Source organism: Paracoccus sediminis, from assembly GCF_900188295.1.
Taxonomy (GTDB): domain Bacteria; phylum Pseudomonadota; class Alphaproteobacteria; order Rhodobacterales; family Rhodobacteraceae; genus Paracoccus; species Paracoccus sediminis.
The window spans coordinates 1-229324 of the sequence record NZ_FZNM01000002.1 but is presented as its reverse complement, the minus strand read 5'-3'; the positions used below and the strand labels follow the sequence as shown (position 1 = coordinate 229324).

General features: G+C 67.0%; 205 protein-coding genes, 1 pseudogene and 1 riboswitch (1 of these 207 cut by a window edge). Of the genes and pseudogenes, 87 read left to right on the top strand and 119 right to left on the bottom strand.

Annotation, left to right across the window (positions count from 1 at the left end; all coding sequences use genetic code 11):
• Together CHB77_RS04115 and CHB77_RS04110 are read left to right on the top strand one after the other, a co-directional pair.
• On the top strand, positions 1–106 hold the 3' portion of the coding sequence (locus tag CHB77_RS04115; protein ID WP_089386911.1) for a Rieske (2Fe-2S) protein. Its footprint begins 251 nt before the window's first position; 106 of the gene's 357 nt are visible here — the last part of the coding sequence; its start codon lies off the left edge, out of view; it ends in the stop codon at positions 104–106.
• Positions 107–187: 81 nt separating this feature from the next.
• Positions 188–1102 carry a winged helix-turn-helix domain-containing protein gene (locus CHB77_RS04110; protein ID WP_089386910.1) on the top strand — a complete coding sequence of 305 codons (915 nt, stop codon included), beginning with the start codon at positions 188–190 and terminating at the stop codon, positions 1100–1102.
• A gap of 141 nt (positions 1103–1243) precedes the next feature.
• Here the strand turns inward: CHB77_RS04110 and CHB77_RS04105 are convergent, their stop codons facing one another.
• The 3 genes from CHB77_RS04105 to CHB77_RS04095 form a co-directional block, all read right to left on the bottom strand.
• Positions 1244–2926 (bottom strand): ABC transporter permease, encoded by a 1683-nt coding sequence (locus CHB77_RS04105; protein ID WP_089386909.1) that lies wholly within the window; start codon positions 2924–2926, stop codon positions 1244–1246.
• Positions 2927–2970: 44 nt separating this feature from the next.
• Entirely contained in the window at positions 2971–3996 is a 1026-nt protein-coding gene (locus CHB77_RS04100; protein WP_089386908.1) for a Fe(3+) ABC transporter substrate-binding protein, read from the bottom strand.
• Between the two features lie 78 nt (positions 3997–4074).
• On the bottom strand, positions 4075–5166 hold the full coding sequence (locus CHB77_RS04095) for an ABC transporter ATP-binding protein (RefSeq protein WP_089386907.1): 1092 nt from the start codon (positions 5164–5166) through the stop codon (positions 4075–4077).
• Positions 5167–5386: 220 nt separating this feature from the next.
• On the opposite strand from CHB77_RS04095, the gene CHB77_RS04090 reads away from it, so the two are divergent.
• Complete coding sequence (locus CHB77_RS04090) at positions 5387–6313, top strand: hypothetical protein (protein WP_089386906.1); 927 nt, start codon at positions 5387–5389, stop codon at positions 6311–6313.
• Between the two features lie 26 nt (positions 6314–6339).
• Positions 6340–7395, top strand: a complete 1056-nt coding sequence (locus tag CHB77_RS04085; RefSeq protein WP_089386905.1) for a TAXI family TRAP transporter solute-binding subunit — start codon at positions 6340–6342, stop codon at positions 7393–7395.
• On the opposite strand, the gene CHB77_RS04080 is transcribed toward CHB77_RS04085, so the two are convergent.
• On the bottom strand, positions 7396–9162 hold the full coding sequence (locus CHB77_RS04080; protein WP_089386904.1) for an AAA family ATPase: 1767 nt from the start codon (positions 9160–9162) through the stop codon (positions 7396–7398).
• Positions 9163–9736: 574 nt separating this feature from the next.
• Entirely contained in the window at positions 9737–10456 is a 720-nt protein-coding gene (locus tag CHB77_RS04075; protein ID WP_089386903.1) for an arylesterase, read from the bottom strand.
• On the opposite strand from CHB77_RS04075, the gene CHB77_RS04070 reads away from it, so the two are divergent.
• Together CHB77_RS04070 and CHB77_RS04065 are read left to right on the top strand one after the other, a co-directional pair.
• A complete protein-coding gene (locus CHB77_RS04070; RefSeq protein WP_089386902.1) occupies positions 10455–11153 on the top strand; it encodes an ABC transporter ATP-binding protein in 699 nt (232 codons plus the stop codon). The two genes, CHB77_RS04075 and CHB77_RS04070, sit on opposite strands and share 2 nt — an antisense overlap.
• Positions 11150–13675: an ABC transporter permease gene (locus CHB77_RS04065; RefSeq protein ID WP_089386901.1), complete on the top strand. Its 2526-nt coding sequence runs from the start codon at positions 11150–11152 to the stop codon at positions 13673–13675. Before CHB77_RS04070 ends, CHB77_RS04065 begins: the two co-directional genes overlap by 4 nt.
• Before the next feature lie 89 nt (positions 13676–13764).
• On the opposite strand, the gene lhpI is transcribed toward CHB77_RS04065, so the two are convergent.
• From lhpI to CHB77_RS04005, 12 genes are all read right to left on the bottom strand, one after another.
• Positions 13765–15489 (bottom strand): cis-3-hydroxy-L-proline dehydratase, encoded by a 1725-nt coding sequence (gene lhpI, locus CHB77_RS04060; protein WP_089387156.1) that lies wholly within the window; start codon positions 15487–15489, stop codon positions 13765–13767.
• 29 nt (positions 15490–15518) lie between these two features.
• Positions 15519–16559: a proline racemase family protein gene (locus CHB77_RS04055; RefSeq protein WP_089386900.1), complete on the bottom strand. Its 1041-nt coding sequence runs from the start codon at positions 16557–16559 to the stop codon at positions 15519–15521.
• A 67-nt stretch (positions 16560–16626) separates the two neighbouring features.
• Complete coding sequence (locus tag CHB77_RS04050) at positions 16627–17634, bottom strand: Ldh family oxidoreductase (protein ID WP_089386899.1); 1008 nt, start codon at positions 17632–17634, stop codon at positions 16627–16629.
• Positions 17635–17690: 56 nt separating this feature from the next.
• Positions 17691–18677, bottom strand: coding sequence for a TRAP transporter substrate-binding protein (locus CHB77_RS04045; protein ID WP_089386898.1), 987 nt, complete (start codon positions 18675–18677; stop codon positions 17691–17693).
• 25 nt (positions 18678–18702) lie between these two features.
• On the bottom strand, positions 18703–19971 hold the full coding sequence (locus CHB77_RS04040; RefSeq protein WP_089386897.1) for a TRAP transporter large permease: 1269 nt from the start codon (positions 19969–19971) through the stop codon (positions 18703–18705).
• Positions 19971–20540, bottom strand: a complete 570-nt coding sequence (locus CHB77_RS04035) for a TRAP transporter small permease (protein ID WP_242626520.1) — start codon at positions 20538–20540, stop codon at positions 19971–19973. The genes CHB77_RS04040 and CHB77_RS04035 overlap by 1 nt, the downstream gene beginning before the upstream one ends.
• Before the next feature lie 78 nt (positions 20541–20618).
• Entirely contained in the window at positions 20619–21623 is a 1005-nt protein-coding gene (locus tag CHB77_RS04030; protein ID WP_089386896.1) for a 4-hydroxyproline epimerase, read from the bottom strand.
• Positions 21620–22855: an NAD(P)/FAD-dependent oxidoreductase gene (locus tag CHB77_RS04025; protein ID WP_089386895.1), complete on the bottom strand. Its 1236-nt coding sequence runs from the start codon at positions 22853–22855 to the stop codon at positions 21620–21622. The genes CHB77_RS04030 and CHB77_RS04025 overlap by 4 nt, the downstream gene beginning before the upstream one ends.
• Before the next feature lies 1 nt (position 22856).
• Positions 22857–23579, bottom strand: a complete 723-nt coding sequence (locus CHB77_RS04020) for an amino acid ABC transporter ATP-binding protein (protein ID WP_089386894.1) — start codon at positions 23577–23579, stop codon at positions 22857–22859.
• On the bottom strand, positions 23572–24225 hold the full coding sequence (locus CHB77_RS04015; RefSeq protein WP_089386893.1) for an amino acid ABC transporter permease: 654 nt from the start codon (positions 24223–24225) through the stop codon (positions 23572–23574). The genes CHB77_RS04020 and CHB77_RS04015 overlap by 8 nt, the downstream gene beginning before the upstream one ends.
• 12 nt (positions 24226–24237) lie before the next feature.
• Complete coding sequence (locus tag CHB77_RS04010) at positions 24238–24903, bottom strand: amino acid ABC transporter permease (protein ID WP_089386892.1); 666 nt, start codon at positions 24901–24903, stop codon at positions 24238–24240.
• 61 nt (positions 24904–24964) lie between these two features.
• Positions 24965–25774 carry an ABC transporter substrate-binding protein gene (locus CHB77_RS04005; RefSeq protein WP_089386891.1) on the bottom strand — a complete coding sequence of 270 codons (810 nt, stop codon included), beginning with the start codon at positions 25772–25774 and terminating at the stop codon, positions 24965–24967.
• Between the two features lie 257 nt (positions 25775–26031).
• Here CHB77_RS04005 and CHB77_RS04000 point away from each other — a divergent pair, with 257 nt between their 5' ends.
• A complete protein-coding gene (locus CHB77_RS04000) occupies positions 26032–27063 on the top strand; it encodes an Ldh family oxidoreductase (RefSeq protein ID WP_089386890.1) in 1032 nt (343 codons plus the stop codon).
• A 47-nt stretch (positions 27064–27110) separates the two neighbouring features.
• Here CHB77_RS04000 and CHB77_RS03995 read toward each other — a convergent pair whose 3' ends face one another.
• The 3 genes from CHB77_RS03995 to tpa form a co-directional block, all read right to left on the bottom strand.
• A complete protein-coding gene (locus CHB77_RS03995) occupies positions 27111–28073 on the bottom strand; it encodes a dihydrodipicolinate synthase family protein (protein ID WP_089386889.1) in 963 nt (320 codons plus the stop codon).
• A 103-nt stretch (positions 28074–28176) separates the two neighbouring features.
• Entirely contained in the window at positions 28177–28875 is a 699-nt protein-coding gene (locus CHB77_RS03990) for a GntR family transcriptional regulator (RefSeq protein WP_089387154.1), read from the bottom strand.
• A 504-nt stretch (positions 28876–29379) separates the two neighbouring features.
• Positions 29380–30759, bottom strand: coding sequence for a hypotaurine--pyruvate aminotransferase Tpa (gene tpa / locus CHB77_RS03985; protein ID WP_089386888.1), 1380 nt, complete (start codon positions 30757–30759; stop codon positions 29380–29382).
• Between the two features lie 158 nt (positions 30760–30917).
• On the opposite strand from tpa, the gene CHB77_RS03980 reads away from it, so the two are divergent.
• The 5 genes from CHB77_RS03980 (at position 30918) to CHB77_RS03960 (ending at position 35919) form a co-directional block, all read left to right on the top strand.
• The gene (locus CHB77_RS03980; RefSeq protein ID WP_089386887.1) at positions 30918–31124 is read left to right on the top strand and encodes a hypothetical protein; all 207 of its coding nucleotides are present in this window, start codon (positions 30918–30920) and stop codon (positions 31122–31124) included.
• A 125-nt stretch (positions 31125–31249) separates the two neighbouring features.
• Positions 31250–32176, top strand: coding sequence for a phosphatase PAP2 family protein (locus tag CHB77_RS03975; RefSeq protein WP_165456193.1), 927 nt, complete (start codon positions 31250–31252; stop codon positions 32174–32176).
• A 76-nt stretch (positions 32177–32252) separates the two neighbouring features.
• Complete coding sequence (locus CHB77_RS03970) at positions 32253–32777, top strand: 2Fe-2S iron-sulfur cluster-binding protein (protein ID WP_089386885.1); 525 nt, start codon at positions 32253–32255, stop codon at positions 32775–32777.
• On the top strand, positions 32774–33742 hold the full coding sequence (locus CHB77_RS03965; RefSeq protein ID WP_089386884.1) for an FAD binding domain-containing protein: 969 nt from the start codon (positions 32774–32776) through the stop codon (positions 33740–33742). Before CHB77_RS03970 ends, CHB77_RS03965 begins: the two co-directional genes overlap by 4 nt.
• Positions 33739–35919: a xanthine dehydrogenase family protein molybdopterin-binding subunit gene (locus CHB77_RS03960; protein ID WP_089386883.1), complete on the top strand. Its 2181-nt coding sequence runs from the start codon at positions 33739–33741 to the stop codon at positions 35917–35919. Before CHB77_RS03965 ends, CHB77_RS03960 begins: the two co-directional genes overlap by 4 nt.
• A gap of 79 nt (positions 35920–35998) precedes the next feature.
• Here CHB77_RS03960 and CHB77_RS03955 read toward each other — a convergent pair whose 3' ends face one another.
• From CHB77_RS03955 to CHB77_RS03925, 7 genes are all read right to left on the bottom strand, one after another.
• On the bottom strand, positions 35999–36898 hold the full coding sequence (locus CHB77_RS03955) for a ParB/RepB/Spo0J family partition protein (protein ID WP_089386882.1): 900 nt from the start codon (positions 36896–36898) through the stop codon (positions 35999–36001).
• On the bottom strand, positions 36898–37683 hold the full coding sequence (locus tag CHB77_RS03950) for a ParA family protein (protein ID WP_089386881.1): 786 nt from the start codon (positions 37681–37683) through the stop codon (positions 36898–36900). Before CHB77_RS03950 ends, CHB77_RS03955 begins: the two co-directional genes overlap by 1 nt.
• Entirely contained in the window at positions 37670–38266 is a 597-nt protein-coding gene (gene rsmG, locus CHB77_RS03945; protein WP_089386880.1) for a 16S rRNA (guanine(527)-N(7))-methyltransferase RsmG, read from the bottom strand. Before rsmG ends, CHB77_RS03950 begins: the two co-directional genes overlap by 14 nt.
• Positions 38263–40131 carry a tRNA uridine-5-carboxymethylaminomethyl(34) synthesis enzyme MnmG gene (gene mnmG, locus CHB77_RS03940; protein ID WP_089386879.1) on the bottom strand — a complete coding sequence of 623 codons (1869 nt, stop codon included), beginning with the start codon at positions 40129–40131 and terminating at the stop codon, positions 38263–38265. Before mnmG ends, rsmG begins: the two co-directional genes overlap by 4 nt.
• Positions 40132–41397 (bottom strand): tRNA uridine-5-carboxymethylaminomethyl(34) synthesis GTPase MnmE, encoded by a 1266-nt coding sequence (gene mnmE / locus CHB77_RS03935; protein WP_089386878.1) that lies wholly within the window; start codon positions 41395–41397, stop codon positions 40132–40134.
• Positions 41398–41407: 10 nt separating this feature from the next.
• Positions 41408–42679 (bottom strand): transcription termination factor Rho, encoded by a 1272-nt coding sequence (gene rho, locus CHB77_RS03930; RefSeq protein ID WP_089386877.1) that lies wholly within the window; start codon positions 42677–42679, stop codon positions 41408–41410.
• Positions 42680–42799: 120 nt separating this feature from the next.
• The gene (locus CHB77_RS03925; protein WP_089386876.1) at positions 42800–43243 is read right to left on the bottom strand and encodes a CopD family protein; all 444 of its coding nucleotides are present in this window, start codon (positions 43241–43243) and stop codon (positions 42800–42802) included.
• Positions 43244–43689: 446 nt separating this feature from the next.
• Here CHB77_RS03925 and CHB77_RS03920 point away from each other — a divergent pair, with 446 nt between their 5' ends.
• Genes CHB77_RS03920 through CHB77_RS03905 form a run of 4 tightly spaced genes read left to right on the top strand, consistent with a single transcriptional unit; the run spans position 43690 to position 46768 of the window.
• Complete coding sequence (locus tag CHB77_RS03920) at positions 43690–44541, top strand: shikimate dehydrogenase (RefSeq protein ID WP_089386875.1); 852 nt, start codon at positions 43690–43692, stop codon at positions 44539–44541.
• Positions 44538–45125 carry a dephospho-CoA kinase gene (coaE, locus tag CHB77_RS03915; protein WP_089386874.1) on the top strand — a complete coding sequence of 196 codons (588 nt, stop codon included), beginning with the start codon at positions 44538–44540 and terminating at the stop codon, positions 45123–45125. Before CHB77_RS03920 ends, coaE begins: the two co-directional genes overlap by 4 nt.
• The gene (gene dnaQ / locus CHB77_RS03910) at positions 45118–45819 is read left to right on the top strand and encodes a DNA polymerase III subunit epsilon (protein WP_089387153.1); all 702 of its coding nucleotides are present in this window, start codon (positions 45118–45120) and stop codon (positions 45817–45819) included. Before coaE ends, dnaQ begins: the two co-directional genes overlap by 8 nt.
• A gap of 58 nt (positions 45820–45877) precedes the next feature.
• A complete protein-coding gene (locus CHB77_RS03905) occupies positions 45878–46768 on the top strand; it encodes a YihY/virulence factor BrkB family protein (RefSeq protein WP_242626519.1) in 891 nt (296 codons plus the stop codon).
• A gap of 33 nt (positions 46769–46801) precedes the next feature.
• On the opposite strand, the gene CHB77_RS03900 is transcribed toward CHB77_RS03905, so the two are convergent.
• Complete coding sequence (locus CHB77_RS03900; RefSeq protein ID WP_176430302.1) at positions 46802–47608, bottom strand: response regulator; 807 nt, start codon at positions 47606–47608, stop codon at positions 46802–46804.
• Between the two features lie 97 nt (positions 47609–47705).
• On the opposite strand from CHB77_RS03900, the gene CHB77_RS18865 reads away from it, so the two are divergent.
• From CHB77_RS18865 to CHB77_RS03865, 7 genes are read left to right on the top strand one after another with little or no spacing between them, the layout of a single operon-like run.
• Positions 47706–47852: a NepR family anti-sigma factor gene (locus CHB77_RS18865; protein WP_089386872.1), complete on the top strand. Its 147-nt coding sequence runs from the start codon at positions 47706–47708 to the stop codon at positions 47850–47852.
• Positions 47853–47894: 42 nt separating this feature from the next.
• Positions 47895–48461 (top strand): RNA polymerase sigma factor, encoded by a 567-nt coding sequence (locus tag CHB77_RS03890; protein ID WP_089386871.1) that lies wholly within the window; start codon positions 47895–47897, stop codon positions 48459–48461.
• 9 nt (positions 48462–48470) lie between these two features.
• The gene (locus CHB77_RS03885) at positions 48471–50258 is read left to right on the top strand and encodes a sensor histidine kinase (protein WP_089386870.1); all 1788 of its coding nucleotides are present in this window, start codon (positions 48471–48473) and stop codon (positions 50256–50258) included.
• A gap of 7 nt (positions 50259–50265) precedes the next feature.
• Positions 50266–50988, top strand: coding sequence for a paraquat-inducible protein A (locus CHB77_RS03880; protein ID WP_242626518.1), 723 nt, complete (start codon positions 50266–50268; stop codon positions 50986–50988).
• The gene (locus tag CHB77_RS03875; RefSeq protein WP_089386869.1) at positions 50985–51662 is read left to right on the top strand and encodes a paraquat-inducible protein A; all 678 of its coding nucleotides are present in this window, start codon (positions 50985–50987) and stop codon (positions 51660–51662) included. The genes CHB77_RS03880 and CHB77_RS03875 overlap by 4 nt, the downstream gene beginning before the upstream one ends.
• A gap of 43 nt (positions 51663–51705) precedes the next feature.
• Positions 51706–53709, top strand: a complete 2004-nt coding sequence (locus CHB77_RS03870; RefSeq protein WP_242626517.1) for a PqiB family protein — start codon at positions 51706–51708, stop codon at positions 53707–53709.
• Positions 53710–53713: 4 nt separating this feature from the next.
• Positions 53714–54349 (top strand): PqiC family protein, encoded by a 636-nt coding sequence (locus tag CHB77_RS03865; protein ID WP_089386867.1) that lies wholly within the window; start codon positions 53714–53716, stop codon positions 54347–54349.
• A gap of 68 nt (positions 54350–54417) precedes the next feature.
• Here CHB77_RS03865 and CHB77_RS03860 read toward each other — a convergent pair whose 3' ends face one another.
• The 3 genes from CHB77_RS03860 to CHB77_RS03850 all read right to left on the bottom strand — a co-directional run bounded on the left by CHB77_RS03860 (position 54418) and on the right by CHB77_RS03850 (position 58057).
• Positions 54418–54885, bottom strand: a complete 468-nt coding sequence (locus tag CHB77_RS03860) for a hypothetical protein (protein WP_089386866.1) — start codon at positions 54883–54885, stop codon at positions 54418–54420.
• A gap of 149 nt (positions 54886–55034) precedes the next feature.
• Positions 55035–57032 (bottom strand): S8/S53 family peptidase, encoded by a 1998-nt coding sequence (locus CHB77_RS03855; protein WP_131023311.1) that lies wholly within the window; start codon positions 57030–57032, stop codon positions 55035–55037.
• A complete protein-coding gene (locus CHB77_RS03850; RefSeq protein WP_165456192.1) occupies positions 57029–58057 on the bottom strand; it encodes a phosphatase PAP2 family protein in 1029 nt (342 codons plus the stop codon). Before CHB77_RS03850 ends, CHB77_RS03855 begins: the two co-directional genes overlap by 4 nt.
• A gap of 190 nt (positions 58058–58247) precedes the next feature.
• Between CHB77_RS03850 and CHB77_RS03845 the strand changes: the two genes are divergently transcribed.
• Positions 58248–59789, top strand: coding sequence for a tetratricopeptide repeat protein (locus CHB77_RS03845; protein WP_089386863.1), 1542 nt, complete (start codon positions 58248–58250; stop codon positions 59787–59789).
• Here the strand turns inward: CHB77_RS03845 and CHB77_RS03840 are convergent.
• The 4 genes from CHB77_RS03840 to CHB77_RS17990 form a co-directional block, all read right to left on the bottom strand.
• Positions 59786–60856, bottom strand: a complete 1071-nt coding sequence (locus CHB77_RS03840; RefSeq protein ID WP_131023310.1) for an endonuclease/exonuclease/phosphatase family protein — start codon at positions 60854–60856, stop codon at positions 59786–59788. The genes CHB77_RS03845 and CHB77_RS03840 overlap by 4 nt on opposite strands.
• 63 nt (positions 60857–60919) lie before the next feature.
• Positions 60920–61699 (bottom strand): 3'(2'),5'-bisphosphate nucleotidase CysQ, encoded by a 780-nt coding sequence (locus tag CHB77_RS03835; RefSeq protein ID WP_089386861.1) that lies wholly within the window; start codon positions 61697–61699, stop codon positions 60920–60922.
• The gene (locus tag CHB77_RS03830; RefSeq protein WP_089386860.1) at positions 61686–63035 is read right to left on the bottom strand and encodes a TldD/PmbA family protein; all 1350 of its coding nucleotides are present in this window, start codon (positions 63033–63035) and stop codon (positions 61686–61688) included. Before CHB77_RS03830 ends, CHB77_RS03835 begins: the two co-directional genes overlap by 14 nt.
• A gap of 68 nt (positions 63036–63103) precedes the next feature.
• Entirely contained in the window at positions 63104–64729 is a 1626-nt protein-coding gene (locus tag CHB77_RS17990) for a DUF2125 domain-containing protein (RefSeq protein WP_165456191.1), read from the bottom strand.
• Between the two features lie 120 nt (positions 64730–64849).
• Between CHB77_RS17990 and CHB77_RS18590 the strand changes: the two are divergent.
• The 4 genes and pseudogenes from CHB77_RS18590 to CHB77_RS03810 form a co-directional block, all read left to right on the top strand.
• Positions 64850–64954, top strand: a pseudogene (locus CHB77_RS18590) (enoyl-CoA hydratase/isomerase family protein); the annotation flags it as partial.
• A 223-nt stretch (positions 64955–65177) separates the two neighbouring features.
• Positions 65178–65942: an amino acid ABC transporter substrate-binding protein gene (locus tag CHB77_RS03820; protein WP_089387150.1), complete on the top strand. Its 765-nt coding sequence runs from the start codon at positions 65178–65180 to the stop codon at positions 65940–65942.
• Complete coding sequence (locus CHB77_RS03815) at positions 65939–66613, top strand: amino acid ABC transporter permease (protein ID WP_089386858.1); 675 nt, start codon at positions 65939–65941, stop codon at positions 66611–66613. The genes CHB77_RS03820 and CHB77_RS03815 overlap by 4 nt, the downstream gene beginning before the upstream one ends.
• The gene (locus tag CHB77_RS03810) at positions 66610–67350 is read left to right on the top strand and encodes an amino acid ABC transporter ATP-binding protein (protein WP_089386857.1); all 741 of its coding nucleotides are present in this window, start codon (positions 66610–66612) and stop codon (positions 67348–67350) included. Before CHB77_RS03815 ends, CHB77_RS03810 begins: the two co-directional genes overlap by 4 nt.
• On the opposite strand, the gene CHB77_RS18265 is transcribed toward CHB77_RS03810, so the two are convergent.
• Positions 67347–67778, bottom strand: a complete 432-nt coding sequence (locus tag CHB77_RS18265) for a hypothetical protein (protein ID WP_089386856.1) — start codon at positions 67776–67778, stop codon at positions 67347–67349. The genes CHB77_RS03810 and CHB77_RS18265 overlap by 4 nt on opposite strands.
• A gap of 129 nt (positions 67779–67907) precedes the next feature.
• On the opposite strand from CHB77_RS18265, the gene CHB77_RS03800 reads away from it, so the two are divergent.
• The 4 genes from CHB77_RS03800 (at position 67908) to CHB77_RS03785 (ending at position 76747) form a co-directional block, all read left to right on the top strand.
• Positions 67908–68858 carry a glucokinase gene (locus tag CHB77_RS03800; protein WP_242626516.1) on the top strand — a complete coding sequence of 317 codons (951 nt, stop codon included), beginning with the start codon at positions 67908–67910 and terminating at the stop codon, positions 68856–68858.
• 116 nt (positions 68859–68974) lie between these two features.
• Positions 68975–70828: an autotransporter assembly complex protein TamA gene (locus CHB77_RS03795; protein WP_089386854.1), complete on the top strand. Its 1854-nt coding sequence runs from the start codon at positions 68975–68977 to the stop codon at positions 70826–70828.
• Complete coding sequence (locus CHB77_RS03790) at positions 70828–75324, top strand: translocation/assembly module TamB domain-containing protein (protein WP_089386853.1); 4497 nt, start codon at positions 70828–70830, stop codon at positions 75322–75324. The genes CHB77_RS03795 and CHB77_RS03790 overlap by 1 nt, the downstream gene beginning before the upstream one ends.
• Positions 75325–75487: 163 nt before the next feature.
• A complete protein-coding gene (locus tag CHB77_RS03785) occupies positions 75488–76747 on the top strand; it encodes a CAP domain-containing protein (protein WP_165456190.1) in 1260 nt (419 codons plus the stop codon).
• 481 nt (positions 76748–77228) lie between these two features.
• Here the strand turns inward: CHB77_RS03785 and cysN are convergent, their stop codons facing one another.
• The 3 genes from cysN to CHB77_RS03770 all read right to left on the bottom strand — a co-directional run bounded on the left by cysN (position 77229) and on the right by CHB77_RS03770 (position 81447).
• Complete coding sequence (cysN, locus tag CHB77_RS03780; protein ID WP_089386851.1) at positions 77229–79145, bottom strand: sulfate adenylyltransferase subunit CysN; 1917 nt, start codon at positions 79143–79145, stop codon at positions 77229–77231.
• On the bottom strand, positions 79145–80080 hold the full coding sequence (cysD, locus tag CHB77_RS03775; protein ID WP_425320181.1) for a sulfate adenylyltransferase subunit CysD: 936 nt from the start codon (positions 80078–80080) through the stop codon (positions 79145–79147). The genes cysN and cysD overlap by 1 nt, the downstream gene beginning before the upstream one ends.
• A gap of 131 nt (positions 80081–80211) precedes the next feature.
• A complete protein-coding gene (locus tag CHB77_RS03770; protein WP_089386850.1) occupies positions 80212–81447 on the bottom strand; it encodes an Hsp70 family protein in 1236 nt (411 codons plus the stop codon).
• A 159-nt stretch (positions 81448–81606) separates the two neighbouring features.
• Between CHB77_RS03770 and CHB77_RS03765 the strand changes: the two genes are divergently transcribed.
• Both CHB77_RS03765 and nhaA read left to right on the top strand, forming a co-directional pair.
• Positions 81607–82761, top strand: coding sequence for an AI-2E family transporter (locus CHB77_RS03765; RefSeq protein WP_089386849.1), 1155 nt, complete (start codon positions 81607–81609; stop codon positions 82759–82761).
• A 93-nt stretch (positions 82762–82854) separates the two neighbouring features.
• The gene (gene nhaA, locus CHB77_RS03760; protein ID WP_089386848.1) at positions 82855–84042 is read left to right on the top strand and encodes a Na+/H+ antiporter NhaA; all 1188 of its coding nucleotides are present in this window, start codon (positions 82855–82857) and stop codon (positions 84040–84042) included.
• Positions 84043–84066: 24 nt separating this feature from the next.
• On the opposite strand, the gene CHB77_RS03755 is transcribed toward nhaA, so the two are convergent.
• Positions 84067–85842, bottom strand: coding sequence for an SLC13 family permease (locus CHB77_RS03755; RefSeq protein ID WP_089386847.1), 1776 nt, complete (start codon positions 85840–85842; stop codon positions 84067–84069).
• Between the two features lie 263 nt (positions 85843–86105).
• Here CHB77_RS03755 and katG point away from each other — a divergent pair, with 263 nt between their 5' ends.
• Positions 86106–88343, top strand: a complete 2238-nt coding sequence (katG, locus tag CHB77_RS03750) for a catalase/peroxidase HPI (RefSeq protein WP_089386846.1) — start codon at positions 86106–86108, stop codon at positions 88341–88343.
• A gap of 43 nt (positions 88344–88386) precedes the next feature.
• On the opposite strand, the gene CHB77_RS18465 is transcribed toward katG, so the two are convergent.
• The 4 genes from CHB77_RS18465 to CHB77_RS03735 are packed head-to-tail and all read right to left on the bottom strand — an operon-like array spanning position 88387 to position 92214.
• Positions 88387–89184: an ABC transporter ATP-binding protein gene (locus CHB77_RS18465; RefSeq protein WP_089386845.1), complete on the bottom strand. Its 798-nt coding sequence runs from the start codon at positions 89182–89184 to the stop codon at positions 88387–88389.
• Positions 89181–90206, bottom strand: a complete 1026-nt coding sequence (locus tag CHB77_RS18460; RefSeq protein WP_131023304.1) for a FecCD family ABC transporter permease — start codon at positions 90204–90206, stop codon at positions 89181–89183. The genes CHB77_RS18465 and CHB77_RS18460 overlap by 4 nt, the downstream gene beginning before the upstream one ends.
• Entirely contained in the window at positions 90203–91234 is a 1032-nt protein-coding gene (locus CHB77_RS17960) for a FecCD family ABC transporter permease (RefSeq protein WP_131023303.1), read from the bottom strand. Before CHB77_RS17960 ends, CHB77_RS18460 begins: the two co-directional genes overlap by 4 nt.
• Positions 91231–92214 carry an iron-siderophore ABC transporter substrate-binding protein gene (locus tag CHB77_RS03735; RefSeq protein WP_089386844.1) on the bottom strand — a complete coding sequence of 328 codons (984 nt, stop codon included), beginning with the start codon at positions 92212–92214 and terminating at the stop codon, positions 91231–91233. Before CHB77_RS03735 ends, CHB77_RS17960 begins: the two co-directional genes overlap by 4 nt.
• A gap of 272 nt (positions 92215–92486) precedes the next feature.
• On the opposite strand from CHB77_RS03735, the gene CHB77_RS18455 reads away from it, so the two are divergent.
• The 3 genes from CHB77_RS18455 (at position 92487) to CHB77_RS03725 (ending at position 95677) form a co-directional block, all read left to right on the top strand.
• Positions 92487–92744, top strand: a complete 258-nt coding sequence (locus tag CHB77_RS18455; protein WP_207303012.1) for a hypothetical protein — start codon at positions 92487–92489, stop codon at positions 92742–92744.
• The gene (locus CHB77_RS03730) at positions 92644–94575 is read left to right on the top strand and encodes a TonB-dependent siderophore receptor (RefSeq protein WP_207303011.1); all 1932 of its coding nucleotides are present in this window, start codon (positions 92644–92646) and stop codon (positions 94573–94575) included. The genes CHB77_RS18455 and CHB77_RS03730 overlap by 101 nt, the downstream gene beginning before the upstream one ends.
• Before the next feature lie 130 nt (positions 94576–94705).
• Entirely contained in the window at positions 94706–95677 is a 972-nt protein-coding gene (locus tag CHB77_RS03725) for a siderophore-interacting protein (RefSeq protein WP_089386843.1), read from the top strand.
• Here CHB77_RS03725 and CHB77_RS03720 read toward each other — a convergent pair.
• The 8 genes from CHB77_RS03720 to CHB77_RS03685 all read right to left on the bottom strand — a co-directional run bounded on the left by CHB77_RS03720 (position 95674) and on the right by CHB77_RS03685 (position 107116).
• Positions 95674–97374 (bottom strand): ABC transporter ATP-binding protein, encoded by a 1701-nt coding sequence (locus tag CHB77_RS03720; RefSeq protein ID WP_089386842.1) that lies wholly within the window; start codon positions 97372–97374, stop codon positions 95674–95676. The two genes, CHB77_RS03725 and CHB77_RS03720, sit on opposite strands and share 4 nt — an antisense overlap.
• 13 nt (positions 97375–97387) lie before the next feature.
• Positions 97388–98158, bottom strand: coding sequence for an ATP-binding cassette domain-containing protein (locus tag CHB77_RS03715; protein WP_089386841.1), 771 nt, complete (start codon positions 98156–98158; stop codon positions 97388–97390).
• The gene (gene fhuB / locus CHB77_RS03710) at positions 98155–100119 is read right to left on the bottom strand and encodes a Fe(3+)-hydroxamate ABC transporter permease FhuB (protein WP_089386840.1); all 1965 of its coding nucleotides are present in this window, start codon (positions 100117–100119) and stop codon (positions 98155–98157) included. The genes CHB77_RS03715 and fhuB overlap by 4 nt, the downstream gene beginning before the upstream one ends.
• Positions 100116–101048: an iron-siderophore ABC transporter substrate-binding protein gene (locus tag CHB77_RS03705; RefSeq protein ID WP_089387147.1), complete on the bottom strand. Its 933-nt coding sequence runs from the start codon at positions 101046–101048 to the stop codon at positions 100116–100118. Before CHB77_RS03705 ends, fhuB begins: the two co-directional genes overlap by 4 nt.
• Positions 101045–103138 (bottom strand): TonB-dependent siderophore receptor, encoded by a 2094-nt coding sequence (locus CHB77_RS03700; RefSeq protein ID WP_089386839.1) that lies wholly within the window; start codon positions 103136–103138, stop codon positions 101045–101047. The genes CHB77_RS03705 and CHB77_RS03700 overlap by 4 nt, the downstream gene beginning before the upstream one ends.
• A gap of 117 nt (positions 103139–103255) precedes the next feature.
• Positions 103256–104551 (bottom strand): glycolate oxidase subunit GlcF, encoded by a 1296-nt coding sequence (glcF, locus tag CHB77_RS03695; protein ID WP_089386838.1) that lies wholly within the window; start codon positions 104549–104551, stop codon positions 103256–103258.
• Between the two features lies 1 nt (position 104552).
• Positions 104553–105644 carry an FAD-binding protein gene (locus CHB77_RS03690; protein WP_423212872.1) on the bottom strand — a complete coding sequence of 364 codons (1092 nt, stop codon included), beginning with the start codon at positions 105642–105644 and terminating at the stop codon, positions 104553–104555.
• A 14-nt stretch (positions 105645–105658) separates the two neighbouring features.
• A complete protein-coding gene (locus CHB77_RS03685; RefSeq protein ID WP_207303014.1) occupies positions 105659–107116 on the bottom strand; it encodes an FAD-linked oxidase C-terminal domain-containing protein in 1458 nt (485 codons plus the stop codon).
• Between the two features lie 102 nt (positions 107117–107218).
• Here CHB77_RS03685 and CHB77_RS03680 point away from each other — a divergent pair, with 102 nt between their 5' ends.
• The 3 genes from CHB77_RS03680 to CHB77_RS03670 all read left to right on the top strand — a co-directional run bounded on the left by CHB77_RS03680 (position 107219) and on the right by CHB77_RS03670 (position 110198).
• Positions 107219–107995 (top strand): FCD domain-containing protein, encoded by a 777-nt coding sequence (locus CHB77_RS03680; RefSeq protein ID WP_089386835.1) that lies wholly within the window; start codon positions 107219–107221, stop codon positions 107993–107995.
• Complete coding sequence (locus CHB77_RS03675) at positions 107992–109254, top strand: glycerate kinase type-2 family protein (protein WP_423212870.1); 1263 nt, start codon at positions 107992–107994, stop codon at positions 109252–109254. Before CHB77_RS03680 ends, CHB77_RS03675 begins: the two co-directional genes overlap by 4 nt.
• Positions 109255–109523: 269 nt before the next feature.
• Entirely contained in the window at positions 109524–110198 is a 675-nt protein-coding gene (locus CHB77_RS03670; RefSeq protein ID WP_089386833.1) for a Crp/Fnr family transcriptional regulator, read from the top strand.
• Between the two features lies 1 nt (position 110199).
• On the opposite strand, the gene CHB77_RS03665 is transcribed toward CHB77_RS03670, so the two are convergent.
• Genes CHB77_RS03665 through CHB77_RS03635 form a run of 7 tightly spaced genes read right to left on the bottom strand, consistent with a single transcriptional unit; the run spans position 110200 to position 118117 of the window.
• Complete coding sequence (locus CHB77_RS03665; RefSeq protein ID WP_089386832.1) at positions 110200–111369, bottom strand: phenylacetate--CoA ligase family protein; 1170 nt, start codon at positions 111367–111369, stop codon at positions 110200–110202.
• A gap of 9 nt (positions 111370–111378) precedes the next feature.
• A complete protein-coding gene (locus CHB77_RS03660) occupies positions 111379–112167 on the bottom strand; it encodes an ABC transporter ATP-binding protein (RefSeq protein WP_089386831.1) in 789 nt (262 codons plus the stop codon).
• A 3-nt stretch (positions 112168–112170) separates the two neighbouring features.
• Positions 112171–113400: an ABC transporter substrate-binding protein gene (locus CHB77_RS03655; protein ID WP_089386830.1), complete on the bottom strand. Its 1230-nt coding sequence runs from the start codon at positions 113398–113400 to the stop codon at positions 112171–112173.
• A 40-nt stretch (positions 113401–113440) separates the two neighbouring features.
• Positions 113441–114514: a branched-chain amino acid ABC transporter permease gene (locus tag CHB77_RS03650; protein WP_089386829.1), complete on the bottom strand. Its 1074-nt coding sequence runs from the start codon at positions 114512–114514 to the stop codon at positions 113441–113443.
• 3 nt (positions 114515–114517) lie between these two features.
• Positions 114518–115396, bottom strand: a complete 879-nt coding sequence (locus CHB77_RS03645) for a branched-chain amino acid ABC transporter permease (RefSeq protein WP_089386828.1) — start codon at positions 115394–115396, stop codon at positions 114518–114520.
• Positions 115396–117345: an AMP-dependent synthetase/ligase gene (locus CHB77_RS03640; RefSeq protein ID WP_089386827.1), complete on the bottom strand. Its 1950-nt coding sequence runs from the start codon at positions 117343–117345 to the stop codon at positions 115396–115398. The genes CHB77_RS03645 and CHB77_RS03640 overlap by 1 nt, the downstream gene beginning before the upstream one ends.
• Positions 117335–118117, bottom strand: a complete 783-nt coding sequence (locus tag CHB77_RS03635; RefSeq protein ID WP_089386826.1) for an ABC transporter ATP-binding protein — start codon at positions 118115–118117, stop codon at positions 117335–117337. Before CHB77_RS03635 ends, CHB77_RS03640 begins: the two co-directional genes overlap by 11 nt.
• 156 nt (positions 118118–118273) lie before the next feature.
• On the opposite strand from CHB77_RS03635, the gene CHB77_RS03630 reads away from it, so the two are divergent.
• Positions 118274–119170, top strand: coding sequence for a LysR family transcriptional regulator (locus CHB77_RS03630; RefSeq protein WP_089386825.1), 897 nt, complete (start codon positions 118274–118276; stop codon positions 119168–119170).
• On the opposite strand, the gene CHB77_RS03625 is transcribed toward CHB77_RS03630, so the two are convergent.
• From CHB77_RS03625 to CHB77_RS03570, 12 genes are all read right to left on the bottom strand, one after another.
• A complete protein-coding gene (locus CHB77_RS03625) occupies positions 119167–119949 on the bottom strand; it encodes an SDR family NAD(P)-dependent oxidoreductase (protein WP_089386824.1) in 783 nt (260 codons plus the stop codon). The genes CHB77_RS03630 and CHB77_RS03625 overlap by 4 nt on opposite strands.
• The gene (locus CHB77_RS03620; RefSeq protein ID WP_242626515.1) at positions 119946–120782 is read right to left on the bottom strand and encodes a PCC domain-containing protein; all 837 of its coding nucleotides are present in this window, start codon (positions 120780–120782) and stop codon (positions 119946–119948) included. The genes CHB77_RS03625 and CHB77_RS03620 overlap by 4 nt, the downstream gene beginning before the upstream one ends.
• Complete coding sequence (locus CHB77_RS03615; RefSeq protein ID WP_089386823.1) at positions 120779–122356, bottom strand: acyl-CoA synthetase; 1578 nt, start codon at positions 122354–122356, stop codon at positions 120779–120781. The genes CHB77_RS03620 and CHB77_RS03615 overlap by 4 nt, the downstream gene beginning before the upstream one ends.
• On the bottom strand, positions 122353–123522 hold the full coding sequence (locus CHB77_RS03610; RefSeq protein ID WP_089386822.1) for an acetyl-CoA acetyltransferase: 1170 nt from the start codon (positions 123520–123522) through the stop codon (positions 122353–122355). The genes CHB77_RS03615 and CHB77_RS03610 overlap by 4 nt, the downstream gene beginning before the upstream one ends.
• A complete protein-coding gene (locus CHB77_RS03605; RefSeq protein ID WP_089386821.1) occupies positions 123519–124307 on the bottom strand; it encodes an IclR family transcriptional regulator in 789 nt (262 codons plus the stop codon). Before CHB77_RS03605 ends, CHB77_RS03610 begins: the two co-directional genes overlap by 4 nt.
• Entirely contained in the window at positions 124307–125323 is a 1017-nt protein-coding gene (locus CHB77_RS03600; RefSeq protein ID WP_089386820.1) for a TRAP transporter substrate-binding protein, read from the bottom strand. Before CHB77_RS03600 ends, CHB77_RS03605 begins: the two co-directional genes overlap by 1 nt.
• Positions 125324–125357: 34 nt before the next feature.
• Positions 125358–127235, bottom strand: a complete 1878-nt coding sequence (locus CHB77_RS03595; RefSeq protein ID WP_089386819.1) for a TRAP transporter large permease — start codon at positions 127233–127235, stop codon at positions 125358–125360.
• Between the two features lie 236 nt (positions 127236–127471).
• Positions 127472–129250 carry an acetyl/propionyl/methylcrotonyl-CoA carboxylase subunit alpha gene (locus CHB77_RS03590; protein ID WP_217896904.1) on the bottom strand — a complete coding sequence of 593 codons (1779 nt, stop codon included), beginning with the start codon at positions 129248–129250 and terminating at the stop codon, positions 127472–127474.
• Entirely contained in the window at positions 129247–130788 is a 1542-nt protein-coding gene (locus CHB77_RS03585) for a 5-oxoprolinase subunit B/C family protein (RefSeq protein ID WP_089386818.1), read from the bottom strand. Before CHB77_RS03585 ends, CHB77_RS03590 begins: the two co-directional genes overlap by 4 nt.
• Positions 130788–131558, bottom strand: a complete 771-nt coding sequence (locus CHB77_RS03580; RefSeq protein ID WP_089386817.1) for a LamB/YcsF family protein — start codon at positions 131556–131558, stop codon at positions 130788–130790. The genes CHB77_RS03585 and CHB77_RS03580 overlap by 1 nt, the downstream gene beginning before the upstream one ends.
• Before the next feature lie 151 nt (positions 131559–131709).
• Positions 131710–133290, bottom strand: coding sequence for a PAS-domain containing protein (locus CHB77_RS03575; RefSeq protein WP_089386816.1), 1581 nt, complete (start codon positions 133288–133290; stop codon positions 131710–131712).
• Positions 133291–133353: 63 nt separating this feature from the next.
• Positions 133354–134685, bottom strand: a complete 1332-nt coding sequence (locus tag CHB77_RS03570; RefSeq protein ID WP_089387144.1) for an ActS/PrrB/RegB family redox-sensitive histidine kinase — start codon at positions 134683–134685, stop codon at positions 133354–133356.
• A gap of 88 nt (positions 134686–134773) precedes the next feature.
• Here CHB77_RS03570 and CHB77_RS03565 point away from each other — a divergent pair, with 88 nt between their 5' ends.
• From CHB77_RS03565 to CHB77_RS03555, 3 genes are all read left to right on the top strand, one after another.
• Complete coding sequence (locus tag CHB77_RS03565; RefSeq protein ID WP_089386815.1) at positions 134774–135403, top strand: SCO family protein; 630 nt, start codon at positions 134774–134776, stop codon at positions 135401–135403.
• 68 nt (positions 135404–135471) lie between these two features.
• Positions 135472–136032, top strand: a complete 561-nt coding sequence (locus CHB77_RS03560; RefSeq protein WP_089386814.1) for an ActR/PrrA/RegA family redox response regulator transcription factor — start codon at positions 135472–135474, stop codon at positions 136030–136032.
• Between the two features lie 75 nt (positions 136033–136107).
• Positions 136108–136419: an H-NS histone family protein gene (locus CHB77_RS03555; RefSeq protein ID WP_089386813.1), complete on the top strand. Its 312-nt coding sequence runs from the start codon at positions 136108–136110 to the stop codon at positions 136417–136419.
• A gap of 40 nt (positions 136420–136459) precedes the next feature.
• Here CHB77_RS03555 and CHB77_RS03550 read toward each other — a convergent pair whose 3' ends face one another.
• The 3 genes from CHB77_RS03550 to CHB77_RS03540 are packed head-to-tail and all read right to left on the bottom strand — an operon-like array spanning position 136460 to position 138193.
• Entirely contained in the window at positions 136460–137068 is a 609-nt protein-coding gene (locus CHB77_RS03550; protein WP_089386812.1) for an HD domain-containing protein, read from the bottom strand.
• A gap of 6 nt (positions 137069–137074) precedes the next feature.
• Positions 137075–137587, bottom strand: coding sequence for a protein-export chaperone SecB (gene secB / locus CHB77_RS03545; protein ID WP_089386811.1), 513 nt, complete (start codon positions 137585–137587; stop codon positions 137075–137077).
• Between the two features lie 57 nt (positions 137588–137644).
• Positions 137645–138193, bottom strand: coding sequence for an FxsA family protein (locus tag CHB77_RS03540; protein ID WP_089386810.1), 549 nt, complete (start codon positions 138191–138193; stop codon positions 137645–137647).
• A gap of 104 nt (positions 138194–138297) precedes the next feature.
• Here CHB77_RS03540 and CHB77_RS03535 point away from each other — a divergent pair, with 104 nt between their 5' ends.
• Both CHB77_RS03535 and CHB77_RS03530 read left to right on the top strand, forming a co-directional pair.
• The gene (locus tag CHB77_RS03535) at positions 138298–138954 is read left to right on the top strand and encodes a Tim44/TimA family putative adaptor protein (protein ID WP_089386809.1); all 657 of its coding nucleotides are present in this window, start codon (positions 138298–138300) and stop codon (positions 138952–138954) included.
• Entirely contained in the window at positions 138954–139556 is a 603-nt protein-coding gene (locus tag CHB77_RS03530) for a Smr/MutS family protein (RefSeq protein ID WP_089386808.1), read from the top strand. The genes CHB77_RS03535 and CHB77_RS03530 overlap by 1 nt, the downstream gene beginning before the upstream one ends.
• Before the next feature lie 10 nt (positions 139557–139566).
• Here the strand turns inward: CHB77_RS03530 and CHB77_RS03525 are convergent, their stop codons facing one another.
• From CHB77_RS03525 to tsaE, 8 genes are all read right to left on the bottom strand, one after another.
• Positions 139567–139749 carry a PLD nuclease N-terminal domain-containing protein gene (locus CHB77_RS03525; RefSeq protein WP_089386807.1) on the bottom strand — a complete coding sequence of 61 codons (183 nt, stop codon included), beginning with the start codon at positions 139747–139749 and terminating at the stop codon, positions 139567–139569.
• A gap of 54 nt (positions 139750–139803) precedes the next feature.
• On the bottom strand, positions 139804–141111 hold the full coding sequence (hslU, locus tag CHB77_RS03520) for an ATP-dependent protease ATPase subunit HslU (RefSeq protein WP_089386806.1): 1308 nt from the start codon (positions 141109–141111) through the stop codon (positions 139804–139806).
• 90 nt (positions 141112–141201) lie between these two features.
• Positions 141202–141759, bottom strand: a complete 558-nt coding sequence (gene hslV, locus CHB77_RS03515) for an ATP-dependent protease subunit HslV (protein WP_089386805.1) — start codon at positions 141757–141759, stop codon at positions 141202–141204.
• 78 nt (positions 141760–141837) lie between these two features.
• Complete coding sequence (gene trxA, locus CHB77_RS03510; protein WP_089386804.1) at positions 141838–142158, bottom strand: thioredoxin; 321 nt, start codon at positions 142156–142158, stop codon at positions 141838–141840.
• A 64-nt stretch (positions 142159–142222) separates the two neighbouring features.
• Positions 142223–145621, bottom strand: coding sequence for a double-strand break repair helicase AddA (addA, locus tag CHB77_RS03505; RefSeq protein ID WP_089386803.1), 3399 nt, complete (start codon positions 145619–145621; stop codon positions 142223–142225).
• Positions 145611–148562: a double-strand break repair protein AddB gene (addB, locus tag CHB77_RS03500; protein WP_089386802.1), complete on the bottom strand. Its 2952-nt coding sequence runs from the start codon at positions 148560–148562 to the stop codon at positions 145611–145613. Before addB ends, addA begins: the two co-directional genes overlap by 11 nt.
• The gene (locus CHB77_RS03495; protein ID WP_242626514.1) at positions 148555–149223 is read right to left on the bottom strand and encodes a nucleotidyltransferase family protein; all 669 of its coding nucleotides are present in this window, start codon (positions 149221–149223) and stop codon (positions 148555–148557) included. The genes addB and CHB77_RS03495 overlap by 8 nt, the downstream gene beginning before the upstream one ends.
• Entirely contained in the window at positions 149211–150593 is a 1383-nt protein-coding gene (gene tsaE, locus CHB77_RS03490) for a tRNA (adenosine(37)-N6)-threonylcarbamoyltransferase complex ATPase subunit type 1 TsaE (RefSeq protein ID WP_089386801.1), read from the bottom strand. The genes CHB77_RS03495 and tsaE overlap by 13 nt, the downstream gene beginning before the upstream one ends.
• 102 nt (positions 150594–150695) lie before the next feature.
• Here tsaE and CHB77_RS03485 point away from each other — a divergent pair, with 102 nt between their 5' ends.
• A complete protein-coding gene (locus CHB77_RS03485) occupies positions 150696–151298 on the top strand; it encodes a COG3650 family protein (protein WP_089386800.1) in 603 nt (200 codons plus the stop codon).
• Between the two features lie 44 nt (positions 151299–151342).
• On the opposite strand, the gene dapB is transcribed toward CHB77_RS03485, so the two are convergent.
• Positions 151343–152179, bottom strand: coding sequence for a 4-hydroxy-tetrahydrodipicolinate reductase (dapB, locus tag CHB77_RS03480; protein WP_089386799.1), 837 nt, complete (start codon positions 152177–152179; stop codon positions 151343–151345).
• A 73-nt stretch (positions 152180–152252) separates the two neighbouring features.
• Here dapB and rbfA point away from each other — a divergent pair, with 73 nt between their 5' ends.
• From rbfA to truB, 3 genes are read left to right on the top strand one after another with little or no spacing between them, the layout of a single operon-like run.
• Positions 152253–152672, top strand: a complete 420-nt coding sequence (gene rbfA, locus CHB77_RS03475; RefSeq protein ID WP_089386798.1) for a 30S ribosome-binding factor RbfA — start codon at positions 152253–152255, stop codon at positions 152670–152672.
• Entirely contained in the window at positions 152662–153417 is a 756-nt protein-coding gene (locus CHB77_RS03470) for a phosphodiester glycosidase family protein (protein ID WP_089386797.1), read from the top strand. Before rbfA ends, CHB77_RS03470 begins: the two co-directional genes overlap by 11 nt.
• A gap of 55 nt (positions 153418–153472) precedes the next feature.
• Positions 153473–154375 (top strand): tRNA pseudouridine(55) synthase TruB, encoded by a 903-nt coding sequence (truB, locus tag CHB77_RS03465; protein WP_089386796.1) that lies wholly within the window; start codon positions 153473–153475, stop codon positions 154373–154375.
• On the opposite strand, the gene thiQ is transcribed toward truB, so the two are convergent.
• From thiQ to CHB77_RS03450, 3 genes are read right to left on the bottom strand one after another with little or no spacing between them, the layout of a single operon-like run.
• Positions 154363–155055, bottom strand: a complete 693-nt coding sequence (thiQ, locus tag CHB77_RS03460) for a thiamine ABC transporter ATP-binding protein (RefSeq protein ID WP_089387142.1) — start codon at positions 155053–155055, stop codon at positions 154363–154365. The two genes, truB and thiQ, sit on opposite strands and share 13 nt — an antisense overlap.
• On the bottom strand, positions 155048–156595 hold the full coding sequence (locus tag CHB77_RS03455; RefSeq protein ID WP_089386795.1) for a thiamine/thiamine pyrophosphate ABC transporter permease ThiP: 1548 nt from the start codon (positions 156593–156595) through the stop codon (positions 155048–155050). The genes thiQ and CHB77_RS03455 overlap by 8 nt, the downstream gene beginning before the upstream one ends.
• Entirely contained in the window at positions 156571–157551 is a 981-nt protein-coding gene (locus CHB77_RS03450) for a thiamine ABC transporter substrate-binding protein (protein WP_089386794.1), read from the bottom strand. Before CHB77_RS03450 ends, CHB77_RS03455 begins: the two co-directional genes overlap by 25 nt.
• A 31-nt stretch (positions 157552–157582) precedes the next feature.
• A riboswitch (TPP riboswitch) is annotated at positions 157583–157679 on the bottom strand.
• Between the two features lie 47 nt (positions 157680–157726).
• On the opposite strand from CHB77_RS03450, the gene mutS reads away from it, so the two are divergent.
• The 8 genes from mutS to phoB all read left to right on the top strand — a co-directional run bounded on the left by mutS (position 157727) and on the right by phoB (position 167649).
• On the top strand, positions 157727–160372 hold the full coding sequence (gene mutS, locus CHB77_RS03445) for a DNA mismatch repair protein MutS (protein WP_089386793.1): 2646 nt from the start codon (positions 157727–157729) through the stop codon (positions 160370–160372).
• The gene (gene aroC, locus CHB77_RS03440) at positions 160369–161469 is read left to right on the top strand and encodes a chorismate synthase (protein ID WP_089386792.1); all 1101 of its coding nucleotides are present in this window, start codon (positions 160369–160371) and stop codon (positions 161467–161469) included. Before mutS ends, aroC begins: the two co-directional genes overlap by 4 nt.
• Positions 161470–161608: 139 nt before the next feature.
• On the top strand, positions 161609–162658 hold the full coding sequence (locus tag CHB77_RS03435) for a substrate-binding domain-containing protein (RefSeq protein ID WP_089386791.1): 1050 nt from the start codon (positions 161609–161611) through the stop codon (positions 162656–162658).
• A 57-nt stretch (positions 162659–162715) separates the two neighbouring features.
• Positions 162716–164092: a phosphate ABC transporter permease subunit PstC gene (gene pstC, locus CHB77_RS03430; protein WP_089386790.1), complete on the top strand. Its 1377-nt coding sequence runs from the start codon at positions 162716–162718 to the stop codon at positions 164090–164092.
• 13 nt (positions 164093–164105) lie between these two features.
• On the top strand, positions 164106–165395 hold the full coding sequence (pstA, locus tag CHB77_RS03425) for a phosphate ABC transporter permease PstA (RefSeq protein ID WP_089386789.1): 1290 nt from the start codon (positions 164106–164108) through the stop codon (positions 165393–165395).
• A 20-nt stretch (positions 165396–165415) separates the two neighbouring features.
• A complete protein-coding gene (gene pstB, locus CHB77_RS03420; RefSeq protein ID WP_089386788.1) occupies positions 165416–166213 on the top strand; it encodes a phosphate ABC transporter ATP-binding protein PstB in 798 nt (265 codons plus the stop codon).
• 22 nt (positions 166214–166235) lie between these two features.
• Positions 166236–166955, top strand: coding sequence for a phosphate signaling complex protein PhoU (phoU, locus tag CHB77_RS03415; RefSeq protein WP_089386787.1), 720 nt, complete (start codon positions 166236–166238; stop codon positions 166953–166955).
• Between the two features lie 4 nt (positions 166956–166959).
• A complete protein-coding gene (gene phoB / locus CHB77_RS03410) occupies positions 166960–167649 on the top strand; it encodes a phosphate regulon transcriptional regulator PhoB (RefSeq protein WP_089387141.1) in 690 nt (229 codons plus the stop codon).
• A gap of 6 nt (positions 167650–167655) precedes the next feature.
• Here phoB and CHB77_RS03405 read toward each other — a convergent pair whose 3' ends face one another.
• The 8 genes from CHB77_RS03405 to CHB77_RS03370 form a co-directional block, all read right to left on the bottom strand.
• A complete protein-coding gene (locus CHB77_RS03405; protein WP_089386786.1) occupies positions 167656–168531 on the bottom strand; it encodes a ribokinase in 876 nt (291 codons plus the stop codon).
• 114 nt (positions 168532–168645) lie between these two features.
• On the bottom strand, positions 168646–169992 hold the full coding sequence (locus CHB77_RS18820; RefSeq protein WP_089386785.1) for a cytochrome c1: 1347 nt from the start codon (positions 169990–169992) through the stop codon (positions 168646–168648).
• Positions 169993–170005: 13 nt separating this feature from the next.
• Entirely contained in the window at positions 170006–171328 is a 1323-nt protein-coding gene (petB, locus tag CHB77_RS03395; protein WP_089386784.1) for a cytochrome b, read from the bottom strand.
• Positions 171329–171340: 12 nt separating this feature from the next.
• The gene (petA, locus tag CHB77_RS03390) at positions 171341–171901 is read right to left on the bottom strand and encodes a ubiquinol-cytochrome c reductase iron-sulfur subunit (RefSeq protein ID WP_089386783.1); all 561 of its coding nucleotides are present in this window, start codon (positions 171899–171901) and stop codon (positions 171341–171343) included.
• A 261-nt stretch (positions 171902–172162) separates the two neighbouring features.
• Positions 172163–172930, bottom strand: coding sequence for a RadC family protein (gene radC / locus CHB77_RS03385; RefSeq protein WP_089386782.1), 768 nt, complete (start codon positions 172928–172930; stop codon positions 172163–172165).
• 46 nt (positions 172931–172976) lie between these two features.
• A complete protein-coding gene (gene dnaJ, locus CHB77_RS03380; RefSeq protein WP_089386781.1) occupies positions 172977–174137 on the bottom strand; it encodes a molecular chaperone DnaJ in 1161 nt (386 codons plus the stop codon).
• 78 nt (positions 174138–174215) lie between these two features.
• Positions 174216–176138, bottom strand: a complete 1923-nt coding sequence (dnaK, locus tag CHB77_RS03375) for a molecular chaperone DnaK (protein WP_089386780.1) — start codon at positions 176136–176138, stop codon at positions 174216–174218.
• A gap of 166 nt (positions 176139–176304) precedes the next feature.
• On the bottom strand, positions 176305–177126 hold the full coding sequence (locus tag CHB77_RS03370; RefSeq protein ID WP_089386779.1) for an ABC transporter permease: 822 nt from the start codon (positions 177124–177126) through the stop codon (positions 176305–176307).
• Positions 177127–177255: 129 nt separating this feature from the next.
• Between CHB77_RS03370 and cysQ the strand changes: the two genes are divergently transcribed.
• From cysQ to CHB77_RS03330, 8 genes are all read left to right on the top strand, one after another.
• Entirely contained in the window at positions 177256–178053 is a 798-nt protein-coding gene (gene cysQ, locus CHB77_RS03365; RefSeq protein ID WP_165456188.1) for a 3'(2'),5'-bisphosphate nucleotidase CysQ, read from the top strand.
• Between the two features lies 1 nt (position 178054).
• Entirely contained in the window at positions 178055–178855 is an 801-nt protein-coding gene (locus CHB77_RS03360) for a 3-deoxy-manno-octulosonate cytidylyltransferase (RefSeq protein WP_089387139.1), read from the top strand.
• A 192-nt stretch (positions 178856–179047) separates the two neighbouring features.
• Positions 179048–179944, top strand: a complete 897-nt coding sequence (locus tag CHB77_RS03355; RefSeq protein ID WP_089386778.1) for a UTP--glucose-1-phosphate uridylyltransferase — start codon at positions 179048–179050, stop codon at positions 179942–179944.
• A gap of 4 nt (positions 179945–179948) precedes the next feature.
• The gene (galE, locus tag CHB77_RS03350) at positions 179949–180935 is read left to right on the top strand and encodes a UDP-glucose 4-epimerase GalE (RefSeq protein WP_089386777.1); all 987 of its coding nucleotides are present in this window, start codon (positions 179949–179951) and stop codon (positions 180933–180935) included.
• A complete protein-coding gene (locus CHB77_RS03345) occupies positions 180899–181981 on the top strand; it encodes a glycosyltransferase family 2 protein (protein WP_341273548.1) in 1083 nt (360 codons plus the stop codon). Before galE ends, CHB77_RS03345 begins: the two co-directional genes overlap by 37 nt.
• Positions 181982–182072: 91 nt before the next feature.
• The gene (locus CHB77_RS03340) at positions 182073–183101 is read left to right on the top strand and encodes a glycosyltransferase family 2 protein (RefSeq protein ID WP_089386775.1); all 1029 of its coding nucleotides are present in this window, start codon (positions 182073–182075) and stop codon (positions 183099–183101) included.
• Positions 183098–184786: a DUF5927 domain-containing protein gene (locus CHB77_RS03335; RefSeq protein ID WP_089386774.1), complete on the top strand. Its 1689-nt coding sequence runs from the start codon at positions 183098–183100 to the stop codon at positions 184784–184786. The genes CHB77_RS03340 and CHB77_RS03335 overlap by 4 nt, the downstream gene beginning before the upstream one ends.
• Positions 184783–186180: a hypothetical protein gene (locus CHB77_RS03330; RefSeq protein WP_089386773.1), complete on the top strand. Its 1398-nt coding sequence runs from the start codon at positions 184783–184785 to the stop codon at positions 186178–186180. Before CHB77_RS03335 ends, CHB77_RS03330 begins: the two co-directional genes overlap by 4 nt.
• On the opposite strand, the gene CHB77_RS03325 is transcribed toward CHB77_RS03330, so the two are convergent.
• On the bottom strand, positions 186177–187565 hold the full coding sequence (locus CHB77_RS03325; protein WP_089386772.1) for a phosphohexomutase domain-containing protein: 1389 nt from the start codon (positions 187563–187565) through the stop codon (positions 186177–186179). The genes CHB77_RS03330 and CHB77_RS03325 overlap by 4 nt on opposite strands.
• Before the next feature lie 140 nt (positions 187566–187705).
• On the opposite strand from CHB77_RS03325, the gene CHB77_RS03320 reads away from it, so the two are divergent.
• The 6 genes from CHB77_RS03320 (at position 187706) to CHB77_RS03295 (ending at position 191948) form a co-directional block, all read left to right on the top strand.
• Positions 187706–188107: a ketosteroid isomerase-related protein gene (locus tag CHB77_RS03320; RefSeq protein WP_089386771.1), complete on the top strand. Its 402-nt coding sequence runs from the start codon at positions 187706–187708 to the stop codon at positions 188105–188107.
• Positions 188104–188688 (top strand): GNAT family N-acetyltransferase, encoded by a 585-nt coding sequence (locus CHB77_RS03315; RefSeq protein ID WP_089386770.1) that lies wholly within the window; start codon positions 188104–188106, stop codon positions 188686–188688. Before CHB77_RS03320 ends, CHB77_RS03315 begins: the two co-directional genes overlap by 4 nt.
• Positions 188685–189542, top strand: coding sequence for a carbon-nitrogen hydrolase family protein (locus tag CHB77_RS03310; RefSeq protein WP_089386769.1), 858 nt, complete (start codon positions 188685–188687; stop codon positions 189540–189542). Before CHB77_RS03315 ends, CHB77_RS03310 begins: the two co-directional genes overlap by 4 nt.
• An 88-nt stretch (positions 189543–189630) precedes the next feature.
• The gene (gene arfB, locus CHB77_RS03305; protein ID WP_089386768.1) at positions 189631–190053 is read left to right on the top strand and encodes an alternative ribosome rescue aminoacyl-tRNA hydrolase ArfB; all 423 of its coding nucleotides are present in this window, start codon (positions 189631–189633) and stop codon (positions 190051–190053) included.
• Entirely contained in the window at positions 190050–190502 is a 453-nt protein-coding gene (locus CHB77_RS03300) for an NUDIX hydrolase (protein ID WP_242626513.1), read from the top strand. The genes arfB and CHB77_RS03300 overlap by 4 nt, the downstream gene beginning before the upstream one ends.
• A 9-nt stretch (positions 190503–190511) precedes the next feature.
• On the top strand, positions 190512–191948 hold the full coding sequence (locus CHB77_RS03295; protein ID WP_089386767.1) for an inorganic phosphate transporter: 1437 nt from the start codon (positions 190512–190514) through the stop codon (positions 191946–191948).
• A 6-nt stretch (positions 191949–191954) separates the two neighbouring features.
• On the opposite strand, the gene pncB is transcribed toward CHB77_RS03295, so the two are convergent.
• Both pncB and pncA read right to left on the bottom strand, forming a co-directional pair.
• Positions 191955–193247, bottom strand: a complete 1293-nt coding sequence (pncB, locus tag CHB77_RS03290) for a nicotinate phosphoribosyltransferase (protein WP_089386766.1) — start codon at positions 193245–193247, stop codon at positions 191955–191957.
• 4 nt (positions 193248–193251) lie between these two features.
• The gene (gene pncA, locus CHB77_RS03285) at positions 193252–193848 is read right to left on the bottom strand and encodes a bifunctional nicotinamidase/pyrazinamidase (RefSeq protein ID WP_089386765.1); all 597 of its coding nucleotides are present in this window, start codon (positions 193846–193848) and stop codon (positions 193252–193254) included.
• A gap of 115 nt (positions 193849–193963) precedes the next feature.
• On the opposite strand from pncA, the gene trhO reads away from it, so the two are divergent.
• Positions 193964–194866 (top strand): oxygen-dependent tRNA uridine(34) hydroxylase TrhO, encoded by a 903-nt coding sequence (gene trhO / locus CHB77_RS03280; protein WP_089386764.1) that lies wholly within the window; start codon positions 193964–193966, stop codon positions 194864–194866.
• A gap of 6 nt (positions 194867–194872) precedes the next feature.
• Here trhO and CHB77_RS03275 read toward each other — a convergent pair whose 3' ends face one another.
• The 5 genes from CHB77_RS03275 to CHB77_RS03255 form a co-directional block, all read right to left on the bottom strand.
• On the bottom strand, positions 194873–197152 hold the full coding sequence (locus CHB77_RS03275; RefSeq protein ID WP_089386763.1) for an NADP-dependent malic enzyme: 2280 nt from the start codon (positions 197150–197152) through the stop codon (positions 194873–194875).
• Between the two features lie 104 nt (positions 197153–197256).
• Positions 197257–197982, bottom strand: coding sequence for a proteasome-type protease (locus tag CHB77_RS03270; protein WP_089386762.1), 726 nt, complete (start codon positions 197980–197982; stop codon positions 197257–197259).
• A 134-nt stretch (positions 197983–198116) separates the two neighbouring features.
• Positions 198117–198959 carry a transglutaminase family protein gene (locus CHB77_RS03265; RefSeq protein WP_089386761.1) on the bottom strand — a complete coding sequence of 281 codons (843 nt, stop codon included), beginning with the start codon at positions 198957–198959 and terminating at the stop codon, positions 198117–198119.
• Positions 198959–199915, bottom strand: coding sequence for an alpha-E domain-containing protein (locus CHB77_RS03260; RefSeq protein ID WP_089386760.1), 957 nt, complete (start codon positions 199913–199915; stop codon positions 198959–198961). The genes CHB77_RS03265 and CHB77_RS03260 overlap by 1 nt, the downstream gene beginning before the upstream one ends.
• A gap of 12 nt (positions 199916–199927) precedes the next feature.
• Positions 199928–201337, bottom strand: coding sequence for a circularly permuted type 2 ATP-grasp protein (locus tag CHB77_RS03255; protein ID WP_089386759.1), 1410 nt, complete (start codon positions 201335–201337; stop codon positions 199928–199930).
• Positions 201338–201622: 285 nt separating this feature from the next.
• Here CHB77_RS03255 and CHB77_RS03250 point away from each other — a divergent pair, with 285 nt between their 5' ends.
• Together CHB77_RS03250 and CHB77_RS03245 are read left to right on the top strand one after the other, a co-directional pair.
• On the top strand, positions 201623–201949 hold the full coding sequence (locus tag CHB77_RS03250) for an STAS domain-containing protein (protein WP_089387137.1): 327 nt from the start codon (positions 201623–201625) through the stop codon (positions 201947–201949).
• Positions 201950–201953: 4 nt separating this feature from the next.
• Entirely contained in the window at positions 201954–202448 is a 495-nt protein-coding gene (locus tag CHB77_RS03245) for an ATP-binding protein (protein WP_089386758.1), read from the top strand.
• A 4-nt stretch (positions 202449–202452) separates the two neighbouring features.
• On the opposite strand, the gene hspQ is transcribed toward CHB77_RS03245, so the two are convergent.
• From hspQ to CHB77_RS03210, 7 genes are all read right to left on the bottom strand, one after another.
• On the bottom strand, positions 202453–202785 hold the full coding sequence (gene hspQ, locus CHB77_RS03240) for a heat shock protein HspQ (RefSeq protein WP_089386757.1): 333 nt from the start codon (positions 202783–202785) through the stop codon (positions 202453–202455).
• A 133-nt stretch (positions 202786–202918) separates the two neighbouring features.
• The gene (locus CHB77_RS03235; RefSeq protein WP_089386756.1) at positions 202919–203380 is read right to left on the bottom strand and encodes a CreA family protein; all 462 of its coding nucleotides are present in this window, start codon (positions 203378–203380) and stop codon (positions 202919–202921) included.
• A complete protein-coding gene (locus CHB77_RS03230) occupies positions 203371–204108 on the bottom strand; it encodes a metallophosphoesterase (protein ID WP_089386755.1) in 738 nt (245 codons plus the stop codon). The genes CHB77_RS03235 and CHB77_RS03230 overlap by 10 nt, the downstream gene beginning before the upstream one ends.
• A gap of 57 nt (positions 204109–204165) precedes the next feature.
• Positions 204166–205755 carry a phosphoglycerate dehydrogenase gene (gene serA, locus CHB77_RS03225; protein WP_165456187.1) on the bottom strand — a complete coding sequence of 530 codons (1590 nt, stop codon included), beginning with the start codon at positions 205753–205755 and terminating at the stop codon, positions 204166–204168.
• Between the two features lie 101 nt (positions 205756–205856).
• Entirely contained in the window at positions 205857–207005 is a 1149-nt protein-coding gene (locus tag CHB77_RS03220) for a phosphoserine transaminase (RefSeq protein WP_089386753.1), read from the bottom strand.
• An 87-nt stretch (positions 207006–207092) separates the two neighbouring features.
• A complete protein-coding gene (locus CHB77_RS03215) occupies positions 207093–207746 on the bottom strand; it encodes a YggS family pyridoxal phosphate-dependent enzyme (protein ID WP_089386752.1) in 654 nt (217 codons plus the stop codon).
• Between the two features lie 71 nt (positions 207747–207817).
• Positions 207818–208852, bottom strand: coding sequence for a porin (locus CHB77_RS03210; protein WP_165456186.1), 1035 nt, complete (start codon positions 208850–208852; stop codon positions 207818–207820).
• Positions 208853–209109: 257 nt separating this feature from the next.
• Here CHB77_RS03210 and CHB77_RS03205 point away from each other — a divergent pair, with 257 nt between their 5' ends.
• The 6 genes from CHB77_RS03205 (at position 209110) to CHB77_RS03180 (ending at position 215201) form a co-directional block, all read left to right on the top strand.
• The gene (locus CHB77_RS03205) at positions 209110–209580 is read left to right on the top strand and encodes a DUF3576 domain-containing protein (RefSeq protein WP_089387136.1); all 471 of its coding nucleotides are present in this window, start codon (positions 209110–209112) and stop codon (positions 209578–209580) included.
• A 75-nt stretch (positions 209581–209655) separates the two neighbouring features.
• Complete coding sequence (gene leuS / locus CHB77_RS03200) at positions 209656–212193, top strand: leucine--tRNA ligase (protein ID WP_089386750.1); 2538 nt, start codon at positions 209656–209658, stop codon at positions 212191–212193.
• Positions 212180–212662: an LPS assembly lipoprotein LptE gene (gene lptE, locus CHB77_RS03195; RefSeq protein ID WP_089386749.1), complete on the top strand. Its 483-nt coding sequence runs from the start codon at positions 212180–212182 to the stop codon at positions 212660–212662. Before leuS ends, lptE begins: the two co-directional genes overlap by 14 nt.
• On the top strand, positions 212659–213684 hold the full coding sequence (holA, locus tag CHB77_RS03190; RefSeq protein ID WP_089386748.1) for a DNA polymerase III subunit delta: 1026 nt from the start codon (positions 212659–212661) through the stop codon (positions 213682–213684). The genes lptE and holA overlap by 4 nt, the downstream gene beginning before the upstream one ends.
• Before the next feature lie 8 nt (positions 213685–213692).
• Entirely contained in the window at positions 213693–214886 is a 1194-nt protein-coding gene (locus CHB77_RS03185; RefSeq protein WP_089387135.1) for a BaiN/RdsA family NAD(P)/FAD-dependent oxidoreductase, read from the top strand.
• A gap of 96 nt (positions 214887–214982) precedes the next feature.
• Positions 214983–215201, top strand: a complete 219-nt coding sequence (locus CHB77_RS03180) for a hypothetical protein (RefSeq protein ID WP_089386747.1) — start codon at positions 214983–214985, stop codon at positions 215199–215201.
• 6 nt (positions 215202–215207) lie between these two features.
• Here the strand turns inward: CHB77_RS03180 and CHB77_RS03175 are convergent, their stop codons facing one another.
• From CHB77_RS03175 to CHB77_RS03160, 4 genes are all read right to left on the bottom strand, one after another.
• Entirely contained in the window at positions 215208–215624 is a 417-nt protein-coding gene (locus tag CHB77_RS03175; protein WP_089386746.1) for a PaaI family thioesterase, read from the bottom strand.
• Between the two features lie 69 nt (positions 215625–215693).
• Positions 215694–216275 carry a transglycosylase SLT domain-containing protein gene (locus CHB77_RS03170; RefSeq protein ID WP_089386745.1) on the bottom strand — a complete coding sequence of 194 codons (582 nt, stop codon included), beginning with the start codon at positions 216273–216275 and terminating at the stop codon, positions 215694–215696.
• Positions 216276–216345: 70 nt separating this feature from the next.
• Positions 216346–217821 (bottom strand): glycerol kinase GlpK, encoded by a 1476-nt coding sequence (gene glpK, locus CHB77_RS03165; protein ID WP_089386744.1) that lies wholly within the window; start codon positions 217819–217821, stop codon positions 216346–216348.
• A complete protein-coding gene (locus CHB77_RS03160) occupies positions 217818–218183 on the bottom strand; it encodes a winged helix-turn-helix domain-containing protein (RefSeq protein WP_089386743.1) in 366 nt (121 codons plus the stop codon). The genes glpK and CHB77_RS03160 overlap by 4 nt, the downstream gene beginning before the upstream one ends.
• A 131-nt stretch (positions 218184–218314) precedes the next feature.
• On the opposite strand from CHB77_RS03160, the gene CHB77_RS03155 reads away from it, so the two are divergent.
• The gene (locus CHB77_RS03155; RefSeq protein ID WP_089386742.1) at positions 218315–219496 is read left to right on the top strand and encodes an acetyl-CoA C-acyltransferase family protein; all 1182 of its coding nucleotides are present in this window, start codon (positions 218315–218317) and stop codon (positions 219494–219496) included.
• 3 nt (positions 219497–219499) lie between these two features.
• Here CHB77_RS03155 and CHB77_RS03150 read toward each other — a convergent pair whose 3' ends face one another.
• The 6 genes from CHB77_RS03150 to CHB77_RS03125 all read right to left on the bottom strand — a co-directional run bounded on the left by CHB77_RS03150 (position 219500) and on the right by CHB77_RS03125 (position 225101).
• Positions 219500–220399 carry a DMT family transporter gene (locus CHB77_RS03150; protein WP_207303010.1) on the bottom strand — a complete coding sequence of 300 codons (900 nt, stop codon included), beginning with the start codon at positions 220397–220399 and terminating at the stop codon, positions 219500–219502.
• Between the two features lie 308 nt (positions 220400–220707).
• Complete coding sequence (locus CHB77_RS03145; protein ID WP_089386741.1) at positions 220708–221310, bottom strand: queuosine precursor transporter; 603 nt, start codon at positions 221308–221310, stop codon at positions 220708–220710.
• An 89-nt stretch (positions 221311–221399) separates the two neighbouring features.
• A complete protein-coding gene (locus CHB77_RS03140) occupies positions 221400–222293 on the bottom strand; it encodes an esterase-like activity of phytase family protein (protein ID WP_089386740.1) in 894 nt (297 codons plus the stop codon).
• Positions 222266–223129, bottom strand: coding sequence for a penicillin-insensitive murein endopeptidase (gene mepA, locus CHB77_RS03135; protein WP_089386739.1), 864 nt, complete (start codon positions 223127–223129; stop codon positions 222266–222268). The genes CHB77_RS03140 and mepA overlap by 28 nt, the downstream gene beginning before the upstream one ends.
• On the bottom strand, positions 223126–224496 hold the full coding sequence (locus tag CHB77_RS03130; RefSeq protein ID WP_089386738.1) for an MFS transporter: 1371 nt from the start codon (positions 224494–224496) through the stop codon (positions 223126–223128). The genes mepA and CHB77_RS03130 overlap by 4 nt, the downstream gene beginning before the upstream one ends.
• A 44-nt stretch (positions 224497–224540) precedes the next feature.
• Positions 224541–225101, bottom strand: coding sequence for an acyl-CoA thioesterase (locus tag CHB77_RS03125; RefSeq protein WP_089386737.1), 561 nt, complete (start codon positions 225099–225101; stop codon positions 224541–224543).
• A gap of 131 nt (positions 225102–225232) precedes the next feature.
• Between CHB77_RS03125 and CHB77_RS03120 the strand changes: the two genes are divergently transcribed.
• From CHB77_RS03120 to CHB77_RS03105, 4 genes are all read left to right on the top strand, one after another.
• Positions 225233–225526 (top strand): YggT family protein, encoded by a 294-nt coding sequence (locus CHB77_RS03120; protein ID WP_089386736.1) that lies wholly within the window; start codon positions 225233–225235, stop codon positions 225524–225526.
• A complete protein-coding gene (gene recQ, locus CHB77_RS03115; protein ID WP_089386735.1) occupies positions 225526–227556 on the top strand; it encodes a DNA helicase RecQ in 2031 nt (676 codons plus the stop codon). The genes CHB77_RS03120 and recQ overlap by 1 nt, the downstream gene beginning before the upstream one ends.
• Positions 227557–227643: 87 nt before the next feature.
• Positions 227644–228540, top strand: coding sequence for a protein-methionine-sulfoxide reductase catalytic subunit MsrP (gene msrP / locus CHB77_RS03110; RefSeq protein ID WP_089386734.1), 897 nt, complete (start codon positions 227644–227646; stop codon positions 228538–228540).
• Entirely contained in the window at positions 228540–229163 is a 624-nt protein-coding gene (locus tag CHB77_RS03105; protein ID WP_089386733.1) for a protein-methionine-sulfoxide reductase heme-binding subunit MsrQ, read from the top strand. The genes msrP and CHB77_RS03105 overlap by 1 nt, the downstream gene beginning before the upstream one ends.
• Positions 229164–229324: the final 161 nt, after the last annotated feature.

Sequence of the window (229324 nt, the reverse complement as noted above, 5' to 3'; positions counted from 1 at the left end):
CCGTTTCGACGTTTCCACGGGCAAGGCCATCGACGGCGCCGAATGCGGGCTGGATGCGGTTCCGGTCGCGATCCGGGACGGCATGGTCGTCATCGACCGAATCTGACAGAACCTGGCCGCCGCGCGCCGCAGATCCCGTTGAAACGATCCGTCGCGCCTGACCGGACCCGAACATCGTCCCGTGCCGATGCGATTCTATCCGATGTGGCGGTTGAAATTCCGCCGCGACGAGACGCGGCTCCGGCGCCGCTGGCCCGCTTGGCGCGGCGAGGGCTGGAACCGGGACATCGACACCGTGCTGCAACGGATCGCCGATCACGGCCCCGCAAGCATATCAGAGGTGGGCCAAGGCGAAGTTCGCGGCCGTGGCGGGTGGTGGGACTGGCATCCCTCGAAGACGGCCCTGGAATTCCTGTGGCGGTCCGGGCGGCTGGCGATCAGCCATCGCACAGGCTTCCGCAAGGTCTATGACCTGTCCGAACGGGTGATTCCGGCCGAATACCGCTCGGTCGCGCTGGATCCGGCCCAGGTCATCGACTGGGCGATGTCGGCGGCGCTTGACCGGCTAGGCTTTGCCACGGGCGGCGAACTGGCGGCCTTCTTCGACATCGCCACCCGCGACGAGGCGCGGCACTGGTGCACGGGCGCGCTGTCCACCGGCCGCATCGTCGAGGTCGAGGTCGAAATGGCCGACGGATCGCGGCGGCGCAGCCTTTCGACGCCGGCGACGTTGGACCGCCTGCCCGCGCTGCCCCGGCCATCGCCGCGTGTGCGGCTGCTGTCGCCCTTCGATCCCGCCTTGCGCGACCGGGCGCGGGCAGAGCGCCTGTTCGGCTTTCGCTATCGAATCGAGATTTTCGTGCCCGCAGCCCGGCGGCGCTACGGTTATTACGTGTTCCCGGTGCTGCAGGGGGACCGGCTGATCGGACGGCTGGATGCGAAACGCGACGCAGGCATCCTGTCGGTGCGCGCCTTCTGGCCCGAACCGGGGCTGCGGATGGGCCAGGTCCGGCAGGCGGCCCTGATGGCCGAATTGCAGCGCATCCTGCCCTTGGCCAAGGTTTCCGACATCCGCTTCGCGCCGGACTGGCTGCGCGCCTGACCGCACACCGGCATGGGCCGCGCCGAAAACGCGCCATGCCCGGCCTTCTTCTTCATGAAAATATCCTCGGGGGTCCGGGGGCAGACGGCCCCCGGCCTTGGGGCCGCCCCGAACCCGTCCCCGTATCGTGGGGCGGGCGCCCTAATCCCGCCCTTGTCGATGGCCCACCCGCGCCAGCAGGATCACCGGCAGGATCCCCACCAGGACGATGGCCCAGGCGGCGATGGCGCCCTCCTCATAGGTCCCGCGCGAGGCCTCGCCATACAGGTGCGTGGCCAGGGTTTCAAAATTCAGCGGACGCAGCAGCAGGGTGGCGGACAACTCCTTCATGCAATCCACGAAGACCAGCAGCCCGGCCGCCGCCAGCGCGGGTTTCGACAAGGGCAGGTGGACATGGCGCAACATGCCCGTCACCCCCTGCCCCAGCGTCCGCGCCGACTGGTCATAGCTGCGCGGGATGCGCGTCAGCCCGGCCTCGACCGAGCCGATGGAAATGGCCAGGAACCGCGCCAGATAGGCATAGCCCAGGGCCGCGCCCGATCCGATCAGCACAAGGCCGGTCCCGGCGCCGAACCAGGCCTGGACGGTGCGGTCGATCCACTGATCCAGGCCAGCCGCCACGATCAGGATGCCCAGCGCCAGGATCGTGCCCGGCATCGCATAGCCGACCGACGCGGTGCGGTGCACGATCTGCATCCCCCGTCCCGGCACCACGCGCGCGGCATAGGCGACCGCCAGCCCGCAGACCAGCACCAGGGCCGTGGCCGCCGCCGACAGCAGGAACGTGTTGCCCGCCTCGACCAGCAGGCGGTCGGACAGGCCCGCGAACCGGAACCGCTGCCATGCCTCGACCGCAAGATACAGGGCAGGCAGCAGAAAGCCGAATACCACGGGCAGAAGGCCCAGGACAAAGGCCGCGATCCCCGCCCGCCCCCGCAGCGGCTGGCGCGCGAGGCTGCGGGCCCGCTGCACCCCCACCGAGTAACGCTGCCGCCGCCGTGCCCAGCGTTCCAGCGAGATCAGCGCCACCACCACCAGCAGCATCGCCAGCGCGATCTGCGCCGCGCCGGGCAGATCGGACCGCGTGACCCAGGTGGTATAGACCGAAATCGTCAGCGACCGGACGCCCAGGAATTCCGACGCGCCGATGTCGTTCAGCGTTTCCATCAGCGCCAGGCTGACGCCCACCGCGATGGCCGGACGCGCCAGCGGCAGCGCCACCCGCCAGAAGATCCGGCCCCGGCTGGTGCCCAGGGTGCGCGCCGCCTCGACCAGGTTGGCGGCCTGGGTCATGAACATCGCCCGCGTGGGCAGATAGACATAGGGAAACAGCACCAGGCTCAGCAGCCCGACAGCCCCGGCCATGGACCGGATGTCGGGCAGGCGGAAATCGCGCGGGCTGTCATAGCCCAGGATGGCGCGGACCAGCGACTGGAACGGTCCCAGCGGATGCAACAGGTCCAGATAGGCGTAGGCCACGATATAGGTCGGAACAGCCAAGGGCAGCAGCAGCGCCCATTCCAGCATCCGCCGACCCGGAAAATCATAGGCCGTCACCAGCCAGGCCATCGCCGTGCCGAGGGCGGCCGTCAGCACCCCCACCCCGGCCATCAGGATCGCCGTCTGTCCCAGGGCATGGGGCAGGACGTTGCGGACAAGATGCGTCCACAGCCCGTCCGATCCCTGCGCCGCCTGCCAGCCAAGCGCCAGCACGGGCAGCAGGACAAGGCCCGCGATCAGCAGGCTTGCAAGAACCCACCCCCGTGCGCCAAGGCGAAAGGAGCGGGCGGGCCTGGGGGCGGTGTCGGTCGCGAGATCCGTCATGCAAAGGATCCGGGCGCGCGGCAGACGCGGCCCGGACCGGGCCTTCAGTTGTCGAAGCCGACGCGGTCCACCAGCGCGCTGGCCTCGGCGCGGTTTTCCACGATTTCGGTCAACGGGATCGAGTCGGTCTGCAAGTCGCCGAAGGACGCGACGATGGGGTCGAGCGCCGCGCCGGGCTTGACGGGGTATTCGTAATTCGCCTCGCCATAGATCTTTTGCGCCTCGTCGGACACCAGGAATTCCAGCAGCTGCACGGCCTCGTCGCGATTGGGGGCGTTCTTGGCCACGGCAGCGCCGCTGATGTTCACATGGGTTCCGCCGTTTTCGAAGGTGGGCAGGATCACCTTGATCCCGTCGCCCCAGGCGCGCTGTTCGTCGCCGCCCGTGCCCGACCGCATCAGCCCCACGTAATAGCTGTTGGCAATCGCGATGTCGCAGATGCCGCCCAGAATGTCCTTGGCCCCGTCGCGGTCGCCGCCGCCCGCCTGGCGGGCCAGGTTGGCCTTCAGCCCGGTCAGCCATTCCTCGGTCGCCGCGGCGTCGTAATGGGCCATAAAGGCCGAAAACAGCGCGGTGTTATAGGGATGCTGGCCCGACCGGATGCAGATCCGGCCCTTCCATTCGGGATCGGCCAGTTCCTCATAGGTGATGCTGTCAAGATCAAGATCCTTGGCCGCATAGATCACGCGGGCGCGCATCGACAGCCCGAACCATTGATTGTTCGGATCGCGCAGGTTTTCGGGAATGGCATCGGTCAACACCGGGGATTCGACCGGCTGAGTCAGCCCCTTGTCCACCAGATCGGCCAGATTGCCCGCATCCACCGCCATCAGCAGATCCGCGGGCGAGCTTTCGCCTTCGGACGCCACGCGTTCCGCCAGACCGTCTTTGAGAAACACCGTGTTGACCGTGATCCCGGTCGATTCCGTAAAGGCTTGCAACAGAGGCTCGATCAGGCCCGGCTCGCGCGAGGTGTAGAGGTTCAGTTCCTGAGCAAGCCCGGCCCCGGCCCCGCAGGACAAGGCGGCGCCGGCCAGAACGGCGCGCAGGAAGATCGGTTTGGTGTTCATGGTCTGAAAGCCTCCTCGAGGTTGGTTTTCAGCGGTCATACAGATACTGGAACGCTTAGTCTACAATTTCTCTCAAGTTTATTCCGGGCCGGGCAGGATGGTGTCGATCCGCCGGTTGTCGTCGGCAAAGACATGGATCTGCGCGCCGTTCAGTTGCAGGCTGACCTTTTCGCCGATGGACATGGGAATGCGGACATGGGAATGCATCCGCAGCGTTTCCGCCAGCGGATGGACCAGAATGTCGATCTGTTCGCTTTCCCCCATGAAGGTCTTGGCGACCACGCGGGCGGAAATGCCGTGCCCGTCCGGCCCGATCGACAGGGCCTGCGGGCGGATGCAGGCCAGGGCAAGCGCGCCGTCGGGCAGGTCCAGGGCGGCGGGAAAGGTGCCGATGGGGGTTTCGATCCGGCCCTGCGACCAGATGCCGGTCAGGCGGTTGCACGGTCCCATGAATTCGGCGGCATAAGGCGATGCGGGCCGGTCATAGATCTCGAACGGGGTGCCCGCCTGCTCGATCCGTCCCGCGCGCATCAGCACGACCAGATCGCCCACGGCCAGCGCCTCTTGCGGGTCGTGGGTGACGATGATGGCGCTGGTGCCGATCTTGCGCAGGATCGCCAGGGTTTCGCGCCGCACCCGTTCGCGCAGGCCCTGATCCAGGTTGGAAAACGGCTCGTCCATCAGCAGGACCGCGGGCTGCGGCGCAAGCGCGCGGGCCAGGGCCACCCGCTGCTGTTCGCCCCCCGACAGCGAATGGGGATAGCGGCCGGTCAGATGGCCCAGGCCGATCCGGTCCACCACCTCGGCCAGGCGGCGCCCCTGATCGGGCCGGGACAGGTGGCGCAGGCCGAAGGCCAGGTTTTCCGCGACGCTGAGATGCGGGAACAGCGCATAGTCCTGGAACATGAATCCGATGCGGCGCTGTTCGGGTTCGACGAAATGGCCGGGGCCGACGATGGGGGCGCCGTTCATCAGGATGGTGCCGTTGTCGGGGCGGTCCACCCCCGACACGATCCGCAGCAGCGTCGATTTACCGCAGCCCGATTCCCCCAGCAGGCAGGTGATCCGCCCCGGCGGAATCGTCAGGGAAATGTCCGACAGCACCTCGCGGCCGCCAAAGCGGCGCGACACGCCGCGCAGTTCCAGGGACGATGCCGGGGCGGTGGGCATGGCATGACCTTTCTGCGGACACCAACACGGGGGACCGGCTGGCGGGCCGATCCGGTCGATCGTTCCTAGCGGGTAAGGCCCGGCCTCTCCACCCCCCAAGCGCGGCGGCCGGGGAACAAGAACGTCATGACGACGGACGGCCGGCTGGCTTGGGACGCACAAGACGATTGACAAAAGGCCTGCGTGGCACATCATCCTCTTGTGAAAAAGGGTTTGTCCTGTGCGCCTTGGGGTTCTTGTCGCTGCATCGGCTCTGGTCTGGCTGTCGTGGGATCCGGTCCGCGCCCAGGCGCCCGACGCGGAACCGTCCGCCCAGGCCCATGCCCTGCGCCAGGTGATCGCGATGATGGAGGCCGAGGCCGCCGAACTGAAACCACGGCTGGAAACGGCGCGGGGCCAGCTTGCCGACCTGACCCGCCAGATCGACGAGGTGACGGCACGGCTGGAAACCGGGCGCGCGGATCTGATCCGCCTGCAAACGGATCAGGACCGGATCAAGGCGGCGATCGCCGAACGCCGGGCGGAACGGGATCGCCAGACGACCGCCATTCAGGCTGCACAAGCCGAACTGTCGGATCTGACCGACCAGATCGACGACGCCCGCGCCCAGGCCGAGGCCGGGCAAGCCGCGTTCCAGACGGCGCAGGCGGACCTGACGGGATTGACCGACCGGATCGGGTCCGCGCGCGCCGAACTGGCCGACCTGACCGCCCGGCAAGAGGCCGCGCAGGCGTCGCTGGCCCGATCGCAGGATCTGGCCGCCCAGATCGCCGATCAGGAACGCCGCGTGGGCGAACTGACCGAAAGCGTCCGGCAACTGACCGCCGAACTGACCGTCCTGACACGCGTGCGCGATGCCGCCCTGTCCGGGCCGGAACCCGAGGCCCAGGCGGAATCCGAACCGGGCGCAGCCATCGCCGCTGCAACGGCCGCGCCCGATCCCCGGCCGCCGGGGCCACGTCGCGATCCGGCCCTGGTCGATGCCGCCCTGGCCCAGGCCCCCGCCCTGCCCGCGGCCGCCCAGCGCGCCCGGCTGCGGGATCTGCTGATCGGCGGGCATTGCGCCACCGACGCCCTGCGGCAGGTCCAGGATCCGATCAACCGCCAGACGCTGCTGGTTCTTGTGGGGCGGCTGGGGGGATGCTGACATTCCGTACGGGAAAGGACAGGACGATGCGGCTTTCCAAACCTTTGCTGCACTTGGCCGTGGCGGTCTGGATGATCGTCGCCGGACAGGCCGGGCCGGTGGGCGCGCAGGATGCCCGGCTCAGCATCATGACCGGCGCGCCGACCGGCACCTATATCCAGATCGGCCGCGACCTGGGCAATCTGATGCAGACCTGCGGGCAGACGCTGGATGTCGTGGAATCGGCAGGCTCGCTGGAAAACTTTCTGGCCGTGCGGCAGCGTCCGAACACGCAGTTCGGGATCGTCCAGAACGACGTGCTGGAATACATGCAGACCTTCGCGGGCGACGATCCGGCCATCGCGCGCGCCATCGCCGGGGTGCGCATCGCCTTTCCCTTGTACGAGGAAGAAGTGCACATCCTGGCCCGCCGCGACATCGCGGATCTGGCCGGGCTTGCGGGCAAGCGCGTGGCCATCGGTGTGGAAAACAGCGGCACCTTTCTGACCGCATCGCTGATCCTGTCGCTGACCGGGATCGAGCCTGCGGAAAAGCGGCTGGTCGCCCCCGCCGACGCCCTGCCGCAACTGAAGGCCGGACAGATCGACGCGTTCTTCTATGTCGCGGGCGCCCCGGCCTCGCTTTATGCCGAAGGCGATATTGACGGCGAACGGTTCCATCTGCTGCCCATCCAGGACGCCACCTTGCAGGCGGTCTATGCCCCGTCCACGCTGGCGGCGGGAACCTATGGCTTTCAGCCCGACCCGGTGCCGCTGGTCACGGTCAAGGCGGTGCTGATGACCTATGAATACGATCCGTCCCGCAACCCGTATCACCGGGCCAGTTGCCAGGGGGTGTCGGATCTGTCGTCGCTGATCCTGACGCGGATCGACACGCTGCGGGCCGAGGGTCATGCGAAATGGCAGTCGGTCGATCTGACCGACATCCCGCCGGGGTGGGAGGTCGGGGCCTGCGTCAATCGTGGCATCGACCCCGGCTATGTCGCCAATTGCACGGCCCCGCCCCAGCCCCAGGCCGTTCCCGCCGACAGCGAAGCGAACGCCGCGTATCGCCGCAACATCTGCGCCGTCATCGGCTGCTAATCAGCGCGCGGCCGGAACGGGGCGCGACCATGGCGATGCCGGTCCCGCCGATCCGTCCCGGCGCAGCGGCACAACCCGCCACCGCGCGACCGGATGGGGAATCAGCGCGCCGGACAATGCGGTTTCAAAGCTGCGCATCGATCCCCGACCGCCCGCCGGGACGTATTCGACCCGAAACCGCGGGGCATCCCCCTGCCAGTGCAGTTCGGTCTGTCCCGCCTTGAACAGCACCTGCCGGACAGGGATCGGAGAGGCGGGCGGTTCAGACCCCTTTGCCGGTTCGTCGGCCCGCAGATCGGCCAGCCGGGCCGCGGCGCCGCGAAGATCGGGCGCCTGTTCATACCAGCCCTTTGCGCGATCCAGATCGACCCCGACCCCGACCCCGGTTTCGTAAAGCTGGCCCAGGTAATAGGCGGCCCGGTCGTTGCCCCACAGCGCCGCACGGGCATAAAGCCGCGCCGCCCGTGCGGGATCCGCCCCGCCTATGGCCAAACCGTCGCTGAGCAGGCGGTCGGGATCGGGCGCATCCTCGACCCTGGCGCGGCCGGGCATGAGGGGAACGGACGCGATGCGGCCGGATGCGGATCCTTGGCCCGCGACACCCTGCATCGCGGTCGCCAGAACCGGGGCAAGGGGCAAAAGGCTGGCGGTCGCGACCGCATCGGCCGACCCGCGATTTCCGGGAATGGGAAACAGGATCAGCAGCCCTGCCGCCGCCGCCGCAAGACCGGCCTTCCAGGGCGTTCCAGGCATGGCATGGGCCGGACCGCGCCGGCCGGGATCCTGCGGCATCACTGCCACGGGATCAGAAAGCGGCTTGACGCGCCCGACCGGTTCGACCGGTGGATCCTGGACCGCAGGCGGGTTTTCCGGCCGCAAGGGCGCCGCGACGGCTTCCGCCCCGGCGGGCTTCGCCACCGGCCGGGCGGAACCGGGAACCACCAGATGCGCAAGACCCCCGTCCTCGGCCAAGGTGGCCAGGCAGGACCGCACGAAATCCGCGTCCATGGCGGTCTGGCCGGTCATCGCCGCCTGGAACAGGCAGCGTTGGACCAGCGTGTCGATCACCCTGGGCACCCCGCCCGACAGGGCATGAAGCCGGCGCGCCCCGCTCTCGTCGAACACCTGGACCCCGGCATGGCACGAACATCCCGACACGCGAAAGCGATGGGCGATATAGGCCGCCGTTTCCGCTTCGTCGAAGGCCACAAGCCTGAACCGTCCGCCGATCCGCGACCGCAGACCATCGTGGACCGCCAGCCGTCTTTGCAGATCCCCGCCATCCATCAGCAGAACGGTCAGAGGACGGTTTTCCCCATCCGCCGCGCCGGTCAGCAGGGCCAGATAATCCAGCCCGTCATCCGACAGGGCCTGCGCCTCGTCCACGATCAGCAAGGCCTGTCCGCCCGCATCCCGCAAGGCGCGCCGGACCGTTTCCGCGCCCTGTTCGGCATCGCCGAAGGCCCGGTCGGGGGCCAGCCCGAACGCCTTGGGCACCTGATGCGGCAGATCGACCAGTTGCGCCCGGATGTGGCCGATCAGGGCCACGCGGCGATGGGCGCCGCAGCGGTCGGCAATCTGCCGGGCCAGCGTGGTCTTGCCGACCCCCGGATCGCCGGACAGGATCAGAACCGGCCGCGATCCGCCCGCCATGGACGACTGGACCGCATCGATCAGCTGGCGGTGGGGTTCGGGCAGAAACCATTGGCCTGCGCGCGGCACCGATCGAAAGCTGGGGCAAAAGGATGAAAAAGGAGACCGATCCATGATCCTATCCGCCAAACCGGGGGACTGGGAAACAACCGCAACGGGACGGGGAAACCTTAAGCCCGTTCGTTAACCATGTCCACCTTGGTTTGTTCCGCAGCCATGCCTTGCCCGCATCGCTTGCACGGATGCCATCGGGGGCGCAGGCGGGGCGGAGGCAAGGATCGTCGTGCAGACCGTCGTGCGCCCGGTGAGACCGCAAGGCTCGGGCCGGGGGGCATTCCTGGTTTGATGCGACGCCGTCGCCAGCGATGTGACCGCGCCAGGGCGCCTGAAGCCACGCCGCCGCCGCGGGGGGCGGGACGCGCCGGTGGAACGGCCCTCGGCCACGCATATCTTAATCGTGGTCGGGGCGGGCAATGCCCTGTCGATGACCACCGCCATTCCGGAACGGGCTTGGGGCGCGCGTGACGGCAGGGGGCTTCAGGCTGAACGAAACCGTCCTGACCTCGGGGCCGCAAGGCGCCGGGATCGGCCCGGACGGGCTGTCGGGCGGCGCCGATCCCCGGCAAGAGGGGATCGCCCTGGGCGGCGGGGGTGCGGCGCGGCAGGCGCCCGACCGGTTTGGCGGGCGTCAGTCCGCAGCCGCGGCCACGCCGTCCAGCCAGCCGTCCACGGCCGGTCCCATCGCCGCGACGATGGCGGTGACCCCGGCGGCGCTTGGATGCAGGCCGTCGTCCTGCATCAGATCGGCAAGGCCCTTTCCTGCCGCCTGTCGTTGCGTGATGGGGGCCAGCAGGTCGGGATACAGCGCCGCGCCATGGGTTTTGGCCAGGTCGGGATACATGGCCTGGAAGTCCTGCTGGAATTCGGGACCGAAGTTGCCGGGGGCGGGCAGGCCGACCAGCATCGCGGGCACGCCCTCGTTCCCCAGCCGGGTCAGGATGGCGTCCAGGTTGGCGCGGCTGATGGCCGGATCGATGCCGCGCAACAGGTCGTTGCCGCCCAGCGCCACGATCATCGCGTCGGGCCGGTCCGCCAGGGTCCAGTCCAGCCGCGACAGCCCCCCCGCCGTGGTGTCCCCGCTGACGCCCGCATTCATCACGATGACGTCATGGCCCGCCTTGCGCAGCCAGTCCTGCAATTGCGGCACCAGCCCCTGATCTTGCGGCAAGCCATAGCCTTGGGTCAGCGAATCGCCAAGCGCCGCAAGCCGCAGCGGTTCGTCCGCCCATCCTGCGGCGGGAATGGCCGCCAGGATCAGCACGGCGAAAATGTCGCGCCGACGCGGGTTGTCCGCGCGGCGGCAAGGCTTAGATGCCAAGGAAGGGTGGCTGGGGGGAACGATGGTCATGACCGATCCGGTTCTGTCGCTGAAGGATGTCCGGCTGACCTTGCAAGGCAATGCCGGGCCGGTGGCGATCTTGCGGGGCATTTCGCTGGATGTCCACCGGGGCGAGACGCTTGGCCTGGTCGGTCCTTCGGGATCGGGCAAATCGTCGCTGCTGATGCTGATGGGCGGGCTGGAACGGGCGACGGCCGGGTCGGTCCAGGCCTTGGGCCACGACCTGACCGCCCTGGACGAAGACGCCCTGGCGCGGTTCCGCCGCACCAGGATGGGCGTGGTCTTCCAGTCCTTTCACCTGATCCCGACCATGACAGCCCTTGAAAACGTGGCGACGCCGCTGGAACTGGCGGGCCACCGCGACGCCTTTGCCCGTGCGGCCGAGGCCCTGGACGGCGTGGGCCTGTCGGCGCGGCGCGACCATTACCCCGCGCAGATGTCGGGCGGCGAACAGCAGCGGGTGGCGCTGGCCCGCGCCACCGCCCCGCGCCCGGCGATCCTGTTGGCGGACGAGCCGACGGGAAATCTGGACGGGGCGAACGGGCAGACGATCATGGACCTGCTGTTCGGGCTGCGCGACCGGCACGGGACGACCCTGGTGCTGGTCACGCACGCCCCGGAACTGGCCGCCCGCTGCGGCCGCGTGGTGCCTCTGCGCGACGGCCGGATTGATACCGAAGATCGCCAGCGCCGGGCCGCGTCGTGATCGCTGCCTGGCGCATCGCCCGGCGCGAATTGCGTGGCGGGCTGTCGGGATTCCGGATTTTCCTGCTGTGCCTGTCTTTGGGCGTCGGCGCCATCGCGGCGGTGGGATCGGTCCGCGCCGCGCTGGAAACCGGCCTGTCGCGCCAGGGCGCGGTGCTGCTGGGGGGCGATGCGGAACTGCGCCTGACCTATCGCTTTGCCGAACCGGCCGAACGGGCCTGGATGGCCTCCCGCGCCGGCCGCCTGTCCGAGGTGGTCGATTTCCGGTCCATGGCCGTGGCGGGCGGGGACGCCGATGCCGAACGCGCCCTGACCCAGGTCAAGGGCGTCGATGGCAACTGGCCCCTGCAGGGGCAAGCGCAGTTCGACCCGCCCCTGCCGGTGGCGCAGGTTCTGGCCGGGCGTGACGGATTGCCCGGCGCGGCGATGGAGCCGCTGCTGATCGACCGGCTGGGGCTGGCCGTGGGCGACCGGTTCCGGCTGGGCGTGCAGGATTTCGTTCTGACCGCCGCGCTGCTGCGCGAACCCGATGCCGCAGGTTCGGGCTTTGGCCTTGGCCCGCGCACGCTTGTCGCGACCGAGGCGCTTGGGCAATCCGGGCTGCTGGCGCCCGGTACCCTTTACGAGACGAGCTATCGGCTGACCCTGCCCGCGGGCGGGACATTGGACGGCCTGCGCGCAGCCGCAATGGCGGAATTCGACGGCGCTGGAATGCGCTGGCGCGACAGCCGCCGAGGCGCGCCGGGCGTCGAACGGTTCGTGGACCGTCTGGGATCGTTCCTGGTCCTGGTCGGGCTGGCCGGGCTGGCGGTCGGCGGGGTGGGCGTGTCGTCCGCCGTGCGCAGCTATCTGGACGGCAAGACTGCGGTGATTGCCACCCTGAAGACCCTGGGGGCCGAGGGACGGACGATCTTTGCCGTCTATTTCATGCAGATCGGCGCACTGACCCTGCTGGGGGTCGGCGCGGGGGTGTTTCTGGGCGGGCTGGCGCCGCTGGCCGTCGCGCCGCTGCTGGAATCGCGCCTGCCGATTCCGGCGGAATTCGCCCTTTACCCCGCACCCCTGGCCGAGTCCGCGCTGTACGGCACCCTGACCGCCCTGATCTTTACCCTTCTGCCCCTGGCGCGGGTCGAGGGCGTGCGTGCCGCCGCCCTGTTCCGGGGCATCGGCGCGGATGCGGCCGCCCGCCCGCGCGGTCCCTATCTGGCGGGCCTGGTGCTGGCGGCGGCGGCGCTGATCGGGGCGGCGACGGCCTTGGCCTCGGTTCCGCGGCTAGCGCTGGGGCTGAGCGCCGGCGTGGCGGCGGCGCTTGGCGCGCTGTGGCTGGCGGCCCGTGGCCTGCGCGCCTTGGCGCGGCGGCTGGCGCGGCATCCTGCCCTGCGCGGGCGCACCGCCCTGCGGCTGGCGATGGGGGCCGTGGGCAATCCGCAGGAAGGCGCGGTGGCCGTGGTTCTGTCGCTGGGACTTGGCCTGACGGTGCTGGCCACCGTCGGCCAGATCGACGCCAACCTGCGCCGCGCCATTGCCGCCGAACTGCCGGAACGCGCGCCGTCGTTTTTCTTCATCGACATCCAGCCCGACCAGCTGGCAGGCTTTCAGGACCGGTTGGCCGCCGATCCCGGCGTGGATGCGGTGGAAACCGCGCCGTCGCTGCGCGGGATCATCACCGCCATCAACGGCATTCCGGCCCGCGAATGGGGCGATCACTGGGTTCTGCGGGGCGACCGGGGCGTCAGCCACGCGGCCGCCCCGCCCGAAGGCACCGTCCTGACGGAGGGCGACTGGTGGCCCGCCGATTACGCAGGTCCGCCGCTGCTGAGCTTTGGCGCCGAGGAGGCCGGGGAACTGGGCCTGGCCGTTGGCGATCGGGTCACGGTCAACATCCTGGGCCGCGACATCACCGCCACGGTGGCGAACCTCCGGCAGGTGGATTTCCGCAGCGGCGGGATCGGCTTTGTCATGATCCTGGACGCCGCAGCCCTGAAGGGCGCGCCCCAGACTCATATCGCCACCGTCCAAGCCGATGCCGGGGCCGAGGGGCGGATCCTGCGCGACATCTCCAACGCCTATCCAAACATCACCGCCGTCAGGGTGCGCGAGGTGGCGCAGCGGGTGGGAGAGGCGATGGCGGCCTTGGCCTCGGCCACGTCGCTGGCGGCGATGGCGACGCTGGCCACCGGGTTCGTGGTCCTGATCGGCGCGGCGGCGGCGGGCGAACGCGCCCGCGTCTTCGAGGCGGCGGTGCTGAAGACCCTGGGGGCCACGCGCCGGCAGGTGCTGGCCAGCTTTGCGTTGCGATCCGCGCTGATGGGCGCTGCGGCGGGGCTGGTGGCGGCAGGTGTCGCCGCCCTGGCCGCTTGGACGATCCTGACGCAGGTGATGGAGATGGACTATCGCTTCGTTCCCGGATCGGCCCTGGGCATCGTCGCCGGGGGCGTTCTGGCCACCCTGGCCGCGGGCCTGGTCTTCGCCCTGCGCCCGCTGTCCGCCCGCCCCGCCCGCGTGCTGCGGGCGAAAGAATAGGGTTCGCGGACCGCATCAAAGACCGGCCAGGGCTGGCCCGCGACAGGACAACGATATGCGGATGGGTCGATGACACCCTGAAAGTCCGGTCAGGACATGCCGTCAGGCCGTGGAGCCATGTCCTTTTCCGGCGTCGTTTTGCAAAGCCAATCCGGCAACCCGGTGCCCGCCCGTCCCGTCACGGCCGCGTCGACGCAGTGCTCCAGGTTCCCGAACCTGACGGCACAGCCTGACAGGCCCGGACCATAATGGGCGTACTTGCCCGAATTCGTCATCAACGTGCGGGTCTCGACGGGAAATACCGGCCGCGAGATCGAGCACCAGCACAGATCGGGAATGATCTGCACGCCAGCCTCCTCCAGCAGGGCCAACGTCCCCTCGGCACGCGCCCGCGTCACGGTTTCGCGGCCGGTGGTCAGGATGGTGGGTATCAGAACCTTGCGTCCCTTCAGCCTGTCGGCCAGCAGGCGGCATTCGTTCAGCGACGCATGGGGGCTGCCCAAGGCAACGAGGTCTATGTTTTCAGAGCTTTCGTTGAGCAGTCGCCAGCCAAGCCTCATGTCCTCCAGGGTGATGCGGCAACGGTCGGCGCCGGCGCCGATCCGCCCCGCCTCTGGCGTGATTCGGTCCACATGCAGCATGGGGGCCGCCGACGTGGTTCCAAACGCCGCACAAAGCGCCTTCAGGTCGTCCGTTCCCGGCATGGCCGCGTCCAGGCCGCGCACAAACGGGATACGGTCGGGCGAAAGCTTTCCGGCAAGATAGCCGATCAGGGGCCAGAACGCGTCATCCACCCCGTCGGGAAGGTCCACGTCGATGATCCGGCGCGCCAGCCGGTGTTCGTCCAGATAAACCCCCGACAGCGGCGCCCGGCCGGTCATCGCGATGCAGAGGTCCAGGAAATCGGGATGCTTGGCCGTGCGCGCGCCCAGGACGCTGTTGGCATAGATGACCGCGTTCGATTCCGCCCAGGCGATCGTTTCGCCCTGCGCCGGGGCGCTGTCCAGCAGATAGGGCGCACAGGTGAAGGTGGCGCGGCAACCCATGCGGACATAGGCATCGGCCAGCCGTTGCGCAGGACCGCCGAAGCTGGGGGGAACGCCTTGCCGACGCCAGTTGTCATGATCGACCGAGATGGCGTTCATCGTCGTGGGCACGATGACCTTGGCGCCCAGGCAGGCCATTCGTTCGGCAAAGGTCAGATTTGCCGGGCTGGCATAGATGCAGCCGTCGATATGCGCCTGGGTCACGTCCACCAGCCGCGTCGCGCCCTGTTGGGCGGCCATCGCGCAGATGATCCGCATCGCCTGCGCGGCGGCCACGCCCGCATCGCCCGCTAGCAGGGCATGGTCGGCGGCGGTCAGATCCAGCGTCCCGGTCGCGGGCGGATTCAAAGGGATCGAGACGGGCCCCGCCTCGATACGGTCCCGGCGGATCCGGGCGGCATCCTGACGGGTCAGGGCGCGAAAGGCCTCTGGCGACAGCCGCAGCACGGGCAGCCGGGCGTCGAACATCTCGGCCGCGATCAGCGCGCCCAGAGTCACCACGTCCTCGGGTTCGGAAAAGATCAGCGCGGCCGGCCCGCGTCCCGACAGGACCAGATCCAGAAGCACGCCCGACCCCGTGCAGGATCCGCGGGTCGAGGGCATCATCAGGATGCAGCCGGTGACACTGCGGCCATGCAGCGGGTGGTGGACGTCGATGATCCGGCCCGTCGCGGGATCGACGCCGCCCCAGAAGCTCAGCGGCTCGGTCGTGGCCAGGACCGGTCCTTCGGCGGTGCCGGGCAGGACGGACAGGGCGGTCGGGGTCATCAGGTCGTCCTGGGCCATGGCGCGGGCGCTCATTGGGTCAGGGCGGGCGTCACGCCCCAGGTGTCGGACAGCATGTAGCCCGCCTGCCAGGGGTCGTCGGGATCGAGGTAGTAGCTGTGCTGGCCAGTGATCCAGGCGCGGCCGGTGATCTGGGGAACGATGCTGGTGCGCCCGCCCACGTTCCGCACCTCGACGATCCGGCCGGTGAAACGCGACCCGATGATCGATTCGTGGATCAGCGCGTCGCCCTGCCCCATCAGCCCGCGCGCCTGCAACACCGCCATGCGGGCCGAGGTGCCGGTCCCCGTGGGCGAACGGTCCGACCGGCCGGGCGCCACGATGCATGTGTTGCGCGCGACCTGCCCCGCGCCCGGAAACGGCATGGCAAATTGCACGATGGACACGCCGCGGACGTTCGGGAAATCGGGATGAGCCACATCGAACTGTTCGCGGGCGGCCTTGCGGATTTTTTCGCCAAGAACAGCAAGATCGCGCGCCTCATCGGGGCGAATCCGGAAACCAAGGGCCTGCGCGTCGACGATGCCGAAGAACATCCCGCCATAGGCGATGTCCAGCGGGATGGTGCCATGCCCCTCGACCTCGAGCGCGCCGTCCAGCACGGCGACAAAGGCGGGGGCGTTGCGGAAGGTGACCGACCGGCACTTGCCGTCCGCGCATTCCGCCGCGACCTCGATCACACCGCCGGGCATGTCCAGGCTGAAGCGGGTCACGGGTTCCCGCATGGGAACCATGCCGGTTTCCAGCAGAACGGTGGCGATGCAGATGGTGTTCGATCCGGACATGGGAACGTATTCGGTCGGCTCCATGACGATGGCGCCCGCCACGCAGCCGGGTGTGACCGGCGGCGTGATGAGGTTGATGTGGCGCGCGACCGATCCGCGCGGCTCGCAGATCAGCAGGCGCCGGATATGGTCGTGATCGCGCTGCATGGCGATCATCCGGTCCATCATGGTGGCCCCTTCGGGGGGCAGCACGCCGCCGACGATGACATCGCCGATCTCGCCCTCGGCATGGCAGCCGATCACGGAGATGGACAGTTTCGAACGCATGGGGGCTTTCCTTTCGCAGTCGCGCGGGGCGTCGGGGCATGGGATACCTTGTGTCAGAACTATGGGGTCATGCGCTGCGCAGGGCGCGGATCCGGTCCAAGAGGACGCATGGCACCCGGACGCCCGTGGCGGCGCTGCGGGCACGGGCGGCGTAGCGCCGGTCCGACGGCAGCCTGAGTCCCGGCTGCGCGGCCGCATCGGCAAAAAAGCCCTCGCCCGCCCTCAGCGCCCCGGAACTGACCGAGGACGGATCGACGGCCAGGATCAGCTGCCCCCCCGGCGGCGGACCGCCGTCGTCCTGGCCCAGGGCGGCCACCTGTCGGCTGGTCATCTCGCCGATCAGCGGGCCTGCGATCAGTTCGACCATCATCGACAGGGCCGATCCCTTGTGGCCGCCGAACAGCAGCAGGGCGCCCGAAAGCGCCGCGCCCGGATCGGCGGTGGGGGCACCCTGCGCGTCGATTGCCCATCCCTCGGGCAGGGTCTCGCCCGCAAGGCGGCGCAGTTCGACTTCGCCGCGCGCGGCAGCACTTGTGGCAAGGTCGAAGACGAAGGGCAGCCCATCGGGGCGAGGCCAGCAGAAGGCGATGGGGTTGGTTCCCATCAGCGGCGCGGTCCCGCCATGCGGCGCCACCGCGCATTGGCCGACGACAAAGCCCCAGGCAACCAGACCGGCCTCGGCCAGGCGTTCCAGATCGGCCCACAACGCCGAAAAGTGATGGGTGTTCGTGATCGCCAGCGCGGCGATGCCGTTTGCCCGCGCGGCGGCGACCAGATGCGGACGGGCGATGTCGGCGGCATGGGGCGCGAAGCCGCGGTCGCCGTCGACCCGCACCAGAGCGGGTTTCAGGCGGTGCAGACAGGGCTGGGCCGCCGGGTTGACCCGGCCCGACCGCAGCGCGGCGACATACCCCTCGACCCGGTAGAGACCATGAGAGCGGCAATCGTCCGCTTCGGCGCGGGCAACCACATCGGCAACCGCCTGCGCGGCCTCGTCCCCAAGGCCATTGGCTGCCAGGACCGAGACGACCAGATCGCGTATCTCGGAGGGCATCAGGGTGCGGGCCTGGTCCATGGGGGACTCTCGGGGGCCTGCCTCCGACAACCCGCAGGCAGGCGTGGCGCCGTCGATCACAGCGTTGCGCCGATGGCGCGCAACTGTTCGATCACCGGGGCCTTGGGCAGCCATATCCGGTCGAACTCGGTGACGATCGCGGTGGTGTCCTCGACCGGGATGTCGTGCATGGCGATGCCGGTCGCGCGGAAATTCTCGATCAGGGCAGGCTCCTCGCTCACAAGGCTGTCGATCTGCTCGTCCAGAACGGTCCTGACCGAGGCGGCGATGACCTCCTGGTCCTTGGGGGGGAGCGCGGCCCAGACCCGGCCCGAGGCGACGGCGGCGGCCGGCATGAACACGGCGTTCATGCGCAGGATCGACTTGGCCACCTTGTCGAACCGCTGGTTCCACGAAAATTCGATATCCGCCTCGAGTCCATCGACTTGCCCGTTCGACATCGCGTCGAAAACCTGCGGGGTGGAGATCGGCGTCGACGCGGCGCCCAGCGACTGATAGAAATCGCGAAAGACCGGGGTGGGGTTGATGCGAAGCTTCATCCCGTTCAGCCCGGCGATGCTGTCGATGGGATCGACCGCAAAGACGGCCCGCATCCCGGTGATCGCCCAGCCAAGGCCGATCGTGCCCGTCTGCGGGGGCAGAACGTCGAACAGTTTCAACACCGCGGGATGACGGACCAGCCTGGCCACCGCCTCGGTCGAGCGCACGAGGTAGGGGGCGTTGATCGCGGCGATGTGGTCCACGCGCGATCCCAGTTCGGCGGCCTGGATGATGCCCATGTCCAAGGCGCCCGACTGCAACTGCTGCATCATGGCGGGTTCGTTGCCCAACTGCCCCGAAGGAAAGACGCCGACCGTCAGCCGCCCGTCAGTCTGCTGGGACAGCACCTCGCCCAGCCGTATCGCCGCGTCGTTCCAGGAATGGCCCACGGGCGTGATGACGCCAAGGCGCAGCTGTCGGGTCTGGGCGCGTGCAATCACCGGCGCCGCCAGCGGCAGGGCGGCGACACCGGCAAGAAGATGGCGACGGGACAGTTTCGGCATGGCGAGGCTCCTGTGTGGATGGTTTCTAAGGGCCGACGAGAATAAGAGAAAGGGCGGGAAAGACCGACAGGATCGCCAGCAGGACGGAGGAAATCAGGAAAAAAGGCATCGTAATCAAGAACATCCGCCCCGGATTGGCGCCGGTCGCCGCCGCCGCGACAAAGAAGCACAATCCCACCGGGGGCGATAGCAGTCCCAGCACCAGGTTGATGACGACCACCACTCCGAAATGATGCGGGTCGATGCCATACACCTCGGTCGCGATGGGCAGCAGGATGGGCACGGTCATGATGAGGCCGGGAATGCCGTCGATCACGGTGCCGATGACCAGCAGGATCACGTTGACCAGCAGCATGAAGACGACCGGATTCCCGGCGACGCCCTGGATCCAGCCTGCGACCCGCTGCGGCACCTGCCCGAACACCAGTATCCATGACAGCACCCCGGCCGCGACGACCAGGAACAGCACGATCGCCGAATACAGGCCTGCGCGGGTCATGATCCGGGGCAGTTCGGCCAAGGACAGTTGACGGGTCCAGAACCGGCCGACGAACAGCGACATGACCGCGCCGATGGCCCCCGCCTCGGTCGCGCTGGCAAGGCCGGTGAAAATCGAGCCGACGATGACGACGGGGATCGCCAGCGACGGCACCGCGGCCCAGACGGTTGCCGCACGCTGGCGCAGGGTCTGGGGCGCACTGCGCGGGAATGTCTGGCGATGGCCGATGATGGCGGTCACGATGCAGAACAGCGCGGTCAGCAGAATGCCGGGCACCAGTCCCGCCATCAGCATGTCCGACACCGATACCTGCGCCATCACGCTGTAGACCACGAACATGACCGAGGGCGGCATGATCGATCCCAACATGCCGCCATAGGCGGTCAGACCGGCCGCGAAATCCTTGTCATAGCCCTTCCGTTCCATTTCGGGAACCATGATCTGGGACATGATCGCGACCTGCGCCGTGGCCGAACCCAGGATCGAGGCCACGAACATGTTCGCGATCACGTTCACATAGGCCAGGCCGCCGCGCAGCGATCCGACGAACGCCATCGCCATCGCCACGATCCGCGCGGTGATGCCGCCCGCGTTCATCAGCTCGCCGATGAGGATGAACAGCGGAATGGCGATCAGCCCATAGCTGTCGACCGCGTTGAACATCTGCAACGGATAGCTTTGAAACAAGATCGGGTTGCCGCTGGTCAGGACGAAAGCGATGGCGGCCACGCAAAGGCACAGCCCGATGGGAACCCCCACCAGCATCACGGCCAGAAAGGCGGCAGAGGTCAGCATCAGTTCACCGCCTCGTCCGCGTTCATCATCGCCGTGCGCTGAACGCGCGGCGCGGCGCCGGTATCCTCGAGCAGGTTGGCGATCCCGTGAACGATCATCGACAGCGCGAAGATCGGCAGGATCAGATAGAGAACCCAGGTGGACCAGTTCAGCGTCTGCGTGCGTTCGGTATAGATGAAGTTGAAGGTCCGGCCCGCGAAGGCCTGCCCGTCAAAGCCTGCTTGCGCCAGGCCCAGCGGATCGAACCACAGCCAGCACATGACCGCGAGGGACAGGGCAAACAGCACCACGGTCAGCGTGGCCGCCACCTGCGCCGCGCGCGCGGTCCGCGGGGACAGCCGTCCGGTCAGCATCGTGACCGCGAAATCCAGCCGCAGCCGGGCCATGGTGGAGGCGCCGATGAAGGTCATCCAGACCATGCAATAGACCGCGAATTCGTCGATCCAGTAAAGCGGCATCCCCAGGTACCGGGTCATGACGTTCAACAGGATGGCGCCGCTGAGCAGCGTCATCAGGACGGCCACGGCGACCTGCTCGACGGCCAGCAGGCTTTCCGACAGCCGGATCACGGACAGCACCGGCTGGCGGCGCAGGGGTCGGTCATGGGCATGGCGGGCTCCTGTGACATGGCGGCGATGGGCGCGGGCCTATCGGACCACAAAGCCGTGGGCGAAGGGATCGCGGTCGGCGTCGATGAAGATGGTGTTGAGGCCGGTCTGGCGGGCCCATCCGGCGATGGACGGGATGATGGCCGGGCGGTCCGCCACGGTCGTCGCGGCCTCGACACGGCCCTTGAAGATGCTGCCGATGATGGATTCGTGATGGAATTCGTCGCCCACGGCCAGCGCGCCCCTGGCCGCCAACTGCGCCATCCGGGCCGATGTTCCGGTGCCGCAGGGCGACCGGTCGATGGCCTTGTCGCCGTAAAAGACCGCGTTGCGCGCATGGGCGCCCGGTCGGGTCGGCCGGCCGGTCCACAGGATGTGCGACAGCCCGTTGATCGCGGGATGTTCGGGATGGACGAAATCGTATTTCGCGTTCAGCGCCGCGCGCAGCGTCAGTGACCAGCCGATCAGCTCGCCCGCTGTATGGTCCGCCATGTCGCGGAAATTCGCCTGCGGTTCGACGATGGCATAGAAATTGCCGCCATAGGCCACATCCACGACGATCTCTCCCAGCCCCTCGACCCGCGCGGTCAGGCCCTCGGCGTGAAGGAAGCCCGGCACGTTCGTCAGGCGCACTTCCTCGACAAAGCGGCCGTCCTGGCGGTATTCGATGTCCACCTTGCCGGCGGGCGTCTCGATGGACAGGCGGCCGGGGGTGCGGGGCAGGATCAGGCCGTTCTCGATTCCCATGGTGATGGTGCCGATGGTGCCGTGGCCGCACATCGGCAAACAGCCCGAGGTTTCGATATACAGCACCGCCACGTCGCAATCGGGCCGCGTGGGGGGATACAGGATCGCGCCCGACATCATGTCGTGGCCGCGCGGTTCGAACATCAGGCCGGTGCGGATCCAGTCAAAGTCGCGCAGGAAATGGGCGCGCCTTTCCAGCATGTCGGCGCCCTCCAGCCGGGGGGCGCCGCCCGCGACAAGACGGACGGGGTTGCCGCAGGTGTGGCCGTCGATGCAGGGAAAGATGTATTGGGTCATGTCCGTTTTCCGAAGCGCGCCGGGGAAAAGGGCGCAAGGTCGATGGGGGGCGGGGCGCCGGTCGCAAGATCGGCCACGATCCGCGCGGTGCCCGCCGATTGGGTCAGGCCCAGATGGCCATGGCCGAAGGCGCAGGTCACGTTCGGATGGCCGGGCAGCGGGCCGATGGCGGGCAGGCTGTCGGGCAGGGACGGGCGGAACCCCATCCATTGCGTCCCGCCAAAGGTGCGCAGGCCGGGCAGGAAGGCGGCGGCCTTGTCCAGCATCGCCTGGGACCGTTTGAAATTCGGCGGCAGGTCCAGCCCGCCCAGTTCCACCGCCCCGCCGACGCGGATGCCCGACGACAGCCGCGACACGACGAAGCCGTGCCCGCCGAACGTCACCTGGCAGCGCAGGTCAAAGGCGTCCGTGGGCAGCGTGGTGTTGTAGCCCCGTTCGGTTTCCAGCGGGATCCGCACGCCCAGCGTCCGCGCCAGCCGGTGGGAAAACGCCCCCGCCGCCAGCACCACCCGGCCCTTCATCGGCCCGTTGGCGGTGACGACGCCGTCCTCGGTCAGCCCGGTCGCCTCGGCGATGACGATCCTGCCGCCATTCGCGCGGAACCGTTCGGCAAGCGCCAGGGTGTAATCGCGCGGGTCGGCGATGGAATACCAGCCCGGCGTGAAGGTGCCGCGCTTGAAGCGCGGCGACAGGCCGGGCTGGATTTCGGTCATCTCCTCAGGCGTCAGGTGGCGGAAGGCGATGCCGTGGTCGGCCCGCGCCTGCCAGCCCGGCAGGGACGCGTCGAATTCCGCCTGCCCTTCATAGACCTGAAGGTTGCCATCCTTGCGCAGCATCGCCTGCGTTCCGGTGGCCTCCAGAAAGGGTTCCAATTCCACCTTGGACAGATCCATCAGCGCGGTCTGGCCGCGCGTCGATTCCGCCACCCGCGCAGGCGAACAGGCCCGCCAGAACCGCCACATCCACGGCGCGATCCGCAGCGCATAGGCGGGCGGCACCGACAGCGGTCCCAGCGGGTCCAGCAGCCAGCGGGGCGCCTTTTTCATGATTCCGGGCGAGGCCAGCGGCAGGATGTCGGTAAAGGCAAAGGCCCCCGCGTTCCCGGCCGAAGCGCCTGCGGCGGGGCCTTCGCGGTCGATCACCGTGACCGGAACGCCGCGCGCCCGCAACGCCAGGGCGGCGGACAGGCCGACCACGCCCGCGCCGATGACGATCACGTCCCGCGTGGCCATCTCAGTGCGTGGCCGACAGGAATTTCTGCAATTCGGGATCCCTTGGCGCGCCGAACAAATGGTCGGGAGGCGCGATCTCGGCCATGACCCCCTTGTGGAAGAACGCCACGCGGTCGGACACCTCGCGCGCGAATTTCATCTCGTGGGTGACGCAGATCATCGTCATCCCCTCGCGGGCCAGCATCCGCAGCGTGTCCAGAACCTCGCCCACTAGTTGCGGATCCAGGGCCGACGTCACCTCGTCGAACAGCATGTAGCCGGGCGACATGGCCAATGCGCGGGCGATCGCCATGCGCTGTTGCTGGCCGCCCGACAGGCGCGAGGGATAGACCGCCAGCTTGTCGCCCAGCCCCACGTGGTTCAGTTGCTTGACGGCCTCGGCCTCGGCTTCGGCCTTGGGCCGCTTGAGAACCTTGACCTGGGCCAGCATCACGTTTTCCAGCACGGTCAGGTGCGGAAAGGCATTGAACTGCTGAAAGACGATGCCGATCTTGCGGCGCAGCCTGTTCAGGTCGGTGGCCTTGGCGTGAACCTCGGTCCCGTCCACCAGGATGCGCCCGGAATCAATCGGCTCCAGCCCGTTGATGCAGGTCAGCAGGGTCGATTTTCCCGACCCCGACCCGCCGATGACCGTCACCACCTCGCCCTTCTGGACGGTCAGGTCGATGCCCTTGAGGACTTCCAGCGTCCCGAAGGACTTGCGGACGTTTTCAATCTCAATCATGGGACCACCGTTTTTCCAGATAGCCGCCCAGCCGGGCCAGCGGGAACGAGATGACGAAGTAGAAGGCGCCGCAGATCAGCAGCAACAGCAGCGGTTCCTGCAACCGGGTGATGAGGATCTGCGTCGATTTCAGCAGTTCCGTCACCTGCACGATATAGACTAGCGCGGAATCCTTCATCACCCCCAGCGCCAGCCCGATCCAGGACGGCAGGGCCACGCGCGTGGCCAGCGGCAGCACGATGGACCACATGTCCTGGCCCCAGCTCATGCCCAGCGACCGCGCCGCGCGGCGGGTGGTCATCGGCACGGCCTCGATTCCTCCGCGCACGATTTCCGAACAGAACGCGGCCGTGTACAGCGACAGGATGATGCAGGCCACCGTGAAGCCCGACAGGTTCAGCCGCAGGATGGTGCCCAGAAAGGCATTGGCCAGCACCAGCTGGATCAAGAGCGGGATCGACCGGAACACGTCCAGAACGAAGGTCAGCGGCGCCGCCCAGAGGGGGCCGACCTGATAGCGAAAGACGCCGAAGACGATGCCCAGCACGGTCCCGGCAATGACCGCGATCAGCGTGACCAGGATCGTCACGCCCGCGCCGCGGGCCAGAAAGGCGAAATCGGCGGAGGTCAGCGCGGTGTCGAACATGGCCAGCCCCCTTCAATACCGGAACAGGCGGGCGGCGATCAGCCGCGCCCCCAGAGTGATGGCCTTGGTGATGACATAGAAGATCACGGCGGCCAGGGCGAACAGTTCGAATGTGCGGAAGGTCAGCGCGTTCAGATCCTGGGTGACGCCATACAGATCGCTGTTCATGCCGACCGTGACCCCCAGCGAGGTCATCAGGATCGCCCAGACCATCTGGTTGGTCATCGGCAAGAACGCGATCCGCAGCATTTGCGGCAGCACGACGTATCGAAAGGCCCCCGCCTGCGGAAAGCCCAGCGACCGCGCCGCGCGGGCCTGGGTGTCGGGGATGGCCTTCAGCGCGCCCCGGAAATTCTCGGTCAGATAGCCCGCGTTGTTGAAGGTGATCCCCAGCAAGATCGACGCAAAGGGCGACAGGTAGATGCCGAAACTGCCCAGCCCGAAATGCGCCATGTAGATCTGGAACAGGGCCGGGGTGTTGCGCGCGATCTCGACCCAGGTGCGGGCGATGGCCGACAGCACGCGGATCCCCGACAGGCGGAACATGGTCAGCACGATCGCCAGCAGGATCCCGATCGCCATCGACAAAAGGGCGATCTGCATGGTGACAAGCGCGCCGTCCAGCATCTGCGGAAGCCGGGCCAGCGCCTGCTTCCATTGAAAGGTATAGTTGAACATGGGCCGTCCTGCGATAGCCGGAAAGCGTGGGGCGGTGCGCGTGCCGCGCCGCCCCCGGTCGTCAGCGATAAACGTTGTCGACCGTCAGGCTGGGCAGATCGCCGCCGACCCATTTTTCATACAGTTCGGCATAACGGCCGGTGCGGACCTGCTGGTTCACGAACAGGTTCAGATAGTTCAGCAGCCCGTATTCCTCGCGGTTGGTGAACAGCGCGACGTAATCGATGTCAAAGGGCGCGCTGCCCGCGACCGCGATGCCGGGAAAATTGCCACTTTTGACATTGGCCTGCGCCACGGTCGAGGTGGATACGGTCGCGTCGATCTGGCCCTGGCTCAGCGCCAGGAACACGTCGGCCTGGGTCTGGTAGGGGCGGAAGGTGCCCTCGCCCCATTCGGTGACCTGCTTTTCCAGCGCAATGGCCTCGAAGGTGCCAGCGGTGGCGCCCACGGTCTTGCCCTTCATTCCCTCGAACGAGGTTATGCCCGCGGCGTCATTCGCGGTCACCACCATCTCGAAGGCGAAATAGGGAATCGACATGCCGACCGTCTTGGCGCGTTCCAGCGTGTCCGAGGTCGAGGCGACGCCCACATCAACACGGCCCGACATCAGCGCCGGGATGCGTTCCGGGAAAGGTGTCTCGACGATCTCGGCCGTCACGCCCAGCGCGGCGGCAAGATCGTTGCAATAATCGACGTCGAAGCCGACGGGGTTGTTGCTTTCGTCGCGCATCCCCATCGGAGGAAAGTCCAGCACGACCGCGCAGCGCAGCGTGCCCGAGGCGATGATGTCGTCCAGTTTGTCGGCATGGGACGGCGCCGCCATGGCGACGGTGGCCGCAAGCAAACCGAATGCAAATGTCGTTTTCGTCATGACCCTACTCCTGTTGGTGCGCGTGTTGATGCGCGTCGGCCTTTTTGCGGCCGATTCCTGGCCCTAGTATTCACAAGAAACGCAGATGGAGCAAATTAAAAATACAATCAGTATACAAAAAGTCCACGAGTTCACGCTGAGGGCTGGGTGCCGGACCAGAGCCTTGATCCGTCCAAGAACAGGATTACGGAAACCCCTCTTTCCTAAAATGTATTTTTTATGTATGCAGAAATATAGCCCAGCGGAAGGATGCGGTGATGACACACGCCATTTCAGTCGAAGACCTGTCCCGGCAGGTCGAGCAAATCTTTCTTGCGGCAGGAATGAGCCTTGGCCAGGCGGCGCCCCTGGCGCGCGTCATCGTCGCGGGTGAACGGGACGGCTGCAAATCCCATGGCATCTACAGGATCGAGGGTGTGCTGCGGACCCTTGAGGCCGGAAAGGTCCGGGGCGATGCCGATCCGGTGGCCCATCCTGCCGGCAACGGCGCCATTGTCCGCGTGGACGCCCGCGGCGGGTTTTCCAATGCGGCCTTCGACCGCGGCTTGCCCCTGCTTGTGGAACGTGCCGCCGAACTGGGGCTGGCGGCCATGGTGGTCAATGACTGCACGCATTTTGCCGCCCTGTGGCCCGAGGTCGAAGCCCTGACGGAACACGGTCTGGCCGCGCTGGTGATGTGCCCCAGCTATGCCACCGTCGCGCCGGCCGGAGGCAACCGTCCCCTGCTTGGGACAAACCCGATGGCCTTCGGTTGGCCCCGGCCCGGTCGTCATCCCTATGTGTTCGATTTCGCCACCTCGGTCGCAGCGCGGGGCGAGATCGAATTGCACCGCCGTGCCGGAAAGCCCCTGCCCGAAGGATGGGCCATGGACGAGGCGGGCCGGCCCACGACAGACCCGCAAGCCGCCCTGGCCGGGGCCATGATGCCGTTCGGGGGCCACAAGGGTTCGGCCATCGGCACGATGATCGAACTGCTGGCGGGAATCATGATCGGGGATCTGACCAGTCCCGAGGTTCTGGACTATCTGGGCACCACGGCCCTGGCCCCCTTCCATGGGGAATTGATCCTGGCTCTTTCGCCCGATCAGTTTGCCGCGGGACGACCCGGAAACCCGTTTGCACGAGCGGAACGGCTGTTCCAGGCGATCCAGGGCCAAGGCGCGCGCCTGCCGTCGCAGCGTCGTTTTGCCGCCAGGGACAAGGCCAATGCCGACGGTATCGTCCTTTCCGACGCCGAAAGCGCGCAGCTTGACCACCTGATGGCCCGAGGACTGGACGCGATCCGCTGATCCCCGGAACGGCCCCCTGCGCGGCAGGGGGCCTGGGCGCCGGTCGATCACATCTTGCAGGCCTGCACGGCGCCGGGCAGCGCGCTCCATGCACCATACCAGGCCTTGAACTGCGCCAGTTGCCGTTCGGCCCAACCGCGCTGGCTGGGCGTCAGTTCGTCCGTCTCGTTGAAGTGCAGGGCGTATTCCGGATTCCCCTGCAAGACCATCATGTGCTTGTAGTACAGCACCAGATCGGTTCCTTCGTCCCACGACGACAGCACCTCCAGTGCTTCGCCCAGTTCCTGGGCGCGGGTACGGGCATCCAGATCCCCTGCGGCCGCCGCCTTGGCCAGGGCGACAAAGTGCAGGACCTCTTTGGGGATGACGTTGCCGATCCCGGTGATGGTCCCGATGGCGCCGCATCTGACATAACCGTGATAGACGCCCGTATCGACGCCCGCCATCAGCACCACGCCGTCGTCGGCGCTCGTGATATGCTCGGCGGCATAGGTCATGGCCTTCGCGCCGCCGAATTCCTTGAAGCCCACCAGGTTCGGGTGCTCGGCACGCAGGGCAAAGAAAAGATCGGCTTTGGTTTCAAACCCGTAATAGGGGCTGTTGTAGATGACCGCCGGAGTGTCGGGCGCGGCAGCCAGGATGGCCTTGAAATGGTTGCGCTGCGCCGTGGCGGAAAGGCCGCGCGACAGAACCCGCGGAATCACCATCAAGCCGGCGGCGCCCACCTTCCGAGCATGTGCGGCATGCGCCACGGCCGACGCCGAGTTCACCGCGCCCGTTCCCACAATCACCGGGATCCCCGCCGCAACAAGCCGTGCGACACCTTCCATCCGCTGTTCGTCGGTCAGCAGCGGCCAGTCGCCCATCGAACCGCAGTAAACCACCGCCGACATTCCTGCCGCGATCAGTTCCTGTCCCTTGCGGACCAGGGCGTCGTGATCCGGGCTGCGGTCGGCGTTGCAGGGGGTCATCAGCGCCGGAATGACGCCCGTGAATATGTCGATGTTCATCGCGATCCTCGTGTCGATGGCAGAGGTGATTAAAATGCCGATTCTCGTGATCGGCATCTTAAGGATTGCATTTTATTTGTCGACAACAAAACTGTAGGCCGTGCTAGAGTTGGATCTGCTGACGCTGGTCCCGTGCCAGGAACCGCTGAATCTGGTGCACGATCTGATCGGCGTGTTTTGCCGCCAACCGGTCGCACAGCGGGATGTCATGGGCTTCGATCGCCGAAATGATGGCCTCGTGTTCGTCCACGTATTCACGCGGCAGCTGATCGGAGAAGGATTGGTAATAGAGACGCAGAAGTCTTCGCCCATCGTCCAGCAGCCGCAGGAACAGGCTGGTATAATAGGGATTGCGCCCGGCCTCGGCGATGGCGGCATGAAAGGCGCGGTTCGTGGAAATCATCGCCAAGGCGTCTTGGGCGCCGACGGCGTCGGCATAGCGGCGCTGATGATCGCGCAGAATGACCAGATCCTCGGGCCGGTGGTGTTGGGCCGCGAGGCGCGTGGTGACGCGATACATCAGCGTCAGGGCATCGAAAAAGGTATGAAGATTCAGGAAATCGATGTTGGCGACCATGGTCGAGCGATTTGGCAAGGTCTCGACCAGGCCTTCGCTGGAAAGGCGGACCAGGGCCTCTCGGATCGGTGTGCGTGACATGCCGAAACGTTCGGCAAGCTGCACCTCGTCGATCAGGCTGCCGGGCAGCAGAACCAGATCCAGAATTTCGTCGCGCAACTGATCGTAGACCATCTTGACCCCCGAACCGCGGCGGCGTTCGGGGACAGGTTCGGTTTCCAGCATCGCCGTTTCCAATACGTCAAAAACCTTTTGTCGACATGAAGAATACTTTAGGCCTGCAAAAGCTGCAATGCGCTTTCGTTCCTGCAAGACGAATGATGCGGCGGGTAGGCATGAGGGCCGCCTGGCCGTTCGCTGACCTGTCCCCGCCGCGGCAGTTCGGCTCGGATGCGCCGGCATTGCCAGCGTTCTGGACAAGCTTCCGCATGAGGATCGTTCAGGATGCCGCGTTCCTTGCCGCGCAACTCCCCGATCCGGCCGGCGGGCCGGGATCAGGCTGGCCTTTCAGAACGGTTTCAACGCCGCGGCGCCTGCCGGTGCGGCCGCCGCCCCAAACCAGATCGACGCCTCGGCATTCGCGCGGCGTCCGCCCGCGCGGCAGGATTGCAGGGTCCGTGGACCTCGATCCTGTGGGCGGCACACCGGAAAAACGATCTGGGCGTACAGTCTCAACGACCGGCTGGCCGAGGATCCGGGATGTCCAGGCGCCGTTCCACAGGGCCGTCTTTACCCCATCACCCTTGTCAGCGCCCCATCGATGGCATCGGTGATGCGGTCGATGTCGTCCGGCGTGGCGATCAGCGCGGGCGACAGGCACAGCGTGTTGTTCAACCCCGGCAGCGACCGGTTGGTGGCGCCGATGATGACGCCTTGGCCCATGCAGTCGGCGACGACAGCCTGCACGCGCTTTTCATCCAACGGTTCCTTGGTGGCGCGGTCCGCCACAAGTTCCGCCCCGCAGAACAGGCCCTTGCCCCGCACATCGCCGATGACCGGGTGCCGGTCCTGCAAGGCGCGCAGGTTCGACAACACCCGCTCGCCCATGGCCGTGGTGTTCTCCAACAGCCCCTCGTCCTCGATGATGCGCATGTTTTCCAAGGCCGCGACCGGCCCCGCCGTGCAGCCGCCAAAGGTCGAGATGTCGCGGAAATAGCCCATCGGGTCGGACGCGTCGTCCTTAAACATGTCGAACACCCGTTCCGTGGTCACCGTGCAGCTGATCGCCGCATAGCCCGAGGCCACGCCCTTGGCCATGGTCACGAAGTCGGGCTGGATCCCGTAATGCTGATAGCCGAACCAGGTGCCCGTGCGGCCCAAGCCGCAGACCACCTCGTCGATGTGCAGCAGGATGTCGTATTTGCGGCAGATCTCCTGGACACGCGGCCAGTAACCCTCGGGCGGGGTGATGACGCCGCCGCCCGCCGTGACCGGTTCCAGGACGATGGCGCCCACGGTGTCGGGGCCTTCGCGCAGGATCACCTCCTCGATGGCGTCGGCGGCGCGTTCGCCATAGTTCGCAACATCCCATTGCTTGCGGTATTCCAGGCAATGCGGGACTCGGACGAAGCCGTCGGGATAGGGGCCATACTGCATGGCCCGCTGGTCCTGTCCGGACGTCGCCAGCGTGCCGATGGTGGTGCCGTGATAGTCGCGGTCGCGGTACAGGATCTTCCATTTCCGCCCGCCATGCTGGCGCGCGGCGATCTGGCGGACCATCTTGTAGACCTTCTCGTTGGCCTCGGACCCGGAATTCGAATAATAGACCCGGCTCATCCCCGGCATCCTGGCGATCAGTTTTTCAGCAAACAGCGCGCCCGGCACCGTGCCCGCCGCCCCGGCATAATAGTTCAGCTTGACCAGCTGGTCGCGCACGGCGTTGGCGATGCTTTCCCGGCCGTACCCCACGTTGACCGTCCAGACGCCCCCCGACACCGCGTCCAGATACTCGCGCCCGTTCGTGTCCCACAGCCGCATCCCCTTGCCTTCCACGAAGACGCGCGGATCGGCGCTCTCATACTGCTTGTGCTGGCTCAGGTGATGCCAGACATGCGCGCGGTCGGCGGCGACCACATGGGACAGGTCGTTCGGGTGAAGATCGAGGGACATGGGGAACTCCTTGGACGGGTGGGGCCGGTGTTCATCATGTCCGGCACGGGCTGGATCCCACGAAAGCCAGATCCCCCGCAAAAGGCAAGAGGAAGCCTTTCCGGGAACGGACCCCCGCCCCCGACGGTTGATCCTCGACCATCAGAGGAGGAGCCGACATGGCACAGACATTCGACCCCAAGGCCGAGAACGAAAAGGATGCCGTCAAGCGGGGCGCGCAAAAGAACAAGATGGGCAATGCCGATCCGGTTCTGAATCCCAAGCAGATGCAGCGGTCCAACGAGCCGAATGCGGGCGGACAGAACCGCGAGGCGGGCGATCGCCGCGCCCGGCAGAACGACCGCGCCACCAACGGCGGCGAATGAGAACATGGCCGGGGATTTCCCCGGCCCTTTCCGCAAACACGTTTTCTGGGGCGTCGCCTTGCCGCCCGAAAGGCGGATTTGTTCCAGACGCCGGAACCGCCGTGTGCGCCGTCCGTTACCAAGGCATGTCAAATCCTCATTCCCCTCATGCACCGGACGATCCGGATGTCCCCTCGGACGGGTTGGAACGCGCGGATGTCGAGGCGGCAAAATCCGCAGCCCGGCATCGCCATCATCCGGTCGTCAGCACGCTGGGTATTCTCAGCGATGTGGCCGACCAGATTCCGCTGGGGATCGTCTGCGCATCCGTGATGGCTGGCGGACTGGTCGCCGACCGCCCCGATGTGCTGCACCTGGGCACCCGGATGATGGCCGCGCATGTCCTGGCCAACCTGGTCAAGCGCCGCATCAAGAACCGGGTCCGCCGTACCCGACCCGAGGAAATCGTCGGAAATCGCAGCTACCGGTTCGAGGCGGGGGAAACGCAGGGCGGCCACGATACGTCCTTTCCATCGGGTCATACCGCCGGCGCAGTCGCGGTCGCGGCCATTCTGTCGCGCGACAAACCCGATCTGGCACTTCCCGCCCTGGGCATGGCCGCCTTGATCGCGGGCGTCCAGATACCGCGCGCCAAGCATTATCCCATCGACGTCCTGGCCGGGATCGCGTTGGGCTTTGCCTCGGCGCGGGTGGTGGACCGCGTGCTGCCGGGGACAGAATGCCACCACACCAGTCAGAGGACGATCATGTCAGACCAAGCCACCCGTTCCGTGTCCGCCAGTTTCGACACCCGCGAAGCCGCCGACCGCGCCATCGAGCATCTGGTCCAGCAACATGGAATCGACCGCACCGATGTCTTTGCCGAGGCCGAAGGGGCGGAAAACACGGTCGGCACAAAGCATTCGGGCGGGGATGCGGACAAGGATGGCGCAATGACCGACGCGCCCCTGGCGGGAACGATCAAGGTGTCGGTGGACGTTCCCGAAAGACATGCCCAGACCGTGCAGGAGAATCTTGGCGACATGGGCGGACGGAACATCGCCATGCGCTAGGACGCCGCGGCCGGGAACGCAGCGCCGTCCCGGACCGTTAGACCTTGCCAGCCGCCACGCCAGCATCGGGGTATCCATGAAGATCACGCTCAACCTGAACGGCACGTCTCATCATCTGGACGTGGACCCGCGCACCACCCTTCTGGATGTCCTGCGCCATCATCTTGGCCTGACCGGCACGAAAAAGGGCTGCGACCACGGCCAGTGCGGCGCCTGCACCGTCCTGATGGACGGACGGCGCGTCAATTCCTGCCTGACCTTGGCCTGTATGGCCGAAGATGCCGATATTACCACGATCGAGGGCATCGGCACGCCCGGAAACCTGTCGCCGTTGCAACAGCAGTTTCTGGACCACGACGGGTTTCAGTGCGGTTATTGCACACCGGGACAAATCTGTTCGGCCACCGCGATGCTGGAGGAGATCGCGGCAGGCTGGCCTAGCCACGCATCGGACAGCCTGGACGGGCCGTTCGACCTGACCCATGCCGAAATCGCCGAGCGGATGAGTGGCAACCTGTGCCGTTGCGCCGCCTATCCCAACATCGTTGCCGCCATCCGCCAGGCAGGACGGGACGGCAGCCGGCAGGAGGACGCGGCATGAGGGAATTCAGCTTTCACCGCGCCGCCTCGGTTGCGGATTTGCCGGCGGGCGCCACCATCATCGCCGGCGGCACCAACCTGCTTGACCTGATGAAGCACGAGGTGATGGCCCCCGAATCGCTGGTGGACATTACCCGGCTGGATCTCGACCGGGTCGAAGCCGAGGGCGATGGACTGCGGATCGGCGCCCTGGTCCGCAACAGCGATCTTGCGGCGCATCCGACGATCCGACGCGATTATGCGGTGTTATCACGCGCGTTGCTGGCGGGAGCCAGCGGACAATTGCGGAACATGGCGACGACCGGCGGAAATCTGATGCAGCGAACCCGCTGCCCGTATTTCTATGACCGCCGGATGGCCTGCAACAAGCGGGATCCCGGCGCGGGCTGTGCAGCCATGGGCGGCGTGACGCGCAATCACGCGATCCTGGGGGCCTCGGATCACTGCATCGCCACCTATCCGGGCGACATGGCGGTCGCATTGCGTGCGTTGGATGCCGTGGTGGAAATCGACGGACCCTCGCCCCGCCGCGTTCCGTTGGCCGATTTCCATCAACTGCCCGGCGATACCCCGCATATCGAGACGGCGTTGCAACCCGGCGACCTCATCACCGCCGTTGTTCTTCCCGCTCCGGTCGCCGGGCAGCATCGGTACCGCAAGGTGCGGGACCGGGCGTCCTATGCCTTTGCGCTTGTGTCCGTGGCGGCGGTCATCCGCCTGGACGGCGGCACGATCAACCATGCGGCCCTTGCCTTTGGCGGGGTGGCCGCAAAGCCGTGGCGCGATCCCGACATCGAACGGCTGCTGACCGGGCGCGAACCCTCGGATGCCCTGTTCGCCGAGGCGGCCGATCTGCTGCTGCGCCCCGCGCGCGGACAAGGCGAAAACAAGTTCAAGATTCCTCTGCTGCGACGCAGCCTGATCGCGACCTTGCGCGATGCAACCGGAATGGAGGCCACGGCATGACACGGCATCTGCGGGTCGATGGCCCGAACCATGACGACAGGCTGGATCACATGGCGCAAGGCGTGCTGGGGCAGCCGCTGAACCGCCTGGAAGGGCCGCTGAAGGTATCCGGCCGCGCCGCCTATGCCGCCGAGGCCCGGCCCGCGAACCTGGCCTATGGCGTTCTGGTCCAAGCCTCGGTTCCGGCAGGCAAGGTGCTGGACATCGGCGACGCCCCCGGCGCCCTTGCGGTGATCCAGGACAAACGGATGGTGCGCTATGCCGCGCAGGGTCAGGCGCAAAAGGCCCCGAAATCCGGTCCCGATCAGGTCGAATACATGGGTCAGGCCATAGCCTTGGTCGTCGCCGACACTTTCGAGGCCGCGACCCATGCGGCGCAGAACCTGATGGTGCGCTATGCGGCCGAGGACGTTCCGGTGAATCCCGATGCGGTTACGCCGGAACTGCCGCCGCAGAAACAGGCATCGGCCGGCGATCTGGATCGGGCCATGGCGACTGCGGCCGTCAGCGTCGATGCGGTCTGGCACACGCCGTCCCATGGGGCGGCGGCCATGGAACCTCATGCGGCCATCGCGCAATGGGATGGCGACCGCGTGACAATTCGGGCCGGATTGCAGATGCTGTCGTCGAACCGGGCGCAAATGGCCGACGCGCTTGGCATCCGCGCCAGCAAGCTGCGGCTGCTGGCGCCTTATGTCGGGGGCGGCTTCGGATCCAAGCTGGGGATCAATGCCGAAGCGGTCGCCGCCGCCATTGCCGCCAAGGAACTGAACCGCCCGGTTCAGGTCTCCATGACGCGGCAGCAGGTCTTTGATCTGGCGCATCGCCGGTCCGAAACCCGCCAGCGTGTCCGCCTTGCCTGCGATCCCGACGGACGGCTGACAGGCATCGGGCATGACGTTCTGGTGTCGAACCTGCCGGGCAGCGAATTTTCCGAGCCCGTCACCCAGGCCACGCCGTTCACCTATGAGGCTGCCCACCGGCAGATCGTTCATGCGGTCGCCCGCATTCATCGCGGTTGCGCCGGTTCGGTCCGCGCGCCGGGGGAAGCCGTCGGTGTCACCGTCTTCGAATGCGCCATGGACGAACTGGCCGAGGCTGCCGACATCGATCCGGTCGAGTTGCGCTTGCGCAACATTCCCGAGGATGAGCCTGTCACCGGCCGTCCGTTTTCCAGCCACAAGCTGGCGGAAGCCCTGCGCGACGGCGCGCAACGGTTCGGTTGGTCCGACCGCCGCCCTAACGGACAACGCGCCGAGGGCGAATGGTTGATCGGCATGGGAATGGCCACCGCGGTCCGGGTCAACATGCTGGTCGAATCCCGCGCCAAGGTCACGCTGCTTCAGAACGGCCAGGCCATCGTGGAAACAGACATGACCGACATCGGCACCGGAACCTATACGATACTGGGTCAACTTGCCGGGGAAATGCTTGGCCTTCCGGTGGATCGGGTCGAGGTCAAATTGGGCGACACCGATTTTCCGCCATCGTCCGGGTCCGGAGGATCCTTTGGCGCCGCCTCCAGCGGCAATTCCGTCTATCTGGCCTGCGAGGACATTCGCCGCCAGATCGCCAAGGCAATGGGTTGCGATGAACCGGACTTGACCTTGCAGAATGGCATGGCCCGCGCCGGAAACATCGCCAGATCCTTGTCCGAACTGATTGACGGCAGCCTGACCGGCGAAGGTCATCTGGAACCGGGCAAGACCGAAAAGTCCGTCCGCCAAGCGACCTGGGGCAGCCACTGGGCCGAGGTTGCCGTCAATCGGTGGACCGGAGAAGTTCGTGTGCGCCGCATGATGGGCGTCTTTGCCTGCGGGCGGGTCTTGAACGAGAAAACCGCGCGATCGCAATGCCTGGGCGGAATGACCTTCGGCATTGGCATCGCCCTGACCGAAGCGATGGAACACGATTCCCGTGACGGACATGCCGTCAGCCGCGACCTAGCCGAATATCATATTCCCTGCCATGCCGATGTTCCGGGTCTCGAGGTGCATTTCCTGTCGGAAAGGGATGCCTATGTCGGCCCGCTGCAAGCCAAGGGCCTGGGTGAACTTGGCATCTGCGGCGCAGGAGCAGCGGTCTTGAACGCGATCCACAACGCATGTGGTATCAGGGTCCGCGACCTGCCTGCTACGCCCGACAAGATCATCGCTGGTCTTGAAGCAAGAGCATGAACGATGCGGCAGGCCGGTCGATCCGGCCTGTAATGCAATCTACGATAATTTTATTAATATTAATCAATAACTTGTATCATTAACCTTTCGGTGCGGCACCGAGAATCTGGCACAAGCGTTCCAGATCGTCCAAATTGGCATAGGCGATATTCACAATGCCAGAGCCACCTGATGCATGGTCGATTGTCACGGCCATTTTCAGTTGGGCGGAAAGATCGGCCTCGAGCGTCCTGGTATCGGCATCTTTGTCCGTCTGCCGCCTTTTGCCGGGTTTTCCGTCTAGTGCCGATCTGCCTTGACTGCGCACCATGTCTTCGGTTTCGCGCACCGAAAGGCCTTGTTCGATAACCCGACGCGCTAAGGCTGTGGGATTATCCGCGGTAATCAATGCCCGTGCGTGACCTTGGGTCAGCTTTCCTTCCTTCAAGTGGTCCTGAACCTGTTCCGGCAGGTTGAGAAGACGCAACAGGTTCGCGATATGGCTGCGGCTCTTGTTCAAGGCTTCGGCCAGTTTTTCCTGGGTATGCCCGAAACGGTCCATCAACTGCCGAAAGGAAGAGGCCTCCTCGATAGCATTCAGATCGGCCCGCTGAATGTTTTCGATGATCGCCACTTCCAGCACTTCGGTATCCGACAGATCGCGAATGATGACTGGCAATTCATGCAGTTGGGCCATCTGCGCCGCACGCCAACGACGCTCACCGGCGACGATCTGATACAACCCCTCGTCCTTGGGATGCCTGCGAACGATCAAGGGCTGCAAGACGCCCCGCTGACGCAGCGATTCCGCTAGTTCCTGCAAGGCCGTCTGGTCGAAACTGCGGCGCGGCTGGTCAGGATTGGCAATGATCTGCTCGATCGGCACCAAGGTCCGATCCTTTACAGGCTTTGCATCGACCGGCCCATCCAGATCCAGATCCGCCATCAAGGCTGAAAGTCCCCGACCCAATCCACGCTTTGCCAGTTTGTTATCGGACATCACGCTTCCTCTTTTGCAGGTTTCAGGCGAACGGCAAATTCGGCGGCGAACTTGCGATAAGCAAGGCTTCCCTTGGAACTCGGATCGTAAAGCAGGACGGGCTGCGCGAAGGACGGCGCCTCGGAGACCCGGACGTTCCGGGGAATGACCGTCGGAAAGACCAGATCCCCCAAGGTGGCCCGCGCATCCGCTTCGACCTGCTGGGACAGGTTGTTGCGGTAATCTGACATGGTCAGCAAGACACCATTTATACGCAAGTCGGGATTCCCGCTTTGCCGGACATGCCTTACGGTCGTCAAAAGCTGCGACAGGCCCTCTAGGGCATAGAACTCTGCCTGCAAAGGGACAAGAACCGCATCCGCCGCGATCATGGCGTTGACTGTCAGCAACCCCAAGGCCGGTGGGCAGTCGATCAGGATCACCGCGCCCTCCGGAGCGTCGCCCAGTTTTCGGCGCAACAACTGGGTCCGATCCTTGGCTTGGGCCAGGTCCACATCGGCGGACGACAAATCCGACGTTGCCGGAACGATGCTCAGGTTTGGTATCCGGGTCGGCACAATGCATTCGGACAATGTCTCAGGCCCCGCCAAAAGATCATAGACAGTGTGATGGCGCTGTCCAATATCGATCCCCAAGCCGGTCGATGCATTTCCCTGAGGATCGAGGTCGATCAAGATCGTCCGCCGACCATCCATCGCAAGCGCGGCGCCAAGGTTGATCGCGGTGGTGGTCTTCCCTACCCCGCCCTTTTGGTTGGCAATTGCGACGATGCTATACTGTGCCATGTGACACTCCGCTTATTTCCAAGATCGCCGCACCTTCTTCGGTCTTGCTGGAATGAGAAGCATAATCGAAACGCCAATCGATTTCGGCGTCCTTTACCTCAGACTGCCAGCGACGGCCTTTCATCAAATATGCCTTTCCGGTCGGTGCCATGTGCAAATGCAGATATGCCACAAGCTGCGACAATGGGGCAAGGGCACGCGCGCTAGCACGATACGCGTTCAATGGAGGCAGATTCTCGATCCGGTCGGCAATGACCGTGCATCTTTTCAGGCCGGTTTCCCGAACCACCGTTTGCAGAAACGCCGACTTGCGTCGATCGCTTTCAACCAGAAGAAATTGCATGTCGGTGTCAGCCATGGCAATGGCCAGGACCATTCCGGGAAGACCTCCGCCACTTCCAAAGTCCACCCAGGTTCCGATTTTAGCATCGTTGAGTTCGACAAGCTGCAAGCAATCACCAATGTGGCGGGTCTGCAAATCGGCGATGGTGGCTGAACTGACCAGATTGATCCGTTCGTTCCATCGCGTCAGCAACTGTCCATACAACTCTAGGCGGTCCGATGTTTCACGTGAAACAATCATGCTTGCCGCCTTGACCGCGAACGACTGGCAGCCACCAGCAGGGTCAGAGCAGCCGGAGTCATTCCTTCGATTCGGGCGGCGGCGGCAAGATTGGCCGGCTGGTGGGCAATCAACTTGCCCCTCAACTCATGCGACAATCCAGCGAGGCTGGAGTAATCCAGATCGCTTGGCAGAACGATTGATTCATCCTCGCGCAGCATTTGCGCGTCCCTTGTCTGCCGATCCATATACTGATGATACAGGGCATCATTTGCAATTTGCCGAAGCGTTTGGTCTTCAATGTCTTTGATTTCTGGGAAAAGATGTTCCAGTTGATGCTGGCCGATATCCGGTTGGCCCATCAGTCCAAACACGGAACGCATCTGCCCATCCTGTCTGACAGAGATCCCCGTCCTCAGCAATACCGAGGGCGTAAAGGTTGCAGTCTCCAGCTTGGCGCGAGCGTTTTCGTATTTTTCCTGACGTTCCGTAAAAGCATCCAACCGATCTTTGCCGATACAACCCAGCTTTTTGCCCAAAGGAGTCAGCCGCTGATCGGCATTGTCAGCGCGAAGACACAACCGGAATTCCGCCCTGGAGGTGAACATCCGATAGGGTTCGGTGACCCCATGCGTCGTCAGATCATCGATCATCACGCCGATATAGCTCTCTGTTCGGCTAAAGATAACGCTGTCCCGACCCGTGGCTGAAAAGGCAGCATTCAACCCCGCGACAAGACCTTGGGCCGCTGCCTCCTCGTATCCCGTTGTCCCATTGATCTGCCCAGCCAGATACAGACCCGATATCGACCTTAGCCGCAAGGTCGCATCAAGAGAACGGGGATCCACATAATCATATTCCACGGCGTAACCCGGCTGAAGGATCACAGCCTGTTCCAAGCCATTGATTGTGCTTACATATTCCGCTTGGACATCCGCTGGCAACGAGGTTGAAATCCCGTTGGGATAGACGGTGTGATCGTCCAATCCTTCAGGTTCAAGAAAAATCTGGTGAGAATCCTTGTCAGAGAAACGAACTACTTTGTCCTCGATGGACGGGCAATACCGTGGCCCCCGACCAGCAATATGACCACCGTACATCGCCGAGCGAGAGAGGTTCCGACTAATCACGTCATGGGTTCGGACGTTGGTATGGGTGATACCGCAGGCGATCTGTCTTGCCTGAATTCCCTGGCTCAGATAGGAAAAAAGCACCGGCGTGTCATCGCCTTGCTGCATTTCAAGCCGGTCCCAATCGATCGTCCGACCATCCAGCCGGGGCGGGGTGCCGGTCTTCAGGCGGCCCAAGGGTAAGTCATATTTGCGAAGGCTTGCGGCCAGGGAATTGGATGCGTCATTGCCCCAACGCCCGGCCGGCTTGGTGACATCACCGATATGGATCACGCCATTCAGAAATGTGCCTGCCGTAAGTATCACAGCCGCTGACGGGATGATCGTCCCGTCCTGAAGGACGATGCCCGTAACGGCGGCGTCATTCCCCATGAGGCTCGATACCTCTCCCATCACGATATCAAGGGAAGCGATTGCCGAGACCGCCTTGAAAGCAGCCTGACGATAGATCCCCCGATCCATCTGCGCGCGGGGTCCTTGAACTGCCGGTCCTTTTTTTCTGTTCAGCAATCGGAATTGGATGCCAGCAGCATCGGCAACACGTCCCATGAGGCCATCAAGGGCATCGATCTCTCGGACCAGATGCCCCTTGCCCAGTCCACCAATCGCGGGATTGCAGGACAGGGTTCCGATATCGGTGTTGCGCATGGTGACAAGCGCAGTCTTCGCCCCAACGCGGGCCGAGGCCGACGCGGCCTCCAGTCCAGCATGACCCGCACCGATGACGACCACATCATATTGTTTCACGTGAAACACCTACTTCCCAATGCAGAATGATGTGAAGATCACATCCAGATAATCCTCTGCGCCGATTCTGCCAAGCAAACGATCCAACGACGTTGAGGCATTACGAATGGATTCCGCGATCAATTCCGCAGGAAGTTTGGAATCGATCGTCAAGGCCGCCCGGGCATCGGTCAATGCAGCAAGCTGTCGTTCATGGCTTACCAACTGTGCGCCCGCTGCCATATGCGACAGCTTTTCGAAAACAACGTCCAACATGCGATCAAGACCCTGTCCGGTCAGCGACGATACAGCCAGGCCGATGCCGGTAAATCCCAAGTCCGCTTTGCTGGCGACGATCAGATCCTCTGGATGCCACAGTGCTCCGTCCACGTTCCCGTCCAAAGACAAATGAACCCTCAGATCCGCAGCCGCTGCCCGTGATCGGGCGCGTTCAATTCCAAGGCCTTCAATGCCATCCTGCGTCTCGCGCAATCCTGCCGTGTCCAGCATCGTGACAGCCAGCCCCCGCAGGTCAAGCCGCAATTCGATGATGTCTCGGGTGGTGCCCGCCATGTCCGAAACCAGGGCCACGTCGCGTCGTGCAATACGGTTCAGCAGACTGGACTTGCCGGCATTCGGCGGTCCGACAATGGCCACCTCGAAGCCATTTCTGATCCGTTCGGCCGCACCATAGCCGTTGATCTGGCAGTCCAGCTCGTCCCGAAATCGCGCCAGCAGGTCGAATACCTCCAGCGGGACATCGTCGGGCACATCTTCATCGGCAAAATCGACGCTGCTTTCCACCAAGGCTCCCGCCCTGATCAGCAGCGTTCGCCAATCATCCGCCTTGCGGGCAAGTTCGCCGTTGCTTGTCCGAAGGGCCATCAAGCGTTGCGATTCGGTTTCGGCGCTCAGAAGATCTCCAAGCCCCTCAATTTCGGACAGATCCATCCGGCCGTTTAAGAACGCCCGGCGTGTGAATTCCCCGGCTTCGGCCAGGCGCAACCCTTGCGAGAAAAGGATCTGGTGCATGCGTCGAAAAATCACGGGCGCGCCGTGCAATTGAAGCTCGGCCACCTCCTCGCCCGTGAAACTTTGCCCGGATTCGAACCAGATGACCAACCCCTGGTCCAGCATTTCCCCATTCACGACAATCTTGCGGAAATAGGCGTGACGCGGCTGAGGCAAAGGCCCTGCCAGCCGCTCGGCGAGGGATCTGGCTCCGTCGCCGCTGATGCGAAGAATGGAAACGCCACCCCGCCCAGGCGGGGTGGCTTCGGCAAAGATCAGTTCCATAAGGGTCTCGTCAGGCGTTCATCGAATCGAAGAATTCCGAATTGGATTTGGTCTGCTTCAGCTTCGAAATCAGGAACTCGATGGCATCGGTGGTACCCATGGGGTTCAGGATTCGGCGCAGCAGATAGGTTTTTTGCAGATCCTTCTGTTCAACAAGCAATTCTTCCTTTCGCGTTCCGGACTTGAGGATGTCCATGGCCGGGAAGACTCGCTTGTCGGCAACCTTGCGGTCCAGGACGATCTCGCTGTTGCCCGTGCCCTTGAATTCCTCGAAGATCACCTCGTCCATGCGCGATCCGGTATCGATCAGGGCCGTGGCGATGATGGTCAGCGATCCGCCTTCCTCGATGTTGCGGGCCGCGCCGAAGAACCGTTTGGGCCGCTGCAAGGCATTCGCATCGACGCCGCCCGTCAACACTTTTCCCGAACTTGGCACGACCGTATTGAACGCCCTACCAAGTCTTGTGATGGAATCCAGAAGAATAACAACATCTCGTTTATGTTCCACCAGTCGTTTGGCTTTTTCGATCACCATTTCCGACACGGCGACATGGCGGCTGGCCGGTTCGTCGAAGGTCGAGGAGACAACCTCTCCCTTGACGGACCGCTGCATGTCGGTAACCTCCTCGGGGCGTTCGTCGATCAGCAGGACGATCAAATAGCATTCCGGATGATTGCGCGCGATCGAATGGGCGATGTTCTGCAACAGCACCGTCTTGCCGGTGCGCGGGGGGGCCACGATCAGCGACCGCTGGCCCTTGCCGATGGGCGACACCAGATCGATGATGCGGGCCGAACGGTCCCTGATCGTCGGATCCTCGATTTCCATGGTCAACCGCTCGTCGGGATAAAGCGGGGTCAGGTTGTCGAACGCGACCTTGTGGCGCGCTTTTTCCGGATCCTCGAAATTGATCCGCTCCACCTTGGTCAGGGCAAAGTAACGCTCGTTTTCGCCCGGTGCACGGATCACGCCTTCGACCGTATCGCCGGTACGCAGCGAATGCTGGCGGATCATGTCCGGGCTGACATAGATGTCGTCGGGACCGGGCAGATAATTCGCCGCCGTGGATCGCAGAAAGCCGAAACCGTCCTGCACGACCTCCAGCACGCCGTCGCCGCCGATGTCGAAACCTTCCTCGGCATGTTCCTTGAGAATCGAGAACATCATCTCGCCCTTGCGCATTGTCGAGGCGTTCTCGATCTCCCATTCCTCGGCCAGGGACAGCAGTTCGGCCGGGCTTTTGGCCTTGAGCTCGGCAAGGTTGAGACGTTCTTCGGTCATGATGTCACCGTGGCGCGCGATCTGGCACGACTGGATGGAAGGTGGACAGGGGATTCCCATGCCGGACGGCGGGACTTTCGCGCCACATAAGCGCCTGGACGGTTCGAGTCAATCTTTTGGCTAGAACTTGACGATCACCGACAGCACGATCCCGACCATCAGAAGTGTTGGCACCTCGTTCATCATGCGATAACGGCGGCCGGACTGTCCCCGGCCCGCCAGCAGGATACGCCGCTGGCCGGCGCACCACCTGTGAAACCAGGTCATCGCCAGAACGCAGGCGGCCTTGGTCCAGGGCCAGATCATTGACCAGTCAACGATCCCCGGCGTCAGCACCAGGCAAAGCCCGCTGATCCAGGTCGCGATCATGGCCGGGTTCATGATCAAGCGCAGCAGCTTGTCCTCCATGACGGCAAAACTGCCTGCCGGTTCCGGCGCCTGCCCGCGTTCCGCGTGATAGACGAAAAGCCTTGGCAGATAGAACAGCCCGGCCATCCAGGACATCACCGCCATGACATGAAATGCCTTGGCATAGGGATAGATCGGAACCAGCCAGTCGGTCATCGCAGTCCTTCTTAATAAAGAAAGAAGATAAAGGATGTTGTTGAAGTAGGGCCTGGGGACAAAAGGATAAAGCCGAAATCCCCGGATCCGCCCCCGGATCCCGACATTGTGGATAAGATCGGGATTAGTCCGCATAAATAAGTATTTTTCAATTAAATTCAATGAAATGGCATGTGGATAATTTTTGGGACATAGTCCCTGCGGAAAAGTTCTCCACATATTTCGGATCCCTGGATCCCGACTTGTCCCGCTGTGGGTTGTCCGCGGTGGTTCGTGCAAGGTTCCGGGTCGGTTTCGGACGCTACCCTGCGCAGGGGCGGATGCCCCCATGATTCGCCCCGATTCGCCCCCGGATCTTGTCCACAGCCTTCCTTCAGGCGACGCGAAAGCCCGCTTTTTTTCCCGGTCCTGCCCGCATAACCTGTGCCGAATCCAAGGATACCGCGATGCCAGACGACCAGCCCCGCCACCCCGACCACGTTCCCCTTGCCGGGGTGATCGGGATGCCCATCGCGCATTCGCGGTCGCCACGCCTGCACGGCCACTGGCTGCGCCGATACGGCATCGCGGGTCATTACATCCCCATGCCGGTCATGCCCGAACACCTGGCCGAGGTGTTGCGCGCCCTGCCCCGGTTGGGCTTTGTCGGGGTCAACGTCACCATTCCTCACAAGGAGGCTGTGCTGGCCCTGGCCGATACCGTGACGGATAGGGCGGCGCTGATCGGGGCGGCGAACACGCTGATCTTCCGGCCCGACGGCAAGATTCATGCCGACAATACAGACGGTTATGGTTTTGTCGCCAACCTGCGCCAGAACGCGCCCGATTGGTGGCCCAAGGCAGGCCCGGCCGCGCTGATCGGGGCCGGGGGGGCGGCGCGGGCGGTCGTGGCATCGCTTCTGGACAGCGGAGTCGGGGAACTGCGGATCACCAACCGCACCCGTATCCGGTCCGAACAGATCAAATCCGAATTCGGCGCGCGTCTGGTCGTTTATGATTGGGCGCAGGCCGGAAACATGCTGGAAGGCGCGGCCACTGTCGTCAACGCGACATCCCTGGGGATGGATGGAAAGCAGCCCCTGCGCCTGCCGCTGGACGCCCTGTCGCCGGATGCTCTTGTCACCGACCTGGTCTATGCCCCTCTCGTGACGCCCTTCCTGCGTGACGCCCAGGCGCGGGGCTGCCGGATCGTGGATGGTCTGGGAATGCTGCTGCATCAGGCCGCTCCGGGTTTCGAATGCTGGTTCGGCCGCCGCCCCGAGGTTGACGACGATCTGCGCCGGGCCGTTCTGGAATGACATTCCGCCTGGGCCTGACCGGAAGCATCGGCATGGGCAAATCCACCACGGCGCAGATGTTTCGCGACGCGGGCCATCCCGTCTGGGACGCGGACGAGGCCGTCCACCGTCTTTATGGACCACAAGGTGCCGCCGTCGCCCCGGTGGCGGCGGCCTTTCCGGCCGCAATGCACGAGGGCGGCATCGACCGCAAGGCGCTGAAGGCGGCGATTGCCGCCGATCCGGCGGCCCTGGACCGGTTGTCGGCCATCGTTCATCCCATCGTGGCTGCGGATCGCGACGCCTTTGTCGCCCGGCACAAGGATGCGCCTTTGGTCGTTCTGGATATTCCGCTGCTTTACGAAAACGGCTATCAGGCGCTGCTGGACGGCGTTGCCGTGGTGTCGGCCGATGCGGACACGCAGCGGCGCCGGGTGATGTCGCGGCCGGGCATGACCGACGACCTTCTGGCCCTGATCCTGTCGCGGCAAATGCCCGACGCCGAAAAGCGGACACGGGCGGACTGGATCATCCCGACCGACACCCTGGACGACGCCCGCCGGGCCGTAAATCGTATCGCGAAGGAGATTGCCGATCGTGCGTGAGATCGTGATGGACACCGAAACCACCGGCTTCGATGCCGACAAGGACGACCGCATCGTCGAGATCGGCGGGATCGAACTGGTGAACCACCTGCCCACCGGTCAGGTCTTTCACGTCTATATCAATCCCGAACGCCCCATGCCCAAGGATGCGTTCGAGGTGCATGGACTGGGCGACGATTTCCTGCGCGACAAGCCGAAATTCGCGGACATCGTTCAGGGTTTCATAGAGTTCATCGGCGACGACTCTCGGCTGGTGATCCACAATGCCGGCTTCGACATGAAATTCCTGAACGCCGAATTGCGCCGCGCGGGCCGTCCGACGCTGCCCTGGTCACGCGCGCTGGATACGCTTGCCCTGGCGCGCGAACGGTTTCCCGGATCGCCCGCGTCGCTGGATGCGCTGTGCCGCCGCTTTGGCGTGGACAATTCGAACAGGCAACGCCACGGCGCGCTTCTCGACAGCGAGCTTCTGGCCGAGGTATATCTGGAACTGATCGGCGGCAGGCAGCCGGATCTTGTCCTGGACCAGCCCGGTCGCCGCGTTGCGGCGGGTCAGCCCGACAGCGACAGCGGCCCCCGCTCGGCACGCCCTGTCCCGCTTCCGTCCCGATTGACCCAGGCAGAGGCCGCAGCCCATGCCGAATTCGTCGCGCGCCTGGGGGAAACCGCGGTCTGGGCGCGCTATGGGCGTTGACAGTCCCGGCGCGCAATGACGCCATGGACCAGGAGCGACCACAAGGGCAAGGGTGCCGATGCTGACCATGCTGCGCGAAATCTGGTCCTTCTGGGGCGCCATCTTTGAACGCATGGACAAGATCCACATGGGCCTGATCGCGGCAGGGGTGGCGTTCTATGCCATGTTCGCGGTGTTTCCCGGCCTTGCCGCCATCGTCGCGCTGTGGAGCCTGTGGTTCGATCCCAATGTCATCATGACCTATCTGGATGTAGCGCATGAATTCCTGCCCGAAGGGGCGGCGGATCTGATCGACAGCCAGGTTCTGTCGCTGACTTCGGCGGGGCGCACCTCGGCCGGCTGGGCGTCCTTTGTATCCTTCATGATCGCCACCATCGCCGCTCGCGCGGGGGTCGAGGCCCTGGTCCAGGGGCTGAATGCCGCCTATGGGGTGCGCGGCCATTCGACCATCTTCAGCTTTCTGCTGGCCTATGTGCTGACGCTGGCCATCGTGGGCATTTCGCTGGCGGGACTGGCGACCATCGTGATCGTGCCGCTGCTGCTGAATTTCCAGGTGTTCGAACAGATCCGGGGCTGGCTGGTGGCAGGCCTGCCCTGGGGGGCGATGTTCGTGCTGGTGATCCTGGGGATCGGCATCCTGTATCGGTATGGCCCGAACGTGAAGACGCCGCGCACGCCGGTCTTTACCTGGGGCGCCCTGTTCGCGGCCTTTCTGTGGGCCGTGGCCTCGGTCGCGTTTTCAGCCTATCTCAGCAGCTTCAACAGCTACAACCGGATCTACGGGTCGATCGGCACGGTGGTGGCGCTGCTGATGTGGTTCTATCTGGCCGGCTTTTCCGTGTTGCTGGGCGCGCTCATCAATGTCGAGATCGCACGCCGCCGCCGTGTCCGTGCCGCGCGCGAGGCGCGCGCATCCCTGGTGGCCGAGGTGCAAAAGGCGGCGGAATGACCCGCCGCCCCATTCACGCGGAAAAAGGCTGCCTCAGGCTGCGTCCAGCCCTTCGGTCGAGGCGAAGAACATCGCTTGGCTGACGGCGGATCGGACCTGCTCCTCGGTATAGGGCTTGGAGATCAGGAAGGCCGGTTCGGGCCGTTCGCCGGTCAGAAGACGTTCGGGGAAGGCGGTGATGAAGATCACCGGCACATCGCCCATGTCGCGCAGCAATTCGTTCACCGCGTCGATACCCGACGACCCGTCGGCCAGCTGGATGTCGGCCAGGATCAGGTCCGGACGGCTTTGCCCCGCCAGCTCGATGGCGGCGGAGTGAGTACGCGCCACGCCCGTCACCTCGTGGCCCATGGCCTGCACGATGCCCTTCAGGTCCATCGCGATAATCATCTCGTCCTCGATCACCATGACCTTGCCGCGCATCGACACGCTCATCTCGGACAGGGCGATGCCCACCAGTTCCTCGGCCTCGGCCGCGTCGATCTGCATCACCCGGCCGATCTGGTCATAGGGCAATTCCTCGATCGTGCGCAGCAGCAGGGCTTCGCGCGAATTGGCGGTCAGGCCGCGCAGGTGATCCTGTGCCCGCGATTCCCGCGCGGTGCGGTTGCTGTCGTCAATCGGCTGGCCGGAACTTTGCCAGATCGCGTGAAAGGTGCGGAACAGGCCGATGCGCGTATCGTTTTCGGCCAGCAGGATCGAACGATCCGACAGGATCGCCTCCAGCGTGGCGGCTGCGTAATTGTCCCCGGCGCGCTGGCTGCCGGTCAGCGCGCGCGCATAGCGCCGCAGATAGGGCAGCTCGCGCCCGATGGACTGGGCGAGGTCGGCTGACGACATATCTTTCATCCTTCGAATTTCGCATATTGCGCGGAACCTATCCTAACCCCTACAGGTTGGTCGAAGTGCGCACAAGATTTCCGGGACTAACAAAGTAATGACATCGAAGCGAGACGACCGTCGCAAGGCCGCAGTCGAGAAGCAGATAGACGAGAATTTGCGACGGGCCTTTGAACAGGATGCGACCGAACAGATTCCCGACCGTTTTCTTGCCCTTCTCGATCAACTGCGCGAGCAGAAGTGATTTCCCTGCTATGCGCGGCGACGCGACGGTCACGGTGACAGAATGAACAAATCCGCAACGATGGATCCCCGAGACCAGCTGGTGGACCATCTTCCCGCCCTGCGCGCCTTTGCGTTGTCGCTGACCCGCGAAGGCGCTGCCGCCGACGATCTGGTCCAGGACACGATCGTCAAGGCCTGGACCAACATGGACAAGTTCCAAGCTGGCACCAACCTGCGCGCCTGGCTGTTCACCATCCTTCGAAACACCTTTTATTCGGCCCGCCGAAAGACCAAACGCGAGGTCAGCGACACCGACGGCATTCACGCCGCACGCCAGGCCACGCGGCCCGAACACGACGGCCGGCTGGCGATGAAGGACTTCCGGGTGGCCTTCAAGCAACTGCCCGACGAACAGCGCGAGGCGCTGATTCTGGTCGGAGCCTCGGGTTTTTCCTATGAGGAAGCGGCCGATATGACCGGGGTGGCCATCGGCACCGTCAAGTCGCGCGCCAATCGCGGGCGTCGCAAGCTGGCGGAACTGCTGCATCTGGAAAACGGCGAGGAACTGGACATGACCGATCAGGCGACCCTTGCCGTGATGGCGTCCAGCCACACCATCGCACGATAAGGAGGGCCGGTGTTCCGGCGGATCAGCGATCGACTCGAATTCACGCGCAGGCTGGGATTCCGGCTTGGTGCCTTGCTGTCGGTCGCGATCCTGCCGTTGGGACTGATCTCTCTGATTCAGAATTTCAATCTCGTGAGCGAAGCCGAGCGTGGCTTCGAGATCGCCCTGCTGGGACGGACCGCATCGGCTGCCGCGGGCGAACGCGCGCTGTTGCAAAGCGCGCTTGGATCGGCCGACGCGCTTGGACCTGCCGTGCTGGAATCGCTCGACCGTCCCCAGGTCTGTTCCGATCTGATGCGCAACTTCATCGAACCCAGCGCCACTTATGTGTTTGCGGGTTTCGTGCCGCTGAACGGCCGCAGCACCTGCAACTCGGCCAGCCGCGGCGAGGTTCTGGATCTGAGCCTGTCGGAAGGGTTCAAGACCTTCATGGCGGATCCGGGAACGCTTGTCACTGCCGTCGCCTCGGGTGTCATCACCCGTCGGCCTGTGATCGTCGTGATGCAGCCGCTGTATCGCGACAGCGAGATGCTGGGCTATATCGGGCTGTCGCTGACCAGCGAATTGCTGCGGTCCACCCACACCGTCGGCAATGGCAATGACGGCGCCCGCATCGTCACCTTCAACCACAGGGGAGAGATTCTCACCGCGGGCAAGGATGCGGCGGCCAGCATCGACGATCTTTTGCCGCGCAACGTCCCCTTGGCCAGCCTGCTGTCACAGCCTGAAACCACCTTCCGCGCCCCAACCGGCAGCGGCGAGACGCGCATGTTCACCGTAGTGCCGGCGGTGCCGGATCTGGTCTATGCGCTTGGTAGCTGGTCGCCCCGATCCGTGGGCGCGGGCCTGTTCCAGATTTCGCGTTTCGGGGCCGTGACGATCCCAATCGCGCTGTGGCTCGTGTCGCTGGCCGTCGCCTATTTCGCGGTGTTCCGCATGGTCCTGCGCCACATCAACGTTCTGCGTGGCCAGATGCGCCGCTTTGCCATCGGCAATCGGTCCGAACCCCCCCCGGTCCTGTCCGATGCCCCGACCGAAATCTGCGATGTCAGTCAGACGTTCCACAATATGGCCCGCATCCTGATCCGGGACGAAGAGGCGATGGAGGAAGCGGTTGTTGAAAAAACCGTTCTGCTCAAGGAAGTTCATCACCGGGTCAAGAACAACCTGCAACTGATCGCCTCCATCATCAACATGCAAAGCCGGATGATCGACGACCCCGATGCCAAGCGGGTTCTGCGGTCGGTGCAGGATCGCGTCGCCGCGCTGGCGACGATCTATCGCAACCTGTACCAGGCCGAACATTTGGATGCGGTCGAGGCCGGGCGTCTGGTCTGCGACATCATCAATCAGATGGTCAGCGCCTCGGTCGAACCGGCCAGCGACCTGCGCATAGACACGCATATCGAAACCCTGACCCTGCTGCCGGATCAGGCGGTCCCCTTGTCCCTGCTGGCGACCGAGGCGTTCACCAACGCGCTGAAATACGCGCGCCCCGCACCGGGACGGGATGACGCGCCCTGGGTGCGGGTCGGCCTGAAGACTGTCGCGCCGGGCAGGGCGCTGCTGGAAATCGCCAATTCGATCGACAGAAACGCGGACCAGACCGAAGGAACCGGCCTGGGCAGTCAACTGATCGAGGCGTTCACGACCCAGCTCAAGGGCCAGGCCACCGCGCAGGTCGAGGCCGACAGCTTCGTTCTGCGGCTTGATTTTGTCATCGACGAGGTCAATGCCTTGGCCGAAGGACGCAATGTGGTGCTGACATCCGCCGCGCGCCGCGGTGCCCGGCATTGACGGTGCGATGCTGCCTTGCGCGCTTTTGCAGGGTGTCTATCTTGCACCCATGGATACGCGCGACGGCTTTGATCTGACGACCGGCAGGGGGCTGATGGCATGTCCGCGCTGCGATGCCCTGCATGTCGAGGAAGAACTGGACGCGGGCGAGACGCTGCGCTGCGTCCGGTGCGGCGGTCTTCTGGCCAAGCCGCGTGGCGGTGCCTTTGTTCAGTTGATTGCCCTGTCCTTCACGACGGTCGTGCTGATGATGGGGGCGATCTTCTTTCCGTTTCTTGAAATCTCGCGCATGGGGTTCGGCAATGCGACATCGCTGTTCGGGGTCGCCTTGGCCTTTGCCGATGGCGTGCTGCTGCCTTTGGTGCTGGCGGTGATGGTGATGATCGTGGGGCTGCCGGTGCTGCGGGCGTTCCTGCTGGTCTATACGCTGGCCCCTCTTGCCCAGGGCCGGGCACCCTATCGCCATGCCGCACGGGCCTTTCGCTGGACCGAATTGCTGCGCCCCTGGTCCATGGCCGAGATTTTCGTGATCGGCACCGCCGTCGCCCTGGTCAAGGTCGCGGGGCTTGCCACCGTTCATCTGGGACCGGCTTTCTGGGCGTTCTGCGCGCTGATCCTGGTCAACCTTGCGTCGCGCGGGTTCATGTGCCAGACGACCATCTGGGATGCCATCGAGGATGCCGGCCTGCCCACCGACGGGCGCGAAGCGGTCGGAGGCCCCGTTCCATGACGGCCGGGGCCGATGAAGCGCCGCTTGCCCCGGTCATGACCGCCCATCGGGCAGGGCTGCTGGGCTGCCGGTCCTGCGGCCGCGTCTGGCCCCAGGATCACGCCATCTGCGACCGCTGCGGCGCGGCCCTGGTTCCGCCGGACCGGCGCGGTCTGCAATACGTCTGGGCGTGGTGGCTTGCCGGGCTGGTCATGTATGTGCCCGCCAACCTGTTTCCCATGATGCGAACCCAGACATTCGCCGGATTGCAGGGCAGTTCGGAAGCCACGATCCTGGAGGGCGTGGTCGAACTGATGCATTACGGCAATTACGACATTGCGATCATCGTCTTTGTCGCCTCGGTCATCGTGCCGATGGCCAAGTTCCTGTCGATCGCCTGGCTGGCGATGGTGGCCGGGCGTCCGGCGACAGTCGAACAGGCCCATACGCGGCTGAAAATCTATGAAGTCGTGGAATTCATCGGCCGCTGGTCGATGATCGACGTCTTTGTCGTGGCGATCCTGTCGGCCTTGGTGCAGCTGGGCTTCGTCGCCTCGATCCATCCTGGCCCGGCGGCCGTATCCTTTGCGCTGTCTGTTGCCTTCACCATGCTTTCCGCGCAAAGCTTTGATCCAAGACTGATCTGGCGCGGCTTGCCGCTGCGAAGCCGGACGGACGACCAGGGGAAGGACTGACGCCACGATGACCGACCAGCCGCCGCCGAGACCGGCAAGTCCTGTGCGAAAAAAAGCCGTGCGGGCGGCACAGGCCGGCATCAACGTGATCTGGCTGGTGCCGATCATCGCCCTTGTCGTGACCGCCGCCATCGCCTGGAACGCCTATGCCGCCCGCGGCGCGGTGATCGAGGTGGAATTCGCGGACGCCACCGGCGTCACCCCCGGCGAAACCGTCCTGCGCTTTCGAGAGATCACCGTGGGCCAGGTGGAATCGGTCAGCTTCACGGCGGATCTGTCGCGCGTCGTGGTGGAAATCCGGGTGGACAAGGATGTGGCCCCCTACATCGACGATCAGGCCGCCTTCTGGATCGTCCGTCCCCAGGTCACGGCCCAGGGGGTGACGCGGCTGGACACCGTTCTGACCGGATCCTTCATCGAGGGTTACTGGGACGCCACCATCAACGAACCCCGGACCCGCTTTGCCGGTCAGGATCGCCCCCCCTTGGTCCGAGAGGACACGCCGGGAACCCGCGTCACGCTGTCGATGGAAGATGCCGACGGCATCAGCGAAGGCGCGCCGGTCCTGTACCGCGGCGTGCAGGTCGGCCGGATGGAGAACCTGCGCCTTGCCGAAACCGAGGATCAGGTCATCGCCGACGCCTTTATCGAAGCTCCGCATGACAAGCGGCTGACGACCTCGACCGTGTTCTGGGACACGTCGGGCTTTTCGCTGTCGCTGGGCGCGTCGGGCGTGTCGTTCAACGTGAATTCGCTGTCGTCGCTGTTGCAGGGGGGCGTGTCCTTTGACACCCTGGTCAGCGGCGGCCAGCCGATCAAACCCGGTCACACCTATGCCTTGCAGCCCGACGAGGACACGGCCCGCAACGACATCCTGGCCAGCGACAATGCGCCGCCTCTGCGCATCAGCATGTTGATCGACGATTCTCTGGAAGGGTTGGCAAAAGGCGCCGATGTGCAGTTTCAGGGATTGCGCGTCGGTCAGGTCACGGATCTGGCCGTGTCCCTGGACGAACCCAGAGGAGAGATCCAGCAGGTCGTGACCATGGCGATATCGCCGTCGCGGCTGGGGCTTTCCGGCGAGGCCACCCCCGATGATGCCCTGGCCTTTCTGCAACAGGCGGTGGGCGAGGGTCTGCGGGCGCGCGTTGCCAGTGCCGGATTCCTGGGCACGTCCCTGATGGTCGAACTGGTCGAGATCGCGGATGCCGCGCCCGCCAGCATCGATACCCAGGCCGACCCCAACCCGGTCATCCCCTCGGTTCCCGGCGATCTGGACGATTTCAGCGCAAGCGCCCAGGGCTTCCTGTCCCGGATCGGCGACCTGCCGATCGAGGAAGTGCTGCAATCGGCGACCGACATGATGAACAGCGTCACCGCCATTGCCAGCTCCGACGACACCCGCGCCATCCCCGGCAGTCTGCGCGAGACGCTGGACCAGGCCAGGGGGGCGGCGACCGACATCGGCGGCATGGCCCGCGATCTGCGCGAGGTGGGCACGGCCGAAAACCTGGCCCGGCTGGTGGACGAAGCCGCCGCCGCCGCCGAGGCGGTCAAGCTGGCCGCCGCCGACGCGCCCGAGATGGTGGACAGCATCGACGCCGCCGCCGCCGCGGTCGAGGAATTCGGCTTTGCCGAGATCAGCGCCCAGGCCGAAGGCATTCTGGCCGACCTGCGCGCCATGCTGGGCAGCGAGGATGCCGAACAACTGCCGCGCAACCTGTCCGACACGCTGCAAGCCGCATCGGGCCTGCTGAACGACCTGCGCGACGGCGATGCGGCAGGCAGCCTGAACAACGCGCTGGACAGCGCCAGCACGGCCGCCGACCGGGTGGCCGCATCGGTGGACCGTCTGCCGCAACTGATCCAGCGTCTGGAAGCCACGGCCGCGCGTGCCGATGGGGTGCTTGCCGCCTATGGCGATCGTTCGGCCTTCAACAGCGAAGCCGTCAACATGCTGCGCGAACTGCGCCGCGCGACCGAGGCGTTCGGATCGCTGGCCCGGCTGATCGAACGCAACCCCCGCGCCTTTATCCTGGGACGATGACGCCATGACCCTGCCCCTCCGCCTGCCTGCCGCACTTGCCTGCCTTGGCCTTCTGGGGTTGGCGGCATGTTCCGACCCCGAAAAGACCGCGCGTTTCCTGATCGATCCGCCCATGGGGGAACGGGTCGAAAACCGTCTGGGCAGCGCCGAACTGAAGGACGTGTCACTGCCGGAATACGCCTCTGGCCAAGAGGTCGCCTTTCAGTCCGAAGACGGCGCCGTCCGGTCGAACCCCGACAATGTGTGGGCCGACAATCCGCAGCGCGCCTTTACCCTGTCGCTGGCCCGCGCGATTTCGGACGCCTCGGGGGCAACCGTGATCGGCGAACCCTGGCCCCTGGCCGAGCCCCCGCAGCGCGTGCTAGAGGTGCGGGTCGAAAGGGCGCTGGCGCAGGCCGACGGCGTCTATCGCCTGTCGGGCCGCTATTTCGTGGCGGACGATGGCAGCGGCGCGGCCAATCACGCCCGCAGCTTCGACATCGCCGTGCCGATGGCGGGCGTCGGACCGGGGGCTTCGGCGGCAGCGGTGTCGCAGGCCATCGCGATCCTGGCCCGGCAGATCGCCACCCTATCGGGACCGGGCCGCACCATTGCCACCACCGCCCCCGCCGATCCCTTTGCGCTGGATCCGCTGTTCTGAGAAAAAAATTTGGCGGATGGATTGAAAACCATCCGCCAAACCACCCGCACAAAAGACAGGAACACTGGTTAAAACAGGGGATCGGGCGGGTTGTCCCGGACCCGGTAATAGCCGGGGCGGGATGCAGGGTCGTCGCCCGGATCGGCGCGCCCCATGACGCGGACAATGACCGGCAGGACGAACTGGTCGAACGTGCGCCGATCCGGGGCGAAGGCACCGGGACGCCCGATGCCTCCGCAGTCTTCGCAATCCTCGATCCCGCCCCAGCAATTTGGGCAGGCACCCAGGGCGCAGGCCAGCATCTCGACACGATCGACAAGAAGCTGGTTCTCCTGCTCGAGCCGGCGGAACGCGGCCCAGCTTGGACGGTCGGAGCCAGCCAGAGGAACACTGGCTCCTGCCCGCCCGGATATTGCCGCGATCAGATCCTGCTGCGCGTCCTGGGCCGGCATATCGTGCACACCCCCCGGCCGACCGCCCAGCAGTTGAAGCGCGGCAATCACGTTGTTGAAATCAGGAATGGTGTCGCCCGGCATGTCCGTCTTCCCCGTTGCTGCCAAAGTAGCCGTCATCCCGTGCGACCGATGATCGCCTTCAATGGAATCACTATCCGCCCGTGCCGTGAAACGGACGTGAATCGCATCGGTGAAAAAACGTAAGATTGGCGGAATCGCGTTCTTCGAGGTCAGAACTCGCGGAATTCTGCAGGAAAAGCGACAATGGGCGCCGGATCGGTGGATCCAATTGGCCGCGCCAAGGCGCGAATCGCGGCCCTGCTGCCCGGCCTTCGGCCCTGGGACAGTTGACCGGCCAGCCATCGGGCCAGTTGCGGCGCGGCCATCGACGTGCCCGATGAAAGCGCAAAGCCGCCGCTGTTGCGCCCGCAGACGATCCTGTACGGATGGTTGACGCTGGCGTCGACAGGCGCCCGGCAGTCGCCTGGCTGCTCGTTCAAGAGAGGGTCCGACTGCTTGTCAGACAAAAGCGATGTATAGGCCGTGGTCCTGGCGCTTTGCGCGTCCACCGCCCCGCCGCGCAGCGGCCATCGGCCGGTGGCATAGGTGTTGACCGTATCGGCCCGGATCACTTTGGGACTGCCGCCGTTATCGGCATCCGTCAGGATCGGCCGTCCGGCCATGTCGTAAGCGCGGTAATCGGGATCGTGAAACCAGCTTTGCCGCGCCGCCTTGCGAAAACCGCGGATCACCTCGTCGCGCTGCGCGGACAATTCGTAATCGCCCTGCGGCAAGTCGTCCGGGATGCCGATCTGCCATTCGCCCGGCAGGCCGAAAGGGTCGCCAAGTCGTGTGGGGCAGGTCGGCGTGGCGATGACGACGATGCCGTCCCGGTGGGTTCCGTCGGGAAATGCCGTGGGGGTATAATAGACCCACGCAAGATCTGCCCCGTCCGGTCCCCTGAGGATGGAAAACTGCCGCGGCGCCGTAAAGATCGTCGTTGCGGGCGCCAGTCCGGGCGCGGCAAGGGAGACCTTCAGATCGGCCCCTGGCGAATTCCGATACCGCGGGCCCCAGATCTCGACGGCATTGATGGTCGGGTCGTCGGCCGGCAGCCGCCAGCCAAGCTGCTGGCCGGGGTGCAGCCGCGCCCGCAGGCGCCCCTGCCGATGATTCCCCGCCGGCAACACGAAATGGATCGGACCCAGGCCGTTGACCTTGCCATCGGATACGGCATCCATGAATCGCTCCAGCGGGCTGGAGCCATCGCGCGGCCCTGCCGTCAGCCCCATGCTGAGGTTGATAACCACGGGCAGTTCGACCGAATTCCTGCGATGCCTGCCCTGTCTTTCGATGTAACGGCACAAGCCGCAGGCGCGGCTGATGATGAACATGATTCCGGTCAGGATCGGGACCGGGGCCAGCACCCCCATCGAATCGGCGGTAATCAGCGGCGGCAGGCAAACCGCGATCAGCGGATGGTCCTTTCCCTGTTCCGTGCCGGGGTCGAACCCCGCCGCCAAGGGCGCCACCGCCGCGCCATGTCCGGTTTCGAAGGCCCCCGACGGCGGGGCGTTGGATCGCGTCATGTCAACGGCGCCGGTCAACCGATAGATGGCATCTTCGCCAGCAAGGTCGCCGTTCGCCACATCGCCCAGCATCCGCGACAGGTCCACCCCGCGCCATTCGGCCCCCGACGGCAGATCCGCCGCGACCGTTTTTCCGCGGCGGGCATCCTGCAACCAGACCGACGCGACGCGGCTGCGGTTTCCCGGCATGGTAAATCGCTGATGCACGAACGGGACCGCATCGTCGATCACGCCGATGATGCAACCTGTCTTGCGGTCCGGCAGCGCGTCGTCCGGCAGATAGCGGAAGGCCTCGTCGTCGAAATTCTCGGCCCTGCGGGGGTCGAACTGGTCGTTGCGGGCATCGGGCGACAGAACCTGGGCAGGATCCTCCAGGAATTCCGTGAACAGTTTCGACATGCTGTCGGCCAGCACCCGTATGGGGTCGCCGTCCTCGCGCAGCGCCAGAATGGTCGGTTCAAGCCGGAAATAATCCGCCTTGGCCAAGCGCGCGATTCCGGCCTTTTTCGCGTCGCGGTCTGCGCCCTGCCGGTTCTGGAAATAATGAAGATAGGGCGACATGGCAAAGCGTTCCTCGCCATATGCTTCCTCGGGTTCGGACCAACCGGGCGAGGGCGGGGAATCGGATCGGGATGTCACGACCACCGGTCCTTCCATTCCTGCGCGGCGTGCTGGCACAGCGATTCCCACAGGGGGGCGGGACGCACATCGAAGGCGGTGCCGGTCGTGGTCGAATCGTCACCGTTCTTCAACATCTCGGCCAGAACGCCGTAATGGAAATCGCGCGGCCCCGTTCCGACCCGGAATTTGCTGCCGTCGAATTCAACCGATGGAACGGTGGCCGGGACCGGAGGCTGTGCCGTTGGCCGTTGCAGCCCCCGCGCCATCATATAGCGCCCCAGCTGGATGCCCAGGATCGCGCCCGCCGCGCTGTCCACGGGAAAATGCACCCCCGCCACGGTCCGGTTGATCGCGATGCGGGACGCCAGGCGATATGGCTGGCTGTCGCCCTTTGCCCCCCCCGCCGGATCCGTCAGCAAGGTCAGCATGGTGGCCAGCGTAAAGGCCTGGGTCGCATGCCCGCTGGGCAGGGACGGATGCGCGGGTTCGGGGATCGGCGGCTGGACAAGCGGGCTGAATTGCGTGGGACGCGGACAGCCAAGCGCCAGCTTGATCCGCATGACCACCGGCGTGACGACCGAAAGCCCCACCTCCAGCATCTCGATCACGGCGGGGGTGCGTTCGGGCGACAGCGGGATGATGCTGGCGAAAAAGGGGATCAGGTATTCCTGCTGCACCAGGATTTCGGCCAGCCGGTCCGACCGCAGTTCGGCATAGGTGCCGACCATCGGCACGGCGGCTTGGAGTTGAGCGATCTCGGGCCGGGTGATCCTGGTCAGCGTTCCCGGACGCGTGGCGTTTCCCGCCTTGCGCAGCAGGACCGTCACCGACCGGGCCGTGGCCCTGTTGTCTGCGCTCGGATAATCCTGTGCTGAAAAAGCAATGTCTTCCATCAGTTCGGACACCAGAACCGAGTGGCGGAATTCCGGCATCAGGCGCCGCAGGCGGTCGCCGATCGTCAGGTTTCCATTAGCGCCGGCCTGGGCCGCGACCTGTTCGGTCCCGACGATGGCGTCGCGGGTCCGCATCAGGGCCGCGGCCACCAGCGATCCGTTGCGGGATCCCGCCTCATAAGCGAATTGGCCTTGTTGCCCTTGTTGGCCCTGCTGACCTTGTTGGCCTTGCTGCACAGACATGGCAAAACCTCATTAACCAAAATGAATCGAAAACACTGTATCTTTGCCGTAAGGGAAAGCGTAACACGACTCCGCCCTCCGCCTATAGATTTGTTTGATGCAGCCCCTGACGCTTCACCTCATGGGACCGATCGAGATGACCGGGCCGGGAAACGTCCGGTTGACGCCGCGCGGCATGCGCGCGCGCGGGGCCTTGGCGGTGATGGGCAGCGCGGCATCCATGCGGGTGCTGCGCGCCCGGTTGCAGGATCTGCTGTTCAGCACGCGCGAGCCGGACCATGCCAATGCCAGCCTGCGCCAGGTGCTGCGCGAAATCCGCATCGGCCTGGGCGATGCGCGCGACGCCCTGACCAGCGGGCCGGGATGGGTGGGGCTGGACGCCAACATGGTCCGGCTGGACATGATGGCGCGACCGGGACCGGACGGGCAGATGCCCGAATTTGCCGCCGATCTGGACATCGACGACCCCGAATTCGAGGACTGGCTGCGCGATGCCCGGATGCACGCGGAACAGGCCGTCACCCCGGCTGCGCCGGAACAGGCCCTGCTGCCGGTCCTTTTGACGGCCGATCCGATCGCCAGCGATCCCGATTGCGGCGTGATTGCCGCCATGATGATGGGCGAGGCCGCGGGCCGGGTCTGCGACCTGGTTCCGATGGTGGCGATGCCGGACCGGGCCGAGCCGGGCCAGTCGGCCATCGTGTTGTCGGCCATGGCCAACCGGCTTGGCGACGGGATTCATCTGCTGGTGAAGCTGAGCCACCGTCCCAGCGGACGGCTGTTCTGGTCACACAAGTTCGTGCTGGACGCGAGAGACCTGAACGGCGGCATGAAAGATTGCACCGCCCAGATCTGCGTCGGCATCCTGCGCGTCCTCGAGGCCCTGCGCACCGTCGACACCGCGCTTGTCGTGTCCTTAGCCGATGTGTTCAGCTACAATCAGGCGCGGCTGCATCGCGCCGAACAGGCGCTTGCGGGAATGGATGATGGGGTCAACGCGTCCCTGACGATGGCATTGCGGGCATGGGTGCTGACCACGCAGGTCTTCGAACGCCTGGTTCCCGATCCGCAGCGCACCATCCAGGAGGCAGGAGAGCTTGCCATAAGGGCGCGCGAAGCCGATCCCTACAGTGCCACCGCCCTGGCCGTGGGATCGGTCGTCGAAGGCTATCTGAACCACGGCCAAGTCAGCTTCTGGCTGGCGCAGCAAGCGGTGCAGATGGATGCACGCAATCCTGCGGCGCGATATGCCTATTCGCAGGCGCTGACCGATCTGGGGCGCCACAAGGAGGCGCACCGCGAAGCCCAGGCGGGCCTGGCCGAGGCGCTGTCGGTCCTGAACCCCGCCACCTGGCAGATGCGCATGGGCATCGCCCTGACCCGGCTGGGCCAGTTCGACAACGCGGAACAGCGGTTCGAGGCCGTTCAGCAATTCGCCCCGGAAAACCGCCCCTCGCTGCGGTTCCTGGCGGCCCTGCGATACCGCCGCCGCGACGAGGCGGGCGCCCAAGCCGCCCTGCACCTGCTGAAAAAGGTCGAACCCGGCTTTTCGCTGGAACGGATGCGCAGCGACGATTATCCGGTGGCGACGCTGCGCCAGGGCGGGCTTCTGGGCGTAACGCGGTCGGGGCTGATCTAGCCCGACGGTCCTTCTTCGTCCAGGATCCGCTCGGCCTCCTCGACCATCGGGTTCCAGTCGAACCGGGTCACGATGATGCCGTGATCGTTATAGCCGAACCGTTTCTTCTCGGTCTCGGTCGCGGTCAGGTGGTCGTTCAGCACCCGCATTTCCCTAAACGACCATGTGCGGATCGAGGAATGGTCGTAAAAGGAATCCGACACCATGATGTGATCCAAGGATTCCATCTGGTTCCTGAAGACATATGTGTAATAGACGTGCCGGAACGACCGAAGCTGTTGCAGCTTTTCGACGGTGTAAAGCCCGGTGTCCGATTTCGTGCCCGCCGTGCTTTTGGCGAAGAAGCGGTATCCGGGATTGCCGGTCAGCAGTTCGGTCGATACTGATGTGGTCGCGTCGTTCAGATCGCCGATGACCACGACGGGCCTGTCGTTGCGGCGCATGGCGTCGTTCAGGATGGCGCGCAGGGCACCGGCCTCGACCATGCGGCGGACATGGGACACCACAGTCTGGGCAATGAACCGGTGGCGGCGCAGGACCGGGTTGCCGGGGTCGTCCTGCAAGGCCGTCGGACCCTTGGATTTCAGGTGGGCCACGAAGACGGTGATGTCGGGCGTGCCGTCGGCCTTGTTGACCAGCACCCGCAGTATGGGGCGGGAAAAGCGGCGGATGGTGACGCTGACCGATTCCGCCGCGTCGCGCGATTCCGTCAGGTCGATGAAACGGGCGTCGTCGGGCAGATCCTCGATCCATTCCGGTTCGGCCTGGATCATCCCCTTGCGCACCGCCAGGGCGACCTGGATGCCGGGCGGATCGGTGGTGCGGGCCACCAGGTCGTAACGGCCGCGCAGCGCGGGACGGTCGAAGATGTCGGCCAGGGCCTCTGCGTCCCAGCATTCCTGAAAGCCGATGATGTCGGCGCCGATGTCGTTCAGGACGCGTTCCGAAAACGCCAGTTTCGCGTCGTATTCGCCCTGGGTCCAACCCTCGGCGTCATAGATCGGCCGGCCCGGCAGGTTGAGATTGAAAAGATTGAAACTCGCGATGCTGATGTCCTTGCGTGCCATCATCATGCCTGTTCAAGAAGGACCGGTCCTGAAGGGCATCATAGCACGGCTTTGGACAACGCCCTATGCCATCCGTGCCAGGATGTCGCCGTGCAGCCGCGATCCCGCAACGATCATTCCGTCCACCATCGCCCGCGGGCTGTTGAAGCGCATGGGATGGCCATGGCGGTCGGTGACGGCCGCGCCCGCCCGTTCGGCGATCAGGCTGCCCGCGGCGATATCCCATTCCCAGACGCCGCGCAGCGACAAGGCCGCGTCGAAGCGTCCTTCGGCTACCAGGCACAGCCGCCAGGCCAGGGACGGGCGGAATTCGCGGGTAAAGGGCGGGATCTGCCCGTTCTTCCAGTGTTCGGGATCGGTGGCCGACCTGTAGGTCAGGACGCGCGCGTCCCGGATGCCCGCCAGGCTGGGCCGGATCGGCTGGCCGTTCAACAGCGCGGAACCGTCCGCCGCGGCGGTAAACGTCAGATCCATCGCGGGCAGATGCACCACCGCCGCCACGATCCGGTCGCCGTCGGCCACCGCCAGCGAATGGGCAAAGCCCTGTTGGCCCGCGATGAAGGCGCGGGTGCCGTCGATCGGATCGATGATGAAGCAGCGCCGGGCATCCAGGCGCGAGGCGTCGGCCTTGCTTTCCTCGGACAGCCAGCCGTAATCGGGCCGCGCGCCGGTCAGCATAGCCTGCAAGGCATCGTTGACGGCCAGATCGGCCTCGGTCACGGGGCCTGCGTCGTCGGGCTTGTCCCAGGCCTTGGGCGCGTCACGCCAGAAGGACAGGGCGATCCGGCCCGCCTGCCGCGCGGCGCCGGCCAGCAGGGCCAGATCGTCCTCAGGCCCCGGCAACGGTCATTCCTTCGACCAGCAGGCTGGGCACCTCGGTCCCGCGCCAAGGCAGGGCGTCGTTGGCGGCCACCAGCGTCATCAGCATGTCGCGCAGGTTTCCGGCAATGGTGCATTCGTTGACCGGATAGGCGATGCGGCCGTTGTTCACCCAGAACCCTGCCGCGCCGCGCGAATAATCCCCGGTCGTGCCGTTGATCGACGCGCCCAGCATCGATGTGACGACCAGCCCCGTGCCCATCCGGGCGATCAGGTCGTCCTGCGTGACCGTTCCTGGCGTCAGGATCACGTTGCTGGTCGCGGGCGACGGGGCCGAGGATATGCCTCGCGCCGCCGATGCGGTGCTGGCCATTCCCAGCTTGCGCCCGGTCGCCAGATCCAGCGTCCATCCCTGCAAGACGCCGCCTTCGACGATCCTGCGCGCCCGCGTGGGTAGTCCTTCGGCATCGAAGGGGCGCGAGGACGGGTATCGCGGGCGATGGGGATCCTCGATCAGGTCGAATCCGTCGGGCAGAACCGGCCGACCCAGATCCTTGCGCAGCCAGCTTGCGCCCCGCGCCACGGCCGCGCCGTTAACCGCAGACAGCAGGTGCCCGATCAGCGACGCGGCGACGCGTCGGTCATAAAGGATCGGAAAGGCCCCGGTGGGTGGCTTCCTGGATCCTGCCCGCGCCAGCGTGCGTTCGGCGGCCAGCCTGCCGATGTCTTCGGGGGTGGGCAGATCCGCGGCCCAGACACGCGTTTCACCGGCATGGTCGCGTTCCATTGCCAGCCCCTCGCCGGTGATCGCCACACAGGACAGGGAATGGCCGCTGCGTCCGTAACCGCCCGAAAACCCGTTCGATGCCGCAAGCCACAGAAATTGCCGGTTGAACGCCGCATGGGCGGATTCGACCTGGGAAATGCCCGGCATGTCGCGGGCCGCGGCCTCGGCCCGCAGAGCCAGGTCTTGCAGGGCATCAGGGGCCGGATCGGGCCGGTCGTCGGCGATCTGCAAATCCCCGGCATCGCGGTGGCGGGCCAGCTGGTCGGGATCGGCCAGCCCCAGCATGTCATCGACCGGCGCCTCTCGGGCCATGGCCACGGCGCGTTCGGCCATCCGGGCGATCGCGGACGGACTGTGATCGGATGCCGAAACGCAGGCCTGCCGCCCGCCGATCAGAACCCGCAGGCCGATTTCGACGCCTTCGGCCCGGTCGGCCTGTTCCAGCGTGCCGCCGCGCACGGCGATGCTGGTCGACTGGCCGCTGGCCGCCAGCGCGTCGGCGGCGTCCGCCCCGGCCCGCCGAGCCGCTTCGACCAGCGATTCGGCCAGCGTTTGCATATGCACGGCTGACATTCGCGCCTCTCTTTGTTGATGTGATGTTTGGGGACGGAACGCCCCGGCCCGGACGTATGTGCCGACGCCTATTTGACCTGCTGGCCGTTGGCAAAGATCTGGCCGCCCTCGCGGAATTCGATCGTCGAGGTCAACTGGTCGGGGTTGCCCTCGGCGGGCCTGGCGAACATGGTCAGCATCATGCGGACGGCCATGACCCGTTCCTGCGGCAGAAAGCCCAGGGAAACCAGCTTGTCCAGCAGGCCGTTCACGCCTTCGAACGTGCCGTCCAGCGTGCCCACGGGTTCGTTCGGATTGGCGCCGAATTTCAGTTCCCCGGTGATGTCGGCCTTTGCCCCCACGGCATCCAGGGCGACCTTGTTGACCGTCAGCGTCTGCGGAACGAAGGGCGGGGCGGGCGGTGTGCCCGGTTGCGGCTGCGACATCGCCGGATCGAACAGGTCGGAGGTCATCACGACGTCCCCGGCCAGATCGACCGTCACGCTGGCGGGATCGCGCGGCAACTGGCTGCCGGGGTCGAACAGGTTCCAGATGCCTTCGGCAAAGGTCAGCCCTTCCACCCCGTAGGCCAGCTTGAAGGACTGCGCGGCGTCGGCCCGGCTGATCGGAAACAGGATGTCAAAGGACGTGCGATCCGCTGCATAGCTGATCGGAAAGGGCACGGTGCTGACGGTCATCTCGGCGGCGATGTCCGTGGTGCTGCCGGTATAGCCCATGCCCTGTTCCGACATCGTCAGGGCCATATCGGCCGCGCCGACCGTGGCCTTGCCCGTGCCCGTCTGATCCTCGCCCGATTCGCCCTTGGCAGTGAAATCGAGGTTGGCCTCCATGGATGCAAAGGCGAAGCTGCCGCCGATGTTCAGACCGGCGGCAAGCGCCTGGACCATCTGCGTGTTCAGATCAAAGGTCCGGGACGGCGTATCGATCGTGCCGGCGGCGGCCAGATCGGCCATCCTGGCCTGAAGGTTCAGCGTTCCGCCGCCTGTTCCCTCGGGGTCTGCCGGAACGTCGCCATCGATGGCGATCGATCCTTCCGCCGCCCTCAGATCGAAGGTCGTGTCCGAACCGTCACCGGCAACGACGCGCTGCGTCCCGGTCAGATCGGTCAACGCGGCGTTGACGGGCATGGTGGCATCGGTCTGCGGACCCACGGGCATCCGCATGTCCATCACGACGGACGGATAGCTGTATTCGTACAGCATGTCGTCTGCCGTGCCCGACACAAGCATCTCGTTTCCCGGAACCCTGAGGGTGCCGGTCACGGACATGGGAACCATTTGCGGCGCGGCGGTCGGATCGGCCGGGGCCGGATCTGCCGGGGCCGGATCGCTGGGGGCCGCGGTGCCGTCGGTGGGCGCGTCCTCGGCCGCCTCGGCGGGGGCAGCGACCTCGAATGTGCTGTTCAGCGTCACGTCGCCATCGATCACCACGCGCACCTTCGCGTCGCCGGTTTCCTGCAAGGTCAGTTGCGGCACGGTGATGGCGGTGTTGCCGCCGTCGTTCTGCCTGGACAGGACGGCATCCCGGACGGTCAGCGTGCCCCCCGCATCCTCCACCGCGCCCGACACCTCATAGCCATAGTCGGCATAGGTTTTCTGAAGGTTTTCCCAAACCTGGGCCGGGGTGACATTGGCCATGACCGGCGCGGCGCCGATGACAAGCGCCAGGGTCGAGGTTGCAGCAAAGCGGAACATGCCAAAGACCTTTCGAAACGTCGTTGTGTGTGGGATTTGTGGCACAGTGACCCCGGAACGCCAAGGGAGCAATCGCGTGATCCGTTTCGTGAACCGGGATGGCCTGGCCGTCGTGACCATCGACCGTCCGATCCCGCGCGCCTGAGGGATCGGGTGGGGCCGTCCCGTGCCAGGATGATCCTGATGGCCGGGGCGCGGATCGACGCGGATCAGGCCCTGGCCTGGCCGCCGACGCCCTGTCCGCCGCATCCGGCGATGTGGCCGTGGTCAAGGCGAAGATCCTAGGTCCGGTCCGGCGGAACATTGTTCCGGCCATGCCGTTTTCCGGCAGGCTTTGTCCCTGTCCGGGCGCCAAGGCCGCAAGCCCGGTCCTTTTTCGGCCTCGACGCTTGCGGTTCCGGCCATCCCGGCGCATCTCAAGGTCAAGAAGATCAAGGAGTTTTTCATCATGCGCCATCTTGTCCTGTCCGCCGCCCTTGCCCTGTCCGCCGCCCTGCCCGCCGCGGCAGAGACGATCCGGGTTGGCATGTCGGGAGGCTATTTTCCCTTTACCTTTACCCGCGCCGACGAATTGCAGGGGTTCGAGGTGGATCTGATGAATGCCGTGGGCGAGATCACGGGAGACGACATCGAATTCGTCACCATGTCCTTTTCCGGGCTGATCGGCGCCCTGGAATCGAACCGCATCGACACGGTGGCCAACCAGATCACCATCACCCCCGAACGCGAGGCGAAATTCGCCTTTACCCAGCCCTATGTCTATGATGGGGCGCAGGTGGTGGTGAAGGCCGGCAACGAGGATGCCATCACCGGCCCCGAAAGCCTGAAGGGCAAGTCGGTCGCGGTGAACCTGGGGTCGAACTTCGAGGAATTGCTGCGCGCCCTGCCCTATGCGTCCGAAATCGACATCCGCACCTATGAATCCAACATCGAACAGGACACCGCGCTGGGCCGGGTCGATGCCTTCGTGATGGACCGCGTGTCGTCCTCTCAGGTGATCGCCCAAAGCCCCCTGCCGCTGGCGCTGGCGGGCCAGCCGTTCAGCGAAATCCGCAACGCCTTGCCGTTCCGCAACGACGACGCCGGGCTGGCCTTGCGCGACAAGGTGGACGCGGCCATCGCCCAGCTGAAGGAAAACGGCACATTGGCCGACATTTCGCGGAAATGGCTGGATGCGGACGTGACCAGGCCCCTGTCCGCCGCCGCTGAATGAGGCCGCTCGACACCGCCTACATGTGGGATCTGGTGCCGATCATTCTCGGCTATGTCCCGCTGACGCTGGGAATGGCGATCGCCGCGATGGCGGCGGCGCTGATCCTGGCCGCGCTGCTGGCCATCGTGCGCGTCTTGCGCGTGCCGGTGGCCGACGGCGCGGTGGCGGTGTTCATCAGCTTTTTCCGCGGCACGCCGTTGCTGGTGCAGTTGTTCCTGTTCTATTACGGATTGCCGCAACTGTTTCCCGCGCTGACCAGCATCGACGGGATCACGGCGGCCGTGATCGGGCTGACATTGCATTTCTCGGCTTACATGGCCGAAAGCATCCGGGGCGCGATCCTGGGCGTGGACCGCAGCCAGTGGGAAGCCGCGCAATCCATCGGCATGACCCAGGGCCAGGTGCTGCGGCGGATCGTGCTGCCGCAGGCCTCTCGCGTGGCCGCGCCGACGCTGATGAACTATTTCATCGACCTGATAAAAAGCACGTCGCTGGCCTTTACCCTGGGCGTGACCGAGATGATGGGCGCCGCCCAGAAGGAAGCGGCGGGCAGTTTCCTGTATCTGGAGGCGTTCCTGGTCGTCGCGGTGATCTACTGGATCATGGTCGAGGCGTTGTCGGTCGGGCAACGATGGATGGAACGCCGTCTGGGAAAGGCCGTGGCGCGATGACCTGCGAGATCGACATTGCCGGACTGACCAAGCGGTTCGTGACCAACACGGTTCTGGACGGCATCGACCTGTGCCTGAAGCCCGGCGAGCGCGTGGCGATCATCGGTCCGTCCGGCACGGGCAAATCCACATTGCTGCGCTGCCTGAACTGGCTGGACCGGCCGGACGCCGGTCGCATCGCGATCGGCGATCTGTCCGTCGATGCGGCCCACGCCTCGCGCGCGGAGATCTTGGCCCTGCGGCGGCGGACGGGGTTCGTGTTCCAGAACTATGCCTTGTTCGCCAACAAGACCGCGCGGCAGAACATTTCCGAGGGCCTGACCACCGTGCGCGGCTGGTCCGCAGCCAGGGCCGCCCAGCGGGCGGACGAGATCCTGACCCAGATCGGTCTGGCCGACCGAGGGGACAGCTATCCGGCGGCCCTGTCGGGCGGCCAGCAGCAGCGTGTGGGCATCGGCCGGGCCATGGCGCTGGAGGCCGACCTGCTGCTGTTCGACGAACCCACCAGCGCGCTGGATCCCGAATGGGTGGGCGAGGTGCTGGATCTGATCCGATCCATTGCGGATGGCCGCCAGACCATCCTGATCGTCACCCACGAGATGCAGTTCGCGCGCGAGATCGCGGACCGGATCGTCTTCATGGACGGCGGGCGGATCGTCGAACAAGGAACCCCGTCCCAGATTTTCGGCGATCCACAGGATGAACGCACGCGCGCCTTTCTGCGCCGCGTGGGTTAGCGCAGGCCCGCCGTCTGGTAATAGACATTCACGTCGCGGGCCGTGTCATAGCCGATCCCCGACGCGATGATGCAGCTTGTGTCATCCGCCCGCGGGGCCACCAGCGTCCAGGTGCCCATCTGGTCCGACGCCCACAGCTCGGTTGCGGCATGGCCGTCGCCCGGAACCGGGGATTCGTTGAAATCCTGTTTCAAGGTCAGCCGAATCTCGGCGTCAGCCGCGCAATAGGGCTGGTCGCCCACCGCCATGTCGGATGTGGGCATGTCCTGCGCCTGTTCCAGCAGGGTGGCGGTATCGACGCCGGCCATCGCGGGCCAGGCTTGGACCGGCTGGTCCGGACGCGTTGCTGAAACGGCGGGCACGGCCATCAAGGCCACGACGCTGCCGGCCAGTCCAAGGCGGGCGATGCGGTGGGCGATGCGGGTCATGGGTGCGGCCTTTCGTCAGTGTTTGCTGGCAATGAAACGTGCCACCACCACGCGGGGTTCCGGATCTGCCCGTGACGCGGCGTTGCGCCGCCGGTCAAAACCGGGCAATCCTGTCGGGGAAACAGGCTGATGCGACAGGAGCGATGGGGCGTCATGGCAATACTCTTGGCGGATGTGGGGGGCACCAACGCCCGTCTGGCGATCGCGCGCAACGGCAGCATCGACACGCAGACGGTGACACGCTTTCGCGGCGACGATCACGCGACCTTTGACGACGTGGTGCGCCAGTTCATGCAGGAACAGGACCAGCCGCGCATCAGCGCGGTCTGCGTCGCCGTGGCGGGGCCGGTCAGCGGCGGCAAGGCCCGGCTGACCAACCGCGACTGGGATTTCGACCAGGACCGGCTGGCGCGGCTGACGGACGCCGATCAGGTCCGGCTTATCAACGACCTGACCGCGCTGGGCTATGCCACGCCCGTGCTGGGCGGCGGCGGGCTGGCCACGTTGCGCACCGCGCCGGCCGACCGCGCGCGCAACGGGCAGGCCCTGGTCGTGAACCTGGGCACCGGCTTCAACGTCTGCGCCGTCCGCAACCTGCCCGGCGGCGCCATCGCCGCGATGGAGGCCGAAGAAGGCCATACCAAGCTGCCCGTCCACATCCATCAGCGGCTGCTTGACGCGGTCGGTCCCGATGCGATCAAGGGTTTCACCTCGACCGAAGAAGCCTTTGCCGGGCGCGGCCTGTCGCGCCTGCACGCCGCGCTGACCGGAACGGCCCCGGTCCGCAGCGAGGAAATCGACCGCGCCGCGGACGCGGGCGATCCGGCGGCCTGCGCCACCTATTTCCTGTTCACTGACCTGGTGGGCCTTTTGTGCCGCGAACTGGCGCTGCGGTTCATGCCGCTGGACGGGCTGTTCCTGGCCGGCAGCGTCGCGCGCAGCATCGCCGATCGGATGGATCATTTCGACGCCAGCTTCCTGGCCGATCCGTACATGCGCCATATCCCTGAAAACACGCCGGTCTTCCTGATCCGCGACGACATGGCGGCGCTGCATGGGTGTCTGGCCGCTTTGTCCTGACGGCAACAGATCACGGAAAGCTGAAGAGCTGCCGCTTTTTTGCCCATGATTTGCTGGATTCGGCCTGTCGATCCTGTTCAAATGGCCCCAAAGCAAGAACGGGCAGGGCAGGAACGATGCGGGCATATCTGCGGGCGGTGCTGGTGGCCGTGGCCACGGCGGGCGTTGGCGGCGCGGTCTGGGCGCAATCGTCATCGCCCTTTTCGGGCCTGTTCGGCCGGTCCGACGACGAAGGCCCCGTATCGCTGCGCTTCCAGGTGCAGGGCGGCGACGGTCTGGATCGGACGCTGCGCAATGCCTCGCTGATCGCGGGGGCGTTGTCGGAAGACCGCACCACCGGCCAGGACGTGCTGGCCGCCGCCCGCGCCGATTACGCGCGAATCCTGGGCAATCTGTACGACCGGGGCTATTATTCGGCGATCATCAACATCACGCTCGACGGGGTCGAGGCGGCCGAGATCGCGCCTCTGGACGCGCCGGCCATGGTCCGGCAGGTCGTCGTCAGCGTCCAGACCGGGCCGCAGTTCCGCTTTTCCCGCGCCGCCATCGCGCCCGTCGCGCCGCGTACCGACCTGCCCGCCGAATACCGCCAGGGACAGGTCGCGGGCACCGGCATCATCCGAAACGCCGCCCGCGCAGGGGTCGAAGGCTGGCGCGACGTGGGCCACGCCAAGGCTGATGTCACCGGGCAGGACATCACCGCCGATCACGTCGCCAACGTCGTGGACAGCCGGATCGCCCTGTCGCCCGGTCCCAGCGTCACCTTTGGCCGGCTGAACCTGCGCGGCTACGACCGCATGAATCCCCGCCGGCTGGCCAAGATCGCGGGCCTGCCCGAAGGCGAACGTTTCGACCCCGAGGAGATCGAGGACGTGCGCAAGCGCCTGCGCCGATCCGGCGTCTTTTCGGCCATCACGCTGGAGGAATCGGAAACCCTCAATCCCGACGGCAGCATGGACATCAACCTGACCGTGGTGGAACAGAAACCCCGCCGCGTCGGCGCGGGGTTCGAAATCTCGACCACGGACGGGGCGATGGTGTCGGCCTATTGGATGCACCGCAACCTGCTGGGTGGCGGCGAACGCCTGAGGATCGAAGGCGAGGTCAAGGACATGGGATCCGATACCAGTGGGCGGGATGACCTTGTCACCTTTCGCATCGACCGGCCCGCCACCATCACGCCGGACACGACGGCCTATGTGCTGACCTCCCTCAGCCGGGAACGCGAGGAGGATTACGACGCCGATACCGGGACGGTCGGGCTGGGCTTCAACCACGTCTTCAGCGACCGTTTCACGTTCGACACGGCGATCCAGTACCAGTTCTCGCGCGTCTACGACGATCTGGGCGAAACGGATTTCCAGGTTCTGGCCCTGCCCACGGCGGTGATGTGGGACGCGCGGGACGACGAAAACAACGCCAGGCGCGGCTATTACCTGCAAGGCGAGGCCACCCCCTTCAAGGGCTTCGACGGCACCGATTCCGGGGTGCGCCTGCTGGGCGAGGGGCGGGCCTTTTATTCCCTGGGGGCCGAAGACCGCCTTACCTTGGCGGGCCGCGCGCGCCTGGGCAGCGTCCTGGGCAGCGCGATTCAGAACACGCCGCGCAATTATCTGTTCTATTCCGGCGGCGGCGGAACGGTCCGGGGCCAGCCCTATCAATCCCTGGGAGTCGAGGAGATCCAGGGACCGAACGGCCCGATCAAGACCGGCGGCGCCAGCGTGGCGACCCTGTCGGCCGAGGTGCGATGGCAGGTGCGCGAACGCATCGGCGTCGTGGCATTCGCCGATTACGGGCAGGTCTGGGCCGAAGACGGCTGGGGCGGAACCAGCGACGATCATTCGGGCGCGGGGATCGGCGTTCGCTACAACACGCCCATCGGGCCGCTGCGCTTTGACGTGGCCGGGCCTGCCGGGGGGGATACCGGCAATGGCGTGCAACTGTATCTGGGTCTGGGGCAGGCGTTCTGATGCGTGGGATCGGGCTGATGCGCACGATATGGCTGGTTCTGTTCGCGGTCCTGTTTCCGCTGTCGGTGATGGCGCAGACCGCGGCGGAGATTTCAGAGCAGGAGAGCGACGACCGGGGCTTTCTGACCCGGCTTCTGGAACGCAACCTGTCCAGTGCGGGCCGAGAGGTTGTGATCGACGGCTTTGACGGCGCCTTGTCATCGCGCGCCACCTTTCGCCGGATCACCATCGCCGATGCCGATGGCGCCTGGCTGACCCTGAACGACGGCGCGATCCAATGGAACCGGTCCGCCCTGCTGCGCGGCCGGATCGAGATCGCGGAACTGTCCGCGCGCGAAATCCTGCTGCCCCGCCTGCCTCTGGGCGAGGAGCGGTCGCCCACGGCCGAAGCGCGGGATTTCGAATTCGCCCTGCCCGAACTGCCGGTGGCCATCAACATCGACCAGATCCGCGCCGACCGGGTGGACCTGGGCGAACCCGTGATCGGCCTGGCCGCCGCGATTTCGCTGACCGGCGGAATGAGCCTTGAGGGCGGCGAGGGTCAGGCGAAACTGGCCATTCAGCGGCTGGACGGCCCGCGCGGGACATTCAACCTGGACGCGGGCTATTCCAACGCCTCGCAGATCCTGCGCGTCAACCTGACCCTGGACGAGGCCGCCGACGGGCTGCTGGTCAACCTGATCGACCTTTACGACAAGCCCTCGGTCGTGGCGGAAATCAGCGGCGAAGGCCGGATCAGGGATTTCGGCGTCGATATCAAGCTGGCGACCGACGGCCTGCCACGCGTGACGGGCCGCGTTTCGGCGGCAGGCGGGCCGAACCGGGCGGGTGATCCCGGCACCAACTTCAGCCTGCAACTGGGCGGCGACGTGGCGTCGCTTCTGCCGCCTGCGGACCGGACCTTCTTCGGCGACCAGGTCCAGCTTCGCGCCCAGGGCTGGCGCGGCGACGACGGCCGCTTGCAGATCCCCACGCTGAACCTTGTGACCGAGGCGCTGTCGCTGGATGGATCGCTGGCCGTCAATGCCCAGGGCGCGCCGCAGAACGCGCAGCTGGAAATTGCCCTGGGATCGGATGCGGGCGCCGCCCAGGTGCCGGTTCCGCTGCCCTTCGCGGGTGAAGACGCAACGGTTGAATCGGGTCGGCTGAATCTGCGATACGATGCGGCCCAAGGCCAGGGCTGGACGCTGGACGGCCGCGTCGGCGCGCTGGATCTGGGCGATGCGACGCTGGGCGAACTGCAACTGGACGGATCGGGCGCCGTCGTGCTGGATGACGGCAGCCTGTCGTCGGTCAGGGGCGGCATCCGATTCGGGTCGCGGGGGATGGCGTTTGCCGATGCCGGACTGGCCCAGGCCATCGGATCCGAGATCAACGGCAGCACCCGGTTCGACTTCACCCCCGGCAATGCCGTGGAGTTTTCCGACCTGTCGGTCGAGGGCACCGATTACGGGCTGAACGGCCTTGTGCTGCTGTCGGGCCTGGGCAGCGGCTTCGTGCTGTCGCTGGACGCCGATGCCCGCTATGCGGATCTGGCCCGGCTGTCCACCGCAGCCGGGCGCGACATGCAGGGCAGGGCGGATGCCAGCGTCAGCGGATACTACACCTTTCTGACGCGCGGTTTCGCGGTCAACGCCAGCGTGACCGGCACCGACATCGCCGTGGACCAGCCGCAACTGGACCGCCTTCTGGAAGGACGGTCCACCATCGCGCTGGATGCGCGGCGCGACGAAACCGGGATCGAGATCGAGCGGCTGGCGGTCAACGCCCAACGCCTGACGGCCGAGGCGCAGGGTTATGTCAACAGCTTGTCCAGCGACGTGACCGCGACCATTTCCATGCCGTCGTTGCAGGACGCAGATCCGAATTTCTCGGGCGCCTTGCAGGCGGATGCCAAACTGTCGGGCGCGGCGGGCCAGCGGCAGCTGACCCTCAGCGGAGAGACCGAAGATCTGCGCGTCGGCATCGAGGCGCTGGACAATGCTCTGGACGGAACGACGACCCTGACCGTGCTGGCGGCGGAAAAGCCGCAGGGATACGAGGTCGAGGTGTTCCGGCTGGCCAATCCGCAGCTGCGTGCCGAAGGACGCGGCAGCTTTGCCGCGGGCGCGCTTGACGCCAGCGTGGATCTGGCCGTGCCGGATCTGTCGGCCATCCGCGCGGGCTGGACGGGCGGTTTCGACGCCATGGGCCGGCTGACGGAACGGGACGGCACGCGATTCATCGACCTGACCGGATCGGGGCAGGATCTGTCCCTGGGCGTGCAGAATGCCGACGCCGCCCTGACCGGCACCACCCGCCTGCGCCTGTCGGCCGAGGAGCGTGACGGCACCGTCACCCTGCGCGATGTCCGGCTGACGAACGATCAGATCAATGCGACGGCGCAGGGCACCTATGGCCCCGGCGTCACGGACATTTCGGCCGATGTCGCGGTGGCCTCGCTGGCGCCCTTCGGTCCCGGCTGGCGCGGCGCGCTGGATCTGGCCGGCAGCTTCCGCGAGGCGGGCAACGGCGTGCGGCAGTTGCAGGTGACCGGCACTGGACGCGACCTCGCCCTGGGCCAGGCGCAGGTCGATGGGGCGCTGGCGGGGGAAACGCGCCTGGCCGTCACGGGTACCGAACGAAACGGCGTGTTCACCATAGAACAGGCCCGGATCGACAACCCGCGCCTGGGCGTGACCGCCGCCGGAACGGTCGGCGGCAACCGGACCGATGTGACGGCACAGGTGGATGCGCAGGATCTGCGTTTCCTGGGCAACGGCATCAGCGGCGCCTTGACCGCCCAGGCTCGGGTGATCCAGGAAGGCGCCGCCCGCCGGCTGAGCGCGACGGGCACGGCCAACGGCCTGTCGGTCGGCCAGTCCCGCGTCGATCCGCTGCTGGCGGGGCAGACGCGGTTCGACGTCGCGGCGACCCAATCCCAGGCCGGGCTGTCGGTCCAGCGGCTGACCGTGCGGAACCCGCAACTGTCCGTGCAGGCAGACGGCGATACCGCCAGCGGCATGAACGTCACCGCGCGCCTGTCCGATCTGGGCCTTCTGCAACCCGAATTCCCCGGTCCCCTCCAGGCCAGCGGCACGATCCGCGAAGACGGCGCCAATTTCGTGGTCGATCTGAACGCCACCGCGCCGGGCAACACCCGGCTGCAAGTCGCGGGCAGCGCGGCACGCGATTTCTCGGCCCTGAACCTGTCGGTCACGGGCAACAGCGACGCCTCGATCGCCAACACCTTCATCCGCACCCGCAGCATCGAAGGTCCGCTGTCCTTCGATCTGGCCGTGAACGGAACGCCGTCCTTGCAGGCGGTCAGCGGTCGCGTCCGGTTGTCGAATGGCCGGATTTCCGACCCCGGCGTCGGCATCCGGCTGGAAGGGGTGAACGCCACTGCCGATCTGGCGGGGGGGCGGATCACGATCGATGCCGATGCCAATGTCTCGAACGGAGGACGGGTCCGGGTCAGCGGACCGGTCGATCTTCAAGGCGGCACGCTGGATCTGGCCATCGTGCTGGATCGCGTGATCGCCCGCGATCCGAACCTTTACCAGACCGAGATCAACGGAAGCCTGCGCATGTCGGGCCGCAATGCCGACGGCCCGCTGATTTCCGGCGTCATCAATCTGGGCGAAACCGAAATCCGCATTCCCTCGACCGGGCTGGGGGGCGCCAAGGCGATCCCCGACATCAACCATGTCGGGGACACGCGGCCCGTCCGGTCCACCCGCGCCAAGGCAGGACTGGAGCCCTATCCCAGCGAGGCATCGCGCGAGGCGGGGCTGGCAGGGCCGCCATCGACCCCGCCGGCCTTGCCGCCCCGGCTGGATCTGGTCATCAACGCCCCGAATCAGGTGTTCATCCGCGGACGCGGTATCGATGCCGAACTGGGCGGGACGCTGCAAGTGCAGGGGACCACGCGCAACGCCATTCCCATCGGCTTTCTGGAACTGATCCGGGGACGGGTCGACCTGCTGGGCCGTCGCTTCGATCTGACCGAAGGCCTGGTGGAACTGCAAGGCAGCCTTATCCCGGTGATCCGGCTGGTCGCGGAAACCGACCGGGACGGCATCACAACCCGCATCATCATCGACGGAGAGGCGCGCGATCCCGAGATCACCTTCGAATCGTCGCCCGAACTGCCCGAGGAGGAGGTGCTGTCCCAGCTGCTGTTCGGCCAGGGTCTGGACAACATCAGCCCCTTGCAGGCCGCTCAGCTTGCCAATGCCATCGCCGTTCTGGCCGGGCGCGGCGGCGAAGGCATCATCGGCAACCTGCGCAACCAGGTCGGCCTGGACGATCTGGATCTGGCGACCGACGATGACGGCAATGTGCAGGTTCGGGCGGGCAAGTACCTGTCGGACAATCTTTACACCGACGTCGCGGTGGGGGCCGACGGCAAGAGCACACTGAACCTGAACCTGGACGTGACGAATTCCCTGACCGCGCGGGGATCGGTCGGCAGCGACGGCACACTGGGAATTTATTTCGAGCGCGACTACTGACAGGTCGCGCGGGGCCGGGATGTCGGCCCCGCTTGTCGGCACGATGCTGCCGACGCAAGAACCTGATGGGCGAAATCCCGCATTTTAATGATTTTGCAACAATTCCTTAATGCTTTCTGCCTTATGGTGCCGTGAATTTGTCGGCCACTGCAAAGGCGCCCTCATGTCCTATGCTTCTGCGAACGAACGGTATTTCGCGTCCCTGGTGAACCAGGCCCGTCAAGCTGAAGGGCTGGCCGCGCTGGGGCTGGAAAAGCGACTGAACGATTCGGCCGCCGGGCACAGCCGCTGGATGCTGGACCAGGATGTCTTTTCCCACAACGGCCTGGACGGATCCGGCGCCCGCCAGCGCATGGAAACGGCGGGCTTCGATCTGTCCGGATCCTGGATGACGGCTGAAAACATCGCCTATATCAGCGTCCGTGGCGAATCCGACCTGCGTGACGAGATTCGTCAGCTGCACCAGAACCTGATGAAAAGCCCCGGCCATTACGCCAACATCATGGGCGACGCCGCCTATCTCGGTATCGGGCTCGAGGTGGGGTCGCTGCGCGTGGGGGGCCGCGACTACAAGGTTCTGATGGCGACGCAGAATTTCGCCGACACCGATGGCGAGACGCGCCTGGACACCGGCCGCTTCCTCGCGGTCCCCGCGCCCAGGGCCGATGCCTCCATGCCGGTGCGGGCGGACTGGCTGAACAGCTTTGACGGACGGGCCTTCCTGACCGCGACGGCGGGGACCGTGCGCAACGACGATTATCGCCTGACGGGCCGGCACGATTCCGCGGGGGGCAGGAACGGCGACGACTGGATGATGGGCGGCGGCGGCAACGACACGCTGCGCGGCGATGCCGGCAACGACCGGCTGATCGGGGATGTGGGGGCGGATTGGCTGTATGGCGGCACCGGCAACGACACGGTGCAGGCCGGGACCGCCAACGACCGGCTCGCCGGGGAAGACGGAAACGACCTGCTGCGCGGCGATGCCGGCAATGACCGCCTGTGGGGCGGGAACGGAAACGATCGCCTGTTCGGCGGCGATGGGCGGGATGCAATGGCGGGTCAGGCCGGCGACGACTGGCTGATGGGGGACCGGGACAACGATGCCCTGTCGGGCGGCGGCGGCGATGACACCCTGAACGGCGGCGCAGGCAACGATCTGCTGAACGGCGGGGCAGGGGCCGACACGTTCGTGTTCGCCATTGGCGGGGGCACCGACACGATCCAATCCTATCAGCAGGGCCTGGACCGGCTGGTGATCGACGCCGACCGCTTGGACGCCGATCCCGCAAGCTTCATGCGCGATCACATGTCAAGGATTTCTGCGGGAATCCTGATCGACCTGGGGGACGGCGATCGCATCCTGGTGGCCGGAACCACCCTGACGGTGGCCGCCGTCGCCGACGACATCTTCGGTTTTTGACGCCACACAGGCCGAATGCGAAAAGCCCGTCAAAGAATTGACGGGCTTACTCGATAACCTACTGCGTTGAAGCAATTTTACTACGCGCTTTTAACGTGGCGCCTGGCGGATGGTTCCTGCGCCACGGCAAAAGTTACGAAAACGTTAACTGTGGGGCAGTCGTCCTGGCAGGAACTAGCCCGGCCCGCGTTCGCCATGATGGCAGGGCAGGCCTGGACACGGGAAATCCTGCGTCCTTGGCTGTCTGACGACCTCGTGCCAGCAAGGGCGGGGACACCAGACCGCCGCCCGCATTTTTCGGCCATCGGGCACCGCCTGCGGAAGCGCGGCCCACGGGGGTCGCAGAACCCTTGGACGGGCCGCCCCTTCCCGGCCGTCATCCGCCGGCCCAGCGGCCCTTGCGCGGAAACCGCGCCGGTCCCGGGGGATCCGGCGCCCGTCATGGCGCCTGAACCCTTGGCCGCAACCCCGATGGACCGTATCAGGCCTGACTGCGCAGGATCGCCTCGATCACCCGGTCAGCGGCATCCTCGGCGGACAGGGCTGCGGTGTTGACCACCAGTTCCGCCTGCTCGGGGGCCTCGTAGGGGCTGTCGATGCCGGTGAAGTTCTTCAACTGCCCTAAGCGTGCCTTCCTGTAGAGACCTTTTACGTCCCGTTGTTCGGCGACCTCCAGCGGGGTGTCGACATAAACCTCGATGAATTCGCCGGATGCCATCATGTCGCGCACCATCCGCCGCTCGGACCGGAAGGGCGAAATGAAGGCGGTGAGCACGATCAGCCCGGCATCGGACATCAGCCGGGCGACCTCGCCCACGCGGCGGATGTTTTCCACCCGATCGGCATCGGTAAAGCCCAGGTCGCGGTTCAAACCATGCCGCACGTTGTCGCCATCCAGCAGGAAGGTGTGTTTGCCCATCGCATGCAACTTGCGTTCGACGATGTTGGCGATGGTCGATTTGCCCGACCCCGATAGACCGGTGAACCAGACCACCTTGGCGCGCTGATTCTTCTGCGCGGCATGGGCATCGCGGTTCACGTCGGTCACTTGCCAGTGGATGTTCTGCGACCGGCGCAGCGCGAAATGCAGCATCCCGGCGGCGATGGTGGCATTCGTCATCCGGTCGATCAGGATGAACCCGCCCAGGTCGGGATTGTCGCCATAGGCCTCGAACGGGACGGGCCGGTCGGTCGAGATGTTGACGACGCCGATGGCGTTCAGGCCCAGTGTCTTGCTGGCCAGATGCTCCATCGTGTTGACGTTCACCTCGAACTTCGGCTCGGTGATGGTGGCGCTGACGGTCTGGGTGCCGATCTTCAGCAGATAGGGCCGGCCCGGCAGCATGTCCGATTCCGACATCCAGACCAGGGTCGCCTCGAACTGGTCCGCAACCTCGCAGGGGGCATCGGCGCGGGTAATCACGTCGCCGCGCGAACAGTCGATCTCGTCCGCGAAGGTCAGGGTTACGGACTGCCCCGCAACAGCCTGCGTCAGATCGCCGTCAAAGGTCACGATGGATTTGACGGTCGTGGTCTTGCCCGACGGCAGAACCCTGACCGGATCGCCCGGATGCACGGTGCCGGCGCTGATCTGGCCCGAAAAGCCGCGAAAATCCAGATGCGGACGGTTCACCCATTGCACCGCCATGCGGAACGGACGGTCCTGCATCGCCATGTCGCTGATCGGCGCGTCTTCCAGATGGCCCAGCAGGGTCGGACCCTGGTACCAGGGCATCTCGGGGCTTTTGGAAACGATGTTGTCGCCCTTCAGCCCGGAAATCGGAATCGGCAGAAAGCTGTCCATGCCGATCTGCTTGGCGAAATGGCTGTAATCGCTGACGATCTCGTAGAACCGTTCGGCCGAATAATCGACCAGATCCATCTTGTTGACCGCCAGAACCACGTTGCGGATGCCCAGCAGATTCACCAGATAGCTGTGCCGCCGCGTCTGGGTCAGCACGCCCTGGCGCGCGTCGATCAGGATCACCGCCAGATCGGCGGTGGATGCGCCCGTGACCATGTTGCGGGTGTATTGTTCGTGGCCGGGCGTGTCGGCCACGATGAACTTGCGCTTGTCGGTGGCAAAGAAACGATAGGCCACGTCGATGGTGATGCCCTGTTCGCGTTCGGCCGCCAGACCGTCCACCAGCAGGGCAAAATCGATCTCTCCCCCCTGGGTGCCCGACACCTTGCTGTCGTATTCCAGGCTGGCCAGCTGATCCTCGAAGATCATCTTGCTGTCATAGAGCAGGCGGCCGATCAGCGTCGATTTGCCGTCATCGACCGAACCGCAGGTGATGAAGCGCAGCATGGTCTTGTGCTGGTGCTTCACCAGATAGGCGTCGATATCCTGGGCGATCAGGGCATCGGTGACGTAAACGGGATCTTGGGCGGTCATCAGAAATACCCTTCCTGCTTCTTCTTCTCCATCGACGCGGCCTGGTCCTTGTCGATGGCGCGGCCCTGGCGTTCGGAGGTGGTGGTCAGCAGCATTTCCTGGATCACCTCGGGCAAGGTGCGGGCGTTGGATTCCACGGCGCCTGTCAGCGGATAGCAGCCCAGCGTGCGGAACCGGACCGACCGCATCTGCGGCACCTCTCCGTCGCGCAGCGGGAAGCGGTCGTCATCGACCATGATAAGCAGCCCGTCACGTTCCACCACGGGGCGGGGTTCGCTGAAATACAGCGGCACGATCTCGATGTTTTCCAGATGGATGTATTGCCAGATGTCCAGCTCGGTCCAGTTGGACAGCGGGAACACGCGAATCGATTCGTCCCTGGCCTTGCGCGTGTTGAACAGCTTCCACAGTTCGGGCCGCTGGTTCTTGGGATCCCAGCGGTGGTTGGCCGACCGGAACGAGAAGATGCGCTCCTTGGCGCGGGATTTCTCCTCGTCGCGGCGGGCGCCGCCGAAGGCCACGTCGAAATTGTATTTGGTCAGCGCCTGTTTCAGGCCTTCCGTCTTCCACATGTCGGTGTGCAGGCTGCCGTGGTCGAACGGGTTGATGCCCTGGGCCATCGCTTCGGGGTTGTGATGGACGATCAGATCCATGCCCGCCGCCGTGGCCGCCCGGTCGCGCAGGTGGTACATGGCGCGGAATTTCCAGGTCGTGTCCACGTGCAGCAAGGGGAACGGCGGCGACGAGGGGTGGAACGCCTTGCGCGCAAGGTGCAGCATGCAGGCGGAATCCTTGCCCACCGAATACAGCATCACCGGGTTTTCGGCGTTCGCCACCACCTCGCGCATGATGTGGATGCTTTCGGCTTCCAGCCGCTGCAAGTGGGTCAGGGTCGCCGGAGTGATCGCGGTATGGGCCTGGCTGTTCATGGGCATCGACTTTCGTTTCGTCACGGGCGGGCGTTGTCCGGGTCGGGACGGTTTGCTATCCTTCAGCACCATGCAAGATGCAAGTTTCGAATAAAGAAAAACCTAAGTTTCCTGCATGTCCCCGGTCTGACGGAACGCTATTCCGCCTGCGTCGCCAAGGCCAGGCCATCGACCACGGCGGTGAATGCCTCGGACCTGTGCAGGCGTGCCTGGGGCATCGTCCGCGATGCCAGATCCGTGACCAGGCGCATCAGGCTGGAACCGCCGACCAGAACCACGTCGGCGATGGAACCGGCCCCGACCCCGGCGCGATCCAGCGTTTCCCCCAGGGCGTCTTCCAGGGCGCGTCCAAAGGGGCGCAGCGCATCGGCCAGCGACGCTTCGGTGATCGCCGCCTCCAGGCGGGGTTCGACAAAGCCCATGCCGATCCGCGCGCCCGCCCCGTCGTTGGCGACGATCTTGCCGCGTTCGACCGCAAAGGCCAGCTCGTGGCCCAGTTCGTCCGCCAGCACGGTGGCCAGCCGGATCAGCCGCCGTGGCTCCACGGCCAGCCGGGCCATCTGCCGCGCCAGCCTGAGAGTGTCGGGCGTATAGACAAAGGGGATATGCGCCCAGCTTGCCAGGTCGGCATAGACCGCGTTCGGCACCGGCAACAGGCCCGTGCCCATCTCTCGGCGCAGCTGCGATCCGTGGCCCAGCAGCGGCATGGCATGGCCCAGCGAGATCGCGGCGTCGAAATCCGTTCCCCCCAGACGGATGCCGTGGCTGGCCAGGATGCGCGCGCCGTCGCCTTCGGTGCGATACACCGAAAAGTCCGAGGTGCCGCCGCCGACATCCACGATCAGCCCGATCCGGCCCGCCGCCCCCATGCCGTGACAGGCCAGGGCCGCGGCTTCCGGCTCGGGCATGAAGGCCACCTCGTCAAAGCCCGCCGCCTGATAGCAGGCGCGCAGGTCGGACAGGGCACGGGCATCGCGGGCGGGATCGGGGTGGAAATGCACCGGCCTGCCCGACAGGGCGCGGCGATGCGACAGGCCGGTCGCGGCCTCGGCCCGGCGGCGCAGTTCGGCCAGAAAGGCCGCGATCACATCCGCGAGGCTGCGCCGCCTTCCGCCGATCAGGCGCGATTCGTGCAGCAGCGGCGTGCCCAGGACGCTTTTCAGCGCCCGCATATAGCGGCCTTCCTCGGCCGCGACCAAGGCGTGGGACGCGGCCTCGCCGATGCGCATGGTCCCGCCGCGGGCGGGAAAAAAGACCGACGTGGGCAGCGTATCGGCCCCGGATTCGATCGGCACGCGCCGCACCGTGCCGCCATCCAGGACGGCCACGGCGGTGTTCGATGTGCCGAAGTCTATCGCAAGCGTGCCGGTCATGGGCCTTTGGGTGTCTTGGCGGAAAGGCCGGCTGGCTATCGGGTCATGGGGCGGCCGGCAAGGGCCGCGATGCCGATTTCCGCCAAGACGGGTTGACGCCGCGACCAAGGATGCAACAGTCACAGGACAGCGGCCAATCCAAGGAACAGGCGCGACGGCATGACAGATCCCCATCCCGCCACGCCCCGGCCCGACACCGCGTCCGAGCCGGACGATCCGGCGGTCACGCCTTTTCCGCTTATCAGCGACATCTCGGCCGCGCGCTGGCTGCTGGTCTTCATCATCGCCGCCGCCATCTATTTCTTCTACGGCTTTCTGGTGCCGGTCCTGGCGGCCACGATCATCGCCTTTGCCAGCTGGAACCTGTCGCGCAGCGTGCAGCGCGGCCTGGAAATCAACCGGACCACCACCGCCGCGCTGTTCATCCTGGTCATCGTGTTCTTTCTGGTCGTGCCGATCACGATGGCGCTGCTCTATGCATTCCGCGAATTGCAGCAATGGATCTATTGGGGGTTTGCGGTCAATGCCAACGGCGCGCCGACGCCCCTGTGGATGCAGCAACTGCCGCAGATCGGGGACTGGATCGACGAACAATGGTCGCGCCATGTCGGCCGCCCCGGCGCCATCGCCGAACTGGTGCAGCTGACCAGCGGCAACACCATCGCCTCGATCTATCGCAGCGTCCTGGCGGCAGGCAACATCGCCTTTCATCTGGCGCTGAACCTGCTGTTCATGCTGATCGCGCTGTTCGTGTTCTATCGCGATGGCCACAAGATCGCAGGCCAGATCGACATCATCGGCGCGCGCATCCTGCCCGTCCGCTGGGAACGGCTGTCGCGCGTGGTGCCGCTGACGATCAGCGCCACCGTCACCGGCATGGCCCTGATCGCCATGGGCGAAGGGGTGATCCTGGGCATCGCCTACTGGATCGCCGGGGTGCCGTCGCCGGTCACGCTGGGGGTCATCACCGGGATCATGGCGCTGATTCCGGGCGGCGCGCCGCTGTGCTTTACTCTGGTGTCGATCTATCTGGTGGCCAGCGGGTCGGCCTTGGCGGGGGTCCTGCTGTTTTTGTGGGGATCGGTCGAACTGTTCATCGTGGACAAGACCATCCGGCCGGTCCTGGTGGGCGGCCCGGTCAAGATGCCGTTCCTGCCCACGTTCTTCGGCCTGGTGGGAGGGGTCAAGACCATGGGCATCGTCGGCCTGTTCGTGGGTCCGGTGCTGATGGCGCTGCTGGTGGCCATCTGGCGCGAATGGCTGCGCGAGATCCGGTCTCATGCCGCAAAGCCCTTGAAACCCGACCCGCCGTGAATATGATGCCGCGCCATGGCGTGTGCTGCGTGCGCCCAGGGAAGGCCCTGAATACGGAGACTGGTTGAACCGTTTCTGACAAAGGGGGCTTTCATGGCAGGCCGCATTCAAAACACCATCCGCAAGTTTCTGGACAACGGAACCGCCGGGGGGCTGCTGCTGATGGCGGCCGCAGCCTTGGCGCTGATCGTCGCCAATTCCCCCCTGTCCGAGGCGTATTTCAGCCTCCTGCACGCCTATGTCGGGCCTATGTCGGTGGCGCATTGGATCAACGATGCGCTGATGGTGCTGTTCTTTCTGATGGTCGGGCTGGAAATCAAACGGGAAATGGTGGACGGCCACCTGTCGTCCTGGCCCCGGCGGATCCTGCCGGGCGTGGCGGCGGCGGCCGGGATGGCGGTTCCGGCCCTGGTCTATCTGTTCTTCACCGCCGGAACCGGGGCCACGCACGGCTGGGCCATTCCGTCGGCCACCGACATCGCCTTCGCGCTTGGCGTGCTGTCGCTGCTGGGGCCGCGCGTGCCGACCTCGCTCAAGGTGTTTCTGGCCGCCCTGGCGATCATCGACGATCTGGGCGCGGTGATCGTGATCGGGCTGTTCTATACCGCCGACGTGTCGCCGATGTATCTGGGTCTTTCGGCCCTTGTGGTGGCAGCCCTGGTCGGGCTGAACCGGGCTGGCGTGATGCGGCTGTCGCCCTATCTGGCGCTGGGCGCGGTCCTGTGGTTCTTCGTCCTGCAATCGGGCATCCACGCCACCATCGCGGGCGTGCTTCTGGCGCTGACCATCCCGCTGAAGCGCACCCCCGCCACGCCCGAGGCGCGGGGATCGGAAAGCCCGCTGCACCGTCTGGAACATGCGCTGATCGTGCCGGTGTCGTTCATCATCATCCCCATCTTCGGGTTCGCCAATGCCGGGGTCAGCTTTGCCGGTCTGGGGGCCGAGGCTTTCCTGGCGCCCGTGACGCTGGGCGTCGCGATCGGCCTGTCCCTCGGCAAGCTGGTGGGAATCTTCGGCGCGGTGGCCATCCTGGTCAAGCTGGACTGGGCCGACCTGCCCGCGGGCGCAAGCTGGATGCAGATGCTGGGCACCACGCTGCTGTGCGGGATCGGCTTTACCATGAGCCTGTTCATTTCGCTTCTGGCCTTTACCGACCCGCTGTTGCAGGACGAGGCCAAGATCGGCATCCTGATGGGATCGTTGGTCGCGGGCATCGCCGGCTATGTGATCCTGCGCCTTGCCAAGCGCGAAGCGCCGCGCCGCATGGCCGCAGCCGAATGATCGGCGGGCCTTGCCGGACGGTTCTCAGACGGGCCAGAAGGCCAGGATCAGCGGCACCCCGGTCAGCACGACCAGGATCGACAGGGGCAGGCCCAGCCGGGGATAGTCGCTGAAGCGGTATCCCCCCGGACCCATGACCAGCGTGTTGCACTGATGCCCGATAGGCGTCAGGAAATCGCAGCCTGCGCCGACCGCCACCGCCATCAGGAACGCCTCGGGGGCATAGCCCAGGGTGCCCGCGAAGGTCACGGCGATGGGGGCCATGACCAGGACGGTGGCGGCGTTGTTCAGGAACGGCGTCACCGCCATCGCCGCCACCATGATAAGCGCCACCGCGCCCCACACGGGCAGGCCGGTCGCCACGTCCGACAGCCAGGCGCCGATCAGGTCGGTGCCGCCGGTCGTCTGCAAGGCCTGGCTGACCGGGATCAGCGCGCCCAGCATAATCAGCAAGGGCCATTCCACCGCGTCATAGGCGCCGTCCGCGCTGATCGCGCCGGTCAGGATCATCAGCACCGCCGCGCCGAAAAACGCCGCCGCCACCGGCACAAGCCCCATGGCCGTCAACCCCATCGCCGAGGCCAGGATCAGGATCGGCAGCAATTCCTTGCGCACGCTGCCGATGCGCAGGCTGCGTTCCGCCAGGGGCAGCAGGCCCAGGGTGCGGATGCGTTCGGGCAGCAGTTCGACCGGCCCCTGCAACAGCAGCACGTCGCCCGCCTGCAAACGCGTCTTGGACAGCCGTTCGGTCATCCGGTGGCCCGACCGCGACACCGCCAGCAGGCTGATTCCCTGTTCGTCGAACAGCCGGATGCTGCCCACGCTTTTGCCGATCAGGCTGGAATTGACAGTGGTCACGGCCTCGATCACGCCGACCTTGCTGGCGGGCAGCTCCAGTTTCAGCGCGGTGTCGTGGCCCGCCAGTTCCAGACCGCCCTTGGCAACCGCCCGTTCCAGCCCGTCGGGTTCGCCGCGCAGCAACAGGATGTCCCCCGCCTCGATCATGGTGTCGAACAGCACGACCTTGCGCCGTTCCCCCTTGCGGATCAGGCCCGTTACGGTGATTTCGCCGTCCGCCAGCCCGATCAGACCGCCGATGGTCATGCCGACCGGAACCGATCCCTCGGGCACCGTCGCCTCGGTGTTGTAGTCGCTGATCTTCACCGCTTCGCCCAGGGACGCGGTGGCGCGGCGGTCGGACGGCAGCAGGCGATAGCCGAACAGCAGAAAGACGATGCCCACCGCCGACAGGCCAAGACCCACGGGGGCGAAATCGAACATGGTGAAGGGCTGGCCGGTCATCTCCTCGCGCACGCCCGAGACGATGATGTTGGGGGATGTGCCCACCAGCGTGACAAGCCCGCCCAGCAGCGATCCGAAGGCCATCGGCATCAGGTACAGCGACGGCGATTGCCCGGATTTCCTGGCCATCTTCAGCGCGGCGGGCATCATCATCGCCAGGGCGCCGATGTTCTTGACCAGCGCCGACATCAGCGTGACCGACCCGACCAGCACCAGAAGCTGCACCCGCATGGTGGTCAGCTTGCGCACCAGCCAGCGCAGCACCGCCTCGATGATGCCGGACCGCGACACGGCGGCGCTGACCACCAGGGCGCTGCCCACGATGATGACGATGTCGTCGCTGAACCCGGTGAAGGCGTCGTCCGGCGATACCGTGCCCGCCAGCAGGGACGCCAGCAGGGCCAGCATCGCCACCACGTCATAGCGGAGCCTGCCCCAGATGAACAACACCATCATCACCCCGACGATGGCAAAGGCAAGCATCTGCTGTGCTGTCATGATTGGTCCTGTCTTGCACGCCCGGACACGGGCGGCAGTCGCAGAACCGCCCGGTCGGGGAGTTGGTTGCCATGCCGGGCGGATCGGGCAGAAAGATTTATCCCCTGCGACCGGAATGACGCAAGGCGGGTGGACCTGATGCCGCAGGGCCGCGCTGGCATCTTGCCCTTGCGGCCACAGTGCTTACCATGCGCGCGGAACAATCTTGACCGGAAACGGACACAGCCCGGCCCGCCACGGCCGCGGATCACAGGAGACATGACATGGATGACAAGACCCCCAGCGCCGGCGCCATGTGCCCCATCCAGCACGGCGGCAATCGCAACACGCGCGCCAAGGCGCGGTCGAACCGCGAATGGTGGCCCGAACAGCTGAATCTGAAGATCCTGCACCAGAACAACGAACAGTCGAACCCGCTGGGCGGCGACTTCAACTATGCCGAGGCGTTCCGCAAGCTGGACCTGGACGCCGTGAAGGCGGATCTGCGGGCGCTGATGACCGACAGCCAGGACTGGTGGCCCGCCGACTGGGGCCATTACGGGCCGCTGTTCGTGCGCATGGCCTGGCACAGCGCGGGCACCTATCGCACCGCCGACGGGCGCGGGGGCGCGCGGTCGGGGGCGCAGCGGTTCGCGCCGCTGAATTCCTGGCCCGACAACGTGAACCTGGACAAGGCCCGGCGCCTGCTGTGGCCGATCAAGCGCAAATACGGCAACAGCCTGTCCTGGGCCGACCTGCTGATCCTGACCGGCAATGTCGCGCTGGAATCGATGGGCTTCAAACCCTTCGGATTCGGCGGCGGGCGTCCCGATGTCTGGGAACCGGCCGAGGACATCTATTGGGGGTCCGAGATCGAGTGGCTGGCGACCTCCGACAAGGAAAACAGCCGCTGGTCGGGCGACCGCGAACTGGAAAGCCCGCTGGCCGCCGTGCAGATGGGCCTGATCTATGTCAACCCCGAAGGCCCGGACGGCAAGCCCGACCCGGTGGCCGCCGCCCGCGACATCCGCGAGACGTTCAAGCGCATGGCCATGAACGACGAGGAAACCGTGGCCCTGATCGCCGGCGGCCACACCTTCGGCAAGACCCATGGCGCCGGAGAGGCCAGCCATGTCGATGTCGATCCCGAAGGCTCGGCCATCGAATTGCAGGGCATGGGCTGGACCAGCAAGTTCGGCAAGGGCCATGGCGCCGACGCGATCAGCAGCGGGCTGGAGGTCGTCTGGACCCAAAGGCCGACCGAATGGAGCATGGGCTATTTCAAGAACCTGTTCGAATACGACTGGGAACTGACCAAGTCCCCGGCGGGCGCCTGGCAATGGCAGCCCAAGAACGGCGCGGGGGCGGGCACGGTGCCGGATGCGCATGATCCGACCAAGCGCATCGCGCCGGGGATGCTGACCACCGACCTGTCGCTGCGCGAGGATCCGATCTATCGCGAGATCTCGCTGCGGTTCCTGAACAACCCCGACCAGTTCGCCGACGCCTTTGCCCGCGCCTGGTTCAAGCTGACCCACCGCGACATGGGCCCCAAGGTTCTGTACGAAGGCCCCGAGGTGCCGTCCGAGGATCTGATCTGGCAGGATCCGGTGCCTGCGCCCGACCATCCCCTGATCGACGCGACGGACGTGGCGGCGCTGAAGGAACAGGTGCTGGCCTCGGGCCTGACCGGGCCGGAACTGGTGGCGACCGCCTGGGCTTCGGCCTCTACGTTCCGGGGGTCGGACTATCGCGGCGGCGCCAACGGTGCGCGCATCCGCCTGGCCCCGCAAAAGGACTGGGAGGCGAACCAGCCGCAGCAGCTTGCGAAAGTGCTGGGCGTGCTGGAAGGCATCAAGGCCGAGTTCGACGCCAAGGGCGCCAAGAAGGTGTCGCTGGCCGACCTGATCGTGCTGGGCGGCGACGCGGCGGTCGAGGCCGCGGCCAAGGCTGCCGGTCATGACCTGTCGCTGGACTTCATCCCCGGCCGGGGCGATGCCGCCCAGGACCAGACCGACGTCGATAGCTTCGACTGGATGGAGCCGCTGGCCGACGGGTTCCGCAACTATCAGCGCCAGAAGTTCAACGTCCCGGCCGAGGAACTGCTGATCGACCGCGCGCAGCTGCTGACCCTGACGGCGCCGGAAATGACCGTGCTGGTGGGCGGATTGCGGGCGCTGGACGCCAACTGGGATCACACTGGCCATGGCGTGCTGACGAACCGTCCGGGGCAGCTGACGAACGATTTCTTTGTCAACCTGCTGTCGATGGACACGGTGTGGAAGGCGCGGGACGCCGACCAGATGGTGTTCGACGGCACCGACCGCCGGACCGACGCCCCCCGCTGGACCGCGACGCGGGTGGACCTGATCTTCGGGTCGAATTCGCAACTGCGCGCCATCGCCGAGGTTTATGCCCAGGACGATTGCAAGGACAAGTTCGTGCAGGATTTCGGCAAGGCGTGGTCCAAGGTGATGAACGCCGACCGCTTCGACGCGCGGCGCGCCCTGGACCCGGTGTGATCCACCGGAAAGCCGGGCCTGCATGGTCCGGCTTTTCCGCTGTCTATGCCATCCGATGCCGCCCGATGGGCAGCATCATGGGCCGCCCCGAGGTCGGATCCGGAACGATCCGGCTGGAAAGACCGAAGACGGCGCGGACGGTATCCTCGGTCAGAACCTCGTCCGGGGCGCCCTGGGCGTGCAGCGCGCCGCCCGCCATCGCGACCAGATGATCGGCATAGCGTGCGGCCAGGTTCAGGTCGTGCAGCACCATCACCACGGTCGTGCCACGCCGTTGGTTGAGGTCGGTCAGCAGATCCAGAACCTCGATCTGGTGGCTGATGTCCAGAAAGGTCGTGGGTTCGTCCAGCAGCAACAGGTCGGTCTGCTGGGCCAGGGCCATGGCGATCCAGACCCGCTGGCGCTGTCCGCCCGACAGTTCGTCCACGGCGCAATGGGCCAGATCCAGGGTTCGCGTCGCCTCCATCGCGTCGGCCACGGCCTGATCGTCGGCCTGCGACCAGCGGGACAGGATGCCGTGATGGGGGTGGCGGCCCCGGCCGACCAGATCGGCCACGGCGATGCCTTCCGGGGCAAGGGGCGACTGCGGCAGCAGCCCCATGATCCGCGCGACCTGACGGGGCGGCATCCGGTGGACCGCCTTGCCGTCCAGAAGAACCTGCCCCTGCTGGGGGGCCAGCAACCGCGCCATGCTGCGCAGCAGGGTCGATTTTCCGCAGGCGTTGGCGCCGACGATGGCGGTGATCCGCCCCGGCAGAATGTCCAGATCCAGGCCTTGCAGGATCGTCCGGTCGCCGTATCCGGCAGACAGGCGATGAACGGACAGGGAATGGGCGGTCACAGCGATCCTCCGGTGCGGTTCATGCGCACGATCAGGTAAATCAGATAGGGCGCCCCCAAGGCGCCGGTGACGACGCCCACCGGAAAGCGCGCGGGCAATAGGAACTGGCCCGCGTAGTCGCCCACCAGCACCAGGGCCGCGCCCACCAGGGCGGCCGGGATCAGCACCGATCCGTTCGGCCCCAGGATCCGCGCGGCAATCGGCCCGGACAGGAACGCCACAAAGGCTATTGGCCCGGTGATGGCGGTGGCCACCGCGATCAGGCCCACGGCCGCGACGATCACCGCCACCCGCGTCGCCGCGACATCCGTGCCAAGCGCGGCGGCGGTGTCGTCGCCCAGCCGCAGCGTTTCCAGGTCGCGACTGCGGCTGACCAGCAGCCCGCCAAACACCGCCAGCGACGCCAGCAGGGGCAGGGCCTGGGACAGGTGCGCGCCGTTCACACTGCCCGTCAGCCATCGCATCGCCTCGGCCAGATCCCAGGACGGGGCGCGGGACAGGGTCCAGGCGATGACGCTGTCCAGCATCGCGGACACGCCGATGCCCACCAGGATCAGCCGGGTGCCCGCGACGCCGCCCCTGGAGGCCAGGCCATGGATCGCGATGGCCACGGCCAGCCCCGCGATCACCGCCATGACCGACACCATCGGCCCGTCCAGATCCAGCACCACGATGGCAAGCACCGCCGCGACGCTGGCGCCACGGCTGATGCCGATAATGTCGGGGCTGGCCAGCGGATTGCGCAGCATGATCTGAAAGGCCGCGCCGCCCAGGCCGAAGGACAGCCCGGCCAGGATCGCCACCACCGCGCGGGGCAGGCGCAACTGGCCCACGGTGAAGGACGCGCCGGGCACGTCCTGGCCCGCCAGCACCCGCAGCACCGTTTGGGGGGCGACGAAGGACTGGCCCAGCATCAGCGTCAGGGCGAACCCGGCCAGCAGCAGCGCGCAGGCGCCGCCGATGACCGCATGGCGGCGGCGGGCGCGGCGCCGCCGGCCCCTGGCGATCAGGCTGGCGGTCACAGCTCGCGCACCCGCGCGCGCCGCACGATCCCGACAAAGACCGGCGCGCCGACCAGGGCCGTGACGATGCCCACGTCCAGTTCGGCCGGCCGGGCCAGCAGGCGGCCCGCAATGTCGGACGCGATCAGCAGGCAGGCCCCGCCCAGGGCCGAAAACGGCAACAGCCAGCGGTGATCGATCCCGGTCAGCAACCGGCACAGGTGCGGCACCACCAGACCCACGAACCCGATCGGCCCGCAGACCGCCGTGGTCGCCCCGCACAAAAGGATCGCCCCGGCCGATGAAACGCCTCGGGCCACGGCCACCCGCTCGCCCAGGCCCGCTGCCATGTCGTCGCCGAGGGCCAGCGCATTCAGCCAGCGCGCCGAGGCCAGGCTGATCGCAAGTCCCGCCCCCAGAAACGGCAGAACGGGCATCAGGCGCGCAAAGGTCGCCCCGCCGACGCCCCCGATCTGCCACGCCTGCAATCCCCCCGCGACATCGCCCCGCGACAGCATCACCGCGACCACCAGCGACGACAGCGCGACCGACGTGGCCATCCCCGCCAAGGCCAGCTTCAGCGGCGTCGGCCCGCCCCGGCCCAGCGATCCGATGGCATAGACGAACGCCGCGGTTGCCCCGGCGCCGCCGATAGCCACCCAGACATAAGCTTGCATCGAGGCGATGCCGAACCAGGCCACCGCGACGGCCACCGCCAGCGACGCGCCCAGGTTCACCCCCAGGATCCCCGGATCGGCCAGGGGGTTGCGCGTGACCCCCTGCATGACCGCGCCCGACAGTCCAAGCGCCGCCCCCGCCACCGCCGCCAGCACCGTGCGCGGGATCCGCGCGGCCACCGCCGCCTGGCCGATGCTGTCCGTCCGCCCGTGCAGCGCAGCCAGGATGTCGTCCAGACCCACGTCCCGTGTGCCGACGGCGACCGACAGCGCACCCAGCAGGGCCAGCAGGAAGACCAGCAGGACCAGCCACAGGCCGCGGCCGCCGCCCGGCCGCCGGTCCAGGCCGGGAATGGCGGTGGCGGCGGTCATTCGGATGCCTGCGCCGCCCCGGCCAGCAGGGCCACGTAATCGTCAAGCACCCAAGGCAGGGACAGCGGCGTCGGGTTGGCGGCATTGCCCATCGGGTCGTTGCCCAGCATCACGATGGCCCCCTTGGCGATGGCGGGCATGTGGGCCATCAGCGGATCGGCCCGCATCGCCTCCAGCAGGGGGGCGCCCCCATAGGTGACGAGGATGTCCACATCGTCGAAGGCATCGATCCGTTCGGCGCTGATGGAACCCGCATACTGGCCGGGTCGCGTCGCCGCCGTGACGCTTTGGGGCATCGCCAGACCCAGATCGGCGAAGAACTTCACCCGCGTGTCGTTGGCGCTGTAGAAATTCACGACCGACAGGTTGGTCGTGTCCAGATGGGTCACGAACATCGCGGTCTTGCCGCGCAATCGGGGATGGGCGGCCAGGGTGCCGGCGATCCGGGCGTTCATGTCCGCGATCAACGCCTCGCCTTCCGCCGCCATGCCCATGCCCGCGCTGTTCAGGCGGATCGTCTGCCGCCAGTCGGTCGTCCAGGCCGCGTCGGGATAGGCCACGACCGGCGCGATCTGGGACAGCGTGTCATAGTCGGCCCGCGTCAGCCCGGAATAGGCGGCCAGGATCACGTCGGGCCGGGTGGCGGCCACCGCCTCGAAGTCGATGCCGTCGCCTTCGTCGAACAGCGGGGGCGTGTCGGCTCCCAACTCGGCCAGCCGCTCCGCCACCCAGGGCAGCACGCCGTCGCCGTCGTCGTCGCCATAATTGGCCGCCGCCATGCCTACGGGCACGACGCCCAGGGCCAGCGGAACCTCGTGGTTGCCGGATGCGACGGTGGCCACGCGGGCGGGCCGTTCGGTCAGGGTGGTGGTGCCGAAAGCGTGCGGAATGGTCACGGGAAAGTCCTGCGCCTGGACCGCAGCGGCCGAAAGCCACCCGAACAGGATCATCAGGGCGGAACGCGGGAAACAGGGGTGCATCGAACGCTCCTGGGGCAATCAGGCCGCAGCCTGTCTGTGTCGGTTTCGTCACGCCATGGCCGTCGGACGAACACGGGCGACACGATTTCCATTGTATCTGACAAAAAAACTAGGGATACACAAGGCAGCCGTTGCGCGATCCGACCGGGTTGTGCCGACGCGATCCCAAAACGGTCTGGCGCAAGCCCGAACCGGGGATCGATCCATCCGCAAGCGATCCGGCCCCCCGCCGAAAGCCAGCCATGAAACATCGCAACTTGTGGAAAAAACGCATGTTCCTTGACAAGACCGCCCATGGGGGCAGGCACCGCTGTCTGACCGTTCTTCTGTTCGGCTGCACCGCCCTTGCCCCCGCCGGCCTTCTGGCCCAGCAGGCCGGTGACACCGTGACGGTGCTGGCACCGATCACCCTGGACGGACAGGGCGACGATGACGCGCGGCGTCGTGGCCTATTCCAGCACGGCGGGCAGCGGCCTGGCGACGCCGATCCTGGATACTCCGGCATCCGTGTCGGTCGTGACCGCGAATGAGATCGCCCGGCGCGGCGCCCGCACGGCCGAGGAGGTGCTGCGGTACGCCACCGGCGTGACCACCGATTTCTATGGCGGCGACGACCGTTTCGATTACTACAAGCTGCGGGGCTTCGACGCCTCTGTCTATCGCGACGGGCTGCCGATGCAAAAGGCGTTCGGCGGCATCCGCGAGGATGCCTTTGCCTATGAGCGGGTCGAGATCGTCAAGGGCGGCAATTCCACGGTGAACGGCCCGTCCGAACCGGGCGGCATCGTCAACTATGCCACCAAGCTGCCACGGGCCGAGCGTTTCGGCGAAGCCTATGTCGGCGGCGGATCCTTTGGCCGGGCCGAGGCGGGCGTGGATTTCGGCGACATTCTGACGCCGGATGCCGCCCTGGCTTACCGGCTGACGGCACGGGTGCAGAAATCGGACAAGGAACTGGATCATAGCCGCGACGACGCGACGCTGGTGATGGGCGGGCTGACCTGGAGGCCGACCGACCGGACCCGCCTGTCGGTGGTCGCGGATTACCTCGACCGCGACGGATCGACCGGATCGGGCTGGCCGACCGGCACGAACTTTGCCCGCGACGTGTTCTTCGGCGAACCGGATTTCAACTATGTGGACAACACCCGGCGCGCGGTCAGCGTTCTGCTGGACCATGATTTCGGCAACGGGCTGGCCTTCAATGCCAAGGCCCGTCACCAGTCCGAGGATCGGGGCTTTGGCTATGTCTATATCTGGGACGCCGACGGCGTCAGCCCCGCCGACCGCTATTACTTCGCCAATGCCGCGACCGCCGAACAGACGGTGGCGGATGCGACCCTGCAATACGACGCGACCTTTGGCGGCATCGCCAGCCGCACCCTGGTCGGTTTGCAATACAGCGACGTGGAATCGGATTCGACCAGCTGGTACACGACGGCGGTCCCTGCGGACTATACCGGTCCCGTCTATGCGGGCGGGATCGATCTGGACAGGCTGGCCCCCTATGCCCGGACGATCGGCGACGACAGGGTGGCGTCGGTGTATCTGCAACAGGAACTGACGGTCTCGGACCGGCTTATCGCCAGCGTGGGCCTGCGCCACGACCGGATGGATCTGTCCCGCACCGCCCTGGACGGCACGCGGACGACCGCCGATTTCAGCAAGACGACCCGCAGCGTCGGACTGACCTACAAGATCACGCCCGACCTGTCGGCCTATGCCAGCTATGCCGAATCGGTTCTGCCCGCCGCCCTGACCGTGGAACCCGAGGAAGGCCGGCAAGTCGAGGCCGGGGTGAAATACCGCCCGGCGGGCCTGGACGCGCTGTTCACCGCCGCCGTCTATGACCTGCGCAAGACCAATATCACCCGCAACGACGCCAGCACCAACCCGCCGATCCCCCGCACCATCGGCGAGATCCGCGCCTGCGGGATCGAGCTTGAGGCCCGCGCCGAACTGCCCGGCGATCTGTCGGTGATCGCGGCCTATGCCTATGCCGACACGGAAATCACCGATCGCCTGTCGTCGAACCGGGGCAACAGCCTGGGCAACGTGCCCCGGCACCTGGCCTCGGTCTGGCTGGATTACACATGGGCGGGGCAGGGCGCGCGGGGCGACATGACCTTCGGGATCGGCGCGCGCTACAAGGGCACGGCCTTTGGCGGCGACGACAACACGGCCAAAAGCGAGGCGGCGGTGCTGATCGACGCGGCCTATGGCTATGACGTGACGGACGACACCCGGCTTGCGGTCAACGTGACCAACCTGCTGGACGAAAAACACCGCGAGGCGGCATCCGGCGCGATCACCTACAATCCGGGGCGCGAGATCGGCGTGACCCTGCGCCGGACCTGGTAGCGACCGCCCGTGGCATCCGCCGCCAGACGGCGGATGCCCGGCCCGCGGCAGGCTGGAAATCACGCGCTTTCCAGATTGTTGACTGAATTACTTTATTATAAGACGGCCTTGTCCATCAGGGGATCGCGTCATGTCGCATTTGCGCAACCACCGGAATTTCGGCACCATTCCGCGCGCATCCGGCGCGGCCGCCGCGGCACTGAAGGCCCGCGCCGCCGCCTGGGACATGCCCGTGGTCGAGACGCCCGAGGCGATGAGCCTGTTCGTCTGGGGCTGCGAACTGCGCCTGGTGCCCGAACGCGACGCCGTTCGGATCGAGCTGTCCGCCCCCGAAGCGCGGCTGATCGGCACCCTTCAGGACAGCGCGACCGAACTGTTCGCCGAAGCGGGGCTGGAGGTCGCCTGGGACCGGGTGGACGCGGGCGCGCTGGCGCCGGGCCTGTCGTTGATGCGGGTCGTTTCCGTGACCGAACGGTCGCCGGGCTTCCTGCGCGTGCGGCTGGCCGGGCCGGATGCGGTGCGGTTCGGAATGGGCGGCCTGCATTTCCGGCTGCTGCTGGCGCCCGCCGGGCGCGTGCCGGTCTGGCCGCGCACCGGCGCATCGGGCCGCACGGAATGGCCGGCGGGGGCGGATGCGCTGCACCGGCCGGTCTATACGCTGGCCGATGGGGGCGACGGCTGGCTGGATTTCGACATCTTCCGCCACGACGGCAGCCCGACCTGCGACTGGGCCTTGTCTGGGCCAGAGGGCGCAACGGTCGGGATCATCGGGCCGGGCGGCGGCGGGTGCCCGGACGCGGACCGCCTGCATCTGTTCGGGGACGAAACGGCGCTGCCCGCCATGGCGCGGATGCTGGATCTGGCGCGGGGCGTCGTGACGGCCCATGTTCGCGCCAGCTATTCCGATCTTGGCCCGCTGGCCGCCGATCCGCGCGTCGCCCGCTGCGACGACCTGCTGGCGGCGCTGGCGCAGGCGGATCTGGAACCGGGCAGCTTTTCCTGGTTCGCGGGCGAGGCCGCGCAGGCGCGTCAGGCCCGCCAGCACCTGCTGGCGCGGGGCCTGGACCGCAAGGATTTCATGGCCGCGGCCTATTGGGGCTAAGCCGCCAGCCCGGCATAGATGCCGCCCTTGGCGATCAGATCCGCATGGCTGCCGATTTCCGCGATCCGGCCCCCCCGCATGACGACGATCCGGTCGGCGTTGCGGATCGTGCCCAAGCGGTGGGCAATGATAAGCGTCGTGCGCCCGACCGCCAGAACATCCAGCGCGGACTGGATCTCGCGTTCGGTCTGGCTGTCAAGCGCGCTTGTCGCCTCGTCCAGAATCAGGATCGGCGGATTTTTCAGAAAGGCCCGCGCGATGGCCACCCGCTGTTTCTGGCCCCCTGACAGCATCATGCCCCGTTCGCCGACGATCGTGTCCAGCCCGTCGGGCAGGCTGTCGATCATGCTGGTCAGCTGCGCCTGCGCGGCGGCCCGGCGGATGTCGTCGTCCGTGGCGCCCAGGCGGCCATAGGCGATGTTGTCGCGCAGGCTGCCGCCGAACAGGAACACGTCCTGGCTGACCAGCCCGATCTGGCGTCGCAGGCTGTTCAGCCGCATGTCGGACAGCGCCAGCCCGTCCACGGTGATGCGGCCCGCCGTGGGTTCATAGAAACGCGGCAGCAGCGCCAGCAGCGTGGTCTTGCCCGCCCCGGACGGGCCGACAAAGGCCACGGTTTCCCCCGCCCTGACCGTCAGGTCGATGCCCTCCAGGATGGTGCGGCCCTCGTCATAGGCAAAGCTGACCTGATCGAACCGGATGTCGCCGCGCAGGGCCGGGGCCTCGACGGCGCCGGGGGCATCGGCGATTTCCGGATCGGTCGCCAGCAGTTCCTGATACCGGCGGAACCCGGCGATGCCGCGCGGATAGGTTTCGATCACGGCGGCGATCTTTTCCAGCGGGCGATAGAAGACGCCGACCAGCAGCAGAAAGCCCACGAACCCGCCGGTGGTCAGATCGCCCGACAGCACGAAGCCCGCGCCGACGACCATCACGATCACCTGCACCAGCCGCAGGCCCAGATATTGCAGCGCCGAACTGGCCGCCATCACGCGATAGGCGTCCAGCTTGGCCTGGCGATAGCGGGCGTTGTCGGCGGCGAACAGGTGGTTCTCGTGCGCCTCGTTGCCAAAGGCCTGGACCACGCGGACCCCGCCCAGGGCTTCCTCCAGCCGGACGTTGAAATCGCCGACGCGGGAATAGATCGCGCGCCAGGTCTGCGTCATCCTTCCGCCATAGACGATCACCAGGACCAGCATCGCGGGCACGATCAGCGCCACGATCACGGCCAGTTGGGGGTTGATCCAGAACATCAGCGCAAAGGCCCCCACGAACGTCATGATGGCGATGACGGCGTCCTCGGGGCCGTGATGGGCGACCTCGCCGATTTCCTCGAGGTCGCGGGTCACGCGGGCCACCAGCTTGCCGGTGCGGGCGCGGTCGTACCAGCGCCAGGACAGCCGGGTCAGATGGTCGAAGGCGCGGGCGCGCATCGCGGTTTCGATGTTGATGCCCAGCTTGTGTCCCCAATAGATCACCACCGTCAGCAGCCCCGCATTGATCGCATACAGCGCCAGCAAACCCACGGCGGCGGCCACCGTCAGCGTCCAGTCGCCCTGCGGCAGCAGGTGGTCGATAAAGGCGGTGATGGCCAGCGGAAAGACCAGTTCCAGCAGGCCCGACAGCACCGCGCATCCGAAATCCAGCCAGAACAGCCCCATGAACGGGCGGTAATAGGAAAAGAACTGGCGCAGCATCGGTCGTGTTCCTTCAGGCGGGGACGGCCACCGGGCTGCCGTCCGGGCGTGTCAGCACCTGCATCGGCAGGCCATAGATGTGTTCCAGCGCATCCGGCCGCATCAGGCCGGCGGGATCGCCCTGCAAGGCCATGTGGCCGCCTTTCAACGCAACCACATGATCGCAGAACCGGGCGGCCATGTTGACCTCGTGCAGCACGATCACGGCGCTGCGGCCCGCCTTGTGGCACATGCGGCGCACAAGCGCCAGAACCTCGACCTGATGGGCGATGTCGAGCGCGCTGATCGGTTCGTCCAGCAGCAGCGTTCCGGCCTGCTGGGCCACCATCATCGCCAGCCAGGCCCGCTGGCGTTCGCCGCCCGACAGGGTATCGACCAACTGGCCCGCAAAGGGCGTCATGCCGCATTCGTCCATCGCGCGGGCCACCGCGTCGTGGTCGCCGGGGCCAAAGCGGCCAAGTGCGCCGTGCCAGGGGTATCGGCCTAGGGCCACCAGTTCGCGCACGGTCATGCCCTCGGCCGGGGGCGGGTGCTGGGGCAGGAAGGCCAGGCGGCGGGCATAGTCGCGGGCGTGCCAGCCCGGCAAGGGGCGGTCCTCGAAGGCGACGGTGCCGCCGCTGGGGGCGATCTGGCGGGCCAGCACCTTCAGCAGCGTCGATTTGCCCGACCCGTTGTGGCCGATCAGGGCGGTCATCCGGCCCGGCGGCAGGTCCAGCGTCAGCCCGTGCAGCAGGCGGCGGTCCGGCACGTCCACGGTCAGGTCGCGGATGGAAAACAGGCTCATCGGGGCGGTCTCGTCATCAGCCAGATCAGCCAGGGCGCGCCGATCAGCGACGCGAACAGGCCCAGCGGCAGGTCATAGGGAAAGCCCGCCATCCGCGCCCCAAAATCGGCGGCCAACATCAGCCCGGCCCCGATCAGGGCGGCGCCCGCGACATGATCGCCGGGCCGCGCAAGCCCCAGGCGGCGGGCCAGGTGCGGGGCCATCAGGCCCACGAAGGACAGCGGCCCGACCAGCACGGTCGCCGCCCCGGTGGCCATCCCGGCAAGCGCGATCAGCAGCAGGCGGGCGCGGCGCAAGGGCAGGCCCAGCCCGCCCGCGATGCCCGCGCCCAGCGGCAGCACCGCCAGCCAGCGCCGCGCGGCCAGGGCGCCGGCCCACAGCACCGCCGCCAGCGTCGCCAGCGCCAGCGCCCCCGGCATTGTCACGGCCGACGACGACCCCGACAGCCAGCCGAGGATCTGGAAGGACCGCGCATCGCCCGCCGCCATCGCCGCCGACAGCACCGCCGCGGCAAGCGCCGAGACCGCGATCCCCGCCAGCAGCACCCGTTCGGCGGGCATCTCGCGGCGGCTGACGAAGGCCGCGACCATCGCCAGCGTCACCGCGCCCCCGGCCATGGTCCCCATCATCAGCATTGCGGCGGTGGGCGCGGCGGCCAGATAGACCACGCCCGCATAGCCCATCGCCGCCCCGCCCGACACGCCCAGCACCTCGGGCGAGGCGAGCGGGTTCGCGGTCAGGCGTTGCAGGATCGCCCCCGCGATGGCCAGCGACGCCCCGGCGGCGGCGGCGGCAATCAGGCGCGGCAGGCGCATCGGCAGAAAGGCCGCGGCGCTTTCGGCGTCCAGAACCGCCCAACCCCCCGGCACGCGGCCGATCCAGACCAGGACAAGGGCCGCAATGACCAAGGCCAGGGCCATTCCGGCCAGCAGGGGCGCCGGGCGGTCGCGGCGCGGGGCGGGGCCTTCGGCGCGCTCGGTCCCCGGAGGGGTCGATCCGCGCAGGCGCGGCAGCAGCCAGATCAGCAGCGGCCCGCCGATCAGGCCGGTCAGCGCGCCGGTCGGAAACATCTCGCCCACATGGTCCGCGACCAGCAGCACCAGCCCGTCGCAGACCGACAGGATCAGCGCGCCGATCAGCGGCGACAGGGCCAGCAGCCGGGGGATGGACGCCGCGCCCATCGTGCGGGCCAGGGCGGGCGCGGCCAGGCCCACAAAGGCGATCAGCCCCAGTTCGGCGGACACCGCCCCGGCCAGGACCACCGCGACGCCCACCGCCAGCAGCCGCACCCCCGCCACGTTCAGGCCCAGGCCCGACGCGCCTTCGGCCCCCAGCGACAGCACGCGCAGGGGACGCGCCAGCAGGGCCGACGCGACGGCCCCGAACGCCAGCACGCCGGCCAGCACCCGGACCCCCGACCAGTCCCCCTGCACCAGCGAGCCGCCGTTCCAGATCACCAGCGACAGCAGGTATTCGCCGCGCGCCAGCGTCATCGCGGTGGCCACCGCGCTGGCGGTCATGCCGACCAGCATCCCGGCGATGACCATGGTCACGGGCGCAAAGCCGCGCCGCGCGCCGATGGCCAGCACCAGCCCCGCCGCCAGCCCGGCCCCGGTCATCGCCACGGGCCAGCGGCCGCCGTCCAGCAGGCTGGGCGCCAGCATCGTCGCGATGACCAGGGCCAGTTGCGCGCCCGCCGATATGCCCAGCGTGGTCGGATCGGCCACCGGGTTGCGCAGCACCGCTTGCAGGATCGCGCCGGACAGGCCAAGACCGGCCCCGGCCAGCAGCGCCACGACCCCGCGCGGCATCAGGCCGAACCCCAGCAGGATCTGGGGAATGTCCATCCGCGCCGGATCCAGCGGCCAGGCGGGCCATTGCGCCAGGGGCAGCAGATGCAGCGCGGCCATCGCCCACAACAGTGCCGCCAGCAGCGCGAAAGGCAGCAGGCGGGCCGTCATGCGATGGTCCCAGGCCCGGCCTCGAAGGCGTTGGCCAGGGCAGCGGCAAACCGCAGCGCGGCGGGAACCGCGCCAAAGGCGTTGGTGTCGGGCAGGCGATAGGTCCGCCCCCCGGCGACCGGCGGCAGGGCGGCCCACAGGATGCTGCGCCCCAGCGCGCGATGGGCGGCGGCGGGCAGGGCGCCGGCATGGACCAGCCGGGCATCCGGCATGTCGGCCAGCCGTTCCAGCGGCACCGGCGCCAGAAAACTGAAGGCGGTATTGCCTTCCCAGGCGTTGCGCAGGCCCAGCCGGGCCAGCGTGCTGCCGAACAGGCTGTCAAAGCCGAAGGCCCGCAGGTGCCGCGCGTCGCCGATGTTGACCAGCGCCACCGGGCGGTCGCGGAACGGGGCCAGCCGCGCGGCCAGCCGGTCCAGCGTGGCGGTAGTTTCCGCCACCGCCCGCGCACCCGCCGCCGGATCGCCGATGGCATCGGCCAGCGCGGCCAGCGCCGACAGCGCCTTGGGCAAGGGCGCCTCTCCGGGGATGAAGAAAGGCAGAGACAGAACCGGGGCGATGGTCCGCAGCCGATCCTCGTAGCGGGTGTAATAGGGCGAGGACAGGATCAGGTCCGGCCGGACCAGTTGCAGCAATTCGAAATTCGGCGCCCCGCGCAGGCCCAGGTCGGTGACATGGCCGGGGATGGGCGGTTCGACCGCATCGGCGCGAAAGCGGACCAGTTCGGCGGCGGCCACCGGCATGTGGCCGATGGCCACGGCGGTCTCCAGCATCGCCCAGTCGATGGCGGCCAGGCGCGGCGCGGGGGACGCGGACAGGGATGGGGCGCCCCGCACAGGCAGACCCGCCGCCAGGATGGTCCCGGCGGCGGTCAGGATCGTCCGGCGATGGGGCCGGGGGACGGGCGCCCCCCGGCGGTCCGGCCCGTTCACCACTGATAGCTGACTTTCGCGGTCGCGGTCCGGCCCTGCCCGAAAAAGCAGCCGAAGCTGGAACAGGTCGCCACATAGGCCCTGTCCGTCAGGTTCTGGACGTTCAGCGCCGCCTTGATGTTGCCGCGTTCATAGGTGGCGCCCAGATCCAGCAAGGTCTGGCTGTCCAGATCCAGCGTGTTCGCCTCGTCGCCGAAGCGTTCGCCGACATGGCGGATGCCGCCGCCCGCGCGGATGCCGTTGCCGAAATCGCGCATGACCCACAGGCTTGCCAGATGTTTCGGGGCATTGGGCAGGGCCTTGCCCGCATTGTCGCCTTCCCGCTGTTCGGTATCGTTATAGGCATAGCTGGCCTGAACGTCCCAACCTTGCGCGACCGTGGCGATGGCCGACAGTTCCAGCCCGCGCGATTTCGCCTCGCCGATCTGGCGCAAGCCGCTGACGATGGTGCCGCCGATCTCCTCGGACACCGGGCGGGTCAGGTTGGTCTGGCGCAGGTCATAGATCGCGGCGGTGAACAACCCGTCAAAGGCCGCGGGGCTGTATTTCAGGCCCGCTTCCCATTGCTTGCCCTGGGTCGGCCGCAAGGCGGAGCCTTGGATATCGGTGCCCGGCAGCGGTTCGAACGACGTGGCATAGCTGACATAGGGCAGCAGCCCGTTGGCAAAGGCATAGGCCAGGCCCGCGCGGCCGGTCAGTTCGCTGTCGTCGAAGCTGGAATCCGAACCATAGGACAGGCCGTCCTGTTCGGCCATGTCATAGCGCAGGCCCAGCGAACCGCGCCAGTTGCCCAATGACACCTCGTCCTGGGCATAAAGCCCGGTTTGCGTAAAGGAAATGTCGCGCCCGCCCCGAAAGCCGTCCAGCGTCACCGCATCGGGATCACGGACCGGGTTCGACGGATCCAGCGGCGCGGCCGTGCCGAAGATGGTGAAATCGTCGGATTCGTATTTCTGCACGTCCAGGCCCAGCAGCACCTGGTGGGTGGCGGCGCCCGTCGTGATTTCGCCCGACAGGCGGGTGTCGGCGCTCAGCGTCTGGCTGTCTTCCCGCTGCCGAATGGTGGTGCGGTCAAAGGTGCCGTCGGCGTTCAGCGGGCAGAAGAACGCGCAGGAGGTCGCGTCATAGATCCAGTCGAAATCCTCGTAGCGGACGCCCTGGGACAGGGTCCAGCCATTGTCCAGGGCGTGACTGACCTCGGCCCCCAGCGTGAACAGCCTGCGGTCGCTATCGTCGAAACCGGGTTCGCCCGCGTTGAGATCGCGCAGGTCGTCCAGATCGCCGGACTGCGCCAGCGCATAAGGGACGCCCACCGGCGTGATCGGCGAATCCCTGGTATAGGACGACAGGATATCGATGGTCGTGGCATCGTCCGGGGTCCAGCGGACCGCCCCCGCCAGAAAGCCGCGCCGGTTGTCCACGTCATCGACCTGGGTGCGGATGTCGCGGCCCGCGCCGGTCACGCGCCAGGACAGATCCGCAGTCGGCGCGCGGTTCACGTCGAAGAACAGCTGCCTGCCCTTGTCGCTGTCCAGCCCCAGCCCGATTTCGCCAAAGTCGGTGGACCGGGCGCGTTTCTGCACCTGGTTGACGATCCCGGCGGGCGAGCCGGACCCATACAATGACGACGATGGGCCGCGCAGAACCTCGACCTGCTGCATTCCATAGGTTTCGTAATCCACCGCGCCGAACAGGCGGCCCTGGCGCAACCCGTTCACATATTGCGCGCGTTCGCCGGAAAAGCCGCGCAGGGTCGGGTTGTTGAAGCGCGGATCGGCGCCGAAGGGCTGGCCCAGGATCCCCGCGCTGTAGTTCAGCGTCTCGCCCAGGTTGTCCGATCCCTGTTCCGCGATCTGGTCCTGGGTCACGACGCTGATCGATTGCTGCGCCTCGGCAAGGGGAACCGAGGATTTCGTCGCCTGCGCGCCATCGGCCCGATAGCCCGCCACATCGTCGACGGTCAGGGTGATGTCGCCCAGCACGAAGACCGAATCGTCGGCGGTGGCATCGGTGTCCTGCGCCAGGGCGGGACAGGCCAGGGCCGCCGCGCCGACGCTGGCCAGGAACAGGGAACGAAGGGTGACGGGCATGGGGAAATCCTGCACGGAACGGGGACGGTTTCCGACCCTTTGCCCATTCGGAGGCGTCCCGTCAAGGATTCCCGACCAAAACCCTACGATATTAACCCTTGCCGTGGCCTTTTCGCGTCATGCGGCATGGCGCAGCGCCTGCGGCCGCGGCCCGCCGGTCGCCCAGTCCAGCAATTCGACGGTATGGACGACCGGAACGGCGGTTCCCGACCCGATCTGCATCATGCAGCCGATGTTGCCGGCGCTGATGACCTGGGGACTCGTCGCCTCCAGCGTGGCGACCTTGCGCGCCTTCAGTTCGGCGGAGATCGCGGGCTGCATCAGGTTGTAGGTGCCCGCCGATCCGCAGCAGATATGGCTGTCGCGGGGTTCCAGCACCGTGAACCCGGCCGCCGCCAGCAATTCCTTGGGCGTGGCCTTGATCCCCTGGCCGTGCTGCAAGGAACAGGCGGCGTGATAGCCGACGCGCAGTGGAACCGCGTGGGTGGCGTCCGTCAGGCCCAGGTCGGCCATCACCTCGGTGATGTCTTTCGCCAGGGCGGCCACGCGGGCGGCGTCGGCCTCCAGCGGGCCGCCCGCGAACATGTGGCCGTAATCCTTGACCGTCGTGCCGCAGCCCGAGGTGTTGATGACCAGGGCGTCCAGCCCCGCGCCGTCGATTTCCGCGGTCAGGGCGCGGATGTTGGCGGCGGCAAAGGCGTGGCTTTCGCCGGTGCGGCCCATGTGATGGGTCAGCGCGCCGCAGCAGCCCATGCCGCGCGGGATCACCACCTCGCAGCCATGCCGACGCAGCAGGCGGATGGTGGCGTCGTTGATGTCGGTGTTCAGCGCCCGCTGCGCGCAGCCCGTCAGCAGCGCCACCCGCTTGCGGCGCGGCCCCTGGGCCGCAAACACCTGCGGGCTGTCGTTGCGGCTGGGCGCCGGAATGTCGCGGGGCGCCATGTCCAGCATGGCGCGCAACCGCGCGTCGGGGATCAGGCGGCGGAACGGACGCCCGAGCTTGGCCCCCAGCAATGCCAGCCGGAAACGTCCCGGATAGGGCAGGATCCTGGCCAGCACCCAGCGCAGCACGCGGTCGGGCAGGGGACGACGGTAGTTCTGTTCGATGTATTCGCGGGCGTGATCGACCAGGTGCATGTAATGGACGCCCGACGGGCAGGTGGTCATGCAGGACAGGCAGGACAGGCAGCGGTCGATGTGCGTGACGGTCTTGTCGTCCGGCACGCGCGCGTTTTCCAACATGTCCTTGATGAGGTAGATCCGGCCGCGCGGGCTGTCCAGTTCGTCGCCCAGGACCTTGTAGGTGGGGCAGGTGGCCGTGCAGAACCCGCAATGGACGCAGGTGCGCAGGATCTCGTTGGACCGGGCGGTCAGCGGATCGGCAAGCTGTTCCGGGGTAAAGGTTGTCTGCATGTCAGGCGCCCGTCGCATCAGAGGCCATCAGGCCGGGATTCAGGATGCCCGCCGGATCAAAGCTGCGGCGCAGCCCGTCCTGGATGCGGGCCACGGCGCCGGGCAGCGGCGGAAAGGCCGGGCCGACGGCATCCGCGCGGCGGATCAGCGTGGCATGGGGGGCCAGCGCGCGCGGATGGCCGGGACCGCGATACCAGATCAGCCCGCCGCCCCAGTCCAGCGAACAATCCCCGCCCATCGCCCGCAGCCCGGCGCAGAGGCCAGGCGCGTCGGTGGGCCGGCACAGGATCCGCCACAGCGGGCCGCCGCCGACGAAATGCGTCACGTCGCGGATCGCATCCCAGGGCGCGTCATCCACCACCTCGGGGCGGTATTCCGCCAGCAGCGCCAGCAGCCGGTCGCGGCGATAGGCACGCTGGCCGTCCAGCCCTTCGATCCGCAGATAGGCGGTGCCCCCGACATGGGCCGCGCCCGACACATCGTAGGGGGTGGATAGCGCGGCGGTGAAGATGCGCAGGGCCGTTGTGTCGTCCACGCCGGGAAAGGCCAGCGTAGTGCGGGCCGGAGACAGGGGCAGGGTCTTCAGCGCCACCTCGGTCAGGACGCCAAGCGTGCCGTGGGATCCCGCCAGCAGCTTGGACAGGTCCAGCCCGGTGACGTTCTTCATCACCCGGCCGCCGTTCTTCAGGATGCGGCCCTGCCCATCGACAAAGCGCACCCCCAGCAGGTGATCGCGGCAGGCGCCCGCCAGGATCCGGCGTGGGCCGCCGGCATTGGCCGCGACCATGCCGCCCAGCGTCGGGGTGCCGCTGCGGCCCAGGATGGCGCGCATGTCCGGCGGCTCGAAGGCGAGGGTCTGGTTTTCGGCGGCCAGCATCGCCAGGATCTGGGGCAGGGGGGTGCCGGGGCGGGCGATCAGCGTCATCTCGCCCGGCGAATAGGTCACGACCCCCGACAAGCGCGACAGCGACAGCGGCTCGCCCAGGGTGCGGTTCTCGACGCGCGTGCCGCCGCCCAGGATGCGCACAGGCCGGCGGCGGGCATGGCACTCGGACAGGATCGCGGCGACCTCGGTTTCGGTCGCGGGGGCCAGATCGGTGACGACGGTCATTCGGCGGCCGCCAGCGGTGCGGTGTGGGCGCGATGCGCGGCGCTGGCCTCCAGCGGAAAGACCTTGGCGGGGTTCAGCAGCCAGCCCGGATCGAACACGTCCTTGACCTGCATCTGGATGGCCAGATCGTCGGGGTCGTACTGATCGCCCATCAGGTCGCGCTTTTCCACGCCCACGCCATGTTCGCCCGTCAGGCAGCCGCCGACCTCGACGCACAGGCGCAGGATGTCGGCGCCGAACGCCTCGGCGCGGGCCAGATCGCCGGGCGTGTTGGCGTCGAACAGGATCAGCGGGTGCATGTTGCCGTCGCCCGCGTGAAAGACGTTGGCGACCTCCAGCCCGTGCTGGCGCGACAGTTCCCCGATCCGGCGCAGGGTATGGGGCAGCTGGCCCACCGGCACCGTGCCGTCCAGGCAGATGTAATCGCCCAGCCGTCCCATGGCGCCAAAGGCCGACTTGCGGCCTTTCCAGATCGCCAGGGATTCGTCGGCATTGCGGCTTTCGCGGAATTCCACCGGGTTCAGCGCGTCGGCGATCGCGCGGATCCGGGCGATCTGGTCGTCAATCTCGGCCTTCGACCCCTCGACCTCGACGATCAGGACGGCGGGGCAGTCGGGGTATCCGGCCTTGGCAAAGGATTCGACCGCGCGCAGGCACGGCTCGTCCATGTATTCGATGGCCACCGGCAGCACGCCCGACCGGATGATGTTGGCCACGCATTCGCCCGCGACCTCGGGCGAATCGAACCCGATCAGCACGGGCCGCGCGCCTTCGGGGCGGGGCAGGATGCGCAACGTGGCCTCGGTCACGACGCCAAGCTGGCCTTCCGATCCGCACAGCACGCCCAGCAGATCCAGGCCCGCCGGTCCCGGTTCCGGCCCGCCCAGTTCGATGATCTCGCCGGTGGTCAGGACCACCGTGGCGCCCAGCAGGTTGTTGGTCGTCACCCCGTATTTCAGGCAATGCGCGCCGCCCGAATTCATCGCGATGTTGCCCGCGATGGTGCAGGCAAGCTGCGACGACGGGTCGGGGGCGTAGAAAAAGCCCAGCGGTTCCAGTTCGGCGCTGACCGACAGGTTGGTGACGCCCGACTGCACGCGGACGTACCGGTTGGCAAGGTCGATGTCCAGGAACGCGTTCAGGCGCATGGTGCCCAGGATCACGCAATCGGCGGTGGGCAGCGCGCCGCCCGCCAGCGACGTGCCCGCCCCGCGCGGCACCACCGGCACGCCCAGCCCGTGGGAGACGCGCATCGCCGCCGCGACCTCGGCGGTCGTGCGGGGCAGGACCACGGCCAGCGGCGGACAGCGATAGGCGGTCAGCGCGTCGCATTCATAGGCGCGGGTTTCGTGCGGATCGTCGATCACCGCGTCGGCGGGCAGCACCGCGCGCAGGGCCGCGACGATCTGCGGTCTTTGCGCAATGACCTGCGCGTCAGGCGCCGGCATGGCGATGGTCATGGCTCTGCCCCCTGCTGCTATCGCGTTTCCGTGGTAAAATGATTTGACCAAGGCTGTCAATTGCGATGACATGGGCGCGACGACAAGGGCAAGGCCATGACCGATTTTTCCATCCGCCCCGAACGGGCTGCCGACGCGGTGGCGCGCCATATCGAAAACCTGATCCTGGAAGGATCGCTGGCCCCGGACGAAGGCCTGCTGCCGGAACGCGATCTGGCGGCGCGGCTGAACGTGTCGCGGCCCACCCTGCGCGACGGGCTGAAGCTGTTGCAGGATCGCGGGTTGCTGGTCGGCGAAAAGGGGCGCGGGATGCGGGTGGCCGCGCTGGGGCGTGCGGCGATCACCGATCCGCTGCTGGCGCTGCTGGCCGAACGCCCCGAGGTCGAGGATGATTGTCTGGATTTCCGCGATGTGGTGGAAAGCCACGCGGCCGGGCTGGCCGCCGTCCGCGCCACCGATCTGGACCGCGGCCGGATCGGCGCCACCCTTGACCGGATCGACGCTGCCCATGCCGCCGCCATCCCCGAAGACGAGGCCGAGGCCGACGCGGCCCTGCACCAGGCCATCTACGAGGCCAGCCACAACCTGGTCCTGTTGCAGGTCATGCGGGCGCTGTCGGGCAGCTTGCGCAGCAACGTGGCGGCCAACCGGGCGCGGCTGTTCACGCTGCCGCAGGTCCGCGACACCCTGCGCGACCAGCATCGCGCCATCGGGGCGGCGATCCTGACGCGCGACGCCGATGCGGCGCGCGCGGCCGCCCATGCGCATCTGGCCTATGTCCGTCAGGCCGCCCGCGACCTGGCCGAGGCGCGGGCGCATGGGGAAACCGCCCGCCGCCGCCAGTCCGGCGGCGGTCTGGGCCAGCGGGGATGACGATGGATCCCAGGGCCGATCCCGCCGCCTTTCTGCGCGCCGTGTTCGACCGGGCGGTCGCCGTTGCCGACCCGATGCGGTCGCTTGCCGCCCATCTGCCGCCGCGCCCCGAGGGCCGGGTCGTCGTGGTCGGCGCGGGCAAGGCCAGCGCCCGCATGGCCGAGGCGGTAGAGGCCGCCTGGGGGCGGTGCGAGGGGCTGGTCATCACCCGTTACGGCCATGCCCGCCCCTGCAAGGGAATCGAGGTCGTCGAAGCCGCCCATCCCGTGCCCGACCAGGCCGGCGCGCGGGCCACGCTGCGGATGCTGGATCTGCTGGGCGGACTTGGCGAAAGCGATTTCGTTCTGGCGCTGATCTCGGGCGGGGCCTCGGCGCTGCTCTGCGCGCCGTCAACCGGGGTGACGCTGGCCGACAAGCAGGCGGTGAACGCGGCGCTGCTGGCCTCGGGCGCGCCGATCGGTTCGATGAACACGGTCCGCAAGCACCTGTCCCGCGTCAAGGGCGGGCGGCTGGCTGCGGCGGCATGGCCCGCGCGGATGCTGGCGCTGATGATTTCGGACGTGCCGGGCGACGACCCGGCCTTCATCGGATCCGGGCCGACGGTGGGCGATGCGACCACCCCGTCGGATGCGCGGGCGATCCTGGACCGCTGGCGGATCACCGTGCCGGACAGCGTGGCCCGCGCGCTGCACGAAGGCGGCGGGGTGGTGCCGCCCGGCGACGCACGGCTGTCGCGCGCGGAAAACCGCGTCATCGCCGCCCCCGCGCAGTCGCTGGCCGCCGCCGCCGATCTGGCCCAAGCCGCAGGCTGCGCGGTCGAGATCCTGGGCGATGCGCTGGAGGGCGAGGCGCGGCATGTTGCCGCCACACAGGCCCGGCTGGTTCTGGACCGGCAGGCCGAGCGCAGGCCCGGCGATCCGCCGCTGCTGATCCTGTCGGGCGGCGAACTGACCGTGACGCGCCGCGGCGACGGAGTTGGCGGGCCGAACGCCGAATTCTGTCTGGCGCTTGCCATCGCTCTGGACGGTGCGCCGGGCATTCACGCCCTGGCCTGCGACACCGATGGCGTCGATGGCGCGGCCGAGGTCGCCGGAGCCGTGATCGGCCCGGATACCTTGGCCCTGGCCACTGCCGACGCAGCCTCGCTGGCCTTGGCGTCAAATGATTCGCACACCCTTTTTCGGCGGATTCACGCCCAGATCGTGACAGGCCCCACATTAACCAACGTTAATGATTTCAGGGCAATTTTAATCCTGTGATTGAAAATTGCCGCGGAAAAGCCGGATTTTTACGTTTCCCGCGGCAAAATGTCGCCTGTTTGACACTCTGCATCCCACAAAAGGTCTATCCCTCATGGTGCGCAGTCGTGGTGCGTAGATATTCTGGGTAGGTGCGAGTTCAGGCTATCCCGTCGCGTGGGTTCACGCGGTTGCCCGTTTCGGGCCGGGATAGCCATTTTCGCTTTTTCCTCCGTATCTTTCTCTGGTTTACTGACGGCCATCCCGGCTGTTCACGGACCGATTCCGCAATGATCGACCCCTCGGATTACGCCCACCTGTTCGACGCCCCGATCCTGGTGGGTCTGTCGCGCGATCAGAAACACGCGCTCTTGTCGTCCTGCACCGCCCGCGTCCTGAAATCGGCAACCTATGTCCTGCGGCAGGGCGAAACCACGACCGGCAGCTATTTCATCGCCTCGGGCCGGGTCGAGGTCGGCTATGTGGACAGTTCCGGCAACCAGGTCATCGTCCACACCGCCATCTCTGGCGAAATGCTGGGAGAGGTCGAGGCGCTGTCGGGCCGCCCCTGCGCGGCCAGCTGCCTGACCATGCCCGACACCACCGTCCTGTTCTGCCCGGCCAAGGCGCTGTACGCGCATGTGCCGCCCCAGATCCTGATCCCGAACCTGTGCACGATCCTGCACGACCGCCTGATGCGGGAAAACCGCAACCGGATGGCCGACCATTATTACAACGCCGACCAGCGGATCCGTCTGTACCTGCGGCAGTTGACCAGCGATTCGGACGATGGCCTGCTGCGCATCAGCCAGTCGCAGTTGGGCGTGGTGATCGGCTGCTCGCGCCAGACCGTCAACAAGATGCTGGGCGAGCTGCGCGACGAGGGCATCATCGAACTGGGCCGCAACGCGGTCCGGGTTCTGGACCGGACCCGGCTGGAAGACGGCGCCCCCGTGCTGGAGTGAGTCAGCGCAGGTCGGCAATGACGCGCCCGTCGTTCGGCAGGCTTCCCGGCGCGACCACCTGGACCGATCCCTTCAGCCGCGTGATCTCGGCCAGTTTTTCGGCCAGCCTGTCGGCGGCGGCGCTGTCGGGGTGTTCGGCCAGCAGGCGCATCCGGTCCTGTTCGCCCGCGCGGGTGATTTCCAGCCGCAGCCGCTGGCAGCCCGGCACGGCGCGGCCGATGGCGGCGATCTGTTCGGGGCGCACGAACATGCCCTTGACCTTGGCCGCCTGGTCGGCGCGGCCCATCCAGCCCTTGATGCGGCCTGCGCCATCGGTCGCCGACATGTCGCCCGTGGCGAACCGCAGCAGCGGGTAATCGGCATTCAGGCGGGTCACGACGATTTCGCCGACCTCGCCGTCGGAAACCGGATCCCCGGTGCCGGGGCGGACGATTTCCACGATCACGCCGTCGTTCACCGCCATCCCCGGCCCGCCGTCCTCATAGGCCACGATGCCCAGGTCGGCGGTGCCATAGCATTGGCGCACGGCCACCCCGCGCCCGGCCAGGTCCGCGCGCAGGCTGTCGGGCAGGGCCGCGCCCGTGACCATCCCCACGCGCAGGCAGGACCGGTCCACGCCGTCCTCGTCGGCCTTGTCCAGGATGATCTTCAGGAAATCCGGCACGCCCACATAGACGCGCGGACGGTATTGGGTGATGGCGGTCAACTGGTCCGCGGTGTTGCCCGGCCCGGCGGGAATGACCGGGCATCCCAGGGTTTCCGCCCCGGCCTCGAAGATGAAGGCGGCAGGGGTCAGGTGATAGGAAAAGGTGTTCAGGATCACGTCGCCGGGTGTCACGCCCGCCGCCGACAGGGCGGCCGCCGACCCCCACCAGTCGGCCCCGCGCCCCTCGGGGTCGAAAATCGGGCCGGGCGAGACGAACAGGCGCCGCAGACCCGCGACCGGACCCCCGGTCAGCCCGCCGAAGGGCGCCGCCTTGGCCTGCATCTGGGCCAGGTCGGACTTGCGCAGGACCGGCAGGCGGGCCAGATCCGCCAGACTGGACAGCGGTTCCGCCGGCAGGTCGGTCCACAGGGGCTGCGTCGCGCGCATCCGCGCCAGTTGGGCGTTCAGGCGGTCAAGGGGGTCGCCCGCGCGCGTGTCGCGGCCGGGCAGGGTATCGGCAATCATGGGCTTTCCTCAGGCCAGCCAGCGTTTGCGCCGGCGATAGTGTTTGACGTTGCGGTAGTCGGTATGTTCCGCCCCGCCCAGATAAAAGTCCTGAACGTCGGGGTTCGATTTCAGCACGTCCGCCGCCCCCGACATCACGACCTGCCCCTGTTCGATCAGATAGGCGCGGCTGACGATGTCCAGCGTGGCGGCGGCGTTCTGTTCGACCAGCAGCACCGACATGCCCTGCTGGGCGTTGATGGTGCCGATGATGCCAAAGATTTCCTGCACCAGCAGCGGCGACAGGCCCAGGGACGGTTCGTCCAGCATGATGAGCCTGGGTTCGGTCATCAGCGCCCGGCCGATGGCCAGCATCTGCTGTTCGCCGCCCGACAGGTATCCGGCCTTGGACTTGATGCGTTCCTTGAGCCGGGGGAAATAGGCATAGACCTGCTCGCGCAGTTCGTTGAATCGCGCGATGCTGCGCCCGCGATAGGCCGCGACCAGGTTTTCGTCGGGCGTCAGATGGCCGAAGATGCGCCGGCCTTCCAGCACATGGACCATGCCGCCCGCCACCCGTTCGGGGGCGCCCAGGTTCAGGATGGACCGATCGCCCCAGCGGATTTCGCCGCGCGTGACCAGCCCGCGCTCGGGGCCGAGCAGCCCCGAGATGGATTTCAGCGTGGTGGACTTGCCCGCGCCGTTCGATCCCAGAAGGGCGACCATCTCGCCTTCGCCAATCTCCAGCGAGACGCCCTTGATGGCCAGGAAGACCTTGTCATAGATGACTTCGACGTTTTCCAGGATCAGCGCGGGCATGGCTCAGTTGCCTTCCTTGTATTTGGCCGCCGATTCCTCGATCACGGTGCGGATCAGGTCGGGATAGGCGGCCTTCCAGTCACTGACGGGCACCCACTTCTCGCCGTCCCATTCCGATACCCGGCCCGCGCCGCCGCCCTGGTGATCCTCGGCGGTATAGGTGACGGGGGGCATCAGGCCTTCGGCATCGAAGCCGCTGATCTTTTCGAACCCGGCCTTCAGCGTGTCGCCGGTCAGCGGCTGGCCGCCTTCCAGGCCAAGGCGCGCGGCTTCGACCGCGACGGCCATGGTCGCCACGCCCAGGTTGTAGTAGCTGTTGCCGACATTGGCCTGATCGCCCGACCCCTTGCCCGGCGTGATGACCTTTTCCTGGATCCGCTGGATGATCGGGTGATCGGTGCCCGCCGCCGTCGCCTCGAACCGCTTGACGCCCTTCATCTGCGGGCCGACGTTGGCGGCGTCGGTTTCGGCCAGCCAGATCACCGAATGGATCTGTTCGGGGCGGATGCCGTTCTGGATGGCGGTGCGCACCGACACCGCCTGACCGCCGCCCGCGCCCCAGATCAGGACGTAATCGGGGCGATAGCGCCGCACCTCGGACCAGGCGGCAGCCTGTTCGTTGCCGGGGCTGGCATAGGGAAAGGCCTGGAATTCGAAACCTTCCTGTTTGGCGAGGGCGTCCAGGATCGGGCCGGGTTCGCGCCCGAAGGGGCTGTCGATGTGAACGATGGCGATCTTCTTGCCCTCTAGGCCGCCGGTTTCCTTCATGTATTCGATCAGGGCGGCCGCCTGCGCCCAATAGGTGGGCATCATCGGAAAGACATAGGGAAAGACCGTCCCGTCGGACGCGTCGCCCCGGCCGTGGGCGGGGGTGATGACGATGTTCTTGTCGGCGCTGGCCTGATCCAGGATCGCGGCGGACACCGGCGTGGACAGGAAATCGAACAGGATCGCGCCTTCCTCCTTGGCGCGGTTATAGGCCTCGATCCCGCGCTGCGGCTGGTTGCCGGTGTCGCGCACGATGGCGGTGACGGTGTTGCCGTCCCCAAGGATGCCTTCGGCATTGGCCAGGGCCAGGTAATCCTGCTGGCCCTGATTGTACTGCCCGGTCACGAAGGTATAGACCGCCGTGAAATCCTGAAGCAGGCCGAACTTGACGTCCTCGGCCATGGCGGAGGCGGACAGCCCGGCCACCAAGGCCGTGGTCAGCGCCAGCTTGCGCAGAAAGGTCATGTGTTTTCCTCCCATTTACGTTTTCCCCCTCCCCAGGGGATCAGCTTCTGGCGTGGCGGAACGGCCAGACCAGGAAATACTTGCGGATGTTGTCGTAGATTTTCGCCAGCCCCAATGGCTCCAGCAGCAGGAACCCGATAATCATGGCGCCATAGATCATCAGCGGCAGATGCGACAGAAAGTTCTGGCTGACCGGCACCCAGCCTCCGGCGGCCAGACCGGACACGAGGTTGGTCAGAAAGATCGGCGCCAGCAGCACGAAACCCGCCCCCAGCCAGGATCCGATCACGGACCCCAGGCCGCCCACCAGCACCATCGCGACCAATTGGATCGACACGTTGAAGCCGAACTGTTCGGGCGTCACCGCGCGATAGAAGCAAAAGGCCAGGATCGCCCCCGTCACGCCGCCCATGAACGACGAGGTGGCAAAGGCCGTCAGCTTGGTCCGGAACGGGTCCACCCCAATCACGGCGGCGGCGAAGTCCTTGTCGCGGATGGCGACCAGGGCGCGGCCAAAGGACGTGCGCTTGACGTTCATGAAGAACACCGTCAACGCCACCGCCCAGCCCAGCGCCAGCCAGTAACGCGAGGCGAGGCTGTCGATGGGCAGGAACAGGAAGCCGACGTCGGGCGTGCGCAGCGTCGCGTGGGCGCCGCCGGAAATGGCGGGCACGTTCACCACCACCCAATCGACCAGATACTGCATCGCCAGCGTGGCCATCACCAGATACAGGCCCTTGACCCGCAGCGCGGCGCCGCCGAACACCGTGCCGATCACCGCCGCGATCAGACCCGACAGCAGCAGCGCCAGTTCGAACGGCACCCCCGCGCGGACCAGATGGATGGACGCATAGGCCCCGATCGCCATCACCGCGGCAAAGCCGAAATGCAGCTGCCCCGCCAGCCCCATCAGCAGCGTCAGCGACAGCGCCGCCGCCGACCAGATCACCCAGGGCAGGACATAGCTGCCCAGATACAGCGGCGAGACATACAGCGGCGCCAGAGCCGCCAGAACCAGAAGGGCGATGACCAGCCAGCGGTCGGTGGGGATTTTCCACAGCTTGCGGTCGGCCTGATAGCTGGTGTGGTACGTCCCCGAGAGGCGATAGAACATGGCTCAGATCCTCTCGATGTCTTCGCGGCCGAATATGCCGAAGGGGCGGACCATGATGGTCAGCAGGATAATCAGGGACGTGACGACATCGCGCGTCGATCCGCCCGCGAAGCTGTCGAGGTATCCGGGAATGACGGTGCCCAGGACGCCCACCAGGATCCCGCCCACGACGACGCCCGGCACGCTGTCCACGCCCCCCAGGATCACCACGGCGACCGCCGGGAACAGCAGCATGGACAGCGTCCAGTCCGCCCCCTGCGACGAACCCCACAGCGCGCCCGCGACCACGGCGGCGATGCCCGCCAGCCCCCAGGAAATGCCGATGGCGCGTTCCACGGAAATGCCCACCGCCCAGCTGGACACATGGTCGTCCGACACCGCGCGCAGTTTCGTTCCCAGCCGGGTGCGGAAGAACAGCAGCGACGCGCCGACCAAGGCCAGGGCCGCGATGCCGCCATAGAGCGAGGTGCGGTTGATGAACACGTCGCCGATGATGATGGGCGCGAAGTCGATGCCCAGGTCGATGGGCTTGGGCGTCGATCCCAGGATGCCGGGGACCAGCCCGCGCAGCAGGATCTCCAGCCCCAGCGTCAGCATCACCACCATGATGACCGGCTGGCCCACCATGCGGCGCAGCAGCAGACGTTCCACGATCAGGCCGAAGCCGAACATGATCGCGGCGGCTACCGGAATGGCGATCCAGACGTTCAGCCCCCAGGCCATCACCATCCAGACGGCATAGCCCGCCGTCATCACCAGGGCGCCTTGGGCCAGGTTCGGCACACCCGCCGACTTGTAGATCAGCACGAAGCCCAGGGCGACCAGCGAATACATCAGCCCGGTCAGGGCGCCCGAAATCAGCAGTTCCAGGAAATACGCCATCACGCGGCCCCTTTCACGTCGGACAGCCGCAGCATCCGGTCCAGCGACCCGGTCTGGCCGTTTTCATAAGTGATCTGCGCCTTGAAATCGATCCTGTCCTGCCCCGCGTTCAGCGCCTCGATGATCGGGCCGTAACGGTCGTCGATCACGTTCCGCTTGAGCTTGCGGGTCCGCGTGACCTCTCCGTCGTCGGGGTCGAATTCCTTGTGCAGGTTGACGAAGCGCGCGACCGACAGCCCGTGCGGCAGATGCGTGTTCACCGCCGCGATCTCGCCCCCGATCAGGTCATAGACGCGCGGCTGCTGGGACAGTTCGGCATAGGATGTGTAAGACACCCCATGCTCCTGCGCCCATTGCCCGACCGCCTGGAAATCGATGCAGACGATCGCCACCAGCATGTCGCGGCCCTGGCCCACGACCGCGGCGTCCTTGATAAAGGCGCTGAATTTCAGCCGGTTCTCGATATAGGTGGCGATGAAGCGGGTGCCGTCACGCTTTTCCACCACCTCGGACACCCGGCCCAGCACGACCAGCTGGCCGTCGGGTTCGATCTGGCCCGCGTCGCCCGTGTGCAGCCAGCCGTCCTGCAACGCCTCGGCGCTGGCTTTGGGGTTCCGGAAATAGCCGTCAAAGATGTTGTCGCCGCGCAGCAGGATTTCGCCCCCGTCGTCGATCTTCATCTCGACGCCGGGGAAGGGCCGTCCCACCGTGGTCAGGGAAATGTCCTCGGGCTTCTGCGCAACCGCCAGGGCGCAGTTTTCCGTCTGGCCATAGAACTGGCGCAGGTTCAGCCCGATGGCGCGGAACCACAGGAACACGTCCTCGCCGATGGCCTCTCCGGCGGTATAGGCGCGCTGGACGCGGCCCAGGCCCAACTGGTCGCGGATCGGGCCATAGATCAGCCATTCGCCCAGGGCGCGCGTCAGCCCCCCGCCGGCGGGCCTGCCGTCCAGACGGGCGCGTTCGGCCTCCATCGCGCGGGGCATGAAGTAATCGTACAGCCTGCGCTTCAGCCCGGTGGTCTCGGCGATGCCCACCTGCACGCGGGTCAGCATGGCCGACCAGGCGCGGGGGGATGCGAAATAGACCGTGGGCGCCATTTCCCGCAGGTCGTGCAGCGCGGTCTCGTTCGCCTCGGGAATGTTGACGGTAAAGCGCAGCTCCATCGCCGCGCCGACCGAGAAGATGAAATCGCCCACCCAGGCCATCGGCAGATAGGCCATGTGAACCTCGCCCGGACCGAAATAGCCGGCGGCGGCGGCGTTGCGGACCCCCGACAGCACATGGCCATGCTTCAGCGGGATGCCTTTCGGGGCGCCGGTGGTGCCCGACGAATGCATCAGAACCACGGTGTCGTGGACGGTGGACCGCGCGATCAGCGCCTGGGCCAGATTCGGGTCGGCGGCCAGCCGCGCCGCGCCCTCGGCCCGGATGGCGTCGAAACCGGCCACGCCGTCGGGCTCCTGCCCGGCCAGGCCGCGCGGATCGTCATAGATCACAAGGCCCAGATGCGTCCAGCGGCCCTTGGCCTCCAGCATCTTGTCGACCTGTTCCTGATCCTCGGCCACGGCGACGCGGATATCCTCGCGTTCCATCTGGGCGGCCAGTTCCTCGGTCGGGGCATCGGCATAGGCGGGCGACGGGATGGCGCGCAGGCAGGCCGCGCCCAGCATCGCGAAATACAGGTTCGGGCGGTTGTCGCCGATCACCATGACCACATCGCCGGGCCGCACGCCCCGCGCCTCAAGGCCCGCGGCGAATTCGACAACGGCGCGCAGATAATCGGACCAGGTGTATTCCTGCCAGATGCCGCGGTCGCGTTCGCGCAGGGCGATCTGGTGGGGCACCTCGGCCGCGTTCCGGGCCAGGCGCGCCAGGATGGTGTCGTCGGACCGCCAGGTCGGGTGCAGCGCCTGGGCCTGGGCCATGTCCACGGGATCATGCTGCATGGCGGGGCTTTCCGATATAGGCCTCGACCACGCGGGGATCGGCGATGGCTTCGCGCGCGGGGCCCTGGGCGATTTCCTGGCCGTTGTTCAGAACCAGAACCCGGTCGCACAGGGCGGTCACGACATCCATGTGGTGTTCGATAATCAGCACCGTCAGGTCCAACGCCTCCTGCGCGTCCAGGATGAATCGGACCATGTATTCCTTTTCCTCCTGGTTCATGCCCGCCATCGGCTCGTCCAGGACCAGCAGGCGCGGTTCGGCGCACAGCGCGCGGGCCAGTTCGACCCGCTTTTGCAGGCCCAGGGGGATGACATCGACATGCTCGTCGCGCGCGGGGGCCAGTTGCAGAAGGTCGATCACCTCCTCGACATGGCGGCGGTGGGCGACTTCTTCCTTTTGCGCCCACCAGGGATACAACAAGGACGCCAGCGGGTTCGGCTTCATGAAGATGTGCCGGCCCATCAGGATGTTGTCCAACACCGACATCCCGTGGAACAGGGCAACGTTCTGAAAGGTGCGGGCGACGCCCATGGACGCGATGCGGAACGGTTTCAGCCCGTTGATCTGTGTGCCGTCCAGGGTGATGCGGCCTTCCTGGGGTGGATAGAACCCGGTGACGGCATTGACCAGCGTGGTCTTGCCCGACCCGTTGGGACCGACCAGGCCGAAAATTTCGCCCCGCCGAACCGCCACGGACACGTTCTTCAGCGCGACCACCCCGCCAAAGCGGCGGACGACGCCGTCGCAGACCAGGACGTGATCGCCGCTCATGCGGAAAACCGCAGCGCGCTGCAAAATCCGGGCATAGGCTGTCCTCCCAAACAGTCTTGCGGGCCGGTTCCTCCTCCGGCCTTGAGGAAAGGCTAGCATCGGAACGGTTTTTCGGTAAACCGAAAAGAATAGCAAAGTTGTTTCGGGATTCTTGAAATGCATCCGAATCTGGTCGATCATCTGCGCGCCTTTTGCGCCATTGCCGACCATGGAAGCCTGACCGCGGCGGCGCGGGAATTGCGGCGGCCCATCTCTTCGGTCAGCTATTCGCTGGCGCAACTGGAAAGCCAGTGCGGATTTCCGCTGCTGGGCACCGGCCCCCACCGTGCGGATCTGACTGAACGCGGCCGCGTGTTGCTGGCCGAGGCGCGCAGCGTCGTCGAACGCGCCCGCAGCTTTGCCACCCATGCCGAGTCGCTGAAGAAGGGCGAGGAAACGCGCCTGCGCGTTCTGGTCGACGTGTTGTTCCCGCGCGCCGACCTGAACCGCGCGCTGCGGATCTTTGCCGCCGATTATCCCCATGCGCGGTTCCAGTTCTTCAATTCGTCGCTGGCGACGCTGTGGGACGACCTGCGCCAGGGCAACATCGACTTTGCCCTGACCCTGGCCGCCGCGATCCCGTCCGACATCTCGGCCCGCCACCTGGGGTCCGAAACCCTGGGTCCGGTCTGCGCCGCGGGTCATCGGCTGGCCGGCCTGCCGCAGCCCTTGGCGATGCGCGCCTTCGACCGGGAACGGCAGATCTATTACGTCGGATCGCCGCAGATCGACATGGAGCGCGTGGGCCGGCTGTTTTCCACCGATGTCTGGACGGTCAACGATGTGGAATCGATCAAGTCGATGGTGGCGGCGGGCCTGGGCTGGTGCTTTTCGGCCAGCCGCACCTTCGAGGCCGAGATCGCGCGCGGCGAAGTCGTGGCCCTGACCTGCGAGGACATGCAGTTCCACCCGGTCCGCACCGTGGTCGTGGCCTGGCCCGCCCACCGCCGCCCCGGTCCGCTGGGCCAAGCGATGATCGAATCGCTGGTCGCGGCCCCCCGGCCGGGATCCTAGAGCTGGCGCTGCGTGCCGTCCTCGCGCCGCAGGGCGGGCAGGCCGACGCCCGTGGCATCGAACCCGCCGTCCACGGCCAACGTCTGGCCGGAAATGAAGCTGGCCTTGTCCGAACACAGGAACACGATCGCCTCGGCGATTTCGCGCGCCTCGCCATAGCGGTTCAGGGGGATCGCATCGTAATAGGCGCTGATGATCTCTGGCGCATGGACCGCCATCGCCAGCTTGGTGCGGACCGGGCCGGGCGCCACGCAATTGACGCGGATGCCCTGTTCGCCCAGTTCGGCGGCGAACTGCTTGGTCAGGTGGATGACGGCGGCTTTCGACGTGCCATAGGCGACCCGCAGCGTGGACGCCCGCAGCCCGGAAATGGAGGCGATGTTGACGATGGCGCCTTTTGTTTTCGCCAGTTCTGGGATGGCCGCCTGGGTGCACAGGAACACGCCGTCCAGATTAGTGGCCATCACCTCGCGCCATTGGTCGAAGCTGGTCTGGTTCGCGCGGGAAAACAGCGCGACGCCCGCGTTGTTGACCAGGGCGTCGACGCGGCCCCACTGGCTGACGACCATGCGGATCACGCCATCGACGCTTTGCGGATCGGAAATGTCGGCCTCGACCGCCAGGACATTCGCGCGCCCGTCGCAGGCGGCGTGCAGTTCCTGGGTGTCGCGGTCCACGACGGCCACGCGCCAGCCCTGTTCCAGAAAGATATCCGTGGCGGCCAGGCCGATGCCCCGGCATCCCCCGGTCACGATGGCGATTTTTGCGTCCTGCGTCATTCGTCTGTTCCTTCCGTCTCGACGATCAGTTCCAGCGTCACGCCGACCGGGTTGCCCCCGCGTTCCAGCGTGCCGCGCATGATGGTGCCCGCGATGTCCACGACCTCGATCGGGACGGTGGCGCGGCCTTGGGTCAGCACCGCATCGTCCAGCCGCAGTTCGGTGGCGTGGCAGTCCATGCGGCTGCCGTCCGTGAAGCGGATGTGGTCGATGCTGCCGACGCCGTACAGGCGGGCGTGTGCGATGCCGTGGCGGGCGGCAAGCGCCTCGATGGCCATGACCGCATCCTCGCCGGGCGCGATCCGGGCCAGCAGGCCGGTGCCGCTGCCCGTGCCTTGCGGGGTGAACAAGGTGAAGGCGGTTTCTGGGTCGGGCAGCGCCTCGAACCAGGCATCGGGCGCGCCGAGGCCGTGGACGGCGGCATCCGCCGCCAGGATGCTGTCGAAGGGCAGCAGATGGCCCATCGTTCCGGCCCAGGTGCCGTGGCAATGCAGGAAGGGCGCGCCGTCCTTCCAGCCGACCGTGGCCGTGGCGCGGCCGATCCTGACCGGCCCGTCCGGCGCATGGGTGTCGGAATACCACGCCGCATGGACCCCATCGGTGGACGGCGCGGGCAGCACGAAGCGCAGGGGGGCGCAGGTCACGCCGTCCAGCCGGACCACGCCGCCCTTGCAGCCATGGGCGGCGAACAGCGCGCCGACCCCATCCATCACCGTCCGCCCGGCGGGCAGCACGCCGGAAACGGGCCGCAGGTCCGCCCGCACCGCCACCGCGCGTTCGGCCGCGCGGGGACCGGGATGGATCATCCGCCCCTGGATCGCGGACCGGCTCATGCGATCAGGCCGCGGGCTTCCAGTTCCTCGCGGATCATCTTCTTGGTGATCTTGCCATAGGCCGATTTCGGCAGCGCGTCCCAGAACAGGAACCGCTTGGGCATCTTGTAGCGCGACAGCTTGCCGTCCAGGAAGGCGGCCAGGTCACTTTCGGCCACCGGCGCATTGGCCACGCAGACCGCCCAGCCGATCTCGCCCCACAGGGGGTCGGGGACGCCCAGCACCGCGACCTCGCTGATGGCGGGATGGGTCAGGATCTTTTCCTCGATCTCGCGCGGATAGACATTCGATCCGCCGGATATGAACATGTCCGACTGCCGCCCGGTGATATAGACAAAGCCCCGGTCGTCCATATGGCCCAGATCGCCCGTGCGGAACCAGCCGTCGCGGAAGGATTTGGCGTTGGCATCAGCGTTCTGGTAATAGCCCGCGAAGACGGCGGGACCGATGCAGCAGATTTCCCCGGTCTCGCCCGGCGCGACCTCGGCGCCCTGGTCGTCCTGGATCTGGATCTCGATCCCCGTGCGGGCATGACCGCAGGTGCCGATGCGGGCCTGCGGGCCGTCCTCGGCCTGGTGCAGGTGGGCGGGCAGGACGGTGATGTTGCCCGTCACCTCGCCCAGACCGAAATACTGGACCAGCACCGGGCCAAGGGTGTTCAGCGCCTTTTGCTGATCCACCCGATACATCGGCGCCCCGGCATAGATGACATAGCGCAGCGACGACGTATCGGCATCGGCGGTCGAGGGATGTTCCACCAACAGCTTGAGGATCGTCGGCACGGTGAACATGGTGGACACGCGCCAGTCGCGCACCAGATCCCAGACCTGCGCCACGTCAAAGCGTTCGGTGGGCAGCAGGATCGTCTTGACCCCCCGCGCCACCTGCGTCAGCTGATGCACCCCCGCGCCATGCGACAGCGGCGCCACCACCAGCGAGGCATCGTCCGCCGTCAGCCCCGGCATCAGGTCGGCCAGGTGGTTCGTGACGACAAAGGCCATCTGGCCATGCGTCAGGACCGACGCCTTGGGCCGCCCCGTGGTGCCGGACGTAAAGAAGAACCAGCAGGGATCGTCGCGGTCCACGGGGGCCGCCTGCGGGCGCCGGCCCCTGTGTTCCGCGGTGATCGCCGTCACGTCCGGGCCGAAATCCGCCGTTCCAAAAGCCAGCGTCGTCACGCCGCAGGCCGCCGCGTGATCGGGAAAGCTGGCGTTGCAGAACATCAGCGTCGCGCCCGAGGCTTGCGTCAGATAAGCGACCTCATCCGGCGTCTGGCGGAAATTGGCAGGCACCCAGACCCCGCCCGCGCGCCAGACCGCGAACATCGCCTGCATCATCTCGGTGCAGTTCTGCGACTGGCACATCACCCGACAGCCCTTTTGCAGGCCGAACCGGGTCTGCAACGCATGGGCCAAGGCGTCGGTGCGGGCGTCCCATTCGGCCCAGGTCCAGCGTTCCTCGCCCATGACCAGGGCCACGCCGTCGGGGTCGCGCCGCGCCGCCTGGGACAGGAAGGTCGCCAGGTTCATCACGCGGGTGGACACCGGGGCCAGCCCGCCCGCCGGATGGGTCATCTCGCGCGTTCCAGGATCGAGCAGTAGTTGGCGACCGCCGTGCCGCCCATGTTGAACACGCCCGCCAGTTCCGCGCCCACCACCTGCATCGCGCCCGCGTCGCCGGTCAACTGCATCGCCGCCATCACATGCTGCGACACACCGGTCGCGCCGATGGGATGGCCGCGCGACTTCAGCCCGCCCGAGGGGTTGACCGGCAGCGCGCCGTCCATCCGGGTTGTGCCTTCGCGGATCACGCGCCAGCCTTGGCCGCGGGGGGCAAGGCCCATCGCCTCGTATTCGATCATCTCGGCGGTGGTGAAGCAGTCGTGGGTTTCGACCAGCGACAGATCGGTGATCGCCAGTCCCGCCTGATCCAACGCCTGGCGCCAGACCCGATGGGCGCCGGCGAATTCGGTCGGGTCGCGGCGCGACAGGGCCAGCATGTCGCCGGCCTGCGCGCGGGCGCGGAACCGGATCGCGCGGGCCAGGGTTTCGGCCACCTCGGGCGCGGCCAGCACGATGGCCGCCGCCCCGTCCGACACCAGCGAACAATCCGTGCGCCGCAGCGGTCCCGCCACCAGCGGGTTTTTGTCGGATGGCGTGTTGCAGAAGGCCACGTCAAAGGCCTTTTGCATGTGGGCATAGGGGTTGCGCGTGCCGTTGTCGTGGTTCTTGGCGGCGATCATCGCCAGTTCCTCGGACCGGTCGCCGTTCTTCTGGAAATAGCTGTCGGTGATGCGGCCGAAGACGCCGGCAAAGCCGCCGGGCGTGTCGCCTTCCTCGGCGACATAGCTGGCAGACAGCAGTACGCCCCCCACGTCGCCGATGGGAATGGCCGTCATCTTCTCGGCCCCGATGACCAGGGCGACCTTGCCGCGCCCGGACGCGATGAAATCGGCGGCCGCATACAGTGCGGCCGACCCTGTGGCGCAGGCGTTTTCCGTGCGCATGAAGGGCACGCCCGCCAGGTCTGGGCTGCCCATGGCCACCAGCGCGGCCTGGAAATCCTGCCGCTGGAAGCCGTTGTTGTAAACGCCGGTAAAAATGCCGTCCACGGCATCGGGCGACAGCCCCGCGTGGTCCAGCGCGGGCAGGGCCACCTCGGCCATCAGGGCCATGGTGTCGGGTGCCTCGGCCTTGCCGAATCGGGTATGCGCCCATCCGACGATCAGGGGATCGGTCATGCGGTGTTCCTTTCAAGGGTGGCGAGGCGGGCGGCGATGGCCTGCGCCTCGCGGTGCAGCGCGGCGGCCAGGTCGGCCTGCCGCGCCGGGGTCATGCGATGTTCAACGGCGGCGATGGACAGCGCGCCCGCCGGCCGTCCGTCCGGCCAGGGGATCGCGACGCCCAGGCCCCAGGATCCCGGCACCACGCGGCCGGGGTTCAGGGCATGGCCCTGGACACGCGCGCGGCCCAGGTCGTCCAGCAGGCCGGGCATCAGATCGCCCACCAGCGGCGCCACGCGCGCCAGCAAAGCATCCGCCTCGGCCACCGGCAGCGCGGCCAGGATCGCCAATGCCCCCGCGCCGACGCCCGCGGGCTTGCGGTCGCCGCGCATCAGGGCGTGGGTGCGGACCGGGAAATCGCCCTCGATCCGTTCCAGGCACAGGGTATGGTCGTCCTGCGTGACGGTCAGCAGCACCGTGTCGCCGGTATCCCGCGCCAGCCGGGCCATGGCATCGCGGGCATGGTGCAGGATGCCGTGGCGTTCCGTGGCGAAACCCGCCAGCAGATAGGTTTCCGGCCCCAGGTGATAGCGCCGCGTCGCGCGGTCCTGTTCGACCATCCGCGCCGTCCCCAGCGCCAGCAGCAGCCGCCGCGCCGTAGGCCGGGCCAGGCCCGAAGCCGCCGCGATCTGCGCCAGGCCCAGCCCCTGCGCGCCGCCCCGACCGACCAGCGACAACAGCGACAGCGCACGCGCCACCGCCTGCGTCCCGCCGTTGTCGATGGGGGTGGCGCCGTCCTTCATCAGGCCAGCGACCGTCCGATGGCCGATTCCAGGATCGCCCAGGCGTCCTCGCCATAGGTGGACTTCCACTCCTCGTAAAAGCCCGCCTCGCGCAGCTTGTCCTCGAAGGCCTTGGGATCGGGGTCATTGAAGACGAAGCCGCTGGTTTCCAGTTCGCCCCGCAGCGATCCGTTCATTTCGGCGATGTCGGCGCGCTGTTTCAGGGCGGCGGCGTTGAAATTGTCGGCCACGGCCTGCTGCACGTCTTCGGGCAGGGCGCCCCAGGACCGGCGGTTGCCCAGCATCCAGAACCCGTCCCACATGTGGTTGGTCATCGAACAGTATTTCTGAACCTCCCACAGCTTGGCGACCTTCATGATCGCCAGCGGGTTTTCCTGCCCGTCCACGATGCCGGTTTGCAGCGCGGTATAAACCTCGGCAAAGTTGATGGACGCGGGCGCCGATCCGAAGGCGGTGAACAGCGAGGTCCACAGCGGGCTGACCGGCACGCGGATCTTGAAGCCCTCCAGATCGGCGGGCGTTTCGATCGGCTTGGTGGACGAGGTGATCTGGCGGAAGCCGTTGTCCCAGATCTTGTCCATCACCACCAGGCCCGCGCCCTCGATCTGGCCGCGCGCATAGGCGCCCAGTTCGCCGTCCATGGCCTTCCACACGGTGTCATAGTCCGGGAAGGCAAAGCCCACGCCGTTGATGGACGCGTTCGGGACCAGCGTGGACAGGATCACCGGCGACAGCTGGAAGAAATCCACCCCGCCCGACCGCAGCTGGCCCAGCACGTCGGTATCGGCGCCCAGCTGGTTCGACGGGAAGATCTGCAGGTCGAACCGGCCGCTCGTGGCCTCGAGGATGGCCTTCTGCGCCTCGGCCAGGCGGACGTTGCTGGGATGGTCCAGCGGCTGGTTGTTGGCCAGCTTGTAGCTGAATTCGGCGGCCATCGCGGGACGGACCCGGATGAACGGCGTGGCCAGGGCGCCTGCGGCGGCCCCCAGCAGGATGGTGCGGCGGGTAACGGTCATGAAATTCCTCCTCCCTGAGGTATCAAGAAACAGTTCAAAGCAGCGCGGTCGAGAACCAGGGCACGGCGGCGATGGCCAGCAGGCCCACCATCAGCGCGGCCAGATAGGACCAGATCTTGCCCATCACCTGTTCGGCCGGCACGTTGGCGATCTTGCAGGCGATATAGAAGCCGATGCCGATGGGCGGGGCCATCAGGCCGATGTTCATGGCCGTGACGATGACCATGGCATAGTGGATGTCGTGGATGCCCAGGCCCCGCGCGATGGGGAACATGATCGGCGCCAGCAGCACGATGGCGGGCAGGCCTTCCAGGATGCAGCCCAGGATCAGGAAGATCGCGATCGAGGCCAGCATGAACACGATCCAGCCGCCCGGCAGGCTTGTCACAAGCACCATCAGGTCGCGCGCGAACCCCGATTGCGTCAGCGCCCAGGCCATCGCCGATGCCGCCCCCAGGATCAGCAGGATCGCCCCCGACATGGCGGCGGTTTCCACCAGCATCGTGCCCGTGCGGCGCAGGGGGATGCCGCCGTACAGAACCGCCCCGATGACAAAGGCGTACAGCGTGGCAATGGTCGAAACCTCGGTCGCGGTGGCGACGCCGCCGCCGACCAGGCTGCGGATCATGAAGGGCAGCACCAGGGCTGGCGCCGCGATCAGGGCGGTCTTGCCGATGACGTCCAGGGGGGCGCGGCGCACCCCCTCCATCCGTTCGCCGCGCGCCTTCCAGCGGGCCAGCACGGCCAGCACGATCAGCAGCACCATGGCGATGGCAAAGCCGCTGGTGAACAGCCCGGCGATGGACACGCCCGCGACCGATCCCAGCACGATCAGCACGATGGACGGCGGCACGGTGTCGGCCATCGCCGCCCCGGTCGCCAGCAGCGCGGTCATTTCCGAGGGCGAATGGCCCCTGCGGCGCATTTCGGGGAACAGCGCGGGGGCCACGGTCGCCATGTCCGACACCTTGGATCCCGAAATCCCCGACACCAGGAACATCGACCCCAGCAGGACATAGCTCATCCCCGCCTTGACATGCCCGAACATGGAGGCAAGGAAACCGACGATGGCGCGGCCCATGCCGGTCGCGTCCAGGATGCAGCCCAGAAGCACGAAGACCGGCACCGACAAAAGGATCAGCGAGGACATCCCCTCGTCGATGCGGCCCATCATCACGAAGATCGGCGCCTGCGTGGCGAAGGTCAGGTATCCCAGCGTCGCCAGCGCGAAGCAAAAGGCGATGGGCACGCCGACAGCCAGCAGGAATCCGGCGAACAGGCCCAGGAACAGCGGCAGGTTCCAGTTGCCAAGGGACAGCACGGCGGGCTTGGCCCACCACAGCAGGGCGGCGATGGCGCCCGCCACGGCCAGCGTCCCCAGGATCACGCCCCATTCGCGGGTGCGCATCACCGACAGCACCATCAGCAGCCCCATCAGCCCGATCCCCACCGGCAGGGCGGATGCCCGCCAGGACATCGGCAGCCCCAGAGCGGGCGAGGTGATGAAGGATTCCTCGTAAGCGTATTCGACCGCGACCGGCAGCAGCCGGATCAGCAGCACGCAGACCAGCACGCTGCCCGCGATCTCCAGCACGCGCGCCAGACGGGCGGGCAACAGCGGCAGGAACACGGTCAGCCGCATGTGTTCGTGCCGGTCCACCGCCAGCGCCGCGCCCAGCATCGCCATCCAGATAAAGCTGATGGACGCGACCTCGTCCCCCCAGATCAGCGGTTTCGCCAGCACATAACGGAAAAAGACATTGGCCAGGACGGTGACGATCATCGCCACCAGCAGAACGGCGGCGGCGATTTCCACCGGGCGCATCCAGGGTTCGGCACGCCTGGGTTCGGCCAGCGCCTCGATCCCGCCAAGCGCCAGTTCGGCGTCGCCATGCGCATCCGTATGGTGCATCCTGTTCCCCTTTTGCGGACGAACGGCCCCCTCCTGCCAACGCGTCCACATTGTGGATGCGCTATCGTCCTTGCGCGCCTAGAGATAGGAGCAGGAGGTCGGCGATGGCAACAGAAAAATCGACAGAATCGTGCGCTTCGCATTTTCCCACCGATGGAAGCGGGAATCTTGACCGATCTTCGTTCCATGATGCGGAATGACGGGTGGGGCACATTCCGATCCTTGACCGTCCAGGATCAGGGGTCGTCCTTGGCCTCGATCCGGGCCAGCGTGTTGCCGAAGGCCAGCACCTCGCCTGCCTCTCGCAGATGCTTCAGGCGGCCCGGCCGGTGGGCCTCGACGCGGGTTTCCATCTTCATGGCCTCGACCACGGCGATGACCTGACCGGCCTCGACCATAGTGCCATCCTCGGCCTGCCAGGCGGCGAGGGTGCCGGACACGGGGGCGGTGACGGTCGCCTCGTCGGGTTCCGGCATGGTCCCGGCGGCGGGGGCGCCCGAAGCGGCGGCGGCCATGATTCCGGCGGGCAGACCCAGCTCATGCCGCTTGCCATCGATTTCGACGGCGATGCGGATCAGGGCCGGGGGCTGGCCGGGCGCCACGCGGGCATGGGGCGGCACGGCCTTGGCCAGCCGGTCGGCGAAGTCGGTTTCGATCCAGCGGGTATGAACGCGCAAATCGCCGTCCCGCGCCGTGAATTCGGGCGCCGTCAGCGCGGCGCGATGAAAGGGCAGGACGCTGGCCACGCCCTCGATGCGGAATTCGGCCAGGGCGCGGCGGGCGCGCGCCAGGGCGTCGTCGCGGCTGGCGCCGGTGACGATCAGCTTGGCCATCATCGAATCGAAGCGATCTGGGATGACGGATCCCGCCACCACGCCGCTGTCCAGGCGGATGCCGGGGCCGGACGGGGGGTCGAACACCGCGATGGGTCCGGGGGTGGGCAGGAAGCCGCGCCCGACATCCTCGGCGTTGATGCGGAATTCGATGGAATGGCCGCGCGGGGCGGGCACGCTGTCATCGGCCAGGCGCGCGCCGCGCGCCACCGCGATCATGGCGCGCACCAGGTCGATGCCGGTGGTTTCCTCGGTCACGGGATGTTCGACCTGCAACCGCGTGTTCACCTCGAGAAAGGACAGCGTGCCGTCGGCCGACAGCAGGTATTCCACCGTCCCCGCCCCGCAATAGCCCGCATGGGCGCAGATCGCCCGCGCGCTGTCGTGGACCCGTCGGCGCTGATCGTCGGTCAGGAACGGGGCGGGCGCTTCCTCGACCAGTTTCTGGTGGCGGCGTTGCAGGGAACAGTCGCGCGTGCCGATCACCTTGACGGTGCCGTGGCGGTCGGCCAGCACCTGCGCCTCGACATGGCGGGGGCGGTCCAGGAATCGTTCGACGAAGCATTCGCCGCGTCCGAAGGCGGTCAGGGCTTCGCGCGTGGCGGATTCGAACAGCTCCTCGACCTCCTCCAGCCGCCAGGCGACCTTCAGGCCGCGCCCCCCGCCGCCGAAGGCCGCCTTGATGGCGATGGGCAGGCCATGCTGGCGGGCAAAGGCCAGGGCGTCGGCCGGGGTGTCGACCGGGCCGGGGGTGCCCGCGACCAGGGGCGCGCCCACGGATTCGGCGATGCGGCGGGCCTTGGTCTTGTCGCCAAGCGCCGCGATGACGGCCGGATCGGGACCGATCCAGATCAGCCCCGCGTCCTGAACGGCCCGCGCGAACCCGGCATTTTCCGACAGGAAGCCATAGCCGGGATGGATCGCGTCCGCCCCCGCGCGCCGGGCGATGGCGATGATCCTGGCGCTGTCCAGATAGGTGTCGCCGGGCGTGTCGCCGCCCAGAAAGAAGGCCTGGTCGGCCATGGCCACGAAAGGCGCGCCGTGGTCGGGTCCGGCATAAAGGGCAACGGTCTCGATGCCCTCGTCGCGGCAGGCGCGGATGATGCGAACCGCGATTTCCCCACGGTTGGCGATCAGCAGGCGGTTCAGGGGCAAGGTCGGGCCGGTGGCGAACAGGGTCATGATGCTGCCTTTATGTCCTGGAAAGCGGCCGTGGCCGCAAAGCGGATGCGGGCGCCGGGCGGGATCTGGCCCGCCCGATCCAGGGCGGACGGCAGCAGCGTGGCGATCACCGGATAGCCGCCGGTCAGCGGATGGTCGGCCAGAAACAGCACCGGCTGGCCGGAATGGGGGATCTGGACCGCGCCGGTCTCGGTTCCCTCGGACGGCAGTTCGCGGGCGTCGTCGCGCGTGACGGGGGACCCCTCCAGGCGAATCCCCACGCGGGACGACTGCGCCGTGACCAGCCAGGACTGGGACAGGAAATGACGGATCATGGCGGGCGCGAACCAGTCCGTGCGGGGTCCAAGCGTCACCGGCAATGCGACGACATCGCCGGGCCTGGGCAACGACGGCTGGCATTCGGGCAGGGCCGTGGCGGCCGCGGGGCGCTGCGCGGCGAACAGGCGTGCGCCGCCGGTCAGCGGATCGGGTCCGATCCGGGCCAGGGTGTCGGTGGCCGCCGAGCCGAGAACCCGGACCACGTCGAACCCTCCGCGCAGCGCCAGATAGCTGCGCATCCCCGCAGCAGGGGGCGGGATCAGCACCTCGTCGCCCGCATCAAGCGCAAAGGCGCCCAGCATGGCCCGGCCCCCGACCACCGCCTGCCCCGCGCCGGTCAGGGCCAGCGTGACCGGCCGTTCGGCCCGCAGGCGCACCGGGCCAAGGGTGATTTCCAGCAGCGCCGCATCCGACGGATTGCCGACCGCCCGGTTCGCCCGGCGCGCCGCGCCCAGATCCAGGGCGCCCGAGGCCGAAACGCCCTGCCCGCCCTGGCCGCGCCGGCCCTCGTCCTGAAAGGTGACGGGAAAGGCGGTCTGCACCAATGTCAGCGCAGGACGCCCCGGACGTTCCGGGATCGCGGCCGAGGGATAGACCACGGCCTCGCCTTCGACGAATCGCGCGCGGAGGCCGGGCCGCAGCAGGGCGGGCGGATCGCGGGACAGATCCCACATCGGCAGGCGCGTCGTGCCGATCAGCTGCCAGCCTCCGGGCGTGTCCTGCGGATAGACGCCGCAGAACCGCGACGCCAACGCCACCGATCCCGCCGGAATCCACGTCCGGGGCGCGGCGCGGCGGGGCAGGTCGAACAGCGGATCGTCGCAGGTCATATAGGCGAAACCGGGCGCAAAGCCGCAGAACGCCACCGTCCAGGTCGCGGCCTGATGCGCGGCGATCACCTGGGCCACGGTCAGGCCCCGATGGGCCGCGACATCGGCCAGATCCGCGCCGTCATAAGTCATCGGAATCTCAACCGTTTCGACCGGGCCTGGGTCGCGCTGCGTTCCGGGCGCGGGGCGGCGGGCCAGGATCGCGGCGGCCATTGCGGCGTCGGCGGCACATCCCGGCGCCATGCGGATCATCAGGGTGCGCGCTGCGGGGATCACCTCGGCCATGCCCGGCGGCGGATCGGCCCGCAGCGCGTCGAACAGGCCCAGCGTTTCGTCCAGGTCGGCCAGTTCGACCAGCAGCGTGCGCGGTCCCACCGGCAGAAAGCGCATCAGCCGGTTTCCGCAAACGGCGCGATGGCGATGCCGTTGCCGGACAGGGCGTCGCGGACGCGGCGGGCCATCGCCACGGCGCCGGGGCTGTCGCCGTGCACGCAGATGCTGTCGGCGCGCAGCCGCAGGACCGATCCGTCGCTGGCCTCGATCTCGCCATCGGCCGCAAGGCGCAGCATCCGGGCGGCGACGGTTTCGGCGTCGTGCAGAACGGCCCCCGCGTCCCGGCGCGGCACAAGCTGGCCGTCGGGCGCATAGGCGCGGTCGGCAAAGGCTTCGGCCACGGCGGTCAGGCCCGCATCGGCGGCGCGCCCCAGAATGGGCGCCCCCGCCAGACCCATCAGCGCCAGCGAGGGATCGATCGCACGAATGGCCGCGATCACCGCGTCGGCCTGCCGGGCGTCCTGGGCGATGGTGTTGTACAGCGCACCATGAGGTTTGACATAGGCAACACGCGTTCCGGCGGCCCGCGCGATCCCTTGCAGCGCGCCGATCTGATAGATCACGTCGGCCGTCAGTTCCGCCGGGGTCACGTCCATCGGACGGCGGCCGAACCCCACCCGGTCGGGATAGGACACATGCGCGCCGATCGCGATGCCGCGCATCGCCGCCTGGGCCATGGTGGTGTGGAGGGTCAGCGGGTCGCCCGCGTGAAAGCCGCAGGCGATGTTGGCCGAACTGACCACATCCAGCATGGCGGCGTCGTTGCCCATGGTCCAGGCGCCATAGCCTTCGCCCAGGTCGCTGTTGAGATCGATGGTCCGGGTCATCCCCTCCTCCGGCTTGCGTGGCACGGCCATATCAGGATCGGCGCGCGCCCGACAGGCCGATTGCGGCGGAACCGCGGAATGCGGGTCGGGGCACACGGCGCGGAGCGGACCGCATGGGACGCAGGGCGCGGGCCGGCCGGGCCCCGCGGGTCTAGCGCGCGGCGGTCGCCGCCAGCGGGCGCTGACCGGCGGGATCGGCCTGGGTGGCGGGATCGGGCAGGCGGAACCGGACCATCTGCCGCCCGGCGGGCAACCGTGTGACCGTCCATCCCAACAACCGGCCGCCGGGACCGACGATCAGGCCGCTGTCGCGGAGCGTTCCTTCGGCCCCGCCCAGCCGGGCACCCAGCGCGTCAAGGCCCGGCCCGCCTTCGGCACGAGACTGCCAGCAGGCGAGGGCGCCGCCCAGGTCGTCGGGCGCACCCGGCCACAGGTCGCGATAAACCCCGTTGGCCATCGCCACCCGCCCGCCGGGGCCAAAGACCACCACCGCCTCGCCGATGTTGTCTAGGATGCTGTTACCCAGCGCCATTTCGGCCCGGAACTTGCGGGTCAGGCTCATCTCGGATGTGATGTCCTCGAACAGGAAGGCCACGGCGCCGTCGGGATGGGGACGGCCGGTGACGCGATAGGTCTGGCCGCCCGGCAGGGACCATTCCTCGACATGGTGGCCGGTCGCGGCGGCGCTTTCCAGATTGCTCATCTGCTGGCGCCAGCTGCGGAAATCCTTGGGCTCGGGGACCATGCGCAATTCGCGCAGCTTGTCCAGCAGGTCGAACAGCGTGGGCCGCGCGGTCAGGAATCCGGTGGGCAGGTTGGTCAGGTCGATCAGGGCGGGGTTGAACAGCTGCAACTGCCGCTGGCGGTCGAAGATCGCCAGGCCGATGGGCAGGTCGGCGAATGTCTTGGTCAGGGTCTGGACGAATTCGCGCAAGGACCGTTCGGCGCGCACCGCCGCATCGGCGGGCAGGGCGAACATCATGGTCTGTTCGCCCGTCTGATGGCTGTGGCAGTCGTACCATGACACGGCGCCATTCTGATTCAGCGATGCCCGGCGGGTCCGCGTGCCCGAACCCGGCACGGGGCGCGGCGCGTCCAGCAGGCGCGGCAAGGGCCAGCCGATGGGTTCGTCCGACTGGCCTTCGGCGCGGCGCAGATAGGCGGCGTTGGCCCAGGTCACGCGTTCCTCGGCGTCCTGGCGCCACACCAGCATCGGCGTCTGGTCCAGCGACCGACGCAGCAGATCCAGTTCCTCCTCCATCGCCTGCTGAGACATGGAATCGACGACGATGCCCGCATATTCGGCCTGAGGATCGGTGATCGTGATGCGCAGCAGGCCGGGGTCGATCTGTTCGACCACCAACCGCAGCGCCGCGCTGCCCGCCCCGGTCTGGCCCAGCGATTCGAACCGCCCCGACCGATCGATGCCGCCCAACGCATTGATCGCGTCGGGAAAGCGCGGCCCGATCCATTGCAAGAGGCGCGCCCAGTCGCCCTCGGGCGCGGAAAAGCGGTCCAGAAGCGCGCGGGCGGGCGGCGTCGCATCCACAAGCGCCTGATCGCGGAACAGCAGCACCATCGGCTTCAGGCTGCTTTCCAGCCCCTGCGGCAGGCGCGGGCGCGCCCGTCCCGACCGTCTGTCCCACCACCGCGCCAGCGCCGTCGCCAGCACGACCGATGCCGTCCCCGTCAGAACCGCAAGCAGGATCAACCCGATTCCATGCAGGGACATCCCCGAATCCTTCCCCGTTTCGTGCAACCATAGGGCGATGAATTTTAACGAACAGTTAAAATGTCACGGCAGCAGCGTGGGATTGTCGCCCAGCGGCGCGCGGGCATCGGCCGCGATCCGGTCCAGCGGCCAGCGCACCGTCACGATCGCCCCCGGCCCGCCATTGGCAAAGTCCAGCCGCGCGCCCGACCGTTCCAGCAGGGTCTTGGCGATGAACAGGCCCAGGCCCATGCCGTCATACCCTTTGCGCTGCGGGGGACCGCCGCGCCGGCCGGTCGGGTAGGGATCGCCGATCCGGGCCAGCACGGCGGGCGAATAGCCCGGCCCGTCGTCACGGATCGTCACGCACAGCCAGCCGTTGCCGATCTGCGATTCGATCACGACCCGGCTGGCGGCAAAATCCACCGCGTTCTGGATCAGGTTGCGCAGCGCGTGGATGATCGCGGGATCGCGTTGCACGGCGGGACCGTTGGCCCGGATCTCGACCACGGGACCGCGCCCGGCATGGGGTTCGGCCGCATCCTCCAGCATGGCCCGCAGGGGGGCCGTGCGCAGGTGCAGGTCGTCCTTGCCCGCCCGGCCCATGCTGCGCAGGATCTGCGCGCAGCGCACCGCCGAATCGCGCAAGGCCATGGCATCGGCTTGCAGGTCGGGGCGGTCGGCCAGTTCGTCGGCCAGTTCCGCCGCGACCAGCTTGATGGTGGCCAGGGGGGTGCCCATCTCGTGCGCGGCGGCGGCGACCACGCCGCCCAGATGCTGCAGGCGCTGTTCGCGCGCCAAGGCCATCTGGGTCGCGAACAGCGCATTCGACGTGGCCTGCAATTCGACCGTCACCCGGTGGGCATAGCCCGCAAAGAACACCACGCCGATCATCAGCGCCGTCCAGTGCCCCAGGGCCAGGGTGGGCGCCAGCACCAGTTCGCGCCCGTCCACGTCGTGCAGGGGCAGCGCGAACAGCGACGCCGCGGAAACCAGCGCCATGGTCGCGGTGCCAAGGGCCACCGTCTCTCGGGCGTCGAGGGATGTCGCGGCCACCGTCACCGGCGCCAGCACCAGAAGGGCAAAGGGATTGGCCAGCCCCCCCGTCAGCGCCATCAGCGCCGAAATCTGGACCACATCGAAGAACAACTGCACCACCGCCAGCCGGGCCGAGGTGCGGGGCGGCGGCCACAGCACCTGCCACAGGTTCATCGCAATGGCGGCGGCGATCAGCACCAGCACGGGTTCGACCGCAAAGCCGATCCCCATGGCCCGCGCGACGATCACCGCCGCCAGCTGGCCCGCAATGGAAAACCAGCGCAGCAGCACCAGGGTGCGCATCCTGATCGGCTCGGCCTCGGTCCGGGCCGGGGGATTGGCCGGTGCGCCGGAACGGAAAAAGGACGGATCGGCCATGCGCCTCTCTGCGACGATGCGGACCTTGATACGCGGGACCGGATCGGCGATCAATGCGCGGCTTTTCGCCCTTGACAGGAGAAACACCATGACCGACCGGAAAATCCTGCTGACCGGCACCGTTGCCGCCGTGGCCCTGCTGGCGGTGGGGGGCATGTTCCTGGCCAGCCAGGGCGGCGGCGACCCGTTCGCCGGCTGCGGCGGGGCCGGGGCGGGGGGGGGCATGGACGCCTTTGGCACCGATTTCACCCTGACCCGCCAGGACGGCCAGCGTGTCACCGCCGAGCAGGTTTTCTCCAAGCCGTCGCTTCTCTATTTCGGCTATACGTTCTGCCCGGACGTCTGTCCGATGGACAGCGCCCGCAATGCCGATGCCGCAGCCCTTCTGGGGGAACAGGGAAAGGACGTGCAGACCGTGTTCGTCACCGTCGATCCGCGCCGCGACACGCCCCAAGTGGTTGCCGATTTCACCGCCCAGTTTCCCGGCGGCATGATCGGCCTGACCGGATCCGAGGAGGAGATCGCCGCCGTCAACAAGGGCTGGCGCAATTACTACAAGGCCAACGATGCCGACGATAAGGACTATTACCTGGTCGATCACATGACCAATACCTTTCTGGTGCTGCCCGGAAACAAGACCGTCGATTTCTTCCGGCGCGACACGACCTCCGAAGCGATGGCGGAACGTGTCGGCTGTTTTGTCGACGCGCTCGGCTGACACGCGATTGCCTCTGGCCCGGCGCTGCGGCAATGTGATCGCCTATGACTGGCTGGGGTGCGCGCGCCATGGAAGACGAAAACTTTGCCCGGACCGAACCGGGCCCCGATCCTTCGCTGCTGCTGGTGGACGACGACGAAATCTTCGTGACGCGTCTGGCGCGGGCGATGGAAAAGCGCGGCTTTTCCCCGCGGACGGCGATGGGCGTGGCCGATGCCCTGGCGATGATCCGCGACGATCCGCCCGCCTATGCCGTGATCGACCTGCGCCTGGAAGACGGCAACGGGCTGGACGTGGTCGAGGCGCTGCGCGACCTGCGCGCGGATGCCCGGATCATCGTGCTGACGGGATACGGCGCCATCGCCACCGCCGTCGCGGCCGTGAAAATGGGCGCCACCGATTATCTGGCCAAGCCCGCCGATGCCAATGACGTCACGTCCGCCCTGCTGTCGGATGCGGAACTCCTGCCCCCGCCGCCGGATAATCCGATGTCGGCCGACCGGGTGCGGTGGGAACATATTCAGCGCGTTTATGAACAATGCGACCGCAATGTCAGTGAAACGGCACGCCGCCTGCACATGCATCGCCGGACCCTTCAGCGTATTCTTGCCAAACGCGGTCCCCGCTGAATTAATAAGCCGTCTTGTAATTCTTATTGCCCTATATAATATTGGCTTTATCAAATTCACCATGGACGCACAAAAATGAACCCTGACCTGGACAAGATGACGCTCAAGGAACTGCGTGATCTTCGGGCAAAACTGGACCGCGCGATTAATTCCTTTGAAGATCGCAAGCGTCGCGAGGCCTTGGCCGCGATCGAGGAGGCCGCGCGCGAGCATGGCTTCAACCTGTCCGAACTGACGGGGGCAAAGCCCCGGCGTTCAGGAACCGTGGCGCCGAAATACGTGAATCCCGAAGATCCGACAATGACTTGGACGGGCCGGGGTCGCAAGCCGCGCTGGGTGCAGGACAGCCTGGAAGGCGGCAAGCAGCTGGACGATCTTCTGATCTGAAACGGGCCTTGCCAGCCTGTGTAGCGGGCGCGGGTTTTTCTCAGGCGGAACCGGCCGGTTTTTCCATCAGCATTCGGAACCGTTGCAGATACGCCTCCCGCACGTCGGCGGGGGGGCGTATCCGAATATCAAGCGCAGACAATATCAATTCGTTTTGCAGCGGAAACAGGCGTCTCGCCTCGGGCAGGGTAAAGCCGGCGATTTGAACGGCTTCAAGCCGCGCTGAAATACGGTCGGCGGTCTTGATTTTTGCCTTGACCGCCGCCGGCAATGCCGCGGGCAGGCCGAAACGGCCGTGGATGGCCGCCGTCAGGCGTTCGTCCAGCCTTCCATATTCGGCGCCAAGCGCGGCCTTCACCGGGGAAATCATGTCCCCGATCACATATTCCGGGGCATCGTGCAAAAGCGCGGCCAGGCGCCAGCGGGTTTCGATGCCAGGATGCAGGCGGCCCAGGATATCCTCGACCAGCAGGGAATGTTCGGCGACGGAATAGGGCCAGTCGCCGACGGTCTGGCCGTTCCAGCGGGCCACGAAGGCCAGGCCATGGGCGATGTCGGTGATCTCGATGTCCAGCGGCGTCGGATCCAGCAGATCCAGCCGCCGGCCCGACAGCATCCGCTGCCAAGCCCGGCGCGGTCGCCCCGCCATGACGGATCAGGACAGCCGCTGGTCGGCGGGCGCGCCCTGCTGCGCCTGGGCGCGGCGCGCCAGTTCCTGACGATACAGCGCCACGAAATCCACCGGGTCCATGTTGAAGGCCGGAAAGCCTCCGTCGCGGGTCACGTCCGAAATGATCCGGCGCACAAAGGGAAACAGCATCCGCGGGCATTCGATCATCAGGAAGGGGTGCATCTGGTCCTCGGGGACGCCTTCGATCAGGAAGACGCCGCCATAATCCAGTTCCGTCAGGAACAGGGTCGCATTGTCGGCCTTGTTGGTCGAGGTGACGCGGAACTTGGAAATCACCTCGTACTGGTGGTCGCCCGCGCGCTTGCGGGCATCCAGGCTGACCTGAACGGTGATTTCCGGCTGAACCTCGCCCTGCGGGGCGCCCTTGGTGGCGACGGCGTTCTCAAAGGACAGGTCGCGGATGTATTGCGCCAGGATCTGCATCCGCACCTGCGGCGCCGCCTGCGCCGTCCCGTTCGGGGTGTTTTCGTCGGCCATGGGATTTTCCTTGAAGACTGAGATTTGCGCCGGGTTTAGCAGGGGCGCCGCCCGTTCTCAATGCCGCGTCCAGCCCGATCCGCCCCGGCCCGATCCGCCCCGGCGCGGGGCCTGGCCGTCGTCCGGCAGATCCTCGGGCAGATCCAGGGGCGGGCGGGGGTTGCGGGCGGGGGCGTCGTCCTCGACCACGTAATCGGCATCGATCACCCCGTCGGCATAGGGAGGGCGATGGGATTCGCGGGCCATGTGGACGGTCCGCAAACGCATCCGCCGCCCAGCCCGCCGCACGATCAGGTCGCGCACCGGCGGAAGCAGCAGCAGCAGCGCGACGGCATCCGTGAAGAACCCCGGCACGACCAGCAACAGGCCCGCGATCATCAGCATCATCCCGTGCGCCAAGGGCCGCGACGGATCGCGCAACTGCGCCAGACTGCGCTGCGCCTCGGCCCAGGCATGGGCGCCCTGACTGCGGATGACCGCCATGCCCAGCACCGCGGACAGGATGACCAGCCCCAGGACCGCCCACACGCCGATCAATCCGCCAACCTGGATGAACAGCGCGATCTCGATGATCGGCAGCGCCACGATCAGCCACAACAGCCACATACCATTCCCTTTCCGGGCCAGGGGATAACTGGACTTGCCCCGGTCCAATCCCTACATAATGGCGCAGATCACCGATACCAGCCAAGACGGAAGAGGCCAATCGAATGAACAACCCGCTGCTTCAGCTGCTTGTCTTGGCAGGGATCGCGATTTTCCTGATCCTGCGGCTGCGTAACGTGCTGGGCACCCGCACCGGATACGAGCCCCCGCAGGTCGATGCGCCCGAACAGCCGCGCCCGCGCTTCGACGTGATCGAGGGCACGGCCGAGGAAGCCGACCACGACATCCTGGACCATGCCGAGGCCGGCAGCCCGACCGCCATCGCCCTGGTGGCCATGAAGGCGGCCGAGCCGTCCTTCGGCGTGACCGATTTCCTGAACGGCGCCAAATCGGCCTATGAAATGATCCTGATGGCGTTCGAACGCGGCGATCTGACCGATGTCCGGCCGTTTCTGGCCGAACCTGTGGCCGCGGCGTTCCAGTCGGTGATCGACGCCCGCGCCGCCAAGGGCCAGTCGGTTCAGGCCCAGTACATCGGCACCCGCGACACCGCCCTGGCAGGGGCCGAATACGACCCGGCCACGGGCATGGGCGAGGTGTCGGTCCGCTTTGTCGGCGAATTGATCGCGGCCACGCGCGACGCGCAGGGCAATGTGGTCGAAGGCGATCCCAAGGCCGCGCGCAAGCAGCGCGACACCTGGACCTTTGCCCGCCGAATGGGTCAGGACGACCCGAACTGGCAACTGGTCGCCACCGGCTGATGTCCCGCCGCCGGGGCCTGTCCCCCGAGGATCGGGAACTGTGGTCGCGCGTCGCCCGCAGCGCGATTCCCCTGCACCCGCAGCGGCCCGTCCTGCCGGAAACCGCCAAGGCCCGTCCTGGTCCGTCGGAACCGGACCGTTCGCCGCCCCTTGCGGCCTTTGGCTTCAAGCCCTTTCGGGTCGGACAGATCCCTGCGCCCGCCGGTTCGGCGGCGTCAGTGCCGATGCCCAGCCCGGCCCAGCGGCTGGCCGCCCAGCCGTTGCGCATGGATGCCAAGGTCCATCGCGGCATGACCAGAGGAAAGCTCGCCCCCGAGGCGCGGCTCGACCTGCACGGCATGACATTGGCACAGGCCCATCCGGCCCTGATCGGGTTCGTGCTGTCTTGTCATACCCAAGGACGGCGCCTGGTGCTGGTCATTACCGGCAAGGGCAAGGGCGACCATGGCCCCTTGCCGACGCGGGCCGGCGCCCTGCGTCATCAGGTGCCGCACTGGCTGCACATGCCGCCGCTGGGCGGCGCCGTTCAACAGGTCGCCCCCGCGCATTACCGGCATGGGGGCGAAGGGGCGTATTACGTGTATCTGCGCCGGAACGGCTGAGGCGCGGCAGTCATCGCGCGCCGTAATTGGCCTTGGGCCCGGCGAAATACCAGATGATGAGGCCCACCACCGGCAGAATGGCGATCAGCGCAATCCACAGGATCTTTGTCCCGGTGCTGACGTTCGTGTTGATGACGGACGCGATCGCCCAGACATCCAGCACGAAGATGATGATTCCGAAGACGTAGCCCATGGCGATACCCTTTGTCTGTGCGGCGCCAACCCGGAACGGGCGGCGCCGGTTCCGTCACAGCACATAGCGCGACAGATCGGTGGACCGCGCCAGATCGCCCAGACGGCGTTCGACATAGGCCGCATCGACCTGCACCGCCTCGCCCTCCTGGTCGGGGGCCGAGAAGGACAGTTCCTCGAACACGCGTTCGATCACGGTGTACAGGCGGCGGGCGCCGATATTTTCCACGGCCGCGTTCACCTCGGCGGCGATCCGGGCCAGGGCGGCGATGCCGTCGTCCGTGAAGCCCACGGTGACGCCCTCGGTCGCCATCAGGGCGGTATATTGCCGGGTCAGCGCGTTGTCGGTTTCCGTCAGGATGCGGATGAAGTCTTCTTCCGTCAGCGCCCGCAGTTCCACCCGGATCGGCAAGCGGCCCTGCAATTCCGGCAAAAGGTCGCTGGGCTTGGCGACGTGGAACGCGCCGCTGGCGATGAACAGGATGTGGTCGGTCTTCACGGGACCGTACTTGGTGCCGACGGTCGTGCCCTCGATCAGGGGCAGCAGGTCGCGCTGCACGCCTTCGCGGCTGACATCGCCGCCACGCGCGTCGGCCCGCGCACAGACCTTGTCGATCTCGTCGATGAAGACGATGCCGTTCTGCTGCACGGCGTCCAGGGCGGCGGCCTTGACGGCGTCATCCTCCAGCAGCTTGTCGGCCTCCTCGGCGATCAGCAGGTCATAGCTTTCCGATACCGTGACCTTTCGCCGCACACGGCGCCCGCCGAACGCCTTCATCAGGCCCGACAGATCCATCATCCCGCCCAGGGACTGGCCCGGCTGGCCCGGAATCTCCATCGCGCCCAGCGGGTTTGACGTATCCTGCACCTCCAGCTCGATCACGGTGCCGTCCAGTTCGCCGCGCTTCAGCTTGTCGCGGAACATCTGGCGCGTGCCGTCGCGGGCGTCCTTGCCGGCCAGGGCCTCGATCACGCGATCCTCGGCCGAGGCATGGGCGCGGGCCTTGACCGCCTCGCGCATCCGTTCGCGGGTGTCGATCATCGCGGCGTCGGTCAGGTCGCGGATGATCTGTTCCACGTCGCGGCCGACGTACCCCACCTCGGTGAACTTGGTCGCCTCGACCTTGATGAAGGGGGCGTTGGCCAGCTTGGCCAGGCGGCGGCTGATCTCGGTCTTGCCGACGCCGGTGGGGCCGATCATCAGGATGTTCTTGGGATACACCTCGTCGCGCAGGTCGTCGCCCAGCTGCTTGCGGCGCCAGCGGTTGCGCAGCGCCACCGCCACGGCGCGCTTGGCGTCCTTCTGGCCGATGATGAAGCGGTCCAGTTCGGACACGATTTCGCGCGGGGTCAGGTCGGTCATGGGTCTGCTTTCTTGGTCTGATCCGCAAATATGCCCTTGGGCCGGGAATTTGAAGGGCCGCGGCAGGGGGCGGCGGCAGGGCCGGTCACGTCAGGCGCCGATCACCTCGACCGTAAGGTTGCCATTGGTATAGACGCAGATATCCGCCGCGATGGCCATCGCACGGCGGGCGACCGCTTCGGCGTCCAGATCGGTGTCCATCAGGCCCCGCGCCGCCGCCAGGGCGAAGTTCCCGCCCGATCCGATCGCGGCCACGTCGTGTTCGGGTTCCAGCACGTCGCCCGCACCGGTCACGACATACAGGCCCTGGCCGTCGGTGACGATCAGCATGGCTTCCAGATTGCGCAGGTACTTGTCGGTGCGCCAGTCCTTGGCCAGATCGACGCAGGCGCGCTGCAACTGGCCGGGCGCGGCCTCCAGCTTCTTCTCCAGCCGCTCCAGCAGGGTGAATGCGTCCGCCGTGGATCCGGCGAAGCCCACCACCACGTCGCGCCCGCCAGGGTTCAGGCGGCGCACCTTGCGGGCCGTGCCCTTCATCACCGTCTGGCCCACGCTGACCTGCCCGTCGCCCGCGACCACCACGCGGCCGCCGCGCCGGACCGCCAGGATCGTGGTGCCGTGCCAGCCGGGAAATCTGTCATCCGCCATGGGGGTCTCCGGGGTTGCGGGTCCATGAAAAGGGGCGGCCAGCCCGATGGCCGCCGCCCCATGCCGAACGCGGCACGATCAGATCGATTCGTCGATCCAGCTTTTCAGCGCGGCCTTGGGGGCGGCGCCCATCCGGTTGGACACCACCTCTCCGTCCTTGAACATGAACAGCGCGGGAATGCCGCGCACGCCAAGGGCCGCGGCCTGTTCCTGGTTCTCGTCGATGTTGACCTTCACGATCTTGACCTTGCCCGCGTATTCCTCGGACAGTTCCTCGAGGGCCGGGCCGATCTGCTTGCAGGGGCCGCACCATTCCGCCCAGAAATCCACGATGACGGGGGTGTCGGCCTGGCGGACCTCGGTGTCGAACTGGCTGTCGCTGACGGGATGGGTGGCCATGGCGTGTCGCTCCTTCACGGAAATGAATGCCGGCAAGGCGCGGCATGAGGGCTGTTCCCAACAGCTATGAAGCCATGGCCCTGGGGTCAAGGGGCGGGTCCAGGGCGGCCATGGCCGCGTCCAGCACCGGATCGGGGATCGGCATCAGGCTGCGCGCGGCCGTCCACAGCACCGCGATCTGAACCGGTCGGCCCGGCCAGATCATCCGCAGGGCCGCGCGATAGGCCGCCATCTGCCGCAGGATCCCCTCGGGCGTATCCTCGGGACGGGGGGGGACCACGGCGTTGGATTTGAAATCCACGGCCAGGATCCGCCGGTCGCCGACGATCAGCCGGTCGATGGCGCCATGGATCATGCCCAGGCCCGGCAGGGGCGCGGTCAACGCCACCTCGGTCAGGATCTGCGCGCCGGGATCGGGCGTCATCACCGATGACAGGGCGGGCGCGCCGATGACCGCCGCCGCCTCGGACAGCAGCCAGGACAGTTCGGCGGCATCGGGCAGCCCCCCTTCGGCGCCCGCCAGCAGCGCGCGGGCGATGCGCGGCCAGTCGGTCGCGGGCTGATGGGGCAGATGTTCCAGCAGCAGATGCAGCCGGGTGCCGCGCAGCATGGCTGCGGCGGGGTCGGAATCGTCGCCGCCGTCGCCCAGGACCTTGGCGCCCCCCAACGCGGTCGCGGCGGTGGCCAGCATGCGCGGCGGGGGCGGGGGCGCACGGCGGCCCGCCCAGTCGGGCGCCGGCACCATAGGCGCCAGAACACGGTCCAGCGTCACCGCCTGGTCCGGCCAGTCGCCAAAGAACAGCCGCTGCGCCGCGCCCACGCCGTCGATGTCGATCGCGACCCGTTCCAGCGTGCAGCGTTCGGCGCCGACCGCCACCATGGAATGCCAGGATTCCAGACCGCTGCCCGTGTCGCCCGCCGCCGCCACGATCAGCCAGCTTTCGGCCCGCGTCATCGCCACATACAGCAGGCGGCGGCGTTCCTGTTCCTGGCGCAGGTCGTGGTCGGCCACGGCCTCGGCCACCGCATCGGGACGTTCGGCGGCGGTGCCGCGCCAGGCGGGCAGGGCGTCCAGGCGGATGGTCTGCTGGCCCCGGCCCGGCTTGCGCCTTTTGGTTTCGGGCAGGATCACGACCGGGCTTTCCAGCCCCTTGGATCCATGCACCGTCATCACCCGGATCAGGCCGTTCGCGCCGCCCGGCATCTGCCGCTTGATCTGCACGTCGTCGCTGCCCAGCCAGACCAGGAACCCCGTCAGCGACGGCGTTTCCACCCGGTCATAGGCCAGCGCCTGCGACAGCAGCTCGTCGATGCCGTCCTCGGCCTCGGGGCCCAGGCGGGCCAGCAGGGCGGCGCGGCCCCCGTGCCGGACCAGCAATCGCGATATCAGGTCATAGGGGCGCAGGTTGTCGGCCTGGGTCAGCAGGTCGAACAGCACCTCGAAGGCCGGGCGGTGGCGCGATTCGCGCAGGCGTTCCCACAGGAACTGGCGTCCGCGCCCGACGGCCAGGCGATACAGGTCGTCCTCGGACAGGTTGAACAGCGGCGATTTCAGCACGGCGGCCAGGCACAGGTCGTCCTCGGGCGTGGAGATGGCCGACAGGGTGGCGGTGATGTCGCGCACGGCCAGTTCGGCGGCCAGCTTCAGCCGGTCGGCGCCCGCGACGGGCAGCCCCGCGGCCTTGAGTTCGCGGATCAGGTCGTCGAACAGACCGGCGCGCCGCTGGACCAGGATCTGCACGTCGCCCGGCCCGATGGCGCGCACCCGGCCCGACCGGGCGTCCAGGATGGGCGTGCCGATGATCGCCTTGACCTGGCGGGCGATGGCGCGGGCCAGCTGGGTGTCGGCGGCGTTTTCCGCAGGGGCATCGACGGGCCGGGTCCAGTCGCCATCGTCGGGCTTTTCGGGTTCGGGCAGGGGCGGCCAGATGTCGATGCGGCCGGGCATGGTGTCGCGGAACGCGATGTGGCGGGGCGGATCGCCCAGGCCCTGGGCGGCATCGCCCGAAAACACCGTATCGACCAGCGACAGGATCGCGGGCGAGGAGCGGAACGAATGGGACAGGCCGCGCTGCTGCATGGGCTGGCCCACATTGTCGAAATCCTGGCGGAACCGGTCGCGCACGGATTCGAAGACCGCGATGTCGGCGCCCTGAAAGGAATAGATCGACTGTTTCGGATCGCCCACCACGAACAGCGTGCGGGGCCGGTCGTGCGCGCCCTGGCCGCTGGTGAATTCGTCGGTCAGCCGCCGGATCACCCGCCACTGTTCGGGACTGGTATCCTGGGCCTCGTCGACCAGGATATGATCGATGCCGCCGTCCAGCCGCCACAGCACCCACTGCGCCATGCTGGATTCGTCCAGCAGGTCGGCGGTGCGGCGGATCAGGTCGTCGAAATCCAGCCAGCCGTGCGCGGCTTTTTCGATGGCCAGCCTGCGGGTGAATTCATGCCCGAAACGATGCAGGGCCAGCGTCTTTTCGGCCAGCGCCAGCCCCAGCGACAAGGGCCGGGCCTCTGCCACGCGGACCATCAGCGATTCCAGATCGGGCATGAAGGGGGCGCAGGCCCCTTCACGCAAGGCCTTGGTGGGGATGTCGCCGATCTTGGGGCCGAAGGGCACGCGGGCCTTGGCGCCGAACAGCAGGCATTGACACAGGCGGTTCAAGTCGGCAGGGCCGGGATCGTGCCAGTTGCCCCCGGCAAGCTGTTCGGCCAGCTTGCTGTCCTTGGCGCCGCTGCGTTGCAGGATCGGAACCACGACGTCGAACAGATCGCCCTCGCCGCCGTCGAAGACCTGCGCCAGCAGCGCCGCCCGGTCCAGCCCCGGCGGCAGACCCATCGCCCGCCAGATGGGCGCGGGATCGGGTTCGCGGGGAAAGTCGGCGTCCGACAGCCCGGCCAGAAAGGCGTCCAGGTTGTCACCTGACACCAGCGATGTCAGGTCACGGACCGCGGGGGCGCCCTCGGCGGCCATGTCTTCCACGATGCGGGTGCGCAGGGCGCGGGCGGATCGGTCGTCCAGTTCCTGAAATCCCATCGGCACGCCGGCCTCCAGCGGGAACCGCCGCAGCAGGGCTGCGCAGAAGCTGTGGATGGTCTGGACCTTCAACCCGCCCGGCGTCTCGATGGCGCGGGCGAACAGGCGCCGGGCCTGGGCCAGGTCGGGTTCCGGCCCGCGATCCCCGCCTTCGCCAAGGTCGGCCAGTTCGCGCCGCAGGTCGGGTTCGGGCAGCATGGCCCATTGGCCCAGCCGCCCCAGCAGGCGGTTCTGCATCTCGGTCGCGGCGGCCTTGGTGTAGGTCAGGCACAGGATGCGTTCCGGCGCCGTGCCCGCCAGCAGCAGGCGCGCCACCCGGTCGGTCAGCACGCGGGTCTTGCCCGATCCGGCATTGGCCGTCAGCCAGGTGGACCGCGTGGGATCGGCGGCGGCGATCTGGTTCAGGCTGGCTTCATTCACCATCGCCCACCTTCATGACCTGCGGCGCGTCGGCCAGCGACCATTCGCCGTATCGCGCAAGATGATCGTAATCGCCCGCATAACCCATCTGTTCGGGCGCCCGCATCGCGGTAAAGCCCGTTTCCCCCGACAGATAGGCCGCGATCAGCCGCACGAAGCCGTCCCAGTTTTCCGTTTCCAGATCCGGGGAATACGCGCGGGGCTGCGTCTCTCCCTCTCCGCCCAGATGGATATAGCGGATACCCGCCACCTCGGCCGGGCCGAGCGCGTCGAAACCGCCGCGCCGGGCCATCGCGGCCTCGAGGATCAGCTGCTTGTCAAAGGCCGCGATCTGCCGGTCGCTGGGCGGCTTGCCGGACTTGTAGTCATAGATCATCACCTGACCGTCCCCCAGCAGGTCGATCCGATCGGGCTGGGCGGTCAGGACGAAATCCATCCCCGGCACCCGCACCTTGCCCCGCTTTTCCACGACCACGGGCTGCCCTTCGGCAAGGCGCGCCAGTTCGTCCGCGCAGATTTGGTCGGCAATGCGCCCCATCCGGGCGGCCCAGAAGGCGCGGGCGGCGGGCCAGGGCACGTCGCGGGCCAGAACCGTGTCCGTCAGCCGCAGGAACTGCGCCTTGAGGTCCGCGTGCGGCGTGCCGGGCGCGGGTTTCGAGGCGACCATGGCCTCAACGATGGAATGGAGCGTCTGGCCGCGCAGCGATGCGTCGGGTTCGGGCCGCAGCGGCGGCAGCGGGCGCAGGCCCAGGACGCGCTTGGCATAGACCGCATAGGGATCGCGGATCAGCAGCGACACGTCCGTCACCGGCAGTTCGCGGAACGGCGGCGCGGGCGGGATGGGGGACGGACGGGCGGCCGCCCGGAGGATGGCGGGGGGCCGCGACACGGCCGCCGCTTGGGCCAGCCAGCGGTCGCCCCGCGCGCGCATTGCCGCCAGCGCCTGCGGGCCGTTCCGGTCGGGCAGCCCGCCCATCAGGTTGGTCAGCCGGTTCAGCCAGCGCGACGGGATGGTTTCCGCCTCGGCATCGCGGCGGGCGCGGGTCAGGACCACGCGGGACAGGCCCATCGCCTGCTGAAAGTCGTGGGCCGCCAGCCCGATCAGCCGTTCCGGCAGGGGCAGGCCCGCCGCCGTGCGCATCTGCCGCGACAGCCAGGGATCGGGGGACAGGGGCTGGGGCCAGCCGCCTTCGTTCAGGCCCGACAGGATCACCGTGCCCCGGCCAACGATCCGCGCCTCGCGCGGGCCGCGGATATGGATCAGGTGAAAGGTGGTTTCCGCGTCCACCCGGACGGATTGCTGACCGATCTCGTCCAGCAGCAGCGCGCAGAATTCGGTGGCGCCCAGCGCCGGGCCTTCGTGGGCGTGTTCGGACAGATGGTCGATCGAGGCCCGCAGCAGCGCGCCGCGCTTTTCCTCCCACAGTTTCGACGCCTGGGGATCGCCGTCCGGCCCGGCGGCCAGCGTCTCGGCCAGGGCGATCAGGTCGCGCAGCCGGTCGGGAAGGGGACGCGCCGCGCGGTCGGCCGCCAGCGGCGTGATCCGGTCCAGCAGCGCGGCCAGCCAGTCGGCCCAGATCTTGCGCAAGCCGTCGCCCCGCGATCCCCAGTCGCGCAGGCAGGGACCGTCCGGAAAGGCCGGGCCGTTGCGGCGCAGTTCCAGTTCCAGGTCGCGGGCCAGGCGCCGCGCCTCGTTCGCGGGAACGGCAGCCGATCCGGTGACGCTGAGGGGATGTTTCAGCAGCACCAGCAGCCGGTCGATGGTCAGCGGCTGGCCGAACAGCGCGGCCACCTGGCGCAGGAACAGGCCGGGCGCGGTCAGCGCCAGCGGCTGGCCCGCGCTTTCGTCGGCGCGCAGATGCCAGCGGTCCAGGGCGGCGTTCACCCGCCGGATCAGGTTGCCATCGGCGGCGATCAGCGTCGCGCGTTCGGCCCGTTCGGCGGCGTCGCGCAGGATCAGGGCGATCACCTCGGCCTCGGTGCCCGGCTGGTCGGCCTCGATCAGGGTCAGGCCCTCGGTGGCGGGGATCAGGTCGGGCAGGCGCGGGCCTTCGGCGATCCACTGGTCGGTGACGGGCGCGGGCCGCAGCGCCAGCGAGATCAGGCGGTTGCGCGCGGGCACCGGCGGGGCCGTGCCGGTCCACCGGGCCGGACGGCCCAGCGCGGCGATCAGCGGCGCGAAACGGGCCTGGGGATGATCCTCGGCCTTGTGGTCCAAGCCGTCCCAGACTGCTTGCGGCTGGTCGAAGTCGAAGCCCGGCAGGATCACCGCCCCTTCGGGCAGGGCCGCCACGGCCTCCATGAACATCCGGGTGGCGCCGTGCGACCCGGTCGATCCCACCACGATGACCGGGCCGCCGGGCAGGTTGACGCCCTGCCCCCAGTCCCGGCACAGGGTTTCGGACGCCAGGCGCTGGCGCGCGGCGCGGTCCACGGGCGGGCCGTCCAGGTGGAACCGCGCGGCGATGCGCAGGAATGCCAGCGCGTTCTGCCAGTGGCGGGCGTGATCGCCGGTGTCGATCCCTTCCAGCGCGTCGGGGGACAGGCCCTCGTACTGCATTTCCTGCATCAGGCCGGACAGGGACCGCGCCAGGCTGGCGATGGAATGGCCCGCCGCCAGATCGCGGCGCGTTTCCAGCAGTTTCGCCACCAGCCGGGCCAGTTGCAGCCGCCGGGCCAGGGGCGCCGTTTCGGCCTGGCCCAGCATCGCCGGGATTTCCAGGTTGGTCACGGGCAGCAGGCGCGGCAGCAGCAGGGGGCCGCGCAGGTCAAAGGCGCATTTCAGTTCCGACAGCGTCAGCGCCGCGTTGGCATAGATGGTGACGCGGGCCATCGCCTCGGGCGGGCGGCCCGCCATTCGGTCCAGAAAGCCCGCCACGACCTCGTGGGCGAAATCGATGCCGGAGGGCAGGGCGTAGAGGCCGCGAAAGGCGGGTTCAGCCATGGATCAACTCCTCGGCCAGGGGGATCGCGCCGGGATAGCCCACGTCGCACCAGCCGCCGGGATGGACGATGCCATGGGCGCGGCCATCGGCGATCAGCCGATCCCACAGCCGGTTCAGCGAGAATACCCGGTCGGGGATGTCGGCCAGCCGGTCGGGGCGGATGATCTGCGCGCCGCCATAGACCAGATCGCCGCCCCGCGCGATGCGGCCCGCGTCGTCCAGCGCGAAATCCCCCGCCCCCTGCCGCGCCGTCGCCCGTGCCAGCGGCACCAGCATCAGCAGGGCGTCCATGTCGTCGCGCCAGGCGGCATTCAGCGCGGCCAGCGGGTTCGGCCCGGTCCAGACCACATCGGGATTCAGGGTCATCACCGGGTCCGTTCCCAGCAGGGGCAGCGCCTGGCGCAATCCGCCGCCGGTGTCCAGGATCGTGCCAGGCTCGTCGCTGATGGCCACGCCCCGGCCCGCCAGATGCGCGGCGATCCGGTCCCCCAGGTAATGCGTGTTGACCACCACCGGCCCCGCCCCGGCATCCCGGCCCAGATCCAGCGCGCGGTCCAGCAGGGTGCGGCCCGCGACCGGGATCAGGGGCTTGGGCAGGCGGTCGGTCAGGGGCCGCATCCGGGTGCCAAGCCCGGCGGCAAAGATCATCAGCGGGCGCATCGGGTTCGCAGGCTTTCGACAAGAACGGCATCGGGGGCGGGAACGGCGGCCAGCGCCTGCGCCAGCGGCGCCAGCGCCGGGTGTTCCAGGTTGCGCCGGACACAGCCCCAGACGCGCGGCATGAAGTCCAGGTAACGCGGCTTGCCGTCGCGCACGCACAGCCGGGCAAAGATGCCCAGGATGCGCAGATTGCGCTGCGCCCCCAGCAGCGCATAGGCGGCGCGGAACCGGTCGCCGTCCAGCCCGGTCGCAGCCAGGTATCGCGCGATGCAGGCGGATTCGATGGCGGGGTCCACATCGCGGCGGGCATCCTGCAAGGCCGATACCAGGTCATAGGCCGGATGGCAGGCCACCGCGTCCTGATAGTCGATCAGGCCCAGGGGGGCGTCGCCGCGCCAGATCAGGTTTTCGGCATGGAAATCGCGCAGGGCCAGCACAGGCGGCAGATCGGCGGCCAGATCGGCGTGAAGCGCCGCGATCAGGGGCGCGATGTCCACGCCCCCCGGATACCAGTCGGCAAACAGCCCCGCCTGATCGGCCAGGATCGGCCCGTCCAGCGGGGCCACGAAATCCGGCACCGGATGGCGGTGCAGATCGGCCAGCAGGTCGGTGATCCGGTCATAGACATGGGGCGCCATGCCGGGGTCGCGGTCCAGAACGCGCGCCACAAGGTCGTCGCCCAGATCCTGCACCAGCAGCAGGCCTGCCCCCTGGTCCTGCGCCAGGACCGCAGGCGCCGCGAAGCCATGGCCGCGCAGCCAGCCCGTCATCGCCACGAACGGCCCGACCGCGCCCGAGGGATCGTCCATCAGCACCGCGCTGTCCCCTGCCCCCGCCAGCCGGAAATACCGCCGGGCCGAGGCATCGCCCGCCAGCGGCAGCACCCGCGCATCGCCCCATCCCGCCCCCGCCACGAACGCCGCGCGCTGCGCGATCCGGGCCGCATCGGGCGCGATCAGGGTGATGGTCCGCAGATCGGGGTCGGCATGGGCGGCGAGGGCCACCGTGATCGCGCCGTCCGGCAGGCGGTCCAGCCGGTCGGGCCATTCGATCAGGCAGATGGCGCTGTCCAGCGCATCGTCCAGTCCCAGTTCGGCCAGTTCGGACGGATCGGTCAGGCGATACAGGTCGGCGTGCCAGATCTCGGTGCCCAAGGGATCGTCATAGGTCTGGACCAGGGTGAAGGTCGGGCTGGGCACGTCCTCGGCCCCCTCGCCCTGGCGGGCGCGGATGAAGGCGCGGGCGAAATGCGTCTTGCCGGCCCCCACCGGCCCGTCCAGCAGGATCGTGTCGCCGGGCCGCGCCGTGGCGGCCAGCATCCGCGCCAGGGCGGCAGTCAGGATTTCGTCGGCAATCAGGCGCGTCGTCATGGCCGTGTTCTAGCGGCTTCGGCGCGCCGGGGGAACCATCCGCGAACAGAGTTGATGCCGACAGGGCCTGATCCTGTTAGATTGGCCTGAAAGGAAGCCATCATGGTCCGCACCGCCCTTGCCCTGACGCTTGCCGTCGCCACCCCGGCCCTTGCCACGCAGGAATACAGCCTGCCCACGCTGTTCGACGTGTCGGGGGTGGCGGCGGACGATGTGCTGAACATCCGCGCCGACCCCGATGCCCAGGCCCCGATCATCGGCACCCTGGCCCCCGACGCCCAGGCGATCGAGGTGATCGACGAACGCGGTGGCTGGGCGCGGGTAAACGCCGGCGAGGGCACGGGCTGGGTGTCGATGCGCTATCTGGCCTATCGCACCGATGTCTGGCAGGAGGGCGAACTGCCCGATGCCTTCCGCTGCCTGGGGACGGAACCCTTCTGGGATGCCAAGGTCGAAGGCGGCGACCTGGTCCTGCGCAGGCCCGACGATCAGGCGGGCGACCGCCGCGCCGTGCAGGCGGTTCTGGACACCGGCATCTTCCGCGATCCCGCGCGGGTGGTGGTGGCGCGGGACATGACGCTGTTCGCGCAGCCGCGGATCTGTTCGGACGGCATGTCGGACCGGCTGTTCGGGCTGTCCGCGACGCTGGTGCTGCATGGGGAACAGCCCGCGATGCTGTCGGGATGCTGCACGATCGGGCGATAGGGGTTGGATGGAGGAATGGCGGGGTTCCACCCGCCATCATCCGATCAATTCAGCCCCAGCACGTCCTGCATGTCGTATTCCCCCGGCCCCTTGTCCTGGCCCCATATCGCCGCGCGGAGGGCGCCGCGGGCGAAGATCGCGCGATCCGTCGCCAGATGGCGCAGCACGATGCGTTCGCCCGCGCCCGCGAAGATCACGTCGTGTTCGCCCACCACGTCGCCGCCCCGGATGGCCGAAAAGCCGATGGTCCCTGGCACCCGCGCGCCGGTGATCCCCTCGCGCGCGGGGGTGCGCAGATCGGCCAGCGTCGCCCCGCGCCCTTCGGCGGCGGCCTCGCCCAGCATCAGGGCGGTGCCCGACGGCGCATCGACCTTCATGCGGTGATGAGCCTCGACCACCTCGATGTCCCAATCCTCGCCCAGGGCGGCGGCGACCTTGCGGGTCAGGCCCGTCAGAAGGTTCACGCCCAGGCTCATGTTGCCCGCGCGGATGATCGGGGCGTGGCGGGCGGCGGCCTTGAGGTAATCCAGATGCGGCTGTTCCAGCCCGGTGGTGCCGATCACGTGGACCGCGCGGGCCTGCGCGGTCAGTTCGGCGAAGGCCACGGTCGCTGCGGGCGCGGTGAAATCGATCACCGCCTGCGCTTGGGCGATCACCGCCACCGCGTCGTCGCTGACCGTCACCCCAACCGGCACCCCGCCCATCGCCTCGCCCACGTCGCGGCCGATCCAGGAATGGCCCGGCCGTTCCAGGGCGCCCGCCAGCCGCGCCTCGGGGTTGTCTAGGATCAGCCGGACCAGCATCCGCCCCATCCGCCCGGATGCGCCGGTGACGACGATCCCAGGCCGTGCGGGCGCATCCGTGTTCTGCAAGTCGCTCATGGGAACCTCCGGGCTGTCGTTGCAGCGTCATATCCCGTTGCGGGGCGGCCCGCGACCCCCTACATCGGGACGCATGGCACAGAACCGCTTTTCCCATGGCCCCGGCCCCTCGCAGCGCCAGCTTCGCGTGGGCGAGCTGATCCGCCGCACCCTGTCCGACGTGCTGGCCCGCGCCGACGTGCACGACCCGGACCTGAACCGCCATTCGATCACCGTGGGCGAGGTGCGGACCTCGCCCGACCTCAAGGTCGCCACGGCCTATGTCCTGCCGCTGGGCGGGCGCGATGCCGAGGATGCGCTGGCCGCGCTGCGCCGCAACGCGCCGGAACTGCGCCATCTGGTCGCCAGGGCGATGACGCTGAAATACGCGCCGCAGCTGCGGTTCCAGCTGGACGAGACCTTCGACCGGCTGGACGACACGCGCCGCCTGTTCGCCGACGAACGCGTGCGCCGCGATGTCGAGGGCGCGGATGGGGGTGACGATGCGGATTGACCTGCGCCCGCTGGGTGTCGCCTGCGGGATGCTGCTGGCCTGGGCAATCCCGGCGGCGGCAGAGGGCTGCAACCGCCTGACCCACGATGGCCAGGGCTATGTCGTCTGCGAGGTGTCGGCGGCGCAGGAACCCGCGTTGCGGCTGTGGCAGGACGGGGCTGACGGGCAACCCCTGCGCAATTTCGCCAATGTCCGCGCGACCCTGGGTCAGGGCGAAAGCCTGGCCTTTGCGATGAACGCGGGCATGTACCATCCCGATTACCGCCCCGTGGGCCTGCTGGTCATCGACGGGGCGGAAGTGCAGCCGATTGTCACCGGCGCCAGTAAAGACAACTTCGGGATGCTGCCGAACGGGGTCTTTTGCACCGGCGGCGCGCAGCCCTTTCAGGTGATCGAAAGCCGCGCCTTTGCCGCAGCCCGCCCCGACTGCCGGCTGGCCACGCAATCCGGGCCGATGCTGGTGATCGACGGCGGCCTGCATCCCCGGTTCCTTGCCGATTCGGACAGCCGTTACGTCCGCAACGGCGTGGGCGTGTCGCCCGACGGGCAGACGGCGTGGTTCGCGATTTCCGACCGGGCGGTGACGTTTCACGAATTCGGGCGGCTGTTTCGCGATGGGCTGGGGGTGCGCGACGCGCTGTATTTCGACGGCTCGATCAGCCGCCTGTATGCGCCGGGGGTGAACCGGGCGGATTTCGGGCGGTCGCTGGGGCCGATCATCGGGCTGGTCGAGGGCGCCGGTTGACGGGCTGCGGGTCCGCCGCTATGCCGCCGCCTTCGATTTCCAAGAGGGGCGCGCTATGGCACGCAAAAAGGGCCGCGACGTCAACGGCTGGCTGATCGTGGACAAGCCCGCGGGCATCGGCTCGACCGCGGTGGTGGCCAAGGTCCGCTGGGCGCTGGATGCGAAAAAGGCGGGCCATGCGGGCACGCTGGACCCCGACGCGACCGGCGTCCTGGCCGTGGCCCTGGGCGAGGCGACCAAGACCGTCGCCGCCGTCGCCGACGCGCTGAAATGCTATGACTTCACGGTCACCTGGGGGGCCGAGACCGCGACCGACGATGCCTCGGGTCAGGTGGTGCGGACCTCTGATGCCCGCCCCGACCGTGCCGCCATCGAATCCGTGCTGCCCGCCTTTACCGGCGACATCATGCAGGTTCCCCCGGCCTTTTCCGCCGTCAAGGTCGATGGCGAACGCGCCTATGATCTGGCGCGCGAAGGCGAGGAACTGGATCTGGCCGCGCGTCCCCTGTGGGTGGAAAGCCTGACCCTGCTGGATTGCGACGCCGACAGCGCCCGGCTGGAGATGATCTGCGGCAAGGGCGGCTATGTCCGGTCGATCGCCCGCGACCTGGGCCGGGCGCTGGGCTGCCTGGGCCATGTGGCCCATCTGCGCCGCACCTGGTCCGGGCCGTTCGAGGCCGGGGACGCCGTGCCCTTCGACCGGATCGACCGGGACGCGCAGGACTGGCTGGACACGCGGCTTCTGCCGCTGGAGGTGGCCTTGGCCGACCTGCCGATGCTGCGCGCCACGCCCGAAGGCGCGGTCCGCATCCGCAACGGCAATCCCGGCCAGGTGACGGGAACGGCGGACTGGGGCGATCTGGTCTGGGTCGCGGATGCCAGGGGGCCGGTCTGCATCGGGCGGTATCAGGGCGGGCTGGTCCAGCCCGAACGGGTCTTCAACCTTCAGCCCAGATAGGCCCGCAGCCCCGGCGGCGGATCGTCCAGCAGCGGATCCGTCGGCACGGGCGGATGCGCCACCCCGCCATCCACCAGGATCGTCTGCGGTGCAAGGCGGCGGGCGTCGCCGGGGTCGTGCGTGACCATCAGCACCGTGGCATTGGTCCGGTCGGCGATGCGGGCCAGAAGGGCCAGCATTTCCGCCTTGAGCGCGGGACCAAGCGCCGCGAAGGGTTCGTCCAGCAGCAAGACGGGACGCGCCCGCAGCAGCACGCGCGCCAGGGCCACCCGGCTCTGCTGGCCACCCGACAGGTTCGCGGGGCGGCGGTTCTCTGTCCCGTCCAGCCCGACCTCGGCCAGGACTTGCGCGACGCGGGCGCGCTGGGGTTCGGACAGGCGCAAGTCGGGGCGCAGGCCCAGGCCCAGATTCTGCGCGACCGTCAGGTGCGGAAACAGGTTCTGGTCCTGAAACAGCATCGACACCGGGCGGCGCCCCGGCGGCAGGGCGGTGATGTCCTGCCCGTCGACCCGGATGCGGCCCCGGTCCGGTTCAAGGAACCCGCCCACGAGGGACAGCAGCGTGGATTTTCCCGACCCCGACGGGCCGATCACCGCCACCCGCGCGCCCGTGGGCACGGCCAGGTCGGCGGACAGATGAAAGGCGCCGCGCGTGACGCGGATCCCGTCGAATTCAAGCAAGGCGGCCCCCACGGTCGAAGATCCAGAACAGCCCGAAGCTGATCGCCATCAGAAGCACCGCGCAGGCCGACGCATCGGCCATGCGATAGGAATTCATCAGTTGATACAGGTGCAAGGGCAGCGTCGGCCGGTCGCTGGCGAACAAGGTGATGACGCCCAGATCCCCCATCGCCAGCGCCGCCGCAAGCCCCCCCGCAAAGCCCAAGGGGCGGCCAAGGCGGGGCAGCGTGACCCGCCGCAGCCGCGCCAGCCCGCGCAGATCCAGCGAATCGGCCAGCCGCCCGTAATCGCCGTGCAGCGTCCGCGCCGCCGGGATCAGCGCGCGCAGCCCGAACGGCAGGGCCATGACCGCGTTGATCGCCACCGTCACCGGCAGCGCCAGCGCCTGCGGCCCGACCCAGGGACGCGCCAGGATGAACAGCCCGGTCCCCAGCACCAGGGGCGAGGCGATCAGCGGCAGCATTCCGGCGGTTTCCACCCAGCGCATCCGCCCGCGCGCCAATGCCAACGCCAGGGTCAGCGACAGGACCAGCGCCAGCAGGGCCGAGATCAGCGCCATGACCACGGACCGCAGGGTGGCCTCCCACACCTCGGGCGGCAGGGCGGGGATGCGGGGCAGGCCGCGCGCGGTCACGGCGGCCATGGGCCAGATCAGGAAGCCTGCCGCGGCTGCGATCACAAGGGTGTCGCCGATCCGGTGCCAGCCGCCCGGCGCGGCGGGCCGGTGATCCGTGTCCTGGCCTGCGCCGAAGGCCGCGGGAATGGCGATCCGGCGGGCCAGCATCATCGCGCCGATGCAGACGGCGATCTGGATCAGCCCCAGGCTGGCCGCCCGGCCCAGGTCGAAATCGAACCGGAACGCCTGATAGATCGCCAGCTCCACCGTCGTGGCGCGCGGCCCGCCGCCCAGCGCCAGGGCCACGGTAAAGCTGGTCAGGCAGACCAGGAACACCGCCAGCCAGACCCCCGGCAGAACCGCCCGCAGCATCGGGCGTTCCAGATGCCGGCCCGTGTCGCGGGGGGAAAAGCCCAGCGATTGCGCCAACCGGAACCGTTCCGCCGGGATCGCCTGCCAGCCGTGCAGGATCAGGCGCACCGACAGGGGCAGGTTGAAGAACACATGGGCCAGGATCACGCCCTGCCAGCCATAGATGCTGACTTCGGGCAGGCCCAGGGCGCGCGCCGCGTCGTTGACCGCGCCGCTGCGGCCGAAGACCGCGATCAGCCCCATGATCGCCACGATCACCGGCAGGATGAAGGGCGCGCCCAGCAGCGTCACCAGGGCCGCCCGCCCCGGAAAGCGCCGCCGCGCCAGGGCGCGCGCGACCGGGACGGCCAGGGCCGCCGACAGCGTGGCGGACAGGGCCGCCTGCCACAGCGTGAACCAGACCGCGCGTCCGTCCCACGGCCCCAGCCCCGACAGCCCCTGCGCGGACCAGGCGACAGCGGCCAGGGTGCCGCCGATCAGGACCGTCAGCGCAAGGGCAACGACCGCGCCCCCGGCTTCGGCCCGCGTCAGCCGGAAAACGCCCGCAGCCATTCGTCAAGCGCGGGTTGACGCAGCGCCTCGGCCTCGTCTTCGGAATGGAACAGGGTCTTTTCGGGGCGCGGCAGGTCGCGCATGACCTGCGGCCAGTCGGTTTCAGGCAGCTTGGCGGGCAGGGACCAGTTGGCCAAGGGGATCGTCGCCTGAAAGTCCGGCGTCAGGATCCAGTCCATGAATTCCTGTGCCAGTTCCGGCTGGTCGGTGGTGCGGAGTTGGGCCGCGACCTCGGCCATGAAGTAGTGGCCTTCGGGAAAGATCGCGGCCTTCTTGGTCGGGTCGTCCTCGGCCGCGATGTGATAGGCGGGCGATGTGGTGTAGGACAGGACCATGTCGGCCTCGCCCTCGGTGAACATGCCATAGGATTCCGACCAGCCCTTCGTGACCGTCAGCACCTTGGGGGCCAGCTTGGCCCAGGCCTGTGGCGCGTTGTTGCCATAGATCGCCTTGACCCACAGCAGCAGCGCCAGCCCCGACACGGACGACCGGGGATCCTGGATCACGATCTTCAGGTCGTCGGGCGCATCCAGCAGGTCGGCAAAGCTGGCGGGCGGGTTGTCCAGCCGCGTCTCGTCATAGACGAAGGCGGTTTCGCCCCAGTTGTAGGGCAGGAAGATGTCGTCGGTCCATCCGATCGGCAGCGACAGGTCCGTGGTGTCCTGGCCGTGCGGCGCGAACAGGCCCGATGCGCGGGCGCGGGCGGTCACGTCGGTGTTCAGGCCGAAGACGATGTCGGCTTGCGTTCGTTCCCCCTCCATCAGCAGGCGCGGCAGCGCGTCGCCGGTGACGAAGCGCAGGTCGCAGGCGCAGAACGCCTCGAAGCCTTCCTCGATCCTCGGTCCCGGCCCCCATTCGCTGGTGACGGATTCGCCCGCATAGACGGTCAGGACGGGCTTGTCCTGCGCCATGGCCGGGGGCGCGGCCAGCAGGGCGATCAGCAGGGAATGTTTCATCGCTGTCTCCTTTCCACAGAGGTTCCGAAAGAAAGGACAGCGTCACCTTCCCTCCGCCGGTGTTAGCCGGATCAGGTTCAACGGGTCCGCTTTCGCGTCTCAGCCGGATGGCCCCCCGAGGTTCTGTCGAATGTAGGGATTTCGCAGATGCGCGCAAGCGGCTAGAAACGCCGCCATGACGAGGGACATCACCGACCAGCCCACGCCGATGATGGCGCAGTATCTGGCGATCCGGGACGCCAATCCCGGCGCGCTGCTGTTCTATCGGATGGGCGATTTCTACGAGATGTTCTTTGACGATGCGGTGGCCGCCGCGAGCGCCCTGGACATCGCGCTGACCAAGCGCGGCACCCATGGGGGCGAACCCATTCCGATGTGCGGCGTGCCCGTCCACGCCGCCGAAGGCTATCTGCTGACGCTGATCCGCAAGGGGTTCCGCGTGGCCATCGCCGAACAGATGGAGGATCCGGCCGAAGCCCGGAAGCGCGGGTCCAAATCGGTGGTGGCCCGCGACGTGGTGCGCCTTGTCACCCCCGGCACCCTGACCGAGGAATCGCTGCTGGAGGCGCGGCGCCACAACTATCTGGCGGCCTGGGCGCAGGTGCGCGACGACTGCGCGCTGGCCTGGGCGGACATTTCCACCGGCGCCTTTCAGGTGATGGATTGCGCCCAGGCGCGCCTTGCCCCGGAACTGGCGCGGCTGGCCCCGCGCGAGGTGCTGGCGGCGGGACACGACTTGCGCGGCCTGGTCGAGGATGCCGGGGCGGCGCTGACCGACCTGCACCCGTCCGCCTTCGACAGCGCGGCGGGGGCGCGGCGGCTGTGCGCGCTTTACGGCGTGGACACGCTGGACGGGTTCGGGTCGTTCAGCCGCGCCGAACTGGCGGCCATGGGGGCCATCGTCGATTACCTGGACCTGACGCAGCGCGGCAGGCTGCCGCTGCTGCGCCCGCCGGTGCGCGAACGCGCGGGCGGGGCGATGGGGATCGACGCGGCCACCCGGCGCAATCTGGAACTGACCCAGGCCCTGTCCGGCGGGCGCGAGGGGTCGCTGCTGGCGGCCATCGACCGCACGGTGACGGCGCCCGGCGCGCGGCTGCTGGAACGGCGCATCGGCGCGCCCAGCCGCGATCTGGCGCTGATCGGGGCGCGCCACGACGCGGTGGCGATGCTGGTGGACGATCCGCGCCTGACGGCCGACCTGCGCGCGGCGCTTTCCCGCGTGCCCGACATGGACCGGGCGCTGTCGCGGCTGGCGCTGGACCGGGGCGGACCGCGCGATCTGGCCGCGATCCGCGCGGGGCTGGCGCAGGGGGCGGCGATCGCGGCGCGCCTGCCGGGCGATGCCGCCCCGGTGCTGGCAAATGCCGCGCGCGACCTGATCGGGCATGATGCGTTGATCGGGCTGCTGGATGATGCGCTGGTGGCCGAACCGCCGCTGCTGGCGCGCGACGGCGGCTTTGTCGCGGCGGGCCATGACGACGATCTGGACCAGACCCGGCGGTTGCGCGACGAAGGCCGGGGGGTGATCGCCGGAATGCAGGCGGACTATGCGGCCCTGGCCGGGGTGGGCAGCCTGAAGATCAGGCACAACAACGTCTTGGGCTATTTCATCGAAACCACGGCCACCCATGCCGAACGGATGATGGCCCCGCCGCTGAACGCAACCTTCATCCACCGCCAGACCACCGTCAACCAGATCCGCTTCACCACCGTCGATCTGTCGGAACTGGAAACCCGCATCCTCAACGCCCGCGACCGGGCCTTGGAAATCGAGCGGGGGATTTTCGACCGCCTTCGTGCCGCCGTGCTTGACCACGCCGCCCCCATCGGACAGGCCGCCCGCGCCCTGGCCGAGATCGACCTGGCCGCCGGTTTCGCCGACATCGCGGCGGGCGAGAACTGGACGCGCCCCGTTGTGGACGACAGCCGCGCCTTCGTGATCGAGGGCGGCCGCCATCCGGTCGTGGAACGGGCGCTGCGGCGCAAGGCGGACAGCTTCGTCGCCAACGACTGCGCGCTGACCGAAGGGGATACCCCGGCGATCTGGCTGCTGACCGGCCCGAACATGGCGGGCAAATCCACCTTTCTGCGCCAGAACGCGCTGATCGCGGTGCTGGCGCAGGCAGGCGCCTTTGTCCCCGCCCGGCGCGCCCATGTCGGTCTGGTCAGCCAGTTGTTCAGCCGCGTCGGCGCCGCCGACGACCTGGCGCGGGGGCGGTCCACCTTCATGGTGGAAATGGTGGAAACCGCCGCGATCCTGAACCAGGCCGACGACCGCGCGCTGGTGATCCTGGACGAGATCGGGCGCGGCACCGCGACCTGGGACGGGCTGTCGATCGCCTGGGCGGTGATGGAGCATCTGCACGGGGCGAACCGCTGCCGCGCGCTGTTCGCCACCCATTACCACGAGATGACGGCCCTGTCGGCCAAGCTGGACGGCGTGGAGAACGCCACCGCCGCCGTGCGCGAATGGGAGGGCGAGGTGATTTTCCTGCACGAGGTGCGCAAGGGCGCGGCCGACCGCAGCTATGGCGTGCAGGTCGCCCGGCTGGCGGGGCTGCCTGCGTCCGTCGTGGACCGCGCCCGCGCGGTGCTGGACGCGCTGGAATCGGGCGAACGGGACGGCGCCGCCCGCCCCGCCGCGCTGATCGACGATCTGCCGCTGTTCCGCGCCGCGCCGCCCGCGCCCCTGCCCGCGCGCATCAAGGAAAGCCCCCTGGACGCGCGCATGAAGGACATCCACCCCGACGCCCTGACCCCGCGCGAGGCGCTGGACCTGATCTATGACCTCAAAGCCCTGAGCAAGGACACCGCATGAGCTTCAACACCTTTGGCCGCGCGTTCCGGTTCACCACCTGGGGCGAAAGCCATGGCCCCGCCCTGGGCGCCACCGTGGACGGCGTGCCCCCCGGCGTGGCCCTGGACGAGGCGTGGATCCAGCAGTTCCTGGACCGCCGCCGCCCCGGCACGTCGAAACACACCACCCAGCGGCGCGAGGCCGATCAGGTGCGCATCCTGTCGGGCGTTTTCGAGGACCGCACCACCGGCACGCCCATCCAGCTGATGATCGAGAACACCGACCAGCGGTCCAAGGATTATGGAGAGATCGCGCAGGCCTTCCGCCCCGGACACGCCGACATCACCTATCACCTGAAATACGGCCATCGCGATTATCGCGGCGGCGGGCGGTCAAGCGCGCGCGAAACGGCGGCGCGGGTGGCGGCGGGGGGCGTGGCGCAGGCGGTGCTGCGCGACCTGCTGCCCGATCTGCGGATCACCGGATACATGGTGCAGATGGGCGCGCTGCATCTGGACCAGGCGCGGTTCGACGCCAGCGCCATCCCCGATAACCCGTTCTTCCTGCCCGACCCCACCGCCGTGCAAGAGTGGTCCGCCTATCTGGACGCCATCCGCAAGGACCAGAACAGCGTCGGCGCCGCCATCGAGGTGCTGGTCGAGGGATGCCCGCCGGGCCTCGGGGCGCCCATTTACGCGAAACTGGACACCGATCTGGCCGCCGCGATGATGTCGATCAACGCGGTGAAGGGCGTCGAGATCGGCGAAGGGATGGGGGCCGCCGCCCTGACCGGCACCGACAACGCCGACGAGATGCGCATGGGACCGGACGGGCCGATCTATCTGTCGAACCACGCGGGCGGCATCTTGGGCGGCATCAGCACCGGCCAGCCGATCACCGTGCGCTTTTCGGTCAAGCCGACCAGTTCCATCACTACCCCGCGCCGCGCCATCGACCGGCACGGCCAGGACATTGACCTTGTCACCAAGGGCCGCCACGACCCCTGCGTGGGCATCCGCGCCGTCCCCGTGGCCGAGGCCATGGCCGCCTGCGTGGTGCTGGACCATCTGCTGATGGACCGGGCGCAGACCGGGGGTGCGCGGGGGCGGATCGGCTGACGGTCAAAAATCCGCCGTCCGGCCGCCGGAACGCCGGGATTGTCATAAAACGGTCACGCTTCTTTCGCACAAGCGTCACCACTGGCGCTTAGGTCACGCACAGCCCCAGTTCTGGGCGTGACGAAAACAGGAGAGATCCATGTCCACCGTGAAATTCGCCGTCTCGGCCCTGGCCGTGATCGCCGCCTCGGCCACCGCCGCCGCCGCCCGTGAGCAGATCCGCATTGTCGGATCGTCCACCGTCTTTCCCTATACCCAGGCCGTTGCCGAGGAGTTCGCCAACCAGACCGGCGCCCCGGCGCCCATCGTGGAATCGACCGGCACCGGCGGCGGCATGCAGATCTTTTGCGAAGGCATCGGTGAGAACACCCCCGACATCACGGGCGCGTCGCGCGCCATGAAAAAGTCGGAATTCGACCTGTGCGTCCAGAATGGCGTCACCGACATCAGCGAGGCGATGATCGGCTATGACGGACTGGCAATGGCCGTCAGCCGGCAGAGCGAGGCGGACTGGAACCTGACGCTTGCGCAGGTGTTCCTGGCCCTGGCCGCCGAGGTTCCGCAGGACGGCCAGATGGTCGCGAACCCCTACATGAAATGGTCCGAGATCGATCCGAGCCTGCCCGACACCGACATCATCGTCCTGGGTCCGCCCCCGACCTCGGGCACCCGCGATGCCTTTGTGGAACTGGCGATGCACGCCGGTTGCGAGGAGATCGAGGAGATCGGCACGATCGCCGAAGCCTCCGGCAACGAGGACTGGGTCACCGAAAACTGCTCGCGCATGCGCACGGACGGCCCCTTCATCGAGGCGGGCGAGAACGACAACCTGATCGTGCAGCGCCTGAACAGCGATCCGAACGCGCTGGGCATCTTCGGCTATTCGTTCCTGTATGAGAACACCGATTCGCTGAAAGGCGTTAATCTCAATGGCGTCGAAGCAGGCATGGAAACCATCGCTTCGGGGGAATACCCCCTGTCGCGGCCGTTGTATTTCTATGTCAAGAACGCGCATCGCGGCGTGATTCCGAACCTTCAGGAATTCGTGGACGAATACATGTCCGAAAACGCCCTGGCGGCCGGCGGCTATCTTGAGGAACGCGGCCTGGTCGCGCTGCCCGATGACGAGCGCGCGGCCTTGCAGGAGTCCGTCCGCACCGGTTCGGTCAAGCTGGACATTGCCGAGTAATCGAACCATCGCCCCCGCCCGGACGCGTCCGGGCGGAGGCTTTTCCAAGAGGGTGCCATGACCGGAATAGCCTTCGCGCTGCTGCTGACGGCCGCGCTGACAGGGTACATGATGAATCGGCGTGCGGCGCTTGCGCTTCGCGATGGCGGGCAGCGGCTTCATTCGGTCGGGATGTTCCACGGGCTGTATGCCGTCCTGGCAGTGGTTGTCCCGTCGGTGGTCGTGATCCTGCTGTGGTTGATGCTGCAAGCGCCCGTCATCAATGCGATGGTCATGTCCGGCCTGCCCGCCGGGACGCTGGACGGCCTGGACAGCGGCGCGCGCCAGCTTGCCCAGGCCGAGATCCAGTCCATCGCCGGCGGCCGCATCTTCGGTTCGCCCGAATCTTGGAAACTTGACGCGGCCGAACGGCTGAACAGCCTGCGCGGCCTGTCGGGCTGGCTGATGGTTGCCGTGGTGGCCCTGGTCGTCGCCGCAGGCCTGTGGCTGACCCGGCGCAGCGTCGCGCCGCAATTCCGGGCGCGCCAGGCGGTCGAGCGGATCGTGCTGGGGCTGATGATCTTCTGTTCGGTCATAGCGGTCTTCGTGACCGTCGGCATCGTGCTTTCGCTTGTCTTCGAATCGATCCGGTTCTTCCAGATGGTCCCCATCACCGAATTCCTGTTCGGAACCCGGTGGGAGCCGCAGATCCCGATCCGGGCCGACCAGATCGCGGCCGACGGAGCGTTTGGCTGGCTGCCCGTGCTGCTTGGCACGCTGGTCATCACCTTCGTGGCCATTGTGATTTCCGTCCCGGTCGGGCTGATGTCGGCCATCTATCTCAATGAATTCGCCAGCCCGCGCTTTCGCGCCGTGGCCAAGCCCATGCTGGAAATCCTTGCCGGCATTCCGACCGTCGTTTACGGATTTTTCGCCATCCTGACCGTCGCGCCCGCGATCCGCGCCTGGGGCGCAGCCCTGGGCATTCCGGTCGCGCCGAACACGGCGCTGGCGGCGGGAGGGGTCATGGCGATCATGCTGATCCCCTTCATCTCGTCCTTTGCCGACGATGCCTTGTCGGCCGTGCCGCGCAGCCTGCGCGACGGCAGCATGGCCCTGGGCGCCACGCGGTCGGAAACCATGCTGAAGGTGCTTTTCCCGGCCGCCGTCCCAGGCATCGTCGGCGGCGTCCTGCTGGCCATCAGCCGGGCCATCGGCGAAACCATGATCGTGGTGATGGCCGCCGGCCTGATCGCGAAAATGACGATCAATCCGCTGGACAGCGTCACGACCGTGACCGTGCAGATCGTGACGCTGCTGATCGGCGATACCGAATTCGACAGCCCCAAGACCCTGGCGGCCTTTGCCCTGGGTCTGATGCTGTTCATCCTGACCCTGCTGATAAACATCGTCGCCTTGCGTGTGGTGCGAAAATACCGCGAACTTTATGACTGAGGACCAGAGCGATATGTCCGATCAATCCGCCGACATTGCGCAAAGGCACGACTGGGGCTCGGCTCGCTTTCAAAGCAACCTGGCCCGGCGCCGCCGCAACGAGAAAATCCTGGCAGCCTTTGGCCTTGGTGCCATCGCCATGGCGTTTCTGGTGCTGGCGATCCTGCTGTGGACCCTGATTTCGGGCGGCGCGCAGGCCTTTCGCCAAACCCATGTGGCCATCGAGGTGCCGGTATCGGCCGAATGGGTCGATCCCGCGGATCCCGCAAAGGGGAATTATCGCAACGTCATCCGCGATGCGATGCAGACGACCTTTCCAGACGCCGATCCCTCCGAACTGCGGGCGCTTTCCGGAATTCTGTCCAACGCGGCCCAGTTCGTCGTGCGCGACAAGGTGGTGGCCGATCCGTCCTTGATCGGGCAGACCGTCAGCATCGATGTCCCGACCTCGGATCCCTATGACCAGTTGAACAAGGGCAATGTCGACACCCAGTCGGCCGAGAACACCCGTCGCCTGTCCGATGCCGACATCGCCGCATTCCAGCAGTTGAAGGATCAGGACCGGATTTCCCTGCCGATCAACTGGGCGCTGTTCACCAACGCGGATTCCCGGTTCCCGGAACTGGCCGGCCTCAAGGGCGCCATCGTCGGTTCGGCCTATGCGCTGCTGATCTGCTTTCTGATCTCGTTCCCGCTGGGCATCGGCGCGGCGATCTATCTCGAGGAATTCGCCCCCAAGAACAAGCTGAGCGACATCATCGAGGTCAATATCAACAACCTGGCCGCCGTGCCCTCGGTGGTTTTCGGTCTTTTGGCCCTGGCCGTGTTCCTGGGGTGGTTCGGAATGCCCCGGTCCGCGCCGTTGGTGGGCGGACTGACGCTGGGCATCATGACCCTGCCGACCATCATCATCGCGACCCGCGCGGCGCTCAAGGCGGTGCCGCCGTCGATCCGCGAGGCGGCCCTGGGTGTCGGGGCGTCAAAACAGCAGGTCGTCTTCGGGCATGTCCTGCCGCTGGCGATGCCCGGCATCCTGACCGGCACGATCATCGGCCTGGCCCAGGCCCTGGGCGAAACCGCGCCCTTGCTGCTGATCGGCATGAACGCCTTTGTGACGGCCGCGCCGGCGACCCCCTTCGACGCCTCGACCGCCTTGCCGACGCAAATCTTCATCTGGGCCGACAGCCCGGAACGCGGCTTCGTCAGCCGGACCTCGGCAGCCATCCTTGTGCTGCTGGGCTTTCTCGTCGTCATGAATGCCGTTGCCATCTGGCTGCGCAACCGTTTCGAGCGCCGTTGGTAATTCCCCCGAAGGAGTCCACAATGTACGACACAACCCGCCGAGAGGGCGCCGTGACCCAAGACGACATCAAGATCCAGGCCCGCAAGGTGCAGGTCTTTTACGGCGACAAGCAGGCGCTGAAGGACGTGGACGTGGACATCCTGGACAAGACCGTCACGGCTTTCATCGGCCCGTCGGGCTGCGGCAAGTCCACCTTTCTGCGCTGCATCAACCGCATGAACGACACCATTCCCATCGCGCGGGTCGAGGGCGAGATCCTGCTGGACAACGAGAATGTCTATGACCGCCGCGTCGATCCGGTGCAGTTGCGCGCCAAGGTGGGCATGGTGTTCCAGAAGCCGAACCCGTTTCCCAAGTCGATCTATGACAACGTGGCCTATGGTCCCCGCATCCACGGGCTGGCCCGCAACCGCGCGGAACTGGACGGGATCGTCGAAGGCGCCTTGCGCGGCGCGGCGCTGTGGAACGAGGTCAAGGACCGCCTGACCGAACCCGGCACCGGCCTGTCGGGTGGCCAGCAGCAGCGCCTGTGCATCGCCCGCGCGGTCGCGACCAGTCCCGAGGTTCTGCTGATGGACGAACCCTGTTCGGCGCTGGATCCCATCGCCACCGCCCAGGTCGAGGATCTGATCGAGGAATTGCGCACGCAGTTTTCGGTCGTGATCGTGACCCATTCCATGCAGCAGGCCGCGCGGGTCAGCCAGAAGACCGCCTTCTTCCACCTGGGCAACCTGGTCGAATACGGCGACACCGACGACATCTTCACCAAGCCGAAGGACAGCCGGACCGAGGCCTATATCTCGGGCCGGATCGGCTGAGGCAGCAGAAAGGGCAGGACACATGAACCGCGAAAAGCATATCTCATCGGCCTTCGACCGCGATCTGGAAACCATCCAGGCGCTGGCCGTCAGGATGGGCGGCATGGTCGAGGCCGCGATCAGCGACGCCGCCACCGCCCTGGAAACCCGTGACGAGGATCTGGCCGACCAGGTGCGCCGCCGCGACAAGGCCATCGACGCCCTGGAGGTGCAGCTGAACGAGGAAGCCGCCCGGCTGATCGCCCTGCGCGCGCCCACCGCGACCGACCTGCGCATGGTCCTGGCGGTGATGAAGATCGCCCACTCGCTGGAACGGGTCGGCGACTATGCCAAGAACATGGCCAAACGCACCCATGTCCTGTCGCAGATGCCCGCCATCGAAGGGTCCGGCCTCGCCCTGCGCCGGATGAGCGCGGCGGTCGGCAAGATGCTCCAGGACGCGCTGGACAGCTATATCCGCCGCGACGCCCAACTGGCCGAGGACGTGCGCCAGCGCGACCTAGAGGTGGACCAGATGTACAACGCCCTGTTCCGCGAATTCCTGACCCACATGATGGAGGATCCGCGCAACATCACGGCCTGCATGCACCTGCATTTCATCGCCAAGAACGTCGAGCGGATGGGCGATCTGGCCACGGCCATCGCCGAACAGGTCATCTATCTGGTTTCGGGCGACCTGCCCGACGATTCGCGTCCCAAGGACAACCGTGTCCCGTTCGCGGACGCGGCCGCCGGGGGCTGAGCCGATGTCCCGGCAAGCCCCCTGTGTTCTGGTGGTCGAGGACGAGGGCGCGCAGCGCGAGGTGCTGCAATACAACCTCGAGGCCGAGGGGTTCGCCGTCGTCGTGGCCGACAACGGCGAGGATGCCCTGCTGCTGGTCCAGGAGGAACAGCCCGACCTGATGGTGCTGGACTGGATGCTGCCCAAGGTGTCGGGAATCGAGGTCTGCCGCCAGGTCAAGGCCGACCCGGCCACCCGGTCGATCCCGATCATCATGCTGTCGGCCCGCAGCGAGGAAACCGACCGGGTGCGCGGGCTGGAAACCGGGGCCGACGATTACGTCGTCAAACCCTATTCCGTGGTCGAACTGATGGCCCGGCTGCGCACGCAGTTGCGCCGCACCCGGCCCGCCAGCATGGGCGAGCGGCTGTCGTTCGCCGACATCATCCTGGATGCTTCGGAACATCGCGTGTTCCGGGCCGGAAAGGCGCTGCACCTGGGACCGACCGAATTCCGGCTGCTGTCCACGCTGATGGAAAAGCCGGGCCGGGTCTGGACGCGCGAACAGTTGCTGGACCGGGTCTGGGGGCGCGACATCTATGTCGATACCCGGACCATCGACGTGCATGTCGGGCGGTTGCGCAAGGTGCTGATGCAGAATGGCGGTTCGGACCCGGTGCGCACCGTGCGCGGCACGGGCTATTCGCTGGGATAGCCTGGCTCAGGTTCGGTTGGCGACAAAGGCGATCACCTCCTCCAGCCCCGGAATGGCATCGCCCGCGCCGGGGCGCGTCACCTTCAGCGCCGCCGCCCCCGCCGCCAGCCGCAGGGCCGCGGGCACATCCTCTCTGCGATCCAGCAGTGCCGCGAAATAGCCCGCGAACGTGTCGCCGGCCCCGGTGGTATCGACGGGGTTCACCGCAAAAGCCGCCTGACGGTGGACGGTGCCGGTGGCCAGGTCGCGGTATTCCGCGCCATCGCCCCCGCGCGTAATCAGCAGCCCCTCGACCGGCAGATCGCCCGGCATGGCGGCGAACAGCGCCTCGGCTTCTCCGGCGTTCATGGCCAGGATCGTCACATGGGGCAAGACGGCGGCGACCGCATCGATGCCGAAGGGGGCGGCGGAATAGATGACGCGCGCACCGGCCCTGCGGGCGATCCGGGCGGCCTCGACCTGGGCGCTTGTTTCGTTCTGGATCAGCAGGGTGTCCCGCGCCTTGATGGCCGACAGCGGCTTTTCCAGCATGTCGGCGGTGATGGCCCGGTTGGCGCCGGGATGGATGACGATGGCGTTTTCGGCCTGCCCGTCCAGCAGGATGTTCGCGTGACCCGTGGCCTGATCGGGCAGGCGCAGGATATGGGCCGTGCAGACGCCGCGGCTTTTCAGGCGTTCGATCACCCAGTCGTCCTGGATTCCCATGGCCCCAAGGTGATGGGTGCTGGCCCCGGCGCAAGCTGCGGCGACGGACTGGTTCGCCCCCTTGCCCCCCAGCCCCTTGGCATAGCTGCGCGCGGCCAGCGTCTCGCCCGGCCGGGGAAGATGGTCCAGCCGATAGACATGGTCGATATTGATCGATCCAAGGTTCCAGATTGCCATGCCGCATCGCTCCCTGCTGCGCCGGACCATGTTGGCGGCGGCGGGCGGCTTGTCCAGTGACGAAAAACGCGCCCCGCAAGGGACGCGTCGGGATCTTGGCGGAATGCCGTCCGATCAGCGGTGCAGCGGCTTGCCCTTGTGGGGTTTCCACAGCCGCTTGTTGGTCAGATACAGCAGCGAGGTCAGCACGATCAGCAGCAGCACCGCGACCAGCCCGACCTGCTTGCGGTCCGACAGCTTGGGTTCGGCGGTCCACATCAGAAAGGCCGCGACGTCGCGCGCCATCTGGTGGGCCGTGGCGGGGGTGCCGTCCTCGTAGGTGACGAGATCGTCGGACAGAGGCGCGGGCATAGCAATGAGGCCGCCGGGGAAGGCGGTGTTTTCATACAGCACGCTGCCCGCCTGTTCGACTTCCTCTCCGGTATAGCTGGTCAGGATCGCATTGATGTATTCCGGCCCGCCGATGCCGTTGACAAACTGGCTGATCCCCGTGCCGTAGGGGCCGTGAAAGGCCGCGCGCGCCTTGGCCATCAGCGACAGATCCGGCCCCATGCCATCGCCCGTGACGGTGGGGAAATGATCGGTCGGCACACGGGGGCGTTCCTCGCCGGTTTCCGGATCCAGGATCGGGGTCAGGTTCGCGGCATAGGCGCGGACCTGATCCTCGGGCAGGCCGGGGCCGCCCTCGTCGCTCAGGGTGCGCAGCGGCACGAACTTCATGCCGTGGCAGGCCGCACAGACTTCGGTATAGACCTGCAAGCCGCGCTGAAGCTGGAACTGGTCGTACTTGCCGAACGGACCTTCGAAGCTGAAGGCGATGTCCTCGATATGGGCTTCGCCTTCCTCGCCGCCTTCCTCGTTTTCGGCCGCGGCGCCCTCGATGTCGTCGCTGCCTTCCTCGGCCACCACCGTACCGGTGGTTTCGGCCGGAATGGCGGCCTCGTCGCCCTCCGTGACCTGCACCGCGTTCCCGGCAGGCTCGCCTGCGGCGTCGGACTCGGCCGGGGCCTCTGCGCCTTCGGCCGGGCCTTCGGCGCCTTCGGCCGGTGCTTCGGCAGCCTGTTCGCCTGCCGCAGGTTCGGCGGCCGGGGCGGTCACGGCGCCGGCATCCGCGGCCGGGGCGGCGGGTTCTTCCGCTGCCGCATCCGCCGAGGGTTCCGCCGGGGCATCGGCGTCAGTCGCCGTGACCGAGGGCGTGCCCGGAGCCTCCATCGGGGTCTGTTCGCCTGCGGCCGGGACCGAGGTCGGCTCGGAGGATTGGGTGGGCGCGTCCGCCGTTTCTCCGGTGGGCGACACGCCCGAGCCGGGTTCGGCCGGGGCTGTGGGCGCCTCGGTCGGCTGCTGGGCCGGGGCCGGGTTGGTCGCCGGGGCAGGCGTGACCGCGTCCTGCGCCAGCGCCATGCCCGCGGCAGAGATCGCCAGGGCCAGGGCGGCCGAGACCGTCTTGGTTCTCAGGGTCATTGTCTGGCTCTCCTTACTCGGCCATGCGCGTGGGCGAATCGTGATGCGCAAGGTAATCTTCCTCGATCGTGGCGGGCATCGGTTCCGGCTTCTCGATCACCCCCAGCAGCGGCAGGATGACCAGGAAATAGGCGAACCAATAGGCCGAGGCGACGAGCGAGATCGAGGCATAGGGCTCCTTGGCCGGCATGGCGCCGCACCACATCAGCAGCATGAAGTCGAAGGCCAGCAGCCAGAACCACCACTTGAACTGCGGGCGATAGCGGCCCGAGCGCACGCGGCTGGTATCCAGCCACGGCACGAGCGCCATCACCAGGATCGCGCCGAACATCGCCAGCACGCCAAAGAACTTGGCATCGATGATGCCAAAGGACAGGAACTGGACGATCTGCACGATCCAGACATCGGCGGTGAAGGCGCGCAGGATCGCGTAGAAGGGCAGGAAATACCATTCCGGCACGATATGGGCCGGCGTCACCAACGGGTTCGCCTCGATATAGTTGTCGGGGTGGCCCAGATAGTTCGGCATGAAGCCCACGACCGCGAAGAACAGGATCAGCACGATGCCCAGCGCGAACAGGTCCTTCATCACGAAATAGGGCCAGAAGGGCAGGGTGTCCTTGGCGGCCTCCTCCTTGCTGGTGCGGCGCACCTCGACCCCGGTGGGGTTGTTGTTGCCGGTGGTGTGGAAGGCCCAGATGTGGACGATCACCAGCCCGGCGATCACGAAGGGCAGCAGGTAATGCAGCGAGAAGAAGCGGTTGAGCGTGGCGTTGTCCACCGCAGGGCCGCCCAGCAGCCATTGCTGGATGGCGCCGCCGATGCCGGGGATGGCGCCGAACAGGCCGGTGATGACCGTCGCGCCCCAGAAGGACATCTGGCCCCAGGGCAGCACATAGCCCATGAAGGCGGTGCCCATCATGCACAGATAGATCAGCATTCCCACGATCCAGGTCACTTCGCGCGGGGCCTTGTAGCTGCCATAGTAGAGGCCGCGGAAGATGTGGACATAGACCGCGAAGAAGAACAGCGAGGCGCCGTTGGCATGCAGGTATCGCAGCATGTAGCCGCCGTTCACATTGCGCATGATGTGTTCGACGGACGCGAAGGCCATGTCCACATGCGGGGTATAATGCATCACCAGGACGATGCCGGTGATGATCTGCAAGGCCAGGCAAAAGGCCAGGACGATGCCCCAGATCCACCACCAGTTCAGGTTCTTGGGCGTGGGGATCATCAGGGTGTCATAAAGGACGCCCGCGATCGGCAGGCGGCGGTACAGCCATTTCTCAAAGCCCGTTCTGGGCTGATAATGGTCGTGCGGAATTCCGGCCATGGGAAACCCTCCTCAGCCCAGTTGGATGGTGGTGTCGCTGATGAATTCGGCGACGGGAATGTGCAGGTTCTGCGGGGCCGGACCTTTGCGGATGCGCCCGGCAGTGTCGTAATGGCTGCCGTGGCACGGGCAGAACCAGCCGCCGAATTCGCCCGCCCCGTCCCCGATGGGCACGCAGCCAAGATGGGTGCAGACGCCGATCTGGACCAGCCATTCGCCCGCCTCGTCCAGCGTGCGGTTCTGGTCGGTGGCGGGCAGCGTCGGGTCGTTGGCGTTCTGCGCGTTCGGATCGATCAGGTCGCCGATCTCCACGGCGCGGCCGGCCTCGATCTCCTCGGGGGTGCGGCGGCGGATGAACACGGGCTTGCCCAGCCATTTGACCGACAGCTGCGTGCCTTCGGTGACGCCGCTGACATCGACCTGGATCGAGGCGAGCGCCTGAACGTCGGCCGAAGGATTCATCTGGTTCACAAGCGTCCAGGCGGCGGCCCCGGCGGCCACCGTGCCTGCGCCCGCCGTGGCGTAATAGAGGAAATCCCTCCGGGTGCCTACGGGTTCGTCTGCGTGGGACACGGGTGTATTCTCCAGTTCAGGCCGGGAAGGCCGGCCAATACGACAATCCGGGCCGCGTCCTGTCGCAGCCTCTACGCTGGCGGTTCTAGCCTTCAATTATGTGTCAGTCCAGACGGTAAGCCTGTCTGTCCGGGCGGTTGGGACATAGGGTGTTGGAAAAGTGCCGCGGGCATATCGTCGCAGGCAGCGTGCGACAGGGGGCTTTCGGCCCCTTTGGCCGCGCGGGCCTCTCTCTTGAGGATATTGGCATGACGACGATGGCTAGAGCAGGCCCTGGCTGCGAAAGCTGAGTTCCCGCGACTTGCCGATAATCAGATGATCGTGGATGGCGATTCCCATGCTGTCGGCGGCCTGGGCGATGCGGGCGGTCATGGTGATGTCGGCGTCCGACGGGGTCGGATCGCCCGAAGGGTGGTTGTGGACCAGGATCAGCGCCGAGGCGTTGAGTTCGAGGGAGCGGCGGATGATCTCGCGCGGATAGACGGGAACGTGATCGACCGTGCCGCGCGCCTGCTCCTCGTCCGCGATCAGCACGTTCTTGCGGTCCAGGTACAGGACGCGGAACTGTTCGATTTCCCGATGCGCCATCGCAGTATGGCAATAATCCAGCAGGGCGTCCCAGCCCGACAGGACCGGGCGGTGCATGACCTTGGCGCGGGCCATGCGCTGTGCCGCGGCCTCGACGATCTTGAGTTCGATGACCACGGCGGGACCGACGCCATCGACCTGTTCCAGCCGGGCGGCGGGGGCGGTCAGCACCCGGTTGAAATCGCCGAAGGTTTCGATCAGGCGGCGGGCCAGGGGCTTGACGTCCTGGCGGGGAATGGCGCGGAACAGAACCAGTTCCAGCATTTCGTAATCGGGCATCGCGCCTGCCCCGCCGGTCATGAATCGGTCGCGCAGCCGCGCGCGGTGATCGGCCAGATAGGACGGCGCCTTGCCGGCCGGCAGGGGGACCGGCGCGGCGTCGTCCAGGGCAGGCTGGAACAGCGGCAAGGGCATTTCGCCAAAGGTGCGATTCGGGTCCATGGCGCCAGCATGGACCCATGGCGGTGAAGAAAGGGTTAACGCGGGATCAGCGCGTCATCCCGTCCCAGAAGCTTTTGACCTTGTCGAAGAAGCTGTCCGACTGCGGGCTGTTGTCGGCCTGTTCTTCCTCGAACTCGCGCAGCAGTTCGCGTTGCCGGGCGGTGAGGTTTACGGGGGTCTCGACGGTCAGCTCGATCAGCATGTCGCCCACATCGCCTGCGGCGCCGGGGCCATGGCGCAGGGGCGGCATTCCCTTGCCGCGCAGGCGCATCTGGCGACCCGACTGGCTGCCTGCCGGAACCTTGACGCGGGCGCGGCCGCCGTCGATCGTGGGCACCTCGACCTCTCCGCCCAGGGCGGCGGTGGCCATGCTGACGGGCACCTGGCAGGCCAGAACCTTGCCGTCGCGCAGAAAGATCGCGTGTTCCCTGACCTCGATGAAGATATAAAGGTCGCCCGCCGGACCGCCGCGCAGCCCGGCTTCGCCTTCGCCCGCAAGACGGATGCGGGTGCCGGTTTCGACGCCCGCGGGGATGTTGACCGACAAGGATCGCTCGCGTTCGATGCGGCCCGCGCCGTGGCAGGCCTTGCAGGGATTCTTGACGATCTGGCCGTGGCCGCCGCAGGTGGGGCAGGTGCGTTCCACGGTGAAGAACCCCTGCTGGGCGCGGACCTTGCCCATGCCCGCGCAGGTGGGACAGGCGGCGGGCTGGGTCGCGCCCTCGGCCCCGGTGCCCTCGCATTCCTCGCAGGCGATCGATCCGGGAACGGTGATGGATTTCTTGGTGCCGGTATAGGCTTCTTCCAGGCTGACATGAAGATTGTAGCGCAGATCCTGGCCGCGTTGGGCGCGTGACCGGCCGCCGCCGCCGCCGCCGCGCCGGCCCATCATGTCGCCGAACAGATCCTCGAACACGTCGGCGAAGGCGCTGCCGAAATCGCCGGGATGGGCACCGCGCGCGCCAAAGCCGCCGCCGCCGTTTTCAAAGGCGGCGTGGCCGAACCGGTCATAGGCCGCCTTTTTCTGATCGTCCTTGAGGCAGTCATAGGCCTCGTTGGCTTCCTTGAAGCGCGTCTCGGCCTGGGGATTGTCCTGATTGCGGTCGGGATGCAGTTCCTTCGCGCGCTGGCGATAGGCCTTCTTGATTTCCTCGGCCGATGCCCCGCGCGTCACGCCCAGAACCTCGTAATAGCAACGCTTGGCCATCTTATGTCCTGTCTGGTTCCCAAAAAAACGGGCCGGCCCGCATCGTTCGCGGACCGGCCCCCATGGGTGCGGCCCGGATCAGCCGCGCTTTTTCTTGTTTTCGCCAAGGTCCTCGAAATCGGCATCCACGATGTCGTCATCGACATTGCGCGGCTGATCGGCGCCGTCGTCGTCGCTGCTGTCGGCCGATCCCTGCTGGGACTTGTAGATCGCCTCTCCTAGTTTCATCGAGGCATCCATCACGTTCTGGATGCCTCCGCGGATCTTGCCCGCGTCGTCCGATTTCAGCGATTCTTCCAAGGCGCCGATCGCCAGTTCGATCGCCTCGACGGTCGAACCATCGACCTTGTCGCCGTGTTCTTCCAGCGACTTCTTGGTCGAATGGATCAGGCTTTCGGCCTGGTTGCGGGCCTCGACCAACTCGCGGCGGGACTTGTCGGCGTCGGCATTGGCCTCGGCGTCCTTGACCATCCGCTCGATGTCCTCGTCGGTCAGACCGCCCGAGGCCTGGATGGTGATGTTCTGGGTCTTGCCGGTGCCCTTGTCCTTGGCGCTGACCGACACGATGCCGTTGGCGTCGATGTCGAAGGTCACTTCGATCTGGGGCAGGCCGCGCGGCGCGGGCGGAATGTCCTCCAGGTTGAACTGGCCCAGCAGCTTGTTGTCGGCCGCCATTTCCCGCTCGCCCTGGAACACACGGATCGTCACGGCGTTCTGGTTGTCCTCGGCGGTCGAGAAGATCTGCGACTTCTTGGTCGGGATCGTGGTGTTGCGGTCGATCAGGCGGGTGAACACGCCGCCCAGCGTCTCGATGCCCAGCGACAGGGGAGTCACGTCCAGCAGGACCACGTCCTTGACGTCCCCTTGCAGCACACCGGCCTGAATGGCCGCGCCCAGCGCCACAACCTCATCGGGGTTCACCCCTTTGTGGGGTTCCTTGCCGAAGAACTCGGTCACGGCCTCGATCACCTTGGGCATCCGGGTCATGCCGCCGACCAGGACGATCTCGTCGATGTCGGACTTCGACACGCCCGCGTCCTTGATGGCGTCGGCCACCGGCTTCATGGTGCGCTTGATAAGATCGCCCACCAGGCTTTCCAGCTTGGCCCGCGTCAGCTTGATGACCAGGTGCAGCGGGGTGCCGCTGTTCTTGTCCATGCTGATGAAGGGCTGGTTGATCTCGGTCTGGCTGGACGACGACAGCTCGATCTTGGCCTTTTCGGCGGCTTCCTTCAGACGCTGAAGGGCCATCTTGTCGCGGGTCAGATCGACGCCGTGTTCCTTCTTGAATTCGTCGGCCAGGTAATTGACGATCCGCATGTCGAAGTCTTCGCCGCCCAGGAACGTGTCGCCGTTCGTGGACTTCACCTCGAACAGGCCATCGTCGATTTCCAGGATGGTGATATCGAAGGTGCCGCCGCCAAGGTCATAGACCGCGATGGTCTTGCTGTCCTTCTTGTCCAGGCCATAGGCCAGCGCGGCCGCGGTCGGCTCGTTGATGATGCGCAGCACCTCCAGGCCTGCGATCTTGCCCGCGTCCTTGGTGGCTTGGCGTTGCGCGTCGTTGAAATAGGCGGGAACCGTGATGACGGCCTGCGTCACCGGCTCTCCCAGATAGGATTCGGCGGTTTCCTTCATCTTCTGAAGGATCATCGCGCTGACCTGGGCCGGCGAATACTTCTCGTTCTTGACCTCGACCCAGGCGTCGCCGTTGCCGCCGTCCACGATGGCGTAGGGGACCAGCTTGCGGTCCTTTTCAACCGCGTCGTCGCCGATGCGGCGGCCGATCAGGCGCTTGACGGCAAAGACCGTGTTGGTGGGGTTCGTGACCGCCTGACGCTTGGCAGGCTGGCCCACAAGGCGTTCGCCATCCGTGAAGCCCACGATGGACGGGGTGGTGCGGGCGCCTTCGCTGTTCTCGATGACCTTGGGCTGGCTGCCGTCCATGATCGCGATGCAGCTGTTCGTGGTGCCGAGGTCGATGCCGATGACTTTTGACATGGATGTTTCCTTCTTGCGGCGATTGTCTGGACTTCGGGTCCGTTACGGCCCCCGAGGCCCGATCCCAAAAAAACGGTGTCAGGTCCGGCGGGCCGGACGCTTCGGGGGTGTATATAGGGATGGTTTCAGGCCCCGCAAGCGCCGGATGCGGGCAATTTTCGGGCGTTCAGTCCGCCGCGCTCCAACTGAGGGATTCGTATTTGCGCGTGGTGAAGTTGATTAGAAGGCCGATCATCATGGCCGCCAGCGAAAACCACAGCGCATACAGCGGGTCGGTCTTCAGCGGCGAATAGTTGATGAACAGAAAGCCGCGCTGCTGGTCGATGATGTGGAACAGCGGGTTCCAGACGAACCAGGGCATCAGCGCATTGGGCAGGACGTTGGCCACGAACATCTTGCCCGATGCGAACATGTTGATGCGCTGGAACGCCGTCGTCACCAGCTTGGACACGCGCGGCGACCACGGCCTGATGCCCAGAAACACCAGCCCGATGCAGGCCCCGGAAAACCACGACAGCAGATACATGGCCAGGCAGCCGGGCCAGTATTCCACCTGGATCGGCGCGATCAGCACATGATACAGCCACAGGATCGCGATGCAGCTGATCGTCTGGCGATAGAGCACCGCCAGGGCCGCGGAGACGATCAGGATCGCCGGGCTGAGCGGTTCGTGCTTGACCAGGCCCCCCGTCACCGAATGGCTGCCCGCCACCGCGCCCGACGCCTGGACATGGACCATGAACATGAAGATGCCTGACAGCAGGTACAGCGTGAAATCGCCCCGGATCGGCGAATTGCGCACCCCCATTATCAGATAGATCAGCAGGAACGCCATCAGGAAGATCGCCGATTGCAGAACGGTCAGCAAAAGGCCGACGACCGCATTGCGATGATCGTTGCGCAGGTTGTAGACGGTCTGGTGATAGATCAGGCCGACCGTGGTTCCCGCCGCCTGAAGGATGGTCCTGTTCCTGCGCCCGTTGAACAAAGTCCGTGCCCGCCCCGATTGTCCGCCCGCGGGCGCTTGCCCAAGCCCTCGCCCCCGATCATAAGGGGATCGGGCTGTTGTCACAATCGTCAGGGCTGCGCCGGATAGGCCATGGTGGAAGGAAACTGGATGCAATTTGAACGACTGATCCCGGAGATGCGGCGTCTGGCGTTGCAGGCCGGGGCACGCATCATGGACATCTACGAATCCGAGGATTTCGAGATCCGCGCCAAGTCCGACGATTCGCCCGTCACCGCCGCCGACGAGGCCGCCGATGCGCTGATCGCCGAAGGCCTGCGCGCGGCCTTTCCCGACGTCCCTCTTGTCACCGAGGAACAGGCCGCAAGCCATGTCCAGACCGCGCGGACCTTTCTGATCGTCGATCCGCTGGACGGCACAAAGGAATTCGTGCAGCGGCGGGGCGATTTCACCGTCAACATCGCGTATGTCGAAAACGGCGTACCGGTGCGCGGCGTCGTCTATGCCCCCGCCAAGGGCCGGCTGTTCTATACCACCGGCGACGGCCGCTCGGTCGAGGAACATGGCCCGTTCGGCGACACGCCGGGCCAGGTCACGCCCATTGGCGTCAACGCCACCCCCGACAATCGCGGGCTGATGGTGGTCGCGTCGAAATCGCACCGCGACGCCGCGACCGATGCCTATATCGACCAGTACGCCGTGCGCGACATGACCAGTGCCGGGTCGTCGCTGAAGTTCTGCCTGGTCGCGACGGGGGAGGCGGACCTGTATCCGCGCCTGGGCCGGACGATGGAATGGGACACGGCGGCAGGCGATGCCGTCCTGCGCGGCGCCGGAGGCGAGGTGGTGCGGTTCGACGACCACACGGCCCTGACCTATGGCAAGCCGGGATTCGAAAATCCCTTTTTCATCGCCTATGCGCCGGGCGTTCTGCTGGTCCGGGCCTGACATGTCGGTGCTGATCGTCATTCCGGCGCGCCATGCCTCGACCCGCTATCCCGGCAAGCCGCTGGTCGACCTGCGCGGCGCATCCGGCCAGCCGCGCAGCCTGATCCGGCGCAGCTGGGATGCGGCGATGGCGGTGACCGGCGCGGACCGGGTGGTGGTCGCCACCGACGACAACCGGATCCGCGATCATGCGGAGGGGTTCGGGGCCGAGGTCGTGATGACCGCCACCACCTGCCGCAACGGCACCGAACGCTGCGCCGAGGCCGTGGCCAACCTGGGGATCGCGCCCGACATCGTCGTCAACCTGCAAGGCGACGCCCCCCTGACCCCCGCCTGGTTCGTCGAGGATCTGGTGGCGGGCCTTCGCGCCGACCCGTCGGCGGATGTGGCGACCCCGGTGTTGCGCTGCACTGGCAGGATGCGCGCCGATCTGATCGCCGACCGCCATGCGGGCCGCGTGGGCGGCACGACGGCGGTCTTTGGCCATGATGCGCAGGCGCTGTATTTCTCCAAGGAGGTCATACCCTTCGCCGCCGGGGACTTTGGCGAGGACGATCCCAGCCCGGTCTTCCACCACGTCGGCGTCTATGCCTATCGACCCGCGGCGCTGGCCGAATACGCGACCTGGGACGAAGGGCCGCTGGAACGGCTGGAAGGGTTGGAGCAGTTGCGGTTTCTGGAACGGGGCCGCCGCATCCTGTGCGTCACGGTCGAATCGCGCGGGCGGCAGTTCTGGGAACTGAACAATCCCGAGGATGTTCCCCGCCTGGAGGCCATGATGTCGGCGATGAATCTGGATTGAAACCGCCATCGGGGCGGCGCTCTGCCGCATTTGCTGAAAATCAGACATGGTTTTCTGCGATTGCATTGGCGCCAAGCTGCCGACGCCGTTATGATCGCGCTTGAAGGATGCGGCCATTCCGGGTGATCTGGCGTTAGCCCGCGCCCCAGCTGCAAGGCTGCCGCGCATGATCGAACATAAGGTGTCACCATAATGACTCGCAAGGTAACCAAGGCCATCTTCCCCGTAGCGGGTCTGGGAACGCGGTTTCTTCCCGCCACGAAAAGCATTCCGAAAGAAATCATGACCCTGGTGGACCGCCCGCTGATCCAGTATGCGATCGACGAGGCGCGGGCCGCGGGCATCACCGAATTCATCTTCGTGACCTCGCGCGGCAAGGGTGCGCTGGAAGATTACTTCGACCATGCCCACGAACTGGAAAGCAGCCTCAGGAAATCGGGCAAGACCGAGCTTCTGGAAACGCTGCGCACCACCAACATGGAATCCGGCGCCATCGCCTATATCCGCCAGCACAAGGCCCTGGGCCTGGGCCACGCGGTCTGGTGCGCGCGCCGTCTGGTGGCCGACGACGAGCCCTTTGCGGTGGTTCTGACCGACGATGTCATCATGGGCGATCCCCCGTGCCTGCAACAGATGATCGAGGCTTATGGCGAAACCGGCGGCAGCATGGTCGCCACCATGGAGGTCGCGCCCGAAAAGGCCCAGGCCTATGGCGTGCTGGACGTGGCCGAGGACATGGGCGCCATTGTCCGGGCCCGCGGCATGGTCGAAAAACCGCCCTTGGGCACCGCGCCGTCGAACCTGGCGGTGATCGGCCGCTATATCCTGGCGCCGACCGTGATGCAGAACCTGAACAAGCTGAAGGCGGGATCGGGCGGGGAAATCCAGCTGACCGACGCCATCGCCGACGACATCGCCGCCGGACGTGACGTGTACGGCCTGCGCTTCCGTGGTCAGCGTTTCGATTGCGGGTCGAAGGCGGGCTTCCTTCAGGCGACCGTGGCCTTTGGCCTGGACCGGGACGAACTGAAGGAAGAATTCGCCGAATACCTCCATGACGTCATGTCCATGCGGCGGGCGGCCGAATAAAAGCATGTCGCACACGGTTCTGGTGACCGGGGGTGCGGGCTATATCGGCTCGCACGCCTGCAAGGCCTTGGCGGCGGCGGGCTATGTCCCGGTGACGCTGGACAACCTTTCGACCGGCTGGCGCGATGCGGTGAAATTCGGCCCCTTCGTGCAGGCCGACCTGCTGGACCGGGCCGCCGTGGATGCGGCCTTTGCCGAACATCGGCCGGCGGCCGTCCTGCATTTCGCCGCGCTGAGCCAGGTGGGCGAGGCAATGGCCGAACCCGGCCGGTACTGGCGCAACAATGTCGGCGGATCGCTGAACCTGATCGAGGCCGCGATCGGCGCGGGCTGCCTGGATGTCGTCTTCAGCTCGACCTGCGCCACCTATGGCGATCGCGACGGCGACGTGTTGGACGAGGACACCCCGCAGGCGCCGCTGAACGCCTATGGCGCCAGCAAGCGCGCGATCGAGGACATGCTGGCCGATTTTGGCGCGTCCCACGGGCTTCGCTCGGTGATCTTTCGCTATTTCAACGTCGCGGGCGCGGATCCGGACGGAGAGGTGGGCGAACATCACCGTCCTGAAACCCATCTGATCCCGCTGATCCTGGATGCGGTGGACGGCAAGCGCGCGGCGCTGACCGTGCACGGCACGGACTATCCGACCCAGGACGGCACCTGCATCCGCGATTACGTCCATGTCATGGATCTGGTCGATGCCCATGTGAAGGGCCTTGAATGGCTGCGCGCGGGCAAGGGCAGCCGGGTCTTCTGCCTGGGCACCGGCAGCGGCTTTTCCGTCCGAGAGGTCGTGGATGCAACCCGCCACGTCACCAACCGCCCGGTCCCGATGCAGGACGGACCACGCCGGGGCGGCGATGCGGTCAAGCTGGTCTGCGGCAGCACCCGCGCCAAGGCGGAACTGGGCTGGCAGCCTGGACGGTCCACCATGAAGCAGATGATCGGGGATGCGTGGCGCTGGCACCAGAACGGCGCCTATCAGGCGTGACGGGCGGCCGGCCGACAACCCCAAGGCGGATCTGGTCGGCCTGGCGCCTGCGCTGGAAGCGGCGAAGGATCCTGTGGCGTTGCCTGCGCGCCGACCGCGACCTGACGCCTCTGTCCGACCGCACGGCGGCGATACGGACGGGCGACATCCTGTGCTTTGCCACCGTCCGCAACGAGATGCTGCGCCTGCCGCAGTTCCTGGACCATTACCGCCAGTTGGGGGTGACAGCCTTTCTGATTGTGGACAACGCCAGCACCGACGGGACCGACGATATGCTGCGTGGTCAGCCGGACGTATCCGTGTGGCGGGCGCGCGGCAGCTATCGCAAGGCGCGGTTCGGGATGGACTGGCTGGGGGCGCTGCTGTTCCGCCATGGCCATGGCCATTGGTGCGTGACCGTCGACGCCGACGAACTGCTGGTCTATCCCGACTGGAACCGCCGCCCCCTCTCCCGGTTGACCGCGCATCTGGATGCCGCCCGGCGCCCGGCCATGGGGGCGATGATGCTGGATCTGTATCCGCGCGGCCCCTTGGGCCAGACCGACGCGCCGCCGGGCGCCGTGCTAAGCGACCGGCTTTCCTGGTTCGATGCCGGTCCCTATCGCTGCCGGGCCGTGCCGCCCAGGCGCAACCGAATCCTGCACGGCGGCGTGCGCGAACGCGTATTCTTCGCGGACGATCCCGAACGCGGGCCGACGCTGAACAAGCTGCCCCTGGTGCGCTGGAACCGGCGATACGCTTATGTCAATTCCACCCATTCGCTGCTGCCGCCCCGGCTGAACGACCAATACGACGGCCCCGGCGATCCGCGCCTGTCCGGTATCCTGCTGCACGGCAAGTTCCTGTCCGACAGCCCCGCCCGCGCGGTCGAGGAACTGCACCGCGCACAGCATTTCATCGATCCGGCGGGCTATGCGGCCTATCACGAGGCCATCGGCCAGGCCCCGGTTCTGTGGCACGACCGTTCGGTCCGGTATCATGGCTGGCGCCAGATGCTGGATTTGGGGCTGATGGGGGCAGGGGACTGGTTGTCATCCGAAGGTTGACTGATGGCATGTGATTTTGCCAAATGCGTGCAATCACGGCATCAGGCATCATGGCAGACGGGCGATACGGTTTCGACGGACGGGGTGGCCGATGCGCAGGCTAGGCGCATGGCCGTCCCTTGGAAGCCTGCGGCTGCGGCTGGAACGCCAAGGCCTGATCGCACGCGCGATCCGCAGCCGGACGATGCTGTATCCCCTTGCCGACCGCACAAGGCGGATCCGCCCCGACGACATCCTGTGCTGCGTCACGCTGCGCAACGAACGGTCCCGCCTGCCCTATTTCCTGGACTATTACCGGGCCATGGGCGTGCGGCATTTCCTGATGGTGGACAATGCCAGCGGCGACGGCAGCGCCAGCTGGCTGCGGGGCCAGGCCGATGTGTCGCTGTGGTGGACGGATGCCAGCTACAAGGGCGCGCGTTTCGGCATGGACTGGATGAACTGGCTGCTGCTGCGCCACGGGCGGGGCCATTGGTGCCTGACGGTCGATCCCGACGAGTTCCTGGTCTATCCGCATATGGAACATCGCCCGCTGGGCGCGCTGACCAGCTGGCTGGAGGCGACCGGGCGCCGATCCTTTCCCGCCATGCTGCTGGACATGTATCCCAAAGGCCCCATCGAGGATGCGGTCTGCCCCGAGGGGCAGGATCCCTTTCAGGTCGCCCGCTGGTTCGATCCGGCCAACTACTCGATCCGCAAGAACAGCCATTTCGGCAACCTGTGGATCCAGGGCGGGCCGCGGACGCGGGTCTTCTTCGCGCGCGATCCCTTGTCCGGCCCCGCCCTGAACAAGATCCCGCTGGTCAAGTGGGCCATGCGCTATGCCTATGTCAGTTCCACCCACATGCTGCTGCCGCGCGGGTTGAACCTGCTTTATGACGAGGATGGCGGCGAACGGATTTCCGGCTGCCTGCTGCACGCCAAGTTCCTGTCCAGCTTTGCGGCAAAATCCGCCGAGGAGCTGGACCGGCGCCAGCATTACGCGGGCAGCCAGGAATACCGCGCCTATCACGCGGGGCTGCATCGGGGCGATCAGTTGTGGTGCAGCGAATCGCGCGAATACCGCGATTGGCGGCAGTTGGAGGATTTGGGCCTGATTTCCCGCGGAAACTGGGCATGACGCCGGCCGTGCGTCTGGGCGTGGTGCTGCTGTGCCATGGGGATCTGGACATGGCGGCCCGGCTGGCGCGCATCTGGACCGATGGCGGGGCGCAGGTGGCGATCCATGTGGATGCCAAGGTCGGCGCCGCGCGTCTGGCCGGGTTTCAACGGGCGCTGGGGAATTGTGACCGGATCGTGTTCAGCACACGTCACCGGTGTTCCTGGGGCCGCTTCAGCCTGGTCCGGGCGACACAGGATGCCGCCATCCTGCTGCTGGACCGCTTTCCCGATACCACCCATGTCTATCTGGCCTCGGGCGCGTGCCTGCCCTTGCGGCCGATATCCGACCTGATCGCCTATCTGGCCGCCGATCCGGGCCGCGATCACATCGAAAGCGTCAGCACCCACGATGTCGGCTGGACCGTGGGCGGGCTGAACGAGGAACGCTTCACGCTGTTCTTTCCGTTCGACTGGAAAAGGCGGCGCTGGCTGTTCGACCGCTTCGTGGACTGGCAGCGCAGGCGGGGCATCCGGCGAAGGATGCCCGCGGGCCTGTCGCCGCATCTGGGGTCGCAATGGTGGTGCCTGACCGCGCGGACGCTGCGGGCGATCCTGGACGATCCGCGCCGGGACGAATTCGACCGCTTTTTCCGATTCGCCTGGATCCCCGACGAAAGCTATTTTCAGACGCTGGTGCGGCGCCATTCGACCCGGATCGAAAGCTGGTCGCTGACCATGGCCAAGTTCGACCATACCGGGCGGCCCTATTCCCTGTATGACGACCATGCTGGGATTCTGGCCGAATCGCGCTGTTTTGTCGCCCGCAAGATCTGGCCCGGTGCATCGGGGCTGCTGTCGCAGTTTCCGCTGCCCGATCAGGGCCATCCGCAGGTGGATCCGCCGCAGCCCGCGCGCATCTCGCGGATCATCAACCAGACCGTGCGCCGCCGCGTTCTGGGCCGTCCGGGGCTTTACATGCAAAGCCGGTTTCCCCGAAAGGACGCCGAGAACGGCAAGACCTCGGCCCCCTACGCGGTGCTCCAGGGGCTGACCGACATCTTTCCGGGGTTCGAGGGGTGGCTGGGCCGCCACCTGACGGGCCAGGTCCACGGACATCTGCTGGATCCCGCGCTGGTGGAATTCGCTGGTCGGCCCCAGACCGGGCCGGGGGCGATCTCCATCGATCCGCAGGTCCGCGACCACGATCCGCAGGGATTCCTGACATCCCTGATCCGCATCACCGACCGGATGCAGGCGTTCCAGTTCAGCCCGCGCGACAACCAAGCCCTGAACTGGTTCATGGCGACCGATCCGAACGCGCATATGCTGGTCGTCACCGGCGCCTGGAAGCTGCCGATCCTGCATTCCGGGATGCCTTTCGACGACATGCGCCGGATCTTTGCGCAGTTGCAGCGGATCGAGCTTGCGCAACTGGATGTCTTGAATTCCGTCTGGGTCCGCGCCCGGCTGAGCCAGCACGACCTGGGCGAATTCCTGTTGAACCCGCGGGCGATCCTTCAGGACTTCCTGTTGCAGATCGACCCGCATTCCGCGCCGATCGCCGCGCTGCCCGCGATGCGCGACCTGACCGGGCTGGACGGGATGCTGCGGCGGCTGCGCAATTCCGGCTTGCGCCCGCGCCTGACCGGCGAGGATCTGCCCCCCATCGAACTGCTGATCCCCGAACGGGCCGCCGCCGAATGACCAAGGGGTTCCGCAGCTTCGTCATCTTCGCCGGGATGCGCACCGGGTCGAACCTGCTGGAGGCGACGCTAAACACCGTCACCGGCGTCACCTGCTTTGGCGAGGCGTTCAATCCCTATATGATGGGCTGGCCTGACAAGGACGAGATGCTGGGCATCACCCGCGCCGCGCGCGAGGCCGACCCGCTGGCGCTGCTGGCGCGGCTGACCGACAGGCCGGGGCATCTGCCGGGTTTCCGGTATTTCCACGACCACGATCCCCGCGTGCTGGAGCCGATCATCGCGGACCGCCGCTGCGCCAAGATCGTCCTGACGCGCAACCCGCTGGACAGCTATGTCTCGACCCGGCTGGCCCAGGATACGAACCAGTGGAAGCTGAACGCCACCGAAACGCCGATCCCCGCGCGCATCACCTATGACGGCGACGCGTTTCGCGGAATGCTGGCGGCGGCCGACGCGTTTCGCCGGGATCTGTCCCGCCGGTTGCAGGCGACGGGACAGACTGCGTTCCATCTGGATTACGACGACCTGCGCGATGGGGATGTCTTGACGGGGCTGCTGCACTGGCTGGGCCGCACCGATCTGGACCGGGTGGAACCGGCCCGCGATCAGGTGCCGCAGAACCCGCAGGAACTGGCGCAGAAGGTCGCCAATTTCGATGCCATGCAGGCTGATCTGGCCGGTATCGACCCGTTCGGGCTGCACCGCATTCCCAGTTTCGAACCCCGGCGCGGGCCTGCCGTCCCCGGCTTTGCCGCCTCGGACGCCGGGCGCGGGCTGCTGTTCATGCCGGTCAGGGGCGGGCCGGGCCATGCGGTGCGCGACTGGCTGGCGCGGCTGGGTCCGACGGCAGGCGGTTTCACCCAATCCACCTTGCGCCAATGGAAACGCGCGCGCCCCGGCCATCGCAGCTTTTCGGTCCTGCGGCATCCATTGGTGCGGGCCTGGGATGCCTTTGACCACCTGCTGACGCGCGGCAGTTCCGAACGGCGCGACCTGCTGCGCCGGCTGCACCGCGTGGCCCTGCCGCCCGAGGATGGGCTGCCCGGCTTGACGGGCGATGCGCGCATCGCGGCCTTTGCTGAATTCCTGGGCTTTCTGCGGCGGAACCTCAACGGCCAGACATCCCTGCCGACCCATCCCCTGTGGGCCAGCCAGACCGAGATTCTGGCGGGCTTTGCCCGTCTTGCCGTGCCGGACATGCTGGCGCGCGAGGATCGGCTGGCCGAGGATCTGCACCATCTGGCCCATGCGGCGGGAATCGAGGACGCCCGGCTGGAGACGCTGGAGCCTGCCGTGGTGCCGGACGCGCTGCGCGACCGGACGCTGATCGACGCCGCGCAGGCGGCATACCTGCGCGATTACGTCGCCTTCGGCTTCGACCCGATGCCCTAGCCTTTCAGCAGCGCGGCCAGTTCCGCCTGCTTTTCCCTGACCAGATCCGCGTCACCGTCGGATTCCAGGTTCAGCCGCACCACGGGTTCGGTGTTCGACTTGCGCAGGTTGAAGCGCCAGGTGCCGAAGTCCAGCGACACGCCGTCCAGATCGTCGCGCGAATCGGCCTGCGGTTCATACTTTGCGATCAGCCGGGCAATCGCCGCGTCCGGATCGTCGATGTGATAGTTCGTCTCTCCTGACGAGGGATACAGGCGCATCCGCTCCTCCAGCAGTTCGGCCAGCGTCTTGCCCTTGCGCGACAGCAGTTCGATCATCAGAAGCCAGGGGATCATGCCGCTGTCGCAGTAATAGAAGTCGCGAAAATAATGATGCGCCGACATTTCCCCGCCATAGATCGCGCCCACGTCGCGCATCTTGCGCTTGATGAAGGCGTGGCCGGTCTTGCTGACGACGGCCTGCCCGCCCGCTTCCTCGATCATCGCCTTGGTGTTCATGATGACGCGGGGGTCGTGGACCACCTTCTCTCCAGGCGATTTTTCCAGGAAGGCCGCGCCCAGCAGGCCGACGATGTATTCGCCGGGAATGAAGCGGCCGTTTTCGTCGAAAAAGAAGCAGCGGTCGAAATCGCCGTCCCAAGCCACGCCCAGATCGGCCTTTTCCGCCTTCATGCGTTCGACCGTGGGGGGCTGGTTCTCGTCCAGCAGCGGGTTCGGGATGCCGTTCGGAAAGCTGCTGTCCACGTCATGGTGCATCCGCACGAAGGTCAGCGGCGCCCCGCGCGCCAGCAGTTCGTCGGCAATCGCGTCAAAGGTCGGCCCGGCGGTGCCGTTGCCGGCGTTGACCAGGATCTTCATCGGCTTCAGCGCCGACACGTCCACGAAATCCGCCATCGCCCTGGCGTATTCGGCACGGGCATGGCTGAAATCGGTGACGCTGCCCTTGGTGGCGGGGGCAAAACTGCCGCCCGTGGCCAGGTCCACGATGGGCGGCAGTTCGGTCGCCGGGTCCAGCGGCGCCGATCCCCGGCCCACGATCTTCATGCCGTTGTATTCAATGGGATTATGCGATGCCGTCACCTCGATCCCGCCATCGGTGTCGTGGAATCCGGTGTGGAAATACACCTCCTCGGTGCCCGCAAGACCCAAGAACAGTACGTCGGCGCCGCCGTCGGTCAGACCGTCCATCAGCGCCGCCGCCAGTTCGGGCGAGGTCTCGCGGCTGTCATGGCCCACCACCACGCGTTTGGCCGCCCGCGCCTGCGCAAAGGCGCGGCCGATCCGATAGGCGACATCGGTGTCCAGGTTCTTGCCCAGTTCGCCCCGCACGTCATAGGCTTTGAAACAGGTGATCTCACGGTAGCCAAGGTTGGATGTGTCGGTCATGGGCGCGAATCCTTCTTGCGCAAAAGGTTGGTTCAAGGGCTAGCAGCTTGGCCCGGATTTTCAAGGCATTGGTCCTTTCGGACCACGTGACGCCGGACGCGCGCCGCGCTAGACGGATGGCAAACGCACAAGAGGGCCAGATGGACACGAAATCCCTGATCGCCGCCTATTACGACGCCTTCAACGCGGGCCGGACCGACGACATGCTGGCCCTGCTGCACGACGACATCGAACATCATGTGAACGAGGGCCGGATCCGGCGCGGCAAGGCGCTGTTCGCCGAATTCAGCGCCCATATGAGCGACAGCTACAAGGAAACGCTGACCGACATGGTGATCTTCGCCAACGAGGCGGGCGACCGCGCGGCGGCGGAATTCACGGTGAACGGCATCTATCTGAAGACCGACGAGGGGCTGCCCGAGGCCAGGGGCCAGACCTATCGCCTGCCTGCGGGGACGTTCTTCACCATCCGCGACGGCCGGATCGCGCGGGTCACGACCTATTACAACCTGGCCGACTGGATGCGGCAGGTCGGCCAATGACCGTCGCGACCCGCGTCCTGACCGGCGAGGCGCTGGGTGCCGCGCTGGAGGATGTCGCGCGTCTGCGCATCCGGGTGTTCCGCGATTTCCCCTATCTGTACGACGGGAATGCCGATTACGAACGCGATTACTTGCGCGCCTATCAGTCGCCCGGCGCGGTGGTCGTCGCGGCGATGGACGGCGGCCGCGTGGTGGGCGCCGCGACCGGGGCGCCGATGGCCGACCACGCCGCCGATTTCGCGGCGGCCTTTGCCGAACGGCCCGAGCCGCTGGACCGGATCTTCTATTGCGCGGAATCGGTGCTGCTGCCCGATTATCGTGGCCAGGGCATCGGGCACGCCTTTTTCGACGCGCGCGAAGCCCATGCCCGTGGCCTTGGCCTGACCCACAGCGCCTTTTGCAGCGTCATCCGCCCCGCCGGCCACCCGGCCCGCCCCGCCGATTACCGACCGCTGGACGGTTTCTGGCGCAAGCGGGGATACCAACCGTTGCCTGGTGTATTGGCGCGGTTTTCGTGGAAGGATCTGGATCAGGACGCGGAGACGGAAAAACCCCTGCAATTCTGGATGCGCAGCCTGTGAAGATCGCCGCCGCCGCCTATCCGATCGACTGGTTCGACCGTTTCGCGGATTACGAAGCCAAGCTGACCGCCTGGGTCGCGGACGCCGCCGGGGCCGACCTGCTGGTTTTCCCCGAATACGGCGCGATGGAACTGGCCTCTTTGGGCGGGCGCGGCGTGGCAGGGGATCTGGAGGCATCGCTGCACGAGGTGGCGCGGCACTGGCCGCGGGTCCATGCGCTGCATCTGGAACTGGCCGCGCGCCACGGCTGTCACATCCTTGGCGCGTCAGGCCCGGTGTTCGACGGGCCGCGCCCGGTCAATCGCGCGGTGCTTTACGGGCGGGATGGCGTTATCGGCCATCAGGACAAGCAGATCATGACCCGGTTCGAACGCGAGGTCTGGCACGTCACCGGTGCCCCCGGCCTGCGGATTTTCGATACCGCCCTTGGCCGGATCGGCATCCTGATCTGCTATGACAGCGAATTTCCGCTGCTGGGCCGGGTGCTGGCGCAGGCGGGGGTGGAACTGCTGCTGGTGCCCAGTTGCACCGACACGGTGGCGGGTTTCAACCGGGTGCGGATCGGGGCCATGGCCCGCGCATTGGAAAGCCAGTGCGTCGTGGTGCAGGCGCCCACTGTCGGATCGTGCGACTGGATGCCCGCGCTGGATGAAAACCGGGGCCGGGCCGCGATCTATGGCCCGCCCGACGGGTTCTGGCCGGAAACCGGGATCATCGCCGAAGGCCCCATGGACCGGCCGGGCTGGGTGATGGCCGATGTCGACCTGTCGCGCGTCGCGCAAAGCCGCCGGGACGGGGCCGTTCTGCCCCATGCCCATTGGCCCGAAAGCCGTGGCATCGGACTGATCGCCTGACGGGCCGATCGAAATCCTTTGTTAACGATTCGCGTTTTATCAACGGTGGCGCTTTTCACCGCGCGCATTCGTGCCATATTCCGCAGCTATGCTGCATATCAACAACACGATCACGATCGAGGAGTGGGAGCTGATCGAACAGTTCACCCGATCCCAGGGTCCGGGCGGCCAGAACGTCAACAAGGTCGAAACCGCGGTCGAACTGCGGTTCGAGGCCGCGCGGTCCCCGAATCTGTCCGATGCGGTCAAGCGACGCCTGGAACGGTTGGCCGGGCGGCGCTGGACCAAGGACGGCGCGGTGGTGATCCTGGCGCAGGAGACCCGCAGCCAGGCCCGCAACCGCGAACTGGCCCGCGAACGGCTGGCCGATCTGATCCGGCGCGCGACCGAAAAGGCCCGGCCAAGGGTCGCCACCAAGCCCACCTGGGGCAGCCAGATGCGCCGCCTGAAGGCCAAGGCCACCCGCGCCGAGGTCAAGACCCTGCGCGGCCGGGTGGAGGACGGCGAATGAACGCGATCCGCCAGTCTCTGGGCATCCTGATGGGACGGCGCCCCCAAGTCATGCAGATGGGGATGGTCTGCCGGTGCCGGAAGACGGGCGACGTTCTTCTGATTACCAGCCGGGGCACCGGCCGCTGGGTGATCCCGAAGGGCTGGCCCATGGAGGGCAAGACCCTGCCCGGCGCCGCCGCCGCCGAGGCCTGGGAGGAAGCGGGCGTCGAAGGCCGTGTCCACCCCGAGGAAATCGGCCGCTACCGCTATGACAAGGAACAGGATCGCGGCTATTCGGTCCCGGTCGAGGTGCGGGTCTTCCTGATGGATGCCGACCGCCTGCACGACGACTTTCCCGAAGCCGGGCAGCGCAAGCGCCGCTGGTTCGCGCCGCAGGACGCGGCGCGCCATGTCGTCGAACCCGGCCTGAAACGGATCCTGCTTGCCTTGCCGCCGATGCCCGGCTGACATGCAGGGATGACCCGGCCGGATCGTCAATATCATGTGCTCGACAAGGATCTGGGACGGATCACCCTGGCCGAATCCGCGCAGTTCCACGTCTTGCGTCCCGTGCTGCGCCTGGGCGCGGGGATCCTGCTGGCGGTCGCGGTGATCCTGCTGGCCTTGGGCATCACCGGCCAGCAGCCGGGGACCGTCGCGATCGGCGCGGGTCTTGTCGTGGCTGGCTGGCTGGGCCTGTCCATCGGCGCGAACGACATTGCGAATTCTCTGGGTCCGGCGGTGGGCGCGGGGGCCATCGCCATCGGGCCGGGCCTGGCCCTGGTGGCGGCGGCCGAAATCGCGGGCGCGGCCTTGGCAGGCGGCGCCGTGACGCACCGCCTGGCCGAGGGGGTCGTGGACGTGTCGGTGCTTGGCGGATCGGGGGGGCAGATCGTGATGCTGGCGGCGCTGATCGCGGCGGCGGGCTGGATCACGGTTGCGACGGGCGCGAACTTGCCCGTCTCGACCTCGCATTCCATCGTCGGGGCAATTGCAGGGGCCGGGCTGGCGGCGGCGGGATCGCAGGCGATGTCCTGGGGCGGAATACTGGCCATGGCCATGGCCTGGATCCTGACGCCCTTGGCGGCGGCGGTCCTGGCCGGGGCGCTTCTGGCCCTGTTGCGCGTCAAGGTGGCCGAGGCGCCGGATCGCGGCCATGCGGCCCGCCTCTGGCTGCCGCCGCTGGTCGGCGCCATGGTCGGGCTGTTCGTCGCCTTTGTCGCGACCCTGCTGCCCGCGCTGTCGCTGCCGATGCCCCAGGCGCTGGTGCCGGGCCTGATCGCCGGCCTTGCCGCGGCGCTGCTGATGCGGCGGCGCGTCGCCGACGTGCTGGTCCGGGCCGGCAGCGGAAAGCCCCCCATGAAGCGCATCCTGGGCCAGCCGCTGCTGTTTGCCGCCGTGATGATGGGTTTCGCCCACGGGGCGGGGGATGCGGGCAACGTGGCGGGGCCGGTGCTGGTGATCCTGTCGCCCGCCCATGACGGCGCGCTGCCGATGCCGATCCTGCTGCTGGCCTTGGCGGGCGCGATGATCGCGGCGGGCGGGGTGCTGTTCGGCCGCCGCCTTGTCGCCGTTGTGGGCGGGGGGATCACCCGCCTGAACCCGGCCCGCGCCTTTTGCATCACGCTGGCCACGGCCATGATCGTGATGATCGCGGCCAGCCGGGGTCTGCCGGTGTCATCCACCCATGTGGCGGTCGGCGGGGTCTTTGGGGTGGGCTTCGTGCGCGAACTGCTGGACCGCCGCGGCAATGCCGGACGCGCCGATCTTCCGGTCGAGGAACGCCATCGCCGCCGGCTGATCCGGCGCAGCCATGTCGTCACCATCACCGCCGCCTGGGCCGTCACGGTGCCGATCACCGCGCTGCTGGGCGGATTGTCCTGTCTGGCGATGCTGTGGCTGACGGGGATCTGACGGCCGTCAGACCACCACCTCCTGCGGCGCCTGCTGGCCCGACCCGAAGATGCGGCGATAGCGCGCGATCTCCTCGGCCGGGCCGGTGGCCTTGGCGGGGTTGTCCGACAGCTTGACGGTGGGGCGGCCGTCGGCCGACACGGCCTTGCAGACCAGGCTGAACGGCGCCAGCCCGTCGCCCGCCACCAGGCCACGGAAATCGTTGGTCAGCAGCGTTCCCCAGCCAAAGCTGACCTTGACGCGGCCGTGGAACTGGTGGTGCAGTTCCACGATCTTGGCCACATCCAGCCCGTCCGAAAAGATGACCAGTTTGCGGCGTGGATCCTCGCCCCGGTCCCGCCACCAGCGGATCGCGGTTTCGGCGCCCGCCGCCGGATCGCCGCTGTCGATGCGGATGCCGGTCCAGCCCGCCAGCCAGTCGGGCGCGCCCTTGAGGAAACCCTCGGTCCCATAGGTGTCGGGCAGGATCATGCGCAGGTTGCCGTCGTGTTCCTCGTGCCAGTCGGCCAGAACCTCATAGGGGGCGCGGCGCAGTTCGGCGTCCGTGTCGGCCAGGGCGGCATAGACCATGGGCAGTTCGTGGGCGTTGGTGCCGATCGCCTCGATGTCGCGGCGCATGGCTATCAGGCAGTTCGACGTGCCGGTGAAACCCTCTCCCAGACCCTCGATCATGGCCTGGACGGCCCAGTCCTGCCACAGAAAGCTGTGCCGCCGCCTTGTGCCGAAATCGGCGATGCGCAGGTCGGGAAGGGCGCGCAGGCGTTCGATCTTTTCCCACAGCCGGGTCATGGCGCGGGCATAAAGCACTTGCAGTTCGAACCGGCCCAGGGTCGACAGGACCGCACGCGACCGCAGTTCCATCAGGATGGCAAGCGCCGGGATTTCCCACAGCATCACCTCGGGCCACTTGCCCTCGAAGGTCAGTTCGTACTGGCCGTCGCGCTTTTCCAGCTGATAGGGGGGCAGGCGCAGGTTTTCCAGAAACTCCATGAAGTCGGGGCGGAACATCTGCCGCTTGCCGTAAAAGGTGTTGCCGCGCAGCCAGGTCGATTCCCCCCGCGACAGCCGCAGCCCGCGCACATGGTCCAGTTGCTCGCGCAGCTCGCCCTCGTCGATCAGGTCGGCCAGACGGATGGACCGGGTGCGGTTTATCAGGCTGAAACAGACGGTGGTGTCGGGCCGGTTGCGAAAGATCGACTGGCACATCAGCAGCTTGTAGAAATCGGTGTCGATCAGCGACCGCACGATCGGGTCGATCTTCCATTTGTGGTTATAGACGCGGGTGGCGATGTCGGCCATCGGCTTACTCCTGTCGAACGCCGGCGGCGCGCATGTCCGCGCGGGCGCGGGCAAGGCTGCCGTCAAGGTCGATGGCGCGGGTCGCCGCCTCGATCACGGTGGCGGTGAAACCCAGGCGGGCCGCGTCCATGGCGCTCCAGGCGACACAGAAATCATGGGCAAGGCCCGCGAAGGCCAGGTCGGCCAATCCACGGTCCCGCAGGTATCCCGCAAGGCCCGTCGGCGTGCGATGGTCGTTCTCGAAGAACGCGGAATAGCTGTCGATCCCGCGGCGGAAACCCTTGCGGATCACCAGATCCGCGCGCGACCGGTCCAGGCCGGGGTGGAAACCGGCCCCCGGCGTGCCGATGACGCAATGGCTAGGCCACAGCACTTGCGGGCCATAGGGCATCTGCGCGACGCTGAACGGCTGCGCCCCCGGATAGTTGGCCGCAAAGCTGGCGTGATCGGCCGGATGCCAGTCCTGCGTCAGGATCACGGCATCGAAACCGGCCATCAGCGCATTGATCGGCCCGACGATCCCGTCCCCCCCATCCACCGCCAAGGCGCCGCCGGGGCAGAAGTCGGTCTGCATGTCGATGACGATCAGTGCCGTGCCCATCCCGTCCCCCTTGCCGCGATTGCGACAATGCCTAGGAACTGACGGGTGCCGGGTCAATGGTTCCCGTTGCAAGGGGCGGGTTGAAAGGGCGGGCTTTGCTGGCTATGGCCCGGTCATGCTGATCGTCGCCGCGCTGTATCATTTCACCCGCTTTCCGGATCCTGCCGCCCTGAAAGGCCCGCTGGCCCGTGTCGCCTGCGCCCAGGGCGTGCGGGGCACGCTGCTGCTGGCGCGCGAGGGGATCAACGGCACCATTGCGGGGACGCGGGCGGGGGTCGATGCGGTGCTGGCCCACATCCGCGCCCTGCCGGGTTGCGCGGATGCGGACTGGAAGGAAAGCACAGCCGCCGCCATGCCCTTCGGCAAGATGAAGGTGCGGCTCAAGCAGGAAATCGTCACCATGGGCCAGCCCGATGTCGATCCCCGCGCGGGGGTGGGCCATTACGTCGATGCGGCCGACTGGAACGCCCTGATCCGCGCGCCCGATGTGGCGGTGATCGACACCCGCAACGATTACGAAATCGCCATCGGCACCTTTGCAGGGGCGATCGATCCCGGCACCCGCAGCTTTCGCGATTTTCCCGGCTGGTGGCGAAGGAACGCCCATCGTTTCGCGGGCAAGCGCGTGGCGATGTTCTGCACCGGCGGGATCCGCTGCGAGAAATCGACCAATTACCTGCTGTCCCAGGGCGTCGATCAGGTCTTTCACCTGAAAGGGGGCATCCTGAAATATCTCGAGGATGTTTCGCAACAGGACAGCCTGTGGCAGGGCGAATGCTTTGTCTTCGACCAGCGGGTCAGCCTGACCCACGGCTTGCAGCCGGGGCGGCACGGGCTGTGCCACGCCTGCCGCCGCCCCCTCGCGCCCGAAGATCGCGATCGTCCCGAATACGAGGAAGGCGTCCGCTGCCACCAGTGCGCAGGCGAATACGACGACGCCGACCGGACGCGGTTCCGGGAACGGCAGCGGCAGGTCGCGCGGGGCGAGCTGTTCGCAGGCCCCGCGTCGGAAGAATGACGGCCCTTACCGGCCCGCCCCCAGCCCGCCCGCCGAAATCGCCGCCATGTTCAGGATGTCGTTCACGGTCGATGTGGTGGAACAGATCTGGATGGGCTGCGGCACGCCGGTCAGGATCGGGCCGATCACCGTGGCCCCGGCCATTTCCTGCATCAGCTTGACGCTGATCGACGCCGAATGCCGCGCGGGCACCACCAGCACGTTGGCCGGGCCGGTCAACCGGCTGAACGGATAACGGGACGCCGAATCCATGTTCAGCGCCACGTCCACCGTCATCTCGCCCTCGTATTCGAAATCGACACGGCGCCGGTCCAGAACCTTGGGCGCCTCGGCCATCTTGATGGCGCGTTCGCTGACCGGATAGCCGAAGTTCGAGAACGACAGAAACGCCACGCGGGGTTCAAGGCCTAGGCCCCGCGCGACGGCGGCGCCGCGGATGGCGATGTCGGCCAGATCCTCGGCTTCGGGCCACTCGTGGACCAGTGTGTCGCCGATCAGCACGATCCGGCCCTTGTGCAGCACGGCGGTGATGCCCACCGCGCCGTCCTGGGGGCGCAGGTCGAAGACATTGCGCAGTTGCGACAGCACATGGGCATTCTTGCGCGTGGCCCCCGTCACCAGCCCGTCGCCATGGCCATGCGCCAGCATCAGCGCGGCAAAGACGTGGCGGTCGCGATTGGCCAGCTTGTGCGCGTCCTCGCGGTCCACGCCCTTGCGTTGCAGCCGCGCATAGAGGAATTCGTGATAGGCATCCAGATACCGGGAATTGGCGGCATTCACGACGGTCAGTTCGCGCACCGCGTCGCCAAGGCCCACGGTTTCCAGCTTGTCCTTCACATCGGCCTCGCGGCCCACGACCAGGGCCTGGCCCATGCCGCCGCGCTGCCAGGCGACCGCGGCGCGCAGCACGCGGGGATCGTCGCCTTCGGCGAAGATCATCCGGGCCTGGGTCTGGCGGGCGCGGGCGTGGATGCCTTGCAGGATCGCGGCCGTCGGATCCATGCGGTTCTTCAGCGACTGGACATAGCCGTCCATGTCGATGATCGGACGGCGGGCGACGCCCGTGTCCATGCCTGCGCGCGCCACCGCAGGGGGCACGACATGGATCAGGCGGGGATCGAAGGGTGTCGGGATGATATAGTCGCGCCCGAATTGCAGCTTGCGGCCATAGGCGATGGCGACCTCGTCGGGGACATCCTCTCGGGCCAGTTTCGCAAGCGCCTCGGCGCAGGCGATCTTCATTTCATCGTTGATGGCACGGGCGTGGATGTCCAGGGCGCCCCGGAACAGATAGGGGAAGCCCAGGACATTGTTGACCTGATTGGGATAATCGCTGCGCCCGGTGGCGACGATGGCGTCGGGCCGGACGGCATGGGCGTCCTCGGGCGTGATCTCGGGGTCGGGGTTGGCCATGGCGAAGATGACCGGGTTGTCGGCCATGGATGCCACCATGTCCTGCGTCACCGCGCCCTTGGCCGACACGCCCAGGAACACGTCCGCGCCCTTCATCGCGTCTTCCAGCGTGCGGGCATCCGTCACGATGGCATGGGCCGATTTCCACTGGTTCATCCCCTCGGTCCGGCCTTGGTAAATGACGCCCTTGGTGTCGGCCATGATACAGTTGTCGTGCCGCGCGCCCATGGATTTCAGCAGTTCCAGGCAGGCGATCCCGGCGGCGCCCGCGCCGTTCAGGACGATCTTCACGTCCTCGATCCGCTTGCCCGACAGTTCCAGCGCGTTCAGCAGGCCCGCCGCGCAGATCACCGCCGTGCCGTGCTGGTCGTCGTGGAACACCGGAATGTCCATCAGCTCCTTCAGGCGCTGTTCGATGATGAAGCATTCGGGCGCCTTGATGTCCTCCAGGTTGATGCCCCCGAAGGTCGGGCCCATCAGGCGGACGGCGTTGATGAATTCGTCCGTGTCCTCGGTATCCAGTTCCAGGTCGATGGCGTTCACGTCGGCGAACCGCTTGAACAGCACCGCCTTGCCCTCCATCACCGGCTTGGAGGCCAGTGCGCCCAGGTTGCCCATGCCCAGAATGGCCGTCCCGTTCGAGATGACGGCCACCATGTTGCCCTTGGTGGTATAGTCATAGGCCGTTTCGGGCCGGTCCGCGATGGCCTGGACCGGCACGGCGACCCCCGGCGAATAGGCCAGCGACAGGTCGCGCTGCGTCGTCATCGGCGTAGAGGCGACGATGTCGTATTTGCCGGGGCGCGGCTCCATGTGATAGGCCAGCGCCTCCTCGGGGGTGATGCGGGCGCGGCTGCCGGTCTTTTCGCTCATCGGGAATCCTCCGGGGGTAGTGGTCCCGTTTAACGTCGCGTCACGACCGGCTCAACCGGCTTTGCGGGCAAATCTGTGTTGCGGGGACGCGCGGAATGGGCGCCTCAAATCGTGACCTTGACGAAGCTGTCGCGCAGGGCGTTCGACCACGCCACGCTCATCCGCGCGAAATCGGCGTCGCCGTCCAGGATCCGGCGCCGCGTCGTCACCGCGCAGGCGCCGGCTTCGATGATGGCCATGTCCAGCGGCATCCCCACCGACAGATTCGATCGCAGGGTCGAATCCATCGACAGCAGCACCGCCTTTTGCGCGTCGGCCAGGCTGGTCGCGGGCGTCACCACCCGGTCCAGGATCGGCTTGCCGTATTTGTGTTCGCCGATTTGCAGGAACGGCGTGTCCTCGGTCGCCTCGATGAAGTTGCCTTCGGGATAGATCAGGAACATCCGCATGTCGCCGCCCGCCCGCTGGCCCGCGACGATCATGCTGGCGGATGCCTGCTGGCGCAGGTCGCGGCATTGTTCGGCGATTTCCCGGCGCGTGCGCGACAGGGTGTCGCCGATAATCGTGGCGACCTGCAACATGGTCAGCGCCTTCATGATCGAGGTCGTCTCGTCGGCCATCTCGTCGTGGATCGCCTCGGACAGGCGGGCCAGGGTGGTCTGCGTCACCGACAGCGACCCGGCGGTCATCACCACGATGGCCCGGTCGCCCGGTTCCTCGAAAAAGAACATCTTGCGATAGCAGGCGATGTTGTCCAGGCCCGCGTTAGTGCGCGTGTCCGACAGCAGCACCAGTCCGGCATTCAGCTTCAAGCCGACGCAATAGGTCATGGCTGCGTCTTTCCCGTATGATCGCGTCGCAATCTAGTCGGCACACGGACCAGTCGCAATCCGCCTTTCACCTTTGTCCCAATATCCTCTGGCGTTCGCCGCTTGCGGCAGGCGGGGGGGCGAAGCGCCCCCAGCTAGCTTTGCGTCTGGCCCTGGCTTTGGGACTGGAACCGCTCGACCTCCTCGACGTTGACGGCCACGTCCAGCGTCTCGGCACCCTGGCCCGCGGCAATGCCCCGGATCGGCGCGGCGTCCGATGCGTCCAGCCCCGATCCCAGCCGGACATAGCGTTCGTCCGGGCAGCAGCGGTTCGCGGGATCGAAACCGATCCAGCCCAGCCGATCCACATGGATTTCCGCCCAGGCATGGGCGGCTTCGTGGGCCGTTTCTTCGGTCGTGGCGCGCAGATAGCCCGACACATAGCGCGCGGGCAGATCGCGCCGCCGGGCCACGGCGATCAGGGCATGGGCATGGTCCTGACAGACGCCCGAGCCTTGCGCCAGGGCTTCGGCGGCGGTGGTGTGGAATCCGGTCTGGCCGGGGACATAGGCGATCGCTTCGGACACGGCCGCCGAAAGCCGGTGCGCCAGATCCAGCGAATCGGCCGCATCGGCGACCGACGCGGCCAGATCCTTCAGCGCCGCATCCGCGCGGGTGGCGCCGGTGTCGCGCAGATAGGCCAGCGGATGGATCAGTTCGCGATGGCCGCGCAGCACACCCGCCGTGTCGCGCGTCTCGACCCGGCCGGTGACGGTGACGGCCACTTCTTCTGTCGGGCCGCGCACCGTCCAGCCCTCGATCCAGTCGCCCGCGCCGTCGCGGAAGCCGGGACCGCGGATGCCGCCGGTGACGTCGATCCCCCAGTCGTGCGTCCGCTGCCCTTCGCACACCGACGGCGTCAGCCGCAGGCTTTGGACCAGGTTCCTGACCGGGCGGTCATAACGGTAAACCGTCTGATGAACGATGCGCAGCTTCATCACGCCCCCCCCAGCAGGTAATCCTCGTGCACCAGGGTCGAGATGGTGCCGATCTCTCCGATGAACCAGGTCAGGAATTCGTGCAGCCCTTCGTCGAAGATCATGTCGATGTTATGGGCCTGCAAACGGGTCAGCACCTCGCGCGCCTTGTCCCGCGCGGTATTGGGCACCGTGTCGCCGTACCGCTTGGCAAGTCCTTCCAGGTTCCACACCGCCTCATAGAGCGAGGTGATGAGCGACCGGGGGCTTTCGCCGTTCAGGATCAGGAAATCCGCCACCCGGCCCGCCGTGATGTCGCCGCCATAGGCCCAGTGATAGGCCCGGTGCGCCGACAGCGCCCGCAGGATCACCTGCCATTGATAGGTGTCCAGCCCCGATCCCACGAATTCGATGCGCGGCAGCAGGACATAGTATTTCACGTCCAGCAGCCGCGCCGTTGCATCGGCCCGTTCCAGGCCATAGCCCAGGTTCATGAAATGCCAGCCATCGTTGCGCAGCTGCGTGGCGTTGATCGCGCCCCGGACGGTCGAGGTGTGGCTGGTCGTGAAATCCGTCAAGGACGCCGTGTCCAGCTTGCCGCGCGGCGTCTTTTCCAGCTTGCGCAGATCCTGATAGGCGACGTTCAGGGCGTCCCAGACCTGGCTGGTCAGGGCGGTGCGCACGATCCGGCCGGCTTCGCGGGCGCGTTCGATGCAGGACATGACCGACGACGGGTTGTCGCGGTCGAAGAAGATGAATTCCTCGATGTTTTCCTGGCTGATCTCGCCGTATTTTCGGGCGAACAGGTCGGCGGTCCCGGACGCCTGCAACAGCGAATTCCATTCGTTCTGATAACCCGAGGCCGTGTTGGGCAGCAGGGTGATCCGCTGGCCCACGTCCAGCAGGCGGGCGGCGGTGTCGGCGCGTTCCAGATGGCGGCCCATCCAGAACAGGTTCGCGGCGGTGCGGCTGAGCATGTCTGAAACCCCCTATTCCGACAGAACCCAGGTGTCCTTGACACCCCCGCCCTGAGACGAGTTCACGACAAGGCTGCCTTCGCGCAAGGCCACGCGCGTCAGCCCGCCCGGCACCAGTTCGATCCGGTCGCCGCACAGGCAATAGGGGCGCAAATCCACATGGCGCGGGGCCAATCCTTCCTCGACGAAGGTGGGGCAGGTGGACAGCGCCAAGGTCGGCTGCGCGATGTAGTTGCCGGGATTTGCCTCGATCTTGGCGCGGAACGCCTCGATCTCCTCCCTGGTGGACCGGGGGCCTACCAGCATCCCATAGCCGCCCGAACCGTGAACCTCTTTCACCACCAGGTCGGGCAGGTGTTCCATGACGAATTTGTAGTCGTCGTCCTTCCACAGCGTCCAGGTCTGGACGTTCTGCAACAAGGGCTCCTCGCCCAGATAAAACCGCACCATCTCGGGGACAAAGGTATAGATGGCCTTGTCGTCGGCCACGCCCGCGCCCGGCGCCGAACAGATCGACACGCCCCCGGACCGATAGACGTCCATCAGCCCCGGCACGCCCAGCATCGAATCGGGACGGAAACACAAGGGGTCCAGGAACGGATCGTCGATCCGGCGATAGATCACATCGACCCGCTTCGGTCCCTGGGTCGTGCGCATATAGACGAATTCGCCGTCCACGAACAGGTCGGCCCCTTCGACCAGTTCCACGCCCATCAGGTTGGCCAGGAAACTGTGTTCGTAATAGGCGCTGTTGAAATGGCCGGGCGTCAGGATCACGCAGGTGGGGCGGTCATGGCATTTGGCGGGGGCCACCGATTCCAGCGTGCGGCGCAGCAGGTCGGGATACTGGTCCACGGGTTCGATCCGGTTGCCCCGGAACAGGCCGGGAAACATCCGCATCATGATTTCCCGGTTTTCCAGCATGTAGCTGACACCGGACGGCGTGCGGCAGTTATCCTCCAGCACGAAGAACTCGTCCTTGGCGGTGCGCACCAGGTCGATGCCGATGATGTGTGAATACACGCCGCGCGGCGGCACGACGCCCACCACGGCCTTTTCGTAGGCCTCGTTCTGATAAACCAGCCGGGCGGGGATGCGGCCCGCGCGCACGATCTCGGCCCGGCCATAGACATCGCGCAGAAACGCGTTCAGCGCGCGGGCGCGCTGCTTGATGCCGCGTTCCAGGCGGCGCCATTCGGCCTGTTCGAAGACGCGGGGCATCATGTCAAAGGGAATCAGCCGGTCCGGGTCGCCGCCTTCCCCATACACCGCGAAGGTGATGCCGATGCGGCGGAACAGGGCCTCGGCCTCGGCCTGCTTCATCTGCCGGAAATCGGCGGGCATCGTTTCGACCCATTGGCTGAGCCGCGCATAAGGGTCGCGAACCCGCGATCCCTCATACATCTCGTTGTAGTAACTCATTGATCCACCCGCTGACACCGGACCCTTCGCAGGCCTTCTTACCCCCTGATGATCGGGGACGGTTTTTGCCAAGTCCACAGAGGAATGGCGGTTCCTGCGCGAAAGTTCCGCAGGATCGGGACGGAAGCCGGGCGGGAATGGTCTGCCCGCCAAGGCGATGCCGAAGTTTTGGGCAGGCCGTGATCGCGCCACGAAATTCGTGCCCGTCGCCGGAATCGGCGGTTTCGCTTACCGGATCGTAACCTTTGTCGCCTAGGGATGATCCTGGAAGCGCAGGGGAACAGGATGCCGAAACTGATCGTCAACGAAACCGAAGACCACCTGGTCATCAGGATCGAGGAAACGCGCATCGACGCGGCCATCGCCACCCGGTTCAAGGACAGGCTGCGGGAAATCGTCCTGCGGGGCCGCAAGCCGGTGCGACTGGACATGCGCTGCGTCGATTTCATGGACAGTTCCGGCCTGGGCGCGATGATTGCCGTTCGCAAGGCCCTGCCCGAAACCCTGCCGCTGGTTCTGGAAGGGCTGACCCCCAACGTGGACCGTGTTTTCAGGCTGACCCGGATGGACAGCGTGTTCGACATAAGGCCGGCCACCACCCTTCAGGAGTAGTGTAATGAGTTCGATTGAACGGCAGAACGCCGGCCCGCAACCCCAGCCTGCAACACGGGCGCAGCCCATGTTCCACCGTGTGTTGCAGGCCGATTCGCACGATGTCCGGCGCACATTGACCGATCTGCACAGCCGGTTCAGCAGCCAGATCAGCGCCGACGCCATGGGCCGTCTGGAACTGGTTCTGGCCGAGGTGATGAACAACGTCACCGAACACGCCTGCGACGCCGCGATGCCGGGTGCCGGGCCGGGGTCAATGCATCTGTGCGTGGTGATGCACGACACCGGGCTGTCCTGCGCGATCACCGACGATGGCGGCATGCTGCCTGCGGATTGCCTCAAGCCGCGCAGCCTGCCCGCGCTGGATCCGCTGGACCTGCCCGAAGGCGGTTTCGGCTGGTTCCTGATCCAGGGACTGACCCAGTCGCTGTGCTATTACCGCGAGGAGCACCGCAATTGCCTGGCGTTCACCGTGCCCTATCAGCAGGCCGAGATCTGACGATCTAGTTCAACGGCCCCATCAGGGGATAACGCCCGTCCTCGAAATCGCCGAACATCTCGACCACTTCGGGGTGGTCCAGCGGTTCGCCCGACTGATCGGGGACCAGGTTCTGTTCCGATACATAGGCCACGTAATAGGTCGCCTCGGTTTCGGCATAAAGATGATAGAAGGGCTGGTTCTTGGCCGGCCGCACGTCCTCGGGGATCGAATCGTACCATTCCTGGGTATTCGCGAATTCGGGATCCACGTCGAAGATCACCCCCCTGAAGGGCCGATTGCGGTGGCGGACCACCTGACCCAGACCGTATTTCGCGCTGCGGTGCTGTCCCTGCATAGATATTCCATAAAGGGCTTCGGGCGGGACTGACAGGCGTTTTAATCCCGCCCGTCGATTCTGTCCATCGGATCACCAGCATTTGCAGCATTTTCGTCGCCCGTCCGTGCCGGTTTCACGCCAGCCGGCAGGGTTATGGGGCCGGTTTTGCGATGACTTCCCCGGCCAGCAGGGGCACGGTGGACATCGACATCTTGGCCGATCCCTCGCCCAGTTCGCTGGCGTGGGCCAGATAGACCAGCACCCGGTTTTCGGCGTCATAGATGCGCTTGATCCGCAGCGACTTGAACAAAAGCGACCGGCCCTCGCTGAACACGTCCTCGGGCGTGCCGGGGCGCAACGTGCCGACATCCACGGGGCCGGTGCGGCTGCACTGGATCGCGCTGTTCGACGGATCCTCGAACCAGTTGCCCTGGCTCAGCCGATCCAGGACGGAACGCTCGAAATAGGCCAGATGGCAGGTGACGCCGCCCACGACGGGATCGGCGACGGCCTCGATCACGATGTCGTTGCCCATCCAGTCCACGCCGATCTGGGCGACTTCCTCGGCCTGTGCAAGGGTGGGGAGAAGCAGGGCAAGCGCGATCATTCGCATGGCGGATCCTCGGGTTCCAGGGGCACGCGGCCGTCGTCGGTCAGCAGATGCACGACATCCTTTTCGATAACCACGGCGCAAAGGGGTCGCCCATAGGCCGCGCCGCCGTCGACGTTCAGGCGATTGCCGTAATGGGTCGCGGTCTGGATGGCGGTATGGCCGTGGACGACAAGGGGGCCGTGATCCTGCGGGCTGTTGAGAAATCCCTGGCGGATCCAGACCAGATCCTCCTCGGACTGGTCCAGCAGATCGACGCCGGGCCGGATCCCGGCGTGAACGACCAGGGCCAAGGGATGCAGGAAATACAGCGGCAGCGAGGCAAGATATGCCGTATGTCCGGCGGGCACGGCGCGCTTGGCCTCGGCCAGCAGGCGTTCGGGGGGCAGGGCGGTATCGATGCCATAGGACCGGAGCGTTTCGGGCGCGCCGAGGCCGGAATGCATCGTCCAGTGCAGTTTCGAACTGAGGCCCGGATCGACCCAGTCGGGCTGGGACAGATACTGGGGCAGGAAACGGTCGTGGTTGCCCCGCGTCACGATCCATGGCCGGCCCTGCGCCTGCCCGGCCATCAGGTGATCGACCACCCCCCGCGAATCCGGCCCCCGGTCGATCAGGTCGCCCACATGGGCGATCACCGCGTCACGCCCGCCGTCGCGGAAAATCCGCTGATGCGCGGCCTTCAGCTTGTCCAGATGCCCGTGGACATCGCCAATGACGTAAAGCCGCATACACCGCCCCGCTGCATCAAACGCTGCGCCCCTGCGTAAGGGGGCGCGGCGGGATCGTCAAACCTCGAACTGCAAGCGGCGGGCTTGCAAGAACTTGCCGGTGTTCTGCAACGCCGCCAGGGCGGCGTCGCTGATCGGCTCGTCCAGATACAGGATCGCGATGGCGTCATTGCCCTGCGCCGACCGGCCCAGGGTAAAGTTCGCGATGTTCACGCCCAGGTCGCCCAAGGTGGTCCCCAACGCGCCGATCACGCCCGGCACGTCCTTGTTGCGGGTGTACAGCATGTGGGCGCCCACTTCGGCGTCGATGGTGATGCCCCGGATCTGGATGAACCGAGGCTTGCCGTCGCTGAAGACCGTGCCCGCGATCGATCGTTCGCGCGTGTCGGTCACGACCGTCAGCTTGATATAGCCTTCGAAGACGCCCGCCTTGTCCTGGGTGGTCGTGGCCACCTGGACGCCGCGTTCCTTGGCCATGACCGGGGCCGAGACCATGTTCACATCCGGGTTGGTGGCCTTCATGACGCCCGCGATGACCGACGCATTCAGCGCGTTCAGGTTCATCGTCGCGGCGACGCCGTCATACAGCACGTTGATCGCCTTGATCGGCTCGTCGGTCATCTGGCCCACGAAGGCGCCCAGATGGCCCGCCAGCCTGATCCACGGTCCCATGACGGCGGCTTCCTCGGCCGTGACCGAGGGCATGTTCAGCGCGTTCTGCACCGCGCCGGTCAGCAGGTAATCCGACATCTGCTCGGCCACTTGCAGGGCCACGTTCTCCTGCGCCTCGGTGGTGGCGGCGCCCAGGTGGGGCGTCACGACGACGTTGGGCAGGTTGAACAGCGGGCTGTCGGTCGCGGGTTCCACCGCGAACACGTCGAAGGCGGCGCCCGCGACGCGGCCATCCTTCAGCGCCTCGGCCAGCGCCTCCTCGTCGACCAGACCGCCGCGGGCGCAGTTGATGATCCGCACGCCCGGCTTCAGCCTGGCGATGGCCTCGCGCGACAGGATGTTGCGGGTCTTCTCGGTCAGCGGCACGTGAAAGGTGATGAAATCCGCGCGGCCCAGCAGCTCGTCCAGTTCCACCTTGGTCACGCCGATGTCCTTGGCGCGCTCGGGCGACAGGAAGGGATCATAGGCCAGCACCTTCATGTGCAGGCCCAACGCGCGGTCGATCACGATCGATCCGATATTGCCCGCGCCGATCACGCCCAGGGTCTTGTTGAACAGTTCCACCCCCATGAAGCGGTTCTTTTCCCACTTGCCCGCATGGGTGCTGGCGCTGGCCTCGGGCAGTTGGCGGGCGACGGCGAACATCATGGCGATGGCATGTTCGGCGGTGGTCACGCTGTTGCCGAAGGGGGTGTTCATCACGATCACGCCCTTCTTGCTGGCCGCCGGGATGTCGACGTTGTCGACGCCGATGCCCGCGCGGCCGATCACCTTCAGGTTGGCGGCGTTCTGCAACAGCTTTTCCGTGACTTTCGTCGCGGACCGGATCGCCAGCCCGTCATACTGCCCGATCACGGCGGCCAGCTTGTCCTTGTCCTTGCCCAGGTCGGGCAGGTAATCGACCTCGACGCCGCGGTCGCGAAAAATCTGGACGGCGGTTTCCGAAAGCTTGTCGGACACGAGAACCTTTGGCATGTCATTCATCCTTGTCACGGCGCCGGGCACCCAAGGCCACGCAGCGCATTCATTCCGGTGGAAATATCTCGGGGGACCGGGGGCAGCGCCCCCGGCTTCGCTCAGCCCTGCGCGGCCAGTTCGGCGCGATACGCCCATTCGATCCAGGGCATCAGCGCGGCCACATCGCTGGTTTCCACCGTCGATCCGCACCAGATCCGCAGCCCGGCGGGCGCGTCGCGATAGGCGCCCGCGTCCAGCGCCACGCCCTCCTTCTCCAGCCGCTTGGCCACGGCCTTGGCAAAGGCCGCGCCATCCGTGATGGCCGGATCGGTGAAGCGCAGGCAGACGCTGGTGTTCGAGGCCGTGGCCGGATCCTGGGCCAGATCGGCGATCCAGTCCTTGTCCGCGATGAAGTCGCGCACGGCGGCCGCGTTGGCATCGGCCCGCGCGATCAGCGCCCGGACGCCGCCCAGCGACTGCGCCCATTTCAGCGCGACCAGATAATCCTCGACCGCCAGCATGGATGGCGTGTTGATCGTCTCGCCCTTGAAGATGCCCTCGATCAGCTTGCCGCCCTTGGTCAGACGAAAGATCTTGGGCAACGGCCAGGCGGGGGTGTATGTTTCCAGGCGCTCCACGGCGCGGGGCGACAGGATCAGCATTCCATGCGCGCCCTCGCCGCCCAGCACCTTCTGCCAACTGAACGTAACGACATCCAGCTTGTCCCAGGGCAGGTCCATCGCGAAGGCCGCGCTGGTCGCGTCGCAAAGGGTCAGGCCCGCGCGGTCCGCCGGGATGGCATCGCCGTTCGGCACGCGCACGCCGCTGGTGGTGCCGTTCCAGGTGAACACGACATCCTTGTCGAAATCGACCTGCGCAAAGTCCACGATATGGCCATAGTCCGCCTTGCGGACGGTGGCATCCAGCTTCAGCTGCTTGACGGCGTCCGTCACCCAGCCCTCGCCAAAGCTTTCCCAGGCCAGCATTTCCACAGGGCGGACGCCCAACAGAGTCCACATCGCCATCTCGACCGCGCCGGTGTCGGAACCCGGCACGATGCCGATGCGGTAATCGTCCGGCACGCCCAACACCTCGCGCGTCAGGTCGATCGCCTCGGCCAGCTTGGCCTTGCCGATGGCGGCGCGATGCGACCGGCCCAGGGGCGCGTCCGACAGCATGTCCAGATTGTAATGGGGAATCTTGGCGCAAGGGCCAGAGGAAAAGCGCGGATTGACCGGGCGCGCAGCCGGGATCGTCAGATCCTTCATGTCAGCCTTCCAGCTAAAAGCCCTTCGTTGGGGAAGGGTGTCCCGCCGCCGGGAATACGCGGGACCGGTCCGTTTCGCAAGAAGAAATCAGCCGTAGTCGCGCGCCCCGAAGATTGCGGAACCCACGCGGACATGGGTCGCGCCCTCGGCGATGGCGGTTTCGAAATCCGCGCTCATCCCCATGGACAGGTTTGTTAGGCCATGATCTGCGGCCAGGCGGCGCAGCAGGCGGAAATGCGGCAGCGGATCGGCGCCTTCGGGGGGAATGCACATCAGGCCCTGGGGCGACAGGCCAAGGCCCTGGCAGGACGACAGAAAGACCGGCAGTTCGTCGGCCAGGACGCCGGCCTTCTGCGGCTCGTCGCCGGTGTTGACCTGAATGAACAGGTCCGGGCTGCGGCCCTGGTCGGCCGCCTGCTGGGCCAGCTTGCGGGCCAGGGTCATGCGGTCCAGCGTGTGGATGGCGTCGAACAGTGCGACCGCCGCGCGGGCCTTGTTCGATTGCAGCGGGCCGATCATGTGCAGTTCGACGCCGGGATAGCGGTCGCGCCAGCCGGGCCACTTGGCCTGCGCCTCTTGGACATAATTCTCGCCAAAGGCGCGGTGGCCCGCGTCCAGCGCGGCGGTCACGCGGTCGGTTGGCTGCACCTTGCTGACCGCGATCAGCGTCACGCTGCCCGGCGCACGTCCGGCGCGTTTTTCGGCCGCGGCAATGCGGCGCCTGATGTCATCCAGTCCCATGACGCGACAAGACAAAAAGAAAAGAGCGGGCGCAAGGCCCGCTCCTCAAGTTTGACTGCCGATCGTGTGGATCAGAAGTCGAAGCGCACGCCCATGTCGGCGGTCACGCGCTCTTGGTAGTCGCGCTGGAGCGAAGCACCCAGGCGGGCACCGCCCAGGTCGTAGTTCACGCCGATACCGAACGAGTTGTCGGTTTCTTTGGCTTCCCAGTCGCCGCTGTTGTTGGCGATATAGGCTTCGATGTTGGTCAGGCCATCGGCCAGGGTGTAGTCGCCATACAGAGCGACGGTGCTGCCCAGGTCGTCGTTTTCCGGATCGAAGTCAGGGTCGCTAGAGGATTGGCCTTCGTAGTCACCGGCATCGCCGTTGTCGACCCAGTTCAGACCGATACGGGCGTTTTCCATGACGGCGTAACGCGCACCGACGAAGTACACGTCGTGATCGTCGTTGCCAGCGCCGTTGATCGCGGCACCAGCCGACAGTTCCAGACGCTCGTTCCAGGTGTAGTCGACCGAGAAGCTGTATTCTTCCTTGACGTCACCGAACAGGTCCACGTCTTCGACCAAGCCGGTTTGATCCGGGTCGATATACGAGAAGCGGACTTCCAGATCATCAACAGCATACGATGCAAAGATGCCCAGACGCTCGTCGTTGCTGTAGGCTTCGCTTTCATAGGCGAAGAACGCACCCAGCGCGTTGCCGCCGACCGAGCGGTCGTAGGAACCCAGTTCGGTCGCGAAGATCAGGCCGGCCGAGTCCAGAGCGCCTTCGACGTTGCCGATTTCAACGGTCAGGCCGCTGGAGGTGACGTACAGCTTGCCGGCGTTGATTTCGCCGCCGGTATCGCCGTTCTGGTCCCACTGCAGGCGGAAGCGGGCACCGAAGTCCACGCCCTGTTCGGTCGAGGTCGCGGCATCGATGTTCATCCGCAGGCGCGAGATGACCTGGGTGTCGTTGCCTTCGTCGCCAAACGCGTCGAGGCCAGTCTGGACTGCATCTTCGTAATAGATCACGCCGGTCCGGCCGTAACCCGAGATGGTGACGTCGGCAGCAGCCGCACCTGCGGTCAGAACCAGCGCGGTGGAGGCGATAAGAGCCTTTTTCATGGTCAAGTTCCCTCTTGTCTCTCTGATGCCCAAACCGGCATTACCGCCTTGGGTATGCAGCTTGTTTCCTCCGTCCCATTCCGTGATGCAACGGAATCGCGCAGCCGCTGCGCCCTTGGCGGTTTCTGTGATGCACAAGGGCCACACCTTTGCGTGACAATGGACAATCCCCAACCGACGGGGCGGAGGCATAGGCGCTTGTGGGGCGGGGACGATCCGCGCTAAAGCAGGGGCCGATGCGAAAAACGGGGGACCGCATGAAAACCGCACGTGCCGCGCGCCTGGTGATTGGCGGAGTTCTTTGCGCCGGGCTGGCAGCCTGCGGCGGCGGGCGGAAGGCCGATCCCTATTACGGTCCCGACATGCGACCCGAGGTTCGGACCACGACCATCTGGGATGTTTTCGAAGGTTCGGAAAACCCCAACACCACCGTGGGCGTGAACAAGTACCTGTGGAACGCCAGCCTGGAAGTGTTGAACTTCCTGCCCGTTCAGACGGTCGATCCCTTTACCGGCGTCATCCAGACCGGCTACGGCACGCCGCCGGGCGGCGGGCGGTCCTATCGTGCCACCATCAAGATCGCCGATCCGGCGCTGGATGCGCGGAGCCTGAAGCTGTCGCTGCAAGGCCCCGGCGGGGCGGCGGTCGAACCCGGCACCGTCCGCGCGGTCGAGGACGCGATCCTGACCCGTGCGCGCCAGCTGCGCATCCAGGACGGCCGTCTGTAGACATCGGGCAAGGCTGGACCCGTCCCGTCGTGCCGTATAAACCCGGCGCGACGAACGACGCCAAAGGTCCGCACGATGCCCTACGATCCCTCCAGCCTGGAACCCCGGTGGCAGAAGGCCTGGGCCGACGCCCGCAGCTTCACGGCCGTGCGCGACGGCCGGCCCAAGTATTACGTGCTGGAAATGTTCCCCTATCCGTCCGGGCGCATCCACATGGGGCATGTGCGCAACTACACGATGGGCGACGTGGTGGCGCGGTTCAAGCGCGCGCAGGGGTATTCGGTGCTGCACCCGATGGGCTGGGACGCCTTCGGGATGCCGGCCGAAAACGCCGCGATGGAACAGGGCGGCCATCCGCGCGACTGGACCCGCGCCAACATCGCCACGATGCGCGACCAGTTGCGCCCGCTGGGCCTGTCGATCGACTGGAGCCGCGAATTCGCGACCTGCGACGACGATTACGTCCATCAGCAGCAGGCGATGTTCCTGGACATGCTGGGCGCCGGCCTCATCACCCGCAAGTCGGCGCAGGTGAACTGGGATCCGGTGGACATGACTGTGCTGGCCAATGAGCAGGTCATCGACGGCAAGGGCTGGCGGTCGGGCGCCCCGGTGGAACGGCGCGAGTTGACGCAATGGTTCTTTCGCATCTCGGATTATTCCGACGAATTGCTGGCGGCGCTGGACGGGCTGACCGGCTGGCCGGAAAAGGTGCGGCTGATGCAGTCGAACTGGATCGGCAAGTCGCGGGGCCTGCAATTCCGGTTTCAGACGGTGGACGCGCCCGAAGATTTCCCGGCCATCGAGGTCTATACCACCCGGCCCGATACGCTGATGGGCGCCAGCTTCGTGGCGCTGTCGCCGGATCACCCGCTGGTCCGCGATCTGGCGGCGGCCGATCCCAAGGTCGCGGGTTTTGTCGAGGACTGCCGCAGGATCGGCACGACCGAGGAAGCCATCGAAACCGCGCCCAAGCTGGGCTTCGATACCGGCCTGACCGTGAAGCATCCGCTGGATGCGGACTGGCACCTGCCAATCTGGATCGCGAATTTCGTGCTGATGGATTACGGCACCGGCGCGATCTTCGGATCGCCCGCCCATGACGAACGCGACCATGAATTCGCGTTGAAATACGGGCTGCCGATCCGGGCGACGTTCGGCGAACGCGGGATGTCGCCGGAACAGGCCGACGCGATGGTCGCCGGGGCGGCCTATGTGCCGCTGAAATCGGAAACCGTCACCTATGTAAGCGGTTTTTCGGGGCAGGCGGACCAGACCGGAGAGGCCGCGGTGGACGCCGCTATCGCCCATGCCGAGGCAGCAGGCTATGGCGAGGGCGTCACCAAGTTCCGGCTTCGCGACTGGGGCATCTCGCGGCAGCGTTATTGGGGCTGCCCGATCCCCGTCCTGCATTGCGACACCTGCGGCACGGTGCCCGAGGCCAAGGAGAACCTGCCAGTCCTGCTGCCGCAGGATGTCACCTTCGACGTGCCGGGCAACCCGCTGGACCGCCATCCGACCTGGCGCCGGGCCACCTGTCCGCAATGCGGCGGGGCAGCGCTGCGCGAGACGGACACCATGGACACCTTCGTCGATTCGTCGTGGTATTACGCGCGCTTCACCTCGCCCCATGCCGCCACGCCGACCGACCGGGCGGATGCCGATTACTGGATGAACGTGGACCAGTATATCGGCGGCATTGAACACGCGATCCTGCATCTGCTGTATTCCCGGTTCTTCGCCCGCGCGATGGTTAGGACGGGGCATCTGCCGGAAAGCGCGAAAGAGCCGTTCGGCGCGCTGTTCACGCAGGGGATGGTGACGCACGAGATCTACATGACCCGCGACGACCGGGGCCGCCCGGTTTATCACCTGCCCGAGGATGTCACCGACGGCAAACTGACCGATGGCACGGCGGTCGAGGTCATCCCCTCGGCCAAGATGTCCAAATCCAAGAAGAACGTGGTCGATCCGGTCAACATCGTCGCCAATTTCGGCGCCGATACCGCGCGCTGGTTCATGCTGTCCGACAGCCCGCCCGAACGCGACGTGGAGTGGACCGCCGCCGGGGCCGAGGCCGCGCACAAGTTCCTCGCCCGTGTCTGGCGGCTGACCGACGAGGCGGGCGAGGGGGGCGAGGATCCCGACCTGACCCGCGCCGCGCACCGGGCGATCAACGATGTGACCCGCGCCATCGAAGGCTTCGCCTTCAACAAGGCCGTGGCCAGGATCTATGAACTGGCCAACGCGGTCGGCAAGTCCAAGGCGGGCGGCGAGGCCCGCCGCGCCGTGCTGCGGATCATGGCGCAGTTGATGGGACCGATGGTGCCGCATCTGGCCGAGGAGGTCTGGGCCATGGCGGGCGGGCAGGGGCTGCTGGTCGATGCGCCCTGGCCCAAGCCCGATCCGGCGATGCTGGAAGACGACACCGTTATCCTGCCGATCCAGATCAACGGCAAGCGACGGGCCGAGATCAGCGTTGCCAAGGACATGCCCAAGGACCGGATCGAGGCGCTGGTGCTGGCCGACGAGACCGTGCTGAAATTCCTGGACGGCGCGGCGCCCAGGAAGCTAATCGTCGTGCCGGGGCGGATCGTCAATGTGGTCGCCTGACCGCCGCGCGGCCCTGCTGGGCTTGCTGGCGGTGGCGGGCTGCGGGCTGACGCCCGTCTATGGTCCGAACGGCGCAGGGCAGCGGCTGTTCGGCAGGGTCCGCCCGCGCGATCCGCAGACCTATCAGGATTTCGCCTTCAACCGCCGCCTGGGCGAACGCCTGGGCGGAGAGGGGGCGGAATATGATCTGGATTACCGCATCACGGTGGGCGTGGTCCCTCAGGCGATCACCACGGACGAGGTGACGAACCGCTATGCCCTGAACGGCACGGCCGATTTCGCGCTGACCGACCGGGCGGGCCGGGTGCTGGCGCAGGGGCGTGTCAGCAATTTTTCGTCCTATTCCACCACCGGCACCACCATCGCCACCCTGACCGCCGAGGGCGACGCGCGCAACCGCCTGGCCGAAATGCTGGCCGATCAGGTCGTCACGCGGCTGCTGGCCGCGTCGGCGCAATTGCCCGGATGATCCTGAAGGGGGCGGAAATCGCGCGCTATCTGGCGCGGCCCGATCCGTCGCGCCCGGCCTTGCTGATTTATGGCGGGGACGCGATGCGGGTTGCCATGAAGCGAGCCGAGGCGGTCAAGGCCCTGACGGGCGAGAAGGCCGACGAGGAGATGCGCCTGACCCGCCTGCCCGGCGCCGGTCTGCGCAAGGATCCCGCGCAACTGCTGGATGCCATCAAGGAGGTCGGCTTCTTTCCCGGCCCGCGCGTGGTCTTGGTCGAGGATGCGTCTGATGTGGCCGCGGATGCGATTCGCGCGGCCTTGTCCGCGTGGAAGCCGGGCGATGCAGCGGTGGTGGTGACAGCGGGGGCCTTGGGCAAGGCATCCGCCCTGCGCAAGCTGTTCGAGCCGCACCCGACCGCCGTGACCGCCCCCGTCTATGACGACCCGCCGGGCGAGGAGGAGGTCGCGCGGTGGCTGGCCGAGGCCGGGCTGCGCCAGGTGCCCCCGGCGGCGATGCGAGAGATGATGGTGCTGGCCCGCGCGCTGGATCCGGGCGACCTGCGCCAGACGATCGAAAAGATCGGGCTTTACAAGCATGGCGATTCCGAACCGCTGACCGCCGACGAGATCGCCCTGATGGCCCCTGCCACCATCGAGGCCGACCTGGACGATCTGATCCATATCGTCGCCGACCGGCGCGAGGCTGACTTCGGGGCCATGATGCGCCGGATCGAGGGGCAGGGCGTGAACCCCGTGACGCTGTGCATCGCCGCCCTGCGCCATTTCCGCGCCCTGCACGGGGCCGCCGCCGATCCCGCCGGGCCGGGCGTGGCGCTGTCGCGGATGCGTCCGCCGGTCTTTGGCCCGCGCCGCGACCGGATGGAACGGCAGGCGCAAGCCTGGGGCATGGGTCCGCTGGAGGATGCCGTCCGGTCGCTGCTGGACACGGATCTGGCGCTGCGCAGTTCCACCCGCGCGCCGCAGATGGCCCTCGTGGAACGCGCCCTGATCCGGCTGGCGATGACCCGAGGGCGTCGGTGAGCGAGGCCGTGGACGCGCTGGTGATCGGCGCGGGACCGGCCGGGCTGATGGCGGCCGAGGCCCTGATGGCGCCGGGCCGCCGCGTCGTGGTGGCCGAGGCGATGCCGACGCCCGCGCGGAAATTCCTGATGGCGGGCAAGTCGGGGCTGAACCTGACCAAGGACGAGCCGTTCGAGGCGTTCGTGCAAAGGGTCGCCGTCGGCACCGGGGCGCCGCCCCGGACCCCGGGATATTTCGGTGAAGAAGACAGGTTCGGTCCCGCCGAGGTCGGGGCCTGGGCGCGGGGTCTGGGGGTCGACCTGTTCACGGGATCGACGGGTCGGGTGTTTCCGGTCGGCATGAAGGCCTCGCCCCTGCTGCGGGCCTGGCTGGCGCGGCTGCGGGAAGGCGGGGTCGAGATGCGGACCCGGTGGCGGTGGACGGGCGGGCGTTTCCAGTTCGAGACGCCGCAAGGACCGCAGGAAATCGCGTCCCGCGTGGCCGTTCTGGCATTGGGCGGGGCAAGCTGGCCCCGGCTGGGGTCGGACGCGGCCTGGGTGCCCTGGCTGGAGGCGGAGGGCGTGACCGTGGCGCCGTTCCGGCCTGCGAACATGGGTTTTCACGTCGCCTGGTCGCCACAGATGGCGCGTCGCGTCGGATCGGCCGTCAAGGGAACGGCGCTTCGCGCGGGCGGTCAGGTCAGCCGGGGCGAATGGATCATCGGGGCCACCGGCATCGAGGGCGGCGGGGTTTACGAGATCTCGGCCGCGCTGCGCGAGGGGGCGGCGGGTCATGTCGATCTGGCGCCGGATCTGGACGCGCGGGCACTGACCGCGCGTTTTGCGCGGCCCAAGGGCAGGCTGTCGCTGGGCAACTGGCTGCGCCGCGTGCTGGACGATCCGGTCAAGGTCGCCCTGCTGCTGGAATGGGGGCGGCCCCTGCCCGTCGATGCCGCCGGATGGGCCGCCCTGGCCAAGGCGCTGCCTTTGCGCCACGCCGGACCAATGGGGCTTGAACGCGCGATTTCCTCGGCAGGGGGCATATCCTGGGATGCGCTGACCACGGATCACGAGCTTGCCGCGATGCCCGATGTTTTCGCTGCGGGCGAGATGCTGGACTGGGAGGCGCCGACCGGAGGCTATCTGCTGACCGCATGTCTTGGCAGCGGACGGTCTGCGGGGCGGGCCGCCGCCGCGCGGCTTGTCGCTTTGGGGCAACGCTGACCGGCTTCGGTCCCTTGGTGTGCTTGATGGGACAAAGGCCATGACCTATGTGGAATCCCATGGGAGGAAACCATTGCTGCAAAGGACGGGTTTCCGATGGCCTACACGATCACGCATTTCGCACCAGCGACGCGCAGCCGCATCGACGCTTTCTTTCACCGTTTCGGGCAAGGCGTGAACGCCTATGCCGAATCGCGGTCCCGCCAGGGCCAGATCCGGGCGTTGGACGCGAAATCCGACGAGGAACTGGCCCGCATGGGGCTGACCCGCGACCGAATCGTCGCCCATGTGTTCCGCGATGTCATCTGGCTGTGACCGGACCTAATCGACCCAGTCGATTACCATCTGCGTCTGGGTGACAATTGCCGCCACCTTGCCGTCGCCGCGTGTGACGGTGGTCTGCCAGATCTGCGTGGTTCGGCCCAGATGCAGCGGCAGGCTGACCGCGCGGGCCACGTCGCCCAGCCGGATCGGACGCAGGAAGTTGGTCTTGCTTTCCAGGGTGGTGGTCGAACGCCCCTGGGCCAGGTTCATAAAGGTTCCGGTTCCCCCGGCATTGTCGGCCAGCCCCATGATCGCGCCGCCGTGCAGGACGCCGTTGCGGTTGGCCAGGGCCTGGGTCACGGGCATTTCGAATTCCACGCGCTCGGGCGTGGCCGATACCAGCCGCGCGCCGATATGGACGGCGAATTCGGGCTGATCGTCCGCGTTGCGCCGGACAGGATGATCGTCGCTCACCGGGGGTTCCTTTTGGGGGGCTTTTGCTGTCTGACCCTATCAACCGGGCAGGCGCCTAGGGGCAATGCTTCAGGCCTTGCGGCAGGACACCAGCTGCGCGCGATACATCTGTGCCCGTTGTCCGACGTTGGCCGCCACCTGGACCAGCCAGGGCTTGCCCAGATAGGATTGCCGCGCGAACCCGGACCGGCCTTCGTGATAGGCCAGGTATTGCCCGGTCGCGTCCCATTTCGAGATGCCCAGGCGGCGGGACGAAGTGTTCATGTACCAGCCCATGAAGTCGGTCGCATCGCGGATATTATCGCGTTGCGAGCGGCGGTTGCCGGTTTCCCTCTGATATTCCTCCCACGTGCCGTCAAGGGCCTGGGAATAGCCGAAGGCGCTGGACTGGCGGCCGATGGGGATCACCCCCAGCGCGTATTGATGCGGCGTCCGCGCGTCGCCGATGAATTTCGATTCCTGGTGGATCGCGGCCATCTGCACATGGATGGGAATGCCCCATTTGCGTTCGGTGGCCTTCATGGCGCGGTAATAGGCCGGTCGTTCGGCCACAATGGCGCAGGCATTGTCCAACTGGCGGGGCGCCGAGAAATTGCCGCCGCCGCAGGACGCGACAAGCCCGACGATCGCGAGTTTCAGAAGCCTGTTCATCCTGCCCTCTTGCCGTTTTCCCGCGATCTTACGGAAAATCACGGGCAGGTGAAATCACAAAGCCGGAAGGTCAGACCGACAGCACCGCCTGCACCGCCCTTTGCCAGGCGGAATAGCGCCGGTCGCGGTCGTCGTCGCTCATCCGCGGTTCAAAGCGCCGGTCAAGCTGCCAGGCCTTGGCGTATTCGCCGGGCGGCGGGCACAGACCCGCGCGATAGCCCGCCAGCCACGCCGCGCCCTGTGCAGTCGTTTCGGTGTTCCTAGGCCGGTCCACCGGGGCGCCCAGGATGTCGGCCAGGAACTGCATCGCCGGTTGGCTGGCGGTCATGCCGCCGTCGACGCGCAGCACGGCATCCCCGGCTTCGGGCCAGTCGGCGCGCATCGCCTGCAACAGGTCGCGGGTCTGGAAACCCACGCTTTCCAGCGCGGCGCGGGCGAATTCGGCGGGGCCGGTGTTGCGGGTCAGGCCGAACACCGCGCCCCGCGCATCGGGCGCCCAATGTGGCGCCCCAAGGCCCGTGAAGGCGGGGACCATGATGATCTTCTGGCTGTCGTCGGCCTGGTCTGACAGTCCTTGGGTTTCGCTGGCCTCGCGGATCAGGTGCAACCCGTCGCGCAGCCATTGCACCACCGCGCCCGCGATGAAGATGCTGCCTTCCAGCGCATAGGTGGTCTTGCCGTCCAAGCGATAGGCGATGGTCGTCAACAGCCGGTTGCCGGACCGCACCGCCTGATCGCCGGTGTTCAACAGCGCGAAACAGCCTGTGCCATAGGTCGCCTTCACCATGCCCGGTCGAAAGCAGGCCTGCCCCACCGTCGCCGCCTGCTGGTCGCCCGCCACGCCCAGGATCGGGATCGCGCGGCCAAACAGGTCGGGCCGGGTGGTGCCGAAATCGTCGGCACTGTCGCGCACCTCGGGCAGCAGTCCGCGGGGGACATCGAACAGCCGGCACATGTCGTCCGACCAGTCCCCACTGCGGATGTCATAAAGCAGGGTGCGGCTGGCGTTGGTGGCGTCGGTGACATGCGCCTGCCCGCCGGTCAGTTTCCAGATCAGGAAGCTGTCCACGGTGCCGAAGGCCAGATTCCCCGCCCTGGCGCGGTCGCGTGCGCCGTCCACCTGGTCCAGCATCCAGGCGATCTTGGTGGCGCTGAAATACGGATCCAGCAGCAGCCCGGTCGTGTCCGTCACCTGATCCTCGGCCCCGTCGTCGCGCAGGCGGTTGCAGATGTCGGCCGTGCGGCGGTCCTGCCAGACGATGGCGCGGTGGATGGGCTGGCCGGTCTTGCGGTCCCAGATCACCACGGTTTCGCGCTGGTTGGTGATGCCGATGGCGTCGATGCGGGGGGCGCCCGCCTTTTCGATGGCCGCGCGGGCGGTTCCGGCGCTGCTGGTCCAGATGTCGTCCGGGTCGTGTTCGACCCAGCCCGAACGGGGGAAGTGCTGGGGAAATTCGTGCTGCGCCTTGGCCTGCACCGACAGGTCGTCGCCGAACACCAAGGCCCGCGACGAGGTTGTCCCCTGATCCATCGCCAATATCGTCATGTTCCATCCCCCTTGTGTTTCATCAGCGCGCCAATGGCCGCCAGTTCCGTCGCCCCGTCCGCGGCCAGCAGGCGTTCCAGCGATTCGTAATGGCGCAGCACGGCTTGGCCGGTGGGCGTCACGGTCGCCCCGCCGCCGCCCGGCCCGCCCCGGCTGCTGTCCACCAGCGGCATGGCGAAGGCGGCGTTCAATTCCTCGACCAGGGACCAGGCGCGCTTGTAGCTCATCCCCATGCGCCGCCCGGCGGCCGAGATGGAGCCGTGCTGCGCGATCAGCCGCAAAAGCTGCGCCTTGCCCGGACCCAGCACCAGCGGCGCGTCGTATTCCAGCCGCAGCTTGATCCGGGGGCCGTCCTTGGTCATCGCGATTCGTGTTCCCTGCGTTGCGGGCAGGTTAGCCGCAGGCCGGGCGCGGGTGCAAACGACGCCACGACACGGCTTGTTGCGGAATGCGCCGCGTTTATTCTGGCCCTGCAACCAAGGGAGGGTTCGTCATGTCCACCAGTGAAATCGTCATCCTGTCCGGCGCCCGCACCGCCATCGGCACCTTCGGCGGCAGCCTGGCGGCGATCCCGCCCATCGACCTGGCCGCGACCGTGACCCGCGCCGCCCTGGAACGCGCGGGCATCGCGCCCGACCGGATCGGGCAGGTGGTGTTCGGCCATGTCATCAACACGGAACCCCGCGACATGTACCTGTCGCGCGTGGCCATGCTGGACGCGGGCATTCCCGACACCACGACCGCGATGAACGTCAACCGGCTGTGCGGATCGGGGGCGCAGGCCATCGTGTCGGCCGCGCAGGCGCTGATGCTGGGGGATGCCGATTTCGCCGTCGCGGGGGGCGCCGAAAGCATGAGCCGGGCACCTTATGCCGTCCCCTCGGCCCGGTTCGGGGCCAAGATGGGCGATCAGGCGATGCTGGACATGATGACCGGCGCGCTGACCTGCCCGATGGGCACCGGCCACATGGGCGTGACGGCCGAAAACGTCGCGGCGGAACACGGCATCGGCCGCGGGGCGCAGGACGAATTCGCGATGGAATCGCAGCGCCGGGCAGCGGCGGCTATCGCGGCGGGGCATTTCAGGGACCAGATCGTTCCCATCGAGGTTAAGGGCCGCAAGGGACCGGTGGTCTTCGATACGGACGAACATCCTAAGGATACCAGCCTGGACAAGCTGGCGGGCCTGAAGGCCGTCTTCCGCAAGGACGGTTCTGTCACGGCGGGCAACGCCAGCGGCATCAACGACGGCGCGGCGGCGTTGGTTCTGGCGCGCGCGGATGCCGCGCAGGCGGCGGGGCTGACGCCGCGCGCCCGGATCCTCGGCTATGCAGTGGCGGGCGTGCGCCCCCAGGTGATGGGCATCGGTCCGATCCCGGCGGTGCGGATGCTGCTGGAACGCACCGGCCTGACGGTCGGGGATTTCGACGTGATCGAATCGAACGAGGCCTTTGCCGCGCAGGCCCTGGCCGTCAACAAGGGCCTTGGGCTTGATCCGGCCCGCGTGAACCCCAACGGCGGCGCCATTGCCCTGGGCCATCCGGTCGGCGCGACCGGCGCCATCATCACCGTGAAGGCGCTTTGCGAACTGGAACGCACCGGCGGCAAGCGCGGACTGATTACCATGTGCATCGGCGGCGGTCAGGGCATCGCCCTGGCGATCGAGCGGGTGTGAACCTCAGGGGGATTGCAGCGCAGGCGGACGTGACAGCCGAAGCGCCGCGATCCCGGCCAGGATGACCACCGTGCTGCCGACGATCGTCCCGGCGTCCAGGGTTTCGCCGAACACTGCGACGCCCGCGATCATCGCGAAGACCAGCCGCGTATAGCGGAACGGCGTCACCGCCCCGACTTGGCCCGTCCGCATGGCCAGGGTCAGGAACGTATAGGCCGCGACACCCATGGCCGAGGCCGCCAGCAGGCCCGTCCAGGTCGCCGCGTCGGGCGCCACGGGACGGCCGCCGAAGGGCAGGGCGATCAGGCCCGCGACGATCAGCATGGCAAAGCCCAGAACGCCCAGCTGCCGGAAGGACAGCGACGGGGGCGCCGCCCGTGTCGCCAGATCGCGGCCGGCGAAGCCCAGCATGGCAACCACCGCCAGCAGGGACAGGGCACCGAACCCCTCGGTTCCCGGCCGCAGGATCAGCAGCACCCCCGCAAAGCCCACGGCCACCGCCAGCCAGCGTCGCGGGCCGATGGTTTCGCCAAACAGCAGCACCGCGCCGACCATCACCACCAGCGGCGTGGCTTGCAGGATGGCCGAGGCGGTGGACAGGGGCGTCAGCGTAATGGCCAGGATATAGAACAGTCGGCCCACGACCTCGGACAGGGATCGCAGGACCATCGCGCGGCCCGCCATGGCGCGGGTCAGGGGCGGTTCCCCCGCCAGGATCGCCAGGGCGGCAAAGACCGCGGTGCCGATGATGCCGAAGACGATCAGCACCTGGCCGGGCGGCAGGCTGGCCGCCGCGATCTTCAAAAGCGAATCCTCGACCGCGAACCCAGCCATGGCCAGAACCATGAACAGCGCGCCGTGCAGGTTGAAGGCGGCGCCGTGGCGCGCGGGCGGATGGGACATGAAAGGTACAGCCTTGTCGTGATGGACCGGACCTGTCCCGCATCGGCGCCGCCAAGGCAAGACGGGCGCTGAAAATGGAACGGGCCGCCCGGATGGGGCGGCCCGCGAGATCCACGGAGATGGTCCGGTTAGGGATAAACGGATGATCCGGTCCCAACCAGGGTTTACGACCCTTGGGGCTGCCCTCAGGTCACGGCCCCCCTGACTGTTCCGACACCTCTCTCCAATATCACTCTCGACACTGGACCACCTCCTTTCAATTGGTTGCCGTTATAGGGGGATGGTGCCACAGACCCACCCTGTGTCAATCAGATTGTTCTTTCGGTTCGCAACAAATTGCGCACGGCGATGCGGAAAGGCACAAGGGCCAGTAGGGCCAGACACAGTTTGACCAGCCAATCGGCAGTTGCCAGCGAAACCCACAGGGCCATGACCGGTCCTTGACCAACCAGCGGAACGGCCTCGTTCGCCCAGCCGGTGTTGACGTCAACGGGCAGGACGGCGGCAAAGGCGATACCGAAGAACAGCGCGGTATCCAGGGCCGATCCGATGAACGACGACCAGAAGGGCGCGACCCACCAGCGGCGGTTGCGCAGGGTGTCGAAGATGGTGATGTCGGTCAGTTGCGCCACGAAAAACGCCACGCCCGATCCGATGGCGATTCGCAAGGTGGTCTTGTCCAGGCCCGCCGCGATCAGCGAACAGGCGATGCCGACGACGAAACCCGCCAGCACGGCCTGCCGCGCGGCGCGCGCGCCATAGACCCGGTTCATCACGTCGGTCACAAGAAAGGCGAAAGGATAGGTGAAGGCCCCCCAGGTCAGCCAGGAACCGACCGTGAATTGCACAAGGATGTTCGAGGCCACGACGATGATGGCCATGGCAAGGATGCCGGGCAGACAGCGGGTCATTGATCTTTTCCGTTTTACAAGGTCGCGGAACAACTCGGCCCCGCAGGGCGTGGGACAGCGCGCGCTTTAGGCGCAGGGGCGGCGGGTTGTCAATCGCGCAGCCGGTATTCCACCAGTTCGGTGCGTTGCAGCGCCAGGAAATTGTCGTCCGAGATCATCGTCAGCCGGATCCCCTGGCCGTCGCGCCAGACCGACAGCCCCTCCAGGTTGTCGTACTGCAGGGCGCGCGTGGTTAGCAGGATTTCCTCGTCGGCGGGACCGTCATCGGTCATCCGCATCCGCCGGACGCGGGACGCGAAACCCAGGATGCCCCGGAAATCGCGTTCCAGCAGATAGAACCAGTCGTCCGGGCCGAAATCGGCGGCGACCGCCAGCCAGCGGGGGTCGCGGCGGATTTCGCCCGCCCGCCCCCACACGTTGTCGCGAAAGGTCAGCACCGGAAAGGGCTGGTCCTCGGCCTCCGACCGCTCGGGCACGGCAAAGACCGTGTTGCCCCGGATCGCGATCGCCTCGAACCCGGAATTGATCCGCATCCAGGGCAGTTTCGGCGGCAGGCGCCGGCGCGACGGGGTGGCGTCCGGGTTCTGGTACAGGGAAATGCGGTTAAATCCCTCGAAGCTGATCCAGATGCGGCCGTCCTCGCCGACGGCCAGACCCTCGCTGTCGCCATGATAGCCCGGTTCCAGGGGAAGGCCCTTGCGATCCTTCAGATGGGCCCGCGCGGAGACGTTCATGGCCCGGATGACGCCCTGCGGATCGCGTTCGATGCTGCCCCGGTACAAACGGGCGCGGTCGGTCAGGGCATGAAACTGCGTGCCGTCGGCGTTCAGCTCGATCGCGGAAAAGCCGCCGAAGCTGTCGTCGGCGCGGTTCCATACATAAGTGCCGACATAATCCAGCGATGCGGCCGGCGCAGGGGCGCCGGCCGCGGTCAGGAACAGCGGAAACAGGGCCGCTAGGGCGCGGCCGCGACGGATCGGCATTGGGCAGGCAGCTCGCTGAGACGGAAGGTCCGGGGATGGCGATAGTTCGGATCGGGCGGCGCGGGCCGCACCCGGCTGGGGTCGATGCGGTTGCGGATCCAGTCGGCGGCCTCGGCGCAGCCGTCGCCGGGGGGCGGCGGATCCTGCCGCTGGCAATCCGATCCGCGCGGGCAGGACAGCCGGACATGGAAATGGTAATTATGGGCGTTGATCGGCCTGATCTTGCGCAGCCATGTCCGGTCGCCGCGTTCCATCTGGCACATGGCGACCTTTGCCACGGGATCGACCAGGATGCGTTCGACGCGTGGATCGCGGGCGGCGGCGCGCAGGATGGACATGTGACCGCCGTTCCAGTTCCCGGTCAGCCCCACCCCGCGCGGATCGGTGATCGAGACCGAGGACAGGCTTTCGCGCTGCGCGGGCGACAGGTTCAGCGACGGCGGCGGCAGCATCCAGATGTCCGCGTCCAGCCCAAGCTGGTGGCTGGCGTGCCCCGAGGTCATGGGCCCGCCGCGCGGCTGGCTCATGTCGCCGATATACAGCCCGGCCCATCCGGCCTGGCGGGCCGCCTGCGACAGGCCGATCAGGAAGTTCACCAGATCCGGGTGTCCCCAGTTGCGGTTGCGCGACAACCGCATGGCCTGCCAGGTCGGCCCGCTTTCGGGCAGTTGCACAAAGCCCTGTCCGCAGCCCTTGGAATAATATCCGATGGACACGGCAGGGCCTCGGGACGCGGCGCGAAAACCGCCGAAGACATCCTTGGCCACCGGATCGGCGGATGCGGGAATGACCATGCCTGCCACAAGCGCGGCGGCGGTCAGGACTCGTCGGATCACGGCTCTGCCTCTCCTTCCGGTTTTACCCAGACTAGCAGAACAAGCGACAGGATAAACAGCGCGATCAGGGGTGACATGCCGATCCGCTGGTTGCCGCTGAGATCGGTGGCGGTGGCGATGGCCAACGGGGCCAGAAAGGCCGTGGCCTTGCCGGACAGGGCATAAAGGCCGAACCCCTCGGTTGCGCGGTCGGGTGTCGTGTGGCGGACCATCATCGTTCGGCTGGCGGCCTGCAAAGCGCCGCCCGCCCCGCCAATCAGCGCGCCGCACAGGAAGAACACCAGATCGGGCAGGACGAATCGCCCCAAGACCGGATTGGACGGCACGGCCATGCCGAACAGCGTCTGGCGGTCCATGCCCACCACCACGACGCAGACGGCGGTCAGGGTCAGGATGGTGGCGACGATGACGGGCTTTGGCCCCCATCGCCGGTCGGCGCGTCCGCCCAGCCAGCTGACGACGGCCGCCGCGATGGCGCTGACCACGCCGAACACGCCCGCCAGGAACACCGGCCAGCCCAGCACGGTCCCGGCATAGACCCCGCCGAATCCGTACAGCGCGTTCAGCGCGTCGCGCGACAGCATGGACGATACCAGCCAGGCCGCCAGGCTGCGGCGATGGCGCAGGCTGCGGATCAGCGCCCACAGGTCGCGCAGGGCCGGGGCGATGCGGACGGGCCGGCGCGGGCCGCGCGGCTCGCGGACCCACAGAAAGAACGGGATCATGAACACGGCATACCAGACCGCCACGAAAGGCCCGGCAAAGCGCGTGCCTTCGCGCGTCGCCGGATCCAGCCCGAACAGCGGGTCGATCCCGATCAGCGTCCGGCCCGACGGCGTTTCCTGGAACAGCGCCAGCATCACCGCCAGCGCCACGACCCCGCCCAGGTATCCGAAGGCATAGCCCGTTCCCGACAGGCGCCCGATTTCGGACCGGGGGGCAAGGCCGGGCAGCAGGGCGTTGGTGAAGATCGTCGCGAATTCGACCCCGATCAGGCCGATGCCGAACAGCACCACCGCCTGCACCAGTGGGGGCTGGCTGGGAACCAGCATCCACAGCCCGGCGGATCCCGCGACATACAGGACCGAAAAGAACCGGATCCACGGCATCCGCCGCCCGGACGTGTCGGCCACGGCCCCAAGCACCGGCGCGCAAACGGCGATGACGATGCCGGTGATCGACAGCCCGTATCCCCACAGCGCCTGCGCCTGCGCCCCCGCCAGCCGCAGATCCCCGGAGATGGCCAGGAAATGGCGCTGGGCGACTTCGGCGAAATAGACCGAGAAGACGAAGGTCAGCAGAAGCGTATGAAAAGGCTGGCTGGCCCAGTCGAAGAACCACCAGCCCCAGATCCGTTTGCGATCCATCCACCCCCCTGCGCGCCGTTGGGCGCCATAAGGCCCAAGGGCCGTCAGGCTGGCAAGTGGGCCTTTGCGTCAGGGGGCAGCACGGGCGGCCAGGGCCGCAGCGCGTCGGCCTCGGCCCAGGCGGCGATCCAGTCGGGCAGGGGCGGGCTGTCGGGGGACGCGCCCAGCGCGGCCATGACCTCGGCCGGCGCGACGATTCCCTTGGCCGAGGTGATCGCGGACCGGATCAGCACCTGGTTGCAGCAATCGGCGCCCTTCCACATCGACTGGTCCATGTAGATGAAGCGTCGGTCCCAGCCCGCCACGCGCGAGATCATCGTGAAACGGTCGAAGGCCCGGATGCGGCGGCGATAGCGCACCGAACTGCCCGCCACGGTGATCCCCCATTTCCGGTCCCGGAGAATCGGGATCAGCCCGCTGCGCTGCGCCATCGGGATGCGCCCCAGGTCGAACAGGGTCAGGGTGCGGCCGTTGTTCAGTTCGATCCACGGATCCAGATCCCAGGGCCAGCAGATATGGGTCGAGACATGCGTTCCCGCGACGCCCAGACGCGGGGCGTTTCGGAATTTGACCATTTCCTTGGCAAAGCGGAACAGGGGATACATCGGACCTCCTTCGGGTGCAGGCAGGGGGTGGCCGCGCCCCACGCGATCGTCAACCGGGACGCTGCGGCAACTTGCTTGCGAAGGGGACGGCGCATCACCATAACAAGCCCGAGCGCGAAAAGAGGGACATGATGGGAACGCTGTACGAGGCCTTGCAACTGATCCTGCAAGTGGTGTGGTTCGTGATGATCGTCCACATCATCATGTCCTGGCTTATCAACTTCCAGGTGCTGAACCTGCGCCAGCCGCTGGTCGCGCAGGTGTGGGACGGGCTGAACCGCCTGCTGGAACCGATCTATCGCCCGATCCGCAACATCCTGCCCAACACCGGCGGTCTGGATCTGGCGCCGCTGGTCCTGTTCATCGTCATCATCATCCTGCAACGCGCGCTGGCCAACAACGCGGGCTTCTTCTACGGAATGTGATGCCCACGGATTTGCTGCGACAGGTCTGGGGCTTCGACGGTTTCCGCCCCGGCCAGCACGAGATCGTCGAGGCCGTGGCCGCGGGCCGCGACGTGCTGGCGATCATGCCCACGGGGGGCGGCAAGTCGCTGTGCTTTCAACTGCCCGCGCTGATGAGGGACGGGGTGACGGTGGTGATTTCCCCGCTGATCGCGCTGATGCGCGACCAGGTTCGCGCGCTGCGCGAGGCGGGGGTTGCGGCCGGCGCGCTGACCAGCGGCAACACCGAGGATGAGACCGACGCGGTCTTTCAGGCGCTGTCGCGGGGCGAGCTGAAGCTGCTCTACATGGCGCCGGAACGGCTGGCCTCGGGCGGGACGCTGTCGCTGCTGCGCCGGGCGGGCGTGACGGCGATTGCCGTGGACGAGGCGCATTGCGTCAGCCAATGGGGCCACGATTTCCGCCCCGACTATCTGCGCATCGGCGATCTGAAACGCGCGCTCGACGTGCCCTTGGCGGCCTTCACCGCGACGGCGGATGTTGAAACGCGGGCCGAGATCGTGGCGCGCCTGTTCGACGGCAAGGAACCCGTCACCTTTCTGCGCGGCTTCGACCGCCCGAACCTGCGGCTGGCCTTCCAGCCCAAGGACGGCCCCCGCAAGCAGGTTCTGACCTATGTCGCGGCCCGGCGCGGGCAGTCGGGCATCGTCTATTGCGCCAGCCGCGCCCGGACCGAAACCCTGGCCGATGCGCTGAGCCAGGCAGGCCATGCCGCCGTCGCCTATCATGCGGGGCTGGAGGCCGAGACACGGCGGCAGGTCGAGGCCCGGTTCCAGCGAGAGGACGGGCTGATCGTGGTGGCGACCATCGCCTTTGGCATGGGCATCGACAAGCCGGACATTCGCTGGGTGCTGCACGCCGACCTGCCGAAATCCATCGAGGGCTATTACCAGGAAATCGGCCGCGCGGGCCGCGACGGCGATCCGGCCGATACGCTGACGCTGTATGGTCCCGACGACATCCGGCTGCGCCGCACCCAGATCGACGAAGGCCTGGCCGACCCCGCCCGCAAGTCCGCCGATCACGCGCGCCTCAACGCGCTGCTGGGCCTGGCCGAGGCGACCGGCTGCCGCCGCCGCAGGCTGCTGGCCTATTTCGGCGAGGATCTGGCCCAGGATTGCGGCAACTGCGACCTGTGCCAGGCGCCGCCCCGGCTGTTCGACGCCACGCAGGCGGTGCGCAAGGCGCTGTCGGCGATGGTGCGCACGGGGGAATGGTTCGGCGCGACGCATCTGATCGACATTCTGACCGGCACCGCCACCGAAAAGGTCCGAGAACGCGGCCATGACAACCTGCCCACCTTCGGCGTGGGCCGCGACCACAGCCGCGCGCAATGGCAGGCGATCTTTCGGCAGATGATGGGCCGCGACCTGTGCCGCCCCGATCCCGAACGCCACGGCGCCCTGCACCTGACCGAGGCCGCCCACCCGGTCCTGCGCGGCGAGGAAAGCGTGACCCTGCGCCACGACACCACGGCCAGCAAGCCGGCCACCGTCCTGCGCACCCAGGTCAGCGAGGAGGACGAGCCGCTGCTGTCCGCGCTGAAGGCCAAGCGCCGGGCCTTGGCCGAGGCCGCGCGCGTGCCCGCCTATGTGATCTTTCCCGACCGCACCCTGATCGAGATGGCCGAGAAGCGCCCGCAGACACTGGACCAGATGGCGCAGGTCGGCGGCGTGGGCGCCAAGAAGCTGGAAAGCCATGGCCGCGACTTTCTGACGGTCATCGCGGGCGAGGTGCCCGACATGCACCCGCAGCGGCGCAAGCTGGCAGGCCGTCCCGAAGGCGCGCTGTTCGACCGGCTAGTGGCCGTGCAAACCGATCTGCTGCGCGGCCCGGACGGCACCGAAAAGCCGCTGTCCTGTTCGACGGCCCAGATCCGCCGCATCGCCGAGGCAAGGCCCGCCGACGAAACCGGATTGGCGCGCCATCTGGACCCCGCGCGGCTGGACCGTTTCGGGGCGGCCTTCCTGCGCGAAATCGCGGTGGCGTGACGGTTTTGTCAGGGTAAAGTGAACGTGATGCTCTGACCGGGCGGGTTCGCGCGACTATATCCTCAAGGCGTTCCCTGGGAGAGAGTCATGAAACTGCGCTGGTCCGACGTTACCCCGCAAGCCGATTACCTGAACCGTCGCGCCTTTATCGGCACCGGAATCGCCATGATGGCAACGCCATCCTGGGCGCTGACCGGCAAGCCATCGGCCCTGTCCACGGACCAGGCGCCGAACACGCTGGAAGAAATCACCAACTACAACAATTTCTATGAATTCGGTACGGGCAAGACCGATCCCGCCCGCAACGCCGGTGCCATGGTGACAGACCCCTGGTCCGTCGAGATCGATGGCTTGGTGGATCGTCCCGGCCGCTATGGGGTGGACGACCTGGCGCCCGCCAACGCGCTGGAAGAGCGTATCTATCGCCTGCGCTGCGTCGAGGCCTGGTCGATGGTGATTCCCTGGATTGGCGTTCCCCTGGCGGGCATCCTGGATCGCGCGGGCGTGCAGCCGGGCGCGAAGTTCGTGGCCTTCGAAACGCTTTATCGCCCGGAACAGATGCCGGGGCAGAACCGCCCGATTCTCGACTGGCCCTATCGCGAGGGGCTGCGCCTGGACGAGGCGATGCATCCGCTGACCATCCTGGCCACGGGACTTTACGGCGATGTGCTGCCCAACCAGAATGGCGCGCCGATCCGGTTGGTGGTGCCGTGGAAATACGGCTTCAAGTCGATCAAGTCGGTCGTGAAGATCACCCTGACCGACCGCCAGCCGGTCGCCACCTGGCAGGCGATGCAGCCGTCGGAATACGGGTTCTATGCGAATGTGAATCCGCAGGTCGATCACCCCCGCTGGTCCCAGGCCACCGAACGCCGCATCGGCGCGGGCCTGTTCGGCGGCCGAGAGGAAACGGCGATGTTCAACGGCTATGGGGATCAGGTGGCGTCGCTTTATGCCGGGATGGATCTGGCGAGGGACTATTGATGCGGGCGTCGATCAATGGCGCGCTGCGGGGCGTTCCCGTCTGGGCGGTCTGGCTGGGCGGGCTTGTGCCCTTGGGCCTGCTGGTTTGGGATACCATGGCCGGCAACCTGGGAATCGACCCGGTCCGCGATATCGAATTTCGCCTGGGCCGGACCGCGCTGTATTTCCTGATCGCCAGCCTTGCGGTCACGCCCCTGCTGCGGATCGCGGGGATCAGCTTCATGAAGTTCCGCCGCGCCTTGGGTCTGCTGTGCTTTACCTATGCGGGGCTGCATGTCCTGGCCTGGGCGGTGATGGACATGGCGTTGTTGTGGGGGGCTATGGCGCGCGACGTGGTCAAGCGGCCTTATCTCGTTTTCGGCATGGCGGCCTTCCTGATGCTGCTGGCCCTGGCCCTGACGTCGAACAATGCGTCGATTCGCCGGATGGGATCCGCATCCTGGCGGGGGCTTCACAAGCTGGCGTATGTCGCGGCCCCCTTGGTGACGCTGCACTGGATATGGGCGCTGAAGACCTTTCCGCTGGAACCTGTGCTCTGGCTGGGCGTGATTCTGGGGCTTTTGGCCCTGCGGGTCGTCGTCCCACGCCCGCTCCGCTGGGGGGCGGTGCGGGCATTGAGGTAAGATTCGTTTTGGATCAGCGACTTGCAAGAAATGTAACCGTTCGAAGGAAAAAAATGCGAAAACCCTCTTGCCCCTGTCATCCTCTCTTCGTAAATACCGCTTCACCGAAGGCGGGAACGCTGGCTGGTTTGGGACGGAAGCGGTGACGCGGAGGTTCTGGG

Bases quoted from the DNA above. Each gene is read 5' to 3' on its own strand.
- secB (WP_089386811.1), bottom strand. From the start codon at position 137,587: ATGGCCGACGAAAACACCCCGAACGGGACGGCGCAGGCGGCGCCGCAG.
- pstB (WP_089386788.1), top strand. From the start codon at position 165,416: ATGTACGACACAACCCGCCGAGAGGGCGCCGTGACCCAAGACGACATC.
- petB (WP_089386784.1), bottom strand. From the start codon at position 171,328: ATGGCCGGAATTCCGCACGACCATTATCAGCCCAGAACGGGCTTTGAG.
- CHB77_RS04040 (WP_089386897.1), bottom strand. From the start codon at position 19,971: ATGCTGACCTCTGCCGCCTTTCTGGCCGTGATGCTGGTGGGGGTTCCC.
- dnaK (WP_089386780.1), bottom strand. From the start codon at position 176,138: ATGTCAAAAGTCATCGGCATCGACCTCGGCACCACGAACAGCTGCATC.
- CHB77_RS03645 (WP_089386828.1), bottom strand. From the start codon at position 115,396: ATGGCGTATTTCCTGGAACTGCTGATTTCGGGCGCCCTGACCGGGCTG.
- CHB77_RS03600 (WP_089386820.1), bottom strand. From the start codon at position 125,323: ATGACCGTTACCCGCCGCACCATCCTGCTGGGGGCCGCCGCAGGCGCC.
- CHB77_RS17960 (WP_131023303.1), bottom strand. From the start codon at position 91,234: ATGACCGCCGCCACCGCCATTCCCGGCCTGGACCGGCGGCCGGGCGGC.
- CHB77_RS03120 (WP_089386736.1), top strand. From the start codon at position 225,233: ATGGGAACGCTGTACGAGGCCTTGCAACTGATCCTGCAAGTGGTGTGG.
- CHB77_RS03635 (WP_089386826.1), bottom strand. From the start codon at position 118,117: ATGAGCGGCGATCACGTCCTGGTCTGCGACGGCGTCGTCCGCCGCTTT.
- CHB77_RS03210 (WP_165456186.1), bottom strand. From the start codon at position 208,852: ATGAAAAAGGCTCTTATCGCCTCCACCGCGCTGGTTCTGACCGCAGGT.
- CHB77_RS03765 (WP_089386849.1), top strand. From the start codon at position 81,607: ATGACAGATCCCCATCCCGCCACGCCCCGGCCCGACACCGCGTCCGAG.
- CHB77_RS03975 (WP_165456193.1), top strand. From the start codon at position 31,250: ATGTCAAATCCTCATTCCCCTCATGCACCGGACGATCCGGATGTCCCC.
- CHB77_RS03435 (WP_089386791.1), top strand. From the start codon at position 161,609: ATGTCCACCGTGAAATTCGCCGTCTCGGCCCTGGCCGTGATCGCCGCC.
- msrP (WP_089386734.1), top strand. From the start codon at position 227,644: ATGAAACTGCGCTGGTCCGACGTTACCCCGCAAGCCGATTACCTGAAC.
- CHB77_RS03575 (WP_089386816.1), bottom strand. From the start codon at position 133,290: ATGTCCCTGCATGGAATCGGGTTGATCCTGCTTGCGGTTCTGACGGGG.
- CHB77_RS03570 (WP_089387144.1), bottom strand. From the start codon at position 134,685: ATGGCCGATCCGTCCTTTTTCCGTTCCGGCGCACCGGCCAATCCCCCG.
- tpa (WP_089386888.1), bottom strand. From the start codon at position 30,759: ATGTCCCTCGATCTTCACCCGAACGACCTGTCCCATGTGGTCGCCGCC.
- CHB77_RS03660 (WP_089386831.1), bottom strand. From the start codon at position 112,167: ATGCCCGCGCTGATCCTGGAAAACGTCGAAGTCATCTATGACAAGGTC.
- CHB77_RS03615 (WP_089386823.1), bottom strand. From the start codon at position 122,356: ATGACCCATCCGGCGGGCGGGCTGGCCCCGGTGTCCACCCGCGTGATG.
- CHB77_RS03560 (WP_089386814.1), top strand. From the start codon at position 135,472: ATGGAAGACGAAAACTTTGCCCGGACCGAACCGGGCCCCGATCCTTCG.
- CHB77_RS03245 (WP_089386758.1), top strand. From the start codon at position 201,954: ATGAGTTCGATTGAACGGCAGAACGCCGGCCCGCAACCCCAGCCTGCA.
- CHB77_RS03450 (WP_089386794.1), bottom strand. From the start codon at position 157,551: ATGAAACATTCCCTGCTGATCGCCCTGCTGGCCGCGCCCCCGGCCATG.
- CHB77_RS03585 (WP_089386818.1), bottom strand. From the start codon at position 130,788: ATGCGCTTTCTGCCGGTGGGACCGCGCACGCTGCTGGTCGAACTGGCC.
- CHB77_RS03990 (WP_089387154.1), bottom strand. From the start codon at position 28,875: ATGCTGGAAACCGAACCTGTCCCCGAACGCCGCCGCGGTTCGGGGGTC.
- coaE (WP_089386874.1), top strand. From the start codon at position 44,538: ATGACATTCCGCCTGGGCCTGACCGGAAGCATCGGCATGGGCAAATCC.
- CHB77_RS04105 (WP_089386909.1), bottom strand. From the start codon at position 2,926: ATGACGGATCTCGCGACCGACACCGCCCCCAGGCCCGCCCGCTCCTTT.
- CHB77_RS04025 (WP_089386895.1), bottom strand. From the start codon at position 22,855: ATGGCCACGCGGGACGTGATCGTCATCGGCGCGGGCGTGGTCGGCCTG.
- recQ (WP_089386735.1), top strand. From the start codon at position 225,526: ATGCCCACGGATTTGCTGCGACAGGTCTGGGGCTTCGACGGTTTCCGC.
- CHB77_RS04075 (WP_089386903.1), bottom strand. From the start codon at position 10,456: ATGACCATCGTTCCCCCCAGCCACCCTTCCTTGGCATCTAAGCCTTGC.
- CHB77_RS03145 (WP_089386741.1), bottom strand. From the start codon at position 221,310: ATGACCCGCTGTCTGCCCGGCATCCTTGCCATGGCCATCATCGTCGTG.
- CHB77_RS03830 (WP_089386860.1), bottom strand. From the start codon at position 63,035: ATGTCAGCCGTGCATATGCAAACGCTGGCCGAATCGCTGGTCGAAGCG.
- CHB77_RS03670 (WP_089386833.1), top strand. From the start codon at position 109,524: ATGATCGACCCCTCGGATTACGCCCACCTGTTCGACGCCCCGATCCTG.
- fhuB (WP_089386840.1), bottom strand. From the start codon at position 100,119: ATGACGGCCCGCCTGCTGCCTTTCGCGCTGCTGGCGGCACTGTTGTGG.
- CHB77_RS03180 (WP_089386747.1), top strand. From the start codon at position 214,983: ATGGCCTACACGATCACGCATTTCGCACCAGCGACGCGCAGCCGCATC.
- CHB77_RS03320 (WP_089386771.1), top strand. From the start codon at position 187,706: ATGGACACGAAATCCCTGATCGCCGCCTATTACGACGCCTTCAACGCG.
- CHB77_RS04110 (WP_089386910.1), top strand. From the start codon at position 188: ATGCGATTCTATCCGATGTGGCGGTTGAAATTCCGCCGCGACGAGACG.
- CHB77_RS03650 (WP_089386829.1), bottom strand. From the start codon at position 114,514: ATGTTCTATCGCCTCTCGGGGACGTACCACACCAGCTATCAGGCCGAC.
- CHB77_RS03790 (WP_089386853.1), top strand. From the start codon at position 70,828: ATGCGTGGGATCGGGCTGATGCGCACGATATGGCTGGTTCTGTTCGCG.
- CHB77_RS18265 (WP_089386856.1), bottom strand. From the start codon at position 67,778: ATGACCCGCATCGCCCACCGCATCGCCCGCCTTGGACTGGCCGGCAGC.
- rho (WP_089386877.1), bottom strand. From the start codon at position 42,679: ATGACCGAAGAACGTCTCAACCTTGCCGAGCTCAAGGCCAAAAGCCCG.
- CHB77_RS03890 (WP_089386871.1), top strand. From the start codon at position 47,895: ATGAACAAATCCGCAACGATGGATCCCCGAGACCAGCTGGTGGACCAT.
- CHB77_RS03300 (WP_242626513.1), top strand. From the start codon at position 190,050: ATGAACGCGATCCGCCAGTCTCTGGGCATCCTGATGGGACGGCGCCCC.
- addB (WP_089386802.1), bottom strand. From the start codon at position 148,562: ATGGCTGAACCCGCCTTTCGCGGCCTCTACGCCCTGCCCTCCGGCATC.
- CHB77_RS03140 (WP_089386740.1), bottom strand. From the start codon at position 222,293: ATGCCGATCCGTCGCGGCCGCGCCCTAGCGGCCCTGTTTCCGCTGTTC.
- CHB77_RS03330 (WP_089386773.1), top strand. From the start codon at position 184,783: ATGACCAAGGGGTTCCGCAGCTTCGTCATCTTCGCCGGGATGCGCACC.
- radC (WP_089386782.1), bottom strand. From the start codon at position 172,930: ATGGACCCGAATCGCACCTTTGGCGAAATGCCCTTGCCGCTGTTCCAG.
- hslV (WP_089386805.1), bottom strand. From the start codon at position 141,759: ATGGCGGATGACAGATTTCCCGGCTGGCACGGCACCACGATCCTGGCG.
- hslU (WP_089386806.1), bottom strand. From the start codon at position 141,111: ATGACCGACCTGACCCCGCGCGAAATCGTGTCCGAACTGGACCGCTTC.
- CHB77_RS04045 (WP_089386898.1), bottom strand. From the start codon at position 18,677: ATGCCGAAACTGTCCCGTCGCCATCTTCTTGCCGGTGTCGCCGCCCTG.
- pstA (WP_089386789.1), top strand. From the start codon at position 164,106: ATGTCCGATCAATCCGCCGACATTGCGCAAAGGCACGACTGGGGCTCG.
- katG (WP_089386846.1), top strand. From the start codon at position 86,106: ATGGATGACAAGACCCCCAGCGCCGGCGCCATGTGCCCCATCCAGCAC.
- CHB77_RS04085 (WP_089386905.1), top strand. From the start codon at position 6,340: ATGCGGCTTTCCAAACCTTTGCTGCACTTGGCCGTGGCGGTCTGGATG.
- dapB (WP_089386799.1), bottom strand. From the start codon at position 152,179: ATGAGCGACTTGCAGAACACGGATGCGCCCGCACGGCCTGGGATCGTC.
- CHB77_RS03725 (WP_089386843.1), top strand. From the start codon at position 94,706: ATGTCGCATTTGCGCAACCACCGGAATTTCGGCACCATTCCGCGCGCA.
- CHB77_RS03535 (WP_089386809.1), top strand. From the start codon at position 138,298: ATGAACAACCCGCTGCTTCAGCTGCTTGTCTTGGCAGGGATCGCGATT.
- CHB77_RS03680 (WP_089386835.1), top strand. From the start codon at position 107,219: ATGACCGATTTTTCCATCCGCCCCGAACGGGCTGCCGACGCGGTGGCG.
- CHB77_RS03955 (WP_089386882.1), bottom strand. From the start codon at position 36,898: ATGTCCGATAACAAACTGGCAAAGCGTGGATTGGGTCGGGGACTTTCA.
- serA (WP_165456187.1), bottom strand. From the start codon at position 205,755: ATGCCAAAGGTTCTCGTGTCCGACAAGCTTTCGGAAACCGCCGTCCAG.
- CHB77_RS03470 (WP_089386797.1), top strand. From the start codon at position 152,662: ATGCGGATTGACCTGCGCCCGCTGGGTGTCGCCTGCGGGATGCTGCTG.
- cysQ (WP_165456188.1), top strand. From the start codon at position 177,256: ATGCAATTTGAACGACTGATCCCGGAGATGCGGCGTCTGGCGTTGCAG.
- nhaA (WP_089386848.1), top strand. From the start codon at position 82,855: ATGGCAGGCCGCATTCAAAACACCATCCGCAAGTTTCTGGACAACGGA.
- CHB77_RS17990 (WP_165456191.1), bottom strand. From the start codon at position 64,729: ATGTTCCGCTTTGCTGCAACCTCGACCCTGGCGCTTGTCATCGGCGCC.
- CHB77_RS03640 (WP_089386827.1), bottom strand. From the start codon at position 117,345: ATGCAGCATGATCCCGTGGACATGGCCCAGGCCCAGGCGCTGCACCCG.
- CHB77_RS03255 (WP_089386759.1), bottom strand. From the start codon at position 201,337: ATGAGTTACTACAACGAGATGTATGAGGGATCGCGGGTTCGCGACCCT.
- CHB77_RS03125 (WP_089386737.1), bottom strand. From the start codon at position 225,101: ATGTATCCCCTGTTCCGCTTTGCCAAGGAAATGGTCAAATTCCGAAAC.
- CHB77_RS03540 (WP_089386810.1), bottom strand. From the start codon at position 138,193: ATGTGGCTGTTGTGGCTGATCGTGGCGCTGCCGATCATCGAGATCGCG.
- glcF (WP_089386838.1), bottom strand. From the start codon at position 104,551: ATGCAGACAACCTTTACCCCGGAACAGCTTGCCGATCCGCTGACCGCC.
- CHB77_RS03840 (WP_131023310.1), bottom strand. From the start codon at position 60,856: ATGGCACGCAAGGACATCAGCATCGCGAGTTTCAATCTTTTCAATCTC.
- CHB77_RS04010 (WP_089386892.1), bottom strand. From the start codon at position 24,903: ATGTTCAACTATACCTTTCAATGGAAGCAGGCGCTGGCCCGGCTTCCG.
- arfB (WP_089386768.1), top strand. From the start codon at position 189,631: ATGCTGCATATCAACAACACGATCACGATCGAGGAGTGGGAGCTGATC.
- CHB77_RS03455 (WP_089386795.1), bottom strand. From the start codon at position 156,595: ATGGCTGCGGGCGTTTTCCGGCTGACGCGGGCCGAAGCCGGGGGCGCG.
- CHB77_RS03630 (WP_089386825.1), top strand. From the start codon at position 118,274: ATGCATCCGAATCTGGTCGATCATCTGCGCGCCTTTTGCGCCATTGCC.
- CHB77_RS03995 (WP_089386889.1), bottom strand. From the start codon at position 28,073: ATGAACATCGACATATTCACGGGCGTCATTCCGGCGCTGATGACCCCC.
- mnmE (WP_089386878.1), bottom strand. From the start codon at position 41,397: ATGGAACTGATCTTTGCCGAAGCCACCCCGCCTGGGCGGGGTGGCGTT.
- CHB77_RS18820 (WP_089386785.1), bottom strand. From the start codon at position 169,992: ATGACCCTGAGAACCAAGACGGTCTCGGCCGCCCTGGCCCTGGCGATC.
- CHB77_RS03620 (WP_242626515.1), bottom strand. From the start codon at position 120,782: ATGAGCCGGTCCGCGATCCAGGGGCGGATGATCCATCCCGGTCCCCGC.
- rsmG (WP_089386880.1), bottom strand. From the start codon at position 38,266: ATGATTGTTTCACGTGAAACATCGGACCGCCTAGAGTTGTATGGACAG.
- CHB77_RS03875 (WP_089386869.1), top strand. From the start codon at position 50,985: ATGACGGCCGGGGCCGATGAAGCGCCGCTTGCCCCGGTCATGACCGCC.
- CHB77_RS03335 (WP_089386774.1), top strand. From the start codon at position 183,098: ATGACGCCGGCCGTGCGTCTGGGCGTGGTGCTGCTGTGCCATGGGGAT.
- CHB77_RS03130 (WP_089386738.1), bottom strand. From the start codon at position 224,496: ATGGATCGCAAACGGATCTGGGGCTGGTGGTTCTTCGACTGGGCCAGC.
- phoU (WP_089386787.1), top strand. From the start codon at position 166,236: ATGAACCGCGAAAAGCATATCTCATCGGCCTTCGACCGCGATCTGGAA.
- CHB77_RS03150 (WP_207303010.1), bottom strand. From the start codon at position 220,399: ATGTCCCATCCGCCCGCGCGCCACGGCGCCGCCTTCAACCTGCACGGC.
- CHB77_RS03965 (WP_089386884.1), top strand. From the start codon at position 32,774: ATGAGGGAATTCAGCTTTCACCGCGCCGCCTCGGTTGCGGATTTGCCG.
- CHB77_RS03755 (WP_089386847.1), bottom strand. From the start codon at position 85,842: ATGACAGCACAGCAGATGCTTGCCTTTGCCATCGTCGGGGTGATGATG.
- CHB77_RS03270 (WP_089386762.1), bottom strand. From the start codon at position 197,982: ATGACCTATTGCGTCGGCTTGAAGCTGAATGCCGGACTGGTGCTGCTG.
- CHB77_RS03735 (WP_089386844.1), bottom strand. From the start codon at position 92,214: ATGCACCCCTGTTTCCCGCGTTCCGCCCTGATGATCCTGTTCGGGTGG.
- CHB77_RS03810 (WP_089386857.1), top strand. From the start codon at position 66,610: ATGACCTGCGAGATCGACATTGCCGGACTGACCAAGCGGTTCGTGACC.
- CHB77_RS04050 (WP_089386899.1), bottom strand. From the start codon at position 17,634: ATGGACCAGGCCCGCACCCTGATGCCCTCCGAGATACGCGATCTGGTC.
- CHB77_RS03655 (WP_089386830.1), bottom strand. From the start codon at position 113,400: ATGACCTTTCTGCGCAAGCTGGCGCTGACCACGGCCTTGGTGGCCGGG.
- pstC (WP_089386790.1), top strand. From the start codon at position 162,716: ATGACCGGAATAGCCTTCGCGCTGCTGCTGACGGCCGCGCTGACAGGG.
- CHB77_RS03525 (WP_089386807.1), bottom strand. From the start codon at position 139,749: ATGGGCTACGTCTTCGGAATCATCATCTTCGTGCTGGATGTCTGGGCG.
- CHB77_RS03715 (WP_089386841.1), bottom strand. From the start codon at position 98,158: ATGAGCCTGTTTTCCATCCGCGACCTGACCGTGGACGTGCCGGACCGC.
- CHB77_RS03785 (WP_165456190.1), top strand. From the start codon at position 75,488: ATGTCCTATGCTTCTGCGAACGAACGGTATTTCGCGTCCCTGGTGAAC.
- CHB77_RS03730 (WP_207303011.1), top strand. From the start codon at position 92,644: ATGACGCGCGGCGTCGTGGCCTATTCCAGCACGGCGGGCAGCGGCCTG.
- pncA (WP_089386765.1), bottom strand. From the start codon at position 193,848: ATGGGCACGGCACTGATCGTCATCGACATGCAGACCGACTTCTGCCCC.
- CHB77_RS03980 (WP_089386887.1), top strand. From the start codon at position 30,918: ATGGCACAGACATTCGACCCCAAGGCCGAGAACGAAAAGGATGCCGTC.
- CHB77_RS03230 (WP_089386755.1), bottom strand. From the start codon at position 204,108: ATGCGGCTTTACGTCATTGGCGATGTCCACGGGCATCTGGACAAGCTG.
- CHB77_RS03675 (WP_423212870.1), top strand. From the start codon at position 107,992: ATGACGATGGATCCCAGGGCCGATCCCGCCGCCTTTCTGCGCGCCGTG.
- CHB77_RS03880 (WP_242626518.1), top strand. From the start codon at position 50,266: ATGCTGCCTTGCGCGCTTTTGCAGGGTGTCTATCTTGCACCCATGGAT.
- cysN (WP_089386851.1), bottom strand. From the start codon at position 79,145: ATGACCGCCCAAGATCCCGTTTACGTCACCGATGCCCTGATCGCCCAG.
- CHB77_RS04020 (WP_089386894.1), bottom strand. From the start codon at position 23,579: ATGATTGAGATTGAAAACGTCCGCAAGTCCTTCGGGACGCTGGAAGTC.
- CHB77_RS03155 (WP_089386742.1), top strand. From the start codon at position 218,315: ATGTCCACCAGTGAAATCGTCATCCTGTCCGGCGCCCGCACCGCCATC.
- CHB77_RS03325 (WP_089386772.1), bottom strand. From the start codon at position 187,565: ATGACCGACACATCCAACCTTGGCTACCGTGAGATCACCTGTTTCAAA.
- CHB77_RS03605 (WP_089386821.1), bottom strand. From the start codon at position 124,307: ATGAAGGACGGCGCCACCCCCATCGACAACGGCGGGACGCAGGCGGTG.
- CHB77_RS03315 (WP_089386770.1), top strand. From the start codon at position 188,104: ATGACCGTCGCGACCCGCGTCCTGACCGGCGAGGCGCTGGGTGCCGCG.
- CHB77_RS18865 (WP_089386872.1), top strand. From the start codon at position 47,706: ATGACATCGAAGCGAGACGACCGTCGCAAGGCCGCAGTCGAGAAGCAG.
- CHB77_RS04030 (WP_089386896.1), bottom strand. From the start codon at position 21,623: ATGACCCAATACATCTTTCCCTGCATCGACGGCCACACCTGCGGCAAC.
- glpK (WP_089386744.1), bottom strand. From the start codon at position 217,821: ATGACGATATTGGCGATGGATCAGGGGACAACCTCGTCGCGGGCCTTG.
- aroC (WP_089386792.1), top strand. From the start codon at position 160,369: ATGAGCTTCAACACCTTTGGCCGCGCGTTCCGGTTCACCACCTGGGGC.
- CHB77_RS03160 (WP_089386743.1), bottom strand. From the start codon at position 218,183: ATGACCAAGGACGGCCCCCGGATCAAGCTGCGGCTGGAATACGACGCG.
- pncB (WP_089386766.1), bottom strand. From the start codon at position 193,247: ATGGCCGACATCGCCACCCGCGTCTATAACCACAAATGGAAGATCGAC.
- CHB77_RS03250 (WP_089387137.1), top strand. From the start codon at position 201,623: ATGCCGAAACTGATCGTCAACGAAACCGAAGACCACCTGGTCATCAGG.
- CHB77_RS03550 (WP_089386812.1), bottom strand. From the start codon at position 137,068: ATGGCGGGGCGACCGCGCCGGGCTTGGCAGCGGATGCTGTCGGGCCGG.
- CHB77_RS03260 (WP_089386760.1), bottom strand. From the start codon at position 199,915: ATGCTCAGCCGCACCGCCGCGAACCTGTTCTGGATGGGCCGCCATCTG.
- CHB77_RS04070 (WP_089386902.1), top strand. From the start codon at position 10,455: ATGACCGATCCGGTTCTGTCGCTGAAGGATGTCCGGCTGACCTTGCAA.
- CHB77_RS03555 (WP_089386813.1), top strand. From the start codon at position 136,108: ATGAACCCTGACCTGGACAAGATGACGCTCAAGGAACTGCGTGATCTT.
- CHB77_RS03580 (WP_089386817.1), bottom strand. From the start codon at position 131,558: ATGACCCGGACCATCGATCTCAACAGCGACCTGGGCGAAGGCTATGGC.
- CHB77_RS03925 (WP_089386876.1), bottom strand. From the start codon at position 43,243: ATGACCGACTGGCTGGTTCCGATCTATCCCTATGCCAAGGCATTTCAT.
- CHB77_RS03235 (WP_089386756.1), bottom strand. From the start codon at position 203,380: ATGCGAATGATCGCGCTTGCCCTGCTTCTCCCCACCCTTGCACAGGCC.
- CHB77_RS03665 (WP_089386832.1), bottom strand. From the start codon at position 111,369: ATGATTGCCGATACCCTGCCCGGCCGCGACACGCGCGCGGGCGACCCC.
- CHB77_RS04000 (WP_089386890.1), top strand. From the start codon at position 26,032: ATGACACACGCCATTTCAGTCGAAGACCTGTCCCGGCAGGTCGAGCAA.
- CHB77_RS04055 (WP_089386900.1), bottom strand. From the start codon at position 16,559: ATGCGTTCGAAACTGTCCATCTCCGTGATCGGCTGCCATGCCGAGGGC.
- CHB77_RS03770 (WP_089386850.1), bottom strand. From the start codon at position 81,447: ATGACCGGCACGCTTGCGATAGACTTCGGCACATCGAACACCGCCGTG.
- CHB77_RS03265 (WP_089386761.1), bottom strand. From the start codon at position 198,959: ATGAAGCTGCGCATCGTTCATCAGACGGTTTACCGTTATGACCGCCCG.
- trhO (WP_089386764.1), top strand. From the start codon at position 193,964: ATGCTGATCGTCGCCGCGCTGTATCATTTCACCCGCTTTCCGGATCCT.
- CHB77_RS03170 (WP_089386745.1), bottom strand. From the start codon at position 216,275: ATGAACAGGCTTCTGAAACTCGCGATCGTCGGGCTTGTCGCGTCCTGC.
- CHB77_RS03815 (WP_089386858.1), top strand. From the start codon at position 65,939: ATGAGGCCGCTCGACACCGCCTACATGTGGGATCTGGTGCCGATCATT.
- CHB77_RS03205 (WP_089387136.1), top strand. From the start codon at position 209,110: ATGAAAACCGCACGTGCCGCGCGCCTGGTGATTGGCGGAGTTCTTTGC.
- addA (WP_089386803.1), bottom strand. From the start codon at position 145,621: ATGGTGAATGAAGCCAGCCTGAACCAGATCGCCGCCGCCGATCCCACG.
- CHB77_RS03590 (WP_217896904.1), bottom strand. From the start codon at position 129,250: ATGACCCTGTTCGCCACCGGCCCGACCTTGCCCCTGAACCGCCTGCTG.
- CHB77_RS03865 (WP_089386867.1), top strand. From the start codon at position 53,714: ATGACCCTGCCCCTCCGCCTGCCTGCCGCACTTGCCTGCCTTGGCCTT.
- CHB77_RS04005 (WP_089386891.1), bottom strand. From the start codon at position 25,774: ATGACGAAAACGACATTTGCATTCGGTTTGCTTGCGGCCACCGTCGCC.
- CHB77_RS18455 (WP_207303012.1), top strand. From the start codon at position 92,487: ATGTTCCTTGACAAGACCGCCCATGGGGGCAGGCACCGCTGTCTGACC.
- hspQ (WP_089386757.1), bottom strand. From the start codon at position 202,785: ATGCAGGGACAGCACCGCAGCGCGAAATACGGTCTGGGTCAGGTGGTC.
- CHB77_RS04095 (WP_089386907.1), bottom strand. From the start codon at position 5,166: ATGCCCACCGCCCCGGCATCGTCCCTGGAACTGCGCGGCGTGTCGCGC.
- leuS (WP_089386750.1), top strand. From the start codon at position 209,656: ATGCCCTACGATCCCTCCAGCCTGGAACCCCGGTGGCAGAAGGCCTGG.
- CHB77_RS04100 (WP_089386908.1), bottom strand. From the start codon at position 3,996: ATGAACACCAAACCGATCTTCCTGCGCGCCGTTCTGGCCGGCGCCGCC.
- lhpI (WP_089387156.1), bottom strand. From the start codon at position 15,489: ATGACCCCGACCGCCCTGTCCGTCCTGCCCGGCACCGCCGAAGGACCG.
- CHB77_RS03920 (WP_089386875.1), top strand. From the start codon at position 43,690: ATGCCAGACGACCAGCCCCGCCACCCCGACCACGTTCCCCTTGCCGGG.
- CHB77_RS03625 (WP_089386824.1), bottom strand. From the start codon at position 119,949: ATGACGCAGGACGCAAAAATCGCCATCGTGACCGGGGGATGCCGGGGC.
- CHB77_RS03795 (WP_089386854.1), top strand. From the start codon at position 68,975: ATGCGGGCATATCTGCGGGCGGTGCTGGTGGCCGTGGCCACGGCGGGC.
- CHB77_RS03700 (WP_089386839.1), bottom strand. From the start codon at position 103,138: ATGCCCGTCACCCTTCGTTCCCTGTTCCTGGCCAGCGTCGGCGCGGCG.
- CHB77_RS03405 (WP_089386786.1), bottom strand. From the start codon at position 168,531: ATGGCAATCTGGAACCTTGGATCGATCAATATCGACCATGTCTATCGG.
- phoB (WP_089387141.1), top strand. From the start codon at position 166,960: ATGTCCCGGCAAGCCCCCTGTGTTCTGGTGGTCGAGGACGAGGGCGCG.
- CHB77_RS03220 (WP_089386753.1), bottom strand. From the start codon at position 207,005: ATGAAGGATCTGACGATCCCGGCTGCGCGCCCGGTCAATCCGCGCTTT.
- CHB77_RS03950 (WP_089386881.1), bottom strand. From the start codon at position 37,683: ATGGCACAGTATAGCATCGTCGCAATTGCCAACCAAAAGGGCGGGGTA.
- CHB77_RS03105 (WP_089386733.1), top strand. From the start codon at position 228,540: ATGCGGGCGTCGATCAATGGCGCGCTGCGGGGCGTTCCCGTCTGGGCG.
- CHB77_RS03970 (WP_089386885.1), top strand. From the start codon at position 32,253: ATGAAGATCACGCTCAACCTGAACGGCACGTCTCATCATCTGGACGTG.
- CHB77_RS03485 (WP_089386800.1), top strand. From the start codon at position 150,696: ATGGTCCGCACCGCCCTTGCCCTGACGCTTGCCGTCGCCACCCCGGCC.
- rbfA (WP_089386798.1), top strand. From the start codon at position 152,253: ATGGCACAGAACCGCTTTTCCCATGGCCCCGGCCCCTCGCAGCGCCAG.
- CHB77_RS03900 (WP_176430302.1), bottom strand. From the start codon at position 47,608: ATGTCGTCAGCCGACCTCGCCCAGTCCATCGGGCGCGAGCTGCCCTAT.
- CHB77_RS03595 (WP_089386819.1), bottom strand. From the start codon at position 127,235: ATGCACCATACGGATGCGCATGGCGACGCCGAACTGGCGCTTGGCGGG.
- CHB77_RS03905 (WP_242626519.1), top strand. From the start codon at position 45,878: ATGCTGACCATGCTGCGCGAAATCTGGTCCTTCTGGGGCGCCATCTTT.
- dnaJ (WP_089386781.1), bottom strand. From the start codon at position 174,137: ATGGCCAAGCGTTGCTATTACGAGGTTCTGGGCGTGACGCGCGGGGCA.
- CHB77_RS04080 (WP_089386904.1), bottom strand. From the start codon at position 9,162: ATGGATCGGTCTCCTTTTTCATCCTTTTGCCCCAGCTTTCGATCGGTG.
- CHB77_RS03295 (WP_089386767.1), top strand. From the start codon at position 190,512: ATGACCCGGCCGGATCGTCAATATCATGTGCTCGACAAGGATCTGGGA.
- CHB77_RS03530 (WP_089386808.1), top strand. From the start codon at position 138,954: ATGTCCCGCCGCCGGGGCCTGTCCCCCGAGGATCGGGAACTGTGGTCG.
- CHB77_RS04015 (WP_089386893.1), bottom strand. From the start codon at position 24,225: ATGTTCGACACCGCGCTGACCTCCGCCGATTTCGCCTTTCTGGCCCGC.
- galE (WP_089386777.1), top strand. From the start codon at position 179,949: ATGTCGCACACGGTTCTGGTGACCGGGGGTGCGGGCTATATCGGCTCG.
- mutS (WP_089386793.1), top strand. From the start codon at position 157,727: ATGACGAGGGACATCACCGACCAGCCCACGCCGATGATGGCGCAGTAT.
- CHB77_RS03820 (WP_089387150.1), top strand. From the start codon at position 65,178: ATGCGCCATCTTGTCCTGTCCGCCGCCCTTGCCCTGTCCGCCGCCCTG.
- CHB77_RS03610 (WP_089386822.1), bottom strand. From the start codon at position 123,522: ATGACCGATCCCCTGATCGTCGGATGGGCGCATACCCGATTCGGCAAG.
- cysD (WP_425320181.1), bottom strand. From the start codon at position 80,080: ATGCCCATGAACAGCCAGGCCCATACCGCGATCACTCCGGCGACCCTG.
- lptE (WP_089386749.1), top strand. From the start codon at position 212,180: ATGTGGTCGCCTGACCGCCGCGCGGCCCTGCTGGGCTTGCTGGCGGTG.
- trxA (WP_089386804.1), bottom strand. From the start codon at position 142,158: ATGGCCACCCATCCCGTCAGCGACAGCCAGTTCGACACCGAGGTCCGC.
- CHB77_RS03720 (WP_089386842.1), bottom strand. From the start codon at position 97,374: ATGCTGCGCCAGTTCTTTTCCTATTACCGCCCGTTCATGGGGCTGTTC.
- CHB77_RS03860 (WP_089386866.1), bottom strand. From the start codon at position 54,885: ATGCCGGGCGACACCATTCCTGATTTCAACAACGTGATTGCCGCGCTT.
- CHB77_RS03845 (WP_089386863.1), top strand. From the start codon at position 58,248: ATGCAGCCCCTGACGCTTCACCTCATGGGACCGATCGAGATGACCGGG.
- CHB77_RS03355 (WP_089386778.1), top strand. From the start codon at position 179,048: ATGACTCGCAAGGTAACCAAGGCCATCTTCCCCGTAGCGGGTCTGGGA.
- CHB77_RS03565 (WP_089386815.1), top strand. From the start codon at position 134,774: ATGACCGACCGGAAAATCCTGCTGACCGGCACCGTTGCCGCCGTGGCC.
- truB (WP_089386796.1), top strand. From the start codon at position 153,473: ATGGCACGCAAAAAGGGCCGCGACGTCAACGGCTGGCTGATCGTGGAC.
- CHB77_RS03215 (WP_089386752.1), bottom strand. From the start codon at position 207,746: ATGGGACTGGATGACATCAGGCGCCGCATTGCCGCGGCCGAAAAACGC.
- CHB77_RS03960 (WP_089386883.1), top strand. From the start codon at position 33,739: ATGACACGGCATCTGCGGGTCGATGGCCCGAACCATGACGACAGGCTG.
- CHB77_RS03360 (WP_089387139.1), top strand. From the start codon at position 178,055: ATGTCGGTGCTGATCGTCATTCCGGCGCGCCATGCCTCGACCCGCTAT.
- tsaE (WP_089386801.1), bottom strand. From the start codon at position 150,593: ATGACGACGCGCCTGATTGCCGACGAAATCCTGACTGCCGCCCTGGCG.
- CHB77_RS03340 (WP_089386775.1), top strand. From the start codon at position 182,073: ATGCGCAGGCTAGGCGCATGGCCGTCCCTTGGAAGCCTGCGGCTGCGG.
- holA (WP_089386748.1), top strand. From the start codon at position 212,659: ATGATCCTGAAGGGGGCGGAAATCGCGCGCTATCTGGCGCGGCCCGAT.
- CHB77_RS03275 (WP_089386763.1), bottom strand. From the start codon at position 197,152: ATGAGCGAAAAGACCGGCAGCCGCGCCCGCATCACCCCCGAGGAGGCG.
- CHB77_RS03800 (WP_242626516.1), top strand. From the start codon at position 67,908: ATGCGACAGGAGCGATGGGGCGTCATGGCAATACTCTTGGCGGATGTG.
- CHB77_RS03495 (WP_242626514.1), bottom strand. From the start codon at position 149,223: ATGCGCCCGCTGATGATCTTTGCCGCCGGGCTTGGCACCCGGATGCGG.